Raw genomic sequence first — 220,623 nt, forward strand, 5'->3', positions numbered from 1 at the left:
TGACCTGGCCGCCGCGGTCGTAGGTCCAGCCGTGGTAGCCGCACTGGATCGCGCCCTGCCCACAGGCCTGGCCCGCGCCGTCGACGCACCAGCCCTTGGAAAGCTTCGCGGTGCGGTGGCAGCAGCGGTCGCGCAGCGCGGCCGGCTGGCCCTCGGCATCGAGGAAGAGAACGATGTCCTCGCCGAGCAGCCGGAAGGGCTTGGGCCCCTGGGCCAGGTCGGCGAGCGGCATGACGGCATGCCAGAACTTGCGGAAGACGGGTTGACGGGTGACGAGCATGCGTGGGACTCCTTCTGCGTTGCATGTCCGCGCACGACCAGCGATGCGCGGGGACGAACCGAAGAGCAATTTCCCGTCGCGGCCGGCTTCGCCAGGGGGTGGGACGAAGGCCGGTGGACTGAACGCTTCTACTCTGCGCCTTGCCCGATGCAAGTTGCGCGCCCGCATTGTGTCGCGCGGGCGGTCCGCCGTCCGCAATGCCCGAGCGCGCCGCCTTGGCATGCGGCATGCATTCCACGTCGCCGAGAGTAGAAGCGTTCAGCGGCAGATGCACCATCGAAGTGCGCCGCCCGGAAATTGCTCTTGCAGCGCCCGCGCCATGGCCCGCCGCTCACGCGGTCATGATGCGGGCACCAGGACATCCGCCCCGAGACAACCGACACTGCCGCCCCACGGCAGCGAACGCACGCCTTCTTTCCACGCATGAACTCCAGCGAACTCAACCACCCCACCACCTATCCCGCCGAAACCGCGCTCGACGAACGCGACGGCCGCTACCTGCGCAAGGCCATCGTCTGGTCGCACCTCGCGCGCCGGCGCGGCAACCGGCCCTTCGGCTCGGTCATCGTCTCGGCCGCGGGCGAAGTGCTCTGCGAGGCCTACAACAACACCGGCGAGACCGGCGACTGCACCGGCCATGCCGAGACCAACGCGATCCGCGCGCTCGCGGGCCGCGGCATCTCGCGCGAGGAACTGGCCGGCGCCACGCTCTATGCCTCGGGCGAGCCCTGCGTGATGTGCGCGGGCGCGATCTTCTGGTCGAACATCGGCCGCGTGGTGTTCGGCATCGATGCCGAGCGGCTGCGCGTGTTCCGCGGCGAGCGGCAGGACCAGCGCGATGCCGAGCTGTCGTGCCGCGACGTGTTCCGCGCCTCGCCGCATCCGATCGAATGCATCGGCCCGGCGCTGATCGACGAGGCCAGCGCGGCGCACGACGGCGCCTGGAAGCGCTGACCCGCCGCCATAGACTCCCCGCATGCCCTGGCACGCCCGCCTCCATCTCTCCTACCGACACGAAGCCGACCGCACCGTCGCCCGCTTCCGCCACGACGGCCCGCTGCGCATCCTGCAGAGCCTCTACCCCGAGGGCGACACCGTCTGCCACAACGTGCTGGTGCATCCGCCGGGCGGGCTGGTGGGCGGCGACACGCTCGAGATCGAGGTCGAGGCCGCCGCCGGCAGCCATGGCCTGGTGACCACGCCCGGCGCCTCGCGCTTCTACCGCAGCGAGGGCGAGCGCGCGGTGCAGCGCACCCGGCTGCGGCTGGCGGCCGGCGCGCGGCTCGAATGGCTGCCGCTCGAGGCCATCTGCTACAGCGGCTGCGTGGCCGAGAACCGCATCGCCATCGAGGCCGAGCCCGGCGCCGAGATGATCGGCTGGGACGTGACGGCGCTGGGCCTGCCCCATGCGCGCCAGCCCTTCGAGCGCGGCAGCCTGCTGCAGCACATCGAGGCGCCCGGCGTATGGCTCGAGCGCGGCCGCATCGACGCGGCCGACCACCGGCTGCTGCAAAGCCCGCTGGGCCTGGGCGGCCACCGCTGCCTGGCCTCGCTGTTCTACGTGGCGGGCACGCCGGCCGCGCGCGCCCGGCGCGAGGCGCTGCTCGCGCTCGCGCGCGAACGCATCGAGGCCCAGGGCCTGGCCGACAGCGCCGGTGCCACCAGCCCGCATGCCGAGGTGGTGGTGCTGCGCGTGCTCGCACCGGTGGTCGAGCCCGCGATGCGGCTGCTGCGCGAGGTGTGGCAGGACTGGCGCGCCGAGCTGTGGTCGCTGCCGGCCGCCACGCCGCGCATCTGGTCGACCTGAAGTCCCCCGCCGTGGCGGCGGCACGAAGGCTTCGGCTACAGTCCCGCACCTCCCCGCCTCACGACCCGCCGCCAGAGTGACTCTCCGAACATCCGCTCGCAGCCTGGTCGTGCGCCTCCTCGTGATGGGGCTGGTGATGGCGATCGTCGGCACCGCCGCCAGCTACATCCAGCTCAGCCGCTTCCTGCGCGAGGACCTGACGCAATCGGTGGCCTCGCAGCAGACGGCACTGGCCGCCTACGTGGCGCGCGACGTCGACAACTACCTGGTGGAACGGCTCGCCTTCCTCGAGCGGCTGGCGCAGGCCGTGCCGCCCGAGCTGCTCGCGCAGCCCGCGCCGCTGCACGCCTGGCTCGCGGAGCGCGGCGCGCTGAACCCGCTGTTCCCGCTCGGCCTGGCGCTCGCCACGCCCGACGGCAGGCGGCTCGACCAGGACGGGCAGTTCGCGACCGAGGCGCTGGAATTCGCGGCCGCGCGCGCCGGCCGGCGCGCCGTGGGCCGGGCGCAGGCCACCGCGCAGCATCACGCGGCCCTGCCCATGGCCGTGCCGCTGCGCGACGGCCGCGGCGAGGTGGTGGCCGTGCTGCTCGGCACCGCCGACCTCACGGCCGACGGCCTGCTCGACCACCTGCTCGAGGGCCGCGTGGGGCAGGCCGGCGGCATCCTCGTGATCTCGCCGCGCGACCGGCTGTTCGTCGCCTCGACCGATGCGACGATGATGCTCACCCCCACCCCGCCCGACGGCGTGAACCCGTTGCACGACCGCGCGATGGCGGGCTACCGCGGCAGCGGCACGACGCGCAACGCGAGGGGCATCGACGAGATCTCGGCCATCGCCTCGGTGCCGACCACCGGCTGGTTCGTGGTGGCGCGGCTGCCGGTGTCGGAGGCGCTGGCACCGGTGGCGCGCATGCAGGCCTTCATCCTGCAGCAGCGCGCGCCGGCCGTGACGATGGTGCTGATCGTGATCGGCCTGACCATGACCTGGCTGCTGCGCCCGCTGCTGCGCGCCGCCGACCAGGCCGACCGCATGACGCGCGGCGAGCTGCCGCTGGCGCCGCTGCGCGTGGTGCGCGACGACGAGATCGGCCACCTGACGCAGGCCTTCAACCGGCTGCTGGCCAAGCTGGTCGACAACCAGCAGGCGCTGGCGCGGCTGGCCCACCACGACACGCTGACCGGCCTGCCCAACCGCAAGCTGCTCGACGAGCGGCTGCAGCAGGCGCTGGCCCAGGCCGCGCACCACGGGCAGCGCGTGGCGGTGCTCTACCTCGACCTCGACGGCTTCAAGCAGCTCAACGACACCCTGGGCCACGAGGCCGGCGACCTCGCACTGCGCGAGATCGCGCGCCGGCTGCAGGCGCTGGTGCCGCAGACCGGCACCGTGGCGCGCATCGGCGGCGACGAATTCGTGCTGCTCGCCGCCGGCCTCGCCGAGCCCGCGGAACAGGGCGCGCAGGTGCTGGCGCAGCGCTGCATCGCGGCGATCGCCGAGCCGCTGCAGCTGGCGCGCGCGAGCACGCTGATCGGCGTGTCGGTGGGCATCGCGCTGGGCAGCGGCGGCGAGCTGCCGCAGGATCTGCTCGCGGCCGCCGACCAGGCGATGTACCGCGCCAAGCAGGACACCCACGCCTCGACCGCGGCGCGCTGAGCGCGCCCGCGCCGCTCAGCCCTCGGTTCAGGCCGCCGCGTCGGTGCGCGGCAGCCTCAGGTGCTTCTTGAGGTGCTCGAACACCTGCCGCGTGACCGGGTTCACCACGTGGCTGCGCACGTAGAGGTGGTAGGCCAGGTCGGGCAGCCGCGGCATGCCGTCGCCCACGCCGAGCACGCGCAGGCCCGCGTCGAGCTGCTCCACGCCGCGCGCCGTCACGCCGAGCCCCGCGCGCAGCGCCGCCTTGATGCCGATCAGGCTCGAGGAGGTGTAGCGCGGCGTCCAGGCCACGCCGGCCGCGTCGAGCGCCTCGTGGCCGATGCGTCGGAAGATGCTGGGCCCGTCGGCCATGATCAGCGGCACCGGCTTCGCGCGGTCGTGCACGTAGCCCGCGGCGCACAGCCACACGGTCGGCGAGTTGCGCAGCACCACGCCCTCGAACTGGGTGTCGATGCGGTTCGAGATGATCATGTCGACCTCGCCGCGCTTGAGCGAGGTCATGAGGTAGGGGCTGCGCGCCACGTGGATGTCGAGCTGCAGCAGCGGCGAGGTCCGCGCCACCTCGGTCAGCAGCAGCGGCAGCATGGTCTCGGCCACGTCGTGCGGCGCGCCGATGCGCAGGTTGCCCTCGAGCTGGCCCTCGCGCAGGCTGCGCAGCGCCTCGTCGTTGAGCGCCAGCAGGTGGTGCGCGTAGTTGAGCAGGCGCTGGCCGTGCTCGGTCAGCCGCTTCTGCCGGCCCTGCTTCGCGAACAGCGGATGGCCGATCTGCTCTTCGAGCCGCTGCATCTGCTGCGTGACGGCCGACTGCGTGCGGTCCAGGTGCACCGCCGCGGCGGCGAAGCTGCGATGGGTGACGACGGCCGCGAGCGTGCGCAGCAGTTCGAGATCGAGCGTGGGCATCCATTAATTTTATTGATGTGTTTTGCGCCCGTGCTGGATTGTTCGGCGGCGCCGGGCTCACTACAGTGGCTGCACAGAAATCAGGCATCCCCACAGGAGAAACCGCATGAGCACCGCATCCGTCCCGCGCCGCGAGGCCGTCCAGAACGCCATCGGCCAGATGAAGAAAACCATCGACGGCGGTGAACCGACGCGCGAGAAGCTGGCCGAAGTACTCGAAGCACTGCAGGGCCTGGCGGCCCGCACCGAGTACTGGCAGGCCGGCGACTACCCGCCGCCCGAGCCCGGCGAGCACCAGGCGCGCTACCTGATCGCCGAGGACGCCGACCAGAGCTATGCGCTCTATCTCAACGTGATGCGCCCGGGCAAGCGCATCGTGCCGCACAACCACACGACCTGGGCCTGCATCGCCGCGGTGGAAGGCACCGAGCACAACCGCGTCTACCAGCGGCTGGACGACGGCTCGGTGCCCGGCGTGGGCCGGCTCGAGGAGACCGCGCTGGTGGTGGTCGCGCCCGGCGCCGGCATCGCGCTGATGCCCGAGGACATCCACTCGGTCGAGATCCAGGGCGAGCAGACCATCCGCCACCTGCACATGTACGGCCGCGCGCTCGAGACGCTGGACCGCCGCACCGCCTACGACCTCGCGGCCGGCACCTGCCAGACCATGGGCATCGGCGTGCAGACGCGGCGCTGAACCGGTTCCCTCGCTTCTTTCCTTTGCGCCTTCCCATGACCTCCATCGACCCGAAGACCCTCAAGCGCTGGCTGCACGACGGCGGCGAGATCGCGCTGCTCGACGTGCGCGAGCACGGCCAGTACGGCGAGTCACACCTGTTCTACGGCGTGCCGCTGCCCTTCAGCCGGCTCGAGCTCGATGCGCCGCGCCTGCTGCCGCGCCGCGGCGTGCGCGTCGTGACCTACGACGGCGGCGACGCGCAGAGCCGGGGTGTCGCGGAGCGCGCCGCCGAACGCCTGCGGGCGCTCGGCTACACCGAGGTGCACGTGCTCGAAGGCGGCACGCGCGCCTGGCAGGCCGCGGGCCATGCGCTGTTCGCGGGCGTGAACCTGCCCTCGAAGACCTTCGGCGAACTGGCCGAGGAGGCCTATCACACGCCGCGCATCGGCGCCGACGAACTCGCCGCCATGCTCGCGCGCCGCGACGACGTGGTGGTGCTCGACGGCCGGCCCGTGAGCGAGTTCTTCAAGATGAACATCCCGGGCGCGACCTGCTGCCCCAACGGCGAGCTCGCCTACCGCGTGCGCCGGCTCGTGCCCGATGCGCGCACGACCATCGTCGTCAACTGCGCGGGCCGCACGCGCAGCATCATCGGCGCGCAGACGCTGATCAACCTCGGCGTTCCGAACCCGGTCTATGCGCTGGAGAACGGCACCCAGGGCTGGTACCTGGCCGACCATGCGCTCGCGCACGGCGGCACCGAGCGCTATGCCGACGACAGCGGCAACTGCGAGCTGCGCGGCGCCGCGCAGGCACTGGCCGCGCGCTTCGGCGTGCCCACGGTCGATGCGCGCACGGTGCGCGACTGGGCCGGCGACGCGGGCCGCAGCCTGTTCCTGTGCGACGTGCGCACGCCCGAGGAGTTCGCGGCCGGCAGCCTGGCCGGCGCGCAGCACACGCCGGGCGGGCAGCTGCTGCAGGCGGCCGATCAATACCTGGGCGTGCGCGGCGCGCGGCTGGTGCTGTTCGACAGCGACGGCGTGCGCGCGCCCACGGTCGCGAGCTGGCTGCGCCAGATGGGCCACGACGCGAGCGTGCTCGAGGGCGGGCTCGCGAGCGGGTTGGCGCTCGAAGCGGTTGCCGCGCCCGCGCCGAAGCCGCTCGCCACGATCGATGCGCGTGCGCTGTCGGCGCGCGTTGCGAACGGCGAGGTCGCGCTGGTCGACCTGCGCCCGGGCATGGCGTTCCGCGCCGGCCACATCGCGGGCGCGCGCTGGTCGATCCGGCCACGGCTGGCCGACGACCTGCGCAGCGAGACGCGCCAGCTGGTGCTGGTGGCCGACGACCCGGCACTCGCCGCATGGGCCGCCGCCTCCGAGCTCGCGGACCACGCGGCGCCGCTGCTGCTCGAAGGCGGCATGGCCGCGTGGCGCGCCGCCGGGCTGCCGCTCGAGGCCACGCCCGCGCTGCCCGGCGATGCCGACTGCATCGACTACCTGTTCTTCGTGCACGACCGCCACGACGGCAACAAGGAGGCCGCGCGCCGCTACCTCGCCTGGGAGACCGGCCTGGTCGCGCAGCTCGACGCGCAGGAGCGCGCCGCCTTCCGATTGCCGGGCGCGCCGCAGGCCTAGCCCTCGAACCCTTCCCCGTCAGTCCACCGACCGCGGCTTCGCGCCACGGTCCGGCCTTCGCTCGTCCTCGTTCGTTCCGTCCAGGAGTTCACCATGTCGACTGCTTCCGGCCTTTCCACGCACCGTCCGTCCCGCATGCGCCGCGCGCGCTGGTTGTTCGCCGCCGCGTGGAGTGCGGCCCTCGCGCTGCAGGGCGCGGCGGCCGACCCGCTGCCCGCGCGCAACGGCTACCCCACGCAGGCGATCCGCTTCGTCTCGCCGTTCCCGCCCGGCGGCGGCAACGACGCCACCGCGCGCCTGGTGACCACGCGCCTGGCCGAGATCACGGGCCAGCCGGCCGTGGTCGACAACCGCGGCGGCGCGGGCGGCAACATCGGCGCCAAGGCGGTGGCCGATGCCAAGGCCGACGGCTACACCGTGCTGACCTCGCAGGTCTCGATCATGGCGGTGAACCCCGCGCTGTACGCGGCGCCGGGCTTCGACCCGGTCAAGAACTTCGTGCCGATCACGCAGATCAACGCGGCGCCGCTCGCGCTGGTGGTGGAGGCGAACTCGCCGCTCAAGTCCTTCGCCGACCTGGCCGCCAAGGCCAAGGCCAGCCCCGGCAAGCTCACCTATGCGACGCCCGGCAACGGCACGCTCTCGCACCTGGTCGGCGTGGTGCTGCAGAAGGACAACGGCGTCGACATGACGCACGTGCCCTACAAGGGCGCCGGCCCCGCGCTCACCGACCTGCTCGGCGGCCAGGTCGACGTGCTCGTGACCTCCACCGCCTCGGTCGCGGGCATGGTGCAGAACGGCAAGCTCCGGGTGCTGGCCGTGACCAGCCCGCGCCGCATCGGCGTGTTCGCGAAGGCGCCCACGCTCGAGGAACTGGGCTATGCCAACGCGCGCTTCGAGGACTGGTACGGCTTCTTCGCGCCGGCCGGCACGCCGCCCGAGCGCGTGGCCTATCTCAACGAGGCGATCGTGCGCACCCTGCACCTGCCCGAGGTGAACAAGCAGGTGACCGATGGCGGCAGCGAGGTGGTGGCGAACACGCCCGAGGCCTTCGCGGCGCAGCTGCGGCAGGACATCGAGCGCTGGTCGCGCATCGTCAAGCTGTCGGGCGCGCGCGCCGACTAGCATCGGCGACGTCACAACGAGACAAGACGCCCATGCCCGCCTCGCCCACCGACTCCTCCGGCCTGTCCCTCGAGACCCGCATCGCCCACCTGGGCAAGCACCCGGCCCATGCGGGCGGCGCGCCGGTCAACCCGCCGCTGGTGCGCGCGAGCACGGTGGTGTTCGACAGCGTGGCCGCGATGCGCGACGCCCGCGCGCGGCGCGGCGAGGAGCGCGTCTTCAGCTACGGCGCGCGCGGCACGCCCACCACCTTCGCGCTCGAGGATGCGGTGAGCGAGCTCGAGGGCGGCTACCGCACGCGGCTCTTCCCCACCGGCCTCGCGGCCATCGGCATGGTGCTGCTGTCCTACCTCAAGCCCGGCGACCACGTGCTGATGTCCGACAGCGTCTACGAGCCGGCGCGCCACCTGGTGCATTCCTTCCTCGATCCCTACGGCATCCGCTGCAGCTTCTTCGCGGCCGACGGCAGCGGCATCGAGGCGCTGTTCGAGCCCGCCACGCGGCTGGTCTACGCCGAGTGCCCGGGCTCGCTGGTCTACGAGATGTGCGACCTGCCCAAGCTGGCCGCGCTCGCGCATGCGCGCGGCGCGCTGCTGGCGGCCGACAACACCTGGGGCTCGGGCCTGCAGTACCGCCCGCTCGCGCTCGGCGCCGACATCTCGCTGATGGCCGCCACCAAGTACCTCTCGGGCCACTCCGACGTGATGATGGGCACGGTGGCCACCACGCGCGAGGCCTGGCGCGCGCTCAACGAGCGCTGCGACGCCTTCGGCATGACCGTGAGCCCCGACGACGCCTGGCTGGTGCTGCGCGGCATCCGCACGCTGTCGGCGCGGCTGCGCCTGCACGAGCAGCATGCGCTCGAGGTCGCGCACTGGCTGCAGGCGCGGCCTGAGGTCGCGACCGTGTTCTGCCCCGCGCTGCCCACGCATCCGGGCCACGATCTCTGGCGGCGCGACTGCAGCGGCACCAACGGGCTGCTGTCCTTCGAGCTGCGGCCCGAGATCGCGCCGGCCGCGGTCGAGCGGCTGGTCGACGCGCTCTCGCTGTTCGGGCGCGGCTCGTCCTGGGGCGGCTACGAGAGCCTCGTGGCCTGGGCCAACATGCGCGCGGCGCGCAGCGTGAGCGACTGGAGCGCGCGCGGCGCGGTGGTGCGGCTGCATGTCGGGCTCGAGGCGCCGGCCGACCTGGTGGCCGACCTCGGGCGCGGCTTCGCGGCGCTGCACGCCGCCTGAGAACGTGTTCAGGCCGGCAGCGGCGCGGCCTGCGCGCGCCGGGCCGCGCGCCGCAACCGGCCGCGCACCACGGCCGCGAGGCCGGCCGCCGCGAACACGCCCGCGGCACCCACCCACGGCAGCGAGCGCACCTTGTCGGCCGCCACCACCAGCGAGCCGAACCATGCGCCCAGCGCGATGCCGAAGTACATCGCCGAGGCATTGAGCGACAGCACCACCGACACCGCCTGCGGGGCCTGCTGCACCAAGGTGACCTGCTGCACCGGCGGGAACGACCAGCCCACCACGCCCCAGGCCATGATCAGCCCGAACACCAGGTAGACCGCGACCTGCGGCGGCGCCGCATGCGCGACCCAGGCCAGGCCGGCCTGCACCAGGCCCAGCACGGCCAGCGCCAGGCCGCCCACGCGCAGCGCGCCGAAGCGGTCCGCCATGTGGCCGCCGAGCAGGTTGCCGATGGCACCGCAGACGCCGAACGAGAGCAGCGCCAGCGCCACGCCGTCGTCCGACAGTCCCGCCACCAGCCGCAGCAGCGGCGACAGGTAGGTGTAGACGGCGAAGATGCCCGCGAAGCAGACCAGCGTGACGCCCAGCGTCATCAGCACGTCGGGCCGCGCGGCGATGCGCAGCCGCTCGCGCAGGCTGGGCACGGGCCAGGGCACGGTGAGCGGGCGCAGCCGGGTCAGGCCGAGCAGCGACACCAGCGACAGCAGGCCGATCATCCAGAAGGTGGCGCGCCAGCCGAAGCTGTTGCCGACCCAGGTGCCCAGCGGCACGCCGAGCACGGTTGCGGCCGTCATGCCCATGTAGAGCAGCGCCAGCGCCCGGCCGCGCCGCGACGGTTCGGACGAGGCGGCCGCGTACGAACCCGCCGCCGCCATGAACAGCCCCGCGAACAGCGCCAGCAACACGCGCGCGATCAAGAGCGCCGTGAAGCCCGGCGCGAGCGCGGCGATCACGTTGGCGACCGTGAAGCCGCCCATCGCCAGCTGCAGCTGCCGGCCGAACGGCCAGCTCGCGGTCAAGGTGGCCGTGACCGGCGCCGCGATCGCATAGGTGAAGGCGAAGGCCATCACCAGGTGGCCGGCCTGCGCGATGGTCACGTGCAGGTCGCGCGACACCGCGGGCAGGATGCCCGCGATCACGAAGCCCTCGGTGCCGATGGCGAACGCGCCCGCCATCAGCCAGATCAGTTTTGTCAGCATCCGTTACTTTCCGATTGGTTCAACGACTGTTGAACAAGGGCCGCGAGCGTACTGCGAAGCGCGCCTTTGTTCAATAACCGTTGAACTTCGAGGCCCTTGCGATCCTTCGGCTTAACGCGAAGGTGTCGCTGGGTTACCCTGCTGCGCCATGTCGACCCCCGAGCTCCCGCACCCGGCCACCGAAGACATCGACCTGTCGGCCGTCTACGACGCCCTGCGCGATGCCACGCGCCGCCGCATCCTGCTGCTGCTGGACGAGCACACCGAGCTCAACTGCTCGAGCTTCCTGGGGCTGGGATCGAAGTCGCGGCTGTCCTACCACCTGGCCCGGCTGCGCGAGTCGGGCCTGACGCAGACCCGCGCCGAGGGCACCGCGCGCTACATGCGGCTGCGGCGCGACGACCTCGCGCGGCGCTTCCCGGGCCTGCTCGACGCCATGATCACGGCCGCCCGCCAGGAGCGGCAGGACGCCCCGGCACCGCCGCCGGCACCCGCGCCAGCCACCGCCGGTCGCCGGGGCGTGAAAAAAGCCCCCGCACCGGGCAACAATTAGTGACCGTTTCTTAAGGCCAAAGGTTACATTCAGGCTCCAGCGCAGCGCATACCTGCCATGAACCGGATCGGCTTCTTCCAACGCACCACTTTCCTGCCGGGAAGCGCGCCCTCGCGCCCGGCGAGCTTCATTCCCTGGCTGATCGCGGTCCAGCTCTTCGTGCTCGTGCCGATGCTGGTCTTCAGCGTCTACGTCACCACGCGCATGGGCGACCAGGCCGAGGCCCGCGAGCGCCAGCTGCTGCTCGACAAGGCCAACAGCACCGCCGCCGCGATGGCGCGCGAAGCCGACCGCCTGCGCGCCGACGTGCACCAGCTTGCCACCCTGCCCGGCGCGGGCCAGCGTTTCGAGGTGCTGGCCTCGGGCGAGACCTCGGTCGCGCTCCATGCCCTCTACCGCCAGTACAACCCGAACGCGCTGGCCGATGCCGCGATCGCGCGCGCCAGCCTGCGGCCCGAGGGCTTCGGCGTGGTGCTGCGCGAACAGATCTGGCCCGAGGGCTGGATCGCCTCGCTGGTCGACGCCAGCGGCAAGGTGGTCGCGCGCTCGCGCGACGAGGACCGCTACCTCGGCCATCACGCCACGCCGCAGCTGCGGCAGAAGATCGCCGGCGCCGACCGCAGCGTCAGCAGCACGCTCACGCTCGACGGCCTGAAGGTGCTCTCCACCATCGCGCCGGTGCCCGGCACCGCCTGGTGGGTCGCGGTCGGCGTGCCCGAGGACACCCTGAACCGCAGCGCCCGCAACCCGCTGGCCTCGCTGCTCGGCATGGGCAGCTGCCTGATCGTGCTGGGCCTGGCCGCCTCGGCGCTGATCGCGCGCCGGCTCAACCGCGAATTCCGGCCCGCGTTCCTCAACGTGCCCGACGTGGTGGTGCCCAGCGCCACCGCGCGCGCGCTCACCGTGCCCGGCCCCGCGGCCGAGGCCATGCCCAAGCCCGGCGTGGCCGCCGAGGTGGCGCCCGCGCCCGAGGACATGGCGCACGACGACGCCACCGGCCTGCCGCTGCCCGAGGTCTTCCTCGCGCAGGTGCGGCAGGCACGCAGCGTGGCCGAGAACAGCCCCGGCTTCCTCTGGTGCGCGATCAGCGTCGAGCTCGGCGGCCTCGCCGCGGCGCGCGACCGCCTCGGCGAGGAAGCGGCCGAACGGCTGCTGCAGGCCTTCGTCGGCCGCATGCGTCGCTCGGTGCGGCCCGGCGACGCCTGCGGGCGCGTCGACGCCGACACCTTCGTCATCGTGCTGACCGGCCCGCGCGACGGGCTGGCGCAGGCCGCCGAACGCGTCGGCTCCTCGCTGGTGCGCGGTGCGCGGGCGCTCGGCCACGGGCTGGACTGCAAGGTCGGCTTCGCCATCGGCGATCCGGCGCGGCCGGTCACGGCGGTGCTCGAACAGGCCGCCCATGCGCGGCAGGAAGCGCGCATCGACGGCGCCAGCGCCACGCGCTGGTTCAACGTCATCGCCTGAGCCTCCCGGCCTCCTACGCCGGCTCGCGGCCGCCTTCCGGACGGCCCGCCGCCGCCTCGTGCGATCATGCCCCGCCGCGCACGGCGGCTTTTGATCCAGGAGGTATCCGGTTTTGGTTTCGACAGGCAGGAACTGGCGCAGGCACGCCGCGCCGCTCGTGGCACTGACGATGGCGCTGGCCATCGCGGGCTGCTCCACCCCATCCCCGGGCAACGCGCCCGTCGAGAAGAGCGATGCACGCGGTCCCGGCAACTACGTGGTGCAGCCGGGCGACACCCTGTACCGCATCGCCTCGAAGACCGGCCGCCGGATGCAGGACATCTCGCGCTGGAACGGCATCGACGACCCCGACAAGCTCGAGGTCGGCCAGGTGCTGCGCATCGTGCCGCCGGGCGGCGCGTCGGAACCGCCGCCGCGCACCACGGCAGGCGGCGAGCGCGAACCCTCGAAGCGGCCCGTGCCGCCGGCACCGCGCGAATCGGGCCCGCCGCCGTCGCGCGTCGGCACCGGCGACTGGGCCTGGCCCGCGCAGGGCCAGGTGATCGCCGGCTTCAACGGCGGCAGCAACAAGGGCGTCGACATCGCCGGCAAGCTCGGCGAACCGGTGGTCGCCGCGACCAGGGGCGTGGTCACGGTCAGCGAGACCCTGCGCGGCTACGGCAACGTGCTCATGATCGACCACGGCAGTTCGCGCATGACGGTCTACACCCACCTGAGCACCGCGCTCGTGAAGAAGGGCCAGACCGTGCAGAAGGGCCAGCAGATCGCCGAGATGGGCAATACCGACGCGGACCGGGTCAAGCTGCATTTCGAGGTTCGCGTGGGCGGGCGCGCGGTCGATCCGCGGTCCTTCCTGGCCGACGGGCGATAGCCCCCGGCTGACGACGGATCCCGCGATCCCCACCGGAATTGGGTGGACTTCGCGAATTGGGATTTCCGATCGCGCCGAACGCGATCGCCTCAATATCCCTGGCGGAGTTCTTTGCACCCGCCCAATTGCAGACTCGAAGATCGGCGGCGAATGCCGCGCCGCACAATGCAAGCCATACGCGGGTGCGATGAAGTCGAATGCATTCATCGATCGCGCACGCTATTGGCGCACAGTCCGCGCCACGACTGCCACCGGCCGGATTTCCAATGCACCAGTCGATGCTTTGGCAAACCCGGGACGAGACCCGAATCCCCAATTCCCGAAATGGAACCCGGAATTCCGGTTCCCAATCAGATAAAGTCGGCGGGCCGGATCCGAAGCCGGCACGGATTGGCGATCGGCCAACGGATGCTTTTTTTGTAGACCACCTGTCGGCGACCTGTCCTGATTTCGATCTTGCGACAATTGCTGACAACGAAAAATGCGTTCGCGGCCTAATCTCGCCAGCTCTCCTCTCTCTTCACTCCAATACAAAGCATCTCCATGGCCAAGACATTCCAACAGGTCCAGAAGCAAATCGAACAACTCCAGAAAGAAGCGGATCAGCTTCGCAAGAAGGAAGCGGACGGCGTTCTCGAACGCATCCGCGAAGCCATCGAGGTGTATGGCTTCACGGCCGCCGAACTGGGTTTCGGTCGCTCGCCGGGCCGCCCGGCCGCCGCGGCGAAGCCCGCCGCGCGCAAGGGCCGCAAGGGTCGCAAGGCTACCGCGGGCAATGCGCCCAAGTTCCGGGACGACCAGGGCAATGTGTGGAGTGGCCGTGGTCCGCGTCCCGGCTGGTTCAAGGCCGCGCTCGAAGCGGGCAAGTCGCCCGACGAACTGCTCGCGAAATAAAGCGGCGGTCTTCGGGAGGCCCTGCTACCACCAGCGCGCCATCCCGACCTCCGCTTCGGCGTTTTCGAATTGCACATGCGGCCCTTGCGGCCGCATGTCTTTTTTTGGGCTGACCTGAATTGCGCAGCGACGCAGAGGCATCGATCGACGGTCTGTCTTCTCGTCGGCACCACGCCGGATACGAACCGGCGTTGGCCTCAATTGAGCATCGCCCGAAGAGTCCCTGCGTCAGCGGGAATTGCGAGATCGCTACGCCCCGGCGCGCGGCGTCGCCGACGGCAACTCGCCGAACAGCGCCTTGTAGCGCTGCGAGAAATGGCTCAATTGATGAAAGCCCTGCGCCTCGGCCGCCTGCGACACGCTCAGTTGCGCGGTCGATGTGGCCAGCAGGCGACCGCGCACCGCATTGAGCCGCAGGCTGCGCAGGTAATGCACCGGCGTCGTGTCGGCCATCTGCCGGAAGCCGTTCTGCAGGCTGCGCCGGCTGGTGCGCAGGCGCCGGCACAGCGCCTCGATGTCGGGCGGCGCGGCACCGCTGGCGGCCACGATGCGATGGCACTCCGAGACGATGAAGCTGGCCGAACTGCCGGCCACGCCCGGCGGCGCACCGGCCGCGCCCTCGAGCACGGCATGCAATGCCTCGAAGGCGATGCGCGCGGCGGCCTCCTCGCCCGCGGTATCGCCGCCCTGCACCAGCCCCAGCAAGGCGCGCCGCAATCGCGCCACGGCTTCGGCCGGCGCGCGCAGCACCGGCTGCGACAGCAGGCGCAGCGCCTGCGGCGGCAACGGCCGCGCATCGAGCAGGCGGCGGAACTGCTCGGCCCCGAAGGTCACGGCCAGCAGCTCCATGCCGCGCGGGCGCTGCAAGGTGAAGTCGTCGCCCGCGCGCAGCAGGAACAGGCTGTGGTCCTCGAGCGCGCGGCCCTGCACGCGCGGAATGCCCGCGCCCTGGCCGTTGCCGACCGCGAAGCACAACCGTCCCGCGGGCAGGCAGCCCTGCTGCACCACGCGCTCGCTCATCCACTTGCGGAACACATGCACCCCGCCCGAGACCGCCTCGGCCAGCGTGCTGCGCATCACGCCCTGCGACAGCTGCAGGTAGCGCTGCTGCCATTCGGGCGCGGAGGCGCCATGCAGGTGGAAGTCGTCGAACAGGTCGAGGGTGAGGGCCATGCGTGGGCAAGGGGGCGGTGGATTGCCAGCGTACGCCGGCCTGCGCATTTTGCCGATTTGGGTTAACGAGCGTTCGGCCTCCCGCCGGACACTGCCGGCCTCCCTGGAGTCCGACCATGGCTACAACGCTTGCATCGCACGGCCGCAAGGCCTTCACCACGGCGCTGGTCGCCTGCGCGGCAGCGCTTGCCGGCTGCGGCACGGCGCCGAACGCCCTTCCCTCTTTTCCCTCCTTTCCCTCTTCTTCTTCCAACCAGAGCAGACCCATGACCGAGGAACAGACCAAGCAAGCCGTGCAAGGCGACTGGATCAGCATCGCGCCCGAAGTCCGGCCCAGCGCCGCGAAGAATGCCGACGGCACGCTCAAGCCCTTCTACCTGAGGCGCGCCTTCAAGGCCCTGCCCGACGACCGCTTCGAGCTCGCCATCGTCAATTCGGCCGACCCGAATGGCGCCGTGCCGCTCGCGCGCATCCTCATCAAGGGCCACATGCTGTGGCGCGGCGCGCACCCGATCGCGGCCGGCGCGCAGAAGGTGGACTTCGTGGCCGACGAGGCCTACGAGGTCACGCCGCTGATCCAGGGCTTCGCCGACCTGCTGAACCAGGTGGCGAGCCAGGGCTATGCGAAGTGGGAGCTCAACGGCACGCAGAGCGTGTTCGGCAAGAGCTTCGCGCCCTTCGGCCTGGCCGCGGGCCGCCACTTCATGGAGTACGACCTCGTCTACCTGCGCGGCGACATGCTGTTCTGGGGCGCGCGCCACATCGACGGCCGCGGCTTCGACACCGAGCAGAACCGGCCGACCAACCTGCAGATCCCGCTGGTGCGCCCCTGATCAGCGCGCGAGCGTGGCCTCGATGAAGGCCACGGCGCGCGCCAGTCCCTGCTCGGCGCGCATGCGCTCGCCGAGTTCGCGCGCCCGCGAGCGCACCGCCGCGTCGTCGGTCCAGGCGATGCCGCGCGCCAGGTCCCGGGCCGTGAGCCGCGTGCCGGCCACCGCCTCGGGCGCCACGCCGGCACGCATGAGCTGATGGGCCCAGAAGAACTGGTCGCCCGCGAACGGCACCACCACCGAGGGCACGCCCGCGCGCGCCGCCGAATGCGTGGTGCCCGAGCCACCGTGGTGCACCACCGCCGCCATGCGCGCGAACAGCCAGTCGTGCGGCACGTCGCCCACCGCGTGGAAGTTGGCCGGCAGCTCCTGCACCGCCATGCCGCTCCAGCCCGGGTTGAACACCGTGCGCCGGCCCGCCATCGCCTCGACCAGGGTCGCGCGCATGCGCACCGCATCGAAGCCCGTCATGCTGCCGAAGCCCAGGTAGACCGGCGCTTCGCCCGCGTCGAGAAAGGCCTGCAGCGCCGCGGGCACCTGCCACGCGCTGGCGGGCGGCATCCACTGGCCGAAGGCCACCGCGTTGCCGGGCCAGTCGGCCGGGCGCGGCAGCAGGCTCGGCGAGAAGCCGTAGAGCATCGGGTGCCCGTCCCACATCTTCCCGCGTGCCGGCAGGCCGCAGACCTCGGCACGCGCCGCATTGATCGCCGGGCGGAAGGCACGCCACAGCATGGCATTGACGAAGCGATGGCTGGTGCGGTGCAGCCAGCGCGGCACCTTCGCGGGCGGCACGAAGGGCGTGGCGAAATCGCGCGTGGGCGTGAGCGGGAACATCCCCGCGCCGATCACCGGCACGCGCAACGCATCGCCGGCCGAGAGCCCGACGAAGGCCGCGAGGCCCGCCGACACGATGGCGTCGCAGCCGCGCGCCGCCTCGACGGTCTGCCGCAGCCAGGTTGCGGCATTGGCATTGGCGATGGCCGCGAGCGCCTTCGCGGCCGCGCCCGGGTTGTGGCTCTGCGCCACCACGTTGGCGATCGCGCCGCTCGCGCCCAGCGCGCCCTGGATGTCGCCGGCCAGCGCCTGCGAGCGCACGCCCAGGCGCTGCGCGGTGCCGAGCGTGGAGGCATCGGCCAGCAGCAAGGTCGAATGGCCGGCCGCGTCGAGCGCATGGCACAGCGCGGCGAGCGGACGCGCATCGCCCTCGGTGCCGTAGGTGACGACCGCGATCTTCATGCGCGCTTCCTCCTCGCGGGCCTGCCGGCGGCGCGCGTGCCGTCGACGAAGACCGCGACGATCGCCGCGAACTCCTCGCCCAGCACCAGGCCCGGCACGGTGAGCCAGCGCATCAGCGCGCCGAAGTACAGGTGGTGCAGCAGCTGCGCGAGATGCTCGGGCGCGAGGTCGGCGCGCAGGCTGCCTTCGTGCTGCGCCTCGCGGATCAGCAGCGCGAACAGCCCGATCAGGTCGCGCGGCCGGCCCTCGGGATCGCCACCGCCGTCGATCTCGGACTCGATGTTGAGGAAGCGAAAGCGGAAGTAGTCGAGCAGGTAGGCGCGATGGCGCTGCGACCATGCGGCCGAGGCCTCGAGCAGGCGCGCGAGCCGCGCCTCGAAGCCGCCGGGCGCGCCGACCAGCTCGGCCAGCCGCGCGGTATCGGCCGCGAGCGCCATGTGGACCCAGTGCGCGAGCACCGCTTCCTTGGTCGCGAAGTGGTTGTAGAGCGTGCCCTTGGCCACGTCGGCCTGCAGCGCGATCTGCTCCATCGTGGTGGCGTCGTAGCCCTGGGTCTCGAACAGCCGCATGGCGGTGGTCGCCACGTGGTCGAGCGTCTGCGCGCGCCGCCGCTCGCGGCGGCCGGGGATCTCCGGGACTGGCAAGGCGAAGCCTTCAAAGTTGAACGTCGTTCAAGTTTATACGACATCCAAAATCGAACGGCATCCACTTCCGGTCGAAACGAGGCGGCCGCGGGGCCGCCCTCCCCGTCACCAGGCGTAGCCCGCCTGCACCCGCGTCGCGATGTGGCTGCCGCTGCCGCCGCTGGTGGCGGTGGACACGCCGAGCCCGAGGTTGAGGTTCTCGCTCACCTGGTAGCCGAAGGCGAAGCCGATCGCCGATGCGCCCGCGTAGTTGCCCACGGCCGCGCCCATCCACTTCTTGCCGGCGGCGAGCGCCGGCATCGCCGGCATCGCGAGCGAGGCCGCCACGCCGCGCGCGGCGAAGGCATTGGACTGCTGCACCGCGCCGCTCACGGCCTGCTGCAGCTGGTTGACGTTGACGGCGTCGGTGCCCAGCAGGCCCGGCGCCACGTTGGCGATCGCGCGCAGCTGTCCGGTGGCCGCATTGCCCACCGACACCGTGTTGTCGCGGTCGGCCACCGAGCCCTGGCCCAGCGCCACCGAGTTGCTGCCCGAGGCCAGCGTGTTGGCGCCGAGCGCGACCGCGTTGTTGCCCGTCGCCACCGCGTTGTTGCCGACCGCGGTGGTGGGGTCGGCCAGCGCCCGCGCGCCCGCGCCGATCGCCACCGAACCCTTGTGCTCGGCGCGCGCACCGTTGCCGATGGCGGTCGTGTCTTCGCCGATCGCCTGCGCGTTCGTGCCCATCGAGGTGCTGCCGGCGCCGCTGGACACCGAGCCGCTGCCGCAGGCCACCGCGCCCGAAGCGTTCATCGAGCACACGCCGCTGGCCAGCGCCTGGTTCATCAGCGCCTGCAGCGCCGTGACCTGTTGCACCGTGAAGTTGTTCGCCGAGCTGACCGCGCTCTGCTGTGCCTGCTGCACCTGGCCCACATTGGCCGCGTCGGTCGCGTTCTGGCCCGCCGCGACGTTGGCGATGGTGGTGCCCGCGCCGCCATTGGCATTGAGCTGCAGCGAGGTGCCGCCCGCGCCGTACTGCGCCGAGTTCTGTGCCAGACCCAGTGCCGAATTGGCGGTGCCCTGCGCGGCCGTCGCGGTGCCCTGTGCCGCGTTGGCAGTGGTCTGCGCGGTGGCGGCCGCGCCCTGGGCGGCCGTGGCGGTCGTCTGCGCGGCATTGGCCGTGGTCTGTGCCACGGCGGCGGCGGCCTGCGCGGCCGTGCCCGTGGCCTGCGCGGCGGCAGCGGCCGTCTGCGCTGCCGTGGCCGTGCCTTGCGCCGTATTCGCCGCCGTCGACGCGGCATTGGCCGTGGTCTGCGCGGCGGCGGCGGCCGTCTGCGCCGCGGTGGCCGTGCCCTGCGCCGTGGTCGCCGCCGTCGATGCGGCATTGGCCGTGGTCTGCGCGGCGGCGGCCGCCGTTTGCGCCGCGCTGGCCGTACCCTGCGCCGTGGTCGCCGCCGTCGATGCGGCGTTGGCCGTGGTCTGCGCGGCAGCGGCCGCCGTCTGCGCTGCCGTGGCCGTGCCTTGCGCCGCGCCCGCCGCCGTCGACGCGGCATCCGCCGTGGTCTGCGCGGCGGCAGCGGCCGTCTGCGCCGCCGTCGCCGTGCCCTGCGCGGCGCTGGCCGCCGCCGACGCACTGTTCGCCGTCTGCTGCACGCCGTGGAGCTGGCTGCCGTTGACCGCATCGGTGCTGGTGGCCGTCACCGCGCCCGCGCTCACGTTGACCAGCCCGCGCGTCTGGCCGGCCGATCCGAACGAGACCGTGTTGGCATCGGTCGCGACCGAGTTCGCGCCGATCGCCACGCTGCCGTTCGCGCCGCTCGCCACCTGGCTGCCGCTGCCCAGCGCCACGCTGCCCGCGGCCTGGGCCGAGGCACCGGCCGATCCATTGCCCGCGCCACCGATCGCGGTACTCGCGGCGCCCGATGCGACGGCGCCCGAGCGCGTGCCGTCGGCGCTGCCGAGTGCGATCGCGCCCGTGGCGGAGGCTTGCGCGCCATTGCCGCCCGATGGCGCGGTACCGCCGCAGCACCCTTCGGCACCCGTGCCCCCCGCACCCAATGCGATCGCCCCGCTGCCGGCTGCCGTGGCCCCCTTGCCGCCCGCGCCACCCGTTCCCCCCGCTCCGCCCTGGCCGCCGTTGCCTCCGGCGCCGATGGCCGTGGCACTGCCACCGGTTGCGCTCGCGCCCACGCCACCCCGTCCCCCCGTTCCCACCGAGTTGGCATCGCCGCCGCGCCCGCCCGCGCCGATCGCGGAGCCTCCCGCGGCAGTGGCGCTCGCGCCCGCACCGCCAGCGCCGCCGGTCGCGCCCGAACTCGCATTGCCGCCGTTGCCGCCCCCGCCGATCGCCGTTGCACCGCCGGCGGCCTGCGCCGCTGCCCCGCCGCCGCCGCCCGAGCCGCCCGAATCGCTGGCGCCGCCATCGCCGACACCGCCGCCGCTGAAGCCCGCGGCGAAGCTCCCGCCGGCCGCGAGCAGTGCCGCGAGCGGCACGGCGCGCAGCAGGCGCAGCATGGAGGACCGGCCACTCGGAACGGAGCGAGGAAGGGTGCGCACGGCGCGAAGGAGTGCTTGCATGGTGTCTCTGGTGCGTTGAAAAAACGCAACGGAGTGTGTCGTCGCCGCCCTCGTGCAGCCATCCCCGAAAACAAGTAAATCGCTCCTAGAATCGGCGCCGGCGTCTTCCACGCCTCCCGTCCGCGGAAAGGGCTGCGCCCAGGTTTCATCTCCCATCGCATGCCCATGCGACTCCCGGCCAGACAGCGGACACGGCCGACACTGGAGTTCGTATGTCCAACACCCCTCGCGACACCCATCGCGCCTCGGCCCGCAGCGGCCACATCAACCTCGAGCAGCAGCGCAAGCGCGCCAAGGAACTGCTCGCACGGCTCGCCGATGGCAGCGCCGCTGCGCCACCGTCCCTTCCTTCGCGTCGGAGCGCTTCGGCACCACGGCTGGCCGACGCCCAATGGCTGATCGCGCGCGAGCTCGGCTTCGCGAGCTGGCCCCGGCTCAAGGCCCATGTCGACGCGGTCGACTTCGCCGCGGCGCATCCGGGCTTCGTGGCCGACGACGAGGCCGGCACCCGGCACTGGCGCTGCGGCAACGACATCGCCCACACCCTGCAGCTCGCCGGTTTCCGCGGCGACTTCCACATGTTCGCGGACCCGCTGTGCATGGGCCCGGTGCCCGAGCAGCCCGAAGCCGCCTTCATCGAGACGCGCAGCGCCTTCGTCGCCCGGACCTTCGGCCTGCCGCCCGACGATGCACGCGGCCGCATGCGCGGCGAGTACGAAGCGCTCGCGCGCCTGCCCGATGCAAGCCGCGCCGTGCTCTGGTGCGAGGCCGATGCCTACGACCAGCTGTTCCTGATCGCCGTGCTCGCGCGGCTCGAGCGCCTGCCCGCGAAGCTCGAGCTGATCGAGATCGATCGCGTGCCCGGCGTCGACCGCTTCATCGGCATCGGCCAACTCGCACCAGCCGTGCTGGCCTGGCTGTGGCCGCGCCGCAGGCCCATCGATGCGTCCGCGCTCGAACTCGCGCGCAACGCATGGCGCGCCTACCGCGCGCCCTCGCCCGAGGCCTGGGCCGACATCGCGCACGGCGAGACGCCCGCCCTGCCCTTCCTCGCGCCCGCGTTGCGGCGGCAATTGCAGGAGCTGCCCTCGCTGCGCGACGGCCTCTCGCTGACCGAGCGCCTGGTGCTCCAGGCCATCGACGAGCACGACCGGCTCGCGTTCGGCCAGGTCTACGCCGAACTCAACGAGCACCGCGAGCCGCTGCCCTTTCTCGGCGACCTGATGTTCCATGCGCTCGTGCGTCCCTTGATCGACGCGGCCGAGCCGCTGATCGTGGAATCCGATGCACGGCGCGACTGGCCCCGGCGCCCGCTCGAACTCACGACACTGGGCCGGCGCGTGCTCGCGGGCGAGAGGTACTGGATCGACCATGCGAGCCACGAACGCTGGATCGGCGGCGTGCGCATCGAGCCCCGCAAAGCGCACTGGACGATCGACGATGCACTGCGCCCCGTGTGGCGCGGCGAGCCTCGCTGAGTCCGAAGTGCGCAAGGCGCTTTGCTACCCTGCGCGCTTCATCTCATCCGAGCGCCCCATGACCACGATCTCCGTCCGCCAGGCCGTGATGGCCGACCTCGATGCACTGGCCGCGCTGTTCGATCAGTACCGCCAGTTCCAGGGCCAGCCCGGCGACCTGCCCGCCGCACGCGCCTTCCTGCGCGAGCGTCTCGACCATGGCGAATCGGTGGTCTTCCTCTGCCACGACGGCACCGTGCCCGTAGGCTTCGCGCAGCTCTACCCGATCTTCTCGTCGGTCTCGCTCACGCGCGTGTTCATCCTCAACGACCTGTTCGTCGCCGCGGCCGGGCGCCGTAAGGGCATCGGCTCGCGTCTTCTCTCGGCTCTTGAGTCGTATGCGTGGTCGCTGGGCGCCGCGCGCGTTTCGCTGAATGTCGCGCGCGACAACGTGTCGGCGCAGCAGCTCTTTGAACGGCAGGGGTGGGAGCAGGATGGGAAGTACTTCATGTATCACCGGTTTACTGCGGATTCGTAGTGCTGCGCGAGGGCGGCGATGGGCAGGCTCAGCCCAGTTGCGAGGCCCGGAGCCCTCACCCTAGCCCTCTCCCAGAGGGAGAGGGAACAAGAAGCCGAGCGAAGCGATGGCCCGAGCGGCATTGCAAGGCCGAGCGAAGCAAAGGCCCGAGCCACCCCCTCTGGCTGCGCCGAGGAGCGCAGCGTTTCGCGGATCAGGGCTCGCAGCTGTTTGAGCGAAGCGAGTTCTGCGAGACCCCGCGAAACGCGAGCACCGCAGGTTGCCCGTAGCGAAGCGGAGGGTCGCAGACAGTGGGGTCGCCTTCTTTTGCTTGGCGGTCTCAAACTCCAAGTGCAACACCCTCTGGAAACTGCGCATTGTGGTCGAGGCAGTCCTGGAAGAAGGCCTCCGCAGGCGTCTTCCAATCGAGCGTGTTGCGCGGACGGGTGTTGAGCTCCCAGGCAATGGCATCGAGCTGGCGCTGGCTGTAGACGCTCAGGTCGGTGCCTTTTGGCAGGTACTGCCTGATCAGCCCATTGATGTTCTCGTTTCGCCCTCGTTGCCAGGGACTGTGAGGATCAGCGAAGTAGATCGTCAACCCCGTGCTCTCGGCCAGCCGCTTGTGCAGCGCCATCTCCTTGCCTTGGTCATACGTCAGGCTCTTGCGAAGCGCTTCGTCCAGCGGGCCAAATGCGGCCTCGAAGCCTCTGAAGACATCCAGCGCCGTCGCACCATCGACCTTCACGATCATCACGAAACAGGTTCTGCGACACACCAAGGTGCCCACGCACGACTGATTGCGTGCCCCTTTGATCAGGTCGCCTTCCCAATGTCCTGGTACCAGTCGGTCGTTCACTTCGGGCGGACGTACGTGGATGCTGAGCATGTCCGCCAACTTGCCGCGTTGCTCCGCATTGCGGCCGTGAGGCCGGCGCGCACCACGGGCTTGGCGCAGCAATGACGTCAACTCTTTGCGCAGCTCCCCCTTGGGGCGAGCGTAAATGGCGGTGTAGATCGTTTCGTGCGAGGCTTGCATATCGGCGCGTGCGGGCTGTTCGCGCTTGAGGATAGTGGCGATCTGTTGGGGCGACCAGCGCCTTCCCAGCAGTTCCATCGTGCGTGACCACAACGCCGTGTGCGGGCGAAGCTTGCGCACTCGGCGGGCACGCCGCCTCATCCGCAGCGCACGCTTGCCAGCAGACACCGCGTCGTAACCAGGCGCAAGACGCGGACGTCCCCACACCACTTCACCCTCTGCATGGTGGCCGTTGCGTCGCAACTCTCGGGTGATAGTGCTTGGTGCTCGGTTCAACATCCGCCCAATCGATCTGGCACTACTGCCTTGCAGGCTCATAGCCATGATCACCCCTCGCTCTTCTGCTCTCAACTGCTCGTAACCGCTCGACATACATCACTCTCCTGAGGGCTGAAGAGTGTTGCACTTGATATTTGAGACCGCCCTTACTTTTCTTGGCGAGACAAGAAAAGTGAGTCGCCCGCCGGGGCGAGACCCGGCCTGCAATCTCAAACCCCCTTCAACCCATCCACCATCAACGGCAACAAGACTTCCGAAGCTCCCCTCAACACAACACGCGCCCGATCATCCAGATGCCCAACAGGCTCGAGATTCAGCGTGATCAAAGCAGCCCCGTGCCCCATCGCCAACACAGGCAAATCCGCCGCCGGATAGACCACAGCCGTACTCCCAACCAGCAAGAACAGATCGCAGTCCACCGAAGCCTCCTGCGCATCCATCAACACCCCCGGATTCAGCATCTCCCCAAACATCACCACATCGGGCCGCGCATGCCCCCCACACCGCAGGCAGCGATGAAAGGGCCAGGGCCCATGCCGATTGCCGCACCGATCGCACCGCCAGCGCCGCAAATTCCCATGCAGCTCCAGCACGTCCATGCATCCCGCCTGCGTCAGCAACCCGTCGACGTTCTGCGTGATCAGCCGCGTAGCCGGCCGCAACCGCTGCAGCGCAGCCAGCGCCCGATGCCCGGCATTCGGCGCTGCTTCCTCGATCACGGCCAGACGCTGTCCCCAGAACTTCGTGAAACCCGCGGGATCGCGCGCCAGGTCCTCCGCATGCGAGAACTGGATCGCGTTCTGCTGCATCCACAGCCCATCGGCGTCCCGGTAGGTCGGGATGCCCGAGGCGCGGGACAGCCCCGCGCCGGAAAAAACGACGACGCGCCGGCTTGCGTTCAGCAGGCCGATCGCCGTCTCCAACTCGTCTTGCATGAATGAAAAACGCTTCCTTCGGAAGCGTGGTGATCGTCAGCGGACCATTCTCGCCCAGCTCAACAGCAGCGCCCCTTGCCCGCGCCGTAGCGCGCCTCGAGCCGCTCGCGGAAGAAGGCCTCGTAGCTCATCGGCGGCCGGTCGGGATGCGTGGCCGCCATGTGGCTCAGGTAGACGTCGTAGTCGGGCAGCCCGACCATCAGCCGCAGCGACTGCCGGATCGAGCGCGCGATGTAGCGCCCGGTGTCCGCGAGGCCGCGGCCTTCCGTGGTGGCGAGCGCTTCATCGATGGGCATCGTGCGTTCCCTTGCGGTTCGCGCACTCAGTGCGCGCCGCGCGCCGCCACCGCGCCGCCCATCGGCTCGAACGGCGTCTCGTGCGCGGTCGGCCGGTTGGCCGCGCGCGCCGCGATGCAGGCCTTGATGCTGTAGACCAGCACGCTGAGCACCACGAACATGAACAGCGCGCACAACGCGGCATCGAGCCGGTCGTTGAAGACGATGCGCTCCATCGCCGCCGTGGTCTTGGCCGGGGCCACCAGCACGCCGTTGGCCAGGCCTTCGCTGTACTTCGCCGCATGCGAGAGGAAGCCGATCTTCGGATCGCTCGAGAAGATCTTCTGCCAGCCCGCGGTCAGCGTGCAGGCCAAAAGCCACACGGCCGGCGCCGCCGCCACCCAGGCATAGCGCTCGCGCTTCATGCGGAACAGCACCACCACGCCGAGCAGCAGCGCCACCGCGGCCAGCATCTGGTTCGAGATGCCGAACAGCGGCCACAGCGTGTTGATGCCGCCCAGCGGATCGACCACGCCCTGGTAGAGGAAGTAGCCCCAGGCCGCCACGCACAGCGCGGTCGCGACCAGGTTGGCCGGCAGCGAGTCGGTGCGCTTGAGCGCGGGCACGAAGCTGCCCAGCAGGTCCTGCAGCATGAAGCGGCCCGCGCGCGTGCCGGCATCGACCGCCGTCAGGATGAAGAGCGCCTCGAACAAAATCGCGAAGTGGTACCAGAAGGCCATCATGGCCTGGCCGCCGATCACCTGGTGCAGGATGTGCGCCATGCCGACCGCGAGCGTGGGCGCGCCGCCGGCGCGGCCCAGGATGGTGGTCTCGCCCACGTCCTTGGCGGTCTGCAGCAGCATCTCGGGCGTGACCACGAAGCCCCAGCCCGAAATGGTCTGCGCCGCCTGCTGCACCGTGGTGCCGATCAGGGCACCGGGGCTGTTCATCGCGAAGTAGATGCCGGGCTCGATGCACGAGGCCGCCACCAGCGCCATCACGGCGACGAAGGACTCGGCCAGCATGCCGCCGTAGCCGATGAAGCGCGCATGGCGCTCGTTGTCGAGCATCTTGGGCGTGGTGCCCGAGGAGATCAGCGCATGGAAGCCCGACACCGCGCCGCAGGCGATGGTGATGAACAGGAACGGGAACAGGTTGCCCGACCACACCGGGCCGTTGCCCTGCGCGAACTGCGTCACCGCGGGCATCTGCAGCGTGGGCGCCACCACCACGATGCCGATCGCCAGCGCGATGATGGTGCCGATCTTCAGGAAGGTCGACAGGTAGTCGCGCGGCGCGAGCAGCAGCCACACCGGCAGGCTCGCGGCGACGAAGCCGTAGCCCACGAGCATCCAGGTCAGCGCCTTGCCGTCGAAGGTGAAGGCCGGGCCCCAGACCGGGTCCTGGCTGACCCACTGGCCACCGAAGATCGCGAGCATCAGCAGCACGAAGCCGATGATCGACACCTCGCCGATGCGGCCCGGGCGGATGTAGCGCAGGTAGAGGCCCATGAAGACCGCCACGGGAATCGTCGCGGCCACGGTGAAGGTGCCCCACGGCGATTCGGCCAGCGCCTTCACCACGATCAGCGCCAGCACCGCGAGGATGATGATCATGATCATGAAGGTGCCGAACAGCGCGATCATGCCGGGCACCACGCCCATCTCCTGCTTGACCAGGTCGCCGAGCGAGCGGCCGTCGCGGCGCGTGGAGATGAACAGCACGATGAAGTCCTGCACCGCGCCCGCGAACACCACGCCCGCGAGCACCCACAGCAGTCCGGGCAGGTAGCCCATCTGCGCCGCCAGCACCGGCCCCACCAGCGGGCCCGCGCCCGCGATGGCCGCGAAGTGGTGGCCGAACAGCACGTTCTTGTCGGTCGGCACGTAGTCCAGGCCGTCGTTGTGGCGGTGCGCCGGCGTCTTGCGATTGCCGTCCAGGCCCAGCACCTTGTCGGCGATGAACAGGCTGTAGTAGCGGTAGGCGATCAGGTAGGTGCAGATCGCGGCGGCGACCACCCAGATCGCGTTGATCGTTTCCCCACGGCTCAGGGCCACGGTGCCCAGCGCGAAGGCGCCGAACACCGCGATGACGAGCCACACCAGGTGGCGGCGGATGCTCTGCATGCTTTGTCTCCTCGGATTTGTCGAACCCCGGGAGTCTTGCCGGATGCGCGCGCGCTGCCATCCGTCGCACCGCGCGGGCGGAGCGCGTGGCTTTGCGTAATGGAAAACCCGAGGGCCGCGCGATCGGCGGCGTTTACGGCTTCTTGATGCACCCCGCCGCGCATTCGACGCCGTTTTTATGCGCGGCTTTCCATACTCGATGCATTTCCGATGCCAGCACTGCGAGCATGCGCATGAACACGAACAACGCCCTGTGGCGCCGCGCCGCGGCCTGGGCCGGCCAGGTGCGGGCCCGGCCCGACATGACGCTGCTGTGGACCTGCTGCGGCACGCCCGCGCTGGGCACGCAGGCGCTGCTCGGGCACGCCGGCAGGCACGAACTGCGGCTCGCGTCGTGCAGCCATTGCGGCGCGCAGTGGCTCCATCTCATGCAGGCGAACGACTGGCTGCCCCTGACCTGCGACGATGCCGCGGCCCTGCGCGCGACCCACGGCACGGCCCGTGCCGCGCTGCTCGCGCGCTGGGCCGAGGACGACGAACAGGCCGACTGGCGCCGGCGCAAGCAGCGCGCGAGACGCGAGGCCGAGGAGTGAGCGCGCGGCTCAGCCGGGCCGCCGCACCTGCACCGGCTGGCGCGACCAGTAGATGCCGTCGAGCCGGTCGAGCCTGACCTCGCCGCCGGTCGAGGGCGCATGCACGAAGCGGTTCGCACCCACGTAGATGCCCGCATGCGTCGGCGTGCCCGCGCCGAAGATCACGAGGTCGCCGGTGCGCATCTCGGAGGTCGGCACGCCCTGCCCGAACGAGGCCATGCGCGCCACCGTGCGCGGCGTCGACTGCCCCACGCTCTCGCGGTAGACGTAGCCGATCAGGCCGCTGCAATCGAAGCCGCCATCGGGCGTGTTGCCGCCGTAGCGGTACGGCGTGCCGACCAGCCCCAATGCATGGATCGCGATGCTGTTCGACTGCTCGTCGCTCAGCGGCGAGCTGCGCACCGCGGGAATCGATGGCGAAGAGGTCGACGGGGGCCGGCTGGCGCAGCCCGCGGCCAGGATCGCCACCGCGCAGGCCCCGGCGGCAAGGAACCGATGCAGTTGCGTCGGGATGCGGTGGCCGGGGTCGTGCGCGCGTGCGTCGTGCATGTCGATGGACGGGTCTTGTGAACGTGCGCGCACTCTAGCGCGAATGCCCGCGCGCCAAAAGCAAACCCTCCGCGTTCCACGCGCATCGGATGCGCGGGCCCGCGGAGGGCTGGGGTGCAGCGCGCGTGAACCGCGCGCCGCGAAGCACGGGATCAGGCCTGCTGCGCCACGCCGTTCACCACGTCCTTCAGCGCCTTGCCGGCGGTGAACTTGGGGGCCTTGCTGGCCTTGATCGTCAGGGGCTGGCCGGTCGACGGGTTGCGGCCCGTGCGCTCGGGACGGCTGGTCACCGCGAAGGTGCCGAAGCCGATCAGTTGCACCGTGTCGCCGCCGGCGAGCGCGCGCGAGAGGTTGTCGAGCGCCGCGTCGAGGGCGCGGGCGGCGTCGGCCTTGCTCAGGCTGGTGTCGTTGGCAATGGCGGCAATGAGGTCGGTCTTGTTCAAAACGAGTGATTCCTTGTGGATGGATGACAGTTCGGTGACGCCCCCGCGCAGCGAAGCGGCGGGGACGCACCGGCTCGAATTTAACGGGCGCTACGCCGGCCGTCGGCCGGCACGCACGCGAAAGCGAGGCAGCGTGAACGATGCACGGGTTCGGAGCGATCCGTCGCCGCGCGGCGAGGCTGCGGTTCTACCTCATGCGGGCGCGGGTTGTGCGGTCGGCATGAGGCCGGTGCTCATTCGTTTACTTTCGTTTCGTTCGGAAACTCCGAAGTTCGTGGCAAGTGCGTACGGAAGGGAACTTTTCCGACCGGCGGCACAATGCCTGCAGAAATACCGGAGGAGAAGGACATGACGCTGCCAAGGATGCGATGCGCTCTCGCGCTGCTGTTGGCTTGCCTGACAGGCACGGTCTGGGCATGCGATCTGGGGTACCCCGCGCTCCAGTCCGAAGCGCTGGCACTGCTGAGGAAGCAGTACCCGACGGAGCGTTTCGAACCGGGTGCGACATCCGACACGATCCAGGCCGGCGCGGCCACGCTGGGGCTGCAGAACCTGCGCGGGCGGTTGTGCACGATGGTGCCGGGCACCAGCGCGGCGCAACGGCAGACGGACATGCTCGCGTATTTCGAAACCAGCATCGCGCTGAACCGGAACGCGGACCAGAAGCGCCCGACGACATGGGCCGCTGCACGGACCCGAGTCCATCTGCAATTCATGCCGTCCAGCTATCTGAAGCCCTTCGAAGGCAAGCGCGTGCTGGTCACGCGCGCCTTTGCACCGGAGGTGGAGCTCGCCGTGGTGCTCGACCAGCCCGGAGGCTACGTCTACGTCCGCGAGGAAGACCGGGTCCGGTGGGGCATCGCCGAGAAGAGCCTCTACGAAACGGCATTGAAGAACGTCGACCAGCAGCACAAGTCGATCCGCCTTCAAGGCGGCGGCAGCAAGCCGGATCTCTTTCTCGCTTCGGAGACGAAGGACGGATACGACGCCGTTCGCGTGCTGGTCCCCTGGATTCGGCAGGAGGCGGCCAAGGTGCTCGGCGACCCTTTCCTCGCGGCCATCCCCAATCGAGATTTCCTCATCATGTGGGGCGCGGGAAACTCCCCCCAGTTCCAGGCAAGCGCGCGGGAGAACGTTCGCAACGACTTCCATGCGCAGCCTTATGCCTTGTCGCCCGCGGTGCTGAAGGTGTGGACGGACGGCCGGATCGAGGTGCAGCGCTGAGCAAGGCACGCGCTGCCACCGCGTCATCGGTCCGGGAGCGGCGGCCGATGCGTTGGCGCCTCAGCGCCGCTCGAACTCCCTCGCATGCTCCACCGCATACTTGATCAGCTCGGCCTGCCCCTCGATCCCAAGCCGCCGCTTGATGCTCTGGCGGTGCGCCTCGACCGTGCGCACGCTCAGGCCGAGGTCGCGCGCGATCTGCTTGCTCGATTCGCCGCGGCCCAGCGCCGCGAGGATCTCGCTCTCGCGCGGCGTTAGCAGCGGGCGCGGGGTCTGGTTGCGGAACAGCTTCTTCGACACGGCCGGGCTCAGGAAGGTACCGCCCGCGGACACGGCCTCGATGGCCGCGACGATCTCCGACGCCGGCGCGTCCTTCAGCACGTAGCCGTGCGCGCCGGCCTGCAGCGCGCGCTGCACGTACTCGGGGTTGTCGTACATGCTGAGCATCACGACGTGCGGCGCGGGCTCGCGCTCGAGCAGCAGCGCGGCCAGCTCGATGCCGTTCATGTCCTTCATGCCGATGTCGACCAGCAGCAGGTCGGGCCGCACGCTGTCCATCTGCGCGAGCGCCTCGGCCGCGCTGCCGGCCTCGCCCGCGATCTCCAGCCCGGGCAGCGCGCCGAGCCGCGCGCGCAGGCCGTCGCGCACCAGCGGATGGTCGTCCACCAGGAAGATGCGGATCGGAGCCGGGGTGCGGGCCTTGGCGGTCGTCATCGTCGGGGCATTCGTTGGGGTGGATGAAGGAAGGGGTTGCGCGGTTCGATCAGCCCGAGGCGCCGCCCACGGCCCGCGCGGCCGCCGCGGGCACGATCGCGACGATGCGCGTGCGCCCGCTGCCCGAGCGCACCACGAGCTGCCCGTCGATCGAGGCCACGCGCTCGCGCATGTTGCGCAGGCCGATGCCGCGCCGCGGATCGAGCTGCACGGCATCGACGTCGAAGCCGATGCCGTCGTCGCCGACCTCGAGCCGCACCTCGCGCTCGCCGAAGGCCAGCGCGATGTGCACCTCGTGCGCAAGCGCATGCTTGCGCACGTTGGTCAGCGCCTCCTGCGTGGTGCGGAACAGCGCGGTCTTCACTTCCTGCGACAGCTCGAAGGGCTCGCCCTCGACCATCAGCGAGGCGGCGGTCGAGCCCTGGCCCTCCTCGCCGAACTCGTCGACCAGCCGCTCGAGCGCGGCCGGCAGGCCCAGCGTGTCGAGCAGCGCGGGGCGCAGCCGGTGGGAGATGCGGCGCACCTCGGTCAGCGAATCGTTGAGCCGCTGCAGCGCCTTGCCCAGCGCGGGCGGCGCGGGATGCTGCGCGCGGTCGAGCGCATCGACGGCCGACTCGATCAGCAGCTTGGCCGACACCAGGGTCTGGCTGGTGCCGTCGTGCAGCTCGCGCGCGAGATGGCCGCGCTCCTCCTCCTGCGACTGCACCACGCGGCGCGCGAGCAGGCGCAGCTTGGCCTCGGCCACGCGGTGCTCGCTGAGGTTGAGCAGCAGGCCGCCGGCACTGACCACGCCCAGGCACAGCGCCGCGATGCCGGCGATCCACAGCAGGGTGGTCGTGACGTTGGCGCTGATCTGGCGGTCGAGCGACTGCACGGTGGCTTCCATGTCGTCGAGGTACAGGCCGGTGCCGACCATCCAGTTCCAGCGCGGCAGCGCGACCACGTAGCCGAGCTTGGGCGCGCGCTGCGTGCTCGAGGGCTTGCGCCATTCGTACTCGACGTAGCCGCCGCCCTCCTTCGCGCGCGCGATCAGGTCCTGGATCGTGAAGCGGCCGCTGGAATCCTTGAGCCCCCAGAGGTCCTGGCCCACGAGGTCGGGCTGGCGCGAATGCATCAGCGAGCGGCCCTGCAGGTCGTAGACGAAGAAGTAGCCGTCGTCGCCGTAGTCGAGCGCGGCCAGCCGGCGCAGCGCCTCGGCGCGCGTGGCCTCGTCGTCCTGGCCGGCGTCGTACAGCGGCTTGACGATGCTGATCGCGAGGTCGACATAGCTGCGCAGCTCGTTGCGCCGCTGGGTCATGTAGCTCTGCTCGATCAACGCGCGCTCGCGCTGCGCGAGGTCGTGCTCCTGGTGCCGCACGGCGAGCGCGACCAGCACCAGCGCCACCAGCAGCGGTGCGACGGCCAGGGCCACGATCTTGGTGCGCAGGTTCATCTCGGGCGCGAAGACTACCACCGCCCCCGCCGGCGGCCCCGGCTCAGGCCTGGCCGGCGATCCGGGCGTTGCGCTCGAGCGCCCACAGCAGGTCCTCGGCCTCGCCGGCCAGCGCGCAGTCGTGGATCTGCCGCAGGCCGATGTGGAGCTGGTAGCAGCGCAGCCGTTCGGCCGTGCCGGGGTCGGCCGGCAGGGCCTGCTCGAAGTGGCGCGCCTGCTGCTCCATGCAGGCGAGCCAGGGGCGCCAGAAGAAGATGTTGGCCACGTCGTAGAGCGGATCGCCGAACAGCGCCTCCGACCAGTCGATGACGCCGGTGATCTCGCGGCCGTCGGTCAGCACGTTGTTCGAGCCGAAGTCGCCGTGCACCAGCCGGCGGACTTCGGGGCAGGACGGCGCGAGGCCGCGCACGATCGCCAGTTGCCGCTCGACGCGCCACAGGGCCTGCGCATCGAGCCGCGCCGCGCTCCAGTCGCGTTCGGCGACCGCATCGAGGAAAGCGCGCCAGCTCGCATGCTCGCCGATGCCGTTGGCGTCGAAACGGCCGAAGCCGGTGGTGCCCGCGAGGTCGCTGGCGGCCAGCTCCTCGAGCGTGCGCGCGAGCGGCTCGGCCAGCAGCGACAGCATGTCGATCGGCAGGTCCTGCAGCGTGCTGCCCGGCAGGCGCCGCGACACGCAATAGAAGGGCTTGCCGAAGAACGGCCCCTCGAAGCTCTGGTCGAACGACAGGTCCTCGATGCGTCCGATGACCGTGACCGCGGGCACCGGCAGCCCCGGCCGCGCGAAGCGGCGCGCCGCGAAGTCGTCCTTGTCGAAGCCCTCGCGCGACCGGTGGACGCGCACCACGTGCTCGGCCTGGGCCGCGCTGCCCAGGCCCTCGGCGCGGAAGGCGAAGGCCTGCGATTCCTCGCCCTCGGCCAGCGGCACGAAGCCATGGACCGGGCCCAGCGCGCGCTCGAGCGCGGCGACGATGGAAGGTGCGGGCACGCGGGTCCTGGTCATGGCACGCGCCGCACCGCGCAGGCGGTCAAGGCGGCGAGGTCGGCCGGCCCGAGGCCACCCAGGCATCGAGCCCGCCGGTCAGCGGCAGCGCGCGCCGCGCGCCACGTGCCAGCAGCACGCGCGCGGCCTGCGCGGCCGACACCTCGTTGGGGCAGTTGCAGTACAGCACCACGTCGCGCCCGGCCGCGGCCGACAGGTCGAGGCCGCGCTGCTGCAGCGCCTTGAGCGTGTACGACAGCGCACCCGGGATGCGGCGCGGATCGACCTGCTGGCCGGCCGCGCCGCGCACGTCGATCACCAGCGGCGGCTCGTCGCCCGCGAGCATCTCGTGCAGCTCGTCGACCGAGATGCGCGGCATGCCGGTCAGCCGCATGAAGGCGCGGCGGCGCCACCAGCGCACCACCAGGAACACGACCAGCAACGCGCCCACAGCCATGGTGGCGATGCCGCCGGCCTGCGCCATCACCGCGAGCACGTCCTGGATCTGGTTGCGGAAGCCCCAGCCCAGGCCCAGGAACAGGCCGGTCCAGATCAGCGCGGCGCCGATGTCGAAGCCGATGAAGCGCGGCACCGACATGCCGAGCGCGCCCGCCATCGGCGGCGCCACCACCGACACGCCCGGCACGAACTTGGCGGCCACCAGCGACAGGCCGCCCCAGTCGCCGATCAGCGATTCGCCGCGGCGCACGCAGGAGTCGGGCGCCAGCGAGATCCGGCACAAGAGGCGCATGAAGCGGTAGCCGAAGCGCCGGCCGGCATAGAACCAGGCGCCGTCGCCCAGCAGGTTGGCCGCCACCGCCGCGAGCACCACGCCGGCCAGCGAGATGTCGCCGGCCGCGAGCAGCGCGCCGGTGACCACCAGCACCGCGGCCGCCGGCACCGGCAGGCCCAGGCGGGCGGCGAAGCTGGCGGCGAACACCACCAGGATCGCGTTCTGCACCAGGAGCGACATCAGCTGTGCCATGGCAACGGCTCCGTGATGGCGAAAGAGGGTGCGAACGTGGTCATGGGCGGCATGGATTCTGCGGCATGGCGCAAGGGCCTGTCGCCGGGAGGCCATTGGCCATGCGGGTTGCGGCGCGTTCCGGGGGCATGGCCGGCCCCCCGCGCGACGGGTTCAGGCCGCCGGCCGGGCGACGCTGAATTCGAAGGTATTCACGCCGTCCGCGCTGGCCGCGGCGACCTGCCCGCCGTGCATGCTGGCCACGGCCCGCACGATCGCCAGCCCGAGCCCGTGGCCATGGTGCTCTCCGCCGTCGTTGCGCGCGGCATCGACGCGGTAGAAGCGGTCGAACAGGTGCTGCAGGTGCGCCTCGGCGATCGGCGCGCCCGGGTTCGACACGCCGATCCAGGTCGCCGCGGGCGTCTCGCGCAGCCGTACCGCGATGCGCGCGCCCGGCGGCGAATGCTCGATCGCGTTCTGCAGCAGGTTCGACATGGCGCGGCGGAACAGCGCGGTCTCGAGCTGGGCCTCGGCCAGCACGTCGCCCTCGATCTCGACCCGCGCGCCGCTCTCCTCGAGCACGAACTCGAAGAACTCGATGGTCTTGCGCACCTCCTGCGCCACCGGCGTCAGCACCAGCCCGGTGGCGACTTCGCCGCGGTCGGCGCGCGCGAGGAACAGCATGTCGTTGACGATCGAGCGCAGCCGCTCCAGGTCCTCGAGGTTGGCCTGCAGCACCTCCTCGAACTGCGGCGCGCTGCGCTGGCGCGACAGCGCGACCTGGGTGCTGCCGATCAGGTTGGCCAGCGGCGTGCGCAGCTCGTGCGCCACGTCGGCATTGAAGGCCTCGAGCTGGCCATAGGCCTCCTCGAGCCGCGCCAGCGCGCCGTTGAAGGCCTCGGCCAGCCCCGACAGCTCGACCGGCAGCGCGCCCGAGCGCAGCCGCTGCGAGCGCATCTTGGGCCGCAGCGCCTGCGCCTCGCGCGAGAGCTGGTCGAGCGGGCGCAGGCCGACGCGCGCGATCCAGTAGCCGGCGGCCGCCACCACCAGCACCGCGCCCAGGCCCAGCGACACCAGCGCCGTGAGGAAGGTGCGGCGCGTGCGCGCATAGGGCTCGGTGTTCTTGCCCACGATCAGCCGCACGGCCGGGCGCTGCTCGAACGGCGGGATGTGGGCCGACAGCGTGCGGTAGGGCTTCTCCTCGCCGGGCAGCAGCAGGCTGCGGCCGGTCTCGCGCGTGAGCGCGTCGATCTCGGCCATGCCCTTGCCGTACTGGAAGCGCGGATCGTCGCTGAGCACCCAGAAGCGGGTGCTGCCGTCCTCGGGCGTCAGCGCGTCCATGCGCGCCTGCACGCGCGACCAGCGTTCGGGCGTGCCGATGGCCTGGATCCAGAACTGCAGGCTCTTGACCGTGGTGTCGAGTTCCTCGTACTGGTGGCGCTCGAGCTCGCGCAGCAGCACGCCCTGCAGCGCCGCGCCGATCAGCGCGAAGGTGGCGAGCGCCGCCGCCGCGAACATCAGCACCAGCCGCGCGGCGATCGAGCGCTTCATGGCGTGGCGCCGTCCTCGCGCAGCTCCATCACGTAGCCCATGCCGCGGATGGTGTGCAGCAGCTTGGGCGAGAAAGGCACGTCGATCTTGTCGCGCAGCCGCTTGATCGCGACCTCGACCACGTTGGTGTTGCTGTCGAAGTTCATGTCCCACACCAGCTCGGCGATGGCGGTCTTCGAGAGGATCTCGCCCTGGCGCCGCGCCAGCACCGCGAGCAGCGCGAACTCCTTGGCCGTGAGGTCGATGCGGGTGGCGCCGCGGAAGGCCTTGCGCGCGAGCAGGTCGATCTGCAGGTCGGCGATGCGCAGCTGCATCGGCTCCTGCTTGCGGCCGCGCCGGTTCAGCGCCTGCAGCCGCGCCAGCAGCTCGAGGAACGAGAAGGGCTTGACCAGGTAGTCGTCGGCGCCCTCGTGCAGCCCCTTGACGCGGTCCTCCACGCGGTCGCGCGCGGTCAGCATGATCACCGGCGTCTGCTTCACGGCGCGCAGCCCGCGCAGCACCGAGAAGCCGTCCTGGCCCGGCAGCATCACGTCGAGCACGATCACGTCGTAGTCGTGCGTGAGCGCCAGGTGCTGGCCGTCGATGCCGTTGTGCGCCATGTCGACCGCGCAGCCCTGCTCCGTCAGCCCCTTCGAGAGGTAGTCGGCGGTTCTCAACTCGTCTTCGACGATCAGGATCTTCATGGCGTGGCGTGCTGCGGTGCGAGGCGGTGCGTTGTCTCCGGTGCTCAATGCGCCTCGGCCGCCGCCGGGGCCTGGCCGCCCTTGCGGATCCGGCGCGCTTCCTTGCGGCGCAGGTACCAGTAGTGGGCGCGGTCCAGGTAGAGATAGACCACCGGCGTGGTGAACAGCGTGAGCGCCTGCGAGAGTACCAGCCCGCCGACCATCGCGTAGCCCAGCGGCCGGCGCAGCTCGGAACCCGAACCGTGGCCCAGCATCAGCGGCAGGCCCGAGAGCAGCGCACACATGGTGGTCATCATGATCGGGCGGAAGCGCAGCAGGCAGGCCTGGTAGATCGCCTCGTGCGGCTTCATGCCCTGCTCGCGCTCGGCCTTGAGCGCGAAGTCGATCATCATGATCCCGTTCTTCTTGACGATGCCGATCAGCAGGATGATGCCGATCAGCGCGATCACGCTGAGGTCGTAGCCGCCCGCCATCAGGATCAGCAGCGCCCCCACGCCGGCCGAGGGCAGGGTCGAGAGGATCGTCAGCGGATGGATGTAGCTCTCGTAGAGCAGGCCCAGCACGATGTAGACCGCCACCAGCGCCGCCGCGATCAGGTAGGGCTGCGAGGCCAGCGAATCCTGGAAGGCCTGGGCCGTGCCCTGGAAGGCGCCGGTCAGCGACTGCGGCATGCCCATCTCGGACTGCGCGGCCTTGATCGCGTCGACCGCCTGGCCCAGCGAAGCGCCGGGCGCGAGGTTGAACGAGATCGTCACGGCCGGGAACTGGCCCTGGTGGCTGATCGAGAGGTAGGCGGTCTTGCTGGTGTCGACCTTCACGAAGGTCGACAGCGGCACCTGCTGGCCGGTGATCGGCGAGCTCAGGTAGAGCTTGCTGAACAGCGCCGGGTCCTGCTGCAGCGCGGGCGTCACCTCGAGCACCACGTGGTAGCTGTTGAGCTGCGTGAAGTACTGCGCCACCTGGCGCTGACCGATGGCGTCGTACAGCGTGGCGTCGATCGCGGCCGGCGAGATGCCGAAGCTCGAGGCGCGGTCGCGGTCGATGGTCAGCACGGCCGAGGCGGCGGCGTTCTGCTGGTCGGTCGCGAGGTCGGTCACCTCGGGCACCTGGCGCAGCTTGGCCAAAAGGCGCGGCGCCCAGGTGTTGAGCTCGTCGAGGTTCGAGTCGGTCAGCGTGTACTGGTACTGGGTGCGCGAGGAGCGCCCGCCCACGCGGATGTCCTGCCCGGCCTGCAGGAACAGGTTCACGCCCTGCACCTTCGCGAGCTGCGGGCGCAGCCGCGCGATGATCTCGTCGGCATTGGCGGTGCGGCCCTCGTCCTTGGGCTTGAGGCTGATGAAGAAGTTGCCGGTGTTGTAGGTCGATGAGCTGCCGTTCATGCCGAAGCCGGTCACGTCGGGGTCCTTGCGCACCACGTCGGCCAGCTCGAGCATGCGCGCATTCATCGAGGCGAAGGACGCGTCCTGCGCCGACTCGGCGAAGCCCGAGATGAAGCCCGTGTCCTGCTGCGGGAAGAAGCCCTTCGGGATCACCACGAACAGCGCGCCCGTGGCCACCACGGTGGCGATGAACACCATCAGCGTGATGAACTGGTGGTCGAGCACCACGTGCAGCCCGCGCTTGTAGCCGTTGAGCATGGCGTCGAAGCCGCGCTCGAACAGCAGGTAGAGCCGCCCATGGCGCCGCGCATGCTCGTTCTTGAGGAAGCGCGAGCACAGCATCGGCGTGAGCGTGAGCGAGATCACCACGCTCACCACGATGGTCAGCGTGACGGTGACCGCGAACTCGCGGAACAGCCGCCCGACGATGCCGCCCATCAGCAGCAGCGGGATGAACACCGCGATCAGCGAGACCGAGATCGAGACGATGGTGAAGCCGATCTCGCCCGCGCCCTTGTAGGCGGCCTCGAGCGGCGCCATGCCCTCCTCGACGTAGCGGTAGATGTTCTCGAGCATCACGATCGCGTCGTCGACCACGAAGCCGACCGCGATGGTCAGCGCCATCAGCGAGAGGTTGTCGAGGCTGTAGCCCAGCAGGTACATCACGGCCACCGTGCCCAGCAGCGCCAGCGGCACCGTCACGCTGGGGATCAGCGTGGCCGGCACGTTGCGCAGGAACACGAAGATCACGGCCACCACCAGCGCGATGGTCAGCAGCAGCGTGAACTCCACGTCCTTGACCGAGGCGCGGATGGTCTGGGTGCGGTCGATGATGGCGTTGACGTCCACCGTCGGCGGGATCGAGGCCTTGAGCCGCGGCAGCGCGGCGTTGATGCGGTCCACCGTCTCGATCACGTTGGCGCCCGGCTGCTTGGTGATGGCCAGCACGATCGAGCGGCCGTTCTGCACCGTGCTGCCCTCGGGCGCGGCGGCGCCGGCATAGGCCCAGCCCGCGATCTTCGCGTTCTCGGGGCCGTCGACCGCCACGCCGAGGTCGCGCACGCGGATCGGCGCGCCGTTGCGGTAGGCCAGCACCACGTCGTTCCAGGGCTGGGCCTTGAGCAGCTGGTCGTTGGTGTAGACGGTGAAGCTCTGGTTCGGCCCGTCGATCGTGCCCTTGGGCGCGTTGACGGTGGCCGAGGACAGCACGGTGCGCACGTCCTCCAGGCTCAGGCCCAGCGCCGCGAGCTTGGCCGGGTCGACCTGGATGCGCACGGCCGGCTTCTGCGCGCCGCCGATGTTGACCAGGCCCACGCCCGAGATCTGCGAGATCTGCTGCGCGAGGATGTTGTCGGCGTAGTCGTTGACCTCGGTCAGCGGCAGCGTCTTCGACTGCACCGACAGGATCAGGATCGGCGAGTCGGCCGGGTTCACCTTGCGGAAGGTCGGCGGGCTCGGCAGGTTGGCCGGCAGCTGGCCGGTGGAGGCGTTGATGGCGGCCTGCACGTCGAGCGCGGCGGCATCGATGTTGCGGTCGAGGTCGAACTGCAGCGTGATCTGGGTGCTGCCCAGGCCGCTGGTCGAGGTCATCTGCGACAGGCCCGCGATCAGCGAGAACTGGCGCTCGAGCGGCTGCGCCACGTTCGAGGCCATGGTCTCGGGACTGGCGCCCGGCAGGTTGGCCGAGACCTGGATGGTCGGGAAGTCGACCTGCGGCAGCGGCGCCACCGGCAGCAGCGGGAACACCGCGGCGCCGACCAGCAGGATGGCCAGCGCGAGCAGCGTGGTGCCGATCGGGCGCTTGATGAAGGCGGCGGAAATGCTCAATTGCGCACCCCGCTCGCGTTGTTGCCGCCGGCCGCGGCGGCCGGGGGCGCGGCCTTGGCCGCGGTCTTGTTCTCGGCCACCGTGGCGCCGGGCCGCAGCTTGTACTGGCCGTCGACCACCACGCGCTGGCCGGCGGCCACGCCCTGGTCGAGCACGGCCGTGCCGTCGGCGATCTGCACCACGTGCACCGGCACCGAGTTGGCCTTGTTCTCGGCATCGACGGCCCAGACGTAGGTGCCGTCCTGGCTGCGCTGCACCGCCGCGGCCGGCACGGTCAGCGCGCCCGCGCGGCGGTCGAGCTGCAGCCGCACGTTGACGTACTGGCCGGGCCACAGCGTGTGCTGCGGGTTGGCGAAGCTGCCCTTGAGCTGCACCGTGCCGCTGGTGGTGTCGATCTGGTTGTTGAGCAGGATCAGCTTGCCGGTGCCCAGCAGCTGCGTGCCGGCGCGGTCGTAGGCCACCACCGAGAGCGGCGCCGCGCCCTTGGGCTGCAGCCGGTTGATGTCCTGCACCGCGTCCTCGGGCAGCGTGAACTGCACCGCGATCGGGTCGATCTGGTTGATGACCACCAGCCCGCCGGTGTCGGCCGCATGCACGATGTTGCCCGGGTCGACCAGCCGCGCGCCCACGCGGCCGTCGATCGGCGCGTCGATGCGCGTGAAGCTCAGCTGCACCTGCGCGAACTGCACCTGCGCGGCATCGGTCTTGACGGTGGCCTCGAGCTGGCTGACCAGCGCCTTCTGGGTGTCGAGCTGCTGCTTGGTCGCCGCGTCCTGCGCGATCAGCGTGGTGTAGCGCGCGAGGTCGGCGCGCGCGTTCTCGAGCTGCGCCTGGTCGCGCGCCTGGGTGGCGCTGGCCTGCGCGAGCTGGGCCTGCAAGGTGCGCGGATCGAGCTGCGCGAGCATCTGGCCGGCCTTCACGTCCTGGCCCTCGACGAAGCCGATCTTGTCGAGCTGGCCGTCGATGCGCGCCTTGACGGTGACGGTGGCCATCGAGGCCACGGTGCCGATGCCGCCGCGATAGACCTGCACGTCCTGCGCCTGCACCGGCGCGGTGGTCACCAGCACCGGCGGCGCCTTGGCCTCGGGCGTGGCGGCCGAGGCCTTGTGGCCCAGGGTCCAGGCGCCGCCGCCGAGCACGGCGACGAAGGCGGCGACGGCGAACCAGGCGACGCTGCGTCGCGCGGGGGGACCGGCGTCGTCGCTGGCGGGGCCGGTGGAGGAAGGAGCGGGATTCGTCATGGCATCAGGTTCCGGAAGTCGTTGCAACGGCGGCGGTGGTGGCGGCCTCGGTGGCCTCGGCATGCCAGCCGCCACCGGTGGCCGCGATCAGCGCCACGCTGGCGGCGAGCTGGCGCGCCAGCAGTTGCGCGGCCGTGCGCTGGTTGGTCAGCGAGAGCTGCTGCGCGGTCACCACGCTCAGGTAGGTGGCGGTGCCGGCGCGGTACTGGGCCAGCGCGAGGCGCTCGGCCGTCTGCGAGGCCTGCACGGCCTGCGCCTGCAGCTGCGATTCGTGGTCGAGCACGCGCAGGGTGGCGAGGTTGTCCTCGACCTGCTGGAAGCCGCCGAGCACGGTCTGCTTGTAGAGCGCGACCGAGGCGTCGTAGGCGGCCACGGCCTGCTCGCTGTGGGCCTTGCGCAGGCCGCCATCGAACACGGTCTGCGCGAGCACCGCGCCCAGCGACCAGACGCGGCTCGGCGTGTCGAACAGCGAAGCCAGCTTGCCGGCGCTGAAGCCGCCGCTCGCGCTCAGCACGATCTGCGGGAAGTACGCGGCCTTGGCCACGCCGATCTGCGCATTGGCGGCCTGCACGCGGCGCTCGGCCGCGGCGATGTCGGGACGGCGCTCGAGCAGTTCCGAAGGCAGGCCCGCGGGTGCGAGCGGCAGCTGGACGCCGAGCGTGCCCGCATTGGCGAGCGCGGGGTTCTCGCTGGCCGGCAGCGCGGCCAGCGTGAAGCGCGCCGGCGCCTGGCCGGTCAGCACCGCGATCGCATGCTCGAGCTGGGCGCGCTGCGCCTCGAGGTCCACGCCCTGCGCCTGCGCGGTGCGCAGCTGGCTCTCGGCCAGCGCCACGTCGGAGCGCAGCACGGTGCCGGCCGCGTACTGGTGCTGCGTGAGTTCGAGCGCGCGCGCATAGGCGGCGGTGGTGGTGGCGTAGAGCGCGCGCTGCAGGTCGATGGCACGCAGCTGCAGGTAGTCCTGCGCCAGCGTGGTCTGGATGCTCAGGCGCGCGCCCGCGAGGTCGTCGGCGCTGGCCTGCGTGCTCGCGTCGCCGGCCTCGACCGAGCGGCGCACCGCGCCCCAGACATCGGGCTCCCAGCTCGCGGCGAGGCCCAGGGTGTCGGTGGTGCGGCGCTCGATGCTGCCGGTGCTGTTGGTCTGCGCGCGGTTGGCGCCGGCGTTGAGGCCGAGGGTGGGATAGAAGCCGGCGCGCGCGGCCGAGGCCAGCGCGCGCGCCTCGCGGTACTGGGCCTCGGCCTGGCGGATGTTCTGGTTGGCGGCATTGGCCTGCACCAGGAGCCCGTTGAGCGTGGCGTCGCCGTAGGCCTCCCACCAGGGGTGCGAGGGATCGATGGCCTGCGGCGTGGCGGTCTTCCAGGCACCGTCTTCCTTGTAGGCCGCGGGCACCTCCATCGGGGGCCGCACGTAGTCGGGGCCGACCGCGCAGCCCGCGATCAGCAGCGCGGCCAGCGCGGCCGCGGCGGGCGCGCGCAGGGCGCGGCGCGGAAGGTCGGGAAAGGAGGATGCAGCGGAGCGAGCCATGGTGCGGTCACTCTAGGCCGCGCCTTCCAACCGCTCGCTGTCGACTTCCTGACAAAGCTGTCAGTTGGCGCGCGCTAAGAAATCTTTACCGCCGCCGCGTCGGCTCGCGCACCGGCCGCGGCATTGAAGAAGCCGAAACCTTCAACGACTCGTTCTTCAGGAGCAACCCATGAAACTCGCAGCGATCGCCGCGGCCCTCGTCGCGGCGGCCAGTCTCAGTGCCTGCGTGGTGGCACCGGTGGGGCCGGTGCACGGCGCGGCCGTGTATGCCGCGCCGATCGAACCGCCGGTGGGCGTGGCGATCATCGGCCCAACCTATGTCTCGCCCGGCCCCGGCTGGGGCTGGCGCTACCACCCGCACTACGGCTGGGGCTGGTACAACCCGCACGCGGGCTGGCACCGCGGCTGGCGCTGAGGCGCAACACGCCTCCGGCCGCGTTCAGCGCGGCGCGTCGCCCTTGCGGTACTCGGCCGTCAGCTCGTCGAGCTTCTGCTTGAGCGCGGGGTCGAGCTTGTACTCGGCCGCCGCGAGCGTCGCGTCGAGCTGCTCGGGCCGGCTCGCGCCGAGCAGCGGCGCGGTGATCAGCGGGTTCGCCATCACCCAGGCCACGGCCAGCGTCGCGAGCGGCACGCCCGCCTCGTCGGCCAGCGCATGCAGCTGCGTCACGGTGTTGAAGCTGCGCTCGTTCCAGTAGCGGTCCTGGTACATGTTGCCGGCCGTGCCGAGCGTGAAGCGGGTGTTCGCCTCGGGGCTGGCGCCGGGCTTGTACTTGCCGGTGAGCAGGCCGCCGGCCAGCGGGTTGTAGGGGATCACGCCCAGGCCTTCCTCGCTCGCGAGCGGCAGCAGCTCGCGCTCGATCTCGCGGAACAGCAGGCTGTAGCGCGGCTGCACCGAGACGAAGCGCGTGAGCCGCAGCAGGTCGGCCTTGCCGAGCGCGCGCGCGAGCCGGTAGGCCAGGAAGTTCGACACGCCCACATAGCGCGCGCGGCCCGACTTCACGATGGTGTCGAGCGCCTCGATGCTTTCCTCGAGCGGCGTCTCGCGGTCGTCCATGTGCAGCTGGTAGAGGTCGACGTGGTCGGTCTTCAGCCGCTTGAGCGAGAGGTCGATGGCATCGAGCAGGTGCTTGCGCGAGGCGCCCTGGTCCCAGGGATTGGGGCCGACCTTGTTGACCGCCTTGGTCGCGACCACGAAGCGCCGGCGGCCCGCGGGGCCCTGCTTCTCGAGCCAGTTGCCGATGATCTCCTCGGTGCGGCCCGTGGTCTCGACCGTGCCGCCCAGCGGGTAGACGTCGGCGGTGTCGAGGAAGTTGATGCCGCCCTCGGCGGCCTTGTCGAGGATACGGTGCGACACGGCCTCGTCGGTCTGCAGGCCGAAGGTCATGGTGCCGAGCGCGAGCCGGGAGACGGTCAGGCCGGTGCGGCCCAGGCGGGTGGTGGGAATGCTCATGGTGTGGATGGTTCCTGTGAAACGGCCGAACCGCGCAGTCGCGCGTGGCTGCACGACCATCATAGGCAGGCCGCCCGAGGCCTGCACGTCAGGGTGCAATCACCGTGACGCGCGCCGTCATGTAGGGATGCACCGAGCAGGCGTAGTCGTAGACGCCCGGCTTGTCGAAGGTCTGCGTGAAGTCCTGGCCGGGCAGCATCAGGTCCATGCCCGCGGGGCCGCCCTTCCTGAACACCACGCCATGGGGCGCGCCGTCGTCGTTCTTCCAGCGCACGGCCTGGCCCACCTTCACGGTGATCTGCGCCGGCTCGAAGGCGAAGTTGCGGATCGCCACGTGCGCCGAACCGCCCGCATGCCCGGCCGGCGCGCTGCGCTGCACCGCCACCTTGCGCGGCGCATTGCCGACCGCCACGGTGTGCGACGGGCCGCCGGCCAGGTCGACCACGCTCACGTCGTTCGAGCCCTCGTTGCTGACCCACAGCTTCCCGCCGTCGGCCGAGATGTCGAGCCAGTGCGGCTGCTTGCCCACCGCGATGCTGCGGCCCGGCGTGCGCGTCGCGGGATCGAACAGCATCACCTCTCCCGGCCCCTGCACCACGATCACACCGCTTGCCATGCCCGCGAAGTGCTGCGCGATGTGGGGCGACACGCCGGTGGGGATCGGCGCCAGCCGCTGGTTGGTGGTCGCGTCCAGCACCTGCACCGCGGGCACGCCCGCGAGCGTCAGGTAGAGCGCCTTGCCGTCGGGGCCGAACTCGAGGTCGCGCGGCGGCTTGTCGAGCGCGATCTCCGAGACCGCCTTGCGCGTCGCCAGGTCGACCACCACGAGCGCGAAATGGCCCGGCGCCTGCGAGGCCACGTAGGCCTGCCGGCCATCGGGGCGCACGGCGATGGTGTGCGGCTTGGGCACCGCCACGGTGGCGGCCACGGCATGGGTCGCGGTGTCGATGAAGGCCACGCGGTCGTCGCCGTTGACGGCCACCAGCACCCAGCGGCCATCGGCGGTGGTGGCCAGGCCCTGCGGGCCCTGGCCGACCTCGATGGTGTGCGTCACGCGGTCGGTCGCAGCGTCGATCTCGCTCACCGCCGAGGCGCCGGAGCCGCTGACGAACACGCGCTGGCCGTTCGGGGAGATCACGATGCCGTCGGGCCCCGCGGCCACCGGCACGGTGGCGAGCACGCGCTCGCTGCCGGTGTCGATCACGCTGAGCGTGCTGTCCTTGAAGTTGCCGACGTAGGCCTTTGGGCCGGCGGCCAGCGCCGGGAAGGCCAGGGCGCCGGAGGTCGCGAGAACGGCGAGCAGGCGTGCGAATCCTGGAAAGGCGGTCATGGGGAAAGACTCCTGAAAGAAGAGAGGAAGAGAATCGGCACAGGGCATGACGCGCGGTGCCCTTCGTCTATTCCCCGAAATTTTTTCGCGCAAGGCTGGAATAAAACGCGCGCCCGCCGCGTCATGCCCCCAAAGCACGTCCCTTGACCGACCGCACCCGCCAGTTCGAAGCCGCCGCCCTGCCGCATCTCGATGCGGCCTGGAATCTCGCGCGCTGGCTGCTGCGCGACGACCGCCTGGCCGAGGACGCGGTGCAGGAGGCCTACCTGCGGGCCTTCCGTTTCTTCGACGGGCTGCGCGGCGAGAACGCGCGGCCCTGGCTGCTGGGCATCGTGCGCAACGCCTGCTACGACTGGATGCGGCAGAACCGGCAGCTGGCCGACCAGGTGGAGTTCGACGAGCTGCGCGACAGCGAGTCGGCCGGCGCGACGGCACCGGAGGCCGGCGATCCCGCGCGGCTGTGGGAGCGGCGCGTGCAGGGCGAGCGCGTCAATGCCGCGATCGACGCCCTGCCCGCGGTCTACCGCGAAGCGATCGTGCTGCGCGAACTGGAGGAGCTGCGCTATGAAGACATCGCACGCATCGCCGGCGTGCCGCTGGGCACCGTGATGTCGCGGCTGTCGCGCGCGCGGGCCCTGCTGCGCGAGAGCCTGCGCGACGAGCGCCCGGGCCCGGCGCAGGAAAGGACACGGCATGCCAATTCCTGACGACGAGCTGGGAGCGCTGATGCGACAGCACGCCACGCGCCATGCGCCGCCCGCCGGCCTGGCCGAGCGCATCGCGCTGTCGGTGCGCGCCGAGGCCGGCGCACCCGCAACGCCGGCGCCGCGCCGTCACGGCTGGTGGCAGGGCCTGCTCGGGTTCGGAACCGGCGCGGCCGCGGCCTGGGGCCTGGCGCTGGTGCTGCTGGCATCGCCGGCGCCCCTCGAGCTGCTGGGCGCGCAGGTCACGGCCAACCACGTGCGCTCGCTGATGGCCTCACACCTGGCCGACGTGGCCTCCACCGACCAGCACACGGTCAAGCCCTGGTTCGCCGGCAAGCTCGACTTCTCGCCGCCGGTGGTGGACCTCGCCGCCGAGGGCTTCGCGCTGACGGGCGGGCGGCTCGACTACCTCGACGGCCGCACGGTGGCGGCGCTGGTCTATCGCTCGGGTCCGCACGTCATCAATGTCTTCGTCTGGCCCGCGGCCGATGCGAAGCCGCAGACTCCGGCCTTCTCGACGCGCCAGGGCTACCAGCTCGCGCACTGGACCCAGGGCGGCATGCAGGCCTGGGCCGTGTCGGACCTCAATGCGGCCGAGCTGCGCCACTTCGCGGCGCTGCTGCACGCGAGGACGGCGGTGCGCCCTTAGCGGCTGAAGACGGGATCGGGCAGCCGATCCCGTCTTCGTTGCGGCACACCGCGCGCGGTCGTGGTCGGCGCGCGGGACTGCGTTTAAGCTCGGCGGCGATCCACGCGTTTCCCGAATGAGCCCCTCCCCCTCCCCAGCCATCACGCATCCCACCGCCGGGTTCCGGACCTTGCTGCGCATCGTTGGCCGCGTCGCGGCCTCGCTGGTGCTGCTGCTGTCGACGGGCTGGGCCTGCCTCGCGCTCTGGTACCAGTTGCCCGTGGGCGAGACGGGCAAGGTCCTCGCCGCCGTGCTGTGGAGCGGCTTCGGCCTCGCGGCCCTGGTGCTGCTGTGGCGCGGCCGGGCCGCGCGCGCCCTGCTGTCCTACGCGGTGGGCTTCGCGCTGCTGCTGGGCTGGTGGAACACCATCGTGCCGCTGCAGCAGCGCGACTGGGCCGACGACGTCGCGCGCCAGCTGGTGGCGCGCGTCGACGGCAACATGGTCACGCTCGAGAACGTGCGCAACTTCGACTGGCGCAGCGACACCGACTACACGCCGCGCTGGGAAACGCGCCGCTACGACCTCGAGCGCCTGCGCTCGGTCGACGTCTCGGTCTCGTACTGGATGGGCCCGGCGATCGCGCACACGCTGGTGTCCTTCGGCTTCGACGACGGCCGCTTCCTCACTTTCTCGATCGAGATCCGCAAGGAGCGCGGCGAGAGCTTCTCGTCGATCGGCGGCTTCTTCCGGCGCTTCGAGCTGAGCCTGGTCGCGGCCGAGGAGCGCGACGTGCTGCGCGTGCGCACCAACGTGCGCGGCGAGGACGTCCACATGTACCGCGTGCGGCTGCCACAGGCCGAGATGCGCTCGCTGTTCCTGGCCTACCTCGACCAGAGCGCCGCGCTGCTGCGCGCGCCGAGCTTCTACAACACGCTCACGGCCAACTGCACCACCATCGTCTACGACCTCGCCAGGCGCATCGTGCCGGGCCTGCCGATGGACTGGCGGCTGCTGGCCTCGGGCTACCTGCCCGACTACCTGTACGACGTGGGCGGGCTGACGCCGGGCTACAGCCTCGATGCGCTGCGCACGGCCGGACGCATCACGCAGCGCGCGATCGCGAGCGATGCCACTCCGGGCGTCGATTTCTCGCGCGCGATCCGGCAGGGGCTGCCGGGCGCCGAGGCCCCGTGACGATGCGCGCGCGTCTTCCCGGCCTGGCGGCCCTGCTGTGCGCCGCCGCGCTGCTCGCGGGCTGCGCGGGCGTGAAGGTGGGCTCGATCTCGCCCGCCGAATACCTCGCGCAGCGCCGCGGCGACGTGCTCACCACGGGCCGGCTCAGCACCTCGGCCGAGGAGGTGCTGCGCGTGATCGGCTCCGACGCCGAGCTGTGCGGCAAGGACGGCCCGGCCTGCCGCAGCGCACTGGCCGACTCGCCGGGCCTGAGCGACGAACAGCGGCTGTCGGCGCTGTCGGAGGTGTGGCTGCAGGTGGCGATCGCGGCCGAGAAAAGCGGCAGCGCGACGCTGCCGGGCTCGAGCGCCGACACCGCCGCCATCGAGGCCTGGCTCGAGAGTGCGCGCCATGCCTATGCCTACCTGTTCTTCACCGCGCGCAAGCCGCGCGACCGCGCCTTCGAGGACCGGCAGACGCAGGTGCGCGACTACTACAACTACGCGGTGCAGCAGGCCATCACGGGCCTGTACCGCGGCGTGCGGCGCAACGCTGCGGCCCAGCCGCAGGTACCGCGCGTGGGCAACTGGCGCATCGAGGCCGACGTCTCGGGCCTGCGCCTGCCCGCCGACGCGCCGCTGCCCGACGAGCTGATCCCCGCCGCCTCGCTGACCTTCTCGGGCCTGCGCAACACCTACCGGCGCGACGGCTTCGGCGCCGAGCTGGTGGCGGCCGACAGCCAGCGCACCGACGAGAAGGCGCCCGCGCGCGATACCGCCGAGCCGCGCCCGCCCTACCGCGAGATGCCCTTCCCCACCGTCACCGCGCTGCTGCTGTTCGACGGCGGCAACCTCGCCGAGGTGCTGGCCACGCGCAGGCTGCGCATCGCGGCCTACGACCCCTACCGCACCGCCAACGTGCAACTGGCCGGGCAGGAGGTGCCGCTGGCCGCCAACTTCACCTCGGGCTACGGCCTGTGGCTGGCCCGCTCCGACTTCGCGCTGCAGGCGCTGCGCAGCCTGTTCGGCGGCCGCGACGGACTCACGCAGCCGCGCATCTACCTGATGCAGCCCTACGATCCCGAGCGCCGCACGGTCATCATGCTGCACGGCCTCGCGAGCAGCCCCGAGGCCTGGATCAACGTGGCCAACGAGGTGCTCGGCGACGAGACCCTGCGCCGCCGCTACCAGATCTGGCAGGTCTACTACCCGACCAATGCGCCGCTGCCGCTCAACAACTTCGCGATCCGCGAGGCCGTGACGCAGACGCTGCAGCACTTCGATCCCACGGGCCAGGCCACGGCCTCGAAGGACATCACGCTGATCGGCCACAGCATGGGCGGCGTGCTGTCGCGGCTGATGGTGTCGTCGTCGGAGGACAAGCTCTGGGACGCGCTGCTGACCAGCTACCCGATGCAGGGCGCGCAGCAGCGGCGCATCGAGGAGAAGCTCGCGCCCTACCTGCGCTTCGAGCCGCTGCCGCAGGTCAGCGATGCGATCTTCATCGCCTCGCCGCACCGCGGCACCGACTTCGCCAACAACCGCATCTCGCGCTGGGTCGCCAACCTCATCACGCTGCCGGTGGCGATGCTGGGCCAATTGAGCGACATCTCGCGCGAGCTGATCCGCATCGCGCCGGGCCGGCAGGACGCGGGGCCGCTGCGCATTCCCAACAGCATCGACAACCTCAGCGACCGCGATCCCTTCGTGCGGCTCTCCTCGGGCCTGCCGATGAATCCGCGCGTGCGCTTCCACTCGATCATCGGCAACGACACGCCGGGCCTGGCGCAGGCGCTGTCGAGCGACGGCATCGTGCCCTATGCCAGCGCGCACCTCGACGGCGCGGCCTCGGAGCTGGTGATCCCGTCGGCGCACAGCGTGCAGGAGAACCCGCTCGCGATCCTCGAGATCCGGCGCATCCTGCGCGAGCAGCTGAAGCCCCGGTAGGCGGAAACCTTCAGCTCGCCGAGCCTTCGCAGGCCGCCACGCGCGGCCGCCGCGCATCGGCGCGCGCGCTCGCCACGGCCCAGCAGAAGACGCCCATGCCCGCGAGCGCGAGCAGCGCGCCGACCCAGCCGGTCGAGGTCCAGCCCAGGCCCGCGGCGATCGCCACGCCGCCGAGCCAGGCGCCGAGCGCGTTGGCCATGTTGAAGGCCGAATGGTTGAGCGCGGCCGCCAGCGTCTGCGCATCGCCGGCCACGTCCATCAGCCGGATCTGCAGCGCCGGGCCGATGGCCACGGTGGTGCCGATCAGGAACACGTTGAAGCCCGCGGTGTAGATGTTGTGGGCCGAGAAGGTGAACAGCGCCAGCACCAGCGCCGCATAGGCCATGAGGCCGCCGATGGTGCGCATCAGCGACTTGTCGGCCAGCCGCGCGCCCACCAGGTTGCCGACCACCATGCCGAGCCCGAACAGCGCGAGCACCAGCGGCACGCCGCCCAGCGGCATGCCGGCCACCTCGATCAGCGTGGGCTTGATGTAGCTGAACACCGAGAACATGCCGCCGAAGCCGATGGCGCCGATGCCCAGCGTGAACCAGACCTGCTTGCGCTTGAGCGCGCCGAGTTCGCGCCAGGGGCTGGCACCCGCGGGCGCGGCGAGGTCGGGGATGTCGCGGCGCAGCAGCACCACGGCGATGAGCGCGATCACGCCCACGAACACGAAGGCCGCGCGCCAGCCGAACAGCTGGCCGAGCCAGGCCGCGATCGGCACGCCGACCAGCGTGGCGCCCGTGAGCCCCAGCATCACCAGCCCCACGGCGCGCGCGCGGCGCCCGGGCGGCGCGAGCGTGGCGGCCACCAGCGCGGCCACGCCGAAGTAGGTGCCGTGCGGCAGCCCGGTCGCGAAGCGCAGCAGGTTCAGCGAGGTGTAGCCGGGCGCCATCGCGCTTGCGAAATTGCCGGCCGCGAACACGGCCATCAGCGCGATCAGCAATGCACGGCGGCGCCAGCCGGCCGCGAGCACCGCGAGCACGGGCGCGCCGATGACCACGCCCAGCGCATAGGCGCTGATCACGTGGCCGGCCTGCGGGATGCTGACGGCGATGTCGTTCGCGACCTCGGGCAACAGGCCCATGATCACGAACTCGCCGGTGCCGATGGCGAAGCCGCCGACGCCGAGCGCGAGCACGGCGCGCAGGAACTGGGCCGACGAGACGGGCGGAATGGCGGGGGTGTCCGCGCCTTCGAGGGCGGATGGTGGGGCGTTCAAGGCCGGAGCTCCTGGGGGGATGCCCGGCGAGCGCGGGCAAAGCCCGATTTTAGGGTAAACCCTTAACGCGCGCTGATGAAGGCTTGCGCCCTGCCCGATACCTTTTTGCCCCTGCCGCTCAACGACGCAGGAAGCGCGGCGCGCGGCGTTCGGCCATGGCCTGCACGCCCTCCTTGAAGTCCTCGCTCGCGAACTGCACGCACTGCAGTTCGCGCTCGTGCCGGTTCGCAGCGGCCACCGCCTCGGCCAGGCCGCGCCGCAAGGTCGCGCGCGTCGATTCCACTGCCAGCGGAGCCGACAGCGCGATCTCGGCCGCGAGCGCCAGCGCGCTGGTGCGCACTTCATCGGCCGGCACCAGCTGGTCGACCAGCCCGATGCGCAGCGCCTCCTCGCCACCGATGCGGCGCCCCGTGTAGAACAGCAGCGCGGCCTGCTGCGCGCCGACCAGCCGCGGCAGGGTCAGGCTCAGGCCGAAGCCCGGATGGAAACCGAGGCGGTTGAAGTTGGCGCTGAAGCGCGCTTCGGCGCAGGCCACGCGGAAGTCGGCCGCCAGCGCGAGGCCGAGCCCGGCGCCGATGGCCGGGCCATGCACCGCGGCCACCAGCGGCTTGGCGTTGCCGAACAGGCGCATGGCCTGCTCGTAGAGCGGCGCGGGGTCGCGCGCATCGTCCTTGCCGCTGAAGTCGGCGCCCGCGCTGAAGGCCCGGCCTTCGGCGGCCAGCACGACGGCGCGGCAGTCGGGATCGGCATCGAGCCGCGCGAGCCGGTCGGCCAGTTCGCGCAGCAGTGCCACGTCGAGGTAGTTGAACGGCGCGCGCCGCAGCTCGAGCAGCGCCACGTGCGCATGGCCCGATTCCAGCGAAGCGAGCGCGCTCATTGCACTTCCAGCTTCGCGATGTCGACGTAGCCCTTCCACTTCTCGCGCTCCTGGCGCTCGAAGCTCGCGAGCTCGGCCAGGCTGACCTTCGCGGGCGCGAAGGCGAAGCCCTCGAGCCGCGCGCGGATCGGGTCGGTGGTCACGGCCTCGTTGATCCACTGGTTGAGCTGCTGCTGCAGCGCCGCCGGCGTGGCGGCCGGCACCGCGATGCCGAGGAAGCCGCCGCGGATGCTGAAGCCCGGGTAGCTCTCGGCGATCAGCGGCAGCTCGGGGTAGCGCTTGAGCCGCGCATCGCTGTGCACCGCGAGCGCGCGCAACTGGCCCGAGGCCACGAAGGCATCGCCGGCCACGGTGTCGGTGAACACCACCTGGATCTGGCCCGCGATCAGCTCCGACATCGCCTGGCTCACCTGCTTGTACGGAATCGCCGCGAGCTCGATGCCGGCCTCGTGCGCGAACAGCGCCGCCGTGACCTTGGAGGTGGCGTTGAAGTGGCCGTAGTTGATCGTGCCCGGCGCCTTCTTCGCGGCGGCGACGAAGTCCTGCAGCGTCCTGTAGGGCGCGTCGGGCCGCACCAGCATGTAGGTGGAGCCGGGACCGAAGGAACCGACCAGCCGGAAGTCGCGCCCGGGGTCGTAGGGCAGCTTGCGGAACAGGCTGGGGTTGGCCAGGTGCGTGGAGGTGGTGGCCAGCAGCAGCACCGAGCCGTCGGCCGGCGCATTGCGCACCGCCTCCACGCCGATGATGCCGTTGCCGCCGGGGCGGTTGTCGACCACCACCGCGCGGCCGGTCTTGCGCGTGAGGAACTCGGCCAGCATGCGCGCCGAGATGTCGCCCGAGCCGCCGGGGCCGAAGGGCACGACGATCTGGATCGGCTTGTTGTTGTCCGCCGCCATCGCGGCCGCGAACGGCAAGGCCGCGAGCGCGGCGAGGCACTGTCTTCTCTGCATGTCGTCTCCTGTTGTTGGTGTCGATGGAGGGGCGCGCTCAGCCGGGGGCCTTCGCGCCGAGCGCCTCGTTGTGCTCGCCCACGCCGGGCGCGCGGTGCCGCACCCGCGGCCGCTCGCCGTCGAAGGACAGCGGCAGCCCGACGATGCGCAGCTCCTCGCCGGGAATGGTCTGGAAGATGCCGATGGCCTCGGTCTGCGGCTGCGCGAGCACCTGCGCGAAGTCCTGGATCGGCGCGCAGGGAATGCCCAGGGCCTCGAGCGCCTCGAGCCACTGCTGCGTCGAGCGCGTGCGGAACACCGCCTCGAGCGCGGGGATCAGCAGTGCCTTGTGCTGCACGCGCAGCGCGTTGCTCGCGAAGCGCTCGTCGCGCGTCCATTCCTCGTGGCCGGCCGCGCGCGCCAGCTTGGCGAACAGCCGGTCGTTGGCCGCGGCCACCACGATCTCGCCGTCCCCGGTCGGCAGCGCCTGGAACACCACCACGTTGGGATTGCCGCTGCGGTGCCGCTCGGGCTGCTTCCCGGTGGCGTGGAAGCCGGCCATCATCACCTGCAGCCAGCCCAGCGCGGTCTCGAACAGCGAGGTGTCGACCACGCAGCCCTGCCCGGTCGAAGCGCGGCGCAGCAATGCCGCGATGCAGCCCAGCGCGGCCCAGACGCCGGTGCCGAGGTCGAGCACCTGCATGCCCACGCGCGCCGACGGCCCGCTCTCGGCGCCGTTGATGCTGAAGATGCCCGCGAAGGCCTGCACCATCGGCTCGTAGCCCGGCGCGAGGCGCATCGGTCCCTTGTGGCCGAAGGCCCAGAGCGAGCAGTACACCAGCCGCGGGTTGAGCGCGCGCAGCGCCTCGGGACCGAGGCCCAGTTCCTCGAGCGAGCCGGGCCGCATGTTCTGCACGAACACGTCGGCCTCGGCCGCGCGCTCGCGCAGCCATTGCGCCTGCGCCGGGTCCTTGAGGTCGAGCGCGATGCTCTTCTTGCCGTGGTTCATGGCCTGGAAGGTGGTCGCGGTGCCGCGCCAGAACGGCGGACCCCAGCCGCGCGCGTCGTCGCCCGTGCCGGGCCGCTCGATCTTCACCACCTCGGCGCCGAGCGAGGACAGGATCTCGCCCGCGTAGGGCCCGGCGATGTTCTGCCCGAGCTCGATGACCTTGATGCCGGCCAGCGGCAGTGCGGTGCTGCCGTTCGTGTCGTCCGTCATGGTTCAGCGTCCCGTGAAATGGGGCGCGCGCTTCTCGACGAAGTGCCGCACGCCCTCTTGGAAATCCGCGGTGTCGCGGCAGGCCGCGATCTCGCGGTCGGCCACGCGCGTGGCCTGCCCGAGGGTCTGGTAGCGGGCCTCGACCAGTTGCCGCTTGATGATGCGCACCGCGCGCGGCGAACTCAGCTCGGCGATCTCGGTGGCGCGCGCGAGCACCGCGTCGAGAAAGCCCTCGGCCGGCAGCAGGCAGGCCAGCCCCATGCGATCGGCCTCTTCGGCCTGCAAGGTGCGGCCGGTCAGCAGCAGGTCGGCCGCATGCATCGGGCCGATCAGCCGCGGCAGCAGCCAGGCCGTGCCGTGCTCGGCCACCAGGCCGCGGCGCGCATAGGGCAGCGTGAGCTTCGCGCCGGCCGCCACGTAGCGCAGGTCGGCATGCAGCGCGATGCACAGGCCCACGCCCGCGGCCGCGCCGTTGATCGCGGCGATCAGTGGCTTGGCGAGCGCGCCGAGGTAGCCGTAGCGCTGCGCCGCGTCGTCGTCGGACTCGGCCTGCGGCACGGGCGGCCGGCCCGGGTCGGACAGCACCGCCATGTCCATGCCGGCGCAGAAGGCGCGGCCGGCGCCGCTGAGCACGATGGCGCGCACCGCGTCGTCGGCTTCGGCATGCGCGACGGCCGCGCGCAGCTCGGCCTCGAGCGTGGGTGTCCAGGCATTGAGCCGGTCGGGCCGGTCGAAGGTGATCGAGGCCACGCGGCCGATCGCCGCGTACCTCAGTTGCGTGAAATCCAAGCGTGTCTCCTGGTCGTTGCGCCCCGCGATGGGCGTGCGGCCAGTATTCCGGCGGGCTCCGGCGGCGACAACCTTAGAATTTCGGAGAACGAAATCATGGCCACGCCCCGCCCCTCCACCGCCGGCTCGACGCGCGCCCGCACGCAGGCCACCGGCACCTTCGTGCGCAGCACTCCCGGCAGCCATTCGCTCGAACGCGGCCTCGCGCTGCTGCGCGCCTTCCGGCACGGCGTGGACGTGCTGACCAACGCCGAGCTGGCCGACCGCACGCAGCTGCCGCGGCCCACGGTCAGCCGGCTCACGCGTTCGCTGGTGGATGCGGGTTTTCTCGCCTACGACATCGAGCAGCGCGGCTACCGCCTCACGGCCGCCTGCCTGAGCCTCGCGCTGTCCTTCCGCAGTTCGGAGGCCACGCTGGCGCGCGCGCTGCCGCTGATGCGCGCGCTGGCCGAGGGCCGGCGCGTCAACGTCGGCCTCGCGGTGGCCGACCAGCTCGAGATGGTCTACCTGGAATCGGTGCGCCTGAGCCGGCTCGGGATCTTCCGGCGCATCCTCCCTGGCTCGCGGCTCCCGATCGCGAGCACCTCGCTGGGCTGCGCCTTCCTCGCCGGCATGCAGGCCGCGGAGCGCAAGGCCCTGCTGGGCCGGCTGCGGCAGGCGCACGGCGCCGAATGGCGCGTGCTGCAGCCGCGGGTGGAGGCCGCGCTCGAAGCGGTGCGCGAACGCGGCTTCTGCCACGCGAGCTGGGCCGCGGGCATGACCGCGGTGGCGCTGCCGTTGCGCTCACCCTCGGGCAGCCTCTATGCGATGAACGTGAGCTTCCCCACCGCGGAGGAAGTGTCGACGGACGCCATCGAGGCGCACGCGCAACTGCTGCTGCGCCTCGCGGCCGACCTGCGCCGCGACTGGGCGCGCTGAAGCGTCAGATTGCCACCAGCTGGCGCACGCCCTGCGCCTCCATGTCCTTGCCGAGGCCGCGCGCGATCACCTCGCCGCGCTCCATCACGAGGTAGTCGTCGGCCAGCTCCTGCGCGAAGTCGTAGTACTGCTCGCACAGCACGATCGCCATGTCGCCGCGGTCGGCCAGCATGCGGATCACGCGGCCGATGTCCTTGATGATGCTCGGCTGGATGCCCTCGGTGGGCTCGTCGAGGATCAGCAGCTTCGGCTTGGGCGCGAGCGCGCGCGCGATCGCGAGCTGCTGCTGCTGGCCGCCCGAGAGGTCGCCGCCGCGGCGCCCGATCATCTGCTTGAGCACCGGGAACAGCTCGAACAGCTCGGCCGGGATCGGCGTGCCGCCGCGCTTGTAGGCCAGGCCCATGCGCAGGTTCTCCTCCACCGTGAGGCGCGCGAAGATCTCGCGGCCCTGCGGCACGAAGCCGATGCCCGCGCGCGCGCGGTCGTAGGGCGTGGCCTTGTGGATCGGCCGGCCCTCGAGCTCGATGCTGCCGCTCTTGATCGGCACCAGGCCCATCAGCGACTTCAGCAGCGTGGTCTTGCCCACGCCGTTGCGGCCCAGCAGCACCGTGACCTTGCCCAGGGTGGCCTCGAAGCTCACGTCGCGCAGGATGTGCGAGCCGCCGTAGTACTGGTGGATGTTCTTGACTGTGAGCATGTTGAATTTCCAATTCGAGCAGCCGAACGCAGAAGAAAGACAAAAACTACGCAGAGGTCGCAGAAGGAACCCAGAAAATTTGTGATTTCCTTCTGCGACTTCTGCGAAACCTTCGCGACTTCTGCGTTCGGTTGTCCGTTTTCTAGCGTCCCAGATAGACCTCGATGACTCGTTCGTCCGCCTGCACCTCGTCGAGCGAGCCCTGCGCGAGCACCGAGCCGTCGCACAGCACGGTCACGATCTCGGAGATGGTGCGGATGAAGCTCATGTCGTGCTCCACCACCATCAGCGAATGCTTGCCCTTGAGCGTGAGGAACAGCTCGGCCGTGCGCGCCGTCTCCTCGTCGGTCATGCCGGCCACGGGTTCGTCGAGCAGCAAGAGCTTCGGGTCCTGCATCAGCAGCATGCCGATCTCGAGCCACTGCTTCTGGCCGTGGCTCAGGTTGCCCGCCATGCGCGACACGCTGGCCGCGAGGTGGATGGTCTCGAGCACCTCGGCCAGCCGGTCGCTTTGCGCCGAGTCGAGCCTGAACAGCATCGAGGCGCGCACGCCCTTGTCGGTCTTGAGCGCGAGCTCGAGGTTCTCGAACACCGTGAGGTGCTCGAACACGGTCGGCTTCTGGAACTTGCGGCCGATGCCGAGCTGCGCGATCTCGGCCTCCTTGTGGCGCAGCAGGTCGATGGTGCTGCCGAAGAACACCGTGCCCTCGTCGGGCCGGGTCTTGCCGGTGATGATGTCCATCATCGTGGTCTTGCCCGCGCCGTTGGGGCCGATGATGCAGCGCAGCTCGCCCGGCGCGATGTCGAGCGACAGCTTGTTGATCGCCTTGAAGCCGTCGAAGCTCACGCTCACGTCTTCCAGGTAGAGGATGCGGCCGTGGGTCACGTCGACCTCGCCGGGCGTCGCGATGCGGCTGAAGCCCGCCGTGCGGCCGCCCGATTCGGTGGCGCCGGTGTCGTGCGGCTGGCCCTTGGCGCGCGAGGCGCGCTCGGCGCCGGCTTCCATCAGGTCGGGCGTCATGCGCGGGCTCCCTTCGGTTCGGCATGCAGTGGCGCGGCGATGGCGTCCGGCTCCATGCCCTGTTCGGTCGCCAGCGAACGCTGGGCCTCGGAGCGCGCCGGCGATGCCGCAACGGGCGCCGCCTTCTCGCGCGACAGCCACTGGCGCACCAGCCCCACGATGCCGTTCGGCAGGAACAGCGTGACCGCGATGAACAGCGCGCCGAGGAAGTACAGCCAGTACTCGGGATAGGCCACCGTGAGCCAGCTCTTCGCGCCGTTGACGATGAAGGCGCCGATGATCGGACCGATCAAGCTCGCGCGCCCGCCCACCGCGGCCCAGATCGCGATCTCGATCGAGTTGGCCGCGCTCATCTCGCTCGGGTTGATGATGCCGACCTGCGGCACGTAGAGCGCGCCGGCCACGCCGCACATCACGGCCGAGATGACCCAGATGCTGAGCTTGTAGGGCAGCGGGTTGTAGCCCGAGAACATCACGCGCGACTCGGCGTCGCGGATGGCCTGCAGCACGCGGCCGAACTTGCTCGCGATCAGCCACTTGGCGAACAGGAAGAAGGCCAGCAGCGTCACGCCGGTGAGCGCGAAGATCGTCATGCGCATCTCCTGCGTGGCGATCGGGATGCCGAGGATGCGCTTGAAGTCGGTGAAGCCGTTGTTGCCGCCGAAGCCGGTCTCGTTGCGGAAGAACAGCAGCATGGCCGCGAAGGTCAGGGCCTGCGTGATGATCGAGAAGTACACGCCCTTGATGCGCGAGCGGAAGGCGAAGAAGCCGAACACGAAGGCGATCAGGCCCGGCACCGCGACGATCAGCACCAAGGTGGCAATGAAGCTGTCGCTGAAGGTCCAGTGCCAGGGCAGCGTCTTCCAGTCGAGGAACACCATGAAGTCCGGCAGGTCGCTCTTGTAGTTGCCGTCGCGGCCGATCTGGCGCATGAGGTACATGCCCATCATGTAGCCGCCGAGCGCGAAGAACAGGCCGTGGCCCAGCGAGAGGATGCCGGTGTAGCCCCAGATCAGGTCCATGGCCAGCGCGCAGATCGCGTAGCACATGATCTTGCCGACCAGCGCCACCGCGTAGTCGCTCATGTGCAGCGGGCTGTCGACCGGCACCCACATGTTGAGCACGGGCGCCACCGCGCACACCACGATCAGCGCGACGAAGAAGGCCGTCCAGCCCTTGCCGCTCAGCAGCGGCCCCTTGGTTGGAAGTACGACCTTGCTCATGCCTCTGCGCTCCGGCCCTTCATCGCGAAGATGCCCTGCGGCCGCTTCTGGATGAAGATGATGATGAAGACAAGCACCGCGATCTTCGCGAGCACCGCGCCCGCCCAGCCTTCGATGAACTTGTTGAGGATGCCCAGGCCCAGCGCCGCGTAGACGGTGCCCGCGAGCTGGCCGACGCCGCCCATCACGACCACCATGAAGCTGTCGACGATGTAGCTCTGGCCCAGGTCGGGGCCGACGTTGCCGATCTGGCTCAGCGCGCAGCCCGCGAGGCCGGCGATGCCCGAGCCCAGCGCAAAGGCGTAGGTGTCGATGCGCGCGGTGTTCACGCCCATGCAGGAGGCGATCGGGCGGTTCTGCGTGACGCCGCGCACGAACAGGCCCAGCCGCGTGCGGCCGATCAGCCAGCCCATGGCCAGCAGCACCAGCACCGCGAAGACGATGATGCACAGGCGGTTCCACGGCAGCGTGACGTTCGACAGCAGCGACAGGCCGCCGCTCATCCAGGCCGGGTTCTCCACGCCCACGTTCTGCGCGCCGAACAGCGAGCGCACCAGCTGCTGCAGCATCAGGCTGATGCCCCAGGTGGCCAGCAGGGTTTCGAGCGGGCGGCCGTAGAGGAAGCGGATCACGCCGCGCTCGAGCACCGCGCCCACCAGCGCCGAGGCCAGGAACGAGACCGGGATCGCCGCCACCAGGTACCAGCCGAAGGCGGCCTCGGGCAGGTACTTCTGGAAGATGCCCTGCATCACGTAGGTGGCGTAGGCGCCGATCATCATCAGCTCACCATGGGCCATGTTGATGACGCCCATCAGGCCGTAGGTGATGGCCAGGCCCAGCGCGGCCAGCAGCAGCACCGAGCCCAGGCTGACGCCGCTGAACACGGCATTGAGGCGGTCGCCCCAGACCAGCGAGCCATCGATGCTGGCGATGGAGGCCACGATCGCGGCCTTCACGTCGGCCTCGGTCTCGTCGGCCAGGCGCTGGTTGAGCAGCAGCTTGGTGTCGGGGCTGCGGCTCTCGCCGAGTTCGCGCGCGGCCACGAGGCGCTTGGCCTTGTCGGCGCTGCCGAGCATGCTGGCGGCGCGCACCAGTTCGAGCCGCGCCTTGATCTTCGGGTGGGTCTCGGCGGCCAGCGCCTTCTCGACCAGCGGCAGCCGCGATTCGTCGGGCTCCTTGAACAGCGCCTGCGCGGCCTCGGCGCGCACCGCGTCGTCCTTGCTGCCGAGCTTGAGCGCGGCCTGCGCGGCATCGAGCGCGCCGCGCATCAGGTTGTTGTTGACCACGTCCTCGGCCGTGTCGGGCACCTTGAGTTCGGCACCGGTCACGGGGTCGTAGCCCTTGTCGTCCTTCATCACGAAGACCTTGTCTTCGGTGTACTTGACCGCGTCGTCCGACATCGCCTGGATGAAGGCGGCGGTCTTCTCGTCGGCGCTGGTGACGGCCTTGTTGAGCGCGGCGATGCGGGCCTCGGAATCGCCGGCGGCGATGGCCCGGGCTTCGTCGGCGGTCAGCGCCTGGGCGGCCGTTGCCATGAACAGCATGGCGGCGAATGCGCAGTGGAGGGTTCGTCGAAGCATCTTGAGAAGGTGTTGGCATGACGCCCTCCCCCGCTGGGGGAGGGTTGGGGGGGGGGCATGCGGCGCCCGAGCGAGCGCAGGCATCGAATCGACCGCCGTCGGCCCCCACCCCGGCCCTCCCCCAGAGGGGGAGGGAGATGACACTTACATCGACTTGCCGGCCGGGTAGTCGGGCTTCTTGTCGTTGCCTTCGATGTACGGGCTCCACGGCTTGGCCTTGACCGGGCCCGGCGTCTTCCACACCACGTTGAACTGGCCGTCGGCCTTGATCTCGCCGATGAACACGCTCTTGTGCAGATGGTGGTTCTTCTCGTCCATCTTCGAGACGATGCCCGAGGGTGCGGTGAAGGTCTGGCCGGCCATGGCGGCGATCACCTTGTCGGTGTCGGTCGATTTGGCCTTCTCGACCGCCTGCTTCCACATGTGGATGCCGATCCAGGTGGCTTCCATCGGGTCGTTGGTCAGCGGCTTGTCCTTGTGGCCGGCGATGTTCTTGGCCTTGGCGTAGTCGCTCCACTGCTTGATGAAGGCCGTGTTGGTCGGGTTCTTGATCGACATGAAGTAGTTCCACGCGGCCAGGTGGCCGACCAGCGGCTTGGTGTCCACGCCGCGCAGTTCTTCCTCGCCGACCGAGAAGGCCACCACCGGCACGTCCTTGGCCTTCAGGCCCGCGTTGCCGAGTTCCTTGTAGAAGGGCACGTTGGAGTCGCCGTTGATGGTCGACACCACGGCCGTCTTGCCGCCGGCCGAGAACTTCTTGATGTCGGCGACGATGGTCTGGTAGTCGCTGTGGCCGAAGGGGGTGTACTTCTCGTCGATGTCGGTGTCCTTCACGCCCTTGCTCTTGAGGTAGGCGCGCAGGATCTTGTTGGTGGTGCGCGGGTAGACGTAGTCGGTGCCCAGCAGCACCCAGCGCTTGGCGGCGCCGCCTTCCTTGCTCATCAGGTAGTCGACGGCGGGAATCGCCTGCTGGTTGGGCGCGGCGCCCGTGTAGAACACGTTCTTCGAGAGCTCTTCGCCTTCGTACTGCACCGGGTAGAACAGCAGGCCGTTCATTTCCTCGACCACCGGCAGCACCGACTTGCGCGACACCGAGGTCCAGCAGCCGAAGATCACCGAGACCTTGTCCTGGCCGAGCAGCTGCTTGGTCTTCTCGGCGAACAGCGGCCAGTTCGAGGCCGGGTCGACCACCACGGGCTCGAGCTTCTTGCCGAGCACGCCGCCCTTGGCGTTGATGTCGTCGATGGCCATCAGCACCGTGTCCTTCAACACGGTTTCCGAGATGGCCATCGTGCCCGACAGCGAGTGCAGCACGCCGACCTTGATGGTGTCGGCGGCGAATGCCGGCACAGCGGAGATGCTGGCCAGCGCGACGGCGGCGGTGAGCGCCTTGAGAGTGAAACGACGTTGCATGTGGACTCCTGCTCCGGTGGGTTGAACCTGTTCGCCGGCGCGGTGCCGAGCGATGGGAGGGAGTCTGCGGAATGCACCAGGAAGGAGAAATACGCCGGGTGGCGTACACGGAGGTACTCAGGCGCGTCAACGGCGCGCGGGGCTACGGCGCCGGGTACTTGCGCGCGTTCGCGACCATCTTGCTGCGCGCGGCCTCGATGGGATCGATGCCGAGCTGGTCAGCCAGCTGCAGCAGGTAGAGCAGCACGTCGGCGATCTCGGTGCCGACCTCGGCGCGCTTGTCGGCCGACAGCTCGCGGCTCTGGGCCTCGGTGAGCCACTGGAAATGCTCGAGCAGTTCGGCGGCCTCGACCGAGAGCGCCGCGGCGAGGTTCTTGGGGGAGTGGAAGGGTTCCCAGTGGCGCTCGCGGGCGAAGTCGCGCAGGGCCTGGGTGAGGGTCTGGAGGTCGGAATCCATGGTGGCTTTTCTGGAGGGGCGGTCAGTGTGACATGCGCCCCGAGAGCCCTCCATTGACCCAATTTGGGCAGGCTCGTGCCCAAATTGGGCAGGTTCGTCAGCGGCTCGTCGAAGGCCGCCGCGCGCCCCGCCGATGCAACACCGCCACCAGCAACGCCGACCCCATCAGATAGACCAGCGCCACCCCGAGCCCCGCCGCATAGGCCGCCGCATCGCCCCGCTCGCCGAGCCGCCCGTAGAACAGGATCCCGATCAGCGCCACGCCCAGCGCATTGCCCGCCTGCTGCACCATCGACAGCACGCCCGAGGCCACACCCGCATGCTGCGGCGGCAGGCCGGCGAGCACGCTCGAGACCAGGGGTGCCATCACCAGGCCCAGACCCGCGCCCTGCACCAGCAGCAGCGGCACCATCCGGGCGAGCAGGTGGGCATGGCCCGCGAAGGCCGCGACGTTGAGGTACTGCAGCGCATGGCCGGCCGCGAGCAGCAGCGCGCCGAGCGCGATCGGCGGCTTGCCGCCGAAGCGGCGCGCGATGCGGGCACCACCCATCGAGGTGGCGAAGAAGCCGAGCGCCAGCGCGGTGAAGACCAGGCCCGAGCGCAGCGCGCCGAGCGCGAGGCCCTGCTGCAGGTACAGCGCGAGCACGAAGTACAGCGAGGCATTGCCAACATAGAAGGCCAGCGTGGTCAGCAGGCCGTTGACGAAGCGCGCATCGGCCATCAGCACCGGCGCCACCAGCGGCGCACCGCCGCGCGCGGCGAGCCGGCGCTGCTGGAAGGCGAACAGCAGCGCGAGCGGCAGCGCGGCCGCGAGGCACAGCCAGCTCCACAGCGGCCAGCCCTGCTGCCGGCCCTCGACCAGCGGCAGCACCACCGCCACCGACGCCGCGGCCACCAGCAGCATGCCGGCGGGATCGAGCCGGCTCTGGTGGCCCCCATTGGCCAGCGGCGGAATGACGCGCGGCGCCAGCAGCAGCGCGAGCAGGCCGATCGGCAGGTTGATGAGGAAGCAGCTGCGCCAGCCGAGGCCCCAGAGGTCGGCCTGGATCAGCAGCCCGCCCACGAGCTGGCCCAGCGTGGCGCCGAGGCCGAGCGTGAGGCCGTAGGCGGCGAAGGCACGGGCACGGTCCTCGCCGGTGTGGACCAGCCCGATCATCGCGAGCACCTGCGGCTGCAGCAGCGCACCGGCCAGGCCCTGCAGCACGCGGGCCGCCACCAGCAGCTCGGCATTGGGCGCCAGGCCGCAGGCCGCCGAGGCCAGCGTGAACAACAGCAGGCCCGCCATGAACATGCGGCGGCGCCCGAAGAGGTCGCCGAGCCGGCCACCGGTGATCAGGCCCGCGGCGGTGGCGAGACCGTAGCCCGCCACCACCAGTTGCAAGGTGGCGGTGCTCGCGAGCAGTTCGCGCTGCATCGAGGGCAGCGCGACATTGACGATGAAGAAGTCCAGCACCACCAGGAAGGTGCCGCTGAGCATGACCCACAGGGCCAGCCGGGCGGGCCGGGCCGCGTCCGCGTTCTGGCCGGCCGTGGAGGAAAGCGATGCCGCCGGAACGGCGATGTTGGACTGCGTCATGGTGGGCTCGAGTCTTGGAGGGAGGGCGCACTGCGGCAATGACCCCGGAGGTCAAGCGATCAGACGCCGGGGGTCGGCAGGATGAACTGGTAGTCGACGGCGATGCGGCCGTCCTCGGCCAGCCGCAGGAACTCGAGCCCGAGCGCCGCCACGGGGCCGCCCGCGGCGGGGACCATCTGCCAATGGAACATCACGGTGTCGCGCAGCCCTTGCGCATCGCCGGTGGCGATGAAGCGGAAGCCGCCATCGCGCACGTTCTTCTCGTGCGAGCCGGTGACGCGCTGCGCCAGCGCCTCGTAACCCTTGGCCTGCAGCGTGCGCACGTAGTGCTCGCCCTGGGGCACCCACAGTGCGGCGATGGCGTCGCGGCGGGCGTCGGCGTCGGTCAGGTTCCAGAGGGCGACGTAGCGGTCGGCCAGTTCGGTGAAGCGGGTCTTGGCATGCATGGGGTGTGCTCCTGTGCGGTGAGAGTGAAGCGGCAGTTTCTGCCGCACTCGATGGACAGTGAATGCCTGCAAAGCCGATAATCTTGTCCATTCGTCCACCGCCACCGGAGCCTTCATGGACCCCCTCGACGACGTTTTCGCGGCCATGCGCGTGCGCAGCGCCCTGTATGCCCGGCTCGAGGCCGGTGCGCCCTGGGGCGTGAGCCTGGCCGGCGGCGAGAGCGCGCGTTTCGGCCTCGTGGTGCGCGGCGGTTGCCTGCTCGAGGTCGAGGGGGCGGACCACCCCGTCGCGCTCGCCGCGGGCGATTGCTACGTGCTGGCCCACGGCACGCCCTATGTGCTGCGCGACCATCCGACCACGCCCACGGTGAGCTGCGCCTCGGTCGTGCGCGACCGCATCGGCGGCGTCGTCGAGCTGGGCGGCACGGGCACCGCGGCCTCGGTGATCTGCGGCTGGTTCCACTTCGACCAGCGCGCCGCGCGCCCGCTGCTCGACCTGCTGCCGGTGCTGCTGCACGTGAAGATGGAGCAGGCGCGGGCCCTCGCGCTGCAGGGCACGCTGCAACTGCTGGCCATGGAGACCGGCGAGCCCGGCCTGGGCTCCAGCCTGCTCGTGAGCCGGCTGGCCGACATCGTGTTCGTGCAGGCGGTGCGCGCGCACGTCGCGGCCGCGGGCGATGCGCAGACCGGCTGGCTGGCCGCGCTGGCCGATGCGCGCATCGGTCCCGCGCTGCGCGCGATGCACAAGGACATGGCACGCGCCTGGACGGTGGAATCGCTGGCCTCGGCCGCGAGCCTGTCGCGCTCGGCCTTCGCGCAGCGCTTTCGCGAGCGCGTGGGGCAGGCACCGCTGGAATACCTCACGCAGTGGCGCATGTTCAAGGCCGGCAACATGCTGGGCCAGGGCAACGCCGCGCTGGGCACCATCGCCGGCGCGGTGGGCTACGAATCGGAAGCCGCCTTCAGCAAGGCCTTCAAGCGCGAGAAGGGCATGGCGCCCGGTGCATGGCGCGCCGCGGCGCGCGAGAACGCCACGGCGTGAAAGAGCGCCTCAGGCCTGCTTGGCCGCGTGCCTGAACTGCGCCATGGCAAAGGCCCAGGCCATCCGCGTGGCATCGGGCCCGGCCGCATCGCTGAACATCAGCTTCGACGCACCGCCGCTCCACGCATGCCCCAGCCCCGTGATCTCGCACAGCGAGACCACCGTGCGGCCCTTGCGCTTGAAGTCGGTCACGCGCATCGGGCGGCGCTTGCCGCGCTGCACGTCGCGCGCCACGCCGGGCCGCGCGCCCATGGCCGTGGCCCACACGGCGGCGCTGTTGACGGCATTGCTGGGCACGACCACGGCATCGGCATCGCCGTGCAGCACGAGCATCGGCGGCAGGGTCGCGAGGACGGCCGCGGCGCCCATCGCCTTGCCGACGGCGGTGACGGGCATCGGCGGCACGTTCTGGCCGCGCATCGCGCCGAGCGCGGTGGCCGACGACTTGGCCGCACCGGGCGCCACGCCCGAATGCATGACCACGGCGCGAAAGCGCTGCGGATAGCGCGTGGCCAGCAGCGCCGCCATGCTGGCACCGGCCGAGAGGCCGGCCAGCGCGACGCGCTCGCGGTCCACCGGGTAGAGCATGCAGGCCTGGTCGACCGCGGCCATCAGCGTCGCGGCCTCGGCGTCGGCCTTGCCGGAGCGGCGCTCGTACCAGTTCCAGCAGCCCTGGGGATGCGCGAGCCGGTCCTGCTCGGGGTAGAGCACCAGGAAGCGCTGGCGCGCCGCCAGCGCGTTCATGCGCGTGCTGGCCGCGAAGTCGCGCCCGGTCTGGCCGCAGCCGTGCAGCATGACCATGAGCGGCAGCTTCTCGCCGGGCTGCAGATGCAGGTCGGCGGGACGGAACAGGTGATAGCGCCGCGCGCCGCCGGGACCGATCGCCATGCCGCCGAGCCAGTCGCCCTTGCCGGGCGGCGGCTTGAGCCGCTTGGCCGTCGCGCGCTGCACCTGGCCCGCCACGCGCTGGCTGTTGCGCAGCGTGAGCTTCGTGAGCGCCTTCAGGTTGCGCTCGTAGGCGCGGGCGAAGACGGAAGCGGTGGAACGGCGGGCCATGGCGCTCAAGTGTGAGGGCAAAGCGGCACCCAACCTAGGGCCATGCCAGGGCACCCGTGGAACCGGCTTTGCCGGGCCACAGGGGTGCGCCCCCTTGAGGGGGGATCCGAAGCGACACGAAGTGCGCGGAGATTCGGGGGTGGGTTAATAAACCTCGGGGACGATCATGCTGGCCGGGACCGGCTGGCGCAGGTAGTCGGCATGGCGCACGCGGGCCGGCAGTTCCACCGGCGCATGCGGCACCATCTCGTAGGGCAGCTGGCCCAGCAGGTGGCTGATGCAGTTCAGGCGCGCCTTCTTCTTGTCGACCGCCTGCACCACCCACCACGGCGCCTCGGGGATGTGGGTGCGTTCCAGCATCGTTTCCTTGGCCTTGGTGTATTCCTCCCAGCGGCGGCGGCTCTCGAGGTCCATCGGGCTGAGCTTCCACTGCTTGAGCGGATCGTGGATGCGGCCGAGGAAGCGCATGTGCTGCTCGTCGTCGGTGATGGAGAACCAGTACTTGATGAGCTTGATGCCCGAGCGCACGAGCATCTTCTCGAACTCGGGCACGGTGCGGAAGAACTCCTCGTACTCGTCGTCCGAGCAGAAGCCCATCACGCGCTCGACGCCGGCGCGGTTGTACCAGCTGCGGTCGAACAGCACCATTTCGCCGGCCGCCGGCAGGTGCGCCGCGTAGCGCTGGAAGTACCACTGGGTGCGTTCGCGGTCGTTGGGCGCCGGCAGCGCGGCCACGCGGGCCACGCGCGGGTTCAGGCGCTGGGTGATGCGCTTGATGACACCACCCTTGCCGGCCGCGTCGCGGCCCTCGAACAGGATCACGACCTTCTGCTTGCTGTGCTGGACCCAGTCCTGCAGCTTCACCAGTTCGCCCTGCAGGCGGAACAGTTCCTTGAAATAGGCCTGGCGGGCCGCCTTGTCGGAGGCGGCGTTGGTGCCGGCGGGCTCGCCGTCGAGGCCGTCGATGTTGCGGTCCTCGATCTCCAGCTCGAGCTCCTCGTCATAGCTGTCGATGAGGTCTCGGGCGATGCGCTGCATCAGTTCTTCGTGGTCGGGAAGGGCGCTCGTCGGCATGGTGAAAGGGCAAGAGTGGCGGGATCGGGGAAAACCATGCTGCATGGGCCAGATGACGCCGGCGTGACGGTTTTGCGGCCGATTCCCGTAGGCCGACACGCCGTTGTCACACGGCGCGAACACCATTTCTCCCCACTACAACACTCCAGAACGCTCCCATGAACACGCTCGCCGCCCCGAATACGGACATGCCGGCCGCGCCGGCAGGGTCCGCAGCCCACCGCCCGAAGCTCGACGCCCGGCCCGGTCCGGTCGCCCTGATCACCTTCGTCGGCCTGCTCGCCGTCGGCCTGCTCTACACGGCCTGGAGCCTGGTGAGCGACGTGTCGGACTCCGGCGCGCCCATGACCACCTGGGTGCCCTACATCCTGCTGGGCGTGGCGCTGCTGATCGCGCTGGGCTTCGAGTTCGTCAACGGCTTCCACGACACCGCCAACGCGGTGGCGACCGTGATCTACACCCACTCGCTGCCGCCGAACTTCGCGGTCGTGTGGTCGGGCTTCTTCAATTTCCTGGGCGTGCTGGTTTCCAGCGGCGCGGTGGCCTTCGGCATCATCGCGCTGCTGCCGGTGGAGCTGATCCTGCAGGTGGGCTCGGGCGCGGGCTTCGCGATGGTGTTCGCGTTGCTGATCGCCGCCATCATCTGGAACCTCGGCACCTGGTGGCTGGGGTTGCCGGCCTCCTCCTCGCACACGCTGATCGGCTCGATCATCGGCGTGGGCGTGGCCAATGCGCTGATGCACGGGCGCGACGGCACCAGCGGCGTGGACTGGGCGCAGGCCACCAAGGTCGGCTATTCGCTCTTGCTGTCGCCGCTGGTGGGCTTCGGCTGCGCCGCGCTGCTGCTGCTGGCGCTGCGCGCCTTCGTCAAGAACCGCGCGCTCTATGAAGAACCCAAGGGCAGCGAGCCGCCGCCGTGGTGGATCCGCGGCCTGCTGATCCTGACCTGCACCGGCGTCTCGTTCGCGCACGGTTCCAACGACGGCCAGAAGGGCATGGGCCTGATCATGCTGATCCTGGTGGGCACGGTGCCGATGGCCTATGCGCTCAACCGCGCCATGCCGGCCGACCAGACGGTGAAGTTCGTCGCCGTGGCCGAGGTGGCGCAGGGCGCGATGCAGCGCAGCCTGCCGACCTCGCTGCCCGCGCTGCAGCCGGCCGCCGCGCGCGACTCGCTCGCGACCTACGTGCGTACCCGCGAATTCAACGACACGGTGGTGCCCGCGCTGGCCTCGGTCACCGGCAGCATCGCGCAGCAGGTCAAGCAGCACGGCTCGCTGGCCCGCCTGCCGGCCGACGCGGTGGCCAACGTGCGCAACGACATGTACCTGACCTCCGAGGCGATCCGCCACCTGGACAAGAGCGGCGCCGCGCATTTCGATGCCGACACGCAGGCCCGCGTCGGCGCGCTGCGCCAGGAACTCGACGACGCCACCCGCTTCATCCCGCTGTGGGTGAAGGTGGCGGTGGCGATCGCGCTCGGCCTGGGCACCATGATCGGCTGGAAGCGCATCGTGGTGACCGTGGGCGAGAAGATCGGCAAGACCCACCTGAGCTATGCCCAGGGCGCCTCGGCCGAGGTGGTGGCGATGGTGACCATCGGCGCGGCCGACATGTACGGCCTGCCGGTCTCGACCACGCACGTGCTGTCCTCGGGCGTGGCGGGCACCATGACCGCGAGCGGCTCGGGCCTGCAGATGTCCACGCTGCGCAACCTCGCGCTGGCCTGGGTGCTGACCTTGCCGGCGGCGATGCTGCTGTCGGGCGGGCTGTACTGGTTCTTCACGCACCTGTTCTGAAGCATCGCGCACCTTGCCGGCACTCCATGACCTGGCCGCCAATTCGTATGGCGGCGACGAAGCCGGGCTGATCTGCGGCTACCTGTTCGACCCCGGCGCGTCGGGTCCCGACGCCTCGCGCGAGATCGATTCGAGCCAGGCCGCGGCCTGGCTCGATGCCCTGCCGCACGATGAGGAACTGGCCGCCGCGCCTGCCGAAGGCGCCTACGCGGGCCCCTATGCGTGGCTGCACTTCAACCTGAGCCATGCCCAGGCCGAGCGCTGGCTGCAACGCCATGCGCGGCTGTCGGACACCTTCTACGAGACGCTGCACGACGGCCTGCCGTCCACGCGCATCGAGCGCGCCGACGATGCGCTGATCGCGGTCATCAACGACGTGCACTTCGATTTCAGCTTCGAGCCCTCGGACATCTCGACGCTGTGGATCGCGGTCGGCGCGCGGCTGGTCGTGACCGCGCGCAGCAAGCCGCTGCGCTCGGTCGACGCGCTGCGCACCGCGGTCAAGGCCGGCGACGCGCCGCGCTCGAGCACCGAGCTGCTCGAGCACCTGCTGCGCGCGCAGGCCGACGTGCTGGTGAAGATCGTGCGCGGCGTGACCGGCCGCGTCGACCGCATCGAGGACGAACTGCTGGCCAGTCGGCTCGACAACAAGCGCGCCCGCCTGGGCCTGATGCGCCGGCTGCTGGTACGGCTGCAGCGCCTGCTGGCGCCCGAGCCGGCGGCGCTGTTCCGGCTGCTGCAGCGCCCGCCGGGCTGGATGGCCGAGGACGACACGCAGGAGCTGCGCGGCGCGACCGAGGAGTTCTCGGTGGTGCTGCGCGACATGCAGGCGCTGCAGGAACGCATCAAGCTGCTGCAGGAAGAGATCGCCGCCAACGTCAACGAGGACAACAACCGCAGCCTGTTCGTGCTGACGGTGGTCACGGTGCTGGCGCTGCCGATCAACATCCTGGCCGGCCTGTTCGGCATGAACGTCGGCGGCATCCCGCTGGCCGAGCACAAGCACGGCTTCTGGATCGTGGTCGCGATCGTCGCCACCTTCACCGCGGTGGCCGCCTGGGCCGCTTTCAGGAAGAAGCGCTGAGCCGCTCCACCGCTGCGGTTAATGCTATTTATCTAGTAGCAAATACGAGCACCCATGCGACCGTGTCGACAGGCCGGAGCGCCTAGAATCGACCGGTGTCCTCCATTCTCAATGCCGACCTGCACTGCCACTCCGTGGTGTCCGACGGCACACTGACGCCCGAAGAACTCGCCGTACGCGCCGCCAGCAATGGCGTCGACCTGTGGGCGCTGACCGACCACGACGAGATCGGCGGCCAGCACCGCGCCGCCGCCGCCGCGCGCGAGAACGGCATGCGCTACCTCACCGGCACCGAGATCTCGGTCACCTTCGCGGGCGAGACCGTGCACATCGTCGGCCTGGGCTTCGACCCCGACGACGCCGCCATGACCCAGGGCCTGTACGACACCCGCGGCGGCCGCGGCAAGCGCGCGCAGGAAATGTCCGAGGGGCTGGCCAAGGTCGGCATCCAGGGCGCCTACGAAGGCGCGCTGCGGTTCGTCGGCAACCCCGAGCTGATCTCGCGCACCCACTTCGCGCGCTTCCTGGTCGAGCAGGGCCACTGCCGCGACACGCCCGAGGTGTTCCGCAAGTACCTCACCGAGGGCAAGCCCGGCTACGTGCCGCACCGCTGGGCCACGCTGAAGGACGCGGTGCACTGGATCACCTCGGCCAAGGGCCTGGCCGTGATCGCGCACCCGGGCCGCTACAAGTTCAGCGCCAACGAGGAGTACGCGCTGTTCCTCGAGTTCAAGGCGCATGGCGGCCAGGCGATCGAGGTCGTCACCGGCAGCCACACCCCGGCCGAGTACGTCGAGTACGCCGACAAGGCGCTCGAGTTCGGTTTCGCCGCCTCGCGCGGCAGCGATTTCCACAGCCCCGACGAGAGCCACTGCGACCTCGGCAAGCTGCCGCCGCTGCACGCTTCGCTCACGCCGGTATGGGAACTGCTCGCTCACCGAATACAAGCGTGAGCCAGCTGTCCGGGACCGCGACCGAGAGCGCCGCCACCCAAGCGCTGGCCCAGGCCCGCGCCGCGGCCCAGGCCGCCTCCAGCCGCGAATCCGAACGCATCCTGGCCGGCATCGGCCTCGTGGTGCTGGCCGTGGCCTGCTTCGCCACGCTCGACACCGCCACCAAGATCTCGACCGCGAGCGTGCCGATTCTCATGGGCGTGTGGTTCCGCTATGCCTTCCAGGCCGTGGCCACCACCGCCGTGCTGCTGCCGCTGCGCGGCACCGCGCTGCTGCGCACCGCCCATCCGCGCTACCAGGCGCTGCGCGGGGCGCTGCTGCTGGGCTCGAGCCTGTTCGCCTTCATGAGCCTGCGCTACATGCCGCTGGCCGAGTTCACCTCGATCGTGCTGATCGCGCCGCTGGTGATCACGCTGCTGGCGGCCACCACGCTCAAGGAGCATGTCTCGCCGCTGCGCTGGACGCTGGTGGCGGGCGGCTTCGCGGGCACGCTGGTCATCCTGCGGCCCGGCGGCGGCGCCTTCAGCTGGGCCATCCTGCTGCCGATCGGCCTGGTGATGACCAACGCCTGGTTCCAGGTGCTCACGAGCAAGCTCGCGCAGACCGAGAACCCGCTGACCATGCACTTCTACACCGGCTGGGTCGGCACCCTGCTGGCCTCGCTGGCCGTGCCCTTCGCCTGGACCGCGCTGCCCTCGTGGCACTGGTGGGCGCTGCTGTGCCTCATGGGCCTGATGGGCACGGTGGGACACTTCATGCTGATCCTCGCCTACCAGCGCGCGCCGGCCTCCACCCTCACGCCCTACCTCTATGCGCAGATCGCCTTCGCGATGCTCGGCGGCTGGCTGATGTTCTCGCACGTGCCCGATGTCGTGTCGCTGGTCGGCATGGCGATGATCGCGGTCTGCGGCGCGGCCGGTGCCTGGCTCACCGTGCGCGAGCGCCGCGTGCCGATCGAACCGGCGGAATCCTGATCAGGAGCGTTTTTCATGGCCCAGTACTTCGAAGTCCACCCCGAGAACCCCCAGCAGCGGCTGCTCAAGCAGGCCGCGGCGCTGCTGCAGCGCGGCGAGATCGTCGCCGTGCCCACCGACTCCAGCTACGCGCTGGCCTGCCACCTCGACGACAAGGACGCGGTCGACCAGCTGCGCCGCATCCGCCAGGTCGACGACAAGCACCACCTGACCCTGATCTGCCGCGACCTCAGCGAGCTCGCGAACTACGCGCGCGTCGACAACAAGCAATACCGCCTGCTGAAGGCCGCCACGCCCGGCCCCTACACCTTCCTGCTCGAGGCCACCAAGGAAGTGCCGCGGCGCGTGAGCCATCCGCAGCGCAAGACCATCGGCCTGCGCGTGCCCGACCACAAGGTGCTGCTCGAGCTGCTGGCGCTGCATGGCGCGCCGCTCTTGGCCACCACGCTGATCGCGCCCGGCGAGACCGAGGCGCTCAACGACGCCGAGATCATCCGCGAGCGCTTCGAGAAGCAGATCGCGGGCGTGATCGACGCCGGCGCCTGCCCCTCCCAGCCAACCACCGTGGTCGACCTCACGCCCATGGGCAGCGGCGACGATCCGGTGGTGGTGCGGCAGGGGCGCGGGGCGCTCTCGGTGCTGGGCCTGTGATGCGACCCTCGTTCTTCTCTTGTTCCGTCTGACACAATCTCGCAGTGGATATCTCCAATCTGATACAGACGGTCCTGATCTATGCGCTGCCCGTGATCTTCGCGATCACCGTGCACGAAGCCGCGCACGGCTACGTGGCGCGCTACCTCGGCGACAACACGGCGGCGGTCATGGGCCGCGTCACGCTCAATCCGATGAAGCACATCGACCCCATCGGGACCATCCTGATGCCGCTGATGCTCTACTTCGCGACCTCGGGCGCCTTCCTGTTCGGCTATGCCAAGCCGGTGCCGGTCAATTTCGGCCGGCTGCGCCATCCCAAGCGCGACATGGTCTGGGTGGCCCTGGCCGGTCCGGCCTCGAACTTCATCCAGGCGATCCTCTGGGCCGTGGTCTGGGCGGTGCTCATCGGCGTGGGCGTGCAGGAGCCCTTCTTCGTCAAGATGGCGCAGGGCGGCGTGCTGGTCAACCTCGTGATGTGGGCCTTCAACCTCTTCCCGCTGCCACCGCTCGACGGCGGCCGCGTGCTGGCCGGGCTGCTGCCCAACGGGCCGGCGCAGAATTTCCTCGCTCGCATCGAGCCCTACGGTTTCTTCATCGTGATGGGCCTGGTGCTCGCGGGCATCGTCAGCAAGTTCTGGCTGATGCCGCTGATGAGCGTGGGCTACGAAGTGCTCGATCTGCTGATCGGGCCGCTGCAGGCCCTGTTGCGTTGATGTTGCGTTAGTTTCCAGTTCCGACCATGGCTTCGTCCTCCCCTTCCCCGCTGCGCGTCCTCACCGGCATCACGCCTTCCGGCACGCCCCATCTCGGCAACTACGTCGGCTCGATCCGCCATTCGGTGCGCCAGAGCGTCGCACCCGGCGTCGAGAGCTACTTCTTCCTGGCCGACTACCACGCCCTCATCAAGGTGCAGGAGCCCGCGAAGATCCAGCGCTCCACGCTGGAGATCGCCGCCAGCTGGCTGGCCTGCGGGCTCGATCCCGAGCGCGTGACCTTCTACCGCCAGTCCGACATCGGCGAGATCCCCGAGCTCACCTGGTTCCTGACCTGCGTCACCGGCAAGGGCATCCTCAACCGCGCCCATGCCTACAAGGCCCAGGTCGACAAGAACACGGCCAAGGGCGAGGACGTCGATGCCGACGTCACGGCGGGCCTGTTCATGTACCCGGTGCTGATGGGCGCGGACATCCTGATGTTCAACGCCCACAAGGTGCCCGTGGGCCGCGACCAGGTGCAGCACATCGAGATGGCGCGCGACATGGCGCAGCGCTTCAACCACCTCTATGGCGATCACTTCACGCTGCCGGATGCCGAGATCGACGAGGCCGTCGCCACCCTGCCCGGCCTCGACGGCCGCAAGATGAGCAAGAGCTACAACAACACGATCCCGTTGTTCACGCCGCGCGCCCAGTTGCAGAAGCAGATCGCCAGCATCGTGACCGACTCGCGCGCGCCCGGCGAGCCCAAGGAGACCGAGGGCTCGGCGCTGTTCCAGATCTACCAGGCCTTCGCGAGCGCCGACGAAACGGAGGCGCTGCGCAAGTCCTACGCCGAGGGCATCGCCTGGGGCGACGCCAAGCAGGTGCTGTTCGAACGCATCGACCGCGAGGTGGCGCCGCTGCGCGAGCGCTACGAGGCGCTGATGGCCGACCCGGCGCAGATCGAGCGCACGCTGCTCGTCGGTGCCGACAAGGCGCGCGCGCTGTCGCGCCCGTTCATGACGCGGCTGCGCCATGCCGTCGGACTGCGCAACCTGGCCGACGCGGGCGACGGCGCCAAGGCGCGCAAGGGCGGCAAGGGGGCCGGCAAGGCCGGCTTCAAGCAGTACCGCGAACGCGACGGGATGTTCTATTTCAAGCTGCTCGACGCGAGCGGCGAAACCCTGCTGCAGAGCCGAGCATTCGCCTCGCCGCAGGAGGCCGGCCGTACCATCGCGGCGCTGCAGGAGCAGCGCGGCGCGGCCTTGACGACTTATGCGGATCGGCTCGAGCCGATCGCCACGGATGAAGGATTGCGCGCCGCGAGCGAGGCGCTGGAGGCACTGTCGGAGGCCACCGCCACCACCAAGGGCGGATGATCCGGCAACCGCCATCGGCCCATCCGCCGGTGGACGTGAAGAGAGAAGACGGTGCGATCACAAAGGAAGAAAACATGAGCATATATGTCATCGACGACCACCCCCTGATGCGCGACGCGATCGTGATGGTCCTGCGGCGCCTTCGTCCGGCCGAGAACATCGTCGAGCTCGAACGGCTCGACAAGCTCGCGAGTTCCGTCGCGCAGCGCGGAGCGCCCACGCTCTTCTGTCTCGACCTGAAGCTGCCCGACACCAACGGCGTTTCGGGCGTGATCGCGGTCAAGCAGGTCTATCCCAACGTGCCGATCGCCGTCTATTCGGCGGCGCCCTCGGCCGACATGGAAGACGCCTGCATCGAAGCCGGTGCCGACACCTACATCGAGAAGTCGGCCAGCTCGGCCGAGCTGGCGGCGGCCCTGCGTGGCCTGCTGATGGCCGGTTCGGAAGAAACCGACGAGCCGCCGCTGGCCAGCAACAGCAAGCTCTCGAAGCGCCAGACCCAGCTGATCGCGATGCTCGACAAGGGCATGAGCAATCGCGACATCGCCACCGACCTCGAGATCAGCGAACACACGGTGAAGGTGCACCTGTGGCGCCTGTTCCGCCGCCTCGGCGTGAAGAGCCGCACGCAGGCGCTGCACTACGCGCGCACGAACGGGTTGCTGTCGGGCTGAGGCCGGCTGCAGCGTCGTGAAGGGGCCGCGCCGTGTGCGCGGCTTTTTCTTTTGGGGGCGCCGCGGGGGCGGCACCCCCAGCTACTCAGGGCGTCTTGCGCGAATAGGCGACCTGCTGGGTCACCTCGAGCGATTGAACCACCTGCGTCGCGCCGGGCGCCTGCACCTGGTAGGCACTCGCGGCGAGATCGAACTCCACGTCGTCCGAGAAATCCGCGGTGAACCGCTTCGAATAGATGTCGAAGTTCGCGACGAGCGTGCCGCGGTCGTAGGCCGCCATGCGGACCCGCACCGTCATCTCCACCGCGGCGTCCCAGCCCGGCGGCGCATTCTGCGCAAGGACCGCACCGGCGATCCTGTAGCGGCCCTTCCCGAACGCACCCCGGATCCCCTCGAGCGTGAATCCCAGCGACTCGCCGACGCTCTTTCCGAGCGGCGTTCGTGCAATCCTGACGACGTCCGGCGATATGTCGTAGCTCATGCCGACCGGCATGGCCGGCGTGTCTGCCGGATAGGCCCCCAAACTGGGCGTCCCGATGGAGGTGTGAACGAAGGAAGGCAGCCTGTCGGGCGCGATGCCGGAAATGGTGCCAAGCCCCCTCGCCGCGCCCTGCTCCATGCCGGGAAGCAGCACGGAGCAGTATCTGATGGCATCGCCCCCGGCGGGCCAGAAGTCCTGCGCACGCCCTTCCTGGCGACGGAATTCGCAGAACGCGTACTGGCCCCGCCGATCGGTGTCGGGCGTCGGTGTGGTCTCGATCAACGCGAACTTGTAGATCGGACCGGTCGTGGCCGGAACGGCCGGTGTGACGGTGATATACGCCGGCTCGCTGTCCTTCACGCCATCGTTCACCACCAGCCGCACGACATAGTCGCCTTGCTCGTCGAGCAGCAGCGACGGCTTCGCGCCATTCGCACCGGCCAGCGCCGCCTGGCTGCTCAGCGGCTTGGACTGCAGCATCCAGGCATAGCTCAGCGACCGCCCCTGCGCCGCCTTGCTGCCGCTGCCGTCGAGCGTGGCGACCAGCCCCAGCGTGCCCGCCGAAGCCTTCGCGGCCGCGGCGACCGGCGGTGCGTTGTCGGCAGGCGTGGGGATTTCGGGCTCCGAGGGGCCCGACGGGCCGCCCGTCGCGGGCGGAGCAACCGGCGGCAGGAAAGCGAAGCCGGCGGAACCACCGCCGCCTCCGCCACCGCATGCGCACAGCATCGCGACCATGGCCGCTCCCACGGCGTATCTGAACTTGTGGATCATCTCTGCGGGCCCTCCCGTGCCCTGTCTTGAAAGAACGGAAACGGCCTGCTGGATGCGGCTCTGCGGTTCCGTTTCGAGACGGCGGGGAAGATAACAGCAGCGGGCACCTCGGCCCTGCGCCAAATCCCCAGGTCGGCCTAGTGACGCGGAGGCTCTCAGCCCACCGCCGCGCTCACACGCGCCTGCGCCACCGCCTCGTCGGCATCGTGCAGCGCCACGCGGAACACGCTGCCGCTGCCCAGGCGCGAGCGCACGCTGACCGGGTGGCCCAGCACGTGCGACAGGCGCGCGACGATCGCCAGGCCGAGGCCGAAGCCGTCGGAGGTGCCGGCATGATCGGCCACCTTGTAGAACTCGAGGAACACGTCGCGCAGGTGCTCGGGTGCGATGCCGATGCCGGTGTCCCAGACCTCGACGCGCATGCCCTCGCGGGTGCGGCGCGAGGCCAGCAGCACGCCGCCCTCGGGCGTGTACTTGATCGCATTGGCCAGCAGGTTGCCGATCATGCGGCGCACGCGGATCGGGTCGGTGAGGAAGCTGCCCTCGGTCACGTGGACGCGGAAATCGAGCCCCTTGCTCTCGGCCACGGGGCGGTACTGCAGCTCGAGGTCCTGCAGCAGCTCGGCGATGTCCACGCGCTCGATGTGCAGCCGCACCTGGCCCGAGTCGATGCGCGCGAGGTCGAACATGGAGTCGAACAGCGCATTGACCGCATGGGTGGCGCGCACGATCTTCGGCGCCAGCTCGGGCTCGTTGCGCAGCCAGTCGGCGTACAGCGACAGCGCCAACACCGGCTGGCGCATGTCGTGCGCGGCGCTCGCGAGGAAGCGGTTCTTCATCGCCACGGCCGCCACCGCCGCCTGCCGCTGCTGGGTCAGCGACTTGATCAGGATGTGGTTGTGGAACAGCAGCTCCAGGCTGTTGCGCGCGGTCTCGTGGATGTGGTGGCCGGCGCGCAGCAGCAGGTACCAGTGCAGCGTGGGCAGGATCGGCAGCAGGAAGCCGTACTGGAACTGCGGATGCTCGAGGTTGATGACCACCAACCGCACCAGCACCGAGCCGAGCACGGTGGCGAACAGCGTGTTGACGAAGCGCTTGAGCAGCGGCGGGTGCAGCGCCAGCCCGTTGAGCGGCGAGGTCGCGACGCCCGCGATCACCAGCCAGCTGATGAACTGGTTGACCTGCGGCACGCGCTCGAAGAACAGCAGCACCGACAACCCCCAGACGAAGGCGCTGGCGGTCCAGACGAAGGCATAGCGGTCGGCGTACTGCTGCTGCGCCAGCGCGCTGCGCCCGACGTAGCGCACCGCGTACACGCGCGCGGCCCAGGCCCGACAGGCCATCGAGATCAGGCCGGCGGTGAGCCAGGTCAGCACCTCCCAGCGCGGCAGCGCCGACCAGTTGAGCGCCGCCATGCCGACCATCAAGGTGCCCGACACGAGGTAGGAACCTCGCGCCGAGCGCATCAGGCTGCGGATCAGCTCGCCGCGCACCCAGGCCTCGGCCTCGTCGGCGGAGGCCGGCACGGGCGTGAGGCTGGTGATCGAGGCGGCGGTCGCCATCAGGCAGCGCCTTTTCTTCGGTAGCGGGCCAAAACCATGGATGAGGGTGCGGGTGGAGCCGGCGGCCGGAACGGCGTTCCGGCCAGTCCGGCGATCTTACCGGGCTGTAGGCCGGTGTTTCACGCCGTAACAACCGGCCGGGATAGCGCGGCCCTTGAGGCACGATGGCCGTCCCCCTCGCTTCCCGGGCCTGCCGCCATGCTTTCCCACGTATTCCTCGGCGTGAGCGACTTCGAGCGCGCCTTCGGCTTCCATGCCGCCCTCATGGCCGAGCTCGGCCATGCGCTGCGCTTTCGCGACGACAGCCGCCCCTGGGCCGGCTGGCAGCGCCCCGACGCGCCGCGCCCGCTGTTCCTGATCGGCGCGCCCTTCGACGGCCAGGAGCCGGCGGTGGGCAACGGCCAGATGGTCGCGCTGCTCGCGGCCGACCGCGCCACGGTCGACCGCGTCCATGCCGTGGCGCTGGCCCACGGCGGGCGTTGCGAGGGCCCGCCCGGGCTGCGCCCGCACTACCACGCCAACTACTACGGCGCCTACTTCCGCGATCCCGATGGCAACAAGCTCTGCGTCTGCTGCCACGACCCTGCATAGCTAGAAGGCTCTTTCCTGCACCGTCGCGTGCGGATGCAGCGGATGCGTCAGCGTGTCCGCGATCAGCCGCAGCGCGTCGTCGCACTCCTCGCGCGACATCGGGCCGCCGAGGCAGATGCGCACCGCGTCGGGCGGATCGCCGTCGGTCGAGAAGGCCGCGCTCGCGACCACGCCCACGTTGCGCGTGCGCAGGAAGGAGGCGAACTCGACCGGGCTCCAGCCCGGCGTGAGCGGCAGCCAGGCATGGAAGCCCTCGGGATGGGCCTGCAGCCCGTGGCCGCCGAGATGGCGCGCGGCCAGCAGCTGGCGCGCGGCCGATTCGGCGCGCACCGCCTGCAGCATGGCGTCGGCCGTGCCGTCCTCGACCCACATCGTGGTCAGCGCATTGGTGACCGGCGAGGCCATCACCGTGGTGGCGCGCAGGGCACCCGCGAGCCGCTGCGACTGGCGCGCGGTCGGCGCGCAGACATAGGCGCTGCGCAGCCCCGCGCCGAAGCACTTGGAGAAGCCGGTGACGTAGTAGGTGAGCGCGGGCGCCAGCGTGGCGAGCGTGGGCGGCATCTGGCGCGGCAGCATGCCGTAGGCGTCGTCTTCGATGATCGGCACCGCGTAGCGCAGCGCCACGTCGGCCAGCGCCTCGCGCCGCGCGCGGCTCACGGTGCCGGTGGTGGGGTTGAGCAGGGTCGGATTGCAGTACAGCGCCTTGGGCTTCAGGGTCTTGCAGGCGTGCTCGAAGGCATCGGCGATCGGGCCGTCGTCGTCGAGCTGCAGCGCATGCAGCTGCACGCCCAGTTGGGCCGCGATGGCCTTGATGCCCGGGTAGGTCAGCGATTCCACGCACACCAGCTCGCCGGGCCGCGCGAGCTGCGAGATCAGCGCGGTCAGCACGCCGTGGATGCCGGGGCACACGAGGATGCGGTCGACGCCGGCCTCGGGCACGTGCGGGCGCAGCCACTGCATCGCGGCCTCGCGGTCGTGCACCGTGCCGCCGAAGTCCTGGTAGCGCAGCAGGTCGTAGAGATCGGCCTGCGCGAAGGCCTGCGCGGCACCCTCGTGCATGCGCGCCACCAGGTGCTCGTCGCGCGGCTCGGGCGGCATGTTCATCGTCATCTCGGCGCCGCTGCCGCCGCGCAGCCGCAGGCTCGGGCTGCCGGTGCGGATGAAGGTGCCGGTGCCCGCGCGCGAGTCGATCAGCCCGCGCTTGCGCGCCTCGGCATAGCCGCGCGCCACGGTCGTGTAGTTGAGCTGCAGGTCCGCCGCCAGCTCGCGCAGCGTGGGCAGCCGGTCGCGCGCGCCGAGCCGGCCGGTGCGGATGTCGTCGGCGATCAGGTCGGCCAGCAACAGGTAGGCCGGCTTGGCGCTGGCGCGCAGCTGCTTGCGCCAGTGCAGCGTGATGGGGGCGATCGGGGCGGTGTCGGTGGCGGCCACTTGATTGCATCCATTGATTGCATCGGGGGACCGATCAACCCGCAGGAAACGTGCCCGTCCCCTGGGGGTTCCCAGGGCCGGCGATGCCTCGAACGGGTGCGATCAACCCCATTGATCGGGTGCATTGATCGCACGCCGAACGCTTCGCCACGGTGCGGCCCGGCCCGCCGCGAACGCCGCGCGACCCGCTCGCGGCAGTCGCGCGGAAATTTTTCGCGCCCGCATGCGGCACCGCTGCGCCTTGATCGCAACTTGATTGCATCGCGGGCCCCGCGCCTTGGCACATGGCATGCGAAGAAGAAGGCGCGCAGACGCTGCTGCGTTCCTCTCCTTCATCCCTTTCACCGGAGTACCCCATGCCCACTGTGACCCGTCCCCGCAACGAAAAAGGCGAGTTCCTCGTCGACTACGAAGAGAAGGTGTTCGAAGACGTGAAGGCCGAGCCCGGCGAGAAGGCGCTCGTGACCTTCCACACCGTGGCCTTCGAAGGCTCGATCGGCTTCGTCAACCTGCTGCAGGCCACGCGCCTCAAGCGCAAGGGCTTCGAGACCTCGATCCTGCTCTACGGCCCCGGCGTCACGCTGGGCGTGCAGCGCGGCTTTCCGACGCTGGGCGACGAGGCCTTCCCGGGCCACCAGAACTTCAACAAGCAGATCGCCACCTTCATCGCCGAGGGCGGCAAGGTCTACGCCTGCCGCTTCGCGCTGCAGGCGCTCTACGGCCACGGCGAGGGCGCGCTGATCGAGGGCATCAAGCCGATCAACCCGCTCGACGTGCTCGACCTGATCCTGCTGCACCGCAAGGCCAACGCCTTCATCCTCGACACCTGGACGCTGTAAGCGATGGCCACCGCACCCCGCATCGTCCGCGCCGCGGCGATCCAGATCGCGCCGGACTTCGACCGTCCCGACGGCACGCTCGATCGGGTGTGCAGCGCGATCGACGAAGCCGCTTCAAAGGGCGCGCAGCTCGCGGTCTTCCCCGAGACCTTCGTGCCCTACTACCCCTACTTCAGCTTCGTGCTGCCGCCGGTGCTGCAGGGCGCGCCGCACCTGCTGCTGGCCGAGCGCGCGGTGGTGGTGCCCGGCCCGGTCACGCAGGCCGTGGCCGAGCTCGCACGCGCCCGTGGCGTGGTGGTGGTGCTCGGCGTGAACGAGCGCGACCACGGCAGCCTCTACAACACGCAGCTGGTGTTCGACGCCGACGGCACGCTCGCGCTCAAGCGCCGCAAGATCACGCCGACCTACCACGAGCGCATGGTCTGGGGCCAGGGCGACGGCGCCGGGCTCAAGGTGGTCGACACCGCCATCGGCCGCGTCGGCGCGCTGGCCTGCTGGGAGCACTACAACCCGCTGGCGCGCTACAGCCTGATGGCGCAGCACGAGGAGATCCACTGCGCGCAGTTCCCGGGCTCGCTGGTGGGCCCGATCTTCGCCGAGCAGATGGAGGTGACGATCCGCCACCACGCGCTCGAGTCGGGCTGCTTCGTGGTCAACGCCACCGGCTGGCTCAGCGACGAGCAGATCCGCAGCGTCACGCCCGACCCGAACCTGCAGAAGGCGCTGCGCGGCGGCTGCCACACGGCCATCGTCTCGCCCGAGGGCCGGCATCTCGCGCCGCCGCTCACCGAGGGCGAGGGCATGGTGATCGCCGACCTCGACATGGCGCTGATCGCCAAGCGCAAGCGAATGATGGATTCGGTGGGCCACTACGCGCGCCCCGAGCTGCTCTCGCTCGCCATCGACGACCGGCCCGCGGCCACCACCGTGCCGATGCACACCCTTTCTTCCCACCCACGGAGCCCCGACCATGACGACGACCGCCGCCCTCGCATCGAACCCCGCACCGAATCCCGCGCCGGTGGACAGCCGCCAGCTGATGACGGAGCTCCAGTCCTTCGGGTTGCGGCTGGTTGACCCCGGCGCGGGTGCCGCCAGCCGCCGCGGCGGCGCCGGCCCCTCGGACCACAAGGCCGTGCTGGTCGACGGCCACACGATCATGGTGCCGGTGCACACCGCGAGCGCCTGGCATTCGCCGTTCACGGCCGAGGCGCCGAACGCGCAGGGCGTGAGCCGCGTGATGCGCGGCAGCATCCCGATCGCGAACATCGCCTTTCCGCGCCAGCCGCGCTTCTATGCGATGCAGACCTTCGATGGCGTGCCCTATTCGCACATCGCCACGCTGCACGGCAGCGACGTGCTCGCCACCACCGTGCTGCAGACCTGCATCCGCTACGAGAGCCGGCGCAAGAGCTGCAAGTTCTGCGCGATCGGCCAGTCGCTCGCGGCCGGCCGCACCATCGCGCACAAGACGCCGCAGCAGCTCGCCGAGGTGGCGCGCGCGGCCGTGCTGCTCGACGGCGTGAAGCACATGGTGCTGACCACCGGCACGCCCAACGCCACCGACCGCGGCGCGGCGGTGCTGTGCGAGAGCGCCTTCGCGATCAAGGCCGCGGTCGACATCCCGATCCAGGGCCAGTGCGAGCCGCCCGACGACGACCGCTGGTTCCAGCGCATGAAGGCCGCGGGCATCGACACGCTGGGCATGCACCTGGAGGTGGTCACGCCCGAGGTGCGCGAGCGCATCATGCCGGGCAAGGCCAGCGTGCCGGTGTCGCGCTACATGAGCGCCTTCGAGGCCGCGGTGGCGGTGTTCGGCCGCGGCCAGGTCAGCACCTACATCCTCGCGGGCCTCGGCGATTCGCGCGAGGCCATCCTCTCGATCTGCGACGAGCTGCTCGCGCGCGGCGTCTACCCCTTCGTCGTGCCCTTCGTGCCGATCAGCGGCACGCCGCTCGAGGACCATCCCGCCCCCACGCCCGAGTTCATGAAGTCGCTGCTCGAGCCGCTGGGCCGGCGCGTCGCGGCGGCCGGCCTGCGCTCGGCCGACATCAAGGCCGGCTGCGGCAAGTGCGGCGCCTGCTCGTCGCTGTCCGTCTACGAGGCCTGAGATGAAGACCGCCGAAGCCTGGAGCGAGCTGCCGCTGGCCTACGCGCCGGTCGAATACCTCGTGCGCGAGGCTTCCCAGCAATGGGAGCGCGACGAGGCGATGGCGCTGCGCCGCGCGGTGTTCTGCATCGAGCAGGGCATCTTCGCGCGCGACGACCGCGACGCGATCGACGACCATGCACTGCTGCTGGTGGCGATGTCGTGCAACGCCGGCATGCCCGAGCAGGTGGTGGGCACGGTGCGCATCCATCGCGGCGCCGCAGGGACCGGCAGCGGGAGCGAATGGTGGGGCTCGCGGCTCGCGGTGCACCCGGCCTTCCGCAGCCAGGGCCACCTGGGCGCGACGCTGATCCGGCTCGCGGTGTCGCGCGCCCATGCGCTGGGCTGCACGCTGTTCCTCGCGCAGGTGCAGCTGCAGAACGAGCCGCTGTTCCGCAAGCTCGGCTGGACCACGCTCGGCGAATGCGAGGTGCAGGGCCGCGCGCATGCGCGCATGCGCGCCGACCTCGGCTTCTATCCGCCCTGCCACGACCCGGTCAGCGGCTTCGTCACGCGCGCGAAGGTGCCGCGATGAGCCGCGCCGCCGAGATCGCCGAAGCGCTGCGCGCCACGCGCGGCTTCGCCCACAAGCGCGATATCAGCGAGGTGGTGGCCGCGCTGGGCCGCTCGCTGCCCGGCGGCCACGCGGCGCTCGCGCAGGCCGTGCCTGTGGGCGACGACTGCGCCGCCATTCCCGACGGCCGCGGCGGCTACCTGCTGTTCGCGATCGAGGGGCTGGTCGAGGACTTCATCGTGCGCATGCCCTGGTTCGCGGGCTACTGCGGCGTGATGGTCAACGTGAGCGACATCTACGCGATGGGCGGGCGCCCGACCGCGGTGGTCGACGCGCTGTGGAGCAGCGGCATGAACCCGGCCGACCAGGTGCTCGGCGGCATGGCCGAGGCCGCGGCGCGCTATGGCGTGCCGATCGTCGGCGGCCACAGCAACAACCGCAGCGAGCGGCCGCAGCTCGCGGTCGCGATCCTCGGCCATGCGCGCCGGCTGATCACGAGCTTCGATGCGCGGCCCGGCGACCTGCTGGTGATGGCGGCCGACCTGCGCGGCGCCTACGAGGAGCCCTTCCCCTACTGGAACGCCTCGACGCGCGCGCCGGCCGCGCGGCTGCGCGCCGACCTCGAGCTGCTGCCCGCGCTGGCCGAGGCCGGCCTGTGCCGCGCCGGCAAGGACATCAGCATGGCCGGCGCGGTCGGCACCGCGATGATGCTGCTCGAATGCTCGGGCGTGGGCGCCTCGATCGAGCTCGATGCGCTGCCGAAGCCCGAGGGCGTGCCGCTGCTGCGCTGGCTGTCGTCGTTCCCGAGCTACGGCTTCGTGCTCAGCGTCGCGCCCGCGCAGCTCGCGCGCGTGCTCGCGCGCTTCGCGGCGCGCGACATCGCCTGCGGCGTGATCGGCACCGTGGACCCCAGCCGCACCGTGCGCCTGCGCGCCGATGGCGAGGAGGCCCTGCTGTGGGACTTCGGCCGCGATGCCTTCATCCAGCCGCCGGCGCCGTCCGGCCTGCGCGAGGAGGCCCGCCATGGCTGACGACGACCTCGAGCGCCCGCTGCGCATCGGGCTGCTGACGCATTCGGTCAACCCGCGCGGCGGCGTGGTCCACACGCTGGAACTCGCGCGTGCGCTGCACGAGGCCGGCCATGCCGTCACCGTGTTCGCGCCGGCCGCGCCGGGCCAGCGCTTCTTCCGCGAACCGCCCTGCCGCGCCGAGCTCGTGCCGGTGCACGGCACGCCAGCCGACACGGTGGCGATGGTGCGCACGCGCATCGCGGCCTTCGTCGACCACCTGGGCGCGCTGCTCGAGCACGAGCGCTTCGACGTGCTCCACACCCATGACTCGATCGGCGGCAACGCACTGGCACGGCTGCAGGACATGGGCCGCATCGAGGGCTTCGTGCGCACGGTCCATCACCTCGACGACTTCGCCGATGCGCAGCTCGCGCACTGGCAGCACCAGGCCTTCGTCCGCGCACGGCAGGTGTTCTGCGTGAGCCGGCTGTGGTGCGAGCATCTCGCTCGGCACCACGGGATCGCGGCGCAGGAGGTGGCGAACGGCATCGACACCGCGCGCTTCTCGCCGCGCATGCAGGCCGGCGACGCGGCGCTCGCGCGACGGCTCGGTCTGCGCACCGGCGCGCCGGTGGTGCTGGCCGTCGGCGGCGTCGAGGAACGCAAGAACACGCTGCGCCTGCTCGAGGCCTTCGCGCTGCTGCGGCAGCGCCCGGGCCAGGCCGATGCGCAGCTGGTGATCGCGGGCGGCGCGAGCCTGCTCGACCACAGCGCCACCATGCAGGCCTTCGCCTCCGCGCTCGCGCGCCTCGGGCTGGCCGAAGGCCCGGACCGCGCCGTGCGGCTCACCGGGCCGCTGGCCGATGAGGACATGCCCGCGCTCTACCGGCTCGCCGACGTGGTCGCGATGCCCTCGCTGCGCGAAGGCTTCGGCCTGGTGGTACTCGAAGGCCTGGCGAGCGGGCGGCCCGTGGTGGCCTCGCGCATCGCGCCCTTCACCGACTACCTCGCGCCCGAGGACGTGAGCTGGGCCGACCCGCTCGATGCCGGCTCGATCGCGCAGGCCTTGGCCGAGGCGCTCGCGCGGCGCGACGACGCGCGCATCGCGCGATCGGCGGCCCGGCTCGCGCGGCACTTCAGCTGGGCCGAGAGCGCGCAGCGGCACGTCGCCCTCTACCGCGAAGGCCTGCGCCGCCCCCACGCCATCGAAACGAGGACCGCCCCATGCCCGTGATGCATTTCCAGGTGCGCTGGCCCGATGCCAGCGAATCGCGCTGCTACTCGCCCTCGCTGGTGGTGCGCGACTTCCTCGCGCCCGGCGAACGCTATGCGCTCGACGATTTCCTGCGGCGCACGCGCGAGGCGCTCGGCATCGCCTCCGAACGCGTGCGCGCGAAGTATGGCTTCGCCTGTTCGCAGGCGATGGACCAGCTCGCCGAGATCGAGCGCATCGCCGCGCGCTTCGAGCCCGCCGCCGAAGTCACCGTGCTGGCCTTCGACTGACCTCCCCCCTGCGCCCCCATCGAGAAAGAGAGACCCCATGTCCCACCCCACCCATCCCGAGCATCCCTACGGCGGCCGCAGCCACTACAGCGTGGCGATCGTCGGCGGCGGCCAGGCCGGCCTGTCGCTGAGCCACTGCCTGCAGCAGCGCGGCATCGACCACCTCGTGATCGAGAAGCGCAGCCTGGTCCACAGCTGGCGCACGCAGCGCTGGGATTCGTTCTGCCTGGTCACGCCCAACTGGCAATGCCAGTTGCCGGGCTGGCCCTACCAGGGCGACGATCCGCACGGCTTCATGGTCAAGGACCAGATCAACGACTGGCTCGCGGGCTTCGTGGCGCAGGTGAAGCCGCCCGCGCTCGAGGGCGTGACGGTGCAGCGCGTGGTGCACGTGCCGCAAAGCGGCGAGCGCGGCCGCTACGAGGTGCAGACCGACGCCGGCCTCTACACCGCCGACCAGGTGGTGGTGGCCTCGGGCGGCTACCACAAGCCGATCGTGCCGCGGCTGGCCGAGAAGCTGCCGGCCTCGGTGGCGCAGTACCACTCGGCGCAGTACCGCAACCCCGCGCAGCTGCCCGAGGGCGCGGTGCTGGTCGTGGGCTGCGGCCAGTCGGGCGCGCAGATCGCCGAGGACCTGCACCTGGCCGGCCGCAAGGTCTACCTGGCCACGGGCGATGCACCGCGCTGCGCGCGCTTCTACCGCGGCCGCGAGGTGGTCGACTGGCTGGCCGACATGCAGTACTACGACATGCCGGTCACCGCCCATCCGCTGCGCGAGGGCGTGCGCGACAACACCAACCACTACGTGACCGGCCGCGACGGCGGACGCGACATCGACCTGCGGCGCTTCGCGCGCGAGGGCATGGAGCTGTTCGGCCTGCTGACCGACCTGGACCAGGGCGTGCTGCAGTTCCAGCCCAACCTGCGCGAGCACCTCGACCATGCCGACCGCATCTACAACGGCATCAACGCCTCGATCGACAAGTTCATCGCCGCCAACGGCATCGAGGCGCCGCCGCCCTCGGTCTACGCGCCCGTGTGGGAGCCGGCCGAGGAACGCACCCGGCTCGATCTCGCGGCCGCGGGCATCACCAGCGTGCTGTGGTGCATCGGCTTCTCGCCCGATTTCGCCTGGGTCGACGCGCCGGTGTTCAACGGCCGCGGCCACCCGGTGCACCAGCGCGGCGTCACGCGCGAGCCGGGGCTGTATTTCCTCGGGCTGCCGTGGCTGCACACCTGGGGTTCGGGACGTTTCTCGGGCGTGGCGCGCGACGCGGAATTCCTCGCCGAAGCGATCGCCGCGCGGCGCGCCGAACTGCGCGCGGAACCCGAGGTCGCGCCGCCCCGGCTGCAGGCGGCCTGAGCGCACGGGCTTCAGCCCATCGCGTAGCGCACGATCAGGAAGGCGCCCGAGCACAGCACCGCGAGCGCGACCACGCGCAGGAACTGCTCGCGCGACAGCCGCAGCGTGATGCGCCGGCCCAGCGCGGTGCCCAGCAGCATCGCGGGCAGCAGCAGCACGGCCAGCGCGAGGATCGAGACCTCGGCATACACGCCCGCTGCCAGGAACAGCAGCGCGCGCGTGAGCGTGCTGAGGCCGATCAGCGTGGACTGGGTGACGCGCACGCGTTCCTTTTCGTCGATGCGGCCCGCGAGATAGATCGCATAGATGAAGCCGCCGCTGCCGAACATGGCCGAGAAGATGCCGCCGACGAAGCCGAAGGGCACGGCCGCGCGCGCCGAGAGCCGCGCGACCGGCCGCCAGCCGCTGAGCGCATACAGCGCATAGGCGACCGCGAAGACGCCCAGCGCCAGCAGCATCGCCTGCGGCCGTCCCAGCAGCAGCAGCGCGGCCCCCACGAGGCTGCCGAACGCCATCAGCGGCACCAGCCGGCGCAGCTCGGCGCGGTCGGCCGCGCCGGCATCGCGGCTCACGTTGACCACGGCCGCGACGAAGTCGAGCAGCGCCAGCAGCGGCACGACCGTGGCCACCGGCACGAACTGCGCGAGCACCGGCCCGGCGACCAGCGCGGTGCCGAAGCCGGCGATGCCGAAGATCACGTAGGCCGCGACGATGCCGGCGCAGATGGCCAGCAGCTGCAGCGGCGTGAAGGGCAGCAGGTGCTGCAGGGACGACGAAAAGGTCATGGGCGTTCGCTTCGTGGGGGCGAACGCGAATCTAGGCGCTCGCGGCGCGCCGCGCCAATGCCGAATGCGGCGCGCGGCGATCTCGAAATCAGATCGATGGCGCGAACGCGGCCTGCAGCGACTCGCGCAGCGCGAGCGCATGCCGCGGCCCGCCCTCGCGCCACAGCACCAGCACGCCGCTGCGGCAGCCCTCGCCGTCGAGCGGCAGCGCGCGCACGCCCGCGGGCGCCAGCGCGGCCATCGAGGCCGGCACGATCGCGAGGCCGAAGCCGGCCTGCACCAGCGCGAGCTGCGACCACTTGCGCGAGCGCACCTGCGCGCCCACGGGCTCGAAGCCCTCGGCGCGGCACAGTTCGGCCACCGCATGGCTGAGCCCGCCGCGCTCGCGGTGCGGCAGCGCGACGAAGGGCTCGGCGCGCAGCTCGGCGAGCCGCAGCCGCGCGCGCCCGGCCAGCGCATGCGCGGCGGGCAGCAGCACCACCAGCGGCTCGTCGAACAGCGGCGCATGGCCCACGCCCGGATGGCGGCGCAGCACCGGCGCGCGCGCGAGGCCGATGTCGGCGCGGCCCTCGGCGATGTCGAGCGCCTGGTGCTCGGACGAGGCCTGCGCGACCTCGATCGCCACGCCCGGACAGCGCAGCGCATGCGAGCGCAGCGCGCCGAGCAGCACCGGCGACAGCGGCACCGAGCTCGAATGCAGCAGGTGCACCGTGCCCTCGATGCCGCGTTGCGCCTGGCGCGCGCCCAGCGCGGCGGCATCGAGCGCGCGCAGGATCTGGCGCGCGTCGGCATACAGCGAGCGGCCGGCCGGCGTCATCTCGAGCTGGCGCGTGCCGCGCTCGAGCAGCGGCACCTGCAGCTGCGTTTCCATCTCCTTGACCTGCCGGCTCAGCGCCGACTGCGCGATGTAGAGACGTTCCGCCGCGAGGCTGAAGCTGCCGGCATCGACGATGTCGACGAAGTAGCGCAACTGCTTGTGGGTGAGCATGAAGTCCTCCGCCGGCGTCGCCGCGCCTCAGGCCACCACGCCCGCGAGCGAATCGGCCACGTCGATCGCGCGCGGCAGCGCGGCGCGCACCGCCTCGATGAAGTGCCGCAGCTTGGCCGACTGGAAGCGCGTCTGCGGATAGACCAGGTACACCGGCAGCGGCGGTGCCTGCCATTGCGGCACCAGCCGCAGCAGCCGGCCGCGCGCGATGTCGTCGTTGAGCAGCCAGGCCGAGCCCATGCAGGCGCCGAGCCCCAGCACGGCCGCGTTGCGCAGCGCGTAGAGGCCGTCGGTGCTCAGGCGCGGGCGGATCGGCACGCGGCATTCCTCGCCGGTCGTCACGTGCGAGAGCCGCAGCTCGGTGCGGTAGAAGGTGCGCAGCGCCAGCCAGGGCAGCGCCGCGAGCTCGGCGGCATGCGCGATCGGCGGCCGGCCCTCCATCAGCGCCGGCGCGGCGGCCACGATGCGCGGGATCTCCGACAGCTTGAGCGCCACCACCGAGGGGTCGTCGATCTCGCCGACCTGGATCGCGCAGTCGATGTTCTCGGTGATGAAGTCGGGGCGCCGGTCGTGCAGCAGCCATTCGACGTCCACGCGCGGATGCTCGCGCAGGTAGCGGTACAGCGGATGCATCAGCAGGTCCTGCCCGAGCGCATGCGGCGCGATCACGCGCAGCGTGCCCTCGGCCGCGCGGCCGGCGCCGCGCAGCTCGTCCTCGAAGGCGGCCCAGTCGGCCAGCAGTTCCTTCGCGCGCTCGAAGCAGCGCTCGCCGTCCTCGGTGAGCTTCATGCCGTGGGTGGAGCGCCGCAGCAGGCGCAGGCCGAGCGAGCGCTCGAGCGCCTGCAGCCGCCGGCTCACGGTGGGCTGGCTCATGCCGAGCTGGGCCGCGGCGGCCGACAGGCTGCCGGCCTCGACGATGCGCACGAAGGTCTGCATGAGCTCGACACGGTCGGCCGGGGCGCTGGCGACCGGGACGGCGGGCGTTGCGGGGGCGGAATTCGTTGCCATGACGGGATTTTGCGCCTTGTATGCATCAGACGTATATACGTTGTTCGCTGCCGAGGACTACCGTTCGAGCGCTCAGCCCTGCAAACTCCGCGCACTTTCCGCCGAATCCAAGGGTAAATACCATGTCTTCCATTCAAGCAGCGCATGCGGGTGCCGAACCGCTGGCACCGGCCGCGCCGGCCCTGCCTGCCTCGCTGGTGCTGCTGCTCGCCAGCGGCGCCGGCTTCGCGGTGGCCGCCCTCTATTACAGCCAGCCGATGCTGGGCGTGCTCGCGGCCGACATCGGCGCGCCGACGCGCACGGTCGGCTTCGTGCCCACCCTGACCCAGCTCGGCTATGCGCTGGGCATCCTGTTCCTGGCGCCGCTGGGCGACCGCTACGACCGGCGCCGCATCATCCTCGCGAAGGCGGCCGTGCTGTGCGTGGCATTGCTGCTCGCGGGTGCCTCGCCCTCGGTCGGCATGCTGCTGGCCGCGAGCCTGGCGATCGGGCTGGCCGCCACCATGGCGCAGGACATCGTGCCCGCCGCCGCCACGCTGGCGCCCGAGGCCAGCCGCGGCAAGACCGTGGGCACGGTGATGACCGGGCTGCTGTTCGGCATCCTGCTGTCGCGCGTGGTCAGCGGCTTCGTGGCCGAGCACTTCGGCTGGCGCACGATGTTCGTGGCCGCCGCCGCCAGCATCGCGCTGATCGGCGCGGCCGCCTGGCGCGGGCTGCCGCGCTTCAAGGCCACCACGCACCTGGCCTACGGCGCGCTGCTGCGCTCGCTCGCCACGCTGTGGCAGCGCCACGGCGCGCTGCGCCGCGCGGCCTGGGCGCAGGGCCTGATCTCGATCGGCTTCAGCGCCTTCTGGTCCACGCTGGCCGTGATGCTGCACGGTGAACCCTTCCACCTCGGCAGCACCGCGGCCGGCGCCTTCGGCCTGGCCGGCGCGGCCGGTGCGCTGGCCGCGCCGCTCGCGGGCCGGCTGGCCGACCGCCGCGGCCCGGAACTGGTGACGCGGCTGGGCGCCGCGCTGGTGGTGGTCTCGTTCGCGGTGATGGCGCTCGCGCCGCTGATGGCGCCGGGCGCGCAGCTCGCGGTGATCGTGGTGGCGGTGGTCGGCTTCGACCTCGGCGTGCAGGCCACGCTGATCGCGCACCAGACCATCGTCTACGGCATCGAGCCCGGCGCACGCAGCCGGCTCAACGCGGTGCTGTTCACGGCCATGTTCATCGGCATGGCGATCGGCTCCGCGGTGGGTGCGCTGGCACTCGCGCAATGGGGCTGGGCCGCGGTGACGGCGCTGGCGATCGTCTCCTCGGCCGCGGCGCTGGCCGTGCGGCTGTGGCCGATGTCGGGCCGCGCCTGACCGCGGGCCGCGGCGCTCAGGCCGGTGCCGGCGCCGCCGCCGGCATCGAGAACCCCTTGCGCAGCAGCGCCGCCGCGAGCCGGGCACAGACCACGCGGTCCGGCGCGCCGAGCACCACGGCCAGCAGGCGCCGGCCCTCGTGCGCCGCGGTGGCGATCTGGTGCGCGCCCGTCGCGGGCGAGAAGGCCGCGGCCAGGCCGTCGACACCGCGCACCGTGCCCAGCAGCAGGTTGACGTTGGGCAGCGCCTGTTCCCAGGGATCGAGCCGGGTCTTGCCGGCGATGGCCGCGAGCGCCGGATGCTCGTGCAGCAGCCGCGCGGCCAGCCGCAGCACGTCGCCGGCATTGCTGCGCGCGCGCTCGTCCTGGCCCGCGGGGCAGGCGAAGCGGGTGTCGCGCAGGCCCCAGGCCGCGGCCTGCCGGTTCATGGCCTCGACGAAGGCCTCGGTGGTGCCGCTGTGCCAGGCGGCGAGCGCGAAGGCTGCGCTGTCCGACGAGGCGATCAGCGCGGCTTCGAGCAGCCGCTGCACCGACAGCCGCACCATGGCCTCGGCGCCGACCGCGACCGGCGTGCGCTCGGCGCGGCGGTCACGCCGTTCGGCGACCAGCTTGCGCTCCACCAGCATCGCGGTCGCGAGCTTGGCGAGGCCGGCCGGCGGATAGCTGCCGGCCGCGGGCTCGTGGCCCAGCAGCCGGTCGGCCGCGAGGTCGTAGAGCGCCCAGCTCGCGGCCGGCGGCAGGGCCGGCGCGGCCTGGTCGCGCGGTGCCTCGGCGGGCGCGGACGACAGCACCCGCGCGGCTTTCCAGTCGAGCCCCGCGGCCTGTTCGAGGTCCGGCGGCAACTGGTCCGCTGCGACGATGCGGTACGGCGGGGCGGGGGGAAAGGGCTTCAATCGGCGGAGTCCGGCGTGGGGTCGGCGGCGTGGTGCGTGCCGCCGGCATTGTCCGTTGCCGACGCGCGCCGCGTCAGACCGCCAGGCTCTGCTCCACGTCCTGCGTCTTGCGGCGCGCGAGCGCGAGGTTCGACTTCGACTTGTCGAGCACCAGGTAGACGAACAGGCCCTCGTGCTTCTGCAGCGGGCGGATGATGTGGTACTGGCGGCCGAGCGTGATCAGGATGTCCTCGATCACGTCGTTCAGGCCGAGCGCGCGCATGGTCTTGTTCTTGGCGCGCACCACCTCGGTATTGCCCGCGGCCGCGACTTCGAGGTCCACGCCCGAGCCGACCTGACCCAGGATCATGCCGCTGCCGGAATCGACCAGCGCCGCGCACAGCGCGCCGTCGATCGTCATCAGTTCGTCCATGGATTGCTTGATATTTGCCATCGGTGTCTTTCGTAGTCCATCGCCCTGAGGATCGGCCGCCACCCGGGCGAGTGATGAGCGGCGGCCGGTTGGTAACAGTGAAGGGAAGGCCCGCGCCTCAGGCGCGCTGCAGCGCCAGCGTCGCCTGCTTGGCGAAGTACAGGACCTGGCCGATGACCGCGTCCTTGCCCGCGACCACGCTCACGATCAGGTCGGCCTCGTCATGGCGCGCCTGCAGCATCAGGATGTGGCCCAGCGCGGACTCGATCGCGACGTTCTCGCACTGGCCCAGGCCGCTCTCCTCGCCGGCCACCGCGCCGAGCGCGGCCAGCGAGCTCGCGATGGCCGACAGGCGCGCGACCTGCGCGGTGTTCTCCACGCGCGCGGCCAGTTCGAGGCCGTCCTCGGTCGAGATCACGACGGCCTTCACGCCCTTGATCTCGCGCATGAGCGTGTCGACGGCGGACTCGGCGGCGTCCTTGAGGCGGGGTGGGATGTTCATGTCGGAAGAGAAAGGAAAGAAAGGGGCGGCGCTCAGGCTTCGAGCTGGATCAGGAGCAGTTCGAGCAGCTGCACCACCTGCTGCGGATCGGTCACGTTGGCCGGCAGCACCGGGCACAACACGCCCTTGTCCTGCATGCGCTGGGCATAGGCGTCGAGGCCGGGTTCGGGATGGGTCTCGGTGCGGCCCACCGCGACCACGCAGGCGGTCTGCTCGATGAGCTCGGCGAAGCCGTCGAGGTAGACCTCGAGATCGGCCAGCGGATCGGGACGGCTGTTGTCGACCAGGATCACGAGGCCGAGCGCGCCGCGCGCGAGGATGCGCCACATGAAATCGAAGCGCATCTGCCCGGGCGTGCCGTACAGGCGCAGCTTCTCGCCGTTGTCGAGCGTGAGCTCGCCGTAGTCCAGGCCGACGGTGGTGGTGGCCTTGGCGACCGAGGTGTCGCTGTTGCGCACCTCGGTGCTGACCGGCGGAATCTCGCTCACCGCCGCGATGGCGGTGGTCTTGCCGGCGCCCATGGTGCCGGTGAAAAGGATCTTGTGCTCCACGCTCAGTCGGAATCGGTTGGGGTCATGCAGGGCGGATCGCGGCGCATCAGGCGCGCGATCCCGAGGACAGCAGCCCGAGGCGGCTGCGGATGCGCGCGAGCAGGCCGGGCTGCACGCCCTCGCGCGCCGGGGGCGGCGCCTCGCTGCCGGGATGCACCTGCGAATCGGGCCAGATCGATTCGGGCGCGCGCGAGGCAGCGCCGCCATGGCCCGCCACGAAGCCGGCGCGCTCGAGCGCGGCGATGAAGTCGGCGCACTCCTGCGCGCTGGCGTTCGAGCGCTGCTGCAGCGCGGCCAGCGTGGACGGGCGGCTCGCGAGCAGGGTCGCGAGCTTCATGCGCACGGGCGAGTCGAGCAGCGCGACCGAAGGCCAGCGCAGCAGCCGGTATTCCTCTCCGCGCGCGCCGCGTTCGGCCGATGCCGCCAGGCCGAGTTCGCGCGCATGGACCACCATCGCGCCGAGCCGGTTGAGCATGGCCTCGAGCGCATCGGCATGCAGCGGCAGCCGCAGGAAGGGGCCGCGCGGCGGCGGCGTGTCGCCGACCGTCAGCAGCGGCACGGGCGGCAGCGGCGAATCGGCCGCCTCGGCCGACAGCACCGCGGCCCGGTCGCCCACCACGCGCAGGTCGGCGCCCTCGACCTGCCAGGCCCAGTGCTGGTGGGTGCGGTGGTCGAGCAGCCGCACCAGCGACTTGAAGAGCAGTTCGTCACGGGCCGGCAGCCCTTCGATGCTGAAGCTCAGCAGCGGCCGGCGGGCGCGGGGCGAGGCGCTGAAACCGGTCATGGGCGGCCCGAGGAAGATCGGCCGTCGGCCGGCAGGCGATGCACCAAACTGGGGCTTTTTGGCGATCCGAATGGCAATTCAAGCGCTTCCATCGATGAAACATCCCCGGAAAGCCTCGCGGCCCGCCATTGATTGAATGCCTAAGTGTTAAATAGTGTTTCTCGCCAAAAATATAACACTCGTTGCAATTAAACACACTAGATTACAAAACCCGACTAAGTCCTACGGGAATCGGTGGGAGTGGGAACGGGGGCCCGGGCCGCGGGCGGGCAGCGCTCAGGACCGCAGGCTGGTCCAGAGAAAGGCCAGGGTCGCCAGCGCCATGACCGCGGTCGCGGCCCAGCCCAGCACCCGCCAGTGCAGCGGCAGCACCAGCTCGCCCATGAGGCGGCGGCTGCCGGCGGCCCACATGACGCCGACCATGATCGGCACCGACATCAGCGAATTGATCACCGCCGCCCACACCAGCGCTTTCATTGGATCGACGCCGCACAGGCTGATGCCGATGCCGCAGGCCATGGCGGCCGCGAGGATGCCGTAGAAGGCCGGCGCCGCGCCGACCGGCTGCTCGAGCCCGCGGCGCACGCGCAGGAATTCGGCGCAGGCATAGGCGGCCGAACCGCCGAGCACCGGCAGCGCCAGCAGGCCCGTGCCGATGATCCCCAGCGCGAACAGCGCGAAGGCCGCGCTGCCCGCCACCGGGCGCAGGGCCTCGGCCGCCTGCGCGGTCGAACTCACGTCGGTCTGGCCATGGGCGTGCAGCGTGGCGGCCGAGGCCACGATCATCGAGAAGGCGATCGCGTTGGAGAAGCCCATGCCGACCCAGGTGTCGAGCCGCAGCCGGCGCAGTTGCGCGCGCGCCTGCGCGGGGTGGGTCCTGAGCGCATGGTCCTCGGGGATGCGTTCGATCTCCTCCACCTCCTGCGCCGCCTGCCAGAAGAACAGGTAGGGGCTGATCGTGGTGCCGAGAATCGCCACCACCATCTTGATGCTCTCGGCATCCCAGTGCATGCGCGGCACCAGCGCGCCCACGAGCGCGGCCTTCCAGTCGACGTGCGCCACCAGCGCCACGCCCACGTAGGCCAGCAGCGAGAGCGTGAGCCACTTGAGCACGCGCACGTAGCGGTGGTACGGCAGCCAGGCCTGCAGCGCCAGCGACAGCAGGCCGAAGCCCAGCGCATAGAGCGCCTCGGGTCCGCCCAGGCCCAGCCGCGCGACCTCGGCCATGGCGCCGATGTCGGCCGCGAGGTTCACGACATTGGCGACCAGCAGCAGCACGACCGCGAAGAACACCACCGGGCGCGGCCACAAGGCGGCGAAGGCCGAGGTGAGCCCACGCCCCGTGGTGCGGCCGATGCGCGCGCTCGCGAGCTGGATGCCCACCATCAGCGGATAGGTCAGCAGCAGGGTCCAGCCCATGCCATAGCCGAATTGCGCGCCGGCCTGGGTGTAGGTGGCGATGCCGCTGGGGTCGTCGTCGGCGGCGCCCGTGATGAGGCCGGGGCCGAGGCGGTTCAGGAAGCCGCGCTTGGCGGGAGGCTCGGCGCCTGCACTGGCGCCGGCGCGGTCTTCGTCCTGCTCGTTCGGCCTCGGCATGTTCGCCTCGTCGGTGACCTCGGGACACCGAAAGTAGGGCGCGTCCCCCGGGGGCCCTGTAGGACGCTGCTGCAACCTGGATGCACTTGGCAGGCGAGCGTGGCCGTGCGGGCGTCCTACGCCTTCTTCTTCCGCGCCGGCCGCAGCGAGATCCCCGGCGGCAGCGCAAAGCGGTCGCGCGCGCCCTCCTCCAGCCGCGCCGGCAGGCCCAGCGCCTGCGCCAGATGCGCCGCGTCGTAGGGCGCATGCACCTTGATGTCGTTGTCGAAGTAGCAGAACACCTCGCGCGCGCCGCGCGGTGCCGCCACCTTCGAGGCGCGCTTCGCGTCGCGCACCTGCCGTCCCTGGCGCCAGGCCGCGATGCGCCGGGCCCAGTGCGCGAGCGCCGGTTCGCCGTAGCCGCTCGCATAGAGCTTCTTGTCGCCATGCAGCCGCAGGTAGACGAAGTCGGCCGTGAGGTCCTCGAGCAGCGGCCAGCGGCCCGCCGTGTCGGCCACCACGAGCGCGATGCCGTGGCGGCGCAGTTGCGCGATGAAGGCCGGGTCGACGAAGCTCGGGTCGCGCACCTCGACCGCATGCCGCAGGCGCCGCCGCCCGCCGCCGTGCAGCCAGGTGCGGCCCGCCACGTTGTCGTCGTGCTCGCGCGCCAGCTTCAGGGCGGCCGCGGTGGTGGCCGGCAGCAGCGAGAAGAAGGCCTCGAAGCGCTCGGGCTCCCAGGCCATGCGCGGCGGGAACTGCCACAGGATCGGACCGAGCTTGTCGCCCAGCGCGAGCACCCCCGAGGCAAGGAAATTCGCGAGCGGCACCCGCACGTCGTTCAGGCGCCGCAGGTGGGTGATGTAGCGCGGCCCCTTGACCGCGAACACGAAGCCCGCGGGCGTCTCGTCGCGCCAGCCCTCGTACGACGAAGGCCGCTGCAGCGAATAGAAGGAACCGTTGATCTCGATGGTCGGCAGCACGCGTGAAGCGAAGGCGAGTTCCTGCCGCTGCGCGAGCCCGGCGGGATAGAACTTGCCGCGCCACGGCGCATAGCGCCAGCCGGAGATGCCGATGTGGACCGCAGGGTCCGCGGATGCCTTTGTCATGGGGCCATCCTGCGATGGCGCGTCGGGCGGGACGTAGGAAGACGGCAGGCGCCGGTTGTCGGCGCCGGCGCAATCCTGTGCGCCGTCCCGCGGAATTCGTGACGACCTCAGGCTCGAGGAACCGCTGCAAGCCAGCGGGTGCCGAAGCGACCTCTACCAACGCCGAAAGACCGTCGTAGCCAGTATCGTTCGCGAAACTTAAGCCGGGCTGAAGGTCCGGGCGATCGCTCAGGAAGCCGGCTGCGAACGCACCGCCGTGGCGATGGCCTTGTCGAGCAGTTCGAGGCCGAGGTCGATCTCGCTGTCACTGATCGTCAGCGGCGGCGCGATGCGGAACACGCCGCCCATCGAGGGCAGCTTCACGATGTTCATGCTCAGGCCCAGCTTCATGCATTCGCGCGTGACGGCCTCGCCGAGTTCGAAGGCCGGCTCGCGCGTGTCGCGGCTCTTGACCACTTCGAGGCCGAGCAGCAGGCCACGCCCGCGCACGTCGCCGATGCATTCGTGGCGCGACTGCAGCCGCCGCAGCCCCTGCTGCAGCCGCTCGCCCGCGACGCGCGCGCGCTCGACCAGCCCGTCGCGCTCGACCACCTCGAGCACCTTCAGGCCGACCGCCGCGGGCAGCGGATCGGAGACGTGCGTGGTGTAGAACAGGAAGCCGCGCGCGTGGGCCTCGTCCTCGATCGCGGCCGTGGTCACCATCGCGGCCAGCGGCAGGCCCGCGCCCAACGTCTTCGACAGGGTCAGGATGTCGGGCGCCACGCCGTCGCGGTCGCACGCGAACATCAGGCCGGTGCGGCCCACGCCGGTCTGCGCCTCGTCGACGATCAGCAGCATGCCGCGCTCCTCGCACTTCTTCTTGAGCGCCGCCATGTAGCCCGGCGGCAGCTCGAGGATGCCGCCACTGCTGAGGATGGGCTCGGCGATGAAGGCCGCGAGCGCGCCGGTCGACTGGCGGTCGATCTGCTCGAAGCCGTCGTCGAGCTCGCGGCGCCAGTCGAGCTCGCCCTCCTTCGTCGCGAAGCGTGGCCGGTAGGCATTGGGCGCCGGGATCGCGAACGAGCCGGCCGCCGCCGGGCCGTAGCCCTTGCGGCCGGCGCTGTAGGTGGCGGCCGCCGCGCTGCCGGTCATGCCGTGCCACGACTGCGTGAAGGCCACCACCTCGTGGCCGCCGGTCACCAGCCTGGCCATGCGCAGCGCCGCTTCGTTCGACTCGGCGCCGGTGCTCAGCAGCAGGCAGCGCTCGAGCGCGCCGGGCGCATGGCGCGCGATCTCGGTGGCCAATGCCACCACCGGGCGCGACAGCATGCCGCTGAACAGGTGGTCGAGCGTGCGCACGTGCTCCGACACCACCGAGACGATCTCGGGATGCGCATGCCCGAGCAGCGCGCTCATCTGGCCCGAGGTGAAGTCGAGGATGGCGCGGCCGTCGGCGTCGTAGACGAAACAGCCTTGCGCGCGCTCGATGATCAGCGGCTCGAAGCTGCCGCCGTAGCGCACGAGATGGCGCTGTGCCTGTTGCCAGAACTGGGGGTCGTCGTTCCTGCTCATGGGGTGCTTCCCGATCAAAATGCCCACGTTACGCGGCGCCCCGCGCGCGTGGAAGCGAATTGTTTTGAGATCAGCTATCAAGGGAACTCATGCCGTGAGCCAATCGCTGGACATCGACCTGCTGCGCAGCTTCGTCGCCATCGCCGAGACCGGCGTGCTGGGCCAGGCCGCCCTGCGCGTGGGCCGCACGCAATCGGCGCTGAGCATGCAGATGCAGAAGCTCGAGGGCATCGTCGAGCAGCCGCTGCTGCACCGCACCGGCCGCGGCGTGACGCTCACCGCGACCGGCGAACGCCTGCTGGTGCGCGCCAACGAACTGCTGCGCCGGCACGACGAGGCACTGGCCGAGCTGCGCGGCCGGCAGTTGTCGGGCGTGCTGCGCTTCAGCTGCCCCGACGACTACGCGGTCGTGTTCCTGCCCTACCTGCTGCAGGGCTTCGCGAGCCTGCATCCGGGCGTGCAGCTCGAGGTGATGTGCGCGCCCACGCCGCGGCTGCACGAGCTGCTGGCGCGGCACGCGGTCGATCTCGCGCTGGTGTCGGTGGCCGCCGATGCCGCGGGCGCCGACCCGATCCGCCACGAACCGCTGGTGTGGGTCGCGCAGCGCGGCAGCGCCGCCGTCGCCCTCGACCCGCTGCCGCTCGCGCTCGGCGCGCCCGATGCGCTCGACCACCTGCTGCCGCGGCGCGCGCTGGAGGCCGCGGGCCGCGCCTACCGGCTCGCCTATGCGAGCAGCAGCCTGTCGGGTCTGGTGGGCATGGCGCGCTCGGGCCAGGCCGTCACCGTGCTCACGCGCACGGCCGTGCCCGGGGACCTGCAGATCCTCGACGCGAACGACGGCTTTCCCGAACTGCCGAGCGTGGGCGTCACGCTGGCCCTGGCGCGCGAGGCACCGACGGCCCTGACCGCGGCCTTCGCGGCGCATGTGAGGAAGTTTCTGCCCGCGGCTTGAAAGGTCTCTGCAGCGATTTCGACCAAAATGGTTGAAGTCCAACCAAATTGGTTGAATAATCCGGTGCTCCGCCTTCAAGGAACACCGCATTGACCTTCCTCCACGCCACCCTGTCGATCCTCAAGCAGCACGGGAGAGCGCTCGCCGTGCTCGGTCTGGTGGTCGGCGGGCTGGTCGGGTTCGGCATGTCCTTCGCGGCCTTCATGCCCGAATTGCGCGTGTCGGTGAGCATGGGCTATGGCGTCTTCGCGCCGAAGCTCAGCGGACTGATCGGCGGCCTCTGAGGCGCCGGCCCGGCGCGGAAGACTAGGCGCGCTTGCGTGCCGGACGCTGCGGCTTGCCGCCGTGGCCGAGTGCGTCCATGGCCGCCTCGATGATGGGGGTGCGCCATTCGCGCTGCAGCCCCACGTGGGCCGCGACCATCGCCGAGGCACCGAGGCCCGACAGCGCGCTCGTGACGCGCACGATGCGCTCCATGGTGGTGGCCTGCAGGTCGATGCCGAGCGCCTTGTAGACCATCAACGCCATCTCGGTCAGCGCGGGATCGGTGCCCTTGCCGTTGTCGGCGAGCCGGTTCGCGAGCGCCGACACGCCGGGCCATTCGTAGGTCTGGTCGACCGAGGCCTCGACCACCACCCGCTCGCGCGCCGCGCCCGGCGGCAGGTGCCCGACCGCATCGAGCAGCGCCTGCGCCTGGTCGCGGCAGGTCTGCAGCGCCGCGTCGTAGATCGCCTGCTTGCTCGGGAAGTGATGCAGCAGCCCGGCCTTCGAATAGTTGACCGCATCGGCGATCTGCTGGAGCGAGGTGTGGGCGAAGCCGTGCTTGGCGAACAGGCCTGCGGCGCGGTCGATGATTTCGGCGTCGATCTGGGAACGGGTGGGCTTGGGCATCGCGTTGCAGTCTAGCGCAACCATCGACCGAAGCGGTCGATATTCGACTGAAATGGTCGAGAGCCTCCCGCCACACCATCGCTCTCCGGCGAGCGCCCGCGCATCGAAAAGATTCCCGACCTTGCGCACATGTCATCTGGCAGCAGGCCAACCGTTATGCGCGGTACGGAGACTCGCCGCAGTCGCAACACCAGCGATCTTTCAAAGCGTCTTCGTCCTTGTTTCTTCGATCGGGAGATATCGTGAAAAATCAATTTCTGACCCTCGCCGCATTGCTCGGCGCGGGATTCGCCAATGCCCAGTCCTCCGTGACGATGTTCGGCGTGGTGGACATGGGCATCAGCAATTACTCGTCCAAATCGCGGGATACGGGCCGCGCCGCATGGGCCAATCCCTTCTATCTGAATCAGGGCAGCCGCACCCTGAGCCAGACCGCGCTGAGCTCGGGCAACTATTCGACGAGCCGGCTGGGCTTTCGCGGCACCGAAGACCTCGGTGGCGGGCTCGCAGCCAGCTTCTGGCTCGAGGCACCGATCAGCCCGGACGATGGCAAGACCGGCATCGCCAGCTTCCAGCGCCGTTCCACCTTGAGCCTGTCGGGCAACTTCGGCGAGATCCGCCTGGGCCGCGACTACACGCCCTCGGCCTGGAACGACATCGTGTTCGACCCCTTCGGCATCGTCGGCGTGGGCCGCAGCCTGATCTTCACCGCCGCCAACACGAACACCGTGGCCGGCGGTCCGGGCGGCTTCGGCGGCGACCTCAACTACAACCGCGCGAGCAATTCGATCGGCTATTTCCTGCCGCCGAACCTCGGCGGCTTCTATGGCCAGTTCATGTATGCGCTGCACGAGAACACCAAGTACGACCCCGGCACCAGCACGCCGCCGGGCCTCAATGCCGCGGGGGCGCTCAATGCCGGCAACGTGGCCACGACGCGCGCGGGCCGCTACCTGGGCGGACGGCTCGGCTATGCCACGGGCCCGTTCGACATCGCCGTCTCGTACGGCAACAGCACGGCGGCCGACAGCTTCTACGTGGGCACCACCGACTCGGTGAAGACCTTCAACCTCGGCAGCTCGTACGACTTCGGCCCGGTCAAGCTGTTCGGCGAACTCTCGCGCATCCAGAGGACGCGGGACTATGCCGCCACGCCCGCCTTCGGCGGCGTTCCCGACACCGACCTGACCGGCTACCTGATCGGCCTGACCGCGCCGATCGGCCCGGGCCTGATCCGCGCCGCCTATTCGCAGGTCAAGTACGACCTCAATACCGCGAGCCTGCCGTTCGCAGCCAGCGTCGCGGATCCGAAGGCCAACAAGCTGGCGCTGGGCTACATCCACAACCTCTCGAAGCGCACCGCGCTCTACGCCACCATCGCGCGGATCAGCAACAAGAACGGCGCCGCGCTCACCGTCGGCGGTCCCGCCTTCGTGAACAACGCGGTGTTCGTGCCCAAGACCTCGACGGGCTACGACTTCGGCCTGCGCCACTCCTTCTGACCGGGGCGCGGGCCCGCGGATGCGAGAACGGTCGGAGGCACTGCCGCCTCCGGTCGTTCCGTTCCAATGTCTCCAGGGAGAGCCCGTCATGCGGGTTCGTTCGGTCCGCCTTCGCGCGGACCTTTTTTCGTGCGTGCGCCGTTCGAGCGACACACGGCCCGGACCGCTACAGCCCCTGTCCGAGTTCGGAGATCAGGCGCGCCGACAGATAGAGCCGGCGCGGGATCGCCGAGATCTGCACGTACTCCGCTTCGCTGCTGTGATGGTTGGCACCGATCAGGCCCAGCCCCTCGACCACCGGCTTGCCCGAGAGCGCGGCCCATCCCGCATCCGAGCCGCCGCCGGTGCGCATTTCCAGGATCGCCAGCTTGCCGCCGACCTCGGTGTAGATGGACATCGCCTTGTCCATCGCTGCACGGCTGGCCGGCGTTGCGTTGTAGGGCGGGATCAGGCGCGTGATCTGGAGATCGATGCTCGTCTCTTCCAGGCGTTTCTTCTGGACGCGTTCCCGCAGCGCGGCTTCGAAGGGTGCGAGATCTTCATTGCGACCGTAACGCATGTCGGCCGTGACCACCGTCAGCGCAGGAATGATGTTGGGCGCCGTGCCGCCCTGGATCACCGTCCAGTTGAACGCCCGCTCCTGCTTGCGGTCGTGCAGGTCCTGGGTGCGCAGGATCAGGTCCGCCGCCTCGGTCATCGTGTTCACTCCCTTTTCGGACGACGTGCCGGCATGCGAAGCCTTGCCCCGGATCCGGGCTTCGACGAAGGCCACGCCCGAGGTCCCGGAGACGAACAGCTCGGTCCCTTCGAAGATGCCGCCGGGCTCGTAGGACAGCACCACGTCGCTCTGCGACGCGAGCTTCTGGATCACTTCGTTCGACCCGAGCGAGCCCCGTTCCTCGTCGGGGTTGAACATCACGGTGATCGTGCCGAACTGCTGGAAGTTTTCCGCTTTCAGCAGCGCCAGCGCGTGGAGGATGGCGGCGACACCGCCCTTGGCGTCGGCGATGCCGGCACCGAAGACCTGGTCGCCTTCGATGCGGAACGGCGCCTTGGCCAGCGAGCCGCGCACATAGACCGTGTCCATGTGCGCCATCAGCATAACGTTCCGGCCGCCGCGGCCCTTGAGCCGGCCGACGATGACGTCGCCGACCACGCCGCCGGTGGCGGGCGTCCTCGTGACCTCGGCACCGAGCGCCTGGAGGCGCCGCTCGAGGTAATTGCCCATCTCGGGAATGCCGATGGCGTCATTGGTGCCGCTTTCGATGTTGACCAATTCCTCCAAGGTCTTGAGCACCGCGGGCTGTTCGTCCTTGGCTCGCTGGTCCAGCGTGCTGCTGTAGAAGAACGCGCTGGCATTCCCATCCGAGCAGCCACTCAGGACAATGGCCCACACGAACGCCAAATAGAAATGGAAAAACCGTGATTTCATTTCTCCCCCTTGATGAGTGAACGCAATATCGGAATCGATCCAATTGCGGGAGGGATGCTATGAATGCCGCGAATGGAGGTCAATATTTCTTGCGGCCTCGCAACAATTATTCTTTCGATATCTTTAAATCGAATTCGCGAATTGAATCATCGCGCACAGGGCGACCGCACACACTCACAACCGCGCGCCGAGCATCGCCGCGGAGATGGCGACAGCGACGACCGTTGCCACTGCGAGCGAGATCCCGCTCCAGCGCCCTGCCTTCGCATCGCTCACGCCATGCCCCAGAAGAACGACGCGCAGGCCGCAGGCCAGGTGCCCGAGCAGCATGAACACCGCGATTGCGTAGTGGGGAATGAGCCGCACGCTCCATGCGTCGCCCGTGAGTCCGGCCGGCGCGCTCACGGCCCAGGCCCAATCGGTGTCGACACCGAAATGACGGGCCAGCACGAACACCGAGTTGACATGCGAGGCAATGAAGAAAGTCAGATAGATGCCCGAAGCCAGTTGCAGCACATCGAAGAGATTCGCCTTCCTGCGTGTCTTCGGCAACCACAGCACCAGCCCCGACAGCAACTGGAACGCCATCGCGAGCAGCATCGCGGGTTCGACCCAGGCATGGCGATAGAGCTTGCGCAGTTGGAGCATCAGCGACTGGTGCGCCTGGTCGCCCAGCCAGGCGACGAGATGGTTGAACAGATGAGGCGCGAGGAAGACGACGATCAACGCGGCCGCCGAGATGCCGTGGGTGACTCGCAATGCCGCGAGTCCGCGCGTGGCCTGCATGCCCGCCGGGGCAGCGGCTTCATCGACGGCGTCCACGTCGGACCGCCGCGTGAGCTGCAGCATCGCGACCCATGCCGCCGCGGCCGTCCACAGGCCGGTCCATACCGCCGCATCCGCGCCCTCGATCTTCATCAGGTACAGCAGCACGCCCATGAACGTGAACAGCGGCGGCGCCGCCACCGTGAGGTACGCGAAGCGGCTCGCGGTCAGTGATCGCGCCGTCGGATGCGGCGCGTGTCCCAGCCGCCACGCGACAGCGAATCCCAAGGCGGTGACCGCAAAGGCCGATGCCATGGCGAGCACGGCGAGCACCGGACTGCCGTCCTGTGCATTGAAGCGTTGGTAGAACGCCGCGAGCAGATGCGGATATGCGAGCACCGCGGCAAATGGCGGCAGCCATGACCAGGCGAGATCCGAGTTGGAGGAGAAAAGAACTGGACGATGAAGGGCGAGCGCCATGGCGGGGAGATCCGTCTGAAACGGCCATCGTAGGAGGCACTCCCGCGCAAATTGGCATGCTCCGATGCAATCCGATATCCAGCTTTGATCACCAATGCCCGGCCACCACGCGTCGATTGTGCGAACGCGCACCGACATCGGCGCTCCTACCTCCCATGATTCGCCGGCGCTCCTGCCGGCGAGGCCGCGCGATGCTTTGGCCTGCGCCGCTCCACCCGACCCATCGACCATGAAGAATTCCGTCCTCACCCCTTCGATGCCCGATGCACTGGCTTCCGGATTGGCCGCCAGCTACACCGGCGTGCTGTCGTTCATGGCGGTTGCCGAGGAACTGAGCTTCATGAAGGCGGGCCACCGCCTGGGCCTCGGGCGCTCGGCCGTGAGCCGCAACGTGCAGCGGCTCGAGACCCAGATGAAGACGCGGCTGCTGCAGCGCTCGACCCGCAATGTCGCCCTCACGCCCGAGGGCGAGATGTTCTACGAGCTCAGCCGCCCGGGCGTCGAGCAGATCATGCAGGCGATGCAGCAGGTGCACGAACTGCAGGACGGGCCCGCGCGCGGACAGTTGCGCGTGTGCTCGACGATCGGCTTCGGCCGCCGGATCGTCGGTCCGCTGCTGGCCGACTTCTACAGGCTGCATCCCGGCATCGACGTCGAACTCATCCTCGACGACCGGATCACCGATTTCACCGCCGACCGCATCGACGTCAGCTTCCGCAACGGCCGCCTCGCGGACAGCAGCATCATCGCGCGCCAGCTCGCGCCCATGGAGATGATGGTGTGCGCATCGCCCGCGTACGCGGCGCGCTATGGCCTGCCCGAGACGCTCGAGGACATCGAGCGCCACGCGTGCATCCAGTTCCGTCTCGGGTCGGGTGGGCTGTACGAATGGGAGTTCATGGAGCCGCCCGCGGGCGACGAGCGCGGCGGTCGCCGGGTGCGCAAGCTCATGCCGAAGGGCAGCCGGATCTACAGCGATCCGGAACTGGTGGTGGGCGCTTTGCGGGATGGCCTGGGCATCGCCCAGGTCGCGGGCTACCAGGTCGCCGACGATCTGCGCGCCGGCCGCCTGGTCCGTTGCCTCGACACCTATGCGCCCCAGGGGCGGGCGCACTACCTCTGCTATCCCAGCCGCGAACACATGCCGATGCGGATCCGGGCCTTCGTGGAGTTCTATGTGCGACGGGTTTCGGGGATGCGGGCGGAGCTCGGGTTGCCGTCTGCCTAGGCGAGACCGCGGGGTCGAGCGGGAGGCACCAATGAGAAAGGGTCAGTAGCCTGGTGGCCACTGACCCTTTGAATCATTGGAGGATATCTGAGCAGCACCACGTCGAGCCGTAAGCCGCGCCAGGCCGTCGATGTCGGCATTCCGATATCGATCGTGCCCCCGGCGCGTTCCCCCTCAATCACGCATCGATCCAGCGGTCCGGAGCAGCGGCCTTTATCGCTGCCAAGTCCGCGGGGCCAGGGCTATGAGGAAGGTAAGCCGAAGGCTTGAAGACCTTGTACAGCTCTGGATCAACTCTTCCCTTGGGCAGATGCTTGAACAGGGCGTATTTTTCCGCCAAGGGTTTGAAATTCTCTTCGCCCTGCTCGCTGAGGCAGTTGTAAAACAGCATCAGGCATTCAAACGACGAGATCTGAGCGCGGACAAAAGACGTGTACCTGCGCTTCTCCGCCACGTTGCTTAGGTCGACAAACTTAATGATGTGATACAGGTGGCGGAAGTAATGGCCAAGTTCATGTTCATGTTCTTGGTAGAAAGCCCCATAACCTGATCGCGCCCGGCCGAGCAAGTCGCGGCGGACACTCCCGTATATCGATCCCTCGAGACGCTCATAGAAAGTCTTGATGCAGTCTCTTCCGCGGGTGACGTGCTGGCTCTTCATGTTCACGATATCGATCGCGTTCACGATGTCGCCATGTGCGCGGAGCAACTGAAAGAAGGTTGCTTCGAATTGTTGGAGCTCAAGTGTTTCTGCTTGAGCCTGCATTTGCTTTTGCTGATCCTGCAACACGGTACGGGTATCGGCTAGCTCTCGTCTTTGCAGCGCCAGCTCTTCGCTCTGCAGGCGAATAGCCAAGATCAGGCCCGCAAAAGCGAACCCGCTGAACAACGCATTTACCGCGCCAAACATGTCTCCGAAGCTTCCGCGATTAGCGGTGTCATCCCCCAACGCCCACCAACAGATTCCCCATGCCGATAGAACTACCAAAAAGGGCACAAAGTACCAACCCCGATGAATCGGACTTTCATCATTTGCCATGAACTCCTCCGCGCTATGTTGACGACGCAATCATGCCAAGGGCCGACGGCAAGCGAGCGATTTCCGCCGGAAATGCAGCGGAAGGCCGGCGGATTTCCACCGCCGCGGCGACGGCATTCCGCCGGATGCTGGCGGCTGCTAGCAGTTGCACGCAGAAATCCAGTGGGTTATGTCTGGGTTCCGCGTGTCCCGCGGGACACACATGGGACGGGGCCGGAACAGTCGCGAAGACTCGCGAGACTTCTCGAGGCCGGTTGCCTTCTCACTTAGAACGGTTTGAAGTGAGGCCGTCCGCGATGTGTCCGCATCGAATGCGGACAGCGCAGACATGGGGGCCGCGTCGGGCCGTTTTTCGGGAGAGGCAAGGGCTTGGGTGCGTCGCCCCCTGATCGCGCCGCCCGGTCGCTTTTGGCCCACGGGCTCCGAACAGCCTGAATACAGGAAAGGCAGAGACCAAGCAGCCGGCATAGATGGCTACTCTAGATGGTGTCCGTGGGGTGGGACAGAGAGAGGCCTGAAAACCGGCCTGATAGGACCGTGGGGCGGTACTACGCTTGCGAGACCTGTACCGTGTGGCGGTCCTATGGCGGCCCTGCCTGTACCGTGGGACAGTCTAAGGATCGCGTTTTTTCCGGCACCGGGTGCCGCCTTCCTGGTCGGGCCGGCACCCGGCGCCGATGCTCGCCCCGCGATCGCCCCCAATGCCTGCGGCAGAGTCTGTGACACGGCAGTCACGTGCGACTAATGCGTGAGTCACACAGCACCAATGTGCCTCAGGCCGCGCGCAACGGGATGACCTTCGCGCCTTGGCGTATCTGGTCGAGGTGGTCTGCCCAGGCCTGCATAAGCTCGCGCCGCTCCTTGAGGTAGGTGGCCCAGTTGTAGGAGGCGCTGACCTCGTCGCACTCCTGGTGGGCGAGCCGTCATAGACCTGGATCTTGCGCAGCAACTCTGGCATGTCCTTCGCATCGAGGCGCGCGAAGTTGCGCTTCTTGCGCGGCTTGAGGGCGTCGGCCGGCTTCACGTCGGCGCCGGGATTGCGCTCGAGCAAGCCGTGGGCGACGGCATAGCGCAGGATCTGGCCGCAGCTCTGGAGCATCCGCTTCGCCACGTCCAGCGCGCCGCGCGCTTCGATCTTCTTCGCCATGGCCAGCAGCTTGGGCGCCATGATCTCGGTGATCGGCAGCCGGCCGAGCTTCGGATAGACGTCACCCTCGAGTCGCCGCTTCACGTTCTCGGCATGGCGCGTGCTCTTGTCGCTCTTCCAGTGCTCGAACCACTCGTGCGTCACGGCCTTGAAGGTGTTTTCGCGGCGCACCTTGGCGGAAGCCTTGGCGTCGCGCTTCGCGCCCACCGGGTCGGTCCCGGCCTTGAGCACCAGCCGAGCCTTCTCGCGTGCCGCGCGCGCCTCGCCCAAGGTGATGGCCGGATAGCTGCCTATCGCGAGGCGCTTTTCCTTGCCATCGAAGCGGTACTTCCAGCGCCAGTGCTTCGCGCCGGCGGGCGTGACCTCGAGGTAGAGGCCGCCGCTGGCCGTTCCCCCGAATTTGCCCCCGGGCAAGACCACCATGTCAAAGTACCATGCCGGACCAACGGACGCAAAAAAGCCCCGGCTGGCGGGGCTTTAGTGCGACTTTCGCGATGCTATGGGACCTTCACAGGCTCATAACTGGAGGAGAGGGAGGGATTCGAACCCTCGGTACTATCGCTAGTACGCCTGATTTCGAGTCAGGTACATTCGACCACTCTGCCACCTCTCCGGTCGCTCTGTCGAGCCTGCGATTATAGCCAGGAAAATCGAAACAACCATCCCGTGCAGCGATTTCCCTGTCGTTTTTTCGTCAGCCGCGCAGCACTTCGGTGCCGCCCAGGTAGGGCCGCAGCGCCTTCGGCACGTTGATCGAGCCATCCTCGTTCTGGTGGTTCTCGAGCACCGCGACCAGGGTGCGGCCGACGGCCAGGCCCGAGCCGTTGAGGGTGTGCACCAGCTCGTTCTTGCCCTGGGCGTTCTTGAAGCGCGCCTGCAGGCGCCGCGCCTGGAAGGCCTCGCAGTTCGAGACCGAGCTGATCTCGCGGTAGGTGTCCTGCGCCGGCAGCCAGACCTCGAGGTCGTAGGTCTTGGTCGAGCCGAAGCCCATGTCGCCGGTGCACAGCAGCACGACGCGGTACGGCAGCTCGAGCGCCTGCAGCACCACCTCGGCATGGCCGGTCATCTGCTCGAGCGCCTCGTAGCTCTTCTCGGGATGCACCACCTGCACCATCTCGACCTTGTCGAACTGATGCTGGCGGATCATGCCGCGGGTGTCGCGGCCCGCGCTGCCGGCTTCCGAGCGGAAGCACGGGGTGTGGGCCGTGAGGCGGATCGGCAGTTGCGCCTCGGGCACGACCTCGTCGCGCACGAAGTTCGTGAGCGGCACCTCGGCGGTCGGGATCAGGTAGAGCGCCGACAGGTCGGGCGCGGGCTCGCCGTCCTGGCCGCCCTTCTTCGCGGCGAACAGGTCGCCCTCGAACTTGGGCAGCTGGCCGGTGCCGCTCAGGGTGGCGGCATTGACGATGTAGGGCACGTAGCACTCGGTGTAGCCGTGCTGCTGCGTCTGGATGTCGAGCATGAACTGGGCGAGCGCGCGGTGCAGCCGCGCGATCGGCCCCTTCATGACGGTGAAGCGCGAACCCGAGAGCTTGGCGCCCATCTCGAAGTCGAGGCCGAGCGGCGCGCCCAGGTCGACGTGGTCCCTGGGCGCGAAGCCCAGCGGCGTGGCCGAGGCGCCGGCGCCGCCCTGCGGGCTCCAGCGGCGCTGCTCGACGTTGCCGGTCTCGTCCTCGCCCAGCGGCACGCTGGCGTGCGGCAGGTTGGGCACGGCGAGCAGCAGCGCCTGCAGCTCGGGCTGGATCTCGTCGAGGCGCTTCGATTGCGATTCCTGCTCGCCCTTGAGCGCGTTGACCTCGGCCATCAGCGCGTCGACCGACTCGCCCTTGGCCTTGAGCGGGCCGATCTGCTTGTTCAGCGTGTTGCGGCGCGCCTGGATTTCCTCGGTGCGGGTCTGCAGCGTCTTGCGCTCGGCCTCGAGCGCGGTGAAGGCCGAGACGTCGAGGTAGGGCTGGTTCTTCTTGCGTTTTTCGAGGCCGGCCACGGCGGCGGCCAGGTCTTTGCGGAGCAGGGTGATGTCGAGCATCGCCCGATTTTAGGTGGGCGCGCCCGCACCCCGCCCCGCGCGGGGCTCGTTCAGCCGACGGTGGCCGGATCGACGTTCGCGCCGCAGACGATCAGGCAGACCTTCTCGCCCGCGCGCGGCACGTAGGCGCCGGTCTGCAGCGCGGCCAGCGGCAGCGCGGCGGCCGGTTCGACGGCCAGCTTCATTTCCTTCCACAGCCACTGCTGCGCGGCGCGGATCGCCTCGTCGGACAGCAGCAGCGCATCGGCGACGTGGCGCTGCGCGATGTCCCAGGCGATGGCGCCGATGCGGCGCGCGCCCAGCGAGTCGGCCGCGATGCCGCCGACCTCGACGTCGACCGGCGCGCCGGCCTCGCGGGCACGGAACAGCGTGGGCGCGCCCTCGGGCTCGAGCGCGATCACGCGCGCGCGCTGCTCGAACCAGCCGGCGAGGCCGCCGATCAGGCCGCCGCCGCCCACGCTCACGAGCACGGCATCGGGCAGGCCGCCCTGGGCCTCGATCTCGCGGCCCAGGGTGCCGGCGCCGGCCACCACTTCGGGCTGGTCGTAGGCATGGGTCAGCAGGGCGCCGGTTTCGGCCTGGCGCGCCAGGCAGGCGGCCAGCGCGTCGGGATAGAGCTGGCCGACCACCACCACCTCGGCGCCCAGCGCGCGCAGGCGCGCGCGCTTGGCCTCGGGCGAGACGCCGGGCAGGTAGACCTCGCAGCGCACGCCGAGCGCGCGCGCCGCGGCGGCGGTGGCGATGCCGGCATTGCCGCCCGAGGCGACGATCACGCCGCTCTCGGGAATGGCGTTGGCCAGCAGCCGGTTCATCATGCCGCGCGCCTTGAAGCTGCCGCTGACCTGCAGGTGCTCGAGCTTGAGCCAGACCTCGGCCCCGGGCGCCGCGACGCCGAGCGCGGCCGCGGGCAGCTTCCACAGCGGCGTCTGGCGCAGGAAGTGGCCCGAACGTTCGTTCAGGCGTTGCCAGGCGCTATCGATTTCAGAGCGCCATTCGGTGATTGCAGCAGCGGTCAAGAGATGTGTCCAGGAGGAGGAATGTCGGCCAGCTTGAGGCCCTTGGGCAGCGGGAACTTGATGGTTTCCTCGATGCCGTCCATCTTGCGCACCGAGACCGCGCCGAACGCGCGCACGCGCTCGATCACCTCGCGCACCAGCACCTCGGGCGCCGAGGCGCCGGCGGTCAGGCCGATGCGGGTCTTGCCCTCGAACCATTCGGGCTGGAGCTCGTCGGCCGAATCGACCATGTAGCTCTCGGTGCCCAGGCGCTGCGCCAGTTCGCGCAGGCGGTTGCTGTTGGAGCTGGTGGGGCTGCCGACCACGATCACGAGGTCGACCTGCGGGCTCATGATCTTCACCGCGTCCTGGCGGTTCTGGGTGGCGTAGCAGATGTCCTGCTGCTTGGGCTCGCGCACGGCCGGAAAGCGCGCGCGCACCGCGGCGGCGATCTCGGCCGCGTCGTCCACGCTCAGCGTGGTCTGCGTGACCACCGCGAGCTTCTCGGTCTGGCCCGGCGCGACGCGCGCCACGTCTTCCACGTCTTCCACCAGGTGGATGCCGCTCGAGAGCTGGCCCATCGTGCCCTCGACCTCGGGATGCCCCTTGTGGCCGATCATGATGAACTCGTAGCCTTCCTTGGCGAGCTTGGCGACCTCGACGTGCACCTTGGTCACCAGCGGGCAGGTGGCGTCGAAGATCTCGAAGCCGCGGTCGCGCGCCTCCTGCTCCACCGCCTTGCTCACGCCGTGCGCGCTGAACACCAGCGTGGCGCCAGGCGGCACGTCGGACAGCTCCTCGATGAAGATCGCGCCCTTGGACTTGAGCTCGTTGACCACGTAGGTGTTGTGCACGATCTCGTGGCGCACGTAGATCGGCGCGCCGAACTTGGCGATGGCGCGCTCGACGATCTCGATCGCGCGGTCCACGCCGGCGCAGAAGCCGCGCGGCTCGGCGAGGATGACTTCCTCGATGCCTTCGTTCATCGTGCCTCCCCGGCCGCGTTGCCGCGCGCCATCACAACACCCCGATCAGTTGCACTTCGAAGGTCACGGGCTGGCCTGCGAGCGGATGGTTGAAATCGAAGCGCACGCCGGTCTCGTTGGACTCGATCACCGCGCCGGCATAGCTGCCGGTGCCGTCGGGCGTGGGGAACTGCACCACGTCGCCCACGGCGTACTGCTCGTCGGGGTCGCCGATCTGCGCCAGCAGCTTCTTCGCGACCCACTGCTGCATCTCGGGATTGCGCTCGCCGAAGGCCTCGCCGGCCGGCAGCTCGAAGGTGGCGTGGGCGCCCTCCTCGAGGCCCAGCAGGCGCTGCTCGACCGCGGGCGACAGCTCGCCGGTACCCAGCGACAGCGTGGCGGGCTTGTCGGCGAAGGTGTTGATGATGTCGCCCGCGGGCCCGGACAGCCGGTAGTGCAGGGTCAGGAAGGAGCCGGGGGTGACGACGTGGGGCGTTTGGGACATGGAGGCAGCAATGGTTGACAAAGACAAGACGGGTGTCCCGATAAACTGGGCTGCATTTTAAGGACGGGCGCTTCCACCCGCCCCGTTCAAGGTTTAGCAGGCTCTCCATGGCTTTCAAGGATCTCCCCGAACATGCCCGCCCGCGCGAGAAGCTCATCGCGCGCGGCGCCGCCGCGCTGGCCGACACCGAGCTGCTCGCGCTGCTGCTGCGCACCGGCGTGGCCGGCAAGAACGTGCTGCAGCTCGCGCAGGAGCTGCACGAGCGCTTCGGCGGCCTCGCGGGCCTGCTGCAGGCCAGCCCCGAGCAGTTGCGCGGCGTGCGCGGCATGGGCGGCGCCACCAAGCGCGCCGAGCTCATCGCGGTGCTCGAGCTCGCGCGCCGCGCCATGGCCGAGCAGCTCTCGCAGCGCACCGTGCTCGACGCGCCCGAGGCCGTGCGGCAGTACGTGCAGATGCACATCGGCACGCGGCCGCACGAGGTGTTCGCGGTGCTGTTCCTCGACGCGCAGCACCGGCTGATCGTGCTCGAGGAGCTGTTCCGCGGCACGCTGACCCAGACCAGCGTCTATCCGCGCGAGGTGGTGCTGCGCGCGCTGCACCACCATGCGGCCGCCGTGGTGCTGGCCCACAACCATCCGAGCGGCAGCATCGAGCCCTCGCGCGCCGACGAAGCCCTCACGCAGACGCTGCGCGCCGCGCTCTCGCTGGTCGACGTGCGCGTGCTCGACCACGTGATCGTGGGCGTGGGCCGCAGCTTCTCGATGGCCGAACAGGGGTTGCTCTGATGGCCGCCGCACGTCCGCACTCCCCCGGCGCCGCGCCGGCGCCAGCGCCCAAGAGCCTGAAGAACCTGGCCGACCTCAAGCAGGTGCAGCGCCAGCTCGCCGAAACCCGCGAACGCGAAGCGGCCGAGGCCGCGGCGCGCGCCGTGGCCGAGCGCAAGCGCGCGGCCGAAAAGGACCTGTTCGCGCGCGCCGTCGGCGCCACCGAGCCGCTGCGCCAGAAGACGCGCACCGTGCCGCTCGCGCCCGAGCCGCCGGCGCCGATCCCGGTGCAGCACCAGCTCGACGAGCAGCGCGTGCTGCGCGAATCGCTGTCCGACGAGTTCGACGTCACCACGCTGCTCGACGTCGACGACGCCATGAGCTTCCGCCGGCCCGGCATCGGCACCGACGTGACCGCGCGGCTGCGCAAGGGCGACTGGACGATCCAGGCCCAGGTCGACCTGCACGGCCTGCGCAGCGACGAGGCGCGCGAGGCGCTCGGCGGCTTCATCCGCAACGCGCACAAGCAGGGCCTGCGCTGCGTGCGCGTGGTGCACGGCAAGGGCCTGGGCTCGCCCGGCAAGCAGCCGGTGCTCAAGACCAAGACGCAGCGCTGGCTGATCCAGAAGAACGAGGTGCTGGCCTTCGTGCAGGCCAAGCCGGCCGAGGGTGGGGCCGGAGCGCTGGTGGTGCTGCTGGCGCCCGTCAAGCGCTGAGCATCGGCTCCTTCCCCCTCTGGGGGAAGGTCGGGAGGGGGGCTTGCGGCCTTCGCAAGCTTGCGCGGTCTCGATCGCCGTCGTACCCCCACCCCTGCCCTCCCCCAGAGGGGGAGGGAGTCTGGCCCCTTATTTGCTCAGATCGAGCTTGTAGACCGAGCGCCCCTTCCCGCTCCCATCGTCCGCCGTCAGCAGCGAGACGTTGTCCAGCCCCGCCGCCGTCGCCGACGCGAGCTGGCCCTGCCCCGAGGTGAACACCACGTTGCCGGCCGTCGTGGCCTTGGTGAAGCGCCAGCTGCGCGCCGCGCCGTTGGCCGCGCGCGTGATGGTCTTCTTCGCCTTCACGTAGGCGATCAGCACGTCGCGGTTGGCATCGGGCGAGGCATAGATCGTCGCGCGGCCGTCGAGCGCCGGGATGAAGCTCGCGCCGCTGGTGGCGCGGTAGTTGTTGGTGGCGATCACGAACTCCTTGGCCGGATCGATGGTCGCGCCCAGGTACGTGAGGTTCCGGATGCGGCTGCCGACCTCCTGCGTCACGTCGATCTCGTACTGCACGTCGGGCGTGGTGAACATGTCGAAGTTGTAGCCCGGGAAGGTGCTGATCAACTGCTGGTCGGCCGTGGCCGTGGTGCTGATCTTGTTGAAGCGCTTGGCCGCGGCCTCGAGCCAGGCCTTGATCTCGGCGCCCGTGACCTTCACCGCGTACACGGTGTTCGGGTACAGGTAGAGGTCGGCCGCGTTGAAGATCGCGAGGTTGCCCACGGCCACGTCGGTGTAGTCGCGGCCGCCCTCGTAGCCCGACTTGAAGGGCGCGCTGACCGACAGCACCGGCAGGCTCGCGTACTGCGGCAGGTTGGCCTGGATGTAGCTCTTCACGTAGTCGGCCTGCGCCTGGTTCACGATCTGGATCGCGCCCGGGTCGCCGACGTCGGCGAAGTAGGTGTTCATGCGGAAATCGGTGCTGCCGATCGGCGTCTTCACGTAGTCGATCGCGGCCTGGTGCTGGGTCTCGATCAGCGGCGCGATGGCCGGGTCGGCATCGACGTAGACCGCCTTGCCCGCGTCGTCCTTGCCGGTCTGCGTGGAGCGCGCCTCGACCGCGGTCTTGCTCTTGTCGATCACCCAGGCCTTGCCGTCCCACGACAGCTCGAGCTTGATCACGCCCAGCGCCTTGCCCCACGAACTCGGCATCACGGCCGGCACGCCGTTCACGGTGCCGGCGGCGTTGTCCACGCCCGGCTGCTTGAAGCCGGGGTTGGCGCCGCGGTCGGGGAACACGCCGTGCTGGTGGCCCATCAGCAGCGCGTCGATGCCCGGCACCTTCGACAGGTGCAGGCCCGGGTTCTCCATGGTCGGCGTGTAGGCCGCGGCGTCGAGGCCGCCGTGCTGCAGCGCGACCACGATGTCGGCGCCCTTGGCGCGCAGCTCGGGGATGTAGCGCGTGGCGGCTTCCACCGCGCCCTCGGTGCGCAGCTTGCCCTCGAGATAGCGCTTGTCCCAGTTCATGATGCCCGGCGTGGTGAAGCCGATCACGCCGACCTTCAGCGGCACCGTCACGCGCGAGCCGTCGGGCGCGGTGGCGGTGAAGCTCTTGTTGACGATGGTGTAGGGCGCGAGCAGCGGCTTGCCGCTCTTCACGCTCTGCACGTTGGCCAGCACCAGCGGGAAGTTCGGGCCGGCGCACTTCTTCGTGCCGTCCACGCCCTCGACGTCGAGGCCGCCGCCGATCGCCTGGTTGAGGAAGTCGAGGCCGTAGTTGAACTCGTGGTTGCCCAGCGTGCCGGCGTCGAAGCCGGCGGCGTTCATCGCCTTGTACATCGACAGCGGCTGGGTGCACGGGATGCGGCTCACCAGCGCCTCGTAGTCGGCCAGCGCGGTGCCCTGGATGGTGTCGCCGTTGTCGAACAGCAGCGTGTTCGCGAACTCCTTGCGCGCGGCCGCGATCAGGGTGGCGGTGCGCTCGTAGCCATAGGACTTGTCCTCGGCGAGCTTGAAGTAGTCGTAGCTGCGCACGTTGAAGTGCAGGTCGGTGGTCTCGAGCAGCGCGACGGTGGCGCGCGTGCCGGCCGCGATCGGCGCGGGGGCGGGCGCCGGGGACGGCGCCGGCGCGGGCGGCGGCACCGGCAGGAACACGCCGCCGCCGCCATCGCCGCCACCGCATGCGCTCAGCATGGCGGTGGCGATCAGTGCGGCACAGGCGGTCATGGACGCGGTGCGGGGAAAGCGGGTGTTTGCGAGTGGCTTCATCGAAAGGTCTCCCTCCTGTTCAAGGAAGACCAGTCTCTGGAGCCGAGGTGACAGTCCGGTGAATGAATCCTGAAATGCAGCCGCGTTGCGACAAGCCGTGACCGGATGTTTACGCGAGGTGATTCTTAAGTGGTACCGAGGCGTCCGCGATCGCCGCGGGGTCGGGGCTGCGGCCCGCGTCGAGCAGCTTGCGGCTCATCATGTGATCGACCGGCGCGTTCACCGATTCCACGCACGCGAGTTGCCCGTCGACGTAATGGAACAGCGAGAAGGCATCGGGCTTGGGCCCCGCGCGGCGCACCGTGACATGGCCCGGCGTGCCCTCGGCCGGCACCAGCCCCACCATCTGCAGCCGCATGCCGCCCTGGTCGGACCAGAACCACGGCACCACGTCGTGCGCGCGCGCCGTGCCCAGCAGGGTGGCGACCGCGGTGCGCGCCTGGTCGTTGGCGTTCTGCACCGACTCGAGCCGCAGCGCGCGGCCCGCGCGCCGGTCGGGAAAGCGCGTGCAGTCGCCGACCGCGAGCACGCCGGCCGCACTGGTGCGCATGTGCTCGTCGACCACGATGCCGTCGGCGCACTCGATGCCCGCGGCCTGCGCGAGCGCGGTCTCGGGCACCGCGCCGATGCCCAGCAGCAGCAGGTCGACCGGCTGCTGCGCGCCGTTCACGCGCAGCGACACCAGCCGATCGCCCTCGACCTCGAAGCCGTCGGCGGTCGCGCCCAGCACGATGTCGATGCCGGCGGCGCGGTGCGTGTCCAGCACGTGGTTCGAGAGCTCGGGCGAGACCGCGCGGCCCAGCAGGCGCGGCGCGCTCTCGATCACCTGCACCTCCTTGCCGAGCGCCTTGGCGGTGGCCGCGACCTCGAGGCCGATGAAGCCGCCGCCGAGCACCGTGACGCGCTGCGCCTCGGCCAGCCGCGCGCGCAGCCGATGCGCCTCGTCGGCCGCGCGCAGGCTCGCGACATTGACCAGCTCGTGCGGGAGCGCGGCGATCCGGCGCGCGCGCGTGCCGGTGGCCAGCACCAGCGACTCCCATGGCAGCACCGCGCCCGAGCGCAGGGTCACGTTGCGCGCCTCGCGGTCGATGGCCACGGCCGCATCGCCCAGGTGCAGCGTGATGCCGGCCTCGCGGTACCAGTCGGCCGCCTTGTGCGGCTGCGTGGCTTCCTCGGCGCTCTTGAGGAAGGCCTTCGACAGCGGCGGGCGGTGGTAGGGCTCGCAGGCCTCCTCGCAGACCAGGTGCACGCGCGCGCCCTGCCCCGCCTCGGCGAGGCCGGCGCACAACTGGGCCGCCGCGTGGCCGCCGCCGATGATGACGATGGAATTCATGAAGTGAGTCTTTCGAAAATCGTTGTGCTCAGCCGCCGCGGTTGCGCATCCAGTCGGCGGTCTTGAAGAAGGAGTCGCGCAGCCGCGCGCGCAGGTCCTCGGGCACCTCGGTCTCGCCCATGGCCTGGTCCATGCAGGCCAGCCACTGGTCGCGTTCCTTGATGCCGATGCTGTGGCCGCCGATGCTCTGCGGCAGGTGGCGCGCGCGCAGCATCGGATGGCCGAAGCGGTCGGTGTAGTACGCGGGCCCGCCGAGCCAGCCGCAGAGGAACCAGAACAGCCGCTGGCGCGCGTTGTCGAGGTCGCTGCCGTGCACCGCGCGCAATTGCGCGTAGCCGGGCTCGAGGTCCATCAGGTCGTAGAAGCGCTCGACCAGCGCGCGCACTTTTTCCTCGCCGCCGATCCATTCGAAGGGCGTGTCGAAGGGCGGCTTGTCCTGGATCTGCATCGCTCAGCCCACCTGCACGAGGCCGGGGATCGGCACGTCGGGGTTGGCATCGGCCGCGTAGTCCACGCCCTCGATGCCGAAGCCGAACAGGCGCAGGAACTCGGCCTTGTAGCCCGCGAAGTCCGTCAGCGCCTGCAGGTTCTCGCTCGTGACCTGCGGCCAGAGTTCGAGCACGCGCGCCTGCACCGCGGGCGCGAGTTCCTTGCGGTCGGCGCGCAGCCGGCCTTCCTCGTCGAGCGGCGGCGCGCTGCCGTAGAGGCCCTCGCGGAACAGGCCGTCGACCTGCTCGATGCAACCCTCGTGCGTGCCCTCTTCCTTCATCACCTTGAACAGCAGCGAGAGGTACAGCGGCATCATCGGGATCGCCGAGCTGGCCTGCGTGACCACCGCCTTGAGCACCGCCACGCGCGCATCGCCGCCGCCATGGGCCGCGAGCTTGGCGCGGATCGCGGGCACGGTGCGGTCGAGGTCCTTCTTGGCCGCGCCGATCGAGCCGTTCCAGTAGATGTCCTGCGTGATCTTCTCGCCGAGGTAGGTGAAGGCCGTGGTCTTCGCACCCTCGGCCAGCACGCCGGCTTCGTGCAGCGCGTCGATCCACAGCTGCCAGTCCTCGCCGCCCATCACGGCCACCGTGTTGTCGATCTCCTCCTGCGTCGCCGGCTCGAGCACGGTCTCCTTGACCGTGCCGCTGTCGGTGTCGATGCCGCGCAGGCTCACCGCCTGGCCGATGGGCTTGAGGGTGGAGTTGAAGACCTGGCCGGTCTTCGGATGGGTGCGCCGCGGCGCCGCGAGGCTGTAGACCACGAGGTCGACCTGGCCCAGGTCCTGGCGGATGGTCTCGATCACCTGCTGCTTCACCGCATCGGAGAAGCCGTCGCCGTTGATGCTCTTCGCATAGCGGCCCTCGGCCGTGGCGAGGCGCTCGAAGGCGGCCGTGTTGTACCAGCCGGGCGTGCCGGTCCTGGTGGCGCTGCCGGCGCGCTCGAAGAACACGCCCAGCGTGTCGGCGCCGCCGCCGAAGGCCGCGACGATGCGCGCCGCGAGGCCATAGCCGGTGGAGGCACCGATCACCAGCACCCGCTTCGGCGCGCCCGCGACCGGGCCCCGGGCCCGCACGTGCTCGATCTGTTGCCGGACATTGGCCTCGCAGCCGACGGGATGGGTCGTGACGCAGATGAAGCCACGCACGCGCGGTTGGATGATCATGGGGAGGAAGGCAGTCTGGGAAAGGAAAAGGACGGGTGGCGCGCGAGGCGCCGGGCACCGGTCTTCTGGCCGGCGCGCGGGCGCGAATTTACCGCACGTTCATTCCCATGCGGCCATGTACATATATGGATTGACCATTTAATGAACCGAAGTTTTGTTGATAAGGTGCCGCCCTTGCATTCACAGAAGGAGAAGAAACACATGCGCCTGAACATCCTCGCCGCGGCCCTCGCCGCCTCCGCCCTGCTCGCGGGCACCGTGGCCCACGCCGACCAGCTGGCCGACATCAAGAAGAAGGGCGAGCTCGTGGTCGGCGTGCTCGGCACCGACGAGCCCGCCACCTTCATCGACCCCAAGACGCGCCAGATCGTGGGCTACGAGGTCGACCTCGCCAACGCCATCGCGAAGAAGATCGGCGTGAAGACCACGCTCAAGCAGATCGCCGTGGCCGCGCGCATCCCCGAGCTGCAGCAGGGCCACGTCGACCTGGTCGCGGCCGGCCTCACGCACAACAAGGAACGCGAGGCGCAGATCGACTTCTCGCTGACCACCTTCGTGACCGGCCAGAAGGCCATCGTGAAGAAGGACAGCGGCATCGCCGAGGTATCGCAACTCGGCGGCAAGAAGGTGCTGACCATCCGCGGCGGCACCCAGGAACCCAACATCCGCAAGGCCGTGCCCACGGCCGAGGTCGTGACCTTCGACACCAGCCAGCAGGCCTTCCAGGCGCTGCAGCAGGGCAAGGGCGTGGGCTACGTCGACGACGAGGCCGCGCTGCTGCGCAGCTACGCCAAGCTCGGCCCGCAGAAGGCCCAGTACGTGGTGCTCAAGCAGAACCTCAGCACCGAGGCGCTGGCCATCGGCATCAAGAAGGGCGAGAGCGGCCTCAAGGCGGTGGTGGACGACACGCTGCGCGAGCTCGAGAAGTCGGGCGAGGCCGAGAAGATCTTCGTGAAGTGGTATGGCCCGAACACCGCCTCGGGCTTCCAGACGCGCGACTTCAAGTTCGAGAGCGACAAGATCGACTGATCGCGCGTTTCTCCTTCCCCCGCCGGGGGAAGGCCGGGATGGGGGCACGCAGCCTGCGCACCGACCGCCCGGTGCCCCCACCCCAACCCTCCCCCGGCGGGGGAGGGAGCCAATCCCCCCACGCGGCAGCGATACTGTCGCCCCCATGCCCCTGTTCGACTATTCCTTGCTGCTGACCGGCAAGTACCACGACATGCTCGTCGCGGGCTTGTGGCTGTCGCTGCAGCTGCTCGCGGCCTCGCTGGTGTGCGCGCTGCCGATCGCGCTCGCGGTGGCCATGCTGCGGCTCGCGCCGCTGGCACCGCTGCGCTGGCTCGGCTTCGCCTACGTGGAGTCGATCCGCAACATCCCGCTGCTGGCCCACATGCTGTTCTGGTACTTCGGCGCGCCCGAGCTGCTGCCCGAAGGCTTCAAGCAATGGCTCTACGCGGGCCACATCGAGGCCTACAGCGCGATCGTCGCGCTGTCGCTCTACACGGCCGCCTTCATGGCCGAGGACATGCGCAGCGGCATCCGCTCGATCCCCGCGGTGCAGTTCGAGGCCGGCCGCGCGCTGGGCTTCGGCTGGCTCGCGACGATGCGCCGCGTGGTGCTGCCGCAGGCGCTGCGCGTGACCGTGCCGCCGCTGATCTCGCAGACCCTGAGCCTGTGGAAGAACACCTCGATCGCCACCGTGATCGGCGTGGCCGAACTCATGTACCAGGCCGGCCAGGTCGAGAGCGCGACCTTCCGCAGCTTCGAGTCCTTCGCGTTCGCGAGCGCGGCCTACCTCACGGTCTCGCTCGCCATCACGGCGCTCGCGAGCTGGTACCACCACCGCTTCCCGGTGAGGACGCTGTGATGCGCACGGAGGCTTCGCGATGATCGAGCTGATCCAGGACTACTGGCTCTACTTCCTGATCGGCCAGTACCCCAACGGCCCGCTCGGCGGGCTGGTGCTGACCCTGCTGCTGGCCTCGTGCGGGCTGGTGCTCGCGCTGCCGCTGGGCATCGTGCTCGGGCTGGCGCGCGTGAGCCCGTGGCGCTGGCTGCGCTGGCCGGTCAGCGGCTTCGTGTTCGTGGTGCGCGGGCTGCCGCTGTTGATGGTGATCTTCTGGGCCTACTTCTTCCTGCCCAGCGTCACCGGCGTGAAGACCGACCAGTTCGCCACCATGCTGATCGCGCTGGTGGTGTTCGACGCCGCCTACCTGGCCGAGATCGTGCGCGCCGGCATCCAGGGCCTGCCGCGCGGCCAGATGGAGACCGCGCGCGCGCTCGGCCTGAGCTGGAGCCGCGCGATGCGCCTGGTGGTGCTGCCGCAGGCGCTGCGCAGCATGCTGCCCTCGCTGGTGAACCAGTTCGTCTCGACCATCAAGGAGACCTCGCTGGGCTACATCATCGGCCTGGCCGAGGTCTCGTTCATCGCCACCCAGATCAACACCCAGGTGTTCACCAAGCCGGCCCAGGTCTTCGGCATCCTCGGGCTGACCTATTTCATCCTCTGCTTCGGCCTCTCGCGCTTCGCCTACTGGCTCGAGCGCCGCCTCGCGCGGCGCGGCCTGCCGGTGGTCGCGGTCACCGAGGGCCGGGCCGCCGCCCGCAAGGCTTCCGCATGATCGAACTCCAGAACGTCAACAAGTGGTACGGCAGCTACCACGCGCTCGTGGACGTGAGCGAAACCATCCACAAGGGCGAGGTGGTCGTGGTCTGCGGCCCCTCGGGCTCGGGCAAGTCCACGCTGATCCGCACCTTCAACCGGCTCGAGGCGATCCAGTCGGGCCGCATCCTGATCGAGGGCCGGGACATCCACGCGCCGGGCACCGACGTGAACGCCTTCCGCTCGCGCATCGGCTTCGTGTTCCAGCAGTTCAACCTGTTCCCGCACCTCACGGTGCTGCAGAACTGCACCATGGCGCCGATGCAGCTGCACGGCCTCTCGCGCGCGCAGGCCGAGGAACGCGCCATGGCGCTGCTCGCGCGCGTGGGCCTCGCGAACAAGGCCCGGGCCTGGCCCAGCGAGCTGTCGGGCGGCCAGCAGCAGCGCGTGGCGATCGCGCGCGCGCTCGCGATGCAGCCGCCGGTGATGCTGTTCGACGAACCCACGAGCGCGCTCGACCCCGAGATGGTCGGCGAGGTGCTGCTGGTGATGCGCGACCTGGTGCGCGACGGCATGACGATGGTCTGCGTGACGCACGAGATGGGCTTCGCGCGCGAGGTCGCCGACCGCGTGCTCTTCATGGACGAGGGCAAGGTGCTCGAGCGCGCCACGCCCGACGACTTCTTCAACCGCCCGCAGCATCCGCGCGCGCAGCAGTTCCTGTCCGACATCCGCTCGCCCTTCGCACGCACCCCATGACGAACACCGCTTCCCTCCAGACCCTGCCCGTGATCGACGTCGCGCCGCTGGTGGCCGGCGACGCGCCGGGCCGCGAGGCCGTGGCCGCGCGCATCGGCGAGGCCTGCCGCGCGCACGGCTTCTTCTACGCGACGGGGCATGGCGTCGACCCCGCGCTGGTCGCGCGGCTCGAGACCCTGAGCCACCGCTTCTTCGACCTGCCCGAGGCGACCAAGATGCAGTGGCGCATGGCGCTCGGCGGGCGCGCCTGGCGCGGCTACTTCCCGCTCGGCGGCGAGCTGACCTCGGGCCGGCCCGACTGGAAGGAAGGGCTCTACCTCGGCACCGAGCTGCCGGCCACGCATCCGTTGGTGCAGGCCAGGACGCCGGTGCACGGGCCGAATCTCTTTCCCGATGCGCCGGGCCTCGAGGACTTCCGCGACACCATCCTCGGCTACATGGCGGCCGTGACGCAGCTGGGCCACCGGCTGATGGAAGGCATCGCGCTGAGCCTCGGCCTGCCGGCCGACTACTTCGCGGCGCGCTACACGGGCGATCCGCTGATCCTGTTCCGGCTCTTCGACTATCCCTCGCAGCCGGTGCCCGAGGGCCTCGACGTGCAATGGGGCGTGGGCGAGCACACCGACTACGGCCTCTTGACGATCCTGCACCAGGACAGCGTGGGAGGCCTCGCGGTGCACACGCCCGCGGGCTGGATCGACGCGCCGCCGATCGCGGGCTCCTTCGTCTGCAACATCGGCGACATGCTCGACCGCATGACCGGCGGCCTCTACAAGTCGACGCCGCACCGCGTGAAGCGCAACACCTCGGGCCGCAACCGGCTGTCGTTTCCGCTGTTCTTCGATCCGAATTTCGAGGCGCGCGTGCAGCGCATCGATGGCCTCGCGGGCGCGGTGGCCGTGGACGACAGCGCCGAGCGCTGGGACCGCGCCAACGTGCACGCCTTCAGCGGCCGCTACGGCGACTACCTGCTGGCGAAGGTGTCGAAGGTGTTCCCGCAGCTGCGAGACGAAGTGCTCTGAGGCGTTTTCGCCGGGAGGTCGAGGAACTCGTCTTCCCAGTTGCCGACATCCGCGCCGGGATCGGAAATGGGCACCAGCTTGTCGCTGCGGCAGTAGAAGGTCCAGCCCTCGAACAGCACGTCGTAGTAGGTGCCGGGCAGGTAGCGCTCGCTCGGCGCTTCATAGGGCGCCGAGACCACCTCGACGATGCGGCCGACCGCGCGCTCGGTCATCGGCGACGCGAGGCAGCTGTCGAGCACGTGGCACAGGGTGCCGATCCTGATCACGGCCGCACCATCTCGCCGGGAAACCAGCGCGGCAGGTGCACGTTCGCGTCGTGCAGCGACGCGAGCACATGGAAGGCCTGTTCGACGATCGCCGCCGGCGGGTGCTTGAGGTCCGGCACGATCACCACCCGCAGGCCCGCGGCCAGCGCCGCCTTGGCGCCGTTCTCGCTGTCCTCGAAGGCGATGCACTGCGTCGGGTCCACGCCCAGGCGCGAAGCCGCGAGCAGGTAGAGCGCCGGGTCGGGCTTGGCGCGCGGCACCTCGTCGCCGCCCGCGAAGGCCTCGAAGTGATGCAGCACGCCGAGGCTGCCGAGGCAGGCCTGGATCTGCCCGCTGGTCGAGGACGAGGCCACGGCGCAGCGCGTGCCGCGCGCGCGCAGGGCGCCCAGGAACTCGGCCGCGCCGGGCTTGATGGGGAACAGCGGCGTGCCGTCGGAGCGTTCGAGCGCCAGCGCCTGGCGCACGTGCTCGAGCGCATGGCGGAAGGCGGCCTGGCCGCCGAGCAGGCCCGAGAGGATGATCTCGGACTCGGCGGTGGCCAGGCCCACCACCTGCAGGTACTGGGCGTGGCTGAGCTCGACGTCGAGCGTGCGGGCGGCCGCCATCCAGGCAGCCATGATGGGCCGCTCGGAGTCGATCAGCAGCCCGTCCATGTCGAAGATTGCGGCGGAGAACATCGGCACGATCCTACCCTCGAGCCCCGCCCCGAATGGCGAAGGGGCCGCAAGGGCCCCTTCTCGTGCAACGGATGCGACGGCGCGCGATCAGTCGCGCACCAGCGCCCGGTTCAAGCCCAGCGCCGCCAGCGTTCCCGCCGCGCCCGACAGCAGGTACACGCTCACGTAGGCCAGCCCGAAGTGGGCCGACAGCCCCAGCGCGACCAGCGGCGCGAAGGCGGCGCCGATCAGCCAGGCCAGGTCGGTGGTCAGCGCGGCGCCGGTGTAGCGGTACTTGGCCTCGAAGTTGCCGGTCACGGCACCGGCCGCCTGGCCGTACGACAGGCCCAGCAGGATGAAGCCCAGCAGGATGAACACGTCCTGGCCGATCTTGCCGCCGTCGAGCAGCGTGGGCGCGAAGCCGCTGAACACGGCGATCAGGCCCGCGAGGCCGCCCAGCGTGGAGCGGCGGCCGATGCGGTCGGCGATCAGGCCCGAGGCCACGATGCCACCGGCACCGAGCACGGCGCCGATCATCTGGATCACCAGGAACTCGGTGATGGCCTGGTTCGAGTACAGCGTGATCCACGACAGCGGGAACACGGTGATCAGGTGGAACAGCGCATAGCTGGCCAGCGCCGCGAAGGCGCCGATCAGCAGGTTCGAGCCCTGCGAGCGCACCAGCTCGACCACGCTGGTGGGCTGCAGCTCGCGCTCCTCGAGCAGGCGCGCATATTCGTCGGCCGCCACCAGGCGCAGGCGCGCGAACAGCGCCACCACGTTGATCGCGAAGGCCACGTAGAAGGTGTAGCGCCAGCCCCAGTCGAGGAAGTCCTCGAGCGTCAGGCTCGAGTAGAGGTATGCGAACAGCGCGCTGGCCACGAAGAAGCCGATCGGCGCGCCGAGCTGGCCCAGCATGGCGTACCAGCCGCGGCGGTTGGCCGGGGCGTTGAGCGCGAGCAGCGAGGGCAGGCCGTCCCACGAGCCGCCGAAGGCCAGGCCCTGGCCGAAACGGAAGATCGACAGCAGCACGATCGAGGTGAAGCCCAGGCTCGCGTAGCCCGGCAGGAAGGCGATGCCCGCGGTCGAGGTGCCGAGCACGAACAGCGCCAGCGTGAGCTTGGTCTCGCGGCCGAAACGTCGCTGGATCTCCATCGAGATGACAGTTCCGAACGGCCGTGCGATGAAGGCGAAGGAAAAGACCACGAAGGCCCAGAGGGTTCCCTCGAGCCGCTGCTCGAACGGGAAGAAGACCGCCGGGAACACCAGCACCGAGGCGATGCCATAGACGAAGAAGTCGAAATATTCCGAGGCGCGGCCGATGACCACGCCGACGGCGATCTCGCCCGGGTCGATGCGCGAGTGGTCGTCCTCCGGGGCGCCGGTGTCGGACGTGTGCGGCACAGGCGATGCGCCTTGCGGACTGATGCTGGACGTCGTCATTGGGTTATGTAATTCGGTTGTCACGAAGCGTGACAAAGGTAGGCCATGAAACAGACTCCGAGCGTCTCACCGAACGAGGATTCCCGCCATAGGACAAAACGTCCAATAGCCTGCGGGAACCTTTGGTCGTAGATTGTGGGGTCTTTCGCGCGGCCCTGGCCACCCTTCCGCCCTTCCGTCTCTCGGCATGCCCATCCTCCACACCCTTCGCCGATGGCTCCTGCTGTTGCCCCTCGCCTTCCTGGCGGGCTGCAACACGGTGCTCCTGAATCCCTCCGGCGACATCGCCAACCAGCAAGGACGGCTGATCGTCGTCTCGACCGTGCTGATGCTGATCATCATCATCCCGGTGATCGCGCTGACGGTCTTCTTCGCCTGGCGCTACCGCGCCTCGAACAAGGAAGCCATCTACAAGCCGAACTGGGACCACTCGACCCAGCTCGAGCTCGCGATCTGGGCCGCGCCACTCTTGATCATCATCGCGCTGGGCGCGATCACCTGGATCAGCACCCACACGCTCGACCCCTACCGCCCGCTCAGCCGCATCGACGCGCAGCGCCCGGTCACGGCCGACATCAAGCCGCTGACCGTGGAAGTGGTGGCGCTCGACTGGAAGTGGCTGTTCATCTACCCCGAGCAGGGCTTCGCCACGGTGAACGAACTCGCGGCCCCGGTGGACCGCCCGATCACCTTCAAGATCACCGCCTCGTCGGTGATGAACTCCTTCTTCATCCCCGCGCTGGCCGGCCAGATCTACGCCATGCCCGGCATGGAGACCAAGCTGCACGCGGTCATCAACGCACCCGGCGAGTTCGACGGCTTCTCGGCCAACTACAGCGGCGCCGGCTTCTCGGGCATGCGCTTCAAGTTCCACGGCCTGAGCAACGCCGACTTCGACCAGTGGGTGCAGAAGGTCAAGTCCAGCCCCGAAGGCGAACTCAGCCGCGAGCGCTACCAGAAGCTCGAAGTGCCGAGCGAGCGTGAGCCGGCCAGGCATTTCGCGAGCGTGTCGCCCGACCTCTACGGCGCCATCCTCAACCGCTGCGTCGACCGCAGCAAGATGTGCATGAGCCAGATGATGGCGATCGACGCCGACGGCGGCCTGGGCAAGCCCGGCGCCTACAACGTCGCGACCGCGCAGCCCTGGCAACCCGACGACATCAATTCGCCCAAGCGTGCGTACGGCAAGTACGTCACGGCGATGTGCACCACCGAAGAATGACGATGCTCCAGAACCTCGACCTGACGAAGCTCGTCTTCGGCCGCCTCACGTGGGAGGCGATCCCCTACCACGAACCGATCCTGCTGGTGACCTTCGCCGCCGTCGTGCTCGGCGGTGTCGCGCTGCTCGGCGCGATCACCTACTTCAAGCTGTGGAGCACGCTGTGGCATGACTGGATCACCAGCATCGACCACAAGAAGATCGGCATCATGTACATCGTGCTGGGCCTGGTGATGCTGCTGCGCGGCTTCGCCGACGCGCTGATGATGCGCGCCCAGCAGGCGGTGGCCTTCGGTGACAACGCGGGCTTCCTGCCGCCGCACCACTACGACCAGATCTTCACGGCCCACGGCGTGATCATGATCTTCTTCGTGGCGATGCCGCTGGTCACGGGCCTGATGAACTTCGTGGTGCCGCTGCAGATCGGCGCGCGCGACGTGGCCTTCCCGTTCCTGAACAACTTCAGCTTCTGGATGACCACCTTCGGCGCCGGCCTCGTGATGGCCTCGCTGTTCGTCGGCGAGTTCGCCAAGACCGGCTGGCTGGCCTACCCGCCGCTGTCGGGCATCCTGTTCAGCCCCGACGTGGGGGTCGACTACTACATCTGGTCGTTGCAGATCGCGGGGGTGGGCACGTTGCTCTCGGGCGTGAACCTGCTGGCGACCATCGTGAAGATGCGCGCGCCCGGCATGACCATGATGAAGATGCCCGTCTTCACCTGGACCGCGCTGTGCACCAACGTGCTGATCGTCGCCGCCTTCCCGGTGCTGACCGCCGTGCTGGCCCTGCTGTCGCTCGACCGCTACGTCGGCACCAACTTCTTCACGAACGACATGGGCGGCAACGCCATGATGTACGTGAACCTGATCTGGATCTGGGGCCACCCCGAGGTCTACATCCTGATCCTGCCGGCCTTCGGCATCTTCTCGGAGGTGGTCTCCACCTTCTCGGGCAAGCGCCTGTTCGGCTACGCCTCGATGGTCTACGCCACGGTCGTGATCACGATCCTGTCGTACCTGGTGTGGCTGCACCACTTCTTCACCATGGGCTCGGGCGCCAGCGTGAACTCCTTCTTCGGGATCACGACGATGATCATCTCGATCCCGACCGGGGCGAAGATCTTCAACTGGCTCTTCACCATGTACCGCGGCCGCATCCGCTTCGAGCTGCCGATGATGTGGACCATCGGCTTCATGATCACCTTCGTGATCGGCGGCATGACCGGCGTGCTGCTGGCCGTGCCCCCGGCCGACTTCGTGCTGCACAACAGCCTGTTCCTGATCGCCCACTTCCACAACGTGATCATCGGCGGCGTGCTGTTCGGCATGCTGGCGGGCATCACCTACTGGTTCCCGAAGGCCTTCGGCTACAAGCTCGATCCGTTCTGGGGCAAGTGCTCGTTCTGGTTCTGGATCGTCGGCTTCTGGTTCGCCTTCATGCCGCTGTACATCCTGGGCCTGATGGGCGTGACGCGCCGCATGAGCCACTTCCAGGACATGTCGCTGCAGATCTGGTTCCAGGTCGCCGCCTTCGGCGCCGTGCTGATCGCGCTGGGCATCGCCTCGTTCCTGATCCAGATCGTGGTGAGCTACATCCGCCGCGACTCGCTGCGCGACACCACGGGCGACCCGTGGGACGGCCGCACGCTCGAGTGGTCGACCTCGTCGCCGCCGCCGGCCTACAACTTCGCGTTCACGCCGCGCATCCATGACAACGACGCCTGGTCCGACATGAAGGCACGCGGCTACCAGCGTCCGCTGGAAGGCTTCAGCCCGATCCACATGCCCAAGAACACGGCCGCCGGCTTCATCATCGCGGCGCTGAGCGCGGCCTTCGGCTTCGCCATGATCTGGCAGATGTGGCTGGTGGCCGGCGTGAGCTTCTTCGTGATGCTCGTGGCCATCATCGTCCACACCTTCAACTACAAGCGCGACTACCACATCCCCGCGGACGAAGTCGTCCGCACCGAAGACGCTCGCACGCGCCTCCTGGCCGCCCATGTCTAACAGTACCGCCCTCCACTCCAGCCCCGCCGGCACCCACACCGTGGGCAACGCGCCGAGCGTGCCGACCTTCGAGCTGTTCAACGTCCGCAACGAGGACCACCATCCGGAGAACGGCACCCTGCTCGGGTTCTGGCTCTACCTGATGAGCGACTGCCTCATCTTCGCCTGCCTGTTCGCGGTGTACGGCGTGCTGGGCCGCAGCTACGCGGCCGGCCCCTCGGGCGCCGACCTGTTCGACCTGCCGCTGGTGGCGATCAACACCTCGCTGCTGCTGCTGTCGTCGATCACCTACGGCTTCGCGATGCTCGAGATGCAGAAGCGGCGCATGGGCGGCACGCTGGTGTGGCTGGCCATCACCGGCCTGCTGGGCGCGGGCTTCATCGGCCTCGAGCTCTACGAATTCGCGCACCTGATCCACGAGGGCGCGGGCCCGCAGCGCAGCGCCTTCCTGTCCTCGTTCTTCGCGCTGGTCGGCACCCACGGCCTGCACGTCACCTTCGGCATCGTCTGGCTGATCGTGCTGCTGTTCCAGCTGCCCAAGCACGGCTTCACCGCCGCCAACCGCCGCCGCCTGATGTGCCTGTCGATGTTCTGGCACTTCCTGGACGTCGTCTGGATCGGCGTCTTCACCTTCGTGTACCTGATGGGATCCATGGCATGAGCGCAGCACCCCACGACACCCATGGCCACGGCCATGACGACCACGGCCACGGCGAGCACCACGACGACGGCCCGGTGAGCCACAGCACCTTCAAGGGCTACATGACCGGCTTCGTGCTGGCCGTGATCCTCACCGCCATTCCGTTCTGGCTCGTGATGGGCAAGGTGCTCGACAGCAAGAGCACGACCGCGCTGATCATCCTCGGCTTCGCCGTGGTGCAGATCGTGGTGCACATGGTGTACTTCCTGCACATGGACACCAAGTCCGAGGGCGGCTGGAACATGCTGGCGCTGATCTTCACGCTGGTGCTCGTGGTCATCACGCTGGCCGGTTCGCTGTGGGTCATGTACCACATGAACACCAACATGATGCCGCCGTCGATGCACGACATGAAGAACATGCCTTGAGTGCGCCGGCCACCGACCGCTCGCCCGCCGGCCGCCAGCGCTCCGCGGCCGGGCTCGTGGTGCTGGCGGTCCTCGGGGCCGTGCTGTTCGCCGCTTTCTTCGCGCTCGGCACCTGGCAGGTCGAGCGCCGGGCCTGGAAGCTGGCCCTGATCGAACGCGTCGAGCAGCGCGTGCATGCCGTGCCGGTCGCGCCCCCGGCGCGCGCCGACTGGCCGCGCGTCAATGCCGCCGACGACGAGTACCGCCACGTGCGGCTCTCGGGCACTTTCCTCCACGAGAAAGAGACGCTGGTGCAGGCCAGCACCAACCTCGGCGCCGGCTTCTGGGTGCTGACGCCGCTGCAGACCGCGCGCAGCGTGGTGATGGTCAACCGCGGCTTCGTGCCGCCCGAGGCACGCGAGCGCGCCGCGCGCACCGCCCCCGAGCCGATGGGCGAGACCCAGGTGACGGGCCTGCTGCGCATCAGCGAGCCGCGCGGCGGCTTCCTGCGCAGCAACGACCCGGCCGGCGGGCGCTGGTACTCGCGCGACGTGGCGGCGATCGCCGCGGCGCACGGCATCGCGGCCGACGCCGTGGCGCCCTACTTCATCGACGCCGAGGCCGAGCCCGGCATTCCGCGCGCGCTCGACGGCGCGCCCGCCTGGCCCGCGCCCGGCCTCACCGTCATCGCGTTCCACAACAGCCACCTGGTGTACGCGCTCACCTGGTACGGGCTGGCGCTGATGGTCGCCGCGGGCGCGGTCTTCGTCTGGCGCGACGAGCGCCGGCGCCGCGGCGGCGACAATGCGCGCCATGCCGACGGACAGCCGCACGCCGCCCCCGCTTCCCATCGCGATGCCGACCGCGGCTGACGCGGTCGCGGTCGCCGGCGCGCTGCAGGCCCCGCGCGCGGGCGTGGCCAGCCTGGACAACGCGACCGGCCACAAGAACATGCAGCAGCTGATCCAGCTGCGCTGGTTCGCCGTGGTGGGGCAGGTGGTGACGATCCTGGTGGTGCACTACGGCTACCGCATCCACCTGCCGCTCAACCAGATGCTGCAGGCGCTGACCTGCCTGGCGCTGTTCAACCTCGCGAGCCTGCTGCGCTGGCGCACCCACCGGCGCGTGACCAACGGCGAGCTGATGCTCGCGCTGCTGGTCGACGTGGCGATCCTGACCTCGCTGCTCTACCTGAGCGGCGGCGCGAGCAACCCCTTCGTCTTCCTCTACCTGCTGCAGGTGATCCTGGGCGCGGTGCTGCTCAAGCCCTGGTCGACCTGGACCGTGGTGGGCGTCACCACCCTGTGCTTCGCGGGGCTGGCCCTGTTCTCGCGCCCGCTCTCGCTGCCGCCCGACCACGACCGCGGCCTGTGGAGCCCCTACATCCAGGGCACGCTGGTGTGCTTCGCGCTCAACGCGGCGCTGCTGGTGGTGTTCATCACGCGCATCAGCGGCAACCTGCGCGAGCGCGACGCCAAGCTCGCGGGCCTGCGCCAGCGCGCCGCCGAGGAGGAGCACATCGTGCGCATGGGCCTGCTCGCCTCGGGCGCGGCGCACGAGCTCGGCACGCCGCTGGCCACACTGGCCGTGATCCTCGGCGACTGGCGCCGGCTGCCGCACTTCAGCTCCGACCCCGAGCTGCTGCAGGAAGTCAGCGAGATGGAGATCCAGATCCAGCGCTGCAAGTCGATCGTCAGCGGCATCCTGCTGTCGGCCGGCGAGGCGCGCGGCGAGTCGTCCGAGGAGACCACGGTCAGCACCTTCCTCGACGACCTGGTCGAGGAGTGGCGCACCACGCGGCCGGTCGGCACCTTCGTCTACGACAACCGCTTCGGCCGCGACCTGCCGATGGTCTCCGACTCGGCGCTCAAGCAGATGATCTGCAACGTGCTCGACAATGCGCTCGAAGCCTCGCCGCACTGGGTGCGGCTCGAGGTCGCGCACGAGGGCGACGACCTGCAGCTGGTCGTCACCGACGCCGGCCCGGGCTTCGCGCCCGCGATGCTGGCGCAGTTCGGCAAGCCCTACCAGTCGAGCAAGGGCCGCCCCGGCGGCGGCCTGGGCCTGTTCCTGGTGGTCAACGTGGCGCGCACCGTGGGCGGCCGCGTGGCCGCGCGCAACCGGCCCGAGGGCGGCGCCGCGGTCACGCTGGCGCTGCCGCTCGCGGCCATCGTGCTGGAAGAGGAGGACGACGAGGAAGAGAACATCGGGATGCATGGCCATGACGGAATCCCCCACTGACACCGGCGCCGAGGCCGAGGCCGAACGCCAGCTGCTGATCGTCGAGGACGACGCGGCCTTCGCGCGCACGCTGGGCCGCTCGTTCGAGCGCCGCGGCTACACCGTGCTGCACGCGAGCAACCTCGAGGACGTGGAGGACCTGCTGCGCCACCATGCGCCGGGCTACGCGGTGGTCGACCTCAAGCTCAACGGCGAGGCCTCGGGCCTGGCCTGCGTGCAGACGCTGCACCGGCACGACGCCAAGACGCTGATCGTGGTGCTGACCGGCTTCGCGAGCATCGCCACCGCGGTCGAGGCGATCAAGCTCGGCGCCTGCCACTACCTGGCCAAGCCCTCGAACACCGACGACATCGAGGCCGCCTTCGGCCGCGCGGTCGGCACCACCGAGGTCGAGCTGACCAACCGCTCGACCTCGATCAAGACCCTCGAATGGGAACGCATCCACGAGACCCTGGCCGAGACCGGCTTCAACATCTCCGAGACCGCGCGCCGGCTCGGCATGCACCGGCGAACGCTCGCGCGCAAGCTCGGCAAGCAGCAGGTCAAGTAGCGGCCCCGGCGGCGCGACATCGAGGAACCCACGGCAAGCACCGACACTCTCTTTTCGGATGACCATGCACCTGACACCGACGCCCGCACCCCTCGCCGCCCCGGCCCGCCGCGCCGCCCCGGTGGTGCGCGACCAGACCACGCTCGAGGAGATCTTCAACGCGCTGAGCCACGGCCTCGGGCTGCTGCTGGCGATCGCCTCGCTGCCGATCCTGGTCTACAGCGCGGCGCAGAAGGGCACCGCGGCCGGCATCGTCGGCGCCAGCCTGTTCGCCGGCACCGCGATCGTGCTGTACCTGATCTCCACGCTCTACCACGCGCTGCCGATGGGCCGCGCCAAGGCCTGGTTCAACCGCTTCGACCATGCCGCGATCTATCTCTTCATCGCGGGCAGCTACATGCCCTTCGTGCTCGGCGTGCTGCGCGGGCCCTGGGGCTGGACGCTGTTCGGCGCGATCTGGGCCGCTGCGGCGCTGGGCGTGGGCGCCAAGCTGTTCGACCGGCTCAAGCATCCGCTGTGGTCCACCGGCCTCTACGTGGCGATGGGCTGGATGGCGCTGATGGCGGCGGTGCCGCTGGTGGAGCGCATGTCGGGCGCGGGCCTGGGCTGGCTGGTGGCCGGCGGCCTGTTCTACACCGCGGGCGCGGTGGTCTTCCTGTTCGATTCCAAGGTGCGCTTCGCCCACTTCGTCTGGCACCTGTTCGTGCTCGCGGGCAGCACCTGCCACTTCTTCGCCGTGCTCTGGCACGCGCACGGCTGAGTTGGCGCTTCGGCTTCGGCTTCAGTAATGCGGCGGCAGTTCGTCGCGCAGGTTGCGCGGCGCGCCGCCCTGGCCCGCGGCCTGCACCTGCTCGCGCAGCTGCCCCAGCTGGGCCAGCAGGCCGTCGATCTGCTGCTGCTGGCGGTAGATCGTGAGGTTGAGCTGCTCGAGCAGGTCCTCGGCATAGCTGGCCTTGATCTCGAGCGCGTCGAGCCGCTCGGTGACGTCGTGGGGCGAATGTTCCATGGCGCTATTGGACAGGAAGACCGGCCGCGGTTTCGTGACGATTCCATGCGGCCGGCCCGGGCCTGCCGCATGGCTCAGCGCCGCACCTTCGCCTCGAGCAGGTCGGCCATGCCGATGCGGTGCGCGAACTCGATGCGCACGCGCTCCGACACCTCGAACACCTCGGCCGCGCCGTCGTTCACGAAGTCGATCACCGGCCGCATCGGCCGCTGGCCCGCGGGCAGGCCCACGATGCGCACGATCTCGTCGGCCACCGCCTGCGGATCGGCATGCTCGGGCGTCAGCGCCGAGAGCTTGGCGCCGATCTGGTCCATCAGCCCGTCGTAGCGGCCATAGGCCGCGGCCGTGGTCGCATCGGCCGGCTTGCCCGCGCTCGGGAAGTGGTCGGTGCCGCGCGTGAACGCACCCGGCACCACGATCGAGGTCTCGATGCCGAAGCGCGCGATCTCGTAGGCCAGGGTCACGGCGAGCGAATCCATCGCCGCCTTGGCCGCGCCGTAGGGCCCCATGAACGGCGGGAAACCGCCCTTGGTGGTGGTGCTGCTGATCCACAGCATCAGGCCCGATTCCTGCCGCCGCAGGTAGGGCAGCACCGCGCGGTTGACGCGCTGCGCGCCGAGCACGTTGGTGTCGAACACCTTCACGATCTCCTCGGGCGTGAAGGCCTCGGTCGGGCCGACCACCAGGTGGCCGGCGTTCTGCATCACCACGTCGAGCTGGCCCTGCTCGCGCACGATCGTCGCGGCGGCGGCATCGGCCGAGTCCTGCGACAGCACGTCGAGTTCGAGCGGATGCAGCTCGAGCCCCCTGGCTGCCGCCAGCGCGCGCAGCTCGGCCGCGCGCGGCGCGTTGCGTCCCGCGATGTCGCGCATCGAGGCGTAGACGATGTGGCCCGCCTCGGCGAGCGACCGGGCGCTGAGCTTGCCGATGCCGGTGCCGGCGCCCGTGACGAGGATGATCTGCTTGTTCATGAGGGTTCTCCGTCGATGGATGGAAGGGATCAGGCGAGGCCGCCGTTGGCGCGCAGGATCTGGCCGTTGACCCAGCCCGCGTCGGGACCGGCGAGGAACGAGACCACCGAGGCGATGTCCTCGGGCTGGCCCAGGCGCTGCAGCGGCGGCATCTTGGCGAAGGCCTGGATTTGCTCCTCGGTCTTGCCGTCGAGGAACAGCGAGGTGGCGATCGGGCCCGGCGCGACCGCATTCACCGTCACGTTGCGGCCGCGCAGCTCCTTCGCGAACACGTGCGTGAAGGCTTCGACCGAGGCCTTGGTGGCGTTGTAGATCGCATAGCCGGGCATGTTCAGCGCCAGCGTGGTGCTCGAGAAATTGACGATGCGGCCGCCCTCGGCGAGGCGCTTGGCGGCCTCGCGCAGCGTGTTGAAGGTGCCGCGCACGTTGATGTCGAAGACCTGGTCGTAGAGCGCGTCGTCGTGCTCGGCCAGCGGCACGGTCTTGAGGATGCCGGCGTTGTTGACCAGCACGTCGACGCGGCCGAGCTGTTGCTCGACGGTGTCGAACATGCGGCGCACCTCGTCGGCGCTGGCGACGTCGGCGCGCACGGCGATGGCGCGGCCGCCCGCGGCCTGCAATTGCGCGACCAGCGCCTCGGCCAGCGCCGGGCTCGAGGCGTAGTTGACGGCGACGGCGAAACCGTCGGCCGACAGGCGCTGCGCGATGGCGGCGCCGATGCCGCGCGATGCGCCGGTGACGATCGCGACCTTGGGGTTGGAAGAGGGGTTCATGGCGTGTTTCCTTGCGGTGGGTGGTTGGTGAGACGAATCTTCGATCGTTCCACCCAAAAGATAATCACCACTAGATCGCCATTACCATTCCATCTACTTCAACAATAGACCGACGACACCGCCATGGACCGCTTCCAGGAAATGCAGGCCTTCGTGCGCATCGCCGAGCGCCAGAGCTTCACCCAGGCCTCGGAAGACCTTCGGATTCCGCGCGCCACCGTCACCAACCTGATCAAGCGCGTCGAGCAGCGCATCGGCACCCGGCTGCTCGAGCGCACCACGCGCACCGTGCGGCTCACGCAGGACGGCGAGGCCTACTACCGCCGCTGCGTGCGCCTGCTGGCCGACGTGGAGGAGGCCGAGGGGCTGTTCCGCGACACGGCGCCCAAGGGGCTGCTGCGCGTCAACCTGCAGGGCACGCTGGCGCGGCATTTCGTGGTGCCGGCGCTGCCGGACTTCCTGGCGCGCCATCCCGAGCTGACGCTGCACATCGGCGAGGACGACCGGCTGATCGACCTGGTGCGCGAGGGCGTCGACTGCGTGCTGCGCGCCGGCACGCTGCAGGACTCCTCGATGGTCGGGCGCCGCATCGCGCTGCTGCCGCAGGTCACGGTGGCGAGCCCCGGCTACCTGGCGCGGCATGGCGAGCCGGCCGATCCCACGGCGCTGGCCGCGCCCGGCTCGACGCACCGTGCGGTCGACTACCTCTCGAGCGCCACCGGCAAGCCGGTGCCGCTCGAATTCACCGTCGACGGCCGCGTGAGCACGCTGCAGCTGCCGGCCACCGTGTCGGTCACCGGCACCGACCTCTACACCGGTTCGGCCGTCGCGGGCCTGGGGCTGGTGCAGGTGCCGCGCTACCGCGTGGCCGCGGAGCTGGCCGACGGACGGCTGAAGGTGGTGCTCGACGGCTTCGCGCCGCCGCCGATGCCGGTGTCGGTGCTGTATTCGCAGCACCGGCAGCTCTCGGCGCGCGTGCGCGTGTTCACGCAGTGGCTGCACGAGGTGTTCGAGGCGGCCGCGCTGTGACGCCCGCGCGACGGCTTGACCAAGGTGGCGGCTAGGAGGCCGGGCAGTTCAGCGCCGCCTCCGCCCCCTGCGCCCCCTGCGCCCCCTGCGCCTGCTCCTCGCCGCGCAGGAACGCGAACACCACCACCGCCGTCAGCACCGTCACGGCCGCGAGCCCCAGCAGCAGCGTGGCGAAGGCATCGCCATACACCTGCAGCACCGCGGCGCGGTCCAGGCCCGGCAGCAGCGCGAGCGCCTGCTGCAGGCCGCCGGTCGTGACCTGCTGCGCGGCCTGCGACGCGGCCGACGATCCCGACACGCCCGGCAGGTGCGCCAGCCGCGACGCCACCAGCGCCGTCAGCGCCGCCCCCACCAGCGCGAGCGCGATGCCCTCGCCCGCCACGCGCACGGTGTTGAAGATGCCCGAGGCCATGCCCGCGCGCTCGCGCGGCACCACGCCGACCGCGAGGCCGTCCATCAGGCCCCAGGGCAGGCCGATGCCGCCGCCGATCAGCAGCAGGGGCAGCAGCAGTTCGCGCGGTGCCGCGCCCGGCGCACAGCGGCCCAGCGCGTACAAGCCAACGGCGCAGACCAGCAGCCCCACGGCCGAGATGGCACCGGCCGAGAAGCGGTGCGCGAGCCAGGCGGCCAGGGTCGGCACGACGAGGATCGGCCCCGACAGCGCGAGCATCAGCCGGCCGGTCTCGGCCACGTCGCGCCCCTCGAGCCCGACGAAGCGGATCGGCAGCAGCACCAGCAGCACGACGAAGGCATAGGCCGGCGCGCTCGCGAGCAGTTGCACGCCGACGAAGCGCGGATAGCGGAACAGCGTCAGGTCGAGCATCGGATGCGCGACGCGGCGCTCGATCGCGACGAAGACGACACCCAGCAGCACGGCGCCGGCCAGCGCGCCGATCACCCAGGGATTGCCCCAGCCGCTGTCGGGCGCCTGCAGCACGCCCAGCGTCAGCAGGCTCAGCGCGCCGGTGAAGCTCAGGGTGCCGGGCACGTCGAGGCCCATGGCCTGCGGATTGCGCGACTCGCGCATGCACGCCGCGCCGATGAGCAGCGCCGCCAGGCTCACGAGTGCGGGGCTCCACATCACGGCCTGCCAGCCGAAGCGCTCGCCGAGCCAGCCCGCGAGCAGCGCGCCCGAGGCCAGACCGGCGCCGAACGAGGTGCCGATCAGGCTGAAGGCGCGCGTGCGCGCCGCGCCGTCGAAGACCTGCGCCAGCGCGGCGGTGCCGGCGGCGAAGGCCGCGGCGGCACCGAGCCCCTGCGCGGCGCGCGCGAGGTCGAACCACACGATGCCCGGCGCGCACACCGCGAACAGGCTGCCGAGCAGGATCAGCAGCAGCCGGAGCACGAACACGCGCTTGCGCCCATAGGCATCGGCCAGCGCACCGGCCGCCATCAGCGTGCCGCCGAAGCTCAGCATGAAGGCATTGGTGACCCAGTTGAGCTGCACCGGGCTGCCGCCCAGCGCGGCATGGATCGCGGGCAGCGCCACGGCCGGGCCGGTGAAGCTCAGCGGCATGCCGATCGCGGCCAGGCAGACGGCGGCGAGCAGCCAGTACGGATGCGGCGCCGGGGAAGACGAAGACGCCGACGAAGACAAGGAAGAAGACATGGACACCCTTCACGCAGGACCAAAGACAGGGCCGGGCGGCGCCGGCCCGGAGACCCGGCCGACGCCCTCCTCGGCGTGAAGAGAAGATAAAAATGATTGAATGCAAAGAGAATGGGCGTATTGCTCCACTCACTCCCAACCTGAGGTTGCCAATCGATGGACAGTTTCAGCGGCCTCGAATCCTTCGTGCGGGCGGCCGACCTGCTGAGCTTCGCCAAGGCGGGGCGCCTGCTCGGCATCTCCGCCTCGGCGGTCGGCAAGAACGTGGCGCGGCTCGAGCAGCAGCTCGGGCTGCGGCTGTTCAACCGCACCACGCGCCAGGTGCGGCTCACGCAGGAAGGCGCGATGTTCCACGAGCGCTGCCGCCGCATCCTCGACGAGCTCGACGATGCGCGCGCGATGATGCAGGACGCCGTCGCCCAGCCGCGCGGCCGGCTGCGCGTGAGCCTGCCGACCATCGGCTACCGCTTCCTGCTGCCGATGCTGCCGGACTTCCAGGCCCGCTATCCGCAGATCGAGCTCGACCTCGACTTCAACGACCGGCTGGTCGACGTGATCGCCGAGGGCGTGGACGTGGCGATCCGCAGCGGCGAGCTGGTCGATTCGGGGCTGGTGGCGCGCAGGCTCGGGCCGTTCCGCTTTCTGCTGGTGGCCGCGCCGGCCTACCTCGCGCGCCATGGCGTGCCGCAGCAGCCGGCCGAGCTCGCCGGCCATGCCTGCCTGCGCTACAAGTTCGTCACCGGCACGCGCATCGAGGACTGGACCCTGCCGGGCCTGCCCGAGCGGCTGCCCTGCACGATGCTGTGCAACAACATGGAGGCCATGCTCGGCGCCGCCATCGCCGGGCTCGGCATCGGCTTCATGCCCGATTTCCTCGCGCGCGATGCGCTGGCGCGCGGCGAGCTGCAGCGCGTGCTCGCGCCCCACGTCACGCACCGCGGCCAGTTCTCGGCGCTGTGGCCGTCGAGCCGGCAGCTGTCGCCGAAGGTGCGGGCCTTCGTGGATTTCGCGGTCGAGCGGATGTTTCCGCCGCCGACCGACGAAGAGGTCAGGCGGGACTGACTCAGGCGGCCACCGCCGGCTCGGCTGGCACGGTCGCCACGGCCGACTCGGACACTGCGGCCGACGGCTCTTGCGCCAGATCGAACAGCGCGCCGATCCGCGCATTTCCGCCGATCGCCGCCAGCTCGCGGCTGCTCAGCGTGGTGCCCGCACCGCCCTCGAGCTGCGCGATCCGCACCGCGGCCTTCTCGCCGGCCGGCACCATGAAGGGCGAGTGCGTGGTGTAGACGATCTGCTGCGCGAAATCCTGCTCGAAGTGCGCGAGCAGGTCGGCCTGCGAGCGCGGATGCAGGTGCAGGCCGGGTTCGTCGAGCAGCAGCACGATGCCGCCGTCGCCTTGCGCGCTGCCTTCGCCGGCCTCGCCGCCCTCGTTGCGCAATCCCGCGAAGAAGGCCACGTGGAACGCGAAGAACCACTGGAAGCCGCGGCTGCGCTCGTCGAGCCCGACCTCGACCTCGTAGGCGCCGCCCGGGTCGGACACCAGCGTGTCGAACTCGTCGCCGTCGAGGTTGAAGCGCACCTTGAGCGGCCGGTCCTTCCACAGCCGGCGGATCTCGGCCGTCATCGCCGCGCCCGCGCGGTTCACGAGCTGGTTGCGCGTGGCCTGGTCGCCGCGCTCGTGCAGCGCATGCAGCTCGCGCGGATCGAGGCCCGCGGCGCGGCACAGGGTGCCGAAGCTGCGCTGCGCGCTCGAGAGATGGTCGCGCGCCTCGCTCGAGAGGTAGTCGGCGATGTTCTGGCGGCCCTGCAGCGCGGGGTACTCGTCGACGAACACGAAGCGCGGCAGCCGCTCGAGGATCCACGCCTTGGCGCGCGCGAGCGCGGGCCCGTCGCTGACGATCGACAGCGACAGCTCCTCGAGCTCGGTCACCATCTGCGCGGGCTTGTCGGCCAGCTCGGCACCGGCCGCGGCCAATGCCTGGCGCAGTGCGGCCAGCGCCAGCTGCGCACCCTCGGACCACTTGAGCAGGTCGGGGTTGAGGATCATCGCGCCATCGAAGGCATCGGCCGCCTGCTCGAGCGGCGCGCGCAGTTCGTCGACCAGCTTCTCGGCCGCGGCCTTCACGGCCGGCACGATCTTGCGGATCTTGCCCTTGGCATCGCCGACGTCGATCGACAGGTCACCCAGGCCCTCGAGGCCGGCCCAGCGCGCCGGGCCATAGCCGCGGCCCGCCGTCACGTGGCTCACGCCCGAGGCGCGCGGCAGCATGCGCACCAGCTCGGCCTGCTCCTGCGGCTCGAGGCGCCAGCGCGTGTGGACCACGGGCGTGTCGGCCGTGCACTCGCTCAGGCGGCGGTGGCGCGGAAAGTTCTTGATCGGGCTCAGCGCGCTCACCGGCCCCTCGGCCGGGTTCAGGCTGTGCAGCGCGCGCAGCAGGTTGGATTTGCCGGTGTCGTTGCGGCCGAGGATCGTGGTGATCCGGGAGAGTTCGATGGGACCGCTGTCGTTGATCGAGCGAAAGTGGGTGATCTGGAAGGACGCCAGGCGCATGCGGGAAAGTCGATTCACAAAAAAGCAGGGCCGGGGAATGTAGTGCACTCCCGGCCCCTTTCCGATCCGCGCGCGAAAAAAATCGGCGCGATGCCTTGCTGGCGGCTCAGCTCATTCGGCCGCGCGCCGCAGCGTCTCGACCACCGGCCGGCGCAGCACCTCGCGCAGCCCCCACCAGCCCGCGCCCAGCGCGAGCACCGCACCGGCGAGTGCACCCGCCACCGGCACGAGCGGCGAGGCGGTCCAGGTGAACTCGAACACGAAGCGCGCCAGGCCCCAGCCGATCACCGAGGCCACGATGCTCGCGAGGAAGCCGGCAAGCAATCCCACGCCCGCGAGCTCGGCGCGCTGCACCTGGCGCAGCAGGCTGGCGCGCGCGCCCACCGCGCGCATCACGGCGAATTCGCGCGCGCGCTCCTCGCGCGTGGCGGTGACGGCCGCGAACAGCACCACCAGCCCGGCCGCGAGCGTGAAGCCGAACAGGAACTCCACCGCGCGGATCACCTGGTCGAGCACCGTCTGCACCTGGTTGATGGTGGCGCTCATGTCGACGTTGGTCACGTTCGGGAAGGCACGCACCAGCGCGTTGTCGAAGCCCTTGGTCTCCGGTGCGCGGAAGGCGCCCATGTAGGTGGTCGGCACGTCGGGCAGCGAGGGCACCGTGTACATCACGAAGAAGTTGGCGTGCAGCGAGCCCCAGTCGACCTTGCGCAGCGAGGTGATGCGCGCGTCGTTCTGCATGCCGCCGATGTCGAAGCGCAGGCGGTCGCCGAGCTTCAGGCCCAGCGTCTCGGCCAGGCCTTCCTCCACGCTCGCCTCGCCCTGCGCGCCGGGCGTCCAGCGGCCGGCCACGATGCTGTTGTGCGCGGGCGCCTCGGTGCTGTTGCTGAGGTTGAACTCGCGGTCCACCAGCCGCTTGGCGCGGTCCTCGGTGTAGTCGTCGGGCGTCACGGGCTTGTCGTTGATCGCGATCAGGCGGCCGCGGATCATCGGGTACCAGTCGAACTTGTCGACGCCGCCGCCGCGCAGCGCCTTCTGGAAGGCCTCGCTCTGGTCGGGCATCACGTTGATGACGAAGCGGTTCGGCGCATCGGGCGGCGTGGCCTTGCGCCAGCTCGCCACCAGGTCGGTGCGCAGCAGCACCAGCAGCACCAGCGCCAGCAGGCCGACCGCGAGCGCGCTGACCTGCACCACCGCATAGGCCGGCCGCGCCGAGATCTGCCGCGTGGCCAGCACCAGCCAGCGCGGCGCGGTGGTCTCGTTGACGCTGCGCCGCAGCAGCTTGACCGCGAGCCAGCTCAGCAGCGCGAACACCGCCACCGCGCCCGCGAAGCCGCCGACCGCGATCAGGCCCAGCTTGATGTCGCTGCTGGCCGCCATCAGCAGCGCCGCGAAGCCCGCCACGCCGATGCCCAGCACCGCCAGCGAGGCCGGCTTGAGCCCGCCCACGTCGCGCCGGATCACGCGCAGCGGCGGCACGCGCGCGAGCTGCAGCACCGGCGGCAGCCCGAAAGCGAACAGCAGCGTGAGGCCCATGCCGAGGCCGAAGGCCGCGGGCCACAGCGTGGCCGAGGGCAGCGCGGTCTCGACCAGGCCCGCCAGCAGCAGCACGAACACGTAGTGCACGCCGAAGCCGATCGCCACGCCCAGCGCGCTGGCCACCAGCCCGACCACCGCGAACTCGAAGGCATAGGCCCAGGCGATGGTGCGCTGGCTCTGGCCCAGCACGCGCAGCATCGCGCAGTCGTCGAGGTGGTTGGCCGCGAAGCCGCGCGCGGCCAGCGCCACCGCCACGGCCGACAGCAGTGCCGCCAGCAGCGCCACCAGGCTCAGGAATTTCTCGGCGCGGTCCAGCGTCTGGCGCATCTCGGGCCGGCCGCTCTCGAAGGAGTCGAGCCGCACGCCGCGCAGCTCGCCCTGCTTGATCTGGGCCTCGGACCAGTCGACGAAGCGCTTCACCGCCGCATCGGGCCCCGCCACCGCGAGCCGGTAGCCCACGCGGCTGGCCGGCTGCACGAGGCCGGTACGCGGCACGTCGGCCTGGTTGAGCATCACGCGCGGCGAGAAGCTCATGAAGCCCGCGCCGCGATCGGGCTCGAGCGTGATGACGCGGCCGACGCGCAGGCCGGTGTCGCCCAGCAGCAGCGTGTCGCCGACCTTGAGCGCCAGCGAGTCGAGCAGCGAGGCATCGACCCAGACCTCGCCCGGTGCCGGCACGTCGCGCGTGACCGCGCCCGGCGCGCCCAGGGCCGTGGCGGTCTGCACGTTGCCGCGCAGCGGATAGCCCTCGGCCACCGCCTTCAGCGCCACCAGCTTGCTCGCGCCGCCCTGCGCATCGTCGGCCCGCGCCATGGTCGGAAAGCCATAAGTGCCCGCGGACTGCAGCCCCAGCGAGCGCGCCTGCGCCACGAAGGCCTCGGGCGTCGGGTTGTCGCTGACGATGACCGCGTCGCCGCCCAGCAGCTGGCGCGCGTCGCGCTTCAGGCCGCCCTGCAACCGGTCGGCGAAGAAGCCGACGGCCGTGAGCGCGGCCACGGCCAGCAGCACGGCGACGATCAACAGGCGCAGCTCGCCGGCGCGCAGGTCGCGCCAGAGCGTGCGCCAACCCAGGCGGAGGGAGGCGTTCATGGGCGCGACGATAGCCCAGCGGGCGCCCGGGCGGCGGGTTCGAGGGTTATTGCCCCGTCACCACCCGCAGCGACGGCGGACCCGCCTCCATGCCGCCGATCACCGCCGCCTGCGCGAAACCCTCGCGCCTGAAGATCTCGAGCACCGCATCGACCGCTTCGGGCGCGCAGCTCACCAGCAGGCCGCCCGAGGTCTGGGGATCGCTGAGCAGCGCCTGCGCGGTCGGCGGCAGGCCGGCGGCGAGCTCGACCTCGGCGCCGTAGCCGGCCCAGTTGCGGCCCGAGGCGCCCGTGACGAAGCCCTCGGCGGCCATGGCCTGGACCTGGTCGAGCAGCGGCACCTTCGACCATTCGACGACGGCCGAGAGCTTCGCGCCGCGCGCGAGCTCGAGCGCATGGCCCGCGAGGCCGAAGCCCGTGACGTCGGTCAGCGCATGCACGCCCTCGAGCGCCGAGAGCGCGATGCCGGGGGTGTTGAGCTTCGTCGTGTTCTCGATCAGCTGGCGATAGCCGGTCTCGGACAGCTGCTCCTTCTTGAGCGCGGCCGAGAGCACGCCCACGCCCAGCGGCTTGCCGAGCACCAGCACGTCGCCCGCCTTCGCGTCGGCATTGCGTCGCACGCGCTCGGGATGCACGAGGCCCATGGCGACCAGGCCGTAGATCGGCTCGACCGAATCGATCGTGTGGCCGCCTGCGATCGGAATGCCGGCGGCGCGGCAGACGTCCTGGCCGCCGCGCACGATCTCGGCGATCACTTCCACCGGCAACTGGTTGATCGGCATCGCGAGGATGGCCAGCGCCATGATCGGCCGCCCGCCCATGGCGTAGACGTCGCTGATGGCATTGGTGGCCGCGATGCGCCCGAATTCGTAGGGATCGTCCACGATGGGCATGAAGAAATCGGTGGTGGCGATCAGCGCCTGCTCGTCGTTGAGCCTGTAGACTGCCGCGTCGTCGGCGGTCTCGATGCCCACCATGAGCTCAGGCGGAATCAGTCCCCCCGCATGGTTCTTGAGAATTTGCGACAGCACCCCGGGTGCGATCTTGCAACCGCAGCCGCCACCATGCGAGAAGCTGGTGAGCCGCAGCGGCGCCAGCGGATTCAGGGGCCTGGAAGATGCAGCATCGGTCATGGCAACGCGTCGGTGAATGAGACAAGGCGAGATTATCGAAGCCTCGACCGCGACCCGCCCGCGCCCCGCTGACGACCCACTTCGATTCACCAAAGGCCACACCCATGAAAACTCCCGCTCGCATCGCCCTTGCGCTCACGCTCTCCCTCGCCGCCGTCGGCGCCTTCGCGCAGGGCGTGCTGCGCGTCTCGGCCATTCCCGACGAGGCGCCGACCGAGCTGCAGCGCAAGTTCACGCCACTGGGCGACTACCTCAAGAAGGAAACCGGCATGGAGGTGCAGTTCACGCCCGTGACCGACTATGCCGCCGTGGTCGAGGGCCTGGCGACGAACAAGATCGACCTCGCCTGGCTCGGCGGCTTCACCTTCGTGCAGGCGCGCATCCGCACCAACGGCGGCGCGGTGCCGATCGTGCAGCGCGCCGAGGACGAGGTCTTCACCAGCAAGTTCATCGTGCCGCTGGACAGCAGCGCGAAGACGCTCGCGGACCTCAAGGGCAAGACCTTCGCGTTCGGCGCGCCCTCCTCCACCTCGGGCAGCCTGATGCCGCGCTACTTCCTGCTGCAGGCCGGCATCAACCCCGAGAAGGACTTCAAGACGGTCGCGTTCTCGGGCGCGCACGACGCCACCGTGGCCTTCGTGGCCGCCTCGCGCGCCGAGGCCGGCGTGCTCAACGCCTCGGTGTGGGACAAGCTGGTGGAAGCCAAGAACCCGAACGCGCTCAAGGTGCGCGTGCTCGCGACCACGCCGACCTACTACGACTACAACTGGACCGTGCGCCCGGGCCTCGACGCGGCGCTCACGAAGAAGCTCACCGACGCCTTCCTCAAGCTCGATCCGGCCAACCCGGCGCACAAGGAGATCATGGCGCTGCAGCGCGCGAGCAAGTTCATCCCGACCAAGTCGTCGAACTACGACGGCATCGAGACTGCGGGCAAATCGGCCGGCCTGATCAAGTAAACAAGACAGAGGAACAGCGCGCATGGGTTTCTCGCTCGACGGCGTGGGCGTGGTGCACCCCAACGGCCAGCGCGCGCTGGCCGGCGTGAAGCTCGCGGCGCGCGACGGCGAGCGCTTCGCGGTCATCGGGCCCTCGGGCGCGGGCAAGACCACGCTGCTGCGCGTGCTCGGGGCCGCGCTGCGTCCCGGCGAGGGCGAGGTGCAAACACTCGACGCGCGACCCTGGCAGTTGCCGGCCGGTGCGCTGAAGCAATTGCGCGCGCGCATCGCCACCGTGCACCAGGCACCGCCGATCGCGCCGCGGCTGCGCGTGGTCACGGCCGTGCTCGCGGGCCGGCTGGGCCAGTGGTCGAGCTGGCGCGCACTGGCCTCGCTGCTCCATCCTTCCGACATGGCCGGCGCGCACGAGGTGCTGGCGCGCCTGTCGCTCGAGGACCGCCTGTTCGAGCGCTGCGACCGGCTCTCGGGCGGGCAGCTGCAGCGCGTGGGCATCGCGCGCGCGCTCTACCAGCGGCCGGCGCTGCTGCTGGCCGACGAGCCCGTCTCCGCGCTCGACCCCACGCTGGCCGATGCCGCCGTGGGCCAGCTGGTCGCGCAGAGCGAGAGCACGGGCGCCACGCTGGTTGCGTCGCTGCATGCGGTGGACCTGGCGCTGCGCTGGTTTCCGCGCGTGGTCGGCATGCGCAACGGGCAGCTGATGTTCGACCTGCCGACCGCCGAGCTCACGCCCGCGCTGCTCGATGCGCTCTATGCCAGCGAGGGCGGCGTGGCCTTGCAGCGCGCGCCGCAACACGCCGCAGCCGAGGCGGCCGAGGCGGCCTTCCAGCGGCCGGGCTGCGCTTGAGCGCGAGCGCCATCCACCGCGATCCGCAGGCGCGGCGCCGGCTCGGCTTCGGGCTCGCCGCGCTGGTCGTCGCGTGGCCGATGCTGACGCTGGCCGAGTTCAAGCCGTGGGCGCTGTTCGGCAGCGGCAACCTCGCGGTCATCGGCGGCTTTCTCGCGGGCTTCCTTCCGCCCGATGGCTCGCCCGCCTTTCTCGCGCTGCTCGCCAAGGCCACGCTCGAGACGCTGGCCATGGCCACGGCCGGCACCGCGCTCGCGCTGCTGATCGGCGCACCGCTGGCCTTCGTGACGACGCGCGCGCTGTCGATCTCGCGCATCGGCCCCGGCCCGGGCCGCGTGCGCGCGGGCATCGTGCGGCAGGCGGCGCGCTGGCTGCTGATGGTGCTGCGCGCGATCCCCGAGATCGTCTGGGCGCTGCTGTTCGTGCGCGCGCTGGGCCTCGGTCCCGCGGCCGGCGTGCTGGCGCTGGCCATCACCTATGGCGGCATGCTCGGCAAGGTCTACGCCGAGATCCTCGAATCGACCGACACCCGCCCCGCGCGCGCGCTGCTCGAGGCCGGCAGCGGCCGGCTCGCGGCGCTCTGCTATGGCCTCTTGCCGCACACGGCGCAGGAGCTGGCCTCGTACACCGTGTACCGCTGGGAGTGCGCGGTGCGCGCCTCGGTGGTGATGGGCTTCGTCGGCGCGGGCGGGCTGGGCCAGCTGATGGACCAGTCGATGAAGATGCTCAACGGCGGCGAGGCCAGCAGCATCCTGCTGGTGTTCCTGCTGCTGGTGCTGCTGGCGGACGTGCTGAGCAACGCGCTGCGCAGGCTGCTCGCATGAACCTGCCGCCGCGTCCTCCGCCCTGCGTGCGCTGCCGGATCGCGCTGCTGCTGATCGCGGCGGCGGTGGTCGCGAGCTTCGTCTACCTCGGCATCGACTACCGCGCGCTGGGCTCGACCGAGTCGCTCGCGCTCATGGGCAAGTTCATCGCCGAGTTCTTCCCGCCCGACCTCTCGGGCGGCTTCCTCGCCAAGGTCGGCCATGGCGCGCTGCAGACGCTCGCGGTGTCGGCGCTCGGCACGGTGCTCGCGGCGCTGGCGGGCGCCCTGCTCGCGCTGCCCGCTTCCGGCCGCGCCGGCTGGCTGCCGCGCCACGCCGCGCGCTTCATCCTCAACCTGCTGCGCAGCGTGCCCGAGCTGGTCTGGGCCGCGCTGATGGTGCTGGCCGCGGGCATCGGGCCCTTCGCGGGCGCGCTCGCGCTGGCGCTGCACACCACGGGCGTGCTGGGCCGCCTGTTCGCCGAGGCGCTCGAGAACGCGCCGCGCGAGCCCGAGCACGCGCTGACGCTCTCGGGCGCCGGCCCGGTCGCGGCCTTCAGCTACGCCAGCCTGCCGATCGTGCTGCCGCAGTGGGTGGCCTACACGCTCTACCGCTGGGAGATGAACATCCGCATGGCCGCGGTGCTGGGCTTCGTGGGCGGCGGCGGGCTCGGTCAGCTGCTGTACTTCCACCTCTCGATCTTCCAGCAGCAGCAGGCGATGACGGTGCTGCTCGCGATGTTCGTGCTGGTCACGCTGGTGGACTTCGCGAGCGCTCGCTTGCGCCGGGGCCTCGGTCCCGCCTATGCCTGAAGCCGCGGGGCGACAATCGGGGGCATGAGGTTCCCGCCATGAGTCACCGCCAGCCCGTGCGGGTCGTCGACCGCCACGCCTTCGACACGATCATCGATGCCCGTTCGCCGGCCGAGTTCGCGCTCGACCGCATCCCGGGCGCCATCAACTGCCCCGTGCTCGACGACGAGGAGCGCCGCATCGTCGGCACCGTCTACGTGCAGACCGGCGCCTTCGAGGCGCGCCGCATCGGCGGCGCGATGGTCGCGGCCAACATCGCGCGGCACCTGCGCGACACGCTGGCCGACCGGCCCGAGAAGTGGAAGCCGCTGGTCTACTGCTGGCGCGGCGGCATGCGCAGCGGCTCGATGGTGACCTGGCTGCGGCTGGTGGGCTGGGACGCGCAGCAGCTCGCGGGCGGCTACAAGAGCTTCCGGCGCCACGTGATCTCGCAGCTCGATGCGCTGACGCCGCGGCTCGACCTGCGCGTGGTCTGCGGCGCCACCGGCAGCGCCAAGACCCGCGTGCTGCATGCGCTGGCCGCGCGCGGCGAGCAGGTGCTCGACCTCGAGGACTTCGCGCACCACAAGGGCTCGCTGCTGGGTTCGCTGCCGGGCGTGGCGCAACCCTCGCAGAAGCATTTCGAGACCCGCATCGCGACGGTGCTCGAAGGCATCGACCTGCAGCGCCCGCTGTACGTCGAGGGCGAGAGCATCCGCATCGGCCGGCTCTCGCTGCCGCTGTCCCTGGTGGCGAAGATGCGCGCCGCGCCCTGCATCGAGGTGGTGGCCACGCCCGAGGCGCGGCTGGCCTACCTGCTGCGCGACTACGCCTACCTCGGCGACGACCGCGCGGCGCTGGCCGGCCAGCTCGGCCTGCTCAAGGAACTGCAGGGCAAGGAGACGGTGGCGCGCTGGCAGCAGTGGGCGCACGAGGCGCAGCTGCCGCTGCTCTTCGCCGAGCTGATGGCGCTGCACTACGACCCCCACTACGAGAAGTCGCAGGAGCGCCACTTCAAGACCTGGGCCACCCGGCGCCGCGTGGCCGCGGCCGACCTCGGCGATCAGGGCATCGAGGCGCTGGCCGACGCGGTGCGCGCGCTCGAGGGCGGCGCCAGCCCGTCGGCATAGAGCACGCCGCGCGGCGCGCGGCACAGCCCCCACAGCCGCAGCCCGCTGAGCTCGGCCATGCGCACGCCCATCGCGGTCGGCGCCGAGATGGTGGCCATGGCCGCGATGCCGAGCCGCGCGCACTTGCGCACCAGCTCGTGACTGCCGCGGCTCGACAGCACCACGAAGCCCGGCTCGCCGAGCCGCCCGGTGCGCGCGAGCCGGCCCAGCAGCTTATCGAGCGCGTTGTGGCGGCCCACGTCCTCGAGCACCTCGACCAGTTCGCCCTCGAGCGTGGCCCAGCCCGCGGCATGGATCGCGCCGGCGCTGGCATTGAGCAGCTGGCGCGCGGGCAGCGCCGCGAAGGCGCGCAGCACGGTGGGCAGGTCGATGCGCGCGAGCCAGTCGTGCGCGGGCAGCCGTTCGGACGCGAGGTCGAGCGCGGCGAAGCTCTCGACGCCGCAGACGCCGCAGCCGGTGCGGCCCGCGAGGCTGCGCCGGCGGCCCTTGAGCCGCTCGAAGGCGCGCGTGGAGATCTCGAGCCGCACCTCCACGCCGGGCATGCCCTCGGGCAGGCCGGCATCGTGCGCATCGACCGCCTCGACCTCGATGCCGCGGCAGTCGTCGGCGCTGTCGAGGATGCCCTCGCTGAGCGCGAAGCCCAGCGCGAAGTCCTCGAGCTCCTGCGGCGTGGCCATCATCACGGCATGCGAGATGCCGTTGAACACCAGCGCCACCGGCACCTCCGCCGCCAGCGTGTCCTCGCGCGCGATGCCGGCGGGCGGCGCGCCGGCCTCGCCGTAGACGCGCACGCCCAGGCGCGAGATCGAGGGCAGCGGTGCGAGTTCGGTGTCGGTGGACATGGCGCGGAAGCGAAGGGGGTGGGCGCCTATTGTGGGCCTGCCCGCCGCGGCGGGCCAGGCGTTCAGGCGGCGGGCGCGTCGCTGACGAGGGATTCGGCCAGCGCGCGGCCGGCGTCGCTCAGGCGCGCCAGCCAGCGCTCGCCGTCGCGCTCGACCGCGACCCAGCCCGGCCCCGGCACGCCGCCGAGGGCCGCGTCGCCCATCAGCGCGAGCTGGCGCATCAGCACGCTCGCGCCCTGGCCCAGCCGCTTGCCCAGGCGCGGCAGCGAGACGCTCTCCAGGCCCTCGGCCTCGAACTCGGCCAGCGCGAGCAGGATCGCGGCGGGCAGCGGCAGGGCGTCGTTCGTTGCGTCGGACATGGCGCGCGCGAGGCTCAGGCCGCGACCTCTTCGCCCGTGACCGAGGCCGGGCCTTCCTCGGCCTGCGCGAGATGCGCCACCAGCATCACGGGAATCGACTTCGAGGTCGGCGTGCCCGCGTTCTCGGCCACCGAAGACAGCGGCACCAGCGGATTGGTCTCGGGGTAGTAGGCCGCGAGATTGCCGCGCGGGATGTCGTAGGCCACCAGCTTGAAGCGGTCGGCGCGCCGCTCCTGGCCGTCGTCCCACACCGTGAGGATGTCGACCCAGTCGCCGTCCTTGAAGCCCAGCGCGCGGATGTCCTCGGCATGGATGAACACCACGCGGCGCTGGCCGAACACGCCGCGGTAGCGGTCGTCCATGCCGTAGATGGTGGTGTTGTACTGGTCGTGCGAACGCGTGGTCAGCAGGGTGAAGACCTTCGCGTCGCCCTTGCGGCCGTGGCGCGCGCGGGCGCGGTGCACCGGCGTGTCGGTCGGCACGGCATGGGTGAAGAACACGGCCTTGTGCTGCGGCGTGTTCCACACGCGCTCGCTCGCGGTGTTGCGCAGGCGAAAGCCGCCGGGCGTGGCGACGCGCGTGTTGAAGTCCGCGAAGTCGTCGAACACGGCCTCGATCTTGTCGCGGATGCGCGCGTAGTCCTCGATCATCCAGAGCCACGGCGTGCGGCTGCGCGCACCGAGCGTGGCGGCCGCGAGGCGCGCGACGATGGCGGGCTCCGACAGCAGCTGCTCCGAGGCCGGCGGGTTGATGCCCATCGAGATGTGCACCATGCTCATCGAGTCCTCCACCGTCACGCCCTGCGCGCCGGCGGCCTGCATGTCGATCTCGGTGCGGCCCAGGCAGGGCAGGATCAGCGCCTCGCGCCCGTGCACCACGTGGCTGCGGTTGAGCTTGGTCGCGACGTGCACCGTCAGGTCGCACTGGCGCAGGCCCTTCCAGGTCTGGTAGGTGTCGGGCGTGGCGGCCGCGAAGTTGCCGCCGAGCGCGAAGAACACGCGGCCCTTGCCGTCGAGCATGGCCTGGATCGCCTCCACGGTGTCGAAGCCGTTCTCGCGCGGCGGCTCGAAGCCGAACACCTGCTGCAGCCGGTCGAGCAGCGCGGCCGGCGGCTTCTCCCAGATGCCCATGGTGCGGTCGCCCTGCACGTTGCTGTGGCCGCGCACCGGGCAGGCGCCCGCGCCCTCGCGGCCCATGTGGCCGCACAGCATCAGCAGGTTGACGATCATCTGAATCGTGGCCACCGAATGCTGGTGCTGCGTGATGCCCATGCCCCAGCAGGCGATGACGCGTTTGGCGCCCAGGTAGACCTCGGCCGCGGCACGGATGTCGGCCTCGGACAGGCCCGACTCCTGTTCGAGCAGCTCCCACGACTCGGCGCGCAGGTCGGCCGCCAGCGCCTCGAAGCCGGTGGTGTGGGTGGCGATGAACTCGCGGTCGAGCAGCGAGGCGCCGCTGGCGGCGATGCTTCGGTCGTCGCGCTCGACGACGTGCTTCATCATGCCCTTGAGGGCTGCGAAGTCGCCGCCCACGCGCAGCTGGTAGTAGTGGGTGCTGATCGGCGTGGAGCCCAGCGTGGCCATCTCGAGCTTGCTCTGCGGATCCTGGAAGCGCTCGAGGCCGCGTTCGCGCAGCGGGTTGAAGCTCACGATGCGCGCGCCGCGCTTCGAGGCCGCGCGCAGCTCGCCGAGCATGCGCGGATGGTTGGTGCCGGGGTTCTGGCCGAAGATGAAGATCGCGTCGGCCTTGTCGAAGTCGTCGAGCGTGACCGTGCCCTTGCCCACGCCGATCTGCGGCCGCATGCCGCTGCCGCTGGGCTCGTGGCACATGTTCGAGCAATCGGGGAAGTTGTTGGTGCCGTACTCGCGCACGAACAGCTGGTAGAGGAAGGCGGCCTCGTTGCTGGCGCGGCCCGAGGTGTAGAAGATGGCCTGGTTGGGATCGGGCAGCGCGTTCAGATGGCGCGCGATCAGTTCGAAGGCCGCGTCCCATTCGATCGGGCGGTATCTGTCGCTCGCGCGGTCGTAGACCATCGGGTGCGTGAGCCGGCCCTGGTCCTCGAGCCAGAAGTCGCTCTGCTGCATCAGCTCGGCCACCGTGTGCTTCGCGAACAGCTCGGGACCGGCGCGGCGCGCGGTGGCCTCGGCCGCCACGGCCTTCACGCCGTTCTCGCAGAACTCGAAGGTCGAGGCATGGTTGCGGTCGGGCCAGGCGCAGCCCGGGCAGTCGAAGCCGTCGGGCTGGTTGGCCGACAGCAAGGTCTTCGCGCCCTTGAGGGGAATGTCCTGCCGCAGCAGCGTGTTCTTCACGCTGCGCAACGCGCCCCAGCCGCCCGCGGGGCCCTTGTAGAACTCGATCTTCTGTTCGCCGATATCGCCAATGCTCATGCGACCGAGTGTTCGCCGCGCGCGCCGGGAGCGTCAAATTGAATCGGGACATGCTCCGATTCAAAACGGAAATGACGGGGCCCGCGCCGGGCCGGTTCAGCCCGCAGCGCGCGGCGCCAGCAGCTCCTCGACGAAGCCGATGAAGGCGCGCACCTTGGCGGCCGGCAGGTGGCGCGAGGGATAGAGCACGTGCAGCGAGAAGCGCTCGTCGGGCCAGTCGGGAAAGAGGTCGACCAGTTGCCCGGCGTCGAGCAGTTCCTGGATGCCCAGCGCCTTGATCTGCGCGATGCCCGCGCCCGCGACGCAGGCGCCGAGGATGGTGCCGGGATCGGTCAGCAGCAGCCGGCCCGCGGTCGGCACCTCGATGGACTTGCGGCCGCGCCGGAATTCCCAGGCGAAGGGCTGGCCGGTCAGCGGATCGCGCACCTGGATGCAGACATGCCGGGCGAGTTCGGCCGGCTTCGCGGGCCGGCCATGGCGCGCGAGGTAACCGGGCGCGGCCACGGTCGCGACGCGGGTCTCGATCAGCTTGCGCGCCACCAGCGAGGAGGCGGGCGGCGTGCCGAAGCGCAGCGCGATGTCGAAGCCCTCGCCCACGAGGTCGCCGAGCTGGTCGCGCGCGATGAGCTCGAGCGAGAGCTGCGGATGCCGCTCGACGAAGCGGTGGATGTGCGGCGCCAGCAGCAGCCGCGAGGTGAAGGCGTCGACGTTGACGCGCAGCCGGCCCTGCACCGCGCCCGCGGAGCCGCTGGCGCGCGTCACCGCGTCCTCGATCCCGAGCACCAGCGGATTGATGCTGGCGTAGAGCTCGCGGCCCTCGTCGGTCAGGCCCAGCGAGCGCGTGGTGCGGTCGAGCAGCCGCACGCCGATGCGCGCCTCGAGCCGCGCGATGGCCCGGCTCACGCCCGAGGGCGTGACGCCCAGCGCATCGGCCGCCTTGGCGAAGCTGCCGCTGTCGACGACGGCAGCCAGCACGCTGACGTTGGAAAGCAGTCGTCCATCGAGGGCCATGGGTTCATCCGTGATTTGGAGTCACGAATGATATGAGCTGCCCGGCATTTACTCAAAGGCTTGCGATTCCTAGCATTCACCCCGTCGCATTCGTTCAAGGAGAAATCACATGCATGCCATCACTGGAATCACGGGCAAGGTCGGCGGCGCCGCCGCGCGCGCCCTGCTCGCTTCGGGCCAGAAAGTCCGCGCCGTCGTGCGCGATGCCGACAAGGCCCGGCCCTGGGCCGCGCTCGGTTGCGAGGTCGCCGTCGCCGAGATGGAGGACGCCGACGCGCTGGCGCGCGCCTTCGCCGATTGCACCGGCGTGTTCGTGCTGCCGCCGCCGTGCTTCGATCCGCTGCCGGGCTTTCCCGAGGCGCGCGCGGTCATCGCGGCCGTGCGCCAGGCGCTCGAGGCGGCGCGGCCCGCGCGCGTGGTCTGCCTCTCGACCGTCGGCGCGCAGGCCACGCAGCCGAACCTGCTGAGCCAGCGCTCGCTGATGGAGGAAAGCTTGTCGCCCCTGCCGCTGCCGCTCGCGCTGCTGCGGCCGGCCTGGTTCCTCGACAACCTGGCCTGGGACGTGGCACCGGCGCGCGAGCGCGGCGTGCTGCCCGGCTTCCTGCAGCCGCTCGATCGGCCGGTGCCGATGGTCTCGACGCTCGACGTGGGCCGCGTGGCCGCCGAGCTGCTTCAGGAGGACTGGCAGGGCCGGCGCGTGGTCGAGCTCGAGGGCCCGGCGCGCGTGACGCAGCACGAGATCGCCGCCACCTTCGCGCGCGTGCTCGGCCGGCCGGTGCAAGCCGAGGCCGTGCCGCGCCAGACCTGGGGCGCGCTGTTCCGCGAACAGGGCATGCGCGACCCGGTGCCGCGCATCCAGATGCTCGACGGCTTCAACGAGGGCTGGATCGCGTTCGAGGGCGACGATGCCTCGGTGCGCAAGGGGCGCGTGACGCTCGAGGAGGTGGTGCGCCAGCTCGTGGCCGGCTGAGCCAGCTCAGGCGCCCGGCGCGTCCTGCATCAGCAGCCCGCGCAGCTTGCTGCGCAGCGGCGTGTCCTCGACGACCGGCACGCCCGCCGCCTCGCGCAGCGAGAGCTCGCGGCTCTCGGCGGTGTGCAGGTCGATCTCGCGCACCACCTGGCCGTCCTTGTAGACGAAGGCCACGTCGGCCAGCGCGAGCACGTCCTCGATGTCGTGCGTGATCATCAGCACCGGGATGCCCCAGGCGCGGCGCACCTCGGCGAGCTCCTCGCGCAGCTCGGCGCGCAGCATCGGGTTGAGCGCGGCGAAGGGCTCGTCGAGCAGCAGCACCTGCGGCCGGCAGGCCAGCGCGCGCGCCAGCGCCACGCGCTGCTGCTGGCCGCCCGAGAGCTTCTGCGGCCGGCTGTCGGCCAGCGCGGCCAGGCCGAAACGATCGAGCAGCGATTGCACGTTGTCGGCCTCCTCGCTCGGCAGGCGCCGGCGGCGCCAGGAGGTCAGGCCGAAGGCCACGTTCTCGCGCACCGAGAGGTGCGGGAACAGCGCGTAGTTCTGGAACAGGTAGCCCACGCGCCGCTCGGGGGCCGGCACGTCGATGCCGCCGGCGGCGTCGTAGAGCGTGCGGCCGTCGAGCCGCACGTGGCCGCCCGCGGGGCGCAGCAGGCCGGCGATGGCCTGCAGGGTCAGCGACTTGCCGGCCCCCGAGGGACCGTAGAGCGCGGCGAAGGGAACGTCGGTCGAGAAGCGCGCGGCCAGGTCGAAGCGGCGGCTGCCGTCGGTGACCGTGAGCTTCAGATCGACATCAATCATGGTTTGCCGAAACCATAGCGCGTGAGCACCTCCTGTGCCGCGTCGCTCGAGAGGAAATCGATGAAATCCTTGGCCACGGCCTTCTGCTTGCTCTCGGCCACCACGGCGATCGGGTAGGTCACGGGGCTGTTGCCGCTGGGCGTGAGCACGATCTTGACCTTGTCGCCCATCACGGCCGCGTCGGTGCGGTAGACGAAGCCGGCCTCGACCTCGCCGCGGCCCACGTAGTCGAGCACCTGGCGCACGCTGTCGGCCTGCACGAACTTGGGCTCGAGCGTGGTCCAGAGGTTGGCGGCGGCTAGCACCTGCTTGGTGTAGCGGCCGACCGGCACGGTGGCGGTCTTGCCCACGGCGATCTTCTTCACGGCCGGGCCGGCCAGGTCCTGCAGGCTCTTGACGCCCACGCCGTCCTTCGACGGCTCGATCAGCACCAGGCTGTTGCTGACGAAGTTCTTGCGCGTGTCGGTGTCGATGTGCTTCTGCTCGACGCCGCGGTTCATGGTCTCCTGGTCCGCGCTCGCGAACACGTCGACCGGCGCGCCCTGGCCGATCTGCTGCAGCAGCACGCCCGAGGCGGCGAAGTTGAAGCGCACCGTGGTGCCGGCCTTGGCGGCTTCGAACTTGGGACCGATCTCCTTGAAGGCATCGGTCAGGCTGGCCGCGGCCGAGACGGTGATCTGCTGCGCGGCGGCCCCGATCGGAATCGCCAGGGCGAGGACGGAAGCGAGGGCGAGGGACGACAAGGCGCGGATGGAACGCATGCGAAGCTCCTGGATGAATCAGCGAAGGGAAAAGAAACGGTTGGACAGCACCAGCACCGTGATCGACAGCAGCGAGGTCACGATCACCAGCAGCAGCGCGAGGTCGTCGTGGCCGGCCTGCACGGCGTCGTAGATCGCCATCGACAGGGTCTGGGTCTGTTGCGGAATCGAGCCGGCCACCATCAGCGAGGCGCCGAATTCGCCCATGGCGCGCGCGAACGCCAGCAGCGTGCCGGCCAGGATGCCGGGCCAGGCCAGCGGCAGGGTGACGCGCACGAACACCGAGAAGCGCGACTGCCGCAAGGTGCTGGCCGCGGCCTCGAGCGAGCGGTCGACGCCCGCGAAGGCGGCGCTGGCCGACTTGAGCACCAGCGGCAGCGCGACCACGGCCGAGGCCACCACGGCGCCGTGCCAGCTGAAGATGATGGTGTAGTCGAAGTGCTCGCGCAGCCAGGCGCCGAGCGGGCTGCGCCGGCCCGCCACCACCAGGATGCCGTAGCCGATGACCGTGGGCGGCAGCACCAGCGGCAGCATGAACACCGCCTCGAGCACGCTGTGGCCCCAGAAGCGCTTGCGCGCGAACAGCCAGCCCAGCGCCAGCCCGACGACCAGCGCGAGCAGCGTCGCCACGCTGGCGACCTGGATCGACAGCACCAGCGGATGCCAGTCGGTCTGCGTGATGAGCGATTGCGTCGTGTTCATGAAGATACGGCGCAATTGTTGCATGACGCGCCGGCGCGGCTCGGCGATGGAACAAGGGTTCCAGGTGTTATTAGGGTAAATCCAGTGTGCATCGGGGGTGCGAAGGGTGCACATCCAGGGGCTCCTCCATATACTGGCAGATACAGCGTCGAAGACCTTCCACCCCCGGGGCCGCGGCGCGAGATCCACCCCATGTCCCACGAGGACCCCGACCGACCGCCGACCATGCGCGCCTCAGCCCACGACACCGTTGTCCGCTCGATCTCCGGCCGGCCCGAGCTGCGCCAGGTGACGCAGGTCCAGGAATGGCGCGTCGAGCGCACGCTCGACGACGACGGCGGCGTGGTGCTGTCGATCGTGGCGCCGGGCGGCGAGAGCCAGTCCTTCCTGGTCGGCCAGGCCGACGCGCACGACATCGGCGAGGTGCTGCGCCGCAAGGCCGCCTGGGTCGAGCGGCTCGAACACGGGGAACCGCAGCGCTGACCATGAGGTGGCGCCACATGACGGGTGCCGAGCGCATCCTCGAAGTGCTGCTGACGCGGCGTTCGGTCTCGCCGCGCCGGCTGCGGCCGCCCGGTCCCAATCCCGAGGAACTCGACGGTCTGCTGCAGGCCGGCCTGCGCGCGCCCGACCATGGCGCGCTGCACCCCTGGCGCGTGATCGAGTTCAGGCCCGCGAGCCGCGAGGCGCTGGCCGACTGCTTCGAACAGGAGAAGCTGCGCCGCGATCCGCTCGCGAGCCCGGTCGACCTGCGCCGCGCGCGCGAACATGCGACCCGGCCGCCGCTGTTGCTGGCCTTCGTGGTCTCGCCGCGCCCGCGCAGCCAGGTGCCCGCGCGCGAGCAGTGGCTCAGTGCCGGCGCGGCGCTCGGCAACATCCTGAGCGCGGCGCACCAGCTCGGCTACGGCGCGATCGTGCTGAGCGGCGAGCGCTGCTTCGACGAGACGCTGGCACGCCAGCTCGGCGTGCAGCCCGGCGAGGAACTGGTCGGCTTCATCAGCGTGGGCACGATCGCGGAAGCACCGCCGCAGCCGCGCGAGACGCTGTCGCAGAACGTGTGGTCGTGCTGGCAGGGCGAGGCGCCGTGGGTGGCGTCGCCCGGCGCGCTGCCGCCGCCGGAAGCCGGCTAGCGCATCCGGTCGTCGGAGCGGGTCTCGGGCAAGCGCTCGAGCCGCGCGCCGAACCAGCCCACGCGCTCGGTCTCGCGCACGTCGAAGCGCGGCACGTAGGGCTTGATGTCGAGCACCGGCGTGCCGTCCATCATGTCGTTGCCGCTGAAGTGCAGGATGCGGCCCTCCACCGCCGTGAGCCGCACGATCGACAGCCCGAGCCGGTTGGGCCGCGCGGGCGCGCGGGTGGCGAAGACGCCGTGCGAGGCATCGTCGAGGAAGGGCACGACCTCGAGCTTCTCGTTCTCGCAGGCATGCAGCCGCGTGATCAGGATCAGGTAGTCGAAGCCCTCGATGTCGCGCAGCCCCGGCGCGAATTCGGGATGGACCTCGACGCGGCCCGTCTCCTCGGGCGCGCCCGCGGTCTGGATCGGCATGCCGGTGGCCTCGGTGAAGCGGCTGCGCACCACGCCCACGGGGCGCAGCACGATCTCGTCGCGCGCTTCGGCGCTCATGGCGCGAGCAGCCGCGTGAGCGCGCGGATGTCGGCGGCCGTGGCCAGCCGCGCGGCATTCTCGATCGCGCGGTAGTGCTTGACGATCTCCTCGCCCACGGGCGTGAGCGCGGTGCCGCCGCCATGCGAGCCGCCGGCGGCGGTGTTCACCGCGGGCGAGCTCAGCGCATGGTTCATCTCGTCGATCAGCATCCAGGCGCGCCGGTACGACATGCCCAGGAGCCGGGCCGCGCCCGAGATCGAGCCGGTCTCGGCCACGGCCTCGAGCACGGCGATCTTGCCGGGGCCGATGGCGATGACGTCGTCGCGGTAGACGCGCAGGCGGAACTGGACTTTGGATTTCATGGCGGACGGAAAAAGCGCGGACGTGGGCGAGAAGGGTAAACGATGCGGCGACCGGGCCGGCCGCCGGATTACCCGATGGCGCGGCCTCGCCCGTCGAAGTCGTCATGTCAGAATGAACACAGCGCCAGGGCCGACCCACGCCGGCCCGCTATCGGATGAGGAATCGAACCATGCGCCCCCTGTCCCTCGAAGCCCGCGGCAGCACCACGCGCCGGCTGCTCGGCATCGCCGCGATCGTCGCCCTGCTCGCGGGCTGCGCCGGCACGCCGCCCACCGCACCGGCCGCGGCCACGGGCCATGGTCCCTCGGCCAGCGACGAGGCCTCGCCGGCCTTCACGGTCTCGGGGGCGGTGCACAAGCGCGCGCGCTTCGACCTCGCCGAGCTGCGCGCCATGCCCGCGACCACGCTCACGGTCGGTGCCGACACCTACACGGGCGTGAGCCTGTGGTCGCTGCTCAACGATCCCGCGGTCGGGTTGCAGGCCGATGCGCGCGTGCGCAACCCGCTGCTGTCGATGTACGTGGTGGCCATCGGCAGCGACGGCTACCGCGCGGTGGTGTCGCTGGGGGAGATGTCGCCGGAGTTCGGCAACAGGACGGCGCTCTTGGCCTATGCGCGCAACGGCACGCCGCTGGGCCGCAACGGCGCGGCGCGCCTGGTGGTGGCCGGCGACCAGAAGCCGGGCCGCTCGGTGGCGCGGCTGGCCGCGATCGAGGTGTTCGCGGCGCAGCCTTCGGGGCGCTGACGATGAGACCGGGGCCGCGGGCCCCGGCGGGGGTTCAGTGGAAGAACTTGGCCGCGCTGATCAGCGTCTTGTAGACGCCCCAGGCCAGCGGAATGCCCACCGCCGCCCAGGCCAGCACCACGACCGCCGGGCTCACCGTGTCGGCACGGCCCGAGCCCTCGCCCACTTCGGAGGCCGCGGCCTTCTCGTGCGCGAGCTTCTTCTCGATGGCGAGTTCGGCGTCGCTCATGAAGTGCTTGTCGGCCACCGGGCGCACCAGCAGGTTGGCGATGAAGCCGATCACCAGCATGCCCACGAGGATGTACATGGTCTGGTTGTAGACCTGCTCGCGCGGCAGGCCCAGGCCGAGCTGGTATTCGCGCATGTAGTTCACGACCACCGGGCCGAGGATGCCGGCCGTGGCCCAGGCCGTCAGCAGGCGGCCATGGATGGCGCCCACGAACTGGGTGCCGAACAGGTCGGCCAGGTAGGCCGGCACCGTGGCGAAGCCGCCGCCGTACATCGAGACGATGACGCAGCACGCGCCCACGAACAGCAGCTTGCTGCCCGCGCCGGCCGACGAGGGGATGCTCGCGTAGAGCACCGCGCCGAGCACGAAGAACACGGTGTAGGTGAGCTTGCGGCCGAGCTTGTCGGACAGGCTGGCCCAGACGAAGCGCCCGCCGATGTTGAACAGCGACAGCAGCGCGGTGAAGCCGCCGGCCACGACCGCGATGGCCGCGAGCTGGGTCTTGTCGAGTTCGCCGAACTTGGCCGGCAGGTCGATCAGCGCACCGCCGAACACTTCCTGCAGCATCGGCGAGGAGATGCCGATCACGCCGATGCCGGCGCTCACGTTCATGCACAGCACCAGCCACACGAGCCAGAACTGCGGAATGCCCCAGACCTTCTTCACGTGCACGTGGCGCTGCGTGATCATGGCGTTGCTGGTCTGCGCGGGCGGCGGCGTCCAGCCGGCCGGCTTCCAGCCCGTGGGCGGCACGCGGTAGCCGAGCGCGCCGGCCATCATGAAGACGAAGTAGCCGATCGCCATCACGACGAAGGTCTGCATCACGCCGACGTCGTGGGCGTCCGAGAAGCGCTTCATGAGGTCGACCGCGAGCGGCGAACCGATCATCGCGCCGCCGCCGAAGCCCATGATGGCCATGCCGGTGGCCATGCCGCGGCGGTCGGGGAACCACTTGATCAGCGTGCTGACCGGCGAGATATAGCCCAGGCCCAGCCCGATGCCGCCGATGACGCCCGAGCCGAGGATCATGAGCCAGAACTGGTGCAGGTGGATGCCCAGCGCCGACAGCAGCATGCCGCCGCACCAGCACAGGGCCGACACCACGCCGGCCTTGCGCGGACCCGCGCGTTCGAGCCAGCCGCCCCACAGGGCCGCCGAGCAGCCGAGGAAGACGAAGAACAGGGTGTACATCCAGCCCAGCGTGGCCACGCGCCAGTCGCAGTGGGTGGCGAACAGCTCGGCGAAGAAGCTCATGTCGCGCGCGCAGGCCTGGGCGCCGGTGCCGGCGGTGGCGAGCGCCTTCGACAGCGGCAGCCAGAACACCGAGAAGCCATAGGCCATGCCGATGCACAGGTGGATGGCCAATGCTGCAGGCGGGACCAGCCAGCGGTTGTAGCCGGGGCCGGCGATGATGCGTTCCTTGTCGAGGAAGCCGGGCGCTGCGCCCGAGCCTTGGATGCGATCTCCCTCGAGAACGCCTGCAGTTGAACCTGCCATAACACTCCTTGTTGCCGGATCTTTGAAACGAACTGTTGGATTTCCGGCGGCGGGAGTGTGGTCGGCGAGCGGTGCGCCGTCAAATTCGATCGGCGCATGGGCCGATTCAAGAACTAAATGGGGCCACCGCCCCTCCTGTCGCCCCTCCCGTCGCCCTTATGCCGCTATTCGCCCAGCGTGCCGCTGTGCAGCGCGGCCTGGGCGAGCCACTCGGGCGTCTGCAGGAAGGCCAGCGCGGCCTCGAGGGCACGCGAGGCACGCACGCCGTCCTGGGTCATGAAGCCGATGGGGGTGCGAACCTCGGGCGCCACCAGCGGCAGGGCCTCGAGCTCGCGGTAACTGCGCACGGCCGCCACCATGGCGCCGGGCAGCACGCTGCTGACCTTGCCGGCGATGACGGCCAGCACGAGCGCGAGCACGGAGTTGGTCTCGATGGCCGGCGCCACGACGGTGCCGACGGCCTCGCGCAGCGCCTGGTCGACGATGGCGCGGTTGTGCATGTCGGGCGTGAGCAGGCAAAGTGGCAGCGTCGCGGCCTCGGACCAGGCCAGGGGCTTGCCGATGCGCAGCTGGTCGTCGGAGGGCACGGCGGCGCGGCGCAGCAGGAAGTAATGTTCGATGCTCTGCGGCCAGGCGGTGAGCTTGATGCCGGGCATGTGCATGCGCTCGGTGTAGCCGAGCGCAAGATCGACCGAGAGGCTCTCGAGGCCGGTCTCGAGCTCCTGCGAACTCATGGAGATGACGCCGGGCACGATGCCCGGATGGCGCTGGTGCAGCATGGCCGCGAAGCGCGAGAGCATGGGTATCGCCGTGGGCACGGCCGCCATGCGCAGGCTGCCGCGCGGCTCGCCGGCCTCGCTGCGCAATTCCTGCAGCAGCACCTCGTTGTCGCGCAGCATGCGTTGAGCGGTGGCGAGCACGCGTTCGCCCTCGTGCGTGAGGCCGACGTAGACGCGGGCACGCTTGACGATGACGACGCCGAATTCGGACTCGAGTGCGCGCAGGGCGTTGGACAGCGCGGGCTGGGTGATGTGGCAGGCGGCGGCGGCGCGGCCGAAATGCTTGTGTTCGCTGAGGGCTACGAGGTAGCGCATGGAGGCGAGTAGGTTCATCTCGCTGTCCTTGCTTTCAGGCGCTGTTGTTCGGGGTGCTGCTGTTCGGGGCGCGTGCACAGGACAGCGGGTACTTCCCTCCGCGAATGTCCCCCGCCTTCGGCCTCCTCCTTTATTTCGCTGCGGGAAGCACCCACTGCCCTGTGCACGGAGGCGCAGTCGTTGTGCGGGCCGGTTCAACCGCCCTGCCCCAGGCTCACGTCGATGGGGTACTCCCCGCAGCGAAATAAAGGAGGAGGCCGAAGGCCGGGGGACATTCGCGGAGGGGAGTACCCCGTCGGCGTGAGCCCGCTCCCAGCCGTACCCCCGGCAGCAAGAAGCGCAACCCATCGCCCCCGCGCAACCCATCCTAGGTACTCTTGCTGACCGTGATCGTCGGAAACTTCGCCGAGAAATCCTTGGCCTTCTCGGCAATGCCCACCGCCACCTGCAGCGCCACGGCACGGTAGAGCCCGGCGATCTCGCCCTCGGGATCGGCCACCACCGTGGGCTTGCCGCTGTCGGCCTGCAGCCGGATGTCGATCGACAGGGGCAGCGCGCCCAGGTAGGCCATGCCGTCCTGTTCGGCCAGCTTCCTGCCGCCATCGGCGCCGAAGATGTGTTCGACGTGGCCGCAGTTCGAGCACACGTGCACCGCCATGTTCTCGACCAGGCCGAGGATCGGCACGCCGACCTTCTCGAACATCTTGATGCCCTTCTTGGCGTCGAGCAGCGCGATGTCCTGCGGCGTGGTCACGATCACCGCGCCGGTCATCGGCACGCGCTGGCTCAGCGTGAGCTGGATGTCGCCGGTGCCCGGGGGCATGTCGACGATCAGGTAGTCGAGGTCCTTCCAGTTGGTCTGGCGCAGCAGCTGCTCGAGCGCCTGCGTGGCCATCGGGCCGCGCCAGATCATGGCCTGGTCGGCGTCGACCAGGAAGCCGATCGACATCACCTGCACGCCGTGGTTCTCCAGCGGCTCCATGGTCTTGTTGTCGACGCTCTCGGGGCGGCCCTCGATGCCCATCATCATGGGCTGGCTCGGGCCGTAGATGTCGGCGTCGAGCAGGCCCACGCGCGCGCCCTCGGCCGCCAGCGCCAGCGCCAGGTTGGCCGCGGTGGTGCTCTTGCCCACGCCGCCCTTGCCCGAGGCCACGGCCACGATGTTCTTCACGTTGGGCATCAGCTGCACGCCGCGCTGCACCGCGTGGCTGATGACCTTGGTCGTGATGTTGACCGACACGTTGTCCACGCCCGGCACCGTCTTGGCCGCGGCCACCAGCGCCTTGCGCAGCGCCGCATGCTGGCTCTTCGCGGGATAGCCGAGCTCGATGTCGAAGGACACGTCGCCCTCCGAGATCTGCAGGTTCTTGAGCGCGCGGGTGGACACGAAGTCCTTGCCGGTGTTGGGGTCTGCGACGCTCTGGAGGGCGTTCGAGATCGCCTCGGGGGTGATGGCCATTGATCTAACTCCTGGAAGGCGGGTAGTCTAGTGCGCCCCGTCGGGGCCGACTCCCAACGCTTCGAATAACCGAAAAATGCCAGAGACAAGCCCCGCGACGACCGGCCTGCTGCTCACCGGCGGCGGCGCCCGCGCCGCCTACCAGGTGGGGGTGCTGCAGGCCATCGCCGAGATCCGGCGCGCGGCCGGCGCCGCCGGTGGCGGCAACCCCTTCCCGGTCATCACCGGCACCTCGGCCGGCGCCATCAACGCGGCCGTGCTGGCCTGCGGCGCCGACGACTTCGATGCCGTGGTGGCCCACATCGCGCAGTTCTGGGGCGAGTTTCGCGCCGGCCAGGTCTATCGGGCCGATTCGCTCTCGGTCATCGGCAGCGGCGCGCGCTGGCGCATGCTGCTGGGCCTGGGGCGCTTCGCGGCCAACTGGATGCGCGTGAAGCCGCGCTCGCTGCTCGACAACACGCCGCTGTCGGAGATGCTCGAGCGCATGGTACCGCTGGACCGCCTGCCGAAGCTGATGCAGCAGGGCCACCTGCAGGCGCTGGCGGTCACGGCCTCGAGCTACAGCTCGGGCGAGCACGTGACCTTCTTCGAATCGGGCACGCCGATGGAGCCCTGGGTGCGCTCGCAACGGCTGTCGGTGGGCTGCCGCATCTCGCACGCCCACCTGCTGGCCTCGGCCGCGATCCCCTTCGTGTTCCCCGCCACGGCGCTGCCGATGGAAGGCCACACCGAGTACTTCGGCGACGGCTCGATGCGCCAGTCGGCCCCGATCGCCGCGGCCATCCACCTGGGCGCGCAGCGCATCGTGGTGATCGGCGCGGGCCGCATGCACGAGCCGCGCGAGGCGCCCGCGCCCAACACCCACAGCGGCTACCCGACCATGGCGCAGATCGCGGGCCATGCGCTGTCGAGCATCTTCCTCGACGCGCTCGCGGTCGACATCGAGCGCCTGCGCCGCATCAACCACACGCTGGGCCTGATCCCCGAGGAGGCGCGCGCCGCGAGCGCGCTGCGCCCGATCGATTTGCTGGTGATCTCGCCCTCGGAACGCCTCGACGTGATCGCCGCGCGCCACGTCGACGCCCTGCCCGGCGCCGTGCGCCACCTGCTCGGCGGCTCGCAGGTCGCGGCCGACGTCAAGGGCGGCGCGCTCGCGAGCTACCTGCTGTTCGAGTCGGGCTACACGCGCGAGCTGATGGCGCTCGGGCATGCCGATGCGATGCGGCAGCGCGAGGAGGTGTTGCGCTTCTTCGGCTGGGAGGAGGCGATGCAGCCCGTGCCGCAGGCCTAGTTCAGGCCGAGCAGCACCAGCAGGCCGGCGATGAGCCCGTTGGCGGCCCTGGCATGGGTGACGCTGTCGCGCGCGATCGGATAGAGCTTTGCCCGCCGCCAGGCCCACAGGTTGTGGGCGATCGCCAGCGCGATGCCGGGCACGATCAGCACCCACTGCCCCGATGCGCCCGCCGCGATCGCGAACAGCACCACGATCAGGACGCCGCCCATCGTGATCCCGCTGCTGGTGCTGGCCAGCACGTGCGAGAAGCCGCCGCAGTGCGGGCAGGTCGCGGGCGCGCCCCGGCTGGACCAGCGCTTGGCCAGGTTCGCGATGCCGGGCTGGCGGCAGTGGGGACAGATCGACGTCATGCGGCTTCGTCTGAAATGCGGGAGCTCACGATAGCCGATCGCCCGCGCCGCGCGCCAGGGCGTCAGCCCGCGTCGGAAATCCCGAGCTCCGAGCACACCCGCCCGAGCAGCGCCTTGAGCTGCGCCACCTCGGCCTCGAGCCGCGCCACGTTGGCCTTGAGCGCCGCCACCTCGCCCAGCGAGACATCGTGCGCGGCGCGCGGCGCCTCGTAGCCGCCCGCGGGCGCGGCCTCCTCGGCCGGCGTGCCGCTCAGCAGGTGCGCCCAGCGGCTCTCGCGCGCGCCGGGCAGGCGTGCGAGCTTCACCACCAGTGCGCCGGCCGAGCGCTCGGACAGCTCGTCGAGGAAGCCTTCGACCGAGGAGATGTCGGCGAAGTTGTGCATGCGGTCGCAAGCGATGCGCAGCTCGCCCGCGGTCTGCGGGCCGCGCAGCATCAGCACCGTGAGCAGGATCACCGACTGCGAGGGAATGCGCAGCACGCGGTCGATGTTGTGCTCGTAGCGCCAGGCGCGGCCGCCGCTGGTCTCGGCCACCAGGCTGTAGCCCTTGAGGCTGTCGATCGCGGCCTGCACCTGCGACTCGCTGAGCTCGAGCACCGGATTGCGGCTGGTCTTCTGGTTGCAGCCCGACACCAGCGCGTTGAGCGTCAGCGGATAGCTGTCGGGCACGGTGCGCTGCTTTTCGGCCAGCACGCCGAGGACGCGGGTTTCGACAAGGGACAGGACGGGCAGCGCAGTGGTCATGGCTCGGCAGGAAAACGAAGGGGAACGGGATTCAGGGCGAAACGACCGCGAGTATGGGCCCGAGCTCGCGCACGAAGTCGCTGCGCCCCAGCGCGGTCGAATGCAGGGCCGAGACGGTGCCGTCGAGATAGAGCGCGTCGCGGCAGTGCAGCACGTCGCGGAAGTAGAGCGCGAACTCGTGGAAGTTCACGGGCGTCTCGCTGAGCACGAAGATCGCCGTGTGGCCCGACACGCCGACGCCGTTGCGGATCTTGCGCGAGGGCGAGTCGACGATGAACGAGCGATGCACCGCGCCATGGCGCAGCAGCAGCGGGCCCGACTGGGTGGCGATCGACAGCCCGCGCAGCCGCGGCGCGAGCGCCGGATACTCCGACGACTCGATCACGCGCGGGCCCTCGTCCGAGACCAGGAACACGCCGTTGGGCCGGAGGAAGAAATTGCCGGTGCCGGCCTCGAGGTTGAGCGGCGACTCCTCGCGGCCCTCGCGCACCAGCAGGCCCACGGGCGCGAAGTCGGCGTGGTACATGCCGGCATTCACCGCGAAGTCGAGCCGGCGCCCGCGCTCGGCCAGCCAGGCCTGCAGCCGGTCGAAGCGCTTGAAGGCGGTGCCGCTGTCGTCGTTGAGGAACAGCGAGAGCCGCTCCTTGCGCAGGTCGACGCGCACAACCGTGTAGCGCGCCGGCTCGGCGCGCGCCGACGCGGCCAGGCCCAGCACGAGCCCCGCCACCAGCATCGACAGCCACAGCAGGCGCCTGGGCATCGGGATCGTCGGCCGGCGCGCGCGGCCTCAGGCGTTCTGGATGCGCGCCACCAGCGCCTTCGTGAAGGCCTCGGTGCCGGCGCTGCCGCCCAGGTCGCCGGTGCGCACCTGGTCGATGTTGAGCGTGTCGTCGATGGCTTGGCGCAGGCGCGTGGCGAGCTCGGGCAGCTTGCAGTGATCGAGCATCAGCGCGGCCGCGAGCATCAGCGCGATCGGGTTCGCGATGCCCTTGCCCGCGATGTCGGGCGCCGAGCCGTGCACCGCCTCGAAGATCGCGGCATTGATGCCGATGTTGGCGCCGGGCGCCATGCCCAGGCCGCCGACCAGGCCCGCCACCAGGTCGGACAGGATGTCGCCGAACAGGTTGGTGGTGACCAGCATGTCGAACTGCCACGGGTTGAGCACCAGCTTCATCGCGCAGGCATCGATGATGACCGTGTCGAGCTCGAACTGGCCCTTGTACTTCTTCTCGTAGAGGTCGAGGCCGGTCTCGAGGAAGATGCCCGTGAGCGCCTTCATGATGTTGGCCTTGTGCACGATCGTGACCTTCTTGCGGCCGGTGGCCACGGCGGTCTGGAACGCGTACTCGAGGATGCGGCGGCTGCCCTGGCGCGTGTTGATGCCGGTGGCCATCGCCACGGCGTGCGGGTCGCCGTCGATCGGCACGTAGTGCTCGTGGCCGATGTACAGGCCCTCGAGGTTCTCGCGCACCACCATCAGGTCGATCTTGTCGAAGCGACCGCCCGGGATGATGGTGCGCGCCGGGCGCAGGTTGGCGTAGAGCTCGAACTCCTCGCGCAGCCGCACGTTCGACGAGCGGTAGCCGCCGCCCGAGGGCGTCTCGAGCGGGCCCTTGAGCGCGAGCCGCGTGCGGCGGATGCTGTCGAGCGTGGCCGCGGGCAGCGGATCGCCCGAGGCCTTGACGCCGCCCAGGCCGGCGATCTGGCGGTCCCATTCGAAGGGCGCCTTCAGCGCGTCGAGCGCGGCCAGCGTGGCGTCGACGATCTCGGGGCCGATGCCGTCGCCGGGGATCAGGGTTGCGGGAATGGGGGTGGTCATGAGGGGCGCCCTTGGTCGAGGAATGGGGAGTCGCGGCCGCCGGGGCGCGCGGAGGCCGAAGAATAACGCCGGGCCCATGGCACCGCCTTGACGAGGCCCGGCGCCGCGAGGGTCATTCGCGGGCCAGCCAGGCCAGCGCCTCCTCGCGGCTGTCGAGGAAACGGCAGTAGCGGCCCTGGCGGGCCTCGCGCAGGTATTCGGCGAAGCGCTCGCCATGGTCGGCCGCGGGCGACACCACCACGGCCGCGCGCAGGCGGTAGGTCTGCAGCTTCTCGAGGAATTCGCCCGCGAAGCGGGTGCGCAGCGCGAAGAAGGCCGGCGGCAGCACGGCCTCGTCGAGCAGCACGCGGTCGGTGTCGTGCTCGAAGCAGGCGCCGACTACGTCGGTGGCCTCGCGGGCGTCGGTCAGCGGGTCGGTCCATTCGACGATGCGCGCCGGGCCGTGGACCAGCAGCGCGTGGCGGGCGGACGCGTTCATGGCGCGATCTCCTGGTCGAGCAGCGATGCCCGCGCCACGACCCGGCCCGGCGCCAGCAGCGCGCCCGGCGCGATCACCGCGTTGGCGCCGATGCGCGCGCCGTCGCCGACCAGGGCGCCGAACTTCTCGCAACCGGTGGGCCGCAGCGTGCCGTCCGCGCCGCGCACCAGGATCTCCTTGGCGGCGCGCTCGTTGCGGTGGTTGCAGACGATGCTGCCGGCCTCCAGGTTGACGCCCGCGCCCAGCACCGAATCGCCGACGAAGTTGAAGTGCGCGAGCGCGGTGCCCGCGAACACGAAGGAGGACTTGAGCTCGGCGCCCGGCCCGATGCTGCAGCGCGCATCGAGCCAGTTGCCGCCGCGCAGGTAGGCACCCGCGGCGATGAAGCAGCCCGGCCCCACGACCAGCGGGCCCTTGAGCACCGCGCCGGGCTCGACGGTGGCGCTGCGGTGCACGGCCACGTCGCCGTCGATGGCGTAGTCGGCGGCCGGCAGCGCCGCCAGCAGCCGGCGCACGATGGCCGGCGCCTGCGGCGGCAGCGCCCAGGGCGCCAGCGCGGCCCAGGGCGCGAGCGGCGAGGCGGCCAGGGTGGCGATGTGGCCCTGGAGAAGATCGGAATCGGCGGGGTGCGGCATGGGGTCGATGCTGCCATCGAACCCGCCGGGACGCGGCGCCACCTAAAATGCCCGGTTCTCCCGCTGCGTCGCTTCCGACGCTCCCGCAACTCCGAAAGCGCCTCCCCCGATGTCCGCCCCGCGCAAGCTCTTCGTCACCACCGCCCTGCCGTACGCCAACGGCAAGTTCCACATCGGCCACATGATGGAGTACATCCAGGCCGACATCTGGGTGCGGAACCAGCGAATGAACGGTGCCGACGTCAACTTCGTCTGCGCCGACGACGCGCATGGCGCGGCGATCACCATCGCGGCCGACAAGGCCGGCGTGACGCCGCAGGCCTTCGTGGCCGAGATCGCCGCGGGCCGCAAGCAGTACCTCGACGGCTACCACATCGCCTTCGACAACTGGCACTCGACCGACGGCCCCGAGAACCACCAGCTGGCGCAGGACATCTACCGCGACCTGCGCGCCAACGGCCTGATCAGCACCAAGAGCGTCGAGCAGTTCTACGACCCCGAGAAGGGCATGTTCCTGGCCGACCGCTTCATCAAGGGCGAATGCCCGAACTGCCACTCGAAGGACCAGTACGGCGACAACTGCGAGGTCTGCGGCGCGGTCTACGCGCCCACCGAGCTGATCAATCCCTACTCGGCGCTGTCGGGCGCCAAGCCCGAGCTGCGCAGTTCCGAGCACTTCTTCTTCAAGCTGTCCGACCCGCGCTGCGAGGCCTACCTCAAGGAATGGACCGCCGCGCCCGGCCACGTGCAGCCCGAGGTGCAGAACAAGATCCGCGAGTGGCTCTACAAGGACGACGAGGGCAAGGGCGGCCTCGGCGACTGGGACATCAGCCGCGACGCGCCCTACTTCGGCATCGAGATCCCCGATGCGCCGGGCAAGTACTTCTACGTCTGGCTCGACGCGCCCGTGGGCTACCTGGCCTCGCTCAAGAACCTGCTCGACAAGCGCTGCATCGAGCTGGGCGGCGACGGCATCTCGTACACCGAGTACATGGCCGACCCCGAGCTCGAGCAGGTGCACTTCATCGGCAAGGACATCATCACCTTCCACACGCTGTTCTGGCCCGCGATGCTGCACTTCAGCGGCCGCAAGGCGCCCGACGCGGTCTACGTGCACGGCCACCTCACGGTCAGCGGCGAGAAGATGAGCAAGAGCCGCGGCACCGGCATCGACCCGCTCAGGTACCTGTCGCTCGGCCTCAACGCCGAATGGCTGCGCTACTACATCGCGGCCAAGCTCAACGGCCGCAACGAGGACATCGACTTCAACCCCGAGGACTTCGTCGCGCGCGTCAACAGCGACCTGGTGGGCAAGTACATCAACATCGCGAGCCGCGCGGCCGGCTTCATCGGCAAGCGCTTCGGCGGCAAGCTCGGCGAGGTGTCGGCCGATGGCGACGCGCTGCTGTTCGCGCTGCGCGAGGCGGCCGGCGAGGTCCACGCGCTCTACGACGGCCGCGACTACGCACGCGCGCTGCGCGAGGTGATGGCGCTGGCCGACAAGGTCAACGAGTACGTCGACCAGAACAAGCCCTGGGAACTGGCCAAGAAGGAAGGCGCCGAGGCGCGGCTGCACGACGTGTGCACGGTCTGCATCGAGGCCTTCCGCCTGCTCACGCTGTACCTCAAGCCGGTGCTGCCGGCGCTGGCCGCGAACGTCGAGGCCTTCCTCAAGATCGCGCCGCTCGAGTGGACCGACGCCGCGCAGGCGCTGCCCGCGGGCCATGCGATCGGCGAGTACAAGCACCTGATGCAGCGTGCCGACGCCAAGGTGGTCGACCAGCTGTTCGACGCGCCCGAGCCGGTGGCCGCCCCCGCCGCCGCACCGGCGGCGGATGCACTGCCCGGCGGCGAGGCCATCGCGCCCACCATCGGCATCGACGACTTCGTGAAGATCGACCTGCGCATCGCGAAGATCGTGGCCTGCGAGAAGGTCGAGGGCTCGACCAAGCTGCTGCGCCTCACGCTCGACGCCGGCGAAGGCAAGACCCGCAACGTGTTCAGCGGCATCGCCTCGGCCTATCAGCCGGAACAACTGGTGGGCAAGCTCACGGTGCTGGTCGCGAATCTCGCGCCTCGCAAGATGAAGTTCGGCGTCAGCGAAGGCATGGTGCTCGCCGCCAGCCACGCCGACGAGAAGGCCCAGCCGGGCATCCACGTGCTCGAGCCCTGGCCCGGCGCCACGCCCGGCATGCGCGTGCGCTGAATCCCGCGTTCTCCCGAAGAGGTCCCGCCATGACGACACCGCTGCCGACTTTCTTTCGCGCCACCCTCGCGGCGGCGCTGCTGGCCGTGCTCGGCGGCTGCGCGGTGGTCTCGGTGGCGAGCACCGCGGCCAGCGTGACCGCGGGCGCCGTGGGCCTCGCGGCCGACGCGGCGATCGGCACCGCGCGCATCACCGGCAAGGCGGTGGGCGCGGCGGCCGATGCGGTGATTCCCGACGGCGATAAGTAGATGGGCGCCGCGTTCGGGCCTATGCGGCCTGCGCGCCCACCAGCCGCGCCATCTGCACCTTGCTCGTGACGCCCAGCTTGGCATAGACCTGCCGCAGGTGATGGCGCACCGTGGCCGGCGAGCTGCCGAGCGTGCGCGCCACCATCTTGTAGCTCTGCCCCTGCGCGAACAGCCGCGCCACCTCGGCCTCGCGGCGGCTCAGCAGCGTGAGGGCAGCCGGTGCCGGCATCGGCGCCTCGTGCAATCCCAGCCCCTGCACCAGCACCAGGTGCGGCATCAGCAGCTCGACCAACGCCTGCGCGCGTGCCCCGAGGCCGGCCGCCTCGCGGCTGTAGAGCGACAGGTGCATCCACCACGGCGAACCGGGCGCGGGCACGATCACGCTGAGCGCCTGGCCGATGCCATGGTCGGCCGCGAAGGCGCGCATCGAGGCCACGGGCGGCAGCTCGTGCGCGGCCAGCGCGACGCCATGGCCGGGCTGCGCCATGGCGGCCGGCACCACGGGATCGATGTGCCGCACGCGGCACCAGTCGTTCACGAAATCGGGCGCCAGGCCGCGCGTGTGGCCGCCCTGCGGCCGCAGGGTGCCGGACTCGAACAGCGAGCGGCCGAACCAGGCGCCGTCGAAGGCGATGTGGCGCGCCAGCCAGTCGAGCAGCGCGCCCGCGCCCAGCCGCTCGGGCTCGGCGGCCAGCGGATAGAGGCCGAGCAGCATCGCACCGAGCTGTTCGGCGGGAACGCCCGACACCGACGGAAAAGCCTGCTGCGCCATGCGGCGCGATCTTAGGCGCGCCCCGTCCGCGCGGGGCGCGGAGATTCCCGCATCGTTCATCTGAACGACTGCCGCGATTGCCGAGGCCCACCTACGCTGCGGGCGGCCTTTCACTCCAACGAAGACACAGGACCCCGCCGCCATGCATCTCGCCGACTACAGCCGCCTCGACGCCACCGCGCTCGCCGACGCCATCCGCCGCAAGGAGACCACCGCCGCCGAGGCGCAACGCTGCGCACGCGAGGCCGCGGCCGCGCTGAATCCGCAACTCAACGCCATCATCGAGCTGTTCGACGCGCCGCTCGCGCACGAGGCGCAGGGCCCGTTCGGCGGCGTGCCCTTCCTCATCAAGGACCTGGTGCTGCAGGCCGAGGGCGTGCGCTGCCAGGCCGGCAGCCGGCTGTTCGGCCCGGGCCTGCCCGCGCCCGCCGACAGCGCGCTGATGGCGCGCTTCCGCCGCGCCGGCTTCGTCACGCTGGGGCGCACGCACACGCCCGAGTTCGGTTTCAACGCCACCACCGAGAGCGCCTTCGGCGGCGCCACGCGCAACCCCTGGAACCCGGCGCACAGCACGGGCGGCTCCAGCGGCGGCTCGGCCGCGGCGGTGGCCGCGGGCATCGTGCCGGTCGCGCATGCCAACGACGGCGGCGGCTCGATCCGCATCCCGGCCGCGGCCTGCGGCCTGGTCGGGCTCAAGCCCAGCCGCGGCCGCGTGAGCGCGGGCCCGGGCTACGGCCTGCCGCTGATGGGGCTGGGCATCGAGGGCGTGGTGTGCCGCACGGTGCGCGATGCCGCCGGCGCGCTCGACGCGATGCACGGCCCCGAGCTCGGCGATCCCTTCCTGATGGCGCCGCCCGCGCAGCCCTATGCGCAAGCCATCGACACGCCGCCGCGCCGGCTGCGCATCGCGGTCACGACGCAGTTCCCGGGCACGCAGCCGGCCGCGCGCGCCTGCGTCGAGGCGGTCGAGGCCACGGCGGCGGTGCTCGCCGACCTGGGCCACGTCGTGGAATGGGCCACGCCCGCCTATGCGCACGAGGCCTTCCTCGCGGCCACGCGCACCTTCTGGTCCTCGTTCCTCGCGGCCGGCGTGGCGGGCGTGGCGCAGGCGCTGCAGATCACCGTCGACCAGGCGCTGGCCCAGGTGCAGGCCTGCACGCGCGCCACCGCCGAGCACGGGCTGCGCCTGAGCGCGCTCGACCTGGAACTGGCGCTGATGCAGATGAACGCGGTGTCGCGCGAGGTCGCGCCCTTCTTCGCGCGGCACGACATCCTGCTCTCGCCCACGATGCGCACGCCGCCGGTGGCGCTGGGCGTGCTCGACCAGGACGACGCCGCGCGCGATGCGCAGGGCTTCTTCGACCACCTGTTCGACTACGCCGCCTGCACCCCGCTGGCCAACCTCACGGGCCAGCCCGCGATCTCGCTGCCGCTGGCGATGGCCGGCGACCTGCCGATCGGCGTGCAGTGCATGGCGCCGATGGGCGACGAGGCCACGCTGCTGCAACTCGCGGCGCAGCTTGAGCAGGCGATGCCCTGGTCGGCGCGGCGGCCGGCGCTGCACGCGGCGGCCTGAGCGTTCACCAGCGCACGTTGATCCCCGCGCTCGCCTGCACCGAGGCGCGCGAGCGCAGGCCGCCGCCGAGCGCGAAGCGGCGGCCCAGTTCGCCGTAGACGCTGACCGCGGGGCCGAGGCGCCACGAGAAACCGCCCGCGAGCTCGGCCGCGCTGCCGCTGGCGCCGCTCGCGATGTCGGTGGACGCGGCCGGACCCGCGAAGCGCGCGATGTCGGCGCCCGCGGCCATCCGGTAGAGGTTGATCCGGCCATAGGGCTCGACCACGCCCTCGCCCGCGGCGATGCGGCCCTTCAGCCGCAGGCCGGCGCGCGCCATCCAGCCGTTGGCGCTGTCCTGCGACACCACCGCGGCGGGGATCAGCGCCTCGTCGATCGAGCGGCTCTGGTGGATCAGCTGCAGCTGCGGCTCGAGCGCCCAGCCCGCGCCGAGCTCGAAGGACTGGCCGATCTCGAACGAGGCCACGGTGCTGCGCCCCTTGCCCTCGATCGGCAGCGCGGCGAGCGGATGCGCCGTGTAGTCGTGGCGGCCGAACTGCAGCACCGCGTCGGCATAGAAGCCGCCGGGCTCGGCAAAGGTGGCGTAGCCGCCGAGGTAGCGGCTGCGCAGGTCGGTGCGGCCGATCGCGCCCCACAGGCCGCTCGCGAAGCCCTGCACGTCGGCCTTGCCCTCGAGCTGGCCCACGTAGACGCCGGCGCGCCATGCGGTCCCGGCCCAGAGGTCGGTGCCGGCCTGGAAGCCGCTCAGGTGCATCTCGCTGCGCGGATCGACCGCGCCGCGCTGCGCCAGCGTCGGGTCGGCCACGATGACGCGGCCCCAGGCGCGGCGCATGGGCGGGCCGTCGCCGGCGGCCTGCGGCGCGCCGCTGCGCTGATGCAGGTTCGACAGCATCTTGAGGTCGCTCTCGCGCAGCTGCGCGGGCAGCGCGGCGAGCATCGGCACCTGCACGCGGTAGGCCGGGCGCTCGACCGGCGCGGGGGCCGGCGGCAGCGTCGGCGGGGGCGCGGGAGGCTCCGCGGTGCCGCCGCCGGACGAAGGCGGCGCGGGGGGCGGAGGGGGCGGCGGTGGCGGGGGCGGCGTCACCCCCACGCTCGAGCGCAGATACCAGTTCTCGCCCAGCCCCTGCGCATCGGCCGCGTGCAGCCGGTATTCGAAAGCGCCCGCGTCCACGTGGCCGCCCACGAGCGCGAAGGCGTCGCGCGTGGTCTGCGCGGTGGTGGTGGCGCCGTTGATCGCGCTCACGACCTCGATGCCGTCGCCGGTGGTCAGCGCGCCCAGGCCGCCGAGGTTGACGATCTGCACCTGGGTGCGGCCCGTGACGCTGGCGGCCGCATTGGCGCGCAGGCCGGTCGCGGTGGCGCTCACGGTGCCGGCCTTCAGGGCGCGGGTCTCCTCGCGGCCGCCGCCGTCGATCACCAGCCGGTCGCTGAGGCTGCCGCTGTCGCCGAGCCGCGTGCCCAGGCGCAAGGTGCCGTCCTGCCCGACATAGGGCCCGCGCACGGTCAGCCGCGTGCCGGGCTCGGTGCCGACCAGCGACACCGTGCCCGCCACCGTGAGACCCGCCACGGTCTGGTCGTGGCCCGCGAGGTCGAGCGTGCCGCCGCGGCGCACGTCGTGGTGCGAGGCCTCGCTGAAGGTGTTGGCGCGGCCTGCGCGCAGCACGCCCTCGTCGACCGCGGTGACGCCGCTGTGGTCGTTCCGGCCCGCGAGCACCAGCGTGCCGGGGCCGGTCTTGAGGATGCCGCCCGAGCCTTCGATGCCCACGTTGAAGGTGGCGGTGGCGCCCGCGTCGACGCGCACCGGCGCTTCGTCCAGCTGCGGCACCAGCCGCCCGGGCAGCGAGCCCTCGGCATGCGAGCCCTCCTCGAGCCGGTAGCCGTCGCTGCGGAACTGCATGCCCTTGAAGTCGAACAGGCCGTCGATGGTGACCGCGCCCGCGCGGCCCTGGAAGATCGCCATGTTGCCGTTCCAGGCCTCCGCGTTGCGCCCCGCGATGTCGGTCCATTGCGGCTCGAGGTAGCGCCAGCTGCCATCGCCGCCCGCGACCACGCCGTCGCCGGCCGTGCCGCCGCCGTCCCAGAACTGGTTGGTGCCGACCGCGCCGCCGCTGACCTCCAGCTCCACGGTCGAGCCGCGCACGTGCACGGCGTGCGTGAAGTCCGTGGGCATGGCGCCGAGCTCGAGGCCGTTGTCGGCGATGCTGCCGTCGACCCGCATCAGGGTCTGCACGCCGTTGCCGTAGCCCACGCGCTCGCTGACGTCGAGGCTGCCGTCGAGCGTGAGGTTGCCCGCGACCGTGACCAGATCGCCGGCCCCCGGCACGCTCGGCGTGCCGAGGTCGTAGTGCAGCCGGCTGCCGGGATCGAGCGCGAGGTCGCCGAGCACGGCGAAGGTGCCCACGCCGCCGTCGCCGGGCGCCAGCGTGCCGCCCGCGCGCACCGTGGCCGCCTTCACCTGTCCGAGGCCGCCCAGCGTGGCGCCGCCGGCCACCTCGACCGTGCTGCGCGGCAGCGCGCCGTTGACCAGCAGCGTGCCGCCGAGCACGCGCGTGCGGCCGTCGGTGTCGTGCGCGCCGCCGAGCGCCAGGGTGCCGGCGTTCTCCTTGTCGATCGCGATGCTGCCGCCGATGGCGCCGTCGTAGGCCACGCGGCCCGGGCCGCGGTCGAACACCACGCGGCCGAAGCCCGAGAGGTTGCCGGTGATGGAGCCCGCGTTCGCGCCGTCGCCCACGCGCATCGTGCTGCCCAGCACGATGTCGCCGCTCTGGGTGTTGTCGCCGGTCAGCGTGACCGGGCTCGAGACCTCGAGCCGGCCCGGACCGGAGATCGCCGCGCCCAGCACCAGCGGCGCCGTGCCGGCGCGCGAGATTTCCAGCGTCGAACCGGGCGTGGCGAGCACGATGCGCTCGGCCACCAGCGCATCGACCGGGGTCTCGCCGATCACCAGCACATGGCCGTCGGCCGTGCTCGCCTGGCCGATCTGCAGCGTGCCCGCGCTCACGCGCGCGCCCTCGTCGAGCTGCATCATCCCGGTGCCGCTGCGGCCGATCTGCAGCTCGCCGGCGACGTTCAGTGCACTGCCCGCGCCGCTCAGCGACACCGTGTTCTCGGTGCCGCCGCCGCCCTGCGAGACGAAGCGCGCGGCATTCACGATGCCGCCGCTGCCGATGCGCAGCAGGGTCTGCACGTCGCGGCCGTCGCTGCTGCCGAGGTTGAACAGGCCCGTGTCGAGCCGGCCCGCGCCTTCCACCACCATCAGCGTGCCGTTGGAGGCATCGACCGAGGCCGCGCCGGCCGGGCCCGAGACGATGCCGACGACGGTGCCGGGCACGAGGTTCACGGTCACGGCCGTGCCGGCGCCCGGCACGCCCGCGCTCCAGTTGGCGGCGTTGAACCAGTCGGCGCGCGCCATGTCGGCGTAGGGCGGCGCGGAGGTCCACGCGCTCTGCGCGACGGCGCGTGGCAAGGCGGACGCGCACACCAGGCCGGCGACGGCGGCGGCGATCAGGGTCGGCGTGAAGACGGCACGCGGCCGAAGAACAGGTGTCATGGCGAGGAGGCGCAAAGGGGTGGAACGACCCGTGCGCGCGGGGCCTGGCGGGCCTGTGCGATGCGCAGCGGGGGCTGCGTTCGAATCTAGGAAAACGGGGCGCGCGGCGCGCCCCATAAAGATGGCGGTCGCTACGCGAGCGGCAGCCGCAGCACCACGCGCGTGCCGGGCTCGGCCTTCTCGATGCGCAGCTCGACGCCTGCCTGCGCGGCGCGCTGGCGCATCGAGCGCAGGCCGTTGCCGCGCGCCTCGCCGAGGCCGCAGCCGTCGTCGCGCAGCACGATCTCGATGGCATCGCCATCGACCGTCGTGCTGACCGCCGCGCTGACCGCGAGCACGCGTGCGCGTGCGTGCTGCAGCACGTTCGAGATCGCCTCCAGCAGCATGTACTGCAGGTGCCGAGTGGCCTCGTCGGAATCGCAGCGCCAGCGCGGCAGGTTCGCCACCGACCAGTCGAGCGCGAGCCCCGCGGCCTCGATGCGCGGCTGCAGCCGGAAGCGCATGCTCGCGAGCAGCGCGTTGGCGTCGCCGGCCGGCAGGTTGATGGCATCGATCGACAGCCGCAGCTGGTCGAGCGATTCGCGCAGGGTCTGCATCACCTCCGACTTGGTGGCCACGCCGCGCTCGAGCTGCAGCATGGCGGTGATCAGGTGCGCGCCGGCGCCGTCGTGCATGTCGCGCAGGATGCGGGCGCGCTCGGCCGCGACCGCGCTCGCATGCTCGAGCCGGCGCAGCTCGGCATGCTTGTCGGCCAGCTCGGACTCGCGCAGGCGGATGCGGTCCTCGAGCGACAGGTGCAGCTGGCGCAGCTCCTCGCGCGTGCGCTGGAAACGGATGCCCACGATGGCGAGGATCGCGAGGCTCACCAGCACGGCCGCGAACTTGGTCCAGCCGGCCTCGTCGAAGCGCTCGACCAGCAGCCGCGCGATCACGCTGTCGCGCACCAGCGCAACCCAGCCCGCGACCAGGATCAGCAGCATCCAGGCGCGCTCGCCGGCCCGGTGGCGCCAGGTCTCCCAGCCCAGCCGCAGCGACAGCGCCAGCCAGCCGGCCACCAGCAGCAGGATCCAGCCGAGCACCCAGTTCTGCGTCTGCTGCAGCGTGCCGAGCGCCAGCGCCACCGGGCCCAGGCCCAGCACGCCCCAGACCAGCCACTGCTCGCGCCGCGGCCGGCCGCGCCAGACCTGCCGGATCACGAGGTAGGTGGCGATGTGGCCGAGCCAGAACACCGCGAGCACCACCTTGAACCAGCTCGGCCAGGCGAGCAGCCCCTCCTCCCACCAGGTGGTGGCGATGCGCAGGCTCCACAGCGCCTCGCACAGCGCGGCCCAGCCGTAGACGGCCTCGCGCTGCTGCGCCCACAGCATCAGGCAGAACACCGCCACCAGCAGGCTGAACAGCGTGATCACGCGCGGCAGGGTGACGTGGCGCCATTCGAGCGCGTCCCACTGCGGCTGCAGCAGGCGCTCGGCGCCCAGGCGCACCGGCGCGATGCCGGCGCGGCGCGAGGGATCGGCGCGCACGGCGATCTCGAGCAGGTTCTCGCCGTCGCGCAGCAGCGAGGGCGGCACGCGCAGCCACAGCGGGCGGCGGTTCGACCAGCCGTCGTTGATCTGCTCGAGCTTGCCGGCGGCCGCGATCACCTGGCCGTTGAGCTTCACGCGGTAGGCGTTGCCGATGCGGCTGACGAGCAGCGCCTGCGGTTCGTCGGCATGGCCCGCGGGCGCGGCGAAGCGGATGCGCACCTGGGCCCAGCCGACGGCGCGCGGCCAGTGGGCGTCCCAGTGCAGCGGCAGCGTGACCTCGGCCGGCGGCGGCGAAGGGCGGCCGACGAAGCGCAGCTGCAGTTCGCCGCGGTCGAGCGCGAGCACCTCGTGGGTGGCGCCTGCCGCGGCGGGCGCCAGCAGCGCGGCGACCAGCGCGAGGACAACAAGAAGCAGACGGCGCATCAGCCCAGCATGCGCCCCAGCAGCCCCATGCGGCTGGCCTCGAACACGGCCTCGCCGCGCGAATGCACCGCGAGCTTGCTGTAGAGGTTCTTGATGTGGCCCTGCACCGTGTGCTTGGTCACGCCCTGCAGGCGCGCGATCTCGCCGTACGAGTAGCCGCGCGAGATCAGCTCCAGCACCTCGGTCTCGCGCGGGGTCAGCATCATGGCGGCGGCCGGGTCGGGCGCGGCCGATGCGGCGGGCTTCGCCTCGCCGCCGCGCACGTGCAGCAGCAGCTTGCGCGCGATCATCGGCGAGATCGGCGAGGCGCCGTGCTTGATGTCGACGATCACCTGGGCGATGTCGGCCGGCGAGGAATCCTTCTGGATGTAGCCCACCGCGCCCGCGCGCACGCAGTCGAGCACCGTGTCCTCGTCGCCGAAGACCGAGACCACCAGCACCTCGCAGGCCGGCTGGCTGCGCACCACCTGGCGCAGCAGCTCGAGCGCATGGCCGTCGGGCAGCGCGAGGTCGGTCAGCAGGATGTCGGCCTGGTGGCTGTCGAACCAGGCCACGGCCTCGGCCATCAGGCCCAGCGAGGCGACCAGCTCGAGCTCGGGATGGGCGGCGATGCAGGCCTCGAAGAAATGCCGGACCTCGGCATCGTCCTCGAGCAATGCGACGCGCCAGCGCAGCGCGGAGGTGGAAGCGGCGGGGATGGCGGCGTCGGGCATGGGGTGGCGCCGAGCTTAGTCGGCGCCCCGCGCTTCGCGCCCCCCATTTTCATGGGGTGACCGGGGCGCGTTTCCCGGCCTCAGGGCGCCTCGGTGCCTCGGTCGGGCGACGAGCCGCTGCGCACCACGCGCTGGTCGTCGTTGAGCACCGCGGTGAACACCATCGGCGAGTTGGGCGGCTGCAGCCAGCGCCATTCCCATTCGTACTCGCGACGCAGCGGATAGGGCGTGACCTTGGCCGGCTTGCCGAGCATCTTGCGCAGGTCCTCCATCGCCATGCCGTTGGTCACGCGCGCGAAGTTCTCGGGCGTGAGCACCTGGCGCAGCGCGCTCATCTTTCCGTCGGCGCCGATGGTGACCATGTAGTTCTTCTGGCCCTGGGGCTGGCGGTTGTATTCGAACACCCGGCCGCCGGGCGCATCCCAGACGTTCTCGGGTTCGCCGAAGCGCGCGCGCACGTCGGCCTCGGTCGACACGCCCTCCTCGAGCTGCTCGATGCGCTGCGAATCGCAGCCCGTGACGAGGGCCGCCACCGCCGCCAGCCACACGGCCGCCACCCCGATCCGCCAGACTCGTACCTGCCCCATGCCGTCCCCCGGTAAAATTCGCGCCCACAAAGGTTCAGTCTATGTCCATCTTCCGCCGCCCCCACTACACCTCCGAGATCACCAGCTTCATCGACGAGATGAAAACCAAGAAGCCGACGCTCGAGGCGGAACAGCGCGCGGGCCGCGCCCTGCTCTGGGACAAGCACCTCGACCGCGGCCTGCTCGAGGAATACGCGGAAGCCCGCGTGCCGCAGCAGCCCTACGTCTACCAGACCCAGGCCAAGTAAGAACATGATGCCGATGCGGCATCCGTCGCCCGCCAATGCTGGGCACGGCGCTACTTTTTCGATAGCGCCTGCCCGATGAGCGGACCGCGCGACGAGGACAGCGACACGCTGGTGGTGGCCATGCCCGAGGTGGTCGACCAGGTCGCGCTCGCCCGGCTCTACGGCGAGCCGCTGTTCGCGATGCCGAAGGACCTGTACATCCCGCCCGAGGCGCTGCAGGTCTTCCTCGAGGCCTTCGAGGGCCCGCTGGACCTGCTGCTGTACCTGATCCGCAAGCAGAACTTCAACATCCTCGACATCCCGATGGCCGCGCTGACGCGGCAATACCTGAGCTACGTCGACGAGATCCGCCAGACCAACCTCGAGCTCGCGGCGGAATACCTGCTGATGGCCGCGATGCTGATCGAGATCAAGTCGCGCATGCTGCTGCCGCCCAAGAAGGCGGCCGAGGGCGAGGAAGCCGAGGACCCGCGCGCCGAGCTCGTGCGGCGGCTGCTCGAGTACGAGCAGACCAAGCTGCAGGCCGCCTCGCTCAACGCGATGCCGACCTACGGGCGCGACTTCTGGCGCGCCCAGGTCTACATCGAGCAGTCGCTCAAGCCACGCTTCCCCGAGGTGGCGGTGGTCGACCTGCGCGATGCCTGGGCCGACATCATGAAGCGCGCCAAGCTCGTGCAGCACCACAAGATCTCGCGCGAGGAGCTCAGCGTGCGCGAGCACATGAGCATCGTGCTGCGCCACCTGCAGGGCCAGCGCTTCGTGGAGTTCGAGAAGCTGTTCGACATCTCGCGCGGCGCGCCGGTGATGGTCGTGACCTTCATCGCGATGCTCGAGCTGGCCAAGGAAACGCTGATCGAGATCACGCAGGCCGAGGCCTTCGCGCCGATCTACGTGCGGCTGGCCTACTCTCCCGCCTGAAACGCCATGCGGCCCACCTCCTTCGCGCGCCGCCCGGCGGCGCGGCACCTCCCCCTCACCCCGTCGGGCCGGACCGGTGCGCTGCCGCACCACCGATCCTGACCCTCGTTCCTTCCCGCGCGCCATGGCCTCCTCCCTCGATTTCGACGTCCTCATCGTCGGCAGCGGCCTCGCCGGGCTCTCCGCGGCCCTGCTGCTGGCGCCCACGCACCGCGTGGCGGTGCTGACCAAGCGCGCGCTGGCCGACGGCTCGAGCGCCTGGGCCCAGGGCGGCATCGCGGCGGTGCTGGCCGCGGGCGACAGCTTCGATGCCCATGTCGACGACACGCTGGTGGCCGGCGCCGGCCTGTGCGATGCGGCCGCCACGCGCTTCGTGGTCGAGCACGCGCCCGAGGCCATCGGCTGGCTGCGCGAGCTCGGCGTGCCCTTCTCCGAGGAGGACGGCGACCTGCACCTCACGCGCGAGGGCGGCCACAGCCAGCGCCGCATCGTGCATGTGACCGACGCCACCGGCGCGGCCGTGCAGCAGGTGCTGATCGAGCGCGTGCGCCGCACGCCCAACGTCACGCTGTTCGAGCACCACACGCTGGTCGACCTGGTCGCCGGCGAGCGGCTCGGCGCGCCCGAGGCGGGCTGCGCGGGCCTCTACGCGCTCGACGACGCCAGCGGCGAGGTGCTGGCCTTCCGCGCGCCGCACACCATCCTGGCCACGGGCGGCGCGGGCAAGGTCTACCTCTACACCACCAACCCCGACACCGCCACCGGCGACGGCATCGCGGCCGCCTGGCGCGCGGGCTGCCGGGTGTCGAACATGGAGTTCATCCAGTTCCACCCGACCTGCCTCTACCACCCGCATGCCAAGTCCTTCCTGATCAGCGAAGCGGTGCGCGGCGAAGGCGGGCTGCTGAAACTGCCTGAATCGGCGGGAGGCACCCGCTTCATGCCGCGGCACGACGAGCGCGCCGAACTCGCGCCGCGCGACGTGGTGGCGCGCGCGATCGACTTCGAGATGAAGAAGCACGGCCTGGACTGCGTGCACCTCGACATCTCGCACCAGAGCCCCGAGTTCCTGCGGGCGCACTTCCCGAACATCCTCGCGCGCTGCGCCGAGCTCGGCATCGACATCACGCGCGAGCCGATCCCGGTGGTGCCGGCGGCCCACTACACCTGCGGCGGCGTGGTGACCGACCTGGCCGGCCGCACCGACCTGCCGGGCCTCTACGCGATCGGCGAGACCGCCTGCACCGGGCTGCACGGCGCGAACCGGCTGGCCAGCAATTCGCTGGTGGAGTGCATGGTGTTCGCGCGCGCGGCCGCGGCGGCCATCGGCGCCGCGCCGGCGCGCGCACCGGTGGCGCTGCCGGCCTGGGACGCGAGCCGCGTGACCGATGCCGACGAGGCGGTCGTGATCTCGCACAACTGGGACGAGCTGCGCCGCTTCATGTGGGACTACGTGGGCATCGTGCGCACCAACAAGCGCCTGGAGCGCGCCAGCCACCGCATCGCGCTGCTGCAGGCCGAGATCCACGAGTTCTATGCCAATTTCCATGTCACGCGCGACCTGCTCGAACTGCGCAACCTGGTGCAGGTGGCCGAGCTGATCGTGCGTTCCGCGCAGGCCCGCCACGAGAGCCGGGGCCTGCATTTCAGCCGCGACTATCCTTCGCTCGCCGAGCCCACCGCACCCACGGTGCTGGTGCCGGCCGACCGATAGCCCCACCCGTTCCCGCTTTCTTCAACCCCAGGATGCCCGGCCACCGACGCCCGCAGGGAGAAACCCAACCATGTCCAACGCCTCCACCCCGAACGAAGCCACCACCGCCACGCCCTACGGCACGCTGCCGCCGGCCTCGCAGCCCGCCACGCGCAAGCCGCTGAGCCTGCCGCGGCTGGCCGAGCTGCATGCGCGCGGCGAGAAGATCGCGATGCTCACGGCCTACGACGCCACCTTCGCGGCCGTGGCCGATGCTGCGGGCGTCGAATGCCTCTTGGTCGGCGATTCGCTCGGCATGGTCTGCCAGGGCCTGTCGAGCACGGTCGGCGTCACGCTCGAGACCATGCGCCACCACACCGACAGCGTCTCGCGCGGCCTGCGCCGCGTGCAGGGCACGGCCTGGCTGATCGCCGACCTGCCCTTCGGCAGCTACCAGGAATCGCGCGAACAGGCGCTGCGCAGCGCCACCGTGCTGATGCAGGCCGGCGCCCACATGGTGAAGCTCGAGGGCGGCGGCTGGACCACGGAGACCGTGCGCTTCCTGGTCGAGCGCGGCATCCCGGTGTGCGCGCACCTGGGCCTGACGCCGCAGACCGTGCATGCGCTCGGCGGCTACCGCGTGCAGGGCAAGGGCGACGCCGCCGCGGCCCGGCTGCGCGAGGAGGCCCAGGCGCTGCAGGACGCGGGCGCCGCGATGCTGGTGCTCGAGATGGTGCCGGCCGCGCTGGCCGCCGCGCTCACGGCCGAACTGACACGCTGCGCCACCATCGGCATCGGGGCCGGCCGCGGCACCGCGGGCCAGGTGCTCGTGCTGCACGACATGCTGGGCCTGAACCTGGGCCGCATGCCGAAGTTCGTGCGCAACTTCATGGACGGCGCCGGCGGCATCCAGCAGGCGCTCGCGGCCTATGTGCGCGCCGTCAAGGACGGCAGCTTTCCCGACGACCGGCTGCACGCCTGGTAACCCACCCGTTTTTTCTTTCCTTCCTCACTCCAAGGAGAACCGTCCCATGTTCATCGCCCGCACCATCCCCGAACTGCGCGACCACCTGGCGCGCTTCGAACGCCCCGCCTTCGTGCCGACCATGGGCAACCTGCACGACGGCCACATCGCGCTGGTCACGCAGGCGAAGCCGCTGGGCGACGCCACCGTCGCGAGCATCTTCGTGAACCGGCTGCAGTTTTTGCCGCACGAGGACTTCGACACCTATCCGCGCACCTGGGACAGCGACTGCGCCAAGCTGGAAGCCGCCGGCTGCGACGTGCTGTTCGCGCCCGACGAGAAGGCGCTCTATCCCGAGCCCCAGACCTGCAAGGTGCATCCCGACCCGGCGCTGGCCGACATCCTCGAGGGCCACTTCCGGCCCGGCTTCTTCGTCGGCGTATGCACCGTGGTGATGAAGCTGTTCAGCTGCGTGCAGCCGCGCGTGGCGGTGTTCGGCAAGAAGGACTACCAGCAGCTGATGATGATCCGCCACCTGGTGCGGCAGTTCGCGCTGCCGATCGAGATCGTGGGCGGCGAGACCCGCCGCGCCGACGACGGCCTCGCGCTCTCCTCGCGCAATGGCTACCTCAGCGAGGGCGAGCGCGCCGAGGCGGTGCAGCTCTCGCGCGCGCTCAAGGAGATCGCCGAGGCCGTGCGCGGCGGTGGCGAGCTCGCGGCGATCGAGGCGCGCGCGATGCAGGCGCTGGCGCAGCGCGGCTGGCAGCCCGACTACCTGACGGTACGCCGCCGCCTCGACCTGCAGCCGCCGGCCGCGCTCGACGGCGCCGAGCCGCTGGTGGCGCTCGCGGCCGCGCGCCTGGGCAGCACGCGGCTGATCGACAACCTCGAGATCGAGCCCTGGGCGGCAAAGCCATGAGCTATAGCGTCAAGGAGATCTTCTACACGCTGCAGGGCGAAGGCGGCCAGGCCGGCATGCCGGCCGTGTTCTGCCGCTTCGCGGGCTGCAACCTCTGGAGCGGCCGCGAGGCCGACCGCGCCAGCGCCGTCTGCCGTTTCTGCGATACCGATTTCGTCGGCACCGACGGCACGCTGGGCGGCAAGTTCAAGGAAGCCGACGCGCTGGCCGACACCATCGCCGCGCAATGGCCCGCCGACGACGCCGGCCACCGCCTCGTGGTGCTGACCGGCGGCGAGCCGCTGCTGCAGGTCGATGCCGCGCTGATCGACGCGCTGCATGCGCGCGGCTTCCGCATCGCCGTCGAGAGCAACGGCACCGTGGCCGCGCCCGAGGGCATCGACTGGCTCTGCATCAGCCCCAAGGCCGGCGCGCCCTGGGTGCAGCGGCGCGGCCAGGAGCTCAAGCTGGTGTGGCCGCAGGAGGGCATCGACCTCGACGCGATGGCACGCAGCGGCGAGTTCGCGCACCGCTTCCTGCAACCCATGGACGGCCCACGGCAGGCCGCCAACACCGCGCTGTGCATCGACGCCTGCCTGCGCCAGCCGCGCTGGCGCCTCAGCGTGCAGACCCACAAGTTCACCGGCATCCGCTGATGCCCGCTTTCCCGTTCTTCCGTTCCCCATGCGATTCACGATCAGCCAACGTTTCTTCTTCGACGCCGCCCACACCCTGAAACGCGAGATCGAAGCCGAAGGCAGCCGCCGCATCCACGGCCACACCTACCACGCCGAGGTCTGGCTCGCGGGCGAGCGCGATCCCGCGACCGGCATGGTGATCGACCTGGGCCTGCTGCGGCGCCGGCTCGAGGCGGTGCGCGAGCAGCTCGACCACCGGCTGCTCGATGAGGTGCCGGGGCTGCATCCGCCCACGCTGGAGAACCTGTGCCTGTTCATCGCCGAGGCGTTGGGCGAACTTCAGGCTTCGCTGGCGCGCGTGCGGGTGTGGCGCGAGGCGCTCGGCGATTCCTGCACGCTGGAGTTCTGAGCCGCCGGCAAGTCCTCGTCCACGACGAAACGCATCTCGCGCCAGCGCACGAAGCGCGACTTCTTCACCAGCCTGTAGCCGAGCCAGGTCAGCAGGAACAGCGGGATGCCGATGTAGGTGGCGATCGCCCCGCCCCAGTCGATCCGTCCCTGCGTGAAGGCCTGGTAGTTCTGCCCGAGCGTGATGAGAAGGCACAGCACGAAGGCGATCAGCGGCCCGAAGGGAAACAGCCCCGCCCGGTAGGGCAGCCGCGCGAGGTCGTGCCCCTGCAGCACGTAGCCGCGGCGAAACCGGTAGTGGCACACGGCGATGCTGAGCCAGACGATGAACTCGGTCATGCCCGCCGTGTTGAGCAGCCAGATGTAGACCACCTGCGGGCTGAAGATCGCGCTGAACAGGCACAGGCAGGCCAGCGCCGTGGTGCACATCAGCGCATTGAAGGGCACGCCCGCGCGCGTGAGCCGGGCCAGCGCGCGCGGCGCCTTGCCCTCGACCGCGAGGTTGAACAGCATGCGCGTGGCGGCGTACATGCCGGAGTTGCCGGCCGACAGCACCGACGTGAGGATCACGGCATTCATCACCGTGGCCGCCGACAGCAGCCCCGCGCGCTGGAACACCAGCGTGAACGGGCTCACCGCGATGTCGCTGACCTCGCTGCGCAGCAGGTGCGGATCGGTGTAGGGGATCAGGAAGCCGATCACCACGATGGCCAGCACGTAGAACAGCAGGATGCGCCAGAACACCTGCCGCACCGCGCGCGGCACATTGCGCTTCGGATCCTCCGATTCGCCCGCCGCCACGCCCACGAGCTCGGTGCCCTGGAACGAGTAGGCCACGATCATCGCCACGCCGATCAGGGTGGCGAAGCTGCCGGCGAACGGTGCGTCGCCCGTGTGCCAGTTGGAGAAGCCGACGTTCTCCGCGCCGCGGACGATGCCCAGCAGCATGGCGACACCGGTCACGATGAAGCCGATCACGGCCACCACCTTGATGAGCGCGAACCAGTACTCGCTCTCGCCGAAGCCCCGGGCCGAGAAGGCATTGAGCCCGACCATCAGCAGCAGGAACAGCAGGCTCCACACGATGCCGGGCATGCCGGGCCACCAGTAGGCCATGACCAGTTGCACCGCCACCAGGTCGACCGCGACCACGATCGCCCAGCTGAACCAGAAATTCCAGCCGAGCGCGAAGCCGAAGCCCTCCTCCACGTAGCGCGAGGCATAGGTCGAGAACGAGCCCGCCACCGGCATGAAGGCCGCGAGCTCGCCGAGGCTGGTCATGATGAAGTAGACCATCGCGCCGACGACCAGGTAGGTCAGCAGCGCGCCGCCGGGTCCGGCCTGCGCGATGGCCGAGCCCGAGGCGACGAACAGGCCGGTGCCGATCGCGCCGCCGATGGCGATCATGGACAGATGGCGCGCCTTGAGCACGCGATGCAGGCCGGCGGGCTCGGCGCGGGGCGCCGGCGCGGAAGAAGAAGGCATGGGCAGTCTCTTTGTCTCGTTGGCGCACCGCCGGCCCGCGGGCCGCGGCGATGCCGTCTTGTTGTGATGCGCGAACCGGCGCGTTGCCGGCTAGCGTTGCCGTGCGGAAGGCACCAGGGTGCTCTTGCCGAACAGGCTTTCCGTCAGGTCGACGACCAGCTCGGCGGTCTGGTTGCGCAGGTCGAGCGCCGGGTTCAGCTCGACGATGTCGAGCGAGCCGAGGCGGCCGGTGTCCGCGATCATCTCCATGCACAGCTGGGCCTCGCGGTAGTTGGGGCCGCCGCGCACCGTGGTGCCCGTGCCCGGCGCGATCTCGGGGTCGAGGAAGTCCACGTCGAAGCTCACATGCAGGTGCACCTCGTCGCCCGCCACGCCTTCGAGGGCCCGGCGCATGGTCTCGCGCATGCCGAGCTCGTCGATGGCGCGCATGTCGTAGACCTCGATGCCGAGCTCGCGGATCATGCGCTGCTCCGACGCGTCGACGCTGCGCAGGCCGACCTGGCACAGCGCATCGGGACGGATGGCGGGCACCGTGTCCGACAACGCCGAGAGGCCGGGCGGCCCGAGCCCGCAGAGGCTGGCCACCGGCATGCCGTGGATGTTGCCCGAGGGCGAGACCTCGGGCGTGTTGCAGTCCGAGTGCGCATCGAGCCACAGGATGCGCAGGCGCCGGCCGCGCGCGCGGCAATGGCGGGCCACGGCGCTGATGGAGCCGATCGCCAGGTGGTGGTCGCCGCCGAGCAGGATCGGCAGGCGGTCCGCGCCCAGTTCGGCCGCCACGGCATCGTGCACGGCCTGGTTCCAGCGCACGCACTCGGCGAGGTTGCGCAGGCCGTCCACGCGCTCGCCCTGCGGATTGGGCGGGCCCGCGAGGTTGCCGATGTCCCGCACGTCGATGCCGAAGCGGCGCAGCGCCGGACCGAGCTGCGCGACGCGCAGCGCATCGGGGCCCATGGCGGCGCCGAGCCGGCTCGCGCCCGCGTCGGTCGGAGCGCCGATCAGCGTGACGGCACGCATGCTCATCGACGTACCTTCGTGCTTCGCACTGCGGTGCGAGCTTGCTTGGGGGCGGCCCGGCGCGGCGCTCATGCCATCACCGCCATGCGCGCGGCCACTGCCGATTCGGCCGCGACCGGTGGCTGCAGCAGCGCGTAGAGGTTCTTCGGGTCCGCCAGCTCGGGGATCAGCTCCAGCCGCTCGAGCACGCCGGCGGCGCCGGCCAGCGCACGCATGTAGCGCAGCGCCGAATAGTCCTCGAGCGCGAAGCCCACCGAGTCGAACACCGTGATCTGCGTGGCCGAGGTCCGCCCGGGCGCCTCGCCGCGCAGCACGCGCCAGAACTCGGTGACCTCGAAGTCCGCGGGCATCTGCTGCAGGTCGCCCTCGATGCGGGTCTGCGGCTCGTACTCGACGAACACGCTGCCCTTGCGCAGCACCTCGGCCGCGAGCTCGGTCTTGCCGGGGCAGTCGCCGCCGACCGCGTTGACGTGCATGCCGGGCACGACCTGGTGGCCGCCGAGGATGGTGGCGTAGGCCTTGTCGGCCGTGACCGTGGTCACGATGTCGGCGCCGCGCAGCGCCTCGTCGGTGCTGCCGCAGCACACCACCTCGAGCGCGTGCGGCGCCAGGTTGGCGGCCAGCTTGCGCGTGGCGGCCGGGTCGACGTCGTACAGCCGCAGCTGGCGGATGCCCAGCAGGCCGTGGAAGGCGAGCGCCTGGAATTCGCTCTGCGCGCCGTTGCCGATCAGCGCCATGGTGCGGCTGTCGGGGCGCGCCAGCCGGCGCGCGACCATGACCGAGGTGGCGGCGGTGCGCAGCGCGGTGGTCAGCGTGAGCTCGCTGATGAACTCGGGCATGCCGGTGTCCACGCTGGCCAGCGCGCCGAAGGCCATCACCGTCGGCAGGCCGCTGCGCGTGTTGATCGGATGGCCGTTGACGTACTTGAAGGCGAACTCGCGATCGTCCGAGACCGGCATCAACTCGATCACGCCGTGCGGCGAATGGTTGGCGGTGCGCGCGGACTTCTCGAAGTCCTGCCAGCGCCCGAAATCCTCTTCCAGAGCCTGCGCCATGCCGCGCATGGTTTCGACCACGCCGGTGCGCCGGACCAGTTCGGCGGCGCGCGTGGGGCTCAGGAAGAAGGTCTCGAGGTGGTGGGGCGCCGCGTCTCGCGCCGTGTGTTTTCGTGTCATTCGCTCATCTCCTGGTTGGGACGTTCAAAGGCTCCCACAGAAGAAGATCAAATCAAATCGCCAAGACTGCCTTTAATATGGCAATAGTCGATCAATTTGAATGATCCATTTGCCGAAATGAACGATCTCGACGCGAAGCTCATCGCGCAGCTGCACCACAACGCGCGCGCCAGCGTGGCCACCCTCGCGGCCCGCCTCGGGGTCTCGCGCGGCACCGTGACCAACCGCATCCGCAAGCTCGAGGACGCCGGCGTGATCGTGGGCTACACGGTGCGGCTGCGGCCCGAGACCGAACTCAGCGGCCTCACGGCATGGATGAGCATCTCCGTCGAGGGCAACGACACGCGCCGCATCACGGCCTCGCTGCTGGGCGAGCCCGGCGTGGCCTCGCTGCACAGCACCAACGGCCGCTGGGACCTGCTGGCCGAGCTGCAGGTGGGCAGCCTGGTCGAGCTGGCCCACGTGCTGGAACGCATCCGGCTGATCAAGGGCATCAGCAACAGCGAGACCAGCATCCATCTCGAAACCATCAAGGCGCCGCTGCGCAAGGAAAGCCGGACGCCGAAGCCGGCCTGACGAAATGACGCGGCACCGGTGGCGAAATGCACGCAACCGGCGCCAAGCGCGCATTCGGCGCCCTGTGTTCTGCCCGGCGCCCGTGTCACGCTCGGTGCGTTTTTTTCTTCGACACCACAGGGAGGACTCCAGCTTGAAACCCCATTCGACCCCACGCCGCTTCGCGGCCATCGCCGGCGCCACGGCCGCGCTGCTGCTCGCCGCGGGCTGCGCCCAGACGCAGGCTCCGCCCGCTGCCGCGGGCGCCGGCACGAACAACCTGCTGATCGGCGCCGTGGCCTGGAAGCAGACCGCGGCCGAGTACCGCGCGCTCTATCACCAGGGCTTCAACGTGGCGCGCATGCACGTGGAGGCGGCGCTGCAGAAGCGCCGCCCGGGCGACAAGCCGCTGGCGGTGGTGACCGACATGGACGACACGATCCTGCTGCCGCTCGCCTACTGGGGCTACCTGATCAACGAGGGCCAGGACTTCTTCGACGATCCGAAGTGGGACGCGTGGATCCCGAAGAACCAGATCGTGCCCTCGCCCGGCTCGCAGGAGTTCCTGCGCTTCTGCCGGGAGAACGGCGTGGAGGTGTTCTACGTGACCAGCCGCGAACAGGGCGAGCGCACCTACGAGTACGCGATGGAACACCTCAAGGTGCTGGGCGCGCCCTATGCCGACAAGGAGCACCTGACCGTGCTGCGCGACAGCAGCAACAAGCAGCCGCGGCAGGAGCAGATCGCGCAGCAGTTCGACGTGGTGGTCTACCTCGGCGACAACCTCAACGACTTCCGGCGCAAGTACTACGTGAAGAACGTCGACCAGCGGATCCAGGCGATGGAAGCCGACCGCGAGCAGTTCGGCCGCAAGTACGTGCTGTTCCCGAATCCGACCGACGGCCACTGGATGGCCGCGATCTTCGGCGACTCGGAGCCGCCGGCGAGCGACGCCAACCGCCAGCTGTTCAAGAAGGCCGCGACCCGCTCCGCATGGGACGGGCGCTGAGGGGCTTCGTCAGGCCGCGCCGATCCCCGCCACCAGGCTGCCCGGCGCGATGCCGTTCTTCAGCCCGGCCGTGAAGGCCAGCATGCGGTCGATCGGCACGCGCGCACGCAGGCCCAGCGCCGGGTCGACGTGGATCTCGCCGGCGCCGGTCTCGAGCGCGTTCGCGAGGTCGGCCAGGCCGTTCATCGCCATCCACGGGCAATGCGCGCAGCTCTTGCAGGTGGCGCCGTTGCCGGCCGTGGGGGCCTCGATGAAGGTCTTGCCGGGGTTGAGCGTGCGCAGCTTGTGCAGCATGCCGTTGTCGGTCGCGACGATGAACTCGGTCGCGTCGAGCTGGCGCGCGGCGTTGAGGATCGCCGAGGTCGAGCCCACGGCATCGGCCAACGCGATCACCTCGGCCGAGGACTCGGGGTGCACCAGCACCTTGGCGCGCGGATGGGCCTGCTTGAGCAGCTCGAGCTCGAGCGCCTTGAACTCGTCGTGCACGATGCAGGCGCCGTTCCAGCTCACCATGTCGGCACCGGTCTGGCGCTGGATGTAGTCGCCGAGGTGGCGGTCGGGGCCCCAGAGGATCTTGCGGCCCTGCGCATGCAGCGCGCCCACCACGTCGAGCGCGCAGCTCGAGGTGACGAGCCAGTCGGCGCGCGCCTTCACGGCGGCGCTGGTGTTGGCATAGACGACCACGGTGCGGTCTGGATGCGCGTCGCAGAAGGCGCTGAACTCGTCGACCGGGCAGCCCAGGTCGAGCGAACAATTGGCGTCGAGGTCGGGCATCAGCACCCGCTTCTCGGGCGACAGGATCTTGGCGGTCTCGCCCATGAAGCGCACGCCCGACACCACCAGCGTGCCGGCCGCATGGTCACGGCCGAAGCGCGCCATCTCGAGCGAATCGCTGACGATGCCGCCGGTTTCCTCGGCCAGGTCCTGCAGGTCGGGGTGGACGTAGAAGTGCGACACCATGACCGCGTTGCGCTCGCGCAGCAGGCGGCGGATGCGCTCCTTGAGCGCCTCGCGCTCGGTGGGCGTGGGCTCGGGCGGCACGCGGGCCCAGGCGCGGCGGGTGTCGCAGACGCTGCCCGCGGCGCCGAGCATGTCCGCCGGCTGTTCGTACTCGACATCGATGACGGCGGAGGAAGCCATGTGCGTCTCCCTCAGCGGTCCTGGAAGCGCATCGAGAAATCGATGGCCTTGACGTCCTTGGTCAGCGCGCCGACCGAGATCCGGTCGACGCCGGTCTCGGCCAGTTCGCGCAGGCCGTCGAGCGTGACGCCGCCCGAGATCTCGAGCACCGCGCGGCCCTCGCCGGCGGCGTCGTTGATGCGCACCGCCTCGCGCAGGGTCGGCAGGTCCATGTTGTCGAGCAGCACCATGCGCGCGCCGGCCTCGAGCGCCTCCTGCAGCTGCGCCAGGGTCTCGACCTCGATCTCGACGAAATCGGCACGCTCGGCGGCCGGAGCCACGGCGCGCAGCGCGGCGGCCACGCCACCGGCCGCGGCGATGTGGTTTTCCTTGATCAGCACGGCGTCGTACAGGCCGATGCGGTGGTTGAGGCCGCCGCCGGTGCGCACCGCGTACTTCTGCGCCAGGCGCAGGCCCGGCAGGGTCTTGCGGGTGTCGACGATGCGCGCGCGCGTGCCGGCGACGATGTCGCTGTAGAGCGCAGCCTTGGTCGCCACGGCGCTCAGCAGTTGCAGGAAGTTGAGCGCGGTGCGCTCGGCGGTCAGCAGCGCGCGGGCCGGGCCTTCCATCTCGAGCACGACCTGGTTCGGCTCGCAGCGCCCGCCCTCGGCGCAGCGCCAGTCGATGCGCACCTGCGGATCGAGCTGCGCCAGCGTGGCCTCGACCCAGGGCGCGCCGCACAGCACGGCCGGCTCGCGCACCAGCACGCGCGCCTGAGCGCGGCGGCCGGCATCGACCAGGGAGGCGGTGAGGTCGCCGTCGGCGACGTCCTCCTGCAGTGCGCGGGCCGCATCGGCCTGGGCCAGCGCGGCGATGGCCGGCGCGGAGAAATCGAAGCGGGAACGCATGGGGCGGTTTGTCTTCCGGATGTTGTTATGGGGGCGGCCGGACCGATTCGGGCACCGGGTCGCGCCCGGTGAGCGCGGCCACGGCATCGGCCGGGCTCACGCGGCCGTCGAGCAGCGCGACCACGCCCTCGGCGATGGGCATTTCCACGCCCAACCCGCGCGCACGCTGCACCACGGTGCGGGCGCAGTAGACGCCCTCGGCCACGTGACCGAGCGAATCGACCGCCTGCGCCAGGGTGCGGCCCTGGGCCAGCAGCAGGCCGACCTTGCGGTTGCGCGACAGGTCGCCGGTGGCGGTCAGCACCAGGTCGCCCAAGCCCGACAGGCCCATGAAGGTGTCGGTGCGGGCGCCGAGCGCGAGGCCGAAGCGGGTCATCTCGGCCAGGCCGCGCGTGATCAGCGCGGCGCGTGCATTGAGGCCCAGCGCGAGGCCGTCGCACAGGCCGGTGGCGATGGCCAGCACGTTCTTGACCGCGCCGCCGACCTCGACGCCGACGATGTCGTCATTGGCATAGACGCGCAGCGCGGGGCCATGGAAGGCATCGACCAGCGCGTCGCGCACGGCGGCATGCGGGCTGGCGGCGACCAGCGCGGTCGGGCGGCCCTCGGCCACTTCCTGCGCGAAGCTCGGGCCGCTGAGCACGCCGGCCAGCAGCTCGGGCGCGACCTGCGCGCGAATCTCGTGGGCCAGCAGGCCGAAGGAGGAAGCGGTGGTGTTCGCGGCCTGCGCGGGCTCCACGCCCTTGCAGAGCCAGGCGACCGGCACGCGGGTGCCGCTGTCGCGCAGGGTCTCGAGCTGCTGGCGCAGCGCCGCCATGGGCGTGGCCACGATGACCAAGTCGGCGCCGGCCTGCGCCTGGCCGATGCCGCCCGCGCGCACCGCGAGCGAGGCCGGCAAGGCCAGCCCCGGCAGGTAGCGGGTGTTCTCGCGGGCCCGGGAGATGGTCTCGGCCTGGGCCGCGTCGCGGGCCCACAGCGTGACCTCGTGGCGGGCGGCCGCGTTGACGGCCACCGCCGTGCCCCAGGCTCCGGCGCCATGAACGCAGATCTTCATCGGCGTCGCGGCGTTGCGTCCGGTCAGGCTTATTGCGTGACGATGGGCGAAGGCTGGCCGGCGGCCTGTGCCTGCTGCTGCTCGTACATGGCCTGGAAGTTGATCTCGGCCAGGTGCACGGGCGGGAAGCCGCCGCGCTGGATCACGTCGGCCACGTTGCCGCGCAGGTAGGGGTAGACGATCTGCGGGCAGGCGATGCCGAGGATCGGGCCCATCTGGTCTTCGGGCAGGTTGCGGATCTCGAAGATGCCGGCCTGCTTGGCTTCGACCAGGAACACGGTCTTGTCGCCGATCTTGGTCTGCACGGTGGCGGACACCGACACCTCGAAGATGCCGTCGGCCACGGGCTGGGCGTCCACGCCGAGCTGGATGTCGACGGTGGGCTGTTCCTGTTCCAGCAGGATCGCGGGCGAGTTGGGTTGTTCGAGCGACAGGTCCTTGAGGTAGACGCGCTGGATCTGGAACACGGGATCTTGGGCTTGCTGGTCGGCCATGGCTGAACTTTCGAGGGTCAAAACAAGGCCCGCCGGGGGATGGTTTCCCGCGGCGGGCCGCAGATGGGTGAACGGGCGATTATCGCCCGGCGATGTGACGGCTTCGGACCGGCGGTCGGCCGGACTCGGATCAGGCCGGCTGGCCCTGCAGCAGCGGCACCAGGCCGCCGCGGCTGTCGAGCGCCATCAGGTCGTCGCAACCGCCCACGTGGGTGTCGCCGATGAAGATCTGCGGCACCGTGCGGCGCTGGGTGATCTCCATCATGGCGATGCGCGCCTGGGGATCGCTGTCGATGCGGATCTCCTCGATCTGCTCGACGCCCTTGGACTTGAGGATCTGCTTGGCGCGTGTGCAGTAGGGGCACACGGCGGTGGTGTACATCTTGACGGCTTGCATGGTTCGTATCTCGGTGGGGTTCAGGCCTTTTCAACCGGCAGATTAGCCGCTTTCCATGCCTTGAGCCCGCCGGACACCGCTTGGGCCTGCTCGTAACCCAGCTTCTTGGCCGCGGCCACCGCACGCTGCGCGCGCGAGCCGTTCTCGCACACCAGCAGCAGCGGCACGTTCTTGTTCTTGACCGTGGAGGCCAGCTTTTCCTCGAGCTGGGCCAGCGGCACGTTCTTGGCGCCGATCATGTGGCCGGCGGCGAATTCCTCGGGATCGCGCAGGTCGACCAGCACCGCGCGCTCGCGGTTGATGAGGTGCACCGCCGCGTCGGCCGTCAGCGTGCCGCCCCCCGCGCCGCGAATCAGCGGCCAGGCCAGCATGGCGCCCGAGCTGAGCACGATCAGGACCAGCATCCAGTTCGCAGTGACGAATTCGATCAATTTCACGAGGGTTCCTTGGAGAGAGGCAAACCCGGGATTTTAGAATGTCGGGTTTACAAAGCGCTGCCAAAGGCCTCCGACATGCACAAACTGGTACTGATCCGCCACGGCGAATCGACCTGGAACCTCGAAAACCGCTTCACCGGCTGGACCGACGTCGACCTGACCGAGACCGGCGTCGAGCAGGCCAAGCAGGCGGGACGGCTGCTGAAGGCCGAGGGCTACGACTTCGACGTGGCCTACACCAGCGTGCTCAAGCGCGCCACGCGCACCCTGTGGCACACGCTCGACGAGCTCGACCGCACCTGGCTGCCGGTGGTGCATTCGTGGCGCCTCAACGAACGCCACTACGGCGGCCTGCAGGGCCTGAACAAGGCCGAAACGGCCAAGAAGTACGGCGACGAGCAGGTGCTGGTCTGGCGCCGCAGCTACAGCACGCCGCCGCCGCCGCTGGAAGCCGACGACCCGCGCAGCGAACGCAGCGACGTGCGCTACGCCAAGCTCTCGCCCGAGCAGATCCCGCTGACCGAATGCCTGAAGGACACGGTGGCGCGCGTGCTGCCGTTCTGGAACGAATCGATGGCCCCGGCCATCCGCACCGGCCGCCGCCTCGTGGTGGCGGCGCACGGCAACTCGATCCGCGCGCTGGTGAAGTACCTGGACGGCATCTCGGACGACGACATCGTCGGCCTGAACATCCCGAACGGCATTCCCCTGGTGTACGAGCTCGACGACGATCTCAAGCCGCTGCGGCACTACTATCTGGGCGATGCCGCCGCCGCCGAGAAAGCCGCCGCCGCGGTCGCCTCGCAAGGCAAAGGCTGAAGCCGCGCTGTAGAAAAACCGTGCCCGCCGCTCCACCCGTGGAACCCCGGCGGGCAATTTGTTTCCAAGCTGTGTATATTGGTTCGACAGCCGACAAGGACATTTACCCATGGGCCAGAAACTCAAGATCACCGGCTGGGTCGCCGCCGGCGCCGTTGCAGGCGTCCTGACCACCGCCTCGCTGCAGACCGTCGCGCGCGGCTCGCTCGCGCCACTGCCGCTCGAGGAACTGCAGCAGCTCGCTGCCGTGTTCGGCATGGTCAAGAGCGACTACGTCGAACCGGTCGACGAGAAGAAGCTGATTTCCGACGCCATCTCCGGCATGGTCGCCGGGCTCGACCCGCATTCCCAGTACTTCGACAAGAAGTCCTTCAAGGAATTCAGGGAAGGCACCACCGGCCGCTTCGTCGGCGTGGGCATCGAGATCTCGCAGGAAGACGGCCTGATCAAGGTGGTCTCCCCGATCGAGGGCTCGCCCGCGTTCCGTGCCGGCCTCAAGCCCAATGACCTGATCACCAAGATCGACGACACCGCGGTGCGCGGCCTGTCGCTCAACGAGGCGGTCAAGCGCATGCGCGGCGAGGCCAACACCAAGGTGCTGCTGACGATCTTCCGCAAGGACGAGAGCCGTACCTTCCCGGTCACGATCACGCGCGAGGAAATCCGCACCCAATCGGTGCGCGGCAAGATGATCGAGCCGGGCTACGGCTGGATCCGCCTGTCGCAGTTCCAGGAGCGCACGGTCGACGACTTCGTGAAGAAGATCGACGACCTGTACAAGGAAGACCCGAACCTCAAGGGTCTGGTGCTCGACCTGCGCAACGACCCGGGCGGCCTGCTCGACGCGGCCGTGGCGGTGTCGGCGGCCTTCCTGCCCGAGAACGCCACGGTGGTCACCACCGATGGCCAGCTCGCCGAGAGCAAGGCGGTCTACAAGGCGGCGCCCGAGTTCTACCAGCGCCGCTCCGGCAGCGACCCGCTGCGCAGCCTGCCGGCCTCGCTGAAGTCGGTGCCGCTGGTGGTGCTCGTGAACGAAGGCTCGGCCTCGGCCAGCGAGATCGTCGCGGGTGCGCTGCAGGACCACAAGCGCGCCACCATCATGGGCAGCCAGACCTTCGGCAAGGGCTCGGTGCAGACCGTGCGCCCGCTCGGCCCCGACACCGGCCTGAAGATCACCACCGCGCGCTACTACACGCCCAGCGGCACCTCGATCCAGGCCAAGGGCATCGTGCCGAACGTGCTGGTCGACGAGAGCGCCGAGGGCAGCCCCTTCGCCGCGCTGCGCATGCGCGAGGCCGACCTCGAGAAGCACCTGGCCAGCGGCCAGGGCCCCGAGGTGAAGGACCCCGAGCGCGAGAAGGCCCGCGACGAGGCCCGCAAGCGCCTCGAGGAAGAAGCCAAGAAGCCGCCGCAGGACCGCAAGGTGCCCGAGTTCGGCTCCGACAAGGACTTCCCGCTGGTGCAGGCGCTCAACCGCCTCAAGGGCCAGCCGGTGCTGGTCAGCAAGACGCAGGTGATCGTCGACAACAAGGAAGAGAAGAAGGAGAACTGACCGGCCGGGGCGCGAGCCCCTTCCGGACGCTCCGACTTCGCATCCCACCGCAGGGGACCGGCCAGACCGGTCCCTTTTGCTTTCTCCCCCGCCATGAACGAAGACGACGACCTGCTGCGCTATTCGCGCCACATCCTGCTCGAGGAGTTCGGCATCGATGGCCAGGCGCGCGTGAGCGCCGGCCGGGTGCTGGTGATCGGCGCCGGCGGGCTGGGGTCGCCGGCCGTGCTCTACCTCGCGGCGGCGGGCGTGGGGCGCATCGTGCTGGTCGACGACGACGAGGTCGACCTGACCAACCTGCAGCGCCAGGTCGCCCACACCGAGGCGCGCGTGGGCCAGCCCAAGGTGGCATCGGCGGCGCAGGCCATGCGCGACATCAATCCCGGCATCGCCATCGAGACCCACGTGCTGCGCCCCGACGCCGAGCAGCTGTCGGCGCTGGTCGCGGCGGCCGACGTGGTGCTCGACTGCACCGACAACTTCGTGACGCGCCAGGCCGTCAACCGCGCCTGCGTGGCGCACGGCAAGCCGCTGGTGGCGGGGGCCGCGATCCGCTTCGACGGGCAGCTCAGCGTGTACGACGTGCGCGATCCGGCCTCGCCCTGCTATGCCTGCCTGTTCCCGCCCGACGCGGCCTTCGAGGAGACGCTGTGCGCGGTGCTCGGGGTGTTCGGACCGGTGGTCGGCACCATCGGCACCCTGCAGGCGCTCGAGGCGCTCAAGCTGCTCGCGGGCATCGGGCCGTCGCTGGCGGGCCGGTTGCTGATGTTCGACGGGCGCAGCGCCTCGTTCGACACGCTGCGCGTGGCGCGCGATCCGCACTGCGGCGTCTGCGCGGCACAGCGCGCCGCACCCTAGTCAGCCCCGCTCGGGGTCAGGGCTGCTGCTTCGCGCCCTTGGCCCGCGCCGCGCCATTGGCGGCGGCGCCGGCGGTCGGCTTGTTGGCCTGGGCCAGCACCGCCTTGCAGTCGGAATCCTCGCCGGGGCCGGTCTCGATGGTCGCGGCCAGCGCCAGCAGCGGGTTGACCGCACCCAGCGCCAGGGCCGCCAGTCCACGGCCGGCCAGCGGCCCGACCTGCAACCCGCCCTTGGGATCGCCGAAGCTGCCGCTGACCACCAGCGGCGTGCGGATCGACAGCAGGCTCTTGCTCTTGGGCTCCTGGTGGATCACGAAATCCAGCCCCTCGGTGGCGAAGTTGGCCTGCCCCGTCGCCGTGAACAGCGCATTGGTGGTGTCCACCAGCAGGGTGCGGCCGGTCGCCAGCCCCTTGTTCACGTCGAAGGCCACGGCCGCGCAGCGCAACTCCACGTCGCGGTCGCCGCGCAGCAGGAACTTGAGGATGTCGCCACCCACCAGCGTCGCGAACACCGGCAGCAGGTTGCCGAACTGGCCGCGGCCGGCCAGCACCGCCACGTCGCCCGAGGCGCCGCCGAGCCAGTTGGCGACGGTGCTGCCCGAGCCCGAGAGGTTGATGCGGCCGTCGAGCCGGCCCAGGCTGTTGCCGGTGGTCTCGAGCTTGGGGAACAGCCGCGCCAGCTGCATTGCACGCACGTCGAGCGCGGCACGGATGTCGGCCGGGTTCTTCGAGCCGTCGATGCGGATCGCGCCAGCCAGCTTGCCGCCGGCCACGCCGAGCTCGAGCGGGTCGAGCGTGAGCACGCTGTCCTTGAGCTTGACCTGCACGCTGCCGCTGTCGAGCGGGACCTCGCGCACGTTGCGGATGCGCTCGGCCGTGTACTTCACGTCGGCATTCATCGCGCGCAGGCGCTCGAAGTCCAGCGGCGCGGTCGGCAGCACCTTGCCGCCCGGGCGCTTGACCTGGGTCACGGTCGGCGGCGGCGCCACGCCCTCGACGGTGGCGGCGGTGCGCGCGGTGGGCGGCAGGCCGATCAGCGGACCGAGGTCGTCCATGTCCATCACCTTGGAGCGCAGCTCGCCCGCGAGGTAGGGCACCTGGGCGGCCTGGTCGAAGCGCATGTCGCCGCCGATGTCGGACAGGCCCAGCTTGCCCTGCAGCGCCTTGGCCTCCCACAGGCTGCCGCGCTTGCTCAGGGTGCCGCGCACCGCGTAGGGCGAGGTCTGCGGCAGCGCGATGCCCAAGAGCGGGAACAGCGCGCCCAGCGTCTGGCCGCGGATGTCGAACTTGGCATCGATGCCGTCGAGGTCGGCGAGCGAGCCCACGGTGCCGCTGGCCTTGAGCTTGGTCTGGCCGGCGGCCGCGTCGATCTCGAGCGGGAACGGCGGCGCGCCGGCCGCGTTGATCTGCATCACGTTGCCGGTGCGGCCCTGGGCCGTGAGCGGCTGGCCCTTGTAGCGGCCCTTGATGCGGTAGTGCACCGGCAGCGCGCCGCGCGCGGTGTCGTAGCTGACGTCGGCATGGATGTCCACGCCCAGGTGCTTGGCCAGGAAGTCGATGGCGCCGCCGTCGATCTCGATGGTGCCGATCACGGGCGCGGTGCCGGCGTCGGAGGTGTCCTTGCCGAAGGCCCAGGTGCGCCGGCCGTCGGCTTCCATCTGCAGGCCCACGGTGGGCGAGGCGAGCACCAGCCGCGGGATCTCGATGCGGCGCGAGACCAGCGGCCAGAGGCGGATGTCGAACTCCGCGCGCTCGGCCTTCACGAGGTAGGGATCGCGCGCCCACGAGGGGTTGGCGAACTCGATGCCGTCGAACTTGACGGTGGCGCGGCGCCAGCCGAGATCGACGTCGAGCCTCCGCGTGATCTCGAACTTGCGGCCGGTCTTCTCGCTCACGTAGCGGTTGACCGGCTCGCGCAGCACGTCCCAGGGGAAGAACAGGATGGCGATCACCAGCGCCGCGAACAGCGCGAGCAGCAGCACGATCAGCTTCTGCCACAGCGGAAATCTGCGCGGGAGGGTGCGGGTGTGATCCATCGCCATGTCTGCATGATGACCGCATCGCGCGCGCCGTCCAGGTCGGCGCAGGGCCGCAACCCGCGTACGGCATCACCTACCGCGCGCCGAGCGACGCCAGGGCCCGCGCCTGCGGGTGCGTCGGAACCCGCCTACAGATGCCTCGCACTGAACCCTGCATGATGCGCGGCAGGGAGGCCTCATCGTCCAGAGCCCGGTCCAGCCAGCACCAGCCCTCTGCCTCAGAGCGCCGGCCGCGCGGCACACATCATTCGGGCAACGTCGGAGGAAGCGCGGTTCGTCATGGATTCCAGATTGAAGACCTACATCGTCGAGGACAACCTCACGATCCGTGAAAACCTCATCGGCACCCTGGAAGAACTGGCGCGCACCGTGGTGGTCGGCTATGCGGAAACCGAAGACCACGCGATCGAATGGCTGCGCACGCATGCCGCCGAATGGAACCTCGCGGTGGTCGATCTCTTCCTCAAGCAGGGCAGCGGGCTGGGCGTGCTGAAGGCCTGCACCGAGCGGCGCCCCGAACAGAAGGTGGTGGTGCTCAGCAACTATGCGACGCCCGACATCCGCAGGCGTTGTGCGCAGTTCGGCGTGGACGCGGTGTTCGACAAGTCCAACGAGATCGACGCGCTGGTCGATTTCTGCCTGCGCGCGGTGGCGGCGCAGCCACCGGGGCCGGGCTGAGCCCCGGCGCGAACGGTGGCTCTCTCAGTCGATCAGCTTGTTCTTGAGGGCGTAGTACGTGAGGTCGCTGTTGGAGGAGAGGTTCATCTTCTCCATCAGCCGCGTGCGATAGGTGCTCACGGTCTTCACCGACAGCGACAGCGTCTTGGCGATGTCGCCCGCGGTCTCGCCCTTGGCCAGCTTCAGGAACACCTGGAACTCGCGCTCCGAGAGTTGCTCGTGCGGCGCGGCGTCGTCCTTGCGGTCGAGCTGGCGGGCCAGCAGTTCGGCGACGGCGGGGGTGATGTAGCGGCGGCCCAGCGCGATGGTCCGGATCGCGTTGACGATCTCCATCGGATCGCACTCCTTGTTGAGGTAGCCGCTCGCGCCCTGCCGGATCAGGTTCATCGCGTAGTGCTCCTCGGGGTACCCGCTCAGGATCAGGATGCCGACGTCGGGCGCCTTGGCACGGATCATGGCGAGCGCATCGATCCCGCTTTGCCCCGGCATCGACAGGTCCATCACCAGCACGTCGAGTTCGGTCGTGCGCACGAGTTCGATCGCCTCGCGACCGCTGGCGGCCTCGCCGGCCACGCGCAGATCCACGTGCTCGGAGAAGAACTGCCTGAGGCCCGATCGCACGATGGCGTGGTCGTCCACAATTCCAATTTTGATCATCTGTTACTTTCGTCGTTGTGTTGCCGGTCCGCGGGCCGCAACATGCCGGTTCCCTGATCGTTGTCAATTATTCACGATCTTGTCTTGAAAGCGGACTCAATAGTTTCATGCGTTGGCTAGCCTTCCCCCAAATGGCCCTGAGCCTGCTGCTCGCGGCACTGGCGGCGCTGGCGCTCGTCGGCATCAACGAGGCGGGCTACCGGCAGTCCAGTATCGCCCTGGCCGAGATCGACGCCGCCCAGAAGGTGCGCAGCGTGCTCAATCAGCTGCTGCAGAACATCCTCGATGCAGAAACGGGCCAGCGCGGCTATCTGCTGACAGGGGAAGCCGCCTATCGGCAACCCTACGACAACGCCATCCAGCAGATCGACGGCAACCTGGCGAGCCTGCGCCAGCAGTATGCCGGCCGGCCGGCCGAGACGGCCCAGCTGGCCGAGCTGTCGAAACACGTGCTGCGCAAGGTGTCCGAGATGGACATGAGCGTGCGCCTGCGCTCGGACGGCAAGGAGGACGCCTGGAAGTTCGTCATCACCACCGACGTCGGCCGCGAGGAGATGGATTCCATCCGCGAGAAGGCCCGGGGCCTGGTGGAGCTCAGCAACAAGACCCTGCACGACAGCCAGACCCAGGTGATGCTGTCGCTGCGGCTGGCGCGCTTCGGCACCAGCATCGTGGCGCTGGCGGCCCTGTTCGCCTTCTTCCTGTACCTGCGCCAGACGCACGTGCTGCGCTCGATCGGCGAGCGCCAGCAGGAGACCCTGCAGCGCGAGCGCAATGCCCTCGAGGACGAGGTGCGCGAGCGCACCACCTCGCTGGCCGAGCTGGCGACCCACCTGCAGGACGTGCGCGAGACCGAGCGCGGCTTCCTGGCGCGCGAGCTGCACGACGAACTGGGCTCGCTGCTGACCGCCGCCAAGCTCGACGTGGCGCGGCTCAAGTCGCGGCTGGCCGATTCGCCCGATGCGATCCAGCGGCTGCAGCATCTGACCGAGCTGCTCAACAGCGGCATCGCGCTCAAGCGCCGCATCATCGAGGACCTGCGCCCGTCCTCGCTGGCCAACCTGGGGCTGGTGGCCTCGCTCGAGATCCTCGGGCGCGAGTTCGGCGAACGTTCGGGCATCCACGTCGACATGCAGCTGGAGCCGGTCAGCACCGACGAGTCACGCCAGCTCACCATCTACCGGATGGTGCAGGAGAGCCTGACCAACATCGGCAAGTACGCCGAGGCCACCGAGGCCACGATCTCGATGAAGGACCACGGCACGCACGTGGTGGTCGAGGTGGTCGACAACGGCAAGGGCTTCGACGCCCTGAAGATGCGCCCGTCGACCCACGGCCTGGCCGGCATGCGCCACCGCGTGGAAGCGGCGCACGGCAAGCTCACGGTGGAATCGACGCCCGGGCACGGCACGCGCATCGCGGCGATGCTGCCGGTGGCATAGGCCCGAAGCCCTGCCTGGTGTGCCGGCGCATTCGTGCCGGATTTCACGCGATTCCACGGGCGGCCGGGCGGACTCGGCCATCTCCTACGCCCCGCCCCCCCTGCCACTGACAGGTCCGCCATGGGCCGACCCTTAATGTCTGTCCATGCCGTGTTACTCCCCATCGGACACGCGGCTTTTCCAACAACGAGGGCAGCCTCCAAGGAGTTCCGCATGTTGCACTACGCAGTGGTCTTTCTGGTCATCGCGCTGATCGCCGCCTTGTTCGGCTTCGGCGGTATCGCCGCCAGCGCCGTCGGCATCGCCAAGATCCTCTTCGTGATCTTCGCCGTACTCGCCATCGCGAGCTTCCTGGCCGGCTTGCTACGAAGCAAGTAGCGTCGGTACGATTCACAGGCTCTCGCAAATCATTCCCGGAAAGGACTTTTCATGAACACGACCAAGACCCCCCAGCAACTCGCCGATGACGCACGCCAGACCGCCAACGACGCTGTCGATACCACGCGTGCCTATGCACAGAATGCGGTGAATGCGGCGGGCGAAAAGGTCCGCGAGCTGCGTCGCGACGCGGAACCGGCGGTCGAACAGCTCGCAGCGCGCGTGCAGCAGGCCGTGCAGCGCGGCCTCGATGCCGCATCGACCACCAGCGCCCGCGCCCAGCGCCGCCTCGAACAGGCCGCCGACTCGACCGGCCGCTACATCTCCGACCAGCCCGTGCGCTCGGTGCTGATCGCCGCCGCGGCCGGTGCCGCCATCACCGCACTGATCGTGCTGGCCAGCCGCCGTCGGGACGACTATTGATCGCCTGAAGCATCGGCCCCGCTCCGCAGCACCATGCTTCATCCGATCTTTTCCACGGTGCTCGGGCACCCGGAGCTCATCGCCGAACACATCGCCAACTACGCGGCCCTGGTCCGGCAGGAGTCGGGCACCGCGGCCCGCGGGTTGATCGCCCGCATCGTCGCGGGCATCCTGGCCGCAGCCACCTTCGTGCTGGCGCTGGGACTCATCGGCGTGGCGGTGCTGCTGGGCGTGCTGCACGGCAGTTTTCATTGGGTGCTGATCGCGGTCCCCGGCGTGGCGCTGGCGATCGCCGCGATCTGCGCCTGGATCGCATCCCGTCCCTTCATCGCCCATGGGTTCGACGATCTGCGTGCGCAGGTCGACGCCGACCTGCAGGCCCTTCACGAAGCCGGAGGCCGCCATGGCCGGCACTGATCCCCGCGCCGTCCTGAGCCCCAAGGAACGGCTGGCGCTGTCGCGCCGCGCGCTGGTGCGCGAACTCAACGGCGGACGCGAACCCGAGCCGGAACCGCGCACCCCGCAGCAGGAACGCGCCCGGCGCGATGCCGAAGCTGCCTTCGCGCAGTCCGATCCCGACGATGCCGGCGCCGCCTTCGAAGGCCAGCGCGCGCACGATCCGGGCGATGGACGCGGCGGCAATGCCCGCGTCTGGGCCTCGGTCGCGCGCAGCATGGCCGAGCGCTGGTGGCGCCGCCATCCGGCGCACGCGGCGGGCCAGTTGGCCCGGCCGCTGCTCGAGCGCTACGCGCGCAAGGAGCCGGCCAAGCTGATGGCCATTGCAGCGGCCACCGGCGCTGTGGTGGTGCTGGTCAGGCCCTGGCGGCTGCTGTCGGTGACGGCAGTGCTGGCCGCGGTGCTCAAGACTTCCGACCTGGCCGACATCGTGAACACGCTCATGCAGCAGAAAACAACTCCCCCACGAAAGGATCCCCCATGAAAGCCAATGCCTCCACTCCGGCGAAGGACCACCAGCACTTGGTGCTGGACCAGAAGGGCCTCGATGCCGCAGCCCACAGCCTCGACGACGGCGCCGTCACCCCGGCCTACGGCCCGTGGCGCGACGACATCGTCAAGCTGCTGAACGACGCGCTCGCCACCGAGCTGGTCTGCGTGCTGCGCTACAAGCGCCACTACTTCACCGCCAACGGCGTGGAGTCGCCGGCCATCGCCGACGAATTCCTGGTGCATGCCAACGAGGAATCGGCGCATGCCGACCGCATCGCCGAACGCATCGTGCAACTGGGTGGCGAACCCGATTTCGCGCCCGAGCACCTGCGCGAACGCAGCCATGCCGGCTACGACGAATCGACCGACCTGCAAGCCATGGTGCGCGCCAACCTCGTGGCCGAGCGCATCGCTGTCGAGTCGTACCGCCAGATGATCAACCTGATCGGCGACAAGGATCCGACCACCCGCCGCATGCTCGAGGACATCCTCTCGGACGAGGAAGAGCACGCCGACGAGCTGAAGGACTGGCTGGGCCACTGACACCCGCCACCGCCCAAGAAAAAGCCCGGACATGCCGGGCTTTTTCTTTGGGGGCGGGAGGAAACGAGTCCGAAGACTCGAAAAACTCAGCCCTTCACCTCGAGCCGGTTGTCGACCGAGGTCACGCCCTGCACGCCCTTGGCGATCTGCTCGGCGCGCTCCTTGGCGGCGGCGCTCGGCGCGGGGCCCTGAAGGCTCACTGCGCCGGCCTTGGTGTCGACATCGATCTTGATGGCGCTGAGGTCGGGATCCTTCGCCAGGCCGGCCGAGATGGCGGCGGTGATGGCCGCGTCGTCCACCGTGTTCGCGACGGCGCTGCCGGCGTCCTTCACGGCTTCCTTCGCGTTGGCGGCACCGTCCTTCACGCTCTGCGAGTCGATCCGGGTCTTGGCCTCCTCGGCCATCTTCACGGTCTTGTCGCGCGCGGTGTCGACGGCCTGCTCGGTGCGCGCCACAGCGCTGTCGAGCTTCTCGCCGGCGGTGCGGCCATCGTTCTTGTCGCAGGCGGCCAGCGCGAGGCTGCCGCCGGCGATCGCCAGCACGGCGAGCCAGGTGCGCGTGCGCGAAGCGGGCGACTGTATCGAAATGGTCATGGGAACCTCCACATCGATGGAATGAAAAGAAAAAAGGCTGCGCGCCCGCGGGCCGCAGCCATGTCGCCTCAGAGCTTGTCGGCGCCGGACTTGATCGCGTCCTTGGCCTTTTCCTTCACGTCGCCGTAGGTGCTCTGCACCTTGCCGGCGGCCTGGTCGGCAATGCCCTCGCCTTCGAGCTTCTCGTTGCCCACGACCTTGCCGGCGACTTCCTTGAGCTTGCCCTTGGCCTGGTCGACGCGGCCTGCCACTTGATCCTTGTTCATTGCGATGTCCTTCCTGATTCGGTCACGAAGCACCCGGAGGTCGGGCGCATGGGCCGGCGGCCCATGACGTCAATCTAGCGACCGGATCGGGCCGCTGCGCCGCGACGGCGGCTCGAAGCGCTGTAGGACAACCGGGCCCGGCCGGGGTCAGGCGGAGACGATCCAGCCCTCGAGCGGATCGATGTCCGTGGGCAGGCCGTAGCCGGGGCCCGCGCTGTCCGCGCGCTGCAGGCCCCAGGCCGCCTGCACGAGGCACAGCACGGCATCGAGGTCGTCGCCGCGCGGGTCGTCGAGCAGCTCGCGGCGTTGCCCGGCCGAGAGCACGAGGCGCAGGCCGAGCCGCGTGCGGCCGGCCTCGAGCGCGGCCAGCAGTTCGGCGCGCGCCGCGCGGCGCTCGGGCGTCTGCCTGGCGAGCTCGTCGCTCTTGTAGCTGCGGCGGCCGATGAGTTCGCGCGCCAGCAGCCCGGGGTAGGCCTCGAGCGCCACCCGATCGGCCGGCTGCACCGCGCGCAGCCCCGGCAGATGGGCACCGGCCGACAGCAGCGGCGGCACCCCGGCGTGCAGCATGAAGGCCACCGGCGGATTGACCCACTTCATCGACGGACTGGAACCCGCGGGCGCATCGGTGGCGCGGTGCGCGAACTTGCCGCCGACCGGCCGCGCGGCGCAGAAGGCCGCGAAGGTCTCGCGGATCTCGGCGCGGGTGAGCGCGGCGTAATGCGCGATCAGCGGCTCGAAGTCCGTGGGCCACCCCAGGTGCTCGACCAGTTCGCGCGGCAGGCTGAACGGAAAGTCGAAACCGCCGACCCAGGCCGGCGTGGTGTGCAGCCAGCGGCTCCAGGCATCGAGCGTGCTGAAGCGCCGCAACTCGTGCAGCGCCACGGCGCCATCGGGGATCGGTTCGCCGATGGCGACCACGATCGGCTTGCGCGCGGTTGGTGCGCTCGAGAAGTCGCAGCCGATCAGCAGCGGGCCCGGGCGCGTCCGCTTCATGGCTCAGCCCAGCGCGAGCGCCACCACGCCCGCGGCGATGAAGAGTGCGCCCAGCAGGCGCAGCAGCCGGTCGCCCTCGCGCAGCAGGTGGCCGCCAATCAGCGCCGCGAACAGCATCGACACCTCGCGCGCGGGCGCCACGTGCGAGATCGGCGCCTGCTGCACCGCGTAGAGCACCAGCACGTACGACACCGGGCTCACGGCCGCCACCACCAGCGCGTACTTCCACTGCGCGCGCCACATGCGCGCGGTGGTGGCGCGGTCGTGCAGCGCGGCCGGCAGCAGCAGCACCAGACGCACGAGGTTGCCGAAGTAGTCGAGCAGGATCGGCGACATCGCGAGGAACTTGACGGCGTAGCTGTCGGCCACGGTGTAGGCCGCGATGAAGCCGCCGGTCAGCACGCCGTAGCGGATGCCCTTGTGCACGCGCTCGCGCTGCGCCGGATCGTGCGCCTTGTGCCAGAGCTTCGGGCCACCGGCGACCAGGAACACGCCACCCACCACGCCCACGATGCCCGCCACGCCCACGAGGCTGATCTTCTCGCCGAGGAACAGCACCGCCACCAGCGACGACAAGAGCGGCCCCGAGCCCCGCGCCAGCGGATAGACCACCGTGAGGTCCGACTTGCGGTAGCCGCGCAGCAGCACGATGAAATAGAAGATGTGCAGCACGCCGCTGAGCACGACGAAGCCCCACTCGGTCGCGCCCCAGTGGGGCACCACGTTCCAGCCCAGCACGATGCCCACGGGCGCCCAGATGAGCATGTTGAACACGCTGGTCTGGAAGCTGAAGCGCACGTCGCCGTTGGCCTTCTTGGCGACGATGTTCCAGCCCGCGTGGATGAGCCCTGCAAGCAGGATCAGCGCGAATGCGGAAAGAGGCACGGGATCAGATCAGGGAAGTCGCTCGCCCACCGGCCGGCAGGCAACAAAAAGGGGGCCGAAGCCCCCGACGCATTTCAGTGGCGCCCGACGATGGCCGCCGTGGCCATCAGCTCCTCGAGCAGCGCCAGCGAGACCTTGCCCGAGACCTTGTACGGATCGAGCTCGGGCTTCTCGGAATACTTCAGCAGCGTGGAGGCGTTGAGCTTGGAGAGGTTGACCTGCCCCATGGTCCAGCCGCCGAAGCGGCGCTCGAAGATTTCCTCGTAGTGCAGCAGCACCACGTCCTTGTGGCGCGCGTCGCGCTGGATGTGGCCGTAGAGCTCGCTGATCGCCATGCGGCCGCCTTCGATCGCCTGCAGGAAGGTGCCGCCGCCGTAGCAGAGGATGCCCGTGATGCCGCAGGTCGTGTTGTGCGAGCGCGATTGCGTGAGGATCGCTTCGATGGCCGCGGGGCTGGTGTCGACGGCGCGGCTGGCGTAGAGGAGTCGGACCAGCATGTCAGCTCTTTCGGGGCAGGAGAGACAGGAATTCGCGGCGCAGGCTCGGGTCCTTGAGGAACACGCCACGCATCACGGAATTGATCATCTTGCTGTCCATTTCCTTCACGCCGCGCCAGGCCATGCAGAAATGCTCGGCCTCCATCACCAGCGCGAGGCCGTCGGGCTGGGTCTTTTCCTGGATCAGGTCGGCCAGTTGCACCACGGCCTCTTCCTGGATCTGCGGACGGCCCATCACCCATTCGGCGAGGCGCGCGTACTTCGACAGGCCGATGACGTTGGTGTGCTCGTTGGGCATCACGCCGATCCAGAGCTTGCCGATGATCGGGCAGAAGTGATGCGAGCAGGCGCTGCGCACCGTGATCGGGCCGACGATCATCAGCTCGTTGAGGTGCTCGGCATTGGGGAATTCGGTCAGCGAAGGCGGCGGCACGTAGCGGCCGCGGAACACCTCGTTGACGTACATCTTGGCCACGCGCCGCGCGGTGTTGTCGGTGTTGTGGTCGTTCTCGACGTCGATCACCAGGCTGTCGAGCACGCCCTTCATCTTGACCTCGACCTCGTCGAGCAGGGCCTCGAGCTCGCCGGGCTGGATGAACTCGGCGATGTTGTCGTTGGCGTTGAAGCGCCGGCGCGCCGCGTGCAGGCGTTCGCGGATCTTCACGGAGACGGGCGTGCCCTCGTCGTCGTCTTTGGGAACGGGGAGCGTGTCCACTTCGGTTTTCCTCAGCATTGGGCCATCGTACCAGTGAATGCATGCCCGCCGTTCGGGCCGCGAATGCCCGTCCCTTCTGCCGGCCTTGCTATCAATTCGGCAGCAAGAAGTCGGTAACCAGCGGCAGGTGGTCCGACATGCGGGCCCAGATCGGGCCGCGCGGCACGCTGCTGGTCAGCGGTTCGATCTCGCGGCCGTAGATGAAATCGAGCTGCGCCACCGGCAACCGAGAGGGATAGGTCAGCGTGCGCGGGCCGCGCAGGTCGCTGGTGTCGCGCAGGCCCATGGCGTTCATCGCGTAGCGCATGCGCGCGCCCCAGTCGTTGAAGTCGCCGGCCACCACCACCGGCTCGCCGTTCGGCACCTCGCGCTCGATGAATTCGCGCAGCCGCGCCACCTGCCGCACGCGGCTGCCCTTGATGAGCCCCAGATGCACCACGATGGCGTGCACCGGCCGCCCTTCGACCTCCATCACCACGTGCAGCAGGCCGCGCTGTTCGAAGCGGTGGTCGGAGATGTCCTGGTGGTTGGTGCGCAGCACCGGCCAGCGCGTGAGCAGCGCGTTGCCGTGCTCGCCGTGGCGCGTGATGGCATTGGTCTCGTAGACCGCCGTGTAGCCCTCGGGCGCGAGGAAATCGGCCTGCGGCAGCTCGGGCCAGCGCGGAAAGCGCACCGCCGCCTGGCGGTTCATCTTGCGCACTTCCTGCAGGCAGACGATGTCGGCGTCGAGCTGCTCGATGGCATGGCCGAGGTTGTGGATTTCGAGCCGCCGCGCGGGCCCGATGCCCTGCACCCCCTTGTGGATGTTGTAGGTGGCGACCCGGAAGTTGGGCGTCTGCGAGTTCATCGCGCAAATTCTGGCAGCAACAGAATGGCTTCGGCGTTCGATGGGGAAAAGCAGGCATCGGCGGCCTCGCGGTACGGCAGCCAGCGCCAGTCGGTGTGCTCGCGCGGCGCCAGCACCGGCACGACGCGCTCGGGCACGCACAGGCCGAACAGATGCTCGGTGTTGTGCGTGACGCCCGGCGCATAGCGCGCACGCCAGCGCGGATAGATCTCGTAGACGTTGCGCAGGCCCCAGTCGACCAGTTGCGCCGCGAGCGCACTGCCCTGCCCGCACAGGATGCCGGTCTCCTCCGCGACCTCGCGCGCGGCCGTGAGCGCCAGCGGCTCGTCCTCCGCGTCCTTGCTGCCCGTGACCGACTGCCAGAACTCGGTCTCGGCGTCGGCGCGGCGGATCAGCAGCACGTCGAGGGCGGGCGTGTGGATCACGACCAGTACGGACTGAGGGATCTTGAAGGGGCGCGTATCAGAAGCCACTGAGCACGGCATCCATGGCGGCTGCGACCTCACTGGCGCGGGAAGCGAACGAAGCGACGGGCTTCTTGAGAAGCTTGGCCGACAGAGGGGCCGCCAGGTGCGGCATCAGGGACAAGGTCTCCCCGCCCATTTCCACCGGCGGGCACAAGTTGACCGGTGCCTGGCGCGCGCCGACGCGAAACACGGGAATGACAAGGCGGGTCGACAAGTGATCGAGCAGGCCGCTTTGCACGTCGACGACGTAGGGAACCGTCCGGCGCGCTTCAGGCCGAGGGTTCTCGTAGATGTCGAACTGCGCCATTCAAGACGATTCCTGCCAGGACACCATCCCCTCGCACCACAACCCCTGCTTCTCCACCAGTTCGTTCTGCTCGGCGATCCAGTCCTTGTATTGCGCATTGAACTCGCGCTTGCGCTGAGCCATCGATTTCTTCTGCTCCAGCGCTTCGAGTTCCGCGAAGCGCGCCGCAGAAACGAGAACGACCGCCACGCGGTCGTTCTTCATCACATGCACCGGCTCACGCTCGGCCTGGCCGAGGTAGTAGCCGAATCGGTTCTTGGCTTCGGTGGCGGTGATCTGCATGGCTGGCTCCCGGGGAGTGATTAGCCATTTTAGCCACCGCTCTTCCCGGGACAAGCGCCGCCGATCAGGCCGCTTGCTGCGGCTGCACGTTGCGCAGCCGGATGTGCAGTTCGCGCAGCTGCTTCTCGTCGACCGGGCTCGGCGCCTGCGTCAGCAGGTCCTGCGCGCGCTGGGTCTTCGGGAAGGCGATCACGTCGCGGATCGACTCGGCGCCGGTCATCAGCATGACGAGGCGGTCCAGGCCGATGGCGATGCCGCCGTGCGGCGGCGCGCCGTACTGCAGCGCGTCGAGCAGGAAGCCGAACTTGAGCTGCGCGTCTTCCGCGTTGATCTTGAGCGCGCGGAACACCTTGCTCTGCACTTCCTCGCGGTGGATACGCACCGAGCCGCCGCCCATCTCGATGCCGTTGAGCACCATGTCGTAGGCCTTGGCGATGCACTTCTCGGGCGCGGTGTCCATGAGGTCCTCATGGCCGTCCTTCGGTGCGGTGAACGGGTGGTGCACGGCGCTCCAGCGCTGGCCTTCCTCGTCGAACTCGAACATCGGGAAGTCCACCACCCACAGCGGTGCCCAGCGGTCGTCGAACAGGCCGGTCTTCTTGCCGAAGGCGCTGTGGCCGATCTTCACGCGCAGCGCGCCGATGGCGTCGTTGACCACCTTCTCCTTGTCGGCGCCGAAGAACAGGATGTCGCCGTTGCGCGCGCCGGTGCGGGCGATGATCTCGGCCAGCGCGTTGTCGTCGAGGTTCTTCACGATCGGGCTCTGCAGGCCCTCGCGGCCGGCCGCCGCGTCGTTGATCTTGATGTAGGCCAGGCCCTTGGCGCCGTAGATCTTCACGAACTCCTGGTAGGCGTCGATCTCGCCGCGCGACAGGCCGCCCTCGGCACCGCCGCCCGGCACGCGCAGCGCGACCACGCGGCCGCCCTTCATCGTGGCGGCGTTCGAGAACACCTTGAATTCCACGCGCTTCATCAGCTCGGTGAGTTCGGTGAACTCGAGCTTCACGCGCAGGTCGGGCTTGTCCGAGCCGTACTTGAACATCGCCTCGCCGTAGGTCATGGTCGGGAACACCGGCAGCTCGATGCCCGCGGCGTTGCGGAACACGTTGCGGATCATGCCTTCGAACATCTCGCGGATCTCTTCCTCCGCGAGGAACGAGGTCTCGATGTCGATCTGCGTGAATTCGGGCTGGCGGTCGGCGCGCAGGTCCTCGTCGCGGAAGCACTTCACGATCTGGTAGTAGCGGTCGTAGCCGGCCACCATCAGCAGCTGCTTGAACAGCTGCGGCGACTGCGGCAGCGCGAAGAAGCTGCCGTCGTGCACGCGGCTGGGCACCAGGTAGTCGCGCGCGCCTTCGGGCGTGGACTTGCCGAGCATCGGGGTCTCGATGTCGATGAAGCCGTTGGCGTCGAGGAACTTGCGCGTTTCCATCGTCACCTTGTAGCGCAGCATCAGGTTGCGCTGCATCGCGGGGCGGCGCAGGTCCAGCACGCGGTGCGTGAGGCGCGTGGTTTCCGACAGGTTGTCGTCGTCCAGCAGGAACGGCGGCGTGACCGAGGGGTTGAGCACCTTGAGCTCGTGCGCGAGCACTTCGATCTTGCCGCTCTTGAGCTGGTCGTTGGTGGTGCCTTCGGGGCGTGCGCGCACCAGGCCCGTGATCTGCACGCAGAACTCGTTGCGCAGGTTCTCGGCGACGGCGAAGGTCGAGGCGCGATCGGGGTCGCACACCACCTGCACGTAGCCTTCGCGGTCGCGCACGTCGATGAAGATCACGCCGCCGTGGTCGCGGCGACGGTTGACCCAGCCGCAAAGGGTGACGGTCTGGCCCAACAGGGCTTCGGTCACGAGACCGCAATAGTGAGTACGCATGGCCATGGCTAGATTCCGGCGCCGTTGCGGCGCGTTCGTTTTTATGGGTTGGACGGTTTGGTCGTCGCGATGCTGGCGGGGCTGCCGGGAACGACGACCCCCATCGAGACGATGTACTTGAGCGCCTCGTCCACGCTCATCAGGAGCTCGATGCAGTCGCTGCGCTTGAGCATCACGAAGTAGCCGCCCGTGGGATTGGGCGTGGTGGGCACGTAGACGCTGAGGAATTCCTCGTTGCCCAGGTGTTCCGCGACCTCGTTGCCGGGCGCGCCGGTGACGAAGGCGATGGTCCACACGCCCTCGCGCGGCCACTGCACCAGCACCGCGGTGCGGAAGGCGTTGCCGTTCTCGGAGAACAGCGTGTCGGAGACCTGCTTGACGCTCGAGTAGATCGAGCGCACCACTGGGATGCGGCGCACCACGGCGTCGCCCCAGCCGAGCAGGCGTTTGCCGACGAAATTGCTCGCGGCGGCACCCACCACCAGCAGGATCGCCAGCGTGAGCAGCACGCCCAGGCCGCGCACCCGGTGATCGCTGAGCCAGACCTGCCACTGCTCGGGCAGCAGCCACAGCGTCTGGTCGAGCGTGCCGATGATCCAGTTCAGCACGCCGAGCGTGATGACCAGCGGCACGATCACCAGCAGGCCGGACAGCAACCATTTGCGCAGGGCGAGCATCGGGAGGTTTCTTCTCTGGAGAGCGACGGGCGGTTCGGCGCCTCAGTCGGCGCTCTTGGCGGCCGGCGCGGGCGCAGGGGCCGGCGCGGGAGCCGGGCTGGGCGCGGCGGCGGGTGCATCGGCGGACTTGGCGGCGCCGTCGCCCGAGGCGGCCGGCGCGGTGGCGGCTTCGGACTTCTTGCCGCCGCCGTCACGGAAGTCGGTGACGTACCAGCCCGAGCCCTTGAGCTGGAATCCGGCCGCCGTGACCTGCTTTTCGAATGCGCTCGCGCCGCATGCCGGACACACCGTGAGCGGCGGATCGGACATCTTCTGCAGGGCATCCTTGGCGAAGCCGCAGGCGCTGCACTTGTAGGCGTAGATGGGCATGGGAAATCGAGTGGGGAAAGCGACCGGGCGGCCGCTCGCAAAGCCCTCGATTATAGGGGCGCCCCCCGGCCGGCCGGCGCCCCGGGGATTGCGCCTGGCGCGAGATTCAGGCCGTTTCGGTCGCCAGCGGGCGGTGCGGCGTGTGAGTGTTCACCACCCATTGCGGCGCCAGCGAGCCGAGCACCATGCCCGCGAACGAGGCCAGCACGCCCGCGAGCTGGGCCGGGAACACCGCGCCCCAGGGCATCGCCATGAACAGCAGCCAGGTGCCGATGCCGAACAGGATCGCGGCGATCGCGCCCTGGGTGGTGGCGCGCTTCCAGTAGAGGCCGAACACCAGCGGGATGAAGGCCCCGACCAGCGGCACCTGGTAGGCGCCCGAGACCAGTTCGTAGATCGGCGTGCCCTGCATGCGGATCGCGTAGGCCAGCACCGCCGCGCTGAACAGCAGCACCGTGATGCGCATGGTCCGGAGGTTCTCGCGGTCGGTGCCCGCGGGGCGGAACTGGCGCCAGATGTTCTCGGTGAAGGTGACGCTGGGCGCCAGCAAGGTGGCCGAGGCGGTCGACTTGATGGCCGACAGCAGCGCGCCGAAGAACAGCACCTGCATCACGAACGGCATCTTCTCGAGCACCAGCGTGGGCAGCACCTTCTGCGGATCCTCCTTGAGCAGCGTGGCGGTCTGCTCCGGCATGATCAGGAGCGCGCTGGCCACGAGGAACATCGGCACGAAGGCGAACAGGATGTACGCCAGGCCGCCGATCACCGGGCCGCGCGTGGCGGCCTTGACGCTGTTGGCCGACATCACGCGCTGGAACACGTCCTGCTGCGGGATCGAGCCGAGCATCATGGTGATGGCGGCCGCGAAGAAGAAGACCATGTCGTGCCAGTTGGGCTCGGGCCAGAACTTGAACAGGTCCTTGCTGACCGCGAAGGCGACCACCTTGTCGGCACCGCCGGCCATGTTGCCCGCGAACATCGCGATGATGGCCAGGCCGGCCACCAGGATGATCATCTGGATGAAGTCGGTGACCGCCACCGACCACATGCCGCCGAACAGCGTGTAGGCCAGGATCGAGACCACGCCGATCACCATGCCGGTCGACAGCCCGATGGCGCCGCCCGACAGCACGTTGAACACCAGGCCCAACGCCGTGACCTGCGCCGAGACCCAGCCCAGGTAGCTCAGCATGATGATCAGCGTGCAGGCCACCTCCACGCCGCGGCCATAGCGCTCGCGGTAGTAGTCGCTGATGGTCAGCAAGGTCATGCGGTAGAGCTTGCCCGCGAAGAACAGGCCCACGAGGATCAGGCAGGTGCCGGCGCCGAACGGGTCTTCGACCACGCCGTTGAGGCCGCCCTCGATGAACTTGGCCGGGATGCCCAGCACTGTCTCGGAACCGAACCAGGTCGCGAAGGTGGTCGTGACGATCATGAAGAGCGGCAGGTGCCGCCCGGCGATCGCGAAGTCGGTGGTGTTCTTCACGCGCCGGGCCGCATACAGGCCGATGGCGATGGTGAGCAACAGATAGACGATGACCAGGGTCAGCAGCACGTCAGGTTCTCCTCTTTCCTCGATTCCAAGGCAGCACGCCTCTCTTTTTCAGGCCGTGGCAGCCAGCGTCCGCGCGGTTCAGAAAAGTCGAACGCGCACCAGCAGCTGCATGGCCAGCAGACCCAATACAAAACCTATGCCACCGTAGAGGATGGACTGGAGCAACCGGTTGGTGCGCTTCTGCGCGGCCAGCAGTTCCAGCAGCTCGCGCCGGTGGTCGGGCGGCCGATTCTCCAGGAAATCGTGCAGCAGGCGCGGCAATTCCGGCAACAGCTTGGCGTATCGCGGCGCCTCGTCCTTGAGCTGCTGGAACAGCTTCTTGGGCCCGATCTGGTCGACCATCCACTTCTCGAGGAAGGGCTTGGCCGTGTGCCAGAGGTCGAGCTCGGGATCGAGCTGGCGGCCCAGCCCCTCGATGTTGAGCAGGGTCTTCTGCAGCAGCACCAGCTGCGGCTGGATCTCGACGTGGAAGCGGCGCGAGGTCTGGAACAGCCGCATCAGCACCATGCCGAGCGAGATCTCCTTGAGCGGCCGGTCGAAGTAGGGTTCGCAGACGGTGCGGATCGCGGCCTCGAGCTCGTCGATGCGCGTGCCCTCGGGCACCCAGCCGCTCTCGAGGTGCAGCTCGGCCACGCGCTTGTAGTCGCGCCGGAAGAAGGCCACGAAGTTCTGCGCCAGGTACTCCTTGTCGGACTCGGTGAGCGTGCCGATGATCCCGAAGTCCAGCGAGATGTAGCGCCCGAAGGTCTGGGGCTCGAGGCTGACCTGGATGTTGCCCGGGTGCATGTCGGCATGGAAGAAGCCGTCGCGGAACACCTGGGTGAAGAAGATGGTGACGCCGTCGCGCGCGAGCTTCGGGATGTCGACGCCCGCGGCGCGCAACCGCTCGAGCTGCGCGATCGGCACGCCGTTCATGCGCTCCATCACGATCACCTCGGGATGGCAGAAGTCCCAGAACATCTCGGGGATCAGCACCAGGTCGAGCGAGGCCATGTTGCGGCGCAGCTGCGCGGCGTTGGCGGCCTCGCGCACCAGGTCGAGCTCGTCGTGCAGGTACTTGTCGAACTCGGCCACCACCTCGCGCGGCTTGAGCCGCTTGCCGTCGGGCGAGAGCTTCTCGACCCAGCCGGCCATCATGGCCATCAGGCCCAGGTCCTTCTCGATCACGCCGCGCATGTTGGGGCGCAGCACCTTGACCGCCACCTCGCGCAGTTGGCCGTCGCCGGTGCGGATGGTCGCGAAGTGCACCTGCGCGATCGAGGCGCTCGCGATCGGCGTCTCGTCGAACTGCACGAACACGTCGCCGACGGGCCGGCGGAACGCGCGCTCGATGGTTGCCACGGCCACCGCCGAGGGGAACGGCGGCACGCGGTCCTGCAGGAAGGTCAGTTCGTCGGCGATGTCGGGCGGCAGCAGGTCGCGCCGCGTGGAGAGCACCTGGCCGAACTTGACGAAGATCGGGCCCAGCCGCTCGAGCGCCTCGCGCAGGCGCTGGCCGCGCGGTGCGTCGAGCCGGCGGCCGAAGGAGACGATGCGTGCGACCACGCGCAGCCAGGGCTTCTGGAAGCTCGTGAGCACGAGCTCGTCGAGGCCGTAGCGCAGCGCGACCCAGACGATGAAGAGGCTGCGATAGAAGCGGCTCATTCGGCGGTGCCCGCCGAACCGATACCGGATCTGCCGGCCGCCGCGCGGTTGCCCACGAACTGGCGCAACGCGCCCACCACGCGCCGCACCGCATTGCCGATGGCATGCGCGGGCACGTCGCCGATCACGCGCGCGAGGTCGTCCTCGACGTCCCAGCGCACGTGGTCGACCAGCCAGTTGACCTCGGCCGCAAGCTGCACGTCGCCCACGATCTGCACCGAGGGCTTGTCGCCGCGCAGCGTGGCGCGCGCGATCTCGAAGGGGTTGTCATCGGTGACCGACAGCGTGAGCTCGGGCAGCGAGCCCGGCGGCGCCAGGTCGAGCAGGCCGGCGGGCGTGGCCACCAGCTCCATCGTGACGAAGCGCCACTGGAAGCGCACCACGCGGCCCTGCTGGCGCACCAGCCGTTGCTGGGCCTCGGGCTCCTGCTGCAGCACATGGTTGAGGAACAGCACGGCGCGGTGCTGGATCTCGTGCACGGCCCAGGGCGGCGGCTGCAGGCGCTCGCCGACGCGATTGAACAGGTCGCCGAGCAAAGAAAAAGGGGACGATGGTGTGGCCATGGTCCCCATTATCCTTTCTGCAGGCGGCCGGGCCGCCTTCGAAGCCGCTGCTTATTGCAGGGCTTGCACGCCGGCCACGAGCCAGCCGTTGCCGCCGGTGGTCGGACGCGTCATGTTCCAGACTTCGCGGAACGGGCCCGGGCCCGCCGAAGCGTCTTCGCGGATCATGCCGGAGAACTCCACGCTGGCCATGTAGGCATCGGCCAGTTCCTCGATGCCGAGCAGCTTGGCGTCGAGCATGACCACCTCGGTCTTGTTCGACACGCCACCGGTGTGGCTGGCGCGGTCGGCGAGCTGGCTGCGGATTTCCTCGATCATCTCGTCGGTCATCATCGAACGCAGCATGGTGATGTCGGCACGGTCCCAGGCATCCTGCAGGGTCACGAAGTTGCGCTTGGCGGCGGTCAGGAAACCGTCGACATCGAAGCCGGCCGGGATGCCCCAGCTCTGCGAACCGGCCAGGGCCGAACCGATCATGCTGCCGCCACCGGCCGCGGCACCCGCGGACGAGAGGCTGCTGCCGTGCGAGGTCGCGGCGGGCGTGGCATCGAAGTTGGTGGCGTTGCGCTCCCACGGACGGGCCGAGGCGTCGTTGCCGACGTTGTTCGGGCTGTACTGCGCCGGCGCTGCCGGGTTGCCCGGACCGCCCGCGCCCTGGAAGGCGAAGCCGCCCTGGCGTGCACCGGCGGGCTGCGAGCGCGACTTGAT

221 protein-coding genes and 1 tRNA gene (2 of these 222 cut by a window edge) are annotated in these 220,623 nt (G+C 70.3%); 94 read left to right on the top strand and 128 right to left on the bottom strand.

All coding sequences use genetic code 11. The features are described 5' to 3' along the window. Nucleotides 1-280: the beginning of a Rieske 2Fe-2S domain-containing protein gene (locus tag R0232_RS27490; protein WP_431510145.1), read on the bottom strand. The gene continues 800 nt to the left of window position 1, outside the view; the window shows 280 of its 1,080 coding nt (coding positions 1-280); the start codon lies at nucleotides 278-280; its stop codon lies beyond the left edge, outside the window. Nucleotides 281-703: 423 nt separating this feature from the next. On the opposite strand from R0232_RS27490, the gene R0232_RS27495 reads away from it, so the two are divergent. The 3 genes from R0232_RS27495 (at nucleotide 704) to R0232_RS27505 (ending at nucleotide 3,738) form a co-directional block, all read left to right on the top strand. Continuing rightward, complete coding sequence (locus tag R0232_RS27495) at nucleotides 704-1,234, top strand: nucleoside deaminase (protein ID WP_431510146.1); 531 nt, start codon at nucleotides 704-706, stop codon at nucleotides 1,232-1,234. Between the two features lie 22 nt (nucleotides 1,235-1,256). Then, nucleotides 1,257-2,087: an urease accessory protein UreD gene (locus tag R0232_RS27500; protein WP_431510147.1), complete on the top strand. Its 831-nt coding sequence runs from the start codon at nucleotides 1,257-1,259 to the stop codon at nucleotides 2,085-2,087. A gap of 109 nt (nucleotides 2,088-2,196) precedes the next feature. Beyond that, a complete protein-coding gene (locus R0232_RS27505) occupies nucleotides 2,197-3,738 on the top strand; it encodes a diguanylate cyclase domain-containing protein (protein ID WP_431510148.1) in 1,542 nt (513 codons plus the stop codon). Between the two features lie 27 nt (nucleotides 3,739-3,765). On the opposite strand, the gene R0232_RS27510 is transcribed toward R0232_RS27505, so the two are convergent. Continuing rightward, a complete protein-coding gene (locus R0232_RS27510; protein ID WP_395350588.1) occupies nucleotides 3,766-4,638 on the bottom strand; it encodes a LysR substrate-binding domain-containing protein in 873 nt (290 codons plus the stop codon). A gap of 106 nt (nucleotides 4,639-4,744) precedes the next feature. Between R0232_RS27510 and R0232_RS27515 the strand changes: the two genes are divergently transcribed. The 4 genes from R0232_RS27515 (at nucleotide 4,745) to metC (ending at nucleotide 9,311) form a co-directional block, all read left to right on the top strand. Then, nucleotides 4,745-5,335 carry a hypothetical protein gene (locus tag R0232_RS27515; RefSeq protein ID WP_431510149.1) on the top strand — a complete coding sequence of 197 codons (591 nt, stop codon included), beginning with the start codon at nucleotides 4,745-4,747 and terminating at the stop codon, nucleotides 5,333-5,335. A gap of 35 nt (nucleotides 5,336-5,370) precedes the next feature. Then, on the top strand, nucleotides 5,371-6,951 hold the full coding sequence (locus R0232_RS27520) for a rhodanese-like domain-containing protein (RefSeq protein WP_431510150.1): 1,581 nt from the start codon (nucleotides 5,371-5,373) through the stop codon (nucleotides 6,949-6,951). A 135-nt stretch (nucleotides 6,952-7,086) separates the two neighbouring features. Further along, complete coding sequence (locus R0232_RS27525; RefSeq protein ID WP_431512932.1) at nucleotides 7,087-8,076, top strand: Bug family tripartite tricarboxylate transporter substrate binding protein; 990 nt, start codon at nucleotides 7,087-7,089, stop codon at nucleotides 8,074-8,076. 32 nt (nucleotides 8,077-8,108) lie between these two features. Continuing rightward, nucleotides 8,109-9,311: a cystathionine beta-lyase gene (gene metC / locus R0232_RS27530; protein WP_431510151.1), complete on the top strand. Its 1,203-nt coding sequence runs from the start codon at nucleotides 8,109-8,111 to the stop codon at nucleotides 9,309-9,311. Between the two features lie 8 nt (nucleotides 9,312-9,319). Here metC and R0232_RS27535 read toward each other — a convergent pair whose 3' ends face one another. Beyond that, the gene (locus R0232_RS27535) at nucleotides 9,320-10,516 is read right to left on the bottom strand and encodes an MFS transporter (protein WP_431510152.1); all 1,197 of its coding nucleotides are present in this window, start codon (nucleotides 10,514-10,516) and stop codon (nucleotides 9,320-9,322) included. A gap of 148 nt (nucleotides 10,517-10,664) precedes the next feature. On the opposite strand from R0232_RS27535, the gene R0232_RS27540 reads away from it, so the two are divergent. From R0232_RS27540 to R0232_RS27555, 4 genes are all read left to right on the top strand, one after another. Continuing rightward, nucleotides 10,665-11,069: an ArsR/SmtB family transcription factor gene (locus R0232_RS27540; protein ID WP_208510167.1), complete on the top strand. Its 405-nt coding sequence runs from the start codon at nucleotides 10,665-10,667 to the stop codon at nucleotides 11,067-11,069. A gap of 57 nt (nucleotides 11,070-11,126) precedes the next feature. Then, complete coding sequence (locus tag R0232_RS27545; RefSeq protein ID WP_431510153.1) at nucleotides 11,127-12,533, top strand: sensor domain-containing diguanylate cyclase; 1,407 nt, start codon at nucleotides 11,127-11,129, stop codon at nucleotides 12,531-12,533. A gap of 157 nt (nucleotides 12,534-12,690) precedes the next feature. Next, nucleotides 12,691-13,404, top strand: coding sequence for a peptidoglycan DD-metalloendopeptidase family protein (locus R0232_RS27550; RefSeq protein ID WP_431510154.1), 714 nt, complete (start codon nucleotides 12,691-12,693; stop codon nucleotides 13,402-13,404). Between the two features lie 543 nt (nucleotides 13,405-13,947). Beyond that, nucleotides 13,948-14,298, top strand: a complete 351-nt coding sequence (locus R0232_RS27555) for an H-NS family nucleoid-associated regulatory protein (protein ID WP_431510155.1) — start codon at nucleotides 13,948-13,950, stop codon at nucleotides 14,296-14,298. Between the two features lie 249 nt (nucleotides 14,299-14,547). On the opposite strand, the gene R0232_RS27560 is transcribed toward R0232_RS27555, so the two are convergent. After that, nucleotides 14,548-15,471, bottom strand: a complete 924-nt coding sequence (locus tag R0232_RS27560; RefSeq protein WP_431510156.1) for a helix-turn-helix domain-containing protein — start codon at nucleotides 15,469-15,471, stop codon at nucleotides 14,548-14,550. A 116-nt stretch (nucleotides 15,472-15,587) separates the two neighbouring features. Here R0232_RS27560 and R0232_RS27565 point away from each other — a divergent pair, with 116 nt between their 5' ends. After that, nucleotides 15,588-16,304: a hypothetical protein gene (locus R0232_RS27565; RefSeq protein WP_431510157.1), complete on the top strand. Its 717-nt coding sequence runs from the start codon at nucleotides 15,588-15,590 to the stop codon at nucleotides 16,302-16,304. Here R0232_RS27565 and R0232_RS27570 read toward each other — a convergent pair whose 3' ends face one another. The 3 genes from R0232_RS27570 to R0232_RS27580 form a co-directional block, all read right to left on the bottom strand. After that, nucleotides 16,305-17,537, bottom strand: a complete 1,233-nt coding sequence (locus R0232_RS27570) for a glycosyltransferase (RefSeq protein ID WP_431510158.1) — start codon at nucleotides 17,535-17,537, stop codon at nucleotides 16,305-16,307. Next, nucleotides 17,534-18,181: a TetR/AcrR family transcriptional regulator gene (locus R0232_RS27575; protein WP_281078252.1), complete on the bottom strand. Its 648-nt coding sequence runs from the start codon at nucleotides 18,179-18,181 to the stop codon at nucleotides 17,534-17,536. Before R0232_RS27575 ends, R0232_RS27570 begins: the two co-directional genes overlap by 4 nt. A gap of 105 nt (nucleotides 18,182-18,286) precedes the next feature. Continuing rightward, the gene (locus tag R0232_RS27580) at nucleotides 18,287-20,734 is read right to left on the bottom strand and encodes a YadA family autotransporter adhesin (protein ID WP_431510159.1); all 2,448 of its coding nucleotides are present in this window, start codon (nucleotides 20,732-20,734) and stop codon (nucleotides 18,287-18,289) included. 212 nt (nucleotides 20,735-20,946) lie between these two features. Here R0232_RS27580 and R0232_RS27585 point away from each other — a divergent pair, with 212 nt between their 5' ends. Beyond that, complete coding sequence (locus R0232_RS27585; protein ID WP_431510160.1) at nucleotides 20,947-22,212, top strand: DUF1835 domain-containing protein; 1,266 nt, start codon at nucleotides 20,947-20,949, stop codon at nucleotides 22,210-22,212. Nucleotides 22,213-22,270: 58 nt separating this feature from the next. Beyond that, the gene (locus R0232_RS27590) at nucleotides 22,271-22,729 is read left to right on the top strand and encodes an N-acetyltransferase family protein (protein WP_431510161.1); all 459 of its coding nucleotides are present in this window, start codon (nucleotides 22,271-22,273) and stop codon (nucleotides 22,727-22,729) included. Nucleotides 22,730-23,048: 319 nt separating this feature from the next. On the opposite strand, the gene R0232_RS27595 is transcribed toward R0232_RS27590, so the two are convergent. The 4 genes from R0232_RS27595 to R0232_RS27610 all read right to left on the bottom strand — a co-directional run bounded on the left by R0232_RS27595 (nucleotide 23,049) and on the right by R0232_RS27610 (nucleotide 27,359). Then, complete coding sequence (locus R0232_RS27595; protein WP_208514153.1) at nucleotides 23,049-24,116, bottom strand: IS30 family transposase; 1,068 nt, start codon at nucleotides 24,114-24,116, stop codon at nucleotides 23,049-23,051. Nucleotides 24,117-24,232: 116 nt separating this feature from the next. Then, a complete protein-coding gene (locus R0232_RS27600; RefSeq protein WP_431510162.1) occupies nucleotides 24,233-24,958 on the bottom strand; it encodes an SIR2 family NAD-dependent protein deacylase in 726 nt (241 codons plus the stop codon). A gap of 59 nt (nucleotides 24,959-25,017) precedes the next feature. Next, complete coding sequence (locus R0232_RS27605; protein ID WP_093340672.1) at nucleotides 25,018-25,254, bottom strand: YbdD/YjiX family protein; 237 nt, start codon at nucleotides 25,252-25,254, stop codon at nucleotides 25,018-25,020. Nucleotides 25,255-25,280: 26 nt separating this feature from the next. Beyond that, nucleotides 25,281-27,359 carry a carbon starvation CstA family protein gene (locus R0232_RS27610; RefSeq protein WP_296787083.1) on the bottom strand — a complete coding sequence of 693 codons (2,079 nt, stop codon included), beginning with the start codon at nucleotides 27,357-27,359 and terminating at the stop codon, nucleotides 25,281-25,283. 233 nt (nucleotides 27,360-27,592) lie between these two features. On the opposite strand from R0232_RS27610, the gene R0232_RS27615 reads away from it, so the two are divergent. Further along, the gene (locus tag R0232_RS27615; RefSeq protein WP_431510163.1) at nucleotides 27,593-27,952 is read left to right on the top strand and encodes a hypothetical protein; all 360 of its coding nucleotides are present in this window, start codon (nucleotides 27,593-27,595) and stop codon (nucleotides 27,950-27,952) included. Nucleotides 27,953-27,961: 9 nt separating this feature from the next. Here the strand turns inward: R0232_RS27615 and R0232_RS27620 are convergent, their stop codons facing one another. Both R0232_RS27620 and R0232_RS27625 read right to left on the bottom strand, forming a co-directional pair. Next, nucleotides 27,962-28,501 carry a C40 family peptidase gene (locus tag R0232_RS27620; RefSeq protein WP_431510164.1) on the bottom strand — a complete coding sequence of 180 codons (540 nt, stop codon included), beginning with the start codon at nucleotides 28,499-28,501 and terminating at the stop codon, nucleotides 27,962-27,964. A gap of 152 nt (nucleotides 28,502-28,653) precedes the next feature. Beyond that, on the bottom strand, nucleotides 28,654-28,944 hold the full coding sequence (locus tag R0232_RS27625) for an HU family DNA-binding protein (protein WP_093340680.1): 291 nt from the start codon (nucleotides 28,942-28,944) through the stop codon (nucleotides 28,654-28,656). Nucleotides 28,945-29,292: 348 nt separating this feature from the next. Here R0232_RS27625 and R0232_RS27630 point away from each other — a divergent pair, with 348 nt between their 5' ends. Further along, the gene (locus tag R0232_RS27630) at nucleotides 29,293-30,168 is read left to right on the top strand and encodes a DUF1444 family protein (protein ID WP_431510165.1); all 876 of its coding nucleotides are present in this window, start codon (nucleotides 29,293-29,295) and stop codon (nucleotides 30,166-30,168) included. A gap of 60 nt (nucleotides 30,169-30,228) precedes the next feature. On the opposite strand, the gene R0232_RS27635 is transcribed toward R0232_RS27630, so the two are convergent. The 9 genes from R0232_RS27635 to R0232_RS27675 form a co-directional block, all read right to left on the bottom strand. After that, nucleotides 30,229-30,882 (bottom strand): response regulator, encoded by a 654-nt coding sequence (locus R0232_RS27635; protein ID WP_093340682.1) that lies wholly within the window; start codon nucleotides 30,880-30,882, stop codon nucleotides 30,229-30,231. A gap of 49 nt (nucleotides 30,883-30,931) precedes the next feature. Next, nucleotides 30,932-32,314 (bottom strand): cache domain-containing protein, encoded by a 1,383-nt coding sequence (locus R0232_RS27640; RefSeq protein ID WP_177239237.1) that lies wholly within the window; start codon nucleotides 32,312-32,314, stop codon nucleotides 30,932-30,934. A 43-nt stretch (nucleotides 32,315-32,357) separates the two neighbouring features. Next, nucleotides 32,358-33,314, bottom strand: coding sequence for a phosphotransferase (locus R0232_RS27645; protein ID WP_281077386.1), 957 nt, complete (start codon nucleotides 33,312-33,314; stop codon nucleotides 32,358-32,360). Nucleotides 33,315-33,339: 25 nt separating this feature from the next. Then, the gene (locus R0232_RS27650; protein WP_431510166.1) at nucleotides 33,340-34,278 is read right to left on the bottom strand and encodes a DedA family protein/thiosulfate sulfurtransferase GlpE; all 939 of its coding nucleotides are present in this window, start codon (nucleotides 34,276-34,278) and stop codon (nucleotides 33,340-33,342) included. 153 nt (nucleotides 34,279-34,431) lie between these two features. Then, on the bottom strand, nucleotides 34,432-35,808 hold the full coding sequence (locus tag R0232_RS27655) for a heavy metal sensor histidine kinase (RefSeq protein ID WP_431510167.1): 1,377 nt from the start codon (nucleotides 35,806-35,808) through the stop codon (nucleotides 34,432-34,434). Further along, complete coding sequence (locus tag R0232_RS27660; protein ID WP_057597212.1) at nucleotides 35,805-36,491, bottom strand: heavy metal response regulator transcription factor; 687 nt, start codon at nucleotides 36,489-36,491, stop codon at nucleotides 35,805-35,807. Before R0232_RS27660 ends, R0232_RS27655 begins: the two co-directional genes overlap by 4 nt. A gap of 44 nt (nucleotides 36,492-36,535) precedes the next feature. After that, a complete protein-coding gene (locus tag R0232_RS27665) occupies nucleotides 36,536-39,697 on the bottom strand; it encodes an efflux RND transporter permease subunit (protein WP_093340692.1) in 3,162 nt (1,053 codons plus the stop codon). Then, on the bottom strand, nucleotides 39,694-40,938 hold the full coding sequence (locus tag R0232_RS27670) for an efflux RND transporter periplasmic adaptor subunit (protein WP_431510168.1): 1,245 nt from the start codon (nucleotides 40,936-40,938) through the stop codon (nucleotides 39,694-39,696). Before R0232_RS27670 ends, R0232_RS27665 begins: the two co-directional genes overlap by 4 nt. Before the next feature lie 4 nt (nucleotides 40,939-40,942). Next, nucleotides 40,943-42,460, bottom strand: a complete 1,518-nt coding sequence (locus tag R0232_RS27675) for an efflux transporter outer membrane subunit (RefSeq protein ID WP_431510169.1) — start codon at nucleotides 42,458-42,460, stop codon at nucleotides 40,943-40,945. A gap of 169 nt (nucleotides 42,461-42,629) precedes the next feature. On the opposite strand from R0232_RS27675, the gene R0232_RS27680 reads away from it, so the two are divergent. Then, complete coding sequence (locus R0232_RS27680) at nucleotides 42,630-42,875, top strand: hypothetical protein (RefSeq protein ID WP_208507816.1); 246 nt, start codon at nucleotides 42,630-42,632, stop codon at nucleotides 42,873-42,875. A 24-nt stretch (nucleotides 42,876-42,899) separates the two neighbouring features. Here the strand turns inward: R0232_RS27680 and R0232_RS27685 are convergent, their stop codons facing one another. Together R0232_RS27685 and R0232_RS27690 are read right to left on the bottom strand one after the other, a co-directional pair. Continuing rightward, complete coding sequence (locus tag R0232_RS27685) at nucleotides 42,900-43,910, bottom strand: aldo/keto reductase (RefSeq protein WP_093340700.1); 1,011 nt, start codon at nucleotides 43,908-43,910, stop codon at nucleotides 42,900-42,902. Nucleotides 43,911-43,998: 88 nt separating this feature from the next. After that, a complete protein-coding gene (locus R0232_RS27690; RefSeq protein ID WP_431510170.1) occupies nucleotides 43,999-45,240 on the bottom strand; it encodes a plastocyanin/azurin family copper-binding protein in 1,242 nt (413 codons plus the stop codon). Nucleotides 45,241-45,383: 143 nt separating this feature from the next. On the opposite strand from R0232_RS27690, the gene R0232_RS27695 reads away from it, so the two are divergent. The 4 genes from R0232_RS27695 (at nucleotide 45,384) to R0232_RS27710 (ending at nucleotide 49,692) form a co-directional block, all read left to right on the top strand. Further along, nucleotides 45,384-45,947: a sigma-70 family RNA polymerase sigma factor gene (locus R0232_RS27695; protein WP_208507814.1), complete on the top strand. Its 564-nt coding sequence runs from the start codon at nucleotides 45,384-45,386 to the stop codon at nucleotides 45,945-45,947. Continuing rightward, the gene (locus R0232_RS27700) at nucleotides 45,934-46,593 is read left to right on the top strand and encodes an anti-sigma factor family protein (protein WP_398498654.1); all 660 of its coding nucleotides are present in this window, start codon (nucleotides 45,934-45,936) and stop codon (nucleotides 46,591-46,593) included. Before R0232_RS27695 ends, R0232_RS27700 begins: the two co-directional genes overlap by 14 nt. 115 nt (nucleotides 46,594-46,708) lie before the next feature. Beyond that, nucleotides 46,709-47,767, top strand: coding sequence for an Lnb N-terminal periplasmic domain-containing protein (locus R0232_RS27705; RefSeq protein ID WP_082321708.1), 1,059 nt, complete (start codon nucleotides 46,709-46,711; stop codon nucleotides 47,765-47,767). A 2-nt stretch (nucleotides 47,768-47,769) separates the two neighbouring features. Then, entirely contained in the window at nucleotides 47,770-49,692 is a 1,923-nt protein-coding gene (locus R0232_RS27710; protein ID WP_431510171.1) for an esterase/lipase family protein, read from the top strand. Between the two features lie 10 nt (nucleotides 49,693-49,702). Here R0232_RS27710 and R0232_RS27715 read toward each other — a convergent pair whose 3' ends face one another. From R0232_RS27715 to R0232_RS27735, 5 genes are all read right to left on the bottom strand, one after another. Then, on the bottom strand, nucleotides 49,703-50,956 hold the full coding sequence (locus R0232_RS27715; protein ID WP_431510172.1) for an MFS transporter: 1,254 nt from the start codon (nucleotides 50,954-50,956) through the stop codon (nucleotides 49,703-49,705). A gap of 118 nt (nucleotides 50,957-51,074) precedes the next feature. Further along, nucleotides 51,075-51,833, bottom strand: coding sequence for an enoyl-CoA hydratase/isomerase family protein (locus R0232_RS27720; protein ID WP_431510173.1), 759 nt, complete (start codon nucleotides 51,831-51,833; stop codon nucleotides 51,075-51,077). Next, nucleotides 51,830-52,783 (bottom strand): Bug family tripartite tricarboxylate transporter substrate binding protein, encoded by a 954-nt coding sequence (locus R0232_RS27725; protein WP_261210721.1) that lies wholly within the window; start codon nucleotides 52,781-52,783, stop codon nucleotides 51,830-51,832. The genes R0232_RS27720 and R0232_RS27725 overlap by 4 nt, the downstream gene beginning before the upstream one ends. Nucleotides 52,784-52,820: 37 nt before the next feature. Continuing rightward, complete coding sequence (locus R0232_RS27730; RefSeq protein WP_431510174.1) at nucleotides 52,821-53,981, bottom strand: CaiB/BaiF CoA transferase family protein; 1,161 nt, start codon at nucleotides 53,979-53,981, stop codon at nucleotides 52,821-52,823. A 3-nt stretch (nucleotides 53,982-53,984) separates the two neighbouring features. Further along, nucleotides 53,985-54,770: an enoyl-CoA hydratase-related protein gene (locus tag R0232_RS27735; protein WP_431510175.1), complete on the bottom strand. Its 786-nt coding sequence runs from the start codon at nucleotides 54,768-54,770 to the stop codon at nucleotides 53,985-53,987. A 96-nt stretch (nucleotides 54,771-54,866) separates the two neighbouring features. Here R0232_RS27735 and R0232_RS27740 point away from each other — a divergent pair, with 96 nt between their 5' ends. Continuing rightward, nucleotides 54,867-55,688 carry an IclR family transcriptional regulator gene (locus R0232_RS27740; protein WP_431510176.1) on the top strand — a complete coding sequence of 274 codons (822 nt, stop codon included), beginning with the start codon at nucleotides 54,867-54,869 and terminating at the stop codon, nucleotides 55,686-55,688. Between the two features lie 4 nt (nucleotides 55,689-55,692). Here R0232_RS27740 and urtE read toward each other — a convergent pair whose 3' ends face one another. From urtE to R0232_RS27780, 8 genes are all read right to left on the bottom strand, one after another. Then, the gene (gene urtE / locus R0232_RS27745; RefSeq protein WP_057594408.1) at nucleotides 55,693-56,385 is read right to left on the bottom strand and encodes an urea ABC transporter ATP-binding subunit UrtE; all 693 of its coding nucleotides are present in this window, start codon (nucleotides 56,383-56,385) and stop codon (nucleotides 55,693-55,695) included. Between the two features lie 142 nt (nucleotides 56,386-56,527). Beyond that, nucleotides 56,528-57,406, bottom strand: coding sequence for an urea ABC transporter ATP-binding protein UrtD (urtD, locus tag R0232_RS27750; protein ID WP_296787128.1), 879 nt, complete (start codon nucleotides 57,404-57,406; stop codon nucleotides 56,528-56,530). Further along, nucleotides 57,403-58,629, bottom strand: coding sequence for an urea ABC transporter permease subunit UrtC (gene urtC, locus R0232_RS27755; RefSeq protein WP_431510177.1), 1,227 nt, complete (start codon nucleotides 58,627-58,629; stop codon nucleotides 57,403-57,405). The genes urtD and urtC overlap by 4 nt, the downstream gene beginning before the upstream one ends. Continuing rightward, nucleotides 58,626-60,173, bottom strand: a complete 1,548-nt coding sequence (gene urtB, locus R0232_RS27760; RefSeq protein WP_431510178.1) for an urea ABC transporter permease subunit UrtB — start codon at nucleotides 60,171-60,173, stop codon at nucleotides 58,626-58,628. The genes urtC and urtB overlap by 4 nt, the downstream gene beginning before the upstream one ends. Nucleotides 60,174-60,353: 180 nt before the next feature. Further along, nucleotides 60,354-61,622, bottom strand: coding sequence for an urea ABC transporter substrate-binding protein (gene urtA / locus R0232_RS27765; RefSeq protein ID WP_057594412.1), 1,269 nt, complete (start codon nucleotides 61,620-61,622; stop codon nucleotides 60,354-60,356). A gap of 142 nt (nucleotides 61,623-61,764) precedes the next feature. Next, nucleotides 61,765-62,079: a nucleotide pyrophosphohydrolase gene (locus R0232_RS27770; RefSeq protein WP_296787134.1), complete on the bottom strand. Its 315-nt coding sequence runs from the start codon at nucleotides 62,077-62,079 to the stop codon at nucleotides 61,765-61,767. A gap of 97 nt (nucleotides 62,080-62,176) precedes the next feature. Then, nucleotides 62,177-63,655, bottom strand: coding sequence for an MFS transporter (locus R0232_RS27775; protein WP_431510179.1), 1,479 nt, complete (start codon nucleotides 63,653-63,655; stop codon nucleotides 62,177-62,179). Nucleotides 63,656-63,714: 59 nt separating this feature from the next. Next, a complete protein-coding gene (locus R0232_RS27780; protein ID WP_431510180.1) occupies nucleotides 63,715-64,101 on the bottom strand; it encodes a hypothetical protein in 387 nt (128 codons plus the stop codon). 115 nt (nucleotides 64,102-64,216) lie between these two features. On the opposite strand from R0232_RS27780, the gene R0232_RS27785 reads away from it, so the two are divergent. Beyond that, complete coding sequence (locus R0232_RS27785) at nucleotides 64,217-65,143, top strand: AraC family transcriptional regulator (RefSeq protein WP_431510181.1); 927 nt, start codon at nucleotides 64,217-64,219, stop codon at nucleotides 65,141-65,143. Between the two features lie 9 nt (nucleotides 65,144-65,152). On the opposite strand, the gene R0232_RS27790 is transcribed toward R0232_RS27785, so the two are convergent. Then, nucleotides 65,153-66,199, bottom strand: coding sequence for an extracellular catalytic domain type 1 short-chain-length polyhydroxyalkanoate depolymerase (locus R0232_RS27790; RefSeq protein WP_431510182.1), 1,047 nt, complete (start codon nucleotides 66,197-66,199; stop codon nucleotides 65,153-65,155). Between the two features lie 144 nt (nucleotides 66,200-66,343). Further along, nucleotides 66,344-67,273, bottom strand: coding sequence for a polyphosphate kinase 2 (ppk2, locus tag R0232_RS27795; protein ID WP_398500849.1), 930 nt, complete (start codon nucleotides 67,271-67,273; stop codon nucleotides 66,344-66,346). A gap of 158 nt (nucleotides 67,274-67,431) precedes the next feature. On the opposite strand from ppk2, the gene R0232_RS27800 reads away from it, so the two are divergent. From R0232_RS27800 to R0232_RS27835, 8 genes are all read left to right on the top strand, one after another. Then, complete coding sequence (locus R0232_RS27800; RefSeq protein ID WP_431510183.1) at nucleotides 67,432-69,072, top strand: inorganic phosphate transporter; 1,641 nt, start codon at nucleotides 67,432-67,434, stop codon at nucleotides 69,070-69,072. A gap of 13 nt (nucleotides 69,073-69,085) precedes the next feature. After that, a complete protein-coding gene (locus tag R0232_RS27805; RefSeq protein ID WP_431510184.1) occupies nucleotides 69,086-70,156 on the top strand; it encodes a transporter in 1,071 nt (356 codons plus the stop codon). A 95-nt stretch (nucleotides 70,157-70,251) separates the two neighbouring features. Next, the gene (locus R0232_RS27810; protein ID WP_093340746.1) at nucleotides 70,252-71,109 is read left to right on the top strand and encodes a 3',5'-nucleoside bisphosphate phosphatase; all 858 of its coding nucleotides are present in this window, start codon (nucleotides 70,252-70,254) and stop codon (nucleotides 71,107-71,109) included. Further along, nucleotides 71,076-72,083 (top strand): DMT family transporter, encoded by a 1,008-nt coding sequence (locus tag R0232_RS27815; RefSeq protein WP_093340748.1) that lies wholly within the window; start codon nucleotides 71,076-71,078, stop codon nucleotides 72,081-72,083. The genes R0232_RS27810 and R0232_RS27815 overlap by 34 nt, the downstream gene beginning before the upstream one ends. Before the next feature lie 15 nt (nucleotides 72,084-72,098). Then, nucleotides 72,099-72,734, top strand: a complete 636-nt coding sequence (locus tag R0232_RS27820) for an L-threonylcarbamoyladenylate synthase (RefSeq protein WP_093340750.1) — start codon at nucleotides 72,099-72,101, stop codon at nucleotides 72,732-72,734. Between the two features lie 44 nt (nucleotides 72,735-72,778). Beyond that, on the top strand, nucleotides 72,779-73,450 hold the full coding sequence (locus R0232_RS27825; protein ID WP_093340752.1) for a site-2 protease family protein: 672 nt from the start codon (nucleotides 72,779-72,781) through the stop codon (nucleotides 73,448-73,450). A 26-nt stretch (nucleotides 73,451-73,476) separates the two neighbouring features. Further along, entirely contained in the window at nucleotides 73,477-74,814 is a 1,338-nt protein-coding gene (locus R0232_RS27830) for a tryptophan--tRNA ligase (protein ID WP_093340754.1), read from the top strand. Nucleotides 74,815-74,888: 74 nt separating this feature from the next. Continuing rightward, nucleotides 74,889-75,488, top strand: a complete 600-nt coding sequence (locus R0232_RS27835; protein ID WP_057594424.1) for a response regulator transcription factor — start codon at nucleotides 74,889-74,891, stop codon at nucleotides 75,486-75,488. A gap of 85 nt (nucleotides 75,489-75,573) precedes the next feature. Here the strand turns inward: R0232_RS27835 and R0232_RS27840 are convergent, their stop codons facing one another. Further along, nucleotides 75,574-76,740 (bottom strand): PKD domain-containing protein, encoded by a 1,167-nt coding sequence (locus tag R0232_RS27840; RefSeq protein ID WP_431510185.1) that lies wholly within the window; start codon nucleotides 76,738-76,740, stop codon nucleotides 75,574-75,576. Nucleotides 76,741-76,895: 155 nt separating this feature from the next. Beyond that, entirely contained in the window at nucleotides 76,896-78,302 is a 1,407-nt protein-coding gene (shkS, locus tag R0232_RS27845) for a surface-behavior sensor histidine kinase ShkS (RefSeq protein WP_431510186.1), read from the bottom strand. A 198-nt stretch (nucleotides 78,303-78,500) separates the two neighbouring features. Between shkS and R0232_RS27850 the strand changes: the two genes are divergently transcribed. Next, nucleotides 78,501-78,893: a VOC family protein gene (locus tag R0232_RS27850; protein ID WP_208508737.1), complete on the top strand. Its 393-nt coding sequence runs from the start codon at nucleotides 78,501-78,503 to the stop codon at nucleotides 78,891-78,893. Here R0232_RS27850 and R0232_RS27855 read toward each other — a convergent pair whose 3' ends face one another. Continuing rightward, nucleotides 78,894-80,297 carry a PLP-dependent aminotransferase family protein gene (locus R0232_RS27855; RefSeq protein ID WP_093341244.1) on the bottom strand — a complete coding sequence of 468 codons (1,404 nt, stop codon included), beginning with the start codon at nucleotides 80,295-80,297 and terminating at the stop codon, nucleotides 78,894-78,896. A 380-nt stretch (nucleotides 80,298-80,677) separates the two neighbouring features. Here R0232_RS27855 and R0232_RS27860 point away from each other — a divergent pair, with 380 nt between their 5' ends. The 8 genes from R0232_RS27860 to R0232_RS27895 are packed head-to-tail and all read left to right on the top strand — an operon-like array spanning nucleotide 80,678 to nucleotide 87,699. After that, nucleotides 80,678-81,160 carry an MSMEG_0572/Sll0783 family nitrogen starvation response protein gene (locus R0232_RS27860; protein WP_093340760.1) on the top strand — a complete coding sequence of 161 codons (483 nt, stop codon included), beginning with the start codon at nucleotides 80,678-80,680 and terminating at the stop codon, nucleotides 81,158-81,160. Nucleotides 81,161-81,163: 3 nt separating this feature from the next. Further along, nucleotides 81,164-82,237 (top strand): Nit6803 family nitrilase, encoded by a 1,074-nt coding sequence (locus R0232_RS27865; RefSeq protein ID WP_431510187.1) that lies wholly within the window; start codon nucleotides 81,164-81,166, stop codon nucleotides 82,235-82,237. After that, nucleotides 82,200-83,270, top strand: coding sequence for an MSMEG_0568 family radical SAM protein (locus tag R0232_RS27870; RefSeq protein WP_296787189.1), 1,071 nt, complete (start codon nucleotides 82,200-82,202; stop codon nucleotides 83,268-83,270). Before R0232_RS27865 ends, R0232_RS27870 begins: the two co-directional genes overlap by 38 nt. Before the next feature lies 1 nt (nucleotide 83,271). After that, the gene (locus tag R0232_RS27875) at nucleotides 83,272-83,844 is read left to right on the top strand and encodes an MSMEG_0567/Sll0786 family nitrogen starvation N-acetyltransferase (RefSeq protein WP_431510188.1); all 573 of its coding nucleotides are present in this window, start codon (nucleotides 83,272-83,274) and stop codon (nucleotides 83,842-83,844) included. Further along, nucleotides 83,841-84,854 (top strand): sll0787 family AIR synthase-like protein, encoded by a 1,014-nt coding sequence (locus tag R0232_RS27880; protein ID WP_296787165.1) that lies wholly within the window; start codon nucleotides 83,841-83,843, stop codon nucleotides 84,852-84,854. The genes R0232_RS27875 and R0232_RS27880 overlap by 4 nt, the downstream gene beginning before the upstream one ends. Then, nucleotides 84,847-86,067 (top strand): MSMEG_0565 family glycosyltransferase, encoded by a 1,221-nt coding sequence (locus R0232_RS27885; protein WP_431510189.1) that lies wholly within the window; start codon nucleotides 84,847-84,849, stop codon nucleotides 86,065-86,067. The genes R0232_RS27880 and R0232_RS27885 overlap by 8 nt, the downstream gene beginning before the upstream one ends. Further along, complete coding sequence (locus R0232_RS27890) at nucleotides 86,058-86,336, top strand: MSMEG_0570 family nitrogen starvation response protein (protein ID WP_057594432.1); 279 nt, start codon at nucleotides 86,058-86,060, stop codon at nucleotides 86,334-86,336. Before R0232_RS27885 ends, R0232_RS27890 begins: the two co-directional genes overlap by 10 nt. A gap of 37 nt (nucleotides 86,337-86,373) precedes the next feature. Continuing rightward, on the top strand, nucleotides 86,374-87,699 hold the full coding sequence (locus R0232_RS27895) for an MSMEG_0569 family flavin-dependent oxidoreductase (protein ID WP_057598965.1): 1,326 nt from the start codon (nucleotides 86,374-86,376) through the stop codon (nucleotides 87,697-87,699). A gap of 11 nt (nucleotides 87,700-87,710) precedes the next feature. Here the strand turns inward: R0232_RS27895 and R0232_RS27900 are convergent, their stop codons facing one another. The 3 genes from R0232_RS27900 to R0232_RS27910 form a co-directional block, all read right to left on the bottom strand. Continuing rightward, nucleotides 87,711-88,484 carry a sulfite exporter TauE/SafE family protein gene (locus R0232_RS27900; protein ID WP_431510190.1) on the bottom strand — a complete coding sequence of 258 codons (774 nt, stop codon included), beginning with the start codon at nucleotides 88,482-88,484 and terminating at the stop codon, nucleotides 87,711-87,713. Between the two features lie 88 nt (nucleotides 88,485-88,572). Next, nucleotides 88,573-89,472, bottom strand: a complete 900-nt coding sequence (locus R0232_RS27905) for a LysR family transcriptional regulator (protein WP_431510191.1) — start codon at nucleotides 89,470-89,472, stop codon at nucleotides 88,573-88,575. Nucleotides 89,473-89,499: 27 nt separating this feature from the next. Further along, nucleotides 89,500-90,480 carry a LysR substrate-binding domain-containing protein gene (locus R0232_RS27910; RefSeq protein ID WP_431510192.1) on the bottom strand — a complete coding sequence of 327 codons (981 nt, stop codon included), beginning with the start codon at nucleotides 90,478-90,480 and terminating at the stop codon, nucleotides 89,500-89,502. Between the two features lie 122 nt (nucleotides 90,481-90,602). On the opposite strand from R0232_RS27910, the gene R0232_RS27915 reads away from it, so the two are divergent. Then, a complete protein-coding gene (locus R0232_RS27915; protein ID WP_296787175.1) occupies nucleotides 90,603-91,832 on the top strand; it encodes an MFS transporter in 1,230 nt (409 codons plus the stop codon). 16 nt (nucleotides 91,833-91,848) lie between these two features. Here R0232_RS27915 and R0232_RS27920 read toward each other — a convergent pair whose 3' ends face one another. The 8 genes from R0232_RS27920 to R0232_RS27955 all read right to left on the bottom strand — a co-directional run bounded on the left by R0232_RS27920 (nucleotide 91,849) and on the right by R0232_RS27955 (nucleotide 99,205). Next, nucleotides 91,849-92,724, bottom strand: a complete 876-nt coding sequence (locus R0232_RS27920; protein WP_431510193.1) for a D-alanyl-D-alanine carboxypeptidase family protein — start codon at nucleotides 92,722-92,724, stop codon at nucleotides 91,849-91,851. Between the two features lie 73 nt (nucleotides 92,725-92,797). Beyond that, complete coding sequence (locus R0232_RS27925; protein WP_093340782.1) at nucleotides 92,798-93,157, bottom strand: hypothetical protein; 360 nt, start codon at nucleotides 93,155-93,157, stop codon at nucleotides 92,798-92,800. A 97-nt stretch (nucleotides 93,158-93,254) separates the two neighbouring features. Further along, entirely contained in the window at nucleotides 93,255-93,638 is a 384-nt protein-coding gene (locus R0232_RS27930) for a roadblock/LC7 domain-containing protein (RefSeq protein WP_093340783.1), read from the bottom strand. Nucleotides 93,639-93,670: 32 nt separating this feature from the next. After that, the gene (locus tag R0232_RS27935; protein ID WP_093340785.1) at nucleotides 93,671-94,189 is read right to left on the bottom strand and encodes a GTP-binding protein; all 519 of its coding nucleotides are present in this window, start codon (nucleotides 94,187-94,189) and stop codon (nucleotides 93,671-93,673) included. A 46-nt stretch (nucleotides 94,190-94,235) separates the two neighbouring features. Next, nucleotides 94,236-94,973 carry a hypothetical protein gene (locus R0232_RS27940; protein ID WP_431510194.1) on the bottom strand — a complete coding sequence of 246 codons (738 nt, stop codon included), beginning with the start codon at nucleotides 94,971-94,973 and terminating at the stop codon, nucleotides 94,236-94,238. 276 nt (nucleotides 94,974-95,249) lie between these two features. Then, nucleotides 95,250-96,569: an Nramp family divalent metal transporter gene (locus tag R0232_RS27945; RefSeq protein WP_431510195.1), complete on the bottom strand. Its 1,320-nt coding sequence runs from the start codon at nucleotides 96,567-96,569 to the stop codon at nucleotides 95,250-95,252. 116 nt (nucleotides 96,570-96,685) lie between these two features. Beyond that, nucleotides 96,686-97,654, bottom strand: coding sequence for a DUF72 domain-containing protein (locus R0232_RS27950; protein ID WP_431510196.1), 969 nt, complete (start codon nucleotides 97,652-97,654; stop codon nucleotides 96,686-96,688). Nucleotides 97,655-97,882: 228 nt separating this feature from the next. Further along, complete coding sequence (locus R0232_RS27955) at nucleotides 97,883-99,205, bottom strand: aspartate aminotransferase family protein (RefSeq protein WP_431510197.1); 1,323 nt, start codon at nucleotides 99,203-99,205, stop codon at nucleotides 97,883-97,885. Nucleotides 99,206-99,299: 94 nt separating this feature from the next. Between R0232_RS27955 and R0232_RS27960 the strand changes: the two genes are divergently transcribed. Both R0232_RS27960 and R0232_RS27965 read left to right on the top strand, forming a co-directional pair. Further along, nucleotides 99,300-100,157 (top strand): LysR family transcriptional regulator, encoded by an 858-nt coding sequence (locus R0232_RS27960; RefSeq protein WP_431510198.1) that lies wholly within the window; start codon nucleotides 99,300-99,302, stop codon nucleotides 100,155-100,157. An 89-nt stretch (nucleotides 100,158-100,246) separates the two neighbouring features. Next, the gene (locus R0232_RS27965) at nucleotides 100,247-100,441 is read left to right on the top strand and encodes a hypothetical protein (RefSeq protein ID WP_093340795.1); all 195 of its coding nucleotides are present in this window, start codon (nucleotides 100,247-100,249) and stop codon (nucleotides 100,439-100,441) included. Nucleotides 100,442-100,463: 22 nt separating this feature from the next. Here R0232_RS27965 and R0232_RS27970 read toward each other — a convergent pair whose 3' ends face one another. Next, a complete protein-coding gene (locus R0232_RS27970; protein WP_398498509.1) occupies nucleotides 100,464-101,048 on the bottom strand; it encodes a TetR/AcrR family transcriptional regulator in 585 nt (194 codons plus the stop codon). Between the two features lie 242 nt (nucleotides 101,049-101,290). On the opposite strand from R0232_RS27970, the gene R0232_RS27975 reads away from it, so the two are divergent. Further along, the gene (locus R0232_RS27975) at nucleotides 101,291-102,550 is read left to right on the top strand and encodes a porin (protein ID WP_431510199.1); all 1,260 of its coding nucleotides are present in this window, start codon (nucleotides 101,291-101,293) and stop codon (nucleotides 102,548-102,550) included. 166 nt (nucleotides 102,551-102,716) lie between these two features. Here the strand turns inward: R0232_RS27975 and R0232_RS27980 are convergent, their stop codons facing one another. Together R0232_RS27980 and R0232_RS27985 are read right to left on the bottom strand one after the other, a co-directional pair. Continuing rightward, complete coding sequence (locus R0232_RS27980) at nucleotides 102,717-103,982, bottom strand: glutamate carboxypeptidase (RefSeq protein ID WP_431510200.1); 1,266 nt, start codon at nucleotides 103,980-103,982, stop codon at nucleotides 102,717-102,719. Nucleotides 103,983-104,156: 174 nt separating this feature from the next. Next, complete coding sequence (locus R0232_RS27985) at nucleotides 104,157-105,227, bottom strand: hypothetical protein (protein WP_431510201.1); 1,071 nt, start codon at nucleotides 105,225-105,227, stop codon at nucleotides 104,157-104,159. Between the two features lie 229 nt (nucleotides 105,228-105,456). On the opposite strand from R0232_RS27985, the gene R0232_RS27990 reads away from it, so the two are divergent. Further along, entirely contained in the window at nucleotides 105,457-106,455 is a 999-nt protein-coding gene (locus R0232_RS27990; protein WP_431510202.1) for a LysR family transcriptional regulator, read from the top strand. Between the two features lie 178 nt (nucleotides 106,456-106,633). Here R0232_RS27990 and R0232_RS27995 read toward each other — a convergent pair whose 3' ends face one another. From R0232_RS27995 to R0232_RS28025, 7 genes are all read right to left on the bottom strand, one after another. Then, nucleotides 106,634-107,494, bottom strand: a complete 861-nt coding sequence (locus R0232_RS27995) for a putative phage abortive infection protein (RefSeq protein WP_431510203.1) — start codon at nucleotides 107,492-107,494, stop codon at nucleotides 106,634-106,636. 613 nt (nucleotides 107,495-108,107) lie between these two features. Next, a complete protein-coding gene (locus R0232_RS28000; RefSeq protein ID WP_431510204.1) occupies nucleotides 108,108-109,064 on the bottom strand; it encodes a tyrosine-type recombinase/integrase in 957 nt (318 codons plus the stop codon). A gap of 100 nt (nucleotides 109,065-109,164) precedes the next feature. Then, nucleotides 109,165-109,254 (bottom strand) — tRNA-Ser (locus R0232_RS28005). 81 nt (nucleotides 109,255-109,335) lie between these two features. Beyond that, nucleotides 109,336-110,667 (bottom strand): serine--tRNA ligase, encoded by a 1,332-nt coding sequence (gene serS, locus R0232_RS28010; protein WP_093340804.1) that lies wholly within the window; start codon nucleotides 110,665-110,667, stop codon nucleotides 109,336-109,338. Between the two features lie 50 nt (nucleotides 110,668-110,717). Beyond that, entirely contained in the window at nucleotides 110,718-111,668 is a 951-nt protein-coding gene (locus tag R0232_RS28015; RefSeq protein WP_398498588.1) for a threonine/serine dehydratase, read from the bottom strand. Between the two features lie 11 nt (nucleotides 111,669-111,679). Further along, nucleotides 111,680-112,648: a 4-hydroxy-3-methylbut-2-enyl diphosphate reductase gene (gene ispH / locus R0232_RS28020; protein ID WP_093340807.1), complete on the bottom strand. Its 969-nt coding sequence runs from the start codon at nucleotides 112,646-112,648 to the stop codon at nucleotides 111,680-111,682. A 31-nt stretch (nucleotides 112,649-112,679) separates the two neighbouring features. Then, nucleotides 112,680-113,132, bottom strand: coding sequence for an FKBP-type peptidyl-prolyl cis-trans isomerase (locus tag R0232_RS28025; protein ID WP_093340809.1), 453 nt, complete (start codon nucleotides 113,130-113,132; stop codon nucleotides 112,680-112,682). Nucleotides 113,133-113,239: 107 nt separating this feature from the next. Between R0232_RS28025 and radC the strand changes: the two genes are divergently transcribed. Next, nucleotides 113,240-113,917 carry a RadC family protein gene (radC, locus tag R0232_RS28030; protein WP_208510969.1) on the top strand — a complete coding sequence of 226 codons (678 nt, stop codon included), beginning with the start codon at nucleotides 113,240-113,242 and terminating at the stop codon, nucleotides 113,915-113,917. Beyond that, nucleotides 113,917-114,612 carry a Smr/MutS family protein gene (locus tag R0232_RS28035; RefSeq protein WP_431510205.1) on the top strand — a complete coding sequence of 232 codons (696 nt, stop codon included), beginning with the start codon at nucleotides 113,917-113,919 and terminating at the stop codon, nucleotides 114,610-114,612. Before radC ends, R0232_RS28035 begins: the two co-directional genes overlap by 1 nt. A 129-nt stretch (nucleotides 114,613-114,741) precedes the next feature. Here R0232_RS28035 and R0232_RS28040 read toward each other — a convergent pair whose 3' ends face one another. The 4 genes from R0232_RS28040 to fabV form a co-directional block, all read right to left on the bottom strand. Next, the gene (locus tag R0232_RS28040; protein WP_431510206.1) at nucleotides 114,742-116,859 is read right to left on the bottom strand and encodes a bifunctional 2',3'-cyclic-nucleotide 2'-phosphodiesterase/3'-nucleotidase; all 2,118 of its coding nucleotides are present in this window, start codon (nucleotides 116,857-116,859) and stop codon (nucleotides 114,742-114,744) included. A 109-nt stretch (nucleotides 116,860-116,968) separates the two neighbouring features. Beyond that, a complete protein-coding gene (locus R0232_RS28045) occupies nucleotides 116,969-118,192 on the bottom strand; it encodes an NAD(P)/FAD-dependent oxidoreductase (protein ID WP_431510207.1) in 1,224 nt (407 codons plus the stop codon). A 28-nt stretch (nucleotides 118,193-118,220) separates the two neighbouring features. Beyond that, complete coding sequence (locus tag R0232_RS28050) at nucleotides 118,221-118,640, bottom strand: group II truncated hemoglobin (protein ID WP_208509388.1); 420 nt, start codon at nucleotides 118,638-118,640, stop codon at nucleotides 118,221-118,223. Between the two features lie 3 nt (nucleotides 118,641-118,643). Beyond that, nucleotides 118,644-119,846 (bottom strand): enoyl-ACP reductase FabV, encoded by a 1,203-nt coding sequence (gene fabV, locus R0232_RS28055; protein WP_431510208.1) that lies wholly within the window; start codon nucleotides 119,844-119,846, stop codon nucleotides 118,644-118,646. Between the two features lie 201 nt (nucleotides 119,847-120,047). Here fabV and R0232_RS28060 point away from each other — a divergent pair, with 201 nt between their 5' ends. From R0232_RS28060 to R0232_RS28080, 5 genes are all read left to right on the top strand, one after another. Continuing rightward, entirely contained in the window at nucleotides 120,048-120,875 is an 828-nt protein-coding gene (locus tag R0232_RS28060; RefSeq protein ID WP_431510209.1) for an ABC transporter substrate-binding protein, read from the top strand. 145 nt (nucleotides 120,876-121,020) lie between these two features. Further along, the gene (locus R0232_RS28065) at nucleotides 121,021-121,716 is read left to right on the top strand and encodes an amino acid ABC transporter permease (protein ID WP_431510210.1); all 696 of its coding nucleotides are present in this window, start codon (nucleotides 121,021-121,023) and stop codon (nucleotides 121,714-121,716) included. A gap of 19 nt (nucleotides 121,717-121,735) precedes the next feature. Then, on the top strand, nucleotides 121,736-122,470 hold the full coding sequence (locus R0232_RS28070; RefSeq protein WP_093340827.1) for an amino acid ABC transporter permease: 735 nt from the start codon (nucleotides 121,736-121,738) through the stop codon (nucleotides 122,468-122,470). Continuing rightward, entirely contained in the window at nucleotides 122,467-123,210 is a 744-nt protein-coding gene (locus tag R0232_RS28075) for an amino acid ABC transporter ATP-binding protein (RefSeq protein WP_431510211.1), read from the top strand. Before R0232_RS28070 ends, R0232_RS28075 begins: the two co-directional genes overlap by 4 nt. Continuing rightward, on the top strand, nucleotides 123,207-124,232 hold the full coding sequence (locus R0232_RS28080; RefSeq protein ID WP_431510212.1) for an isopenicillin N synthase family dioxygenase: 1,026 nt from the start codon (nucleotides 123,207-123,209) through the stop codon (nucleotides 124,230-124,232). Before R0232_RS28075 ends, R0232_RS28080 begins: the two co-directional genes overlap by 4 nt. Here R0232_RS28080 and R0232_RS28085 read toward each other — a convergent pair. From R0232_RS28085 to R0232_RS28095, 3 genes are all read right to left on the bottom strand, one after another. Next, nucleotides 124,175-124,498, bottom strand: a complete 324-nt coding sequence (locus tag R0232_RS28085; RefSeq protein ID WP_431510213.1) for a hypothetical protein — start codon at nucleotides 124,496-124,498, stop codon at nucleotides 124,175-124,177. The two genes, R0232_RS28080 and R0232_RS28085, sit on opposite strands and share 58 nt — an antisense overlap. Beyond that, nucleotides 124,495-125,175 carry an HAD family hydrolase gene (locus tag R0232_RS28090; RefSeq protein ID WP_431510214.1) on the bottom strand — a complete coding sequence of 227 codons (681 nt, stop codon included), beginning with the start codon at nucleotides 125,173-125,175 and terminating at the stop codon, nucleotides 124,495-124,497. Before R0232_RS28090 ends, R0232_RS28085 begins: the two co-directional genes overlap by 4 nt. Before the next feature lie 87 nt (nucleotides 125,176-125,262). Next, on the bottom strand, nucleotides 125,263-126,597 hold the full coding sequence (locus tag R0232_RS28095; protein WP_093340836.1) for an MFS transporter: 1,335 nt from the start codon (nucleotides 126,595-126,597) through the stop codon (nucleotides 125,263-125,265). A gap of 187 nt (nucleotides 126,598-126,784) precedes the next feature. On the opposite strand from R0232_RS28095, the gene cyoA reads away from it, so the two are divergent. The 8 genes from cyoA to trhA all read left to right on the top strand — a co-directional run bounded on the left by cyoA (nucleotide 126,785) and on the right by trhA (nucleotide 134,423). Next, entirely contained in the window at nucleotides 126,785-127,819 is a 1,035-nt protein-coding gene (cyoA, locus tag R0232_RS28100; RefSeq protein WP_431510215.1) for a ubiquinol oxidase subunit II, read from the top strand. A gap of 2 nt (nucleotides 127,820-127,821) precedes the next feature. Next, on the top strand, nucleotides 127,822-129,825 hold the full coding sequence (cyoB, locus tag R0232_RS28105) for a cytochrome o ubiquinol oxidase subunit I (RefSeq protein ID WP_093340839.1): 2,004 nt from the start codon (nucleotides 127,822-127,824) through the stop codon (nucleotides 129,823-129,825). Further along, nucleotides 129,818-130,486 carry a cytochrome o ubiquinol oxidase subunit III gene (gene cyoC / locus R0232_RS28110; RefSeq protein WP_431510216.1) on the top strand — a complete coding sequence of 223 codons (669 nt, stop codon included), beginning with the start codon at nucleotides 129,818-129,820 and terminating at the stop codon, nucleotides 130,484-130,486. Before cyoB ends, cyoC begins: the two co-directional genes overlap by 8 nt. After that, complete coding sequence (gene cyoD, locus R0232_RS28115) at nucleotides 130,483-130,893, top strand: cytochrome o ubiquinol oxidase subunit IV (protein ID WP_093340843.1); 411 nt, start codon at nucleotides 130,483-130,485, stop codon at nucleotides 130,891-130,893. Before cyoC ends, cyoD begins: the two co-directional genes overlap by 4 nt. Beyond that, entirely contained in the window at nucleotides 130,890-131,744 is an 855-nt protein-coding gene (locus tag R0232_RS28120; protein ID WP_431510217.1) for an SURF1 family protein, read from the top strand. Before cyoD ends, R0232_RS28120 begins: the two co-directional genes overlap by 4 nt. Beyond that, nucleotides 131,728-133,113 (top strand): ATP-binding protein, encoded by a 1,386-nt coding sequence (locus tag R0232_RS28125; protein ID WP_057593001.1) that lies wholly within the window; start codon nucleotides 131,728-131,730, stop codon nucleotides 133,111-133,113. Before R0232_RS28120 ends, R0232_RS28125 begins: the two co-directional genes overlap by 17 nt. Continuing rightward, nucleotides 133,094-133,663 (top strand): response regulator transcription factor, encoded by a 570-nt coding sequence (locus R0232_RS28130; RefSeq protein ID WP_093340846.1) that lies wholly within the window; start codon nucleotides 133,094-133,096, stop codon nucleotides 133,661-133,663. Before R0232_RS28125 ends, R0232_RS28130 begins: the two co-directional genes overlap by 20 nt. 64 nt (nucleotides 133,664-133,727) lie before the next feature. Continuing rightward, nucleotides 133,728-134,423, top strand: a complete 696-nt coding sequence (gene trhA / locus R0232_RS28135; RefSeq protein WP_093341249.1) for a PAQR family membrane homeostasis protein TrhA — start codon at nucleotides 133,728-133,730, stop codon at nucleotides 134,421-134,423. Between the two features lie 21 nt (nucleotides 134,424-134,444). Here trhA and R0232_RS28140 read toward each other — a convergent pair whose 3' ends face one another. The 3 genes from R0232_RS28140 to R0232_RS28150 all read right to left on the bottom strand — a co-directional run bounded on the left by R0232_RS28140 (nucleotide 134,445) and on the right by R0232_RS28150 (nucleotide 136,413). Next, nucleotides 134,445-134,669 (bottom strand): SlyX family protein, encoded by a 225-nt coding sequence (locus R0232_RS28140; protein ID WP_093340848.1) that lies wholly within the window; start codon nucleotides 134,667-134,669, stop codon nucleotides 134,445-134,447. A gap of 74 nt (nucleotides 134,670-134,743) precedes the next feature. After that, nucleotides 134,744-135,640, bottom strand: a complete 897-nt coding sequence (locus R0232_RS28145) for an SDR family NAD(P)-dependent oxidoreductase (RefSeq protein ID WP_431510218.1) — start codon at nucleotides 135,638-135,640, stop codon at nucleotides 134,744-134,746. Nucleotides 135,641-135,669: 29 nt separating this feature from the next. Beyond that, nucleotides 135,670-136,413 carry an SDR family oxidoreductase gene (locus R0232_RS28150; protein WP_431510219.1) on the bottom strand — a complete coding sequence of 248 codons (744 nt, stop codon included), beginning with the start codon at nucleotides 136,411-136,413 and terminating at the stop codon, nucleotides 135,670-135,672. A 123-nt stretch (nucleotides 136,414-136,536) separates the two neighbouring features. Here R0232_RS28150 and R0232_RS28155 point away from each other — a divergent pair, with 123 nt between their 5' ends. Further along, nucleotides 136,537-137,442 (top strand): LysR family transcriptional regulator, encoded by a 906-nt coding sequence (locus R0232_RS28155; RefSeq protein ID WP_431510220.1) that lies wholly within the window; start codon nucleotides 136,537-136,539, stop codon nucleotides 137,440-137,442. A gap of 31 nt (nucleotides 137,443-137,473) precedes the next feature. On the opposite strand, the gene R0232_RS28160 is transcribed toward R0232_RS28155, so the two are convergent. After that, on the bottom strand, nucleotides 137,474-139,051 hold the full coding sequence (locus tag R0232_RS28160; protein WP_431510221.1) for an MFS transporter: 1,578 nt from the start codon (nucleotides 139,049-139,051) through the stop codon (nucleotides 137,474-137,476). Nucleotides 139,052-139,207: 156 nt separating this feature from the next. Between R0232_RS28160 and R0232_RS28165 the strand changes: the two genes are divergently transcribed. Continuing rightward, nucleotides 139,208-140,113: a LysR family transcriptional regulator gene (locus R0232_RS28165; RefSeq protein ID WP_431510222.1), complete on the top strand. Its 906-nt coding sequence runs from the start codon at nucleotides 139,208-139,210 to the stop codon at nucleotides 140,111-140,113. A 1-nt stretch (nucleotide 140,114) separates the two neighbouring features. On the opposite strand, the gene R0232_RS28170 is transcribed toward R0232_RS28165, so the two are convergent. From R0232_RS28170 to selD, 3 genes are all read right to left on the bottom strand, one after another. After that, nucleotides 140,115-141,605 (bottom strand): AAA family ATPase, encoded by a 1,491-nt coding sequence (locus R0232_RS28170; protein ID WP_431510223.1) that lies wholly within the window; start codon nucleotides 141,603-141,605, stop codon nucleotides 140,115-140,117. A gap of 111 nt (nucleotides 141,606-141,716) precedes the next feature. Beyond that, nucleotides 141,717-144,233, bottom strand: coding sequence for an ABC transporter permease (locus R0232_RS28175; RefSeq protein WP_431510224.1), 2,517 nt, complete (start codon nucleotides 144,231-144,233; stop codon nucleotides 141,717-141,719). Between the two features lie 46 nt (nucleotides 144,234-144,279). After that, on the bottom strand, nucleotides 144,280-145,365 hold the full coding sequence (gene selD, locus R0232_RS28180) for a selenide, water dikinase SelD (RefSeq protein ID WP_431510225.1): 1,086 nt from the start codon (nucleotides 145,363-145,365) through the stop codon (nucleotides 144,280-144,282). A 104-nt stretch (nucleotides 145,366-145,469) separates the two neighbouring features. Here selD and R0232_RS28185 point away from each other — a divergent pair, with 104 nt between their 5' ends. From R0232_RS28185 to mnmH, 5 genes are read left to right on the top strand one after another with little or no spacing between them, the layout of a single operon-like run. Further along, nucleotides 145,470-146,324 carry a putative selenate ABC transporter substrate-binding protein gene (locus R0232_RS28185; protein WP_208510281.1) on the top strand — a complete coding sequence of 285 codons (855 nt, stop codon included), beginning with the start codon at nucleotides 145,470-145,472 and terminating at the stop codon, nucleotides 146,322-146,324. A 22-nt stretch (nucleotides 146,325-146,346) separates the two neighbouring features. Further along, entirely contained in the window at nucleotides 146,347-147,168 is an 822-nt protein-coding gene (locus tag R0232_RS28190) for a phosphonate ABC transporter ATP-binding protein (protein WP_431510226.1), read from the top strand. Next, entirely contained in the window at nucleotides 147,165-147,992 is an 828-nt protein-coding gene (locus R0232_RS28195; RefSeq protein WP_431510227.1) for a PhnE/PtxC family ABC transporter permease, read from the top strand. Before R0232_RS28190 ends, R0232_RS28195 begins: the two co-directional genes overlap by 4 nt. Next, nucleotides 147,989-148,783: a phosphonate ABC transporter, permease protein PhnE gene (gene phnE, locus R0232_RS28200; RefSeq protein ID WP_431510228.1), complete on the top strand. Its 795-nt coding sequence runs from the start codon at nucleotides 147,989-147,991 to the stop codon at nucleotides 148,781-148,783. Before R0232_RS28195 ends, phnE begins: the two co-directional genes overlap by 4 nt. A gap of 38 nt (nucleotides 148,784-148,821) precedes the next feature. Next, the gene (gene mnmH / locus R0232_RS28205; protein WP_431510229.1) at nucleotides 148,822-149,892 is read left to right on the top strand and encodes a tRNA 2-selenouridine(34) synthase MnmH; all 1,071 of its coding nucleotides are present in this window, start codon (nucleotides 148,822-148,824) and stop codon (nucleotides 149,890-149,892) included. On the opposite strand, the gene fdhD is transcribed toward mnmH, so the two are convergent. The 4 genes from fdhD to R0232_RS28225 all read right to left on the bottom strand — a co-directional run bounded on the left by fdhD (nucleotide 149,826) and on the right by R0232_RS28225 (nucleotide 154,491). Next, on the bottom strand, nucleotides 149,826-150,734 hold the full coding sequence (gene fdhD, locus R0232_RS28210) for a formate dehydrogenase accessory sulfurtransferase FdhD (protein ID WP_296778841.1): 909 nt from the start codon (nucleotides 150,732-150,734) through the stop codon (nucleotides 149,826-149,828). The genes mnmH and fdhD overlap by 67 nt on opposite strands. Before the next feature lie 62 nt (nucleotides 150,735-150,796). Next, on the bottom strand, nucleotides 150,797-151,093 hold the full coding sequence (locus R0232_RS28215) for a hypothetical protein (protein WP_431510230.1): 297 nt from the start codon (nucleotides 151,091-151,093) through the stop codon (nucleotides 150,797-150,799). Nucleotides 151,094-151,107: 14 nt separating this feature from the next. Then, nucleotides 151,108-153,465 (bottom strand): FdhF/YdeP family oxidoreductase, encoded by a 2,358-nt coding sequence (locus R0232_RS28220; protein ID WP_431512933.1) that lies wholly within the window; start codon nucleotides 153,463-153,465, stop codon nucleotides 151,108-151,110. 111 nt (nucleotides 153,466-153,576) lie between these two features. Next, nucleotides 153,577-154,491 (bottom strand): LysR family transcriptional regulator, encoded by a 915-nt coding sequence (locus R0232_RS28225; protein WP_208509243.1) that lies wholly within the window; start codon nucleotides 154,489-154,491, stop codon nucleotides 153,577-153,579. Between the two features lie 109 nt (nucleotides 154,492-154,600). On the opposite strand from R0232_RS28225, the gene R0232_RS28230 reads away from it, so the two are divergent. Further along, nucleotides 154,601-155,461: an NAD(P)H-binding protein gene (locus R0232_RS28230; RefSeq protein ID WP_431510231.1), complete on the top strand. Its 861-nt coding sequence runs from the start codon at nucleotides 154,601-154,603 to the stop codon at nucleotides 155,459-155,461. 6 nt (nucleotides 155,462-155,467) lie between these two features. On the opposite strand, the gene R0232_RS28235 is transcribed toward R0232_RS28230, so the two are convergent. From R0232_RS28235 to modB, 3 genes are read right to left on the bottom strand one after another with little or no spacing between them, the layout of a single operon-like run. Then, nucleotides 155,468-156,259, bottom strand: a complete 792-nt coding sequence (locus tag R0232_RS28235; protein ID WP_431510232.1) for an ABC transporter ATP-binding protein — start codon at nucleotides 156,257-156,259, stop codon at nucleotides 155,468-155,470. Beyond that, nucleotides 156,256-157,020, bottom strand: coding sequence for a molybdate ABC transporter substrate-binding protein (modA, locus tag R0232_RS28240; RefSeq protein WP_431510233.1), 765 nt, complete (start codon nucleotides 157,018-157,020; stop codon nucleotides 156,256-156,258). The genes R0232_RS28235 and modA overlap by 4 nt, the downstream gene beginning before the upstream one ends. Before the next feature lie 18 nt (nucleotides 157,021-157,038). Beyond that, the gene (gene modB / locus R0232_RS28245; protein ID WP_208509246.1) at nucleotides 157,039-157,722 is read right to left on the bottom strand and encodes a molybdate ABC transporter permease subunit; all 684 of its coding nucleotides are present in this window, start codon (nucleotides 157,720-157,722) and stop codon (nucleotides 157,039-157,041) included. Between the two features lie 192 nt (nucleotides 157,723-157,914). On the opposite strand from modB, the gene R0232_RS28250 reads away from it, so the two are divergent. Both R0232_RS28250 and R0232_RS28255 read left to right on the top strand, forming a co-directional pair. Beyond that, nucleotides 157,915-158,205, top strand: coding sequence for a hypothetical protein (locus R0232_RS28250; RefSeq protein WP_256222344.1), 291 nt, complete (start codon nucleotides 157,915-157,917; stop codon nucleotides 158,203-158,205). Between the two features lie 2 nt (nucleotides 158,206-158,207). Further along, a complete protein-coding gene (locus R0232_RS28255) occupies nucleotides 158,208-158,852 on the top strand; it encodes a nitroreductase family protein (protein ID WP_431510234.1) in 645 nt (214 codons plus the stop codon). On the opposite strand, the gene tsaA is transcribed toward R0232_RS28255, so the two are convergent. Next, the gene (gene tsaA, locus R0232_RS28260; protein ID WP_093340905.1) at nucleotides 158,849-159,346 is read right to left on the bottom strand and encodes a tRNA (N6-threonylcarbamoyladenosine(37)-N6)-methyltransferase TrmO; all 498 of its coding nucleotides are present in this window, start codon (nucleotides 159,344-159,346) and stop codon (nucleotides 158,849-158,851) included. The two genes, R0232_RS28255 and tsaA, sit on opposite strands and share 4 nt — an antisense overlap. Next, nucleotides 159,343-159,690, bottom strand: coding sequence for a winged helix-turn-helix domain-containing protein (locus R0232_RS28265; RefSeq protein ID WP_057592932.1), 348 nt, complete (start codon nucleotides 159,688-159,690; stop codon nucleotides 159,343-159,345). The genes tsaA and R0232_RS28265 overlap by 4 nt, the downstream gene beginning before the upstream one ends. A 170-nt stretch (nucleotides 159,691-159,860) precedes the next feature. On the opposite strand from R0232_RS28265, the gene R0232_RS28270 reads away from it, so the two are divergent. Continuing rightward, nucleotides 159,861-160,436, top strand: a complete 576-nt coding sequence (locus R0232_RS28270) for a hypothetical protein (protein WP_208509249.1) — start codon at nucleotides 159,861-159,863, stop codon at nucleotides 160,434-160,436. A 34-nt stretch (nucleotides 160,437-160,470) separates the two neighbouring features. Here the strand turns inward: R0232_RS28270 and R0232_RS28275 are convergent, their stop codons facing one another. From R0232_RS28275 to apbC, 3 genes are all read right to left on the bottom strand, one after another. Next, complete coding sequence (locus tag R0232_RS28275) at nucleotides 160,471-162,162, bottom strand: OFA family MFS transporter (RefSeq protein WP_431510235.1); 1,692 nt, start codon at nucleotides 162,160-162,162, stop codon at nucleotides 160,471-160,473. A 164-nt stretch (nucleotides 162,163-162,326) separates the two neighbouring features. After that, on the bottom strand, nucleotides 162,327-163,274 hold the full coding sequence (locus tag R0232_RS28280) for a LysR family transcriptional regulator (RefSeq protein WP_208509251.1): 948 nt from the start codon (nucleotides 163,272-163,274) through the stop codon (nucleotides 162,327-162,329). Between the two features lie 349 nt (nucleotides 163,275-163,623). Next, nucleotides 163,624-164,715 carry an iron-sulfur cluster carrier protein ApbC gene (apbC, locus tag R0232_RS28285; RefSeq protein ID WP_208509252.1) on the bottom strand — a complete coding sequence of 364 codons (1,092 nt, stop codon included), beginning with the start codon at nucleotides 164,713-164,715 and terminating at the stop codon, nucleotides 163,624-163,626. A 76-nt stretch (nucleotides 164,716-164,791) separates the two neighbouring features. On the opposite strand from apbC, the gene R0232_RS28290 reads away from it, so the two are divergent. Next, complete coding sequence (locus tag R0232_RS28290; RefSeq protein ID WP_431510236.1) at nucleotides 164,792-166,006, top strand: patatin-like phospholipase family protein; 1,215 nt, start codon at nucleotides 164,792-164,794, stop codon at nucleotides 166,004-166,006. Here R0232_RS28290 and R0232_RS28295 read toward each other — a convergent pair. The 6 genes from R0232_RS28295 to R0232_RS28320 all read right to left on the bottom strand — a co-directional run bounded on the left by R0232_RS28295 (nucleotide 166,003) and on the right by R0232_RS28320 (nucleotide 170,034). Beyond that, entirely contained in the window at nucleotides 166,003-166,359 is a 357-nt protein-coding gene (locus R0232_RS28295; protein WP_431510237.1) for a hypothetical protein, read from the bottom strand. The genes R0232_RS28290 and R0232_RS28295 overlap by 4 nt on opposite strands. Nucleotides 166,360-166,421: 62 nt before the next feature. Next, nucleotides 166,422-167,102, bottom strand: a complete 681-nt coding sequence (locus tag R0232_RS28300) for a YceH family protein (RefSeq protein ID WP_261213931.1) — start codon at nucleotides 167,100-167,102, stop codon at nucleotides 166,422-166,424. 31 nt (nucleotides 167,103-167,133) lie between these two features. Beyond that, nucleotides 167,134-167,862: a phosphodiester glycosidase family protein gene (locus tag R0232_RS28305; RefSeq protein ID WP_431510238.1), complete on the bottom strand. Its 729-nt coding sequence runs from the start codon at nucleotides 167,860-167,862 to the stop codon at nucleotides 167,134-167,136. A 27-nt stretch (nucleotides 167,863-167,889) separates the two neighbouring features. Beyond that, a complete protein-coding gene (locus R0232_RS28310) occupies nucleotides 167,890-168,921 on the bottom strand; it encodes an isocitrate/isopropylmalate dehydrogenase family protein (protein WP_431510239.1) in 1,032 nt (343 codons plus the stop codon). Nucleotides 168,922-169,033: 112 nt separating this feature from the next. Further along, nucleotides 169,034-169,399 carry a DUF4180 domain-containing protein gene (locus tag R0232_RS28315; protein ID WP_431510240.1) on the bottom strand — a complete coding sequence of 122 codons (366 nt, stop codon included), beginning with the start codon at nucleotides 169,397-169,399 and terminating at the stop codon, nucleotides 169,034-169,036. After that, on the bottom strand, nucleotides 169,396-170,034 hold the full coding sequence (locus tag R0232_RS28320) for an LpxA family transferase (protein WP_431510241.1): 639 nt from the start codon (nucleotides 170,032-170,034) through the stop codon (nucleotides 169,396-169,398). The genes R0232_RS28315 and R0232_RS28320 overlap by 4 nt, the downstream gene beginning before the upstream one ends. Nucleotides 170,035-170,143: 109 nt before the next feature. Between R0232_RS28320 and metG the strand changes: the two genes are divergently transcribed. Next, the gene (metG, locus tag R0232_RS28325; RefSeq protein WP_431510242.1) at nucleotides 170,144-172,240 is read left to right on the top strand and encodes a methionine--tRNA ligase; all 2,097 of its coding nucleotides are present in this window, start codon (nucleotides 170,144-170,146) and stop codon (nucleotides 172,238-172,240) included. A 29-nt stretch (nucleotides 172,241-172,269) separates the two neighbouring features. Continuing rightward, complete coding sequence (locus R0232_RS28330) at nucleotides 172,270-172,488, top strand: hypothetical protein (protein ID WP_431510243.1); 219 nt, start codon at nucleotides 172,270-172,272, stop codon at nucleotides 172,486-172,488. Nucleotides 172,489-172,507: 19 nt separating this feature from the next. Here R0232_RS28330 and R0232_RS28335 read toward each other — a convergent pair whose 3' ends face one another. After that, complete coding sequence (locus R0232_RS28335) at nucleotides 172,508-173,260, bottom strand: response regulator transcription factor (RefSeq protein ID WP_296778887.1); 753 nt, start codon at nucleotides 173,258-173,260, stop codon at nucleotides 172,508-172,510. A 142-nt stretch (nucleotides 173,261-173,402) separates the two neighbouring features. Between R0232_RS28335 and R0232_RS28340 the strand changes: the two genes are divergently transcribed. Continuing rightward, nucleotides 173,403-174,836 carry an amidase gene (locus R0232_RS28340; protein WP_431510244.1) on the top strand — a complete coding sequence of 478 codons (1,434 nt, stop codon included), beginning with the start codon at nucleotides 173,403-173,405 and terminating at the stop codon, nucleotides 174,834-174,836. Between the two features lie 4 nt (nucleotides 174,837-174,840). Here R0232_RS28340 and R0232_RS28345 read toward each other — a convergent pair whose 3' ends face one another. From R0232_RS28345 to R0232_RS28360, 4 genes are all read right to left on the bottom strand, one after another. Next, nucleotides 174,841-178,383 carry an autotransporter outer membrane beta-barrel domain-containing protein gene (locus R0232_RS28345; RefSeq protein ID WP_431510245.1) on the bottom strand — a complete coding sequence of 1,181 codons (3,543 nt, stop codon included), beginning with the start codon at nucleotides 178,381-178,383 and terminating at the stop codon, nucleotides 174,841-174,843. Between the two features lie 131 nt (nucleotides 178,384-178,514). After that, nucleotides 178,515-180,332, bottom strand: a complete 1,818-nt coding sequence (locus tag R0232_RS28350) for a sensor histidine kinase (RefSeq protein WP_431510246.1) — start codon at nucleotides 180,330-180,332, stop codon at nucleotides 178,515-178,517. Next, on the bottom strand, nucleotides 180,332-181,045 hold the full coding sequence (locus R0232_RS28355; RefSeq protein WP_431510247.1) for a response regulator: 714 nt from the start codon (nucleotides 181,043-181,045) through the stop codon (nucleotides 180,332-180,334). The genes R0232_RS28350 and R0232_RS28355 overlap by 1 nt, the downstream gene beginning before the upstream one ends. An 80-nt stretch (nucleotides 181,046-181,125) precedes the next feature. Next, nucleotides 181,126-181,632, bottom strand: a complete 507-nt coding sequence (locus R0232_RS28360; RefSeq protein WP_296787569.1) for an outer membrane protein assembly factor BamE — start codon at nucleotides 181,630-181,632, stop codon at nucleotides 181,126-181,128. Between the two features lie 41 nt (nucleotides 181,633-181,673). Between R0232_RS28360 and R0232_RS28365 the strand changes: the two genes are divergently transcribed. The 7 genes from R0232_RS28365 (at nucleotide 181,674) to R0232_RS28395 (ending at nucleotide 187,400) form a co-directional block, all read left to right on the top strand. Beyond that, complete coding sequence (locus R0232_RS28365; RefSeq protein WP_057597652.1) at nucleotides 181,674-181,880, top strand: DUF3460 family protein; 207 nt, start codon at nucleotides 181,674-181,676, stop codon at nucleotides 181,878-181,880. A 75-nt stretch (nucleotides 181,881-181,955) separates the two neighbouring features. Next, nucleotides 181,956-182,798, top strand: a complete 843-nt coding sequence (locus R0232_RS28370; protein WP_057597651.1) for a segregation and condensation protein A — start codon at nucleotides 181,956-181,958, stop codon at nucleotides 182,796-182,798. Nucleotides 182,799-182,922: 124 nt separating this feature from the next. Next, nucleotides 182,923-184,512, top strand: coding sequence for an L-aspartate oxidase (nadB, locus tag R0232_RS28375; protein WP_431510248.1), 1,590 nt, complete (start codon nucleotides 182,923-182,925; stop codon nucleotides 184,510-184,512). A gap of 70 nt (nucleotides 184,513-184,582) precedes the next feature. After that, nucleotides 184,583-185,476, top strand: coding sequence for a 3-methyl-2-oxobutanoate hydroxymethyltransferase (gene panB, locus R0232_RS28380; protein ID WP_431510249.1), 894 nt, complete (start codon nucleotides 184,583-184,585; stop codon nucleotides 185,474-185,476). Nucleotides 185,477-185,522: 46 nt separating this feature from the next. Beyond that, nucleotides 185,523-186,374 (top strand): pantoate--beta-alanine ligase, encoded by an 852-nt coding sequence (gene panC / locus R0232_RS28385; RefSeq protein WP_431510250.1) that lies wholly within the window; start codon nucleotides 185,523-185,525, stop codon nucleotides 186,372-186,374. Continuing rightward, entirely contained in the window at nucleotides 186,371-187,009 is a 639-nt protein-coding gene (queE, locus tag R0232_RS28390) for a 7-carboxy-7-deazaguanine synthase (RefSeq protein ID WP_057592030.1), read from the top strand. Before panC ends, queE begins: the two co-directional genes overlap by 4 nt. A 28-nt stretch (nucleotides 187,010-187,037) precedes the next feature. Then, a complete protein-coding gene (locus R0232_RS28395) occupies nucleotides 187,038-187,400 on the top strand; it encodes a 6-pyruvoyl trahydropterin synthase family protein (protein ID WP_208507614.1) in 363 nt (120 codons plus the stop codon). Here the strand turns inward: R0232_RS28395 and R0232_RS28400 are convergent. The 3 genes from R0232_RS28400 to R0232_RS28410 form a co-directional block, all read right to left on the bottom strand. Continuing rightward, a complete protein-coding gene (locus R0232_RS28400) occupies nucleotides 187,331-188,884 on the bottom strand; it encodes an amino acid permease (protein ID WP_431510251.1) in 1,554 nt (517 codons plus the stop codon). The genes R0232_RS28395 and R0232_RS28400 overlap by 70 nt on opposite strands. A gap of 90 nt (nucleotides 188,885-188,974) precedes the next feature. Further along, on the bottom strand, nucleotides 188,975-189,907 hold the full coding sequence (gene rocF, locus R0232_RS28405; protein WP_431510252.1) for an arginase: 933 nt from the start codon (nucleotides 189,905-189,907) through the stop codon (nucleotides 188,975-188,977). A gap of 62 nt (nucleotides 189,908-189,969) precedes the next feature. Further along, complete coding sequence (locus R0232_RS28410; protein WP_431510253.1) at nucleotides 189,970-191,076, bottom strand: ornithine cyclodeaminase; 1,107 nt, start codon at nucleotides 191,074-191,076, stop codon at nucleotides 189,970-189,972. Between the two features lie 117 nt (nucleotides 191,077-191,193). On the opposite strand from R0232_RS28410, the gene R0232_RS28415 reads away from it, so the two are divergent. Both R0232_RS28415 and R0232_RS28420 read left to right on the top strand, forming a co-directional pair. Then, a complete protein-coding gene (locus tag R0232_RS28415; RefSeq protein ID WP_093340944.1) occupies nucleotides 191,194-191,652 on the top strand; it encodes an Lrp/AsnC family transcriptional regulator in 459 nt (152 codons plus the stop codon). A gap of 133 nt (nucleotides 191,653-191,785) precedes the next feature. Beyond that, nucleotides 191,786-192,640, top strand: coding sequence for a 5'-nucleotidase, lipoprotein e(P4) family (locus R0232_RS28420; protein ID WP_431510254.1), 855 nt, complete (start codon nucleotides 191,786-191,788; stop codon nucleotides 192,638-192,640). A 9-nt stretch (nucleotides 192,641-192,649) separates the two neighbouring features. Here R0232_RS28420 and nadA read toward each other — a convergent pair whose 3' ends face one another. The 6 genes from nadA to R0232_RS28450 all read right to left on the bottom strand — a co-directional run bounded on the left by nadA (nucleotide 192,650) and on the right by R0232_RS28450 (nucleotide 197,016). Then, complete coding sequence (nadA, locus tag R0232_RS28425) at nucleotides 192,650-193,780, bottom strand: quinolinate synthase NadA (RefSeq protein WP_208507608.1); 1,131 nt, start codon at nucleotides 193,778-193,780, stop codon at nucleotides 192,650-192,652. Between the two features lie 11 nt (nucleotides 193,781-193,791). Continuing rightward, the gene (gene nadC, locus R0232_RS28430) at nucleotides 193,792-194,667 is read right to left on the bottom strand and encodes a carboxylating nicotinate-nucleotide diphosphorylase (RefSeq protein ID WP_431510255.1); all 876 of its coding nucleotides are present in this window, start codon (nucleotides 194,665-194,667) and stop codon (nucleotides 193,792-193,794) included. Between the two features lie 25 nt (nucleotides 194,668-194,692). After that, nucleotides 194,693-195,721, bottom strand: coding sequence for an NAD(P)H-dependent glycerol-3-phosphate dehydrogenase (locus tag R0232_RS28435; RefSeq protein ID WP_208507606.1), 1,029 nt, complete (start codon nucleotides 195,719-195,721; stop codon nucleotides 194,693-194,695). A gap of 29 nt (nucleotides 195,722-195,750) precedes the next feature. Next, the gene (secB, locus tag R0232_RS28440) at nucleotides 195,751-196,215 is read right to left on the bottom strand and encodes a protein-export chaperone SecB (RefSeq protein ID WP_057592035.1); all 465 of its coding nucleotides are present in this window, start codon (nucleotides 196,213-196,215) and stop codon (nucleotides 195,751-195,753) included. Nucleotides 196,216-196,345: 130 nt separating this feature from the next. Then, nucleotides 196,346-196,612, bottom strand: coding sequence for a glutaredoxin 3 (gene grxC / locus R0232_RS28445; protein ID WP_093340951.1), 267 nt, complete (start codon nucleotides 196,610-196,612; stop codon nucleotides 196,346-196,348). Between the two features lie 20 nt (nucleotides 196,613-196,632). Further along, nucleotides 196,633-197,016, bottom strand: a complete 384-nt coding sequence (locus R0232_RS28450; protein WP_281077002.1) for a rhodanese-like domain-containing protein — start codon at nucleotides 197,014-197,016, stop codon at nucleotides 196,633-196,635. A 108-nt stretch (nucleotides 197,017-197,124) separates the two neighbouring features. Between R0232_RS28450 and gpmA the strand changes: the two genes are divergently transcribed. From gpmA to R0232_RS28465, 3 genes are all read left to right on the top strand, one after another. Then, nucleotides 197,125-197,868, top strand: a complete 744-nt coding sequence (gpmA, locus tag R0232_RS28455; protein ID WP_093340953.1) for a 2,3-diphosphoglycerate-dependent phosphoglycerate mutase — start codon at nucleotides 197,125-197,127, stop codon at nucleotides 197,866-197,868. Nucleotides 197,869-197,977: 109 nt separating this feature from the next. Beyond that, nucleotides 197,978-199,420, top strand: a complete 1,443-nt coding sequence (locus R0232_RS28460; RefSeq protein ID WP_093340955.1) for a S41 family peptidase — start codon at nucleotides 197,978-197,980, stop codon at nucleotides 199,418-199,420. A gap of 93 nt (nucleotides 199,421-199,513) precedes the next feature. Further along, nucleotides 199,514-200,278 carry a HesA/MoeB/ThiF family protein gene (locus tag R0232_RS28465; protein WP_208507605.1) on the top strand — a complete coding sequence of 255 codons (765 nt, stop codon included), beginning with the start codon at nucleotides 199,514-199,516 and terminating at the stop codon, nucleotides 200,276-200,278. 16 nt (nucleotides 200,279-200,294) lie between these two features. Here R0232_RS28465 and R0232_RS28470 read toward each other — a convergent pair whose 3' ends face one another. Beyond that, entirely contained in the window at nucleotides 200,295-202,313 is a 2,019-nt protein-coding gene (locus tag R0232_RS28470) for an AsmA family protein (RefSeq protein WP_431510256.1), read from the bottom strand. 282 nt (nucleotides 202,314-202,595) lie between these two features. On the opposite strand from R0232_RS28470, the gene R0232_RS28475 reads away from it, so the two are divergent. Then, on the top strand, nucleotides 202,596-202,994 hold the full coding sequence (locus R0232_RS28475) for a response regulator (protein ID WP_208507603.1): 399 nt from the start codon (nucleotides 202,596-202,598) through the stop codon (nucleotides 202,992-202,994). A 24-nt stretch (nucleotides 202,995-203,018) separates the two neighbouring features. Here the strand turns inward: R0232_RS28475 and R0232_RS28480 are convergent, their stop codons facing one another. Further along, a complete protein-coding gene (locus R0232_RS28480) occupies nucleotides 203,019-203,651 on the bottom strand; it encodes a response regulator (protein WP_057592041.1) in 633 nt (210 codons plus the stop codon). A 131-nt stretch (nucleotides 203,652-203,782) separates the two neighbouring features. Between R0232_RS28480 and R0232_RS28485 the strand changes: the two genes are divergently transcribed. From R0232_RS28485 to R0232_RS28510, 6 genes are all read left to right on the top strand, one after another. Then, complete coding sequence (locus R0232_RS28485; RefSeq protein ID WP_296787548.1) at nucleotides 203,783-205,093, top strand: CHASE3 domain-containing protein; 1,311 nt, start codon at nucleotides 203,783-203,785, stop codon at nucleotides 205,091-205,093. Between the two features lie 213 nt (nucleotides 205,094-205,306). Continuing rightward, on the top strand, nucleotides 205,307-205,471 hold the full coding sequence (locus tag R0232_RS28490; protein WP_082321940.1) for a DUF1328 domain-containing protein: 165 nt from the start codon (nucleotides 205,307-205,309) through the stop codon (nucleotides 205,469-205,471). Nucleotides 205,472-205,522: 51 nt separating this feature from the next. Continuing rightward, nucleotides 205,523-205,894 (top strand): hypothetical protein, encoded by a 372-nt coding sequence (locus tag R0232_RS28495; protein ID WP_093340961.1) that lies wholly within the window; start codon nucleotides 205,523-205,525, stop codon nucleotides 205,892-205,894. A gap of 33 nt (nucleotides 205,895-205,927) precedes the next feature. Beyond that, the gene (locus R0232_RS28500; RefSeq protein WP_093340962.1) at nucleotides 205,928-206,311 is read left to right on the top strand and encodes a hypothetical protein; all 384 of its coding nucleotides are present in this window, start codon (nucleotides 205,928-205,930) and stop codon (nucleotides 206,309-206,311) included. After that, nucleotides 206,298-206,834, top strand: a complete 537-nt coding sequence (locus R0232_RS28505) for a hypothetical protein (protein ID WP_431510257.1) — start codon at nucleotides 206,298-206,300, stop codon at nucleotides 206,832-206,834. The genes R0232_RS28500 and R0232_RS28505 overlap by 14 nt, the downstream gene beginning before the upstream one ends. After that, nucleotides 206,831-207,385, top strand: a complete 555-nt coding sequence (locus tag R0232_RS28510; RefSeq protein ID WP_208507600.1) for a ferritin-like domain-containing protein — start codon at nucleotides 206,831-206,833, stop codon at nucleotides 207,383-207,385. Before R0232_RS28505 ends, R0232_RS28510 begins: the two co-directional genes overlap by 4 nt. A gap of 86 nt (nucleotides 207,386-207,471) precedes the next feature. Here R0232_RS28510 and R0232_RS28515 read toward each other — a convergent pair whose 3' ends face one another. The 17 genes from R0232_RS28515 to R0232_RS28595 form a co-directional block, all read right to left on the bottom strand. After that, nucleotides 207,472-207,978, bottom strand: a complete 507-nt coding sequence (locus tag R0232_RS28515; protein WP_296787542.1) for a BON domain-containing protein — start codon at nucleotides 207,976-207,978, stop codon at nucleotides 207,472-207,474. A gap of 68 nt (nucleotides 207,979-208,046) precedes the next feature. Beyond that, nucleotides 208,047-208,244, bottom strand: a complete 198-nt coding sequence (locus R0232_RS28520) for a CsbD family protein (RefSeq protein WP_208507598.1) — start codon at nucleotides 208,242-208,244, stop codon at nucleotides 208,047-208,049. Nucleotides 208,245-208,391: 147 nt separating this feature from the next. Then, the gene (locus R0232_RS28525) at nucleotides 208,392-209,237 is read right to left on the bottom strand and encodes a DUF429 domain-containing protein (protein WP_431510258.1); all 846 of its coding nucleotides are present in this window, start codon (nucleotides 209,235-209,237) and stop codon (nucleotides 208,392-208,394) included. Nucleotides 209,238-209,240: 3 nt separating this feature from the next. Continuing rightward, nucleotides 209,241-210,122, bottom strand: a complete 882-nt coding sequence (locus R0232_RS28530) for an EamA family transporter (RefSeq protein WP_208507597.1) — start codon at nucleotides 210,120-210,122, stop codon at nucleotides 209,241-209,243. Between the two features lie 74 nt (nucleotides 210,123-210,196). Further along, entirely contained in the window at nucleotides 210,197-210,619 is a 423-nt protein-coding gene (locus R0232_RS28535) for a BLUF domain-containing protein (protein WP_093340973.1), read from the bottom strand. Between the two features lies 1 nt (nucleotide 210,620). Beyond that, the gene (gene folE, locus R0232_RS28540) at nucleotides 210,621-211,352 is read right to left on the bottom strand and encodes a GTP cyclohydrolase I (RefSeq protein ID WP_093340974.1); all 732 of its coding nucleotides are present in this window, start codon (nucleotides 211,350-211,352) and stop codon (nucleotides 210,621-210,623) included. 73 nt (nucleotides 211,353-211,425) lie between these two features. Beyond that, the gene (locus R0232_RS28545) at nucleotides 211,426-212,181 is read right to left on the bottom strand and encodes an endonuclease/exonuclease/phosphatase family protein (RefSeq protein WP_093340976.1); all 756 of its coding nucleotides are present in this window, start codon (nucleotides 212,179-212,181) and stop codon (nucleotides 211,426-211,428) included. After that, entirely contained in the window at nucleotides 212,178-212,654 is a 477-nt protein-coding gene (gene nudB, locus R0232_RS28550) for a dihydroneopterin triphosphate diphosphatase (RefSeq protein ID WP_203202626.1), read from the bottom strand. Before nudB ends, R0232_RS28545 begins: the two co-directional genes overlap by 4 nt. Further along, the gene (locus R0232_RS28555; RefSeq protein ID WP_431510259.1) at nucleotides 212,644-212,955 is read right to left on the bottom strand and encodes a CcdB family protein; all 312 of its coding nucleotides are present in this window, start codon (nucleotides 212,953-212,955) and stop codon (nucleotides 212,644-212,646) included. The genes nudB and R0232_RS28555 overlap by 11 nt, the downstream gene beginning before the upstream one ends. Continuing rightward, entirely contained in the window at nucleotides 212,956-213,237 is a 282-nt protein-coding gene (locus tag R0232_RS28560) for a type II toxin-antitoxin system prevent-host-death family antitoxin (RefSeq protein ID WP_431510260.1), read from the bottom strand. A 64-nt stretch (nucleotides 213,238-213,301) separates the two neighbouring features. Beyond that, nucleotides 213,302-215,113, bottom strand: coding sequence for an aspartate--tRNA ligase (aspS, locus tag R0232_RS28565; RefSeq protein ID WP_208507593.1), 1,812 nt, complete (start codon nucleotides 215,111-215,113; stop codon nucleotides 213,302-213,304). A 35-nt stretch (nucleotides 215,114-215,148) separates the two neighbouring features. Beyond that, nucleotides 215,149-215,784, bottom strand: coding sequence for a DUF502 domain-containing protein (locus tag R0232_RS28570; protein WP_093340983.1), 636 nt, complete (start codon nucleotides 215,782-215,784; stop codon nucleotides 215,149-215,151). Between the two features lie 42 nt (nucleotides 215,785-215,826). Continuing rightward, nucleotides 215,827-216,153: an FmdB family zinc ribbon protein gene (locus R0232_RS28575; protein ID WP_296787535.1), complete on the bottom strand. Its 327-nt coding sequence runs from the start codon at nucleotides 216,151-216,153 to the stop codon at nucleotides 215,827-215,829. A 106-nt stretch (nucleotides 216,154-216,259) separates the two neighbouring features. Then, nucleotides 216,260-217,708: a sodium:solute symporter family protein gene (locus R0232_RS28580; RefSeq protein WP_287753028.1), complete on the bottom strand. Its 1,449-nt coding sequence runs from the start codon at nucleotides 217,706-217,708 to the stop codon at nucleotides 216,260-216,262. Between the two features lie 78 nt (nucleotides 217,709-217,786). Then, complete coding sequence (gene ubiB / locus R0232_RS28585; protein ID WP_431510261.1) at nucleotides 217,787-219,352, bottom strand: ubiquinone biosynthesis regulatory protein kinase UbiB; 1,566 nt, start codon at nucleotides 219,350-219,352, stop codon at nucleotides 217,787-217,789. Beyond that, nucleotides 219,349-219,915: a hypothetical protein gene (locus R0232_RS28590; protein ID WP_093341266.1), complete on the bottom strand. Its 567-nt coding sequence runs from the start codon at nucleotides 219,913-219,915 to the stop codon at nucleotides 219,349-219,351. The genes ubiB and R0232_RS28590 overlap by 4 nt, the downstream gene beginning before the upstream one ends. A gap of 51 nt (nucleotides 219,916-219,966) precedes the next feature. Beyond that, nucleotides 219,967-220,623, bottom strand: the 3' portion of a protein-coding gene (locus R0232_RS28595) for a Tim44 domain-containing protein (RefSeq protein WP_431510262.1). Its footprint extends 360 nt past the window's final position; the window shows 657 of its 1,017 coding nt (coding positions 361-1,017); the start codon falls outside the window, past its right edge; the stop codon is at nucleotides 219,967-219,969.

Source organism: Variovorax sp. DAIF25 (genome assembly GCF_050711835.1).
Classification (GTDB): domain Bacteria; phylum Pseudomonadota; class Gammaproteobacteria; order Burkholderiales; family Burkholderiaceae_C; genus Variovorax.

Bases quoted from the DNA above. Each gene is read 5' to 3' on its own strand.
- R0232_RS27495 (WP_431510146.1), top strand. From the start codon at position 704: ATGAACTCCAGCGAACTCAACCACCCCACCACCTATCCCGCCGAAACC.
- R0232_RS27500 (WP_431510147.1), top strand. From the start codon at position 1,257: ATGCCCTGGCACGCCCGCCTCCATCTCTCCTACCGACACGAAGCCGAC.
- R0232_RS27510 (WP_395350588.1), bottom strand. From the start codon at position 4,638: ATGCCCACGCTCGATCTCGAACTGCTGCGCACGCTCGCGGCCGTCGTC.
- R0232_RS27515 (WP_431510149.1), top strand. From the start codon at position 4,745: ATGAGCACCGCATCCGTCCCGCGCCGCGAGGCCGTCCAGAACGCCATC.
- R0232_RS27520 (WP_431510150.1), top strand. From the start codon at position 5,371: ATGACCTCCATCGACCCGAAGACCCTCAAGCGCTGGCTGCACGACGGC.
- R0232_RS27525 (WP_431512932.1), top strand. From the start codon at position 7,087: ATGCGCCGCGCGCGCTGGTTGTTCGCCGCCGCGTGGAGTGCGGCCCTC.
- metC (WP_431510151.1), top strand. From the start codon at position 8,109: ATGCCCGCCTCGCCCACCGACTCCTCCGGCCTGTCCCTCGAGACCCGC.
- R0232_RS27535 (WP_431510152.1), bottom strand. From the start codon at position 10,516: ATGCTGACAAAACTGATCTGGCTGATGGCGGGCGCGTTCGCCATCGGC.
- R0232_RS27540 (WP_208510167.1), top strand. From the start codon at position 10,665: ATGTCGACCCCCGAGCTCCCGCACCCGGCCACCGAAGACATCGACCTG.
- R0232_RS27545 (WP_431510153.1), top strand. From the start codon at position 11,127: ATGAACCGGATCGGCTTCTTCCAACGCACCACTTTCCTGCCGGGAAGC.
- R0232_RS27555 (WP_431510155.1), top strand. From the start codon at position 13,948: ATGGCCAAGACATTCCAACAGGTCCAGAAGCAAATCGAACAACTCCAG.
- R0232_RS27560 (WP_431510156.1), bottom strand. From the start codon at position 15,471: ATGGCCCTCACCCTCGACCTGTTCGACGACTTCCACCTGCATGGCGCC.
- R0232_RS27565 (WP_431510157.1), top strand. From the start codon at position 15,588: ATGGCTACAACGCTTGCATCGCACGGCCGCAAGGCCTTCACCACGGCG.
- R0232_RS27570 (WP_431510158.1), bottom strand. From the start codon at position 17,537: ATGAAGATCGCGGTCGTCACCTACGGCACCGAGGGCGATGCGCGTCCG.
- R0232_RS27580 (WP_431510159.1), bottom strand. From the start codon at position 20,734: ATGCAAGCACTCCTTCGCGCCGTGCGCACCCTTCCTCGCTCCGTTCCG.
- R0232_RS27585 (WP_431510160.1), top strand. From the start codon at position 20,947: ATGTCCAACACCCCTCGCGACACCCATCGCGCCTCGGCCCGCAGCGGC.
- R0232_RS27590 (WP_431510161.1), top strand. From the start codon at position 22,271: ATGACCACGATCTCCGTCCGCCAGGCCGTGATGGCCGACCTCGATGCA.
- R0232_RS27595 (WP_208514153.1), bottom strand. From the start codon at position 24,116: ATGTCGAGCGGTTACGAGCAGTTGAGAGCAGAAGAGCGAGGGGTGATC.
- R0232_RS27600 (WP_431510162.1), bottom strand. From the start codon at position 24,958: ATGCAAGACGAGTTGGAGACGGCGATCGGCCTGCTGAACGCAAGCCGG.
- R0232_RS27605 (WP_093340672.1), bottom strand. From the start codon at position 25,254: ATGCCCATCGATGAAGCGCTCGCCACCACGGAAGGCCGCGGCCTCGCG.
- R0232_RS27610 (WP_296787083.1), bottom strand. From the start codon at position 27,359: ATGCAGAGCATCCGCCGCCACCTGGTGTGGCTCGTCATCGCGGTGTTC.
- R0232_RS27615 (WP_431510163.1), top strand. From the start codon at position 27,593: ATGAACACGAACAACGCCCTGTGGCGCCGCGCCGCGGCCTGGGCCGGC.
- R0232_RS27620 (WP_431510164.1), bottom strand. From the start codon at position 28,501: ATGCACGACGCACGCGCGCACGACCCCGGCCACCGCATCCCGACGCAA.
- R0232_RS27630 (WP_431510165.1), top strand. From the start codon at position 29,293: ATGACGCTGCCAAGGATGCGATGCGCTCTCGCGCTGCTGTTGGCTTGC.
- R0232_RS27635 (WP_093340682.1), bottom strand. From the start codon at position 30,882: ATGACGACCGCCAAGGCCCGCACCCCGGCTCCGATCCGCATCTTCCTG.
- R0232_RS27640 (WP_177239237.1), bottom strand. From the start codon at position 32,314: ATGAACCTGCGCACCAAGATCGTGGCCCTGGCCGTCGCACCGCTGCTG.
- R0232_RS27645 (WP_281077386.1), bottom strand. From the start codon at position 33,314: ATGACCAGGACCCGCGTGCCCGCACCTTCCATCGTCGCCGCGCTCGAG.
- R0232_RS27650 (WP_431510166.1), bottom strand. From the start codon at position 34,278: ATGGCACAGCTGATGTCGCTCCTGGTGCAGAACGCGATCCTGGTGGTG.
- R0232_RS27655 (WP_431510167.1), bottom strand. From the start codon at position 35,808: ATGAAGCGCTCGATCGCCGCGCGGCTGGTGCTGATGTTCGCGGCGGCG.
- R0232_RS27660 (WP_057597212.1), bottom strand. From the start codon at position 36,491: ATGAAGATCCTGATCGTCGAAGACGAGTTGAGAACCGCCGACTACCTC.
- R0232_RS27670 (WP_431510168.1), bottom strand. From the start codon at position 40,938: ATGACGAATCCCGCTCCTTCCTCCACCGGCCCCGCCAGCGACGACGCC.
- R0232_RS27675 (WP_431510169.1), bottom strand. From the start codon at position 42,460: ATGGCTCGCTCCGCTGCATCCTCCTTTCCCGACCTTCCGCGCCGCGCC.
- R0232_RS27680 (WP_208507816.1), top strand. From the start codon at position 42,630: ATGAAACTCGCAGCGATCGCCGCGGCCCTCGTCGCGGCGGCCAGTCTC.
- R0232_RS27685 (WP_093340700.1), bottom strand. From the start codon at position 43,910: ATGAGCATTCCCACCACCCGCCTGGGCCGCACCGGCCTGACCGTCTCC.
- R0232_RS27690 (WP_431510170.1), bottom strand. From the start codon at position 45,240: ATGACCGCCTTTCCAGGATTCGCACGCCTGCTCGCCGTTCTCGCGACC.
- R0232_RS27700 (WP_398498654.1), top strand. From the start codon at position 45,934: ATGCCAATTCCTGACGACGAGCTGGGAGCGCTGATGCGACAGCACGCC.
- R0232_RS27705 (WP_082321708.1), top strand. From the start codon at position 46,709: ATGAGCCCCTCCCCCTCCCCAGCCATCACGCATCCCACCGCCGGGTTC.
- R0232_RS27710 (WP_431510171.1), top strand. From the start codon at position 47,770: ATGCGCGCGCGTCTTCCCGGCCTGGCGGCCCTGCTGTGCGCCGCCGCG.
- R0232_RS27720 (WP_431510173.1), bottom strand. From the start codon at position 51,833: ATGAGCGCGCTCGCTTCGCTGGAATCGGGCCATGCGCACGTGGCGCTG.
- R0232_RS27725 (WP_261210721.1), bottom strand. From the start codon at position 52,783: ATGCAGAGAAGACAGTGCCTCGCCGCGCTCGCGGCCTTGCCGTTCGCG.
- R0232_RS27730 (WP_431510174.1), bottom strand. From the start codon at position 53,981: ATGACGGACGACACGAACGGCAGCACCGCACTGCCGCTGGCCGGCATC.
- R0232_RS27740 (WP_431510176.1), top strand. From the start codon at position 54,867: ATGGCCACGCCCCGCCCCTCCACCGCCGGCTCGACGCGCGCCCGCACG.
- urtE (WP_057594408.1), bottom strand. From the start codon at position 56,385: ATGCTCACAGTCAAGAACATCCACCAGTACTACGGCGGCTCGCACATC.
- urtD (WP_296787128.1), bottom strand. From the start codon at position 57,406: ATGACGCCCGACCTGATGGAAGCCGGCGCCGAGCGCGCCTCGCGCGCC.
- urtC (WP_431510177.1), bottom strand. From the start codon at position 58,629: ATGAGCAAGGTCGTACTTCCAACCAAGGGGCCGCTGCTGAGCGGCAAG.
- urtB (WP_431510178.1), bottom strand. From the start codon at position 60,173: ATGCTGTTCATGGCAACGGCCGCCCAGGCGCTGACCGCCGACGAAGCC.
- urtA (WP_057594412.1), bottom strand. From the start codon at position 61,622: ATGCAACGTCGTTTCACTCTCAAGGCGCTCACCGCCGCCGTCGCGCTG.
- R0232_RS27770 (WP_296787134.1), bottom strand. From the start codon at position 62,079: ATGGATTCCGACCTCCAGACCCTCACCCAGGCCCTGCGCGACTTCGCC.
- R0232_RS27775 (WP_431510179.1), bottom strand. From the start codon at position 63,655: ATGACGCAGTCCAACATCGCCGTTCCGGCGGCATCGCTTTCCTCCACG.
- R0232_RS27780 (WP_431510180.1), bottom strand. From the start codon at position 64,101: ATGCATGCCAAGACCCGCTTCACCGAACTGGCCGACCGCTACGTCGCC.
- R0232_RS27785 (WP_431510181.1), top strand. From the start codon at position 64,217: ATGGACCCCCTCGACGACGTTTTCGCGGCCATGCGCGTGCGCAGCGCC.
- R0232_RS27790 (WP_431510182.1), bottom strand. From the start codon at position 66,199: ATGGCCCGCCGTTCCACCGCTTCCGTCTTCGCCCGCGCCTACGAGCGC.
- ppk2 (WP_398500849.1), bottom strand. From the start codon at position 67,273: ATGCCGACGAGCGCCCTTCCCGACCACGAAGAACTGATGCAGCGCATC.
- R0232_RS27800 (WP_431510183.1), top strand. From the start codon at position 67,432: ATGAACACGCTCGCCGCCCCGAATACGGACATGCCGGCCGCGCCGGCA.
- R0232_RS27815 (WP_093340748.1), top strand. From the start codon at position 71,076: ATGGGAACTGCTCGCTCACCGAATACAAGCGTGAGCCAGCTGTCCGGG.
- R0232_RS27820 (WP_093340750.1), top strand. From the start codon at position 72,099: ATGGCCCAGTACTTCGAAGTCCACCCCGAGAACCCCCAGCAGCGGCTG.
- R0232_RS27830 (WP_093340754.1), top strand. From the start codon at position 73,477: ATGGCTTCGTCCTCCCCTTCCCCGCTGCGCGTCCTCACCGGCATCACG.
- R0232_RS27835 (WP_057594424.1), top strand. From the start codon at position 74,889: ATGAGCATATATGTCATCGACGACCACCCCCTGATGCGCGACGCGATC.
- R0232_RS27840 (WP_431510185.1), bottom strand. From the start codon at position 76,740: ATGATCCACAAGTTCAGATACGCCGTGGGAGCGGCCATGGTCGCGATG.
- shkS (WP_431510186.1), bottom strand. From the start codon at position 78,302: ATGGCGACCGCCGCCTCGATCACCAGCCTCACGCCCGTGCCGGCCTCC.
- R0232_RS27850 (WP_208508737.1), top strand. From the start codon at position 78,501: ATGCTTTCCCACGTATTCCTCGGCGTGAGCGACTTCGAGCGCGCCTTC.
- R0232_RS27860 (WP_093340760.1), top strand. From the start codon at position 80,678: ATGCCCACTGTGACCCGTCCCCGCAACGAAAAAGGCGAGTTCCTCGTC.
- R0232_RS27865 (WP_431510187.1), top strand. From the start codon at position 81,164: ATGGCCACCGCACCCCGCATCGTCCGCGCCGCGGCGATCCAGATCGCG.
- R0232_RS27870 (WP_296787189.1), top strand. From the start codon at position 82,200: ATGACGGAGCTCCAGTCCTTCGGGTTGCGGCTGGTTGACCCCGGCGCG.
- R0232_RS27875 (WP_431510188.1), top strand. From the start codon at position 83,272: ATGAAGACCGCCGAAGCCTGGAGCGAGCTGCCGCTGGCCTACGCGCCG.
- R0232_RS27880 (WP_296787165.1), top strand. From the start codon at position 83,841: ATGAGCCGCGCCGCCGAGATCGCCGAAGCGCTGCGCGCCACGCGCGGC.
- R0232_RS27885 (WP_431510189.1), top strand. From the start codon at position 84,847: ATGGCTGACGACGACCTCGAGCGCCCGCTGCGCATCGGGCTGCTGACG.
- R0232_RS27890 (WP_057594432.1), top strand. From the start codon at position 86,058: ATGCCCGTGATGCATTTCCAGGTGCGCTGGCCCGATGCCAGCGAATCG.
- R0232_RS27895 (WP_057598965.1), top strand. From the start codon at position 86,374: ATGTCCCACCCCACCCATCCCGAGCATCCCTACGGCGGCCGCAGCCAC.
- R0232_RS27900 (WP_431510190.1), bottom strand. From the start codon at position 88,484: ATGACCTTTTCGTCGTCCCTGCAGCACCTGCTGCCCTTCACGCCGCTG.
- R0232_RS27905 (WP_431510191.1), bottom strand. From the start codon at position 89,472: ATGCTCACCCACAAGCAGTTGCGCTACTTCGTCGACATCGTCGATGCC.
- R0232_RS27910 (WP_431510192.1), bottom strand. From the start codon at position 90,480: ATGGCAACGAATTCCGCCCCCGCAACGCCCGCCGTCCCGGTCGCCAGC.
- R0232_RS27915 (WP_296787175.1), top strand. From the start codon at position 90,603: ATGTCTTCCATTCAAGCAGCGCATGCGGGTGCCGAACCGCTGGCACCG.
- R0232_RS27925 (WP_093340782.1), bottom strand. From the start codon at position 93,157: ATGGCAAATATCAAGCAATCCATGGACGAACTGATGACGATCGACGGC.
- R0232_RS27930 (WP_093340783.1), bottom strand. From the start codon at position 93,638: ATGAACATCCCACCCCGCCTCAAGGACGCCGCCGAGTCCGCCGTCGAC.
- R0232_RS27940 (WP_431510194.1), bottom strand. From the start codon at position 94,973: ATGACCGGTTTCAGCGCCTCGCCCCGCGCCCGCCGGCCGCTGCTGAGC.
- R0232_RS27945 (WP_431510195.1), bottom strand. From the start codon at position 96,569: ATGCCGAGGCCGAACGAGCAGGACGAAGACCGCGCCGGCGCCAGTGCA.
- R0232_RS27950 (WP_431510196.1), bottom strand. From the start codon at position 97,654: ATGACAAAGGCATCCGCGGACCCTGCGGTCCACATCGGCATCTCCGGC.
- R0232_RS27955 (WP_431510197.1), bottom strand. From the start codon at position 99,205: ATGAGCAGGAACGACGACCCCCAGTTCTGGCAACAGGCACAGCGCCAT.
- R0232_RS27970 (WP_398498509.1), bottom strand. From the start codon at position 101,048: ATGCCCAAGCCCACCCGTTCCCAGATCGACGCCGAAATCATCGACCGC.
- R0232_RS27980 (WP_431510200.1), bottom strand. From the start codon at position 103,982: ATGAAATCACGGTTTTTCCATTTCTATTTGGCGTTCGTGTGGGCCATT.
- R0232_RS27985 (WP_431510201.1), bottom strand. From the start codon at position 105,227: ATGGCGCTCGCCCTTCATCGTCCAGTTCTTTTCTCCTCCAACTCGGAT.
- R0232_RS27990 (WP_431510202.1), top strand. From the start codon at position 105,457: ATGAAGAATTCCGTCCTCACCCCTTCGATGCCCGATGCACTGGCTTCC.
- R0232_RS27995 (WP_431510203.1), bottom strand. From the start codon at position 107,494: ATGGCAAATGATGAAAGTCCGATTCATCGGGGTTGGTACTTTGTGCCC.
- R0232_RS28000 (WP_431510204.1), bottom strand. From the start codon at position 109,064: ATGGTGGTCTTGCCCGGGGGCAAATTCGGGGGAACGGCCAGCGGCGGC.
- serS (WP_093340804.1), bottom strand. From the start codon at position 110,667: ATGCTCGACATCACCCTGCTCCGCAAAGACCTGGCCGCCGCCGTGGCC.
- ispH (WP_093340807.1), bottom strand. From the start codon at position 112,648: ATGAACGAAGGCATCGAGGAAGTCATCCTCGCCGAGCCGCGCGGCTTC.
- R0232_RS28025 (WP_093340809.1), bottom strand. From the start codon at position 113,132: ATGTCCCAAACGCCCCACGTCGTCACCCCCGGCTCCTTCCTGACCCTG.
- radC (WP_208510969.1), top strand. From the start codon at position 113,240: ATGGCTTTCAAGGATCTCCCCGAACATGCCCGCCCGCGCGAGAAGCTC.
- R0232_RS28035 (WP_431510205.1), top strand. From the start codon at position 113,917: ATGGCCGCCGCACGTCCGCACTCCCCCGGCGCCGCGCCGGCGCCAGCG.
- R0232_RS28040 (WP_431510206.1), bottom strand. From the start codon at position 116,859: ATGAAGCCACTCGCAAACACCCGCTTTCCCCGCACCGCGTCCATGACC.
- R0232_RS28045 (WP_431510207.1), bottom strand. From the start codon at position 118,192: ATGAATTCCATCGTCATCATCGGCGGCGGCCACGCGGCGGCCCAGTTG.
- R0232_RS28050 (WP_208509388.1), bottom strand. From the start codon at position 118,640: ATGCAGATCCAGGACAAGCCGCCCTTCGACACGCCCTTCGAATGGATC.
- fabV (WP_431510208.1), bottom strand. From the start codon at position 119,846: ATGATCATCCAACCGCGCGTGCGTGGCTTCATCTGCGTCACGACCCAT.
- R0232_RS28060 (WP_431510209.1), top strand. From the start codon at position 120,048: ATGCGCCTGAACATCCTCGCCGCGGCCCTCGCCGCCTCCGCCCTGCTC.
- R0232_RS28065 (WP_431510210.1), top strand. From the start codon at position 121,021: ATGCCCCTGTTCGACTATTCCTTGCTGCTGACCGGCAAGTACCACGAC.
- R0232_RS28070 (WP_093340827.1), top strand. From the start codon at position 121,736: ATGATCGAGCTGATCCAGGACTACTGGCTCTACTTCCTGATCGGCCAG.
- R0232_RS28075 (WP_431510211.1), top strand. From the start codon at position 122,467: ATGATCGAACTCCAGAACGTCAACAAGTGGTACGGCAGCTACCACGCG.
- R0232_RS28080 (WP_431510212.1), top strand. From the start codon at position 123,207: ATGACGAACACCGCTTCCCTCCAGACCCTGCCCGTGATCGACGTCGCG.
- R0232_RS28090 (WP_431510214.1), bottom strand. From the start codon at position 125,175: ATGTTCTCCGCCGCAATCTTCGACATGGACGGGCTGCTGATCGACTCC.
- R0232_RS28095 (WP_093340836.1), bottom strand. From the start codon at position 126,597: ATGACGACGTCCAGCATCAGTCCGCAAGGCGCATCGCCTGTGCCGCAC.
- cyoA (WP_431510215.1), top strand. From the start codon at position 126,785: ATGCCCATCCTCCACACCCTTCGCCGATGGCTCCTGCTGTTGCCCCTC.
- cyoB (WP_093340839.1), top strand. From the start codon at position 127,822: ATGCTCCAGAACCTCGACCTGACGAAGCTCGTCTTCGGCCGCCTCACG.
- cyoC (WP_431510216.1), top strand. From the start codon at position 129,818: ATGTCTAACAGTACCGCCCTCCACTCCAGCCCCGCCGGCACCCACACC.
- cyoD (WP_093340843.1), top strand. From the start codon at position 130,483: ATGAGCGCAGCACCCCACGACACCCATGGCCACGGCCATGACGACCAC.
- R0232_RS28125 (WP_057593001.1), top strand. From the start codon at position 131,728: ATGCCGACCGCGGCTGACGCGGTCGCGGTCGCCGGCGCGCTGCAGGCC.
- R0232_RS28130 (WP_093340846.1), top strand. From the start codon at position 133,094: ATGACGGAATCCCCCACTGACACCGGCGCCGAGGCCGAGGCCGAACGC.
- trhA (WP_093341249.1), top strand. From the start codon at position 133,728: ATGCACCTGACACCGACGCCCGCACCCCTCGCCGCCCCGGCCCGCCGC.
- R0232_RS28140 (WP_093340848.1), bottom strand. From the start codon at position 134,669: ATGGAACATTCGCCCCACGACGTCACCGAGCGGCTCGACGCGCTCGAG.
- R0232_RS28145 (WP_431510218.1), bottom strand. From the start codon at position 135,640: ATGAACAAGCAGATCATCCTCGTCACGGGCGCCGGCACCGGCATCGGC.
- R0232_RS28150 (WP_431510219.1), bottom strand. From the start codon at position 136,413: ATGAACCCCTCTTCCAACCCCAAGGTCGCGATCGTCACCGGCGCATCG.
- R0232_RS28155 (WP_431510220.1), top strand. From the start codon at position 136,537: ATGGACCGCTTCCAGGAAATGCAGGCCTTCGTGCGCATCGCCGAGCGC.
- R0232_RS28160 (WP_431510221.1), bottom strand. From the start codon at position 139,051: ATGTCTTCTTCCTTGTCTTCGTCGGCGTCTTCGTCTTCCCCGGCGCCG.
- R0232_RS28165 (WP_431510222.1), top strand. From the start codon at position 139,208: ATGGACAGTTTCAGCGGCCTCGAATCCTTCGTGCGGGCGGCCGACCTG.
- R0232_RS28170 (WP_431510223.1), bottom strand. From the start codon at position 141,605: ATGCGCCTGGCGTCCTTCCAGATCACCCACTTTCGCTCGATCAACGAC.
- R0232_RS28175 (WP_431510224.1), bottom strand. From the start codon at position 144,233: ATGAACGCCTCCCTCCGCCTGGGTTGGCGCACGCTCTGGCGCGACCTG.
- selD (WP_431510225.1), bottom strand. From the start codon at position 145,365: ATGACCGATGCTGCATCTTCCAGGCCCCTGAATCCGCTGGCGCCGCTG.
- R0232_RS28185 (WP_208510281.1), top strand. From the start codon at position 145,470: ATGAAAACTCCCGCTCGCATCGCCCTTGCGCTCACGCTCTCCCTCGCC.
- R0232_RS28190 (WP_431510226.1), top strand. From the start codon at position 146,347: ATGGGTTTCTCGCTCGACGGCGTGGGCGTGGTGCACCCCAACGGCCAG.
- phnE (WP_431510228.1), top strand. From the start codon at position 147,989: ATGAACCTGCCGCCGCGTCCTCCGCCCTGCGTGCGCTGCCGGATCGCG.
- mnmH (WP_431510229.1), top strand. From the start codon at position 148,822: ATGAGTCACCGCCAGCCCGTGCGGGTCGTCGACCGCCACGCCTTCGAC.
- fdhD (WP_296778841.1), bottom strand. From the start codon at position 150,734: ATGTCCACCGACACCGAACTCGCACCGCTGCCCTCGATCTCGCGCCTG.
- R0232_RS28215 (WP_431510230.1), bottom strand. From the start codon at position 151,093: ATGTCCGACGCAACGAACGACGCCCTGCCGCTGCCCGCCGCGATCCTG.
- R0232_RS28225 (WP_208509243.1), bottom strand. From the start codon at position 154,491: ATGGCCCTCGATGGACGACTGCTTTCCAACGTCAGCGTGCTGGCTGCC.
- R0232_RS28230 (WP_431510231.1), top strand. From the start codon at position 154,601: ATGCATGCCATCACTGGAATCACGGGCAAGGTCGGCGGCGCCGCCGCG.
- R0232_RS28235 (WP_431510232.1), bottom strand. From the start codon at position 156,259: ATGATTGATGTCGATCTGAAGCTCACGGTCACCGACGGCAGCCGCCGC.
- modA (WP_431510233.1), bottom strand. From the start codon at position 157,020: ATGCGTTCCATCCGCGCCTTGTCGTCCCTCGCCCTCGCTTCCGTCCTC.
- modB (WP_208509246.1), bottom strand. From the start codon at position 157,722: ATGAACACGACGCAATCGCTCATCACGCAGACCGACTGGCATCCGCTG.
- R0232_RS28250 (WP_256222344.1), top strand. From the start codon at position 157,915: ATGTCCCACGAGGACCCCGACCGACCGCCGACCATGCGCGCCTCAGCC.
- R0232_RS28255 (WP_431510234.1), top strand. From the start codon at position 158,208: ATGAGGTGGCGCCACATGACGGGTGCCGAGCGCATCCTCGAAGTGCTG.
- tsaA (WP_093340905.1), bottom strand. From the start codon at position 159,346: ATGAGCGCCGAAGCGCGCGACGAGATCGTGCTGCGCCCCGTGGGCGTG.
- R0232_RS28265 (WP_057592932.1), bottom strand. From the start codon at position 159,690: ATGAAATCCAAAGTCCAGTTCCGCCTGCGCGTCTACCGCGACGACGTC.
- R0232_RS28270 (WP_208509249.1), top strand. From the start codon at position 159,861: ATGCGCCCCCTGTCCCTCGAAGCCCGCGGCAGCACCACGCGCCGGCTG.
- R0232_RS28275 (WP_431510235.1), bottom strand. From the start codon at position 162,162: ATGGCAGGTTCAACTGCAGGCGTTCTCGAGGGAGATCGCATCCAAGGC.
- R0232_RS28280 (WP_208509251.1), bottom strand. From the start codon at position 163,274: ATGAACCTACTCGCCTCCATGCGCTACCTCGTAGCCCTCAGCGAACAC.
- apbC (WP_208509252.1), bottom strand. From the start codon at position 164,715: ATGGCCATCACCCCCGAGGCGATCTCGAACGCCCTCCAGAGCGTCGCA.
- R0232_RS28290 (WP_431510236.1), top strand. From the start codon at position 164,792: ATGCCAGAGACAAGCCCCGCGACGACCGGCCTGCTGCTCACCGGCGGC.
- R0232_RS28295 (WP_431510237.1), bottom strand. From the start codon at position 166,359: ATGACGTCGATCTGTCCCCACTGCCGCCAGCCCGGCATCGCGAACCTG.
- R0232_RS28300 (WP_261213931.1), bottom strand. From the start codon at position 167,102: ATGACCACTGCGCTGCCCGTCCTGTCCCTTGTCGAAACCCGCGTCCTC.
- R0232_RS28305 (WP_431510238.1), bottom strand. From the start codon at position 167,862: ATGCCCAGGCGCCTGCTGTGGCTGTCGATGCTGGTGGCGGGGCTCGTG.
- R0232_RS28310 (WP_431510239.1), bottom strand. From the start codon at position 168,921: ATGACCACCCCCATTCCCGCAACCCTGATCCCCGGCGACGGCATCGGC.
- R0232_RS28315 (WP_431510240.1), bottom strand. From the start codon at position 169,399: ATGAACGCGTCCGCCCGCCACGCGCTGCTGGTCCACGGCCCGGCGCGC.
- R0232_RS28320 (WP_431510241.1), bottom strand. From the start codon at position 170,034: ATGCCGCACCCCGCCGATTCCGATCTTCTCCAGGGCCACATCGCCACC.
- metG (WP_431510242.1), top strand. From the start codon at position 170,144: ATGTCCGCCCCGCGCAAGCTCTTCGTCACCACCGCCCTGCCGTACGCC.
- R0232_RS28330 (WP_431510243.1), top strand. From the start codon at position 172,270: ATGACGACACCGCTGCCGACTTTCTTTCGCGCCACCCTCGCGGCGGCG.
- R0232_RS28335 (WP_296778887.1), bottom strand. From the start codon at position 173,260: ATGGCGCAGCAGGCTTTTCCGTCGGTGTCGGGCGTTCCCGCCGAACAG.
- R0232_RS28340 (WP_431510244.1), top strand. From the start codon at position 173,403: ATGCATCTCGCCGACTACAGCCGCCTCGACGCCACCGCGCTCGCCGAC.
- R0232_RS28345 (WP_431510245.1), bottom strand. From the start codon at position 178,383: ATGACACCTGTTCTTCGGCCGCGTGCCGTCTTCACGCCGACCCTGATC.
- R0232_RS28350 (WP_431510246.1), bottom strand. From the start codon at position 180,332: ATGCGCCGTCTGCTTCTTGTTGTCCTCGCGCTGGTCGCCGCGCTGCTG.
- R0232_RS28355 (WP_431510247.1), bottom strand. From the start codon at position 181,045: ATGCCCGACGCCGCCATCCCCGCCGCTTCCACCTCCGCGCTGCGCTGG.
- R0232_RS28360 (WP_296787569.1), bottom strand. From the start codon at position 181,632: ATGGGGCAGGTACGAGTCTGGCGGATCGGGGTGGCGGCCGTGTGGCTG.
- R0232_RS28365 (WP_057597652.1), top strand. From the start codon at position 181,674: ATGTCCATCTTCCGCCGCCCCCACTACACCTCCGAGATCACCAGCTTC.
- R0232_RS28370 (WP_057597651.1), top strand. From the start codon at position 181,956: ATGAGCGGACCGCGCGACGAGGACAGCGACACGCTGGTGGTGGCCATG.
- nadB (WP_431510248.1), top strand. From the start codon at position 182,923: ATGGCCTCCTCCCTCGATTTCGACGTCCTCATCGTCGGCAGCGGCCTC.
- panB (WP_431510249.1), top strand. From the start codon at position 184,583: ATGTCCAACGCCTCCACCCCGAACGAAGCCACCACCGCCACGCCCTAC.
- panC (WP_431510250.1), top strand. From the start codon at position 185,523: ATGTTCATCGCCCGCACCATCCCCGAACTGCGCGACCACCTGGCGCGC.
- queE (WP_057592030.1), top strand. From the start codon at position 186,371: ATGAGCTATAGCGTCAAGGAGATCTTCTACACGCTGCAGGGCGAAGGC.
- R0232_RS28395 (WP_208507614.1), top strand. From the start codon at position 187,038: ATGCGATTCACGATCAGCCAACGTTTCTTCTTCGACGCCGCCCACACC.
- R0232_RS28400 (WP_431510251.1), bottom strand. From the start codon at position 188,884: ATGCCTTCTTCTTCCGCGCCGGCGCCCCGCGCCGAGCCCGCCGGCCTG.
- rocF (WP_431510252.1), bottom strand. From the start codon at position 189,907: ATGAGCATGCGTGCCGTCACGCTGATCGGCGCTCCGACCGACGCGGGC.
- R0232_RS28410 (WP_431510253.1), bottom strand. From the start codon at position 191,076: ATGACACGAAAACACACGGCGCGAGACGCGGCGCCCCACCACCTCGAG.
- R0232_RS28415 (WP_093340944.1), top strand. From the start codon at position 191,194: ATGAACGATCTCGACGCGAAGCTCATCGCGCAGCTGCACCACAACGCG.
- nadA (WP_208507608.1), bottom strand. From the start codon at position 193,780: ATGGCTTCCTCCGCCGTCATCGATGTCGAGTACGAACAGCCGGCGGAC.
- nadC (WP_431510255.1), bottom strand. From the start codon at position 194,667: ATGCGTTCCCGCTTCGATTTCTCCGCGCCGGCCATCGCCGCGCTGGCC.
- R0232_RS28435 (WP_208507606.1), bottom strand. From the start codon at position 195,721: ATGAAGATCTGCGTTCATGGCGCCGGAGCCTGGGGCACGGCGGTGGCC.
- secB (WP_057592035.1), bottom strand. From the start codon at position 196,215: ATGGCCGACCAGCAAGCCCAAGATCCCGTGTTCCAGATCCAGCGCGTC.
- grxC (WP_093340951.1), bottom strand. From the start codon at position 196,612: ATGCAAGCCGTCAAGATGTACACCACCGCCGTGTGCCCCTACTGCACA.
- R0232_RS28450 (WP_281077002.1), bottom strand. From the start codon at position 197,016: ATGCTGGTCCTGATCGTGCTCAGCTCGGGCGCCATGCTGGCCTGGCCG.
- gpmA (WP_093340953.1), top strand. From the start codon at position 197,125: ATGCACAAACTGGTACTGATCCGCCACGGCGAATCGACCTGGAACCTC.
- R0232_RS28460 (WP_093340955.1), top strand. From the start codon at position 197,978: ATGGGCCAGAAACTCAAGATCACCGGCTGGGTCGCCGCCGGCGCCGTT.
- R0232_RS28465 (WP_208507605.1), top strand. From the start codon at position 199,514: ATGAACGAAGACGACGACCTGCTGCGCTATTCGCGCCACATCCTGCTC.
- R0232_RS28470 (WP_431510256.1), bottom strand. From the start codon at position 202,313: ATGGATCACACCCGCACCCTCCCGCGCAGATTTCCGCTGTGGCAGAAG.
- R0232_RS28475 (WP_208507603.1), top strand. From the start codon at position 202,596: ATGGATTCCAGATTGAAGACCTACATCGTCGAGGACAACCTCACGATC.
- R0232_RS28480 (WP_057592041.1), bottom strand. From the start codon at position 203,651: ATGATCAAAATTGGAATTGTGGACGACCACGCCATCGTGCGATCGGGC.
- R0232_RS28485 (WP_296787548.1), top strand. From the start codon at position 203,783: ATGGCCCTGAGCCTGCTGCTCGCGGCACTGGCGGCGCTGGCGCTCGTC.
- R0232_RS28490 (WP_082321940.1), top strand. From the start codon at position 205,307: ATGTTGCACTACGCAGTGGTCTTTCTGGTCATCGCGCTGATCGCCGCC.
- R0232_RS28495 (WP_093340961.1), top strand. From the start codon at position 205,523: ATGAACACGACCAAGACCCCCCAGCAACTCGCCGATGACGCACGCCAG.
- R0232_RS28500 (WP_093340962.1), top strand. From the start codon at position 205,928: ATGCTTCATCCGATCTTTTCCACGGTGCTCGGGCACCCGGAGCTCATC.
- R0232_RS28505 (WP_431510257.1), top strand. From the start codon at position 206,298: ATGGCCGGCACTGATCCCCGCGCCGTCCTGAGCCCCAAGGAACGGCTG.
- R0232_RS28510 (WP_208507600.1), top strand. From the start codon at position 206,831: ATGAAAGCCAATGCCTCCACTCCGGCGAAGGACCACCAGCACTTGGTG.
- R0232_RS28515 (WP_296787542.1), bottom strand. From the start codon at position 207,978: ATGACCATTTCGATACAGTCGCCCGCTTCGCGCACGCGCACCTGGCTC.
- R0232_RS28520 (WP_208507598.1), bottom strand. From the start codon at position 208,244: ATGAACAAGGATCAAGTGGCAGGCCGCGTCGACCAGGCCAAGGGCAAG.
- R0232_RS28525 (WP_431510258.1), bottom strand. From the start codon at position 209,237: ATGAAGCGGACGCGCCCGGGCCCGCTGCTGATCGGCTGCGACTTCTCG.
- R0232_RS28535 (WP_093340973.1), bottom strand. From the start codon at position 210,619: ATGCTGGTCCGACTCCTCTACGCCAGCCGCGCCGTCGACACCAGCCCC.
- folE (WP_093340974.1), bottom strand. From the start codon at position 211,352: ATGCTGAGGAAAACCGAAGTGGACACGCTCCCCGTTCCCAAAGACGAC.
- R0232_RS28545 (WP_093340976.1), bottom strand. From the start codon at position 212,181: ATGAACTCGCAGACGCCCAACTTCCGGGTCGCCACCTACAACATCCAC.
- R0232_RS28555 (WP_431510259.1), bottom strand. From the start codon at position 212,955: ATGGCGCAGTTCGACATCTACGAGAACCCTCGGCCTGAAGCGCGCCGG.
- R0232_RS28560 (WP_431510260.1), bottom strand. From the start codon at position 213,237: ATGCAGATCACCGCCACCGAAGCCAAGAACCGATTCGGCTACTACCTC.
- aspS (WP_208507593.1), bottom strand. From the start codon at position 215,113: ATGGCCATGCGTACTCACTATTGCGGTCTCGTGACCGAAGCCCTGTTG.
- R0232_RS28570 (WP_093340983.1), bottom strand. From the start codon at position 215,784: ATGCTCGCCCTGCGCAAATGGTTGCTGTCCGGCCTGCTGGTGATCGTG.
- R0232_RS28575 (WP_296787535.1), bottom strand. From the start codon at position 216,153: ATGCCCATCTACGCCTACAAGTGCAGCGCCTGCGGCTTCGCCAAGGAT.
- ubiB (WP_431510261.1), bottom strand. From the start codon at position 219,352: ATGAGCCGCTTCTATCGCAGCCTCTTCATCGTCTGGGTCGCGCTGCGC.
- R0232_RS28590 (WP_093341266.1), bottom strand. From the start codon at position 219,915: ATGGCCACACCATCGTCCCCTTTTTCTTTGCTCGGCGACCTGTTCAAT.